Consider the following 189,916-nt stretch of genomic DNA (forward strand, 5'->3'; position numbering starts at 1 on the left):
TGGGCATCAGGTTATAGAACTGAAACACAAACCCGACGTGGTCGCGCCGGTACCGGGTCAACTCAGCATCGCTCATCGCCGCCAGATCGTGCTGCATGAACCTCACGTCGCCATCCGTGCCCCGATCCAACCCGCCAAGAATGTTCAGCAGGGTTGACTTGCCGCTGCCAGATGGCCCCAGCAGGACCACAAACTCGCCCTTGGGAATGTCCAGATCAACACCACGCAGCGCGTGCACGGCGGCCTCGCCTTCACCGTAGATCTTGCGCAGCTTTTGAACGGAATAGGCGGTCTCGGTCATGGCCATCCCCTGAATCATCTGCATTCCAACGCAACTGCGCCCCCGCCGCAAGGGGCGAGGGCGCAGTTTGGCCGTGACAGATGTGCAGGTGGGCAGGCTTAGTTGCCTGCGCTTTCCATCTTACGATTGGCGATGACCTCTTCCAGCCAGCCCAGCTTCATCTCGGGAACCGAGCTCAGCAGAAGGTCGGTATAGTCGTCAAACGGCGGTGTCAGAACATCGGTTTTCGAGCCATACCGAACCACGCGCCCCTGATACATCACCGCAATCGAATCCGCGATGGCCCGAACAGTTGCCAGATCATGGGTGATGAACAGGTATGCCACATCCTCGATCTTTTGCAGATTGAGCAGAAGTTTCAGAATGCCGTCCGCCACCAGCGGATCCAGTGCCGAGGTGACCTCGTCACAGATGATCAGCTTGGGTTTGGCCGCCAGCGCCCGGGCAATACAGACGCGCTGTTTCTGCCCGCCTGACAGTTCTGCCGGATAGCGATCCTGAAATCCGTCACCAAGTTCGATCTCGTCCAGCAATTCCTGGATGCGTTTTTGTTTCTCGCTCCCTCTCAGGCCGAAATAGAACTCCAGCGGCCTGCCAATGATCGTCCCGACCGTCTGGCGCGGGTTCATCGCGACATCGGCCATCTGATAGATCATCTGCAATTCGCGAAGGTCTTCGCGGCTGCGTCCGGCCAGATCCGGTGACAGGGTACGTCCGGCAAAATCGATGCGACCCGAACTTGGCGGCAACAGACCGGTGATCACCCGCGCCAGCGTCGACTTGCCTGACCCGGATTCACCAACCACCGCCAGCGTCTGCCCGGGAAACAGATCGACCGACACGTCATGCAGCACGTCAAAGTTGGTGCCTTTATACCGCGCTGTGATGTTCTGGACTTTCAGAACCGGTTCGATGCCGGGCAGCTTTTCTTCGTGATCGATCGAGCGCACCGACACCAACGCCTGAGTGTACTCTTCCTTGGGCGTGTTGATGATCTGATCGGTGGTGCCGTATTCCACGGTCTCACCCATCTTCAGCACCATGATGTCGTCGCTGACCTGCGCCACAACTGCAAGATCGTGGGTGATGTACAGGGCGGCGACACCGGTGTCCCGGATCGCCTCCTTGATGGCCATCAGCACGTCGATCTGCGTGGTTACATCCAGTGCCGTGGTGGGTTCGTCGAACACCACCAGATCGGGCTCGGGACACAGCGCCAGCGCAGTCATACAACGCTGCAACTGCCCACCCGAGACCTGATGCGGGAACCGGCTGCCGATGTTGTCGGGATCGGGCAGACCCAGCTTGGCAAACAATACACGCGCGCGCTCTTCCGCGTCCTTGCGTGAAAATTTGCCATGCTCAACGGCGGCTTCGACAACCTGATCCATGATCTTCTTGGCCGGGTTGAACGATGCGGCCGCAGACTGCGACACATAGGTGACTTCGCCCCCACGCAGGGACCGCACGTCTTTCAGGCCGGACTTCAGGATGTCACGTCCATTGACCCAGACTTCGCCGCCCGTGATCTCGACCCCGCCACGGCCATAGGCCATCGTCGCCAGACCGATAGTGGATTTACCGGCCCCGGATTCCCCGATCAGGCCCAGCACCTGGCCTTTTGCCAGATCGAAATCGACACCATGGACGATTTCGATATCGTGCGGTTTTTCACCCGGCGGATAAACCGTCGCCCCGATTTTTAGGCCACGGACTTTCAAAAGCTGATCGCTCATCCCCGACCTCCTTTCAGGCTGGTGGTTCGGTTCAGGACCCAATCCGCAACCAGATTGACCGAGATGGCCAAGGTCGCGATGGCGACAGCGGGCCACAAGGCCGCTCCGATGCCATAGACGATTCCGTCCTTGTTCTCTTTTACGATCCCGCCCCAGTCGGCCAGCGGTGGTTGTACACCCAGACCCAGGAACGACAGCGTCGATACGAACAGAACCATAAAGATGAACCGCAAACCCAGTTCCGCGACCAGCGGAGACAGGGCGTTTGGCAGGATCTCACGGAAGATGATCCAGCCCCGGCCTTCGCCGCGCAGTTTCGCGGCTTCGACATAGTCCATCACGTTGATGTCCACGGCGACCGCACGGGCCAGCCGGAACACACGGGTGGAATCCAGCAACCCCATGACCAGGATCAGAACGCCCGTGGTTACCGGCATCACCGACAACACGACCAGCGCAAAGATCAGCGATGGGATCGACATCAGCAGGTCGACAAACCGGCTCAGCGCCTGATCGGCCCAACCGCCCAGAACGGCGGCCAGAAACCCAAGGGTCGATCCGGTGACAAAGCTCAGGATGGTGGCGACAGTGGCAATAAAGATTGTCGTGCGCCCGCCATAGATCATCCGGCTTAACAGATCGCGACCGATATTGTCGGTGCCCAACAGGTGCTCAGCCGATGACGGCTCCCAGACATCGCCAACGATCTCGGCCATGCCATACGGCGCAATCAAGGGGGCGAAAATAGCGGCCAGAAAGTAGACCGCAGTGAAAGACAGCCCGACTGCTGCAGCGAAAGGTATTCTCATTTCGGATGCCTCAGTCTTGGGTTGGACAAGATCGATACGATATCAGCCACCATGTTCAGCAAAATATACACGCCAGCGAAAATCAGACCGCAGGCCTGCACCACGGGCACGTCGCGTTTTGACACGTGATCGACCAGATACTGGCCCATACCCGGATAGACGAACACCACTTCAACCACGACGACGCCGACCACCAGATAGGCCAGGTTCAGCATCACGACGTTGACGATAGGGGCGACAGCATTGGGAAAGGCATGGCGATAGATCACCTGAAACCCGCTCAGACCCTTCAGTTCAGCGGTCTCGATATAGGCCGATTGCATCACGTTCAGGATCGCGGCGCGGGTCATGCGCATCATATGCGCCAGAACCACCAGCGTCAGCACCATGACCGGCATCGCGATCGCGGACAGCTTTTCGCCCAGGCTCATGGAATCGTTGATCATCGCGACAGACGGGAACCAGCGCAGCTTGACGCCGATCACGTACATGACGACATAGCCGATCAGGAATTCGGGGATCGAAATCGACGCCAGAGTAACGCCCGAGATCAGCTTGTCCGGCCAGCGGTCCTTGTAGCGAACGGCAACCAGCCCCAGCAGAATGGCCAGCGGGACCGAGATGATCGCGGCCCAGAAGGCCAGAAACAGCGTGTTGGAAAAACGCGATCCGATTGCGGTCGCGATATCCTGACCGCTGGTCAGTGCGGTGCCCAGATCACCTTGCAGGATGCCACCCAACCAGGCGAAATAGCGGGCGACGGGCGGGTCGTTCAGGCCAAGATCGCGGCGCAGGTTCGCAAGCGCTTCAGGCGTGGCCGACTGGCCCAGAATGGACTGTGCAACGTCTCCCGGCAGGATGATCGTCCCGACGAAAATCAGGATTGAGACAAGGAACAGCAGCAAAAGGCCCAGCGCAATGCGCTGGGCCAACAGTTTTACAATAGGGGGCACAGCTTATGCCACCCACATACGATGCGGGGCGTAGCTGTTCATCAGGGCGTAGCCTGCGGTGCCCTCGACCCAGCCTGCGATACGGTCGCTGCTGGCGTCGACAAAGTCGTTGAACATCGGGCAGATCAGGCCGCCCTCGTCACGCAGGATCGATCCCATGTCAGCATAGGTTTGCTTGCGCTTGCCCAGATCCAGTTCCGCACGGGCCGACAGCAACATCTGGTCGAACTGTTCGTTCTTGAACCGCGTGTCGTTCCAGTCTGCCGTCGACAGATAGGCGGTGGTGAACATCTGATCCTGAACCGGACGACCACCCCAATAGCTGGTGCAGAACGGCTTGTTGTTCCAGACTTCCGACCAATAGCCATCATTCGGCTCGCGCTTGATGTCCAGCTTGATACCGGCACCGGCCAGCGACTGCTGGAACAGAGCGGCAGCATCCGGTGCGCCCGGGAACGAGTTGTCCGAGGTGCGCAGCAGAACCGGTCCATCATAGCCCGACTTCTTCATATGGTGCGCGGCCTTGTCCGGGTCATACTCGCGCTGTTCGAATTCAGTGAACAGCGGGTAGGCGGCGTTGATCGGTGTGTCGTTCCCGACTGATCCATAGCCGAACAGGATCTTGTCGACCATTTCCTGACGGTTGATGCCGTACTTCAGCGCCAGCATCACGTCCTGGTTCGCGAACGGATCGGTGTCGACATGCGCGATGAACACATAGTGGCCAGGGCCACTTGTGGTGTGCACGTTGATGCCCGGAGCACGGGCAACCAGACCGGCGGTGCGTGGCGGCACACGGTCGATCAAGTCAACCTGACCGGACTGCAGGGCTGCAACACGGGCCGTGTTATCGTTGATGACGATCAGTTCGATCGTTTCGGCGTTGCCCAGGTCACCCCAATAGTTCGGGTTTTTCTCGGCCACAAACCGCACGCCCATGTCGACATCTTTCAGAACGTAAGGACCGGTGCCGATGCCCGCATCGGGGGCGTCCTTGCCACCGCCGGGCTGAATGATCAGGTGATAGTCGGCCATCAGATAGGGCAAGTCGGCGTTCGGTGTTTCCATCTCGATGATGACACTGTCACCGTCGGCGGTCATGTTCTTGATGCCACGCATGATGCCCAGGGCACCCGACTTGGTGTCTTCGCCCGAATGGCGGTCCAGCGATTCAACAACGTCCGCAGCCGTGACCGACTTGCCGTTGGAAAAAGTGATGCCATTGCGGATCTTGAAGATCCAGACGCGCGCATCTGCCGAGCTTTCAAAGCTTTCGGCGACTTTGCCTTCGATGCTGCCGTCAGCGGCCTGATCGACCAGCGGTTCACCCCAAAGGCGGTTGACCATCAACGCCACCTGGTTGGCGGCAAGTGCCGGATCAAGGCTGTCGGTGGTTGACCCACCCTGCAGACCCATACGGATCGTGCCGCCTTTTTTCGGGCCGGCGGCCATGACGGCGCTGGACATAAAGGTGCTGGCAGCGGCAGCTGTCAGGCCCAGAGCCGCAGCGCGGCCCATGAATTCACGGCGTGACATGCGCCCTGCGTTTACGAGGCCGCTTAGATAATGCAGTTGGTCTTTCATAGAAGTCTCCCGGTTGTGTCGCGCAGTTTATTGGCGCGTTTTTATTGATTGATGAGTCAAGGTTTGCGCATTTCCGGTGGTGTCGCAAGTGTTAATGGCCGCATTGGTGGCCCGCTTTCCTACATCCCGTCCCGTTCTATCTTATCGGAAATGTCGCGTTCGAACACCAGTTTGTCGTCTTCATAGGCTTCCATGCGGGCCTTCAGATGGAAATGCGTTGCATCTGACCACATTTCGCAGGTCGCTTCGGTCCGCAGCATCCAGTCGCCCCGGCCCATTTCCGAGGTCCAGTGACATCGCCCGTTGGCGGACAAAGGGTCATCCGGATGGATCGTCCAGCTTTCCCGCGCGATGCCGCCATTGATCAGCCCGTGATCATCATCGCGGGCCTGTCCAAAATCATCCACGATGTCCAGCCGGACGGTGCCATTTGTCAGATCGGTGACAATCTCGCGCCGGTTCGATCGGTCCCGCAATGACGTCGCCTCCCACGCCGGATCGGCGACCGGCGGCGGAAAGGTCCATTCGTCGTCACCTGCGGTGTGTCGCACAGGCACATCGATGGCCCCGGCCGTCAGAGTCAATTCGGCACTGTCCGGAGACGGCCAGATCAGCGGCCAATACGCCGACGAAATCGCAACTCGCATCCGATGCCCTTTGGGCAGGCGATAGGCAATATGGTCAAGATCAACGTCTATATCATAGGGTTCACCGGGCTTTAGCGGCGTTTGATCCGCGTGCCCGTCACGATGCGTCAGGTTCAGCACGCCATAGGTGATCCGCGTCGACGCGCCATCCGGGTGCACATGGGTCAACCGAACCGCAATTTGCGCCTGTGGCTTGTCCGCAGACACCGTCAGACGCAGCTTGGGCGCACCCACGATGTCCATATCTGCGGCCACCGGCGCGCTGTCAAAACAGACCGACAACGCATCGTCCCGGCGTTGATCCCCCGGCATCTCGGGGCCCAGCCAGATCGCGCAATACTCGCCCGCGGCCATCCCGCAATCCTGCGGCGACCGGACACGCGCCGATAAAGCCGCCGGGGCCGGTTTCAGCCCGTCCTCCGTCAGATGCAACGTCTCCATCGGCAGATGCGATGTTGCCCCGCCACGTTCCGCCAGCCAACGGCCCGGACGCTCCAGGTACCAGGTCTGTGGGCGGACGCCGTCCATCAGATAGGCGCGATACTCCGGATCATCCTCGGCCCCGTTGGCAATGTCTTTCAGCCAACGATCCCACCAGCGCAGCGCCTCTTGCAGAAAACCGATTCGCGGTTCAGGCACCGCGAAATGCGGGTACTTGTGAACCCAGGGCCCAACGATTCCCTTGGCGCCCGGCACGTTTTCAACCAGTTGCGGTACGGCGTTCTTATACGCATCCCCCCAACCGCCGACGGCCAGAACCTTGGCATTCAGCCGCGAAAAATCCTCGCACACCGATCCGTGCTGCCAATAAGCATCCCGACGCTGATGGCGCAGCCAGACCGAAGGCAAAAACGGCTCGTTTTCCAGCCGGTCCAGCCAGATCTCGCGCCAGTTTTCGCGCAGCATCGGGTCGGGCGCATTCGAACTGTAAGACCACATGGTCGCGCCCCAGCCGAGGTTTTCGTTCAGCAGACACCCGCCTTTGTAATGGATGTCGTCGGCATAGCGATCCACGGTGGAACACAGCGTTATGATCGCCTTCAGCGGGTCGGGCTGCAAATGCGCCACCTGCAGCGCGTTGAACCCGCCCCAGCTGATCCCCATCATGCCCACATTGCCGTTGCACCAGTCTTGTGCGGCGACCCAAGTGATCACCTCAACCGCATCGTCCAGCTCCTGCTGCGTGTATTCATCCGCCATCAACCCTTCGCTGTCGCCATTGCCGCGCATGTCGACGCGCAGACAGGCATAGCCGCGCTTGGCAAACCAGGGATGCGTGAGGCTATCGCGCACTATGGTTCCGTCGCGCTTGCGATAGGGCAGGTATTCAAGGATCACCGGCACCGGATCGTCGGACGCATCGACAGGTCGCCAGACCCGCGCCGACAGACGACATCCGTCTGACAGCGTAATGCCAAGATCCGGCAGATCTTCAATCTCGCGCAGGGCGTTGGAGGGGGAACTCATATGTCGGTCATGCCTTTGATTTGTGATCTAACAGATTAAAAACGACCCGTCATCGGCGAATTGCGACCAGCAGATCCATGACGTTGGTTCCGGTGGGCCCAGTGATCAACAAGGCCTCGCGCGCGTCAAGAAAAGTGCCGCTATCCGCCGCCGCCAGCGCAGCTTCGCCGCCCGGTCCCCAGGTCGATCCATCAACAATTGCGCCTGCGGCTTCTGTCGGCCCATCGGTCCCGTCCGTGCCGCCAACCACGACCGCCAAACCTTCAATACCCGCAATCTCGCGGGCCAAAGCAAGCGCCAGTGCCTGATTGCGACCACCCCGACCCGGGGTGTCCGGCAGAACAACGGTCGGTTCGCCCCCAAGGATCATAACGCCAGTCGGCATGTCACGCAGGCGTTGTCCGATGTCACTGGCAAGCGCCTCAAGATCGTCATGCAGGGCTTCCTCATTGCACAAAACGCGCAGACCATCGGCTTGCGCAGCGGCCACCGCCGCCGCCCGTGCAATTGCGTTGCTCGCCACGATTCGCGCTTCAAAGTTGAACCCGCACGCATTAGGCGCATTGCCGATCCCCGATCCAATCACGCCAAGATCATCCCCCGGCACGTCCGAAATCGCCAGAACCGTCACCTTTGCCCCACCGAAATGCGACAACAATCCACCACCCTTGATCTGCGATAGCTTACGGCGTTCGACATTCATCGCACCGATATCCAGACCCGCCGCCAACAAACGCTGGTTCAGCGCGGTCAGATCGCCCAGCGTTTTGCCCGCCACCGGATCTTCGGCCAAAGACGATGCCCCGCCCGACACTAGCAACAACAGGTGGCTGCCCTCGGGCATTTCCGCCACCGCCGCGCGCAACGCCGCGCCGCCTTTCAGGCTGCGGGCATCTGGAACCGGGTGTGACGCCTCGATCAGTTCTGCATGATCGGGCAATCCCGCGCCATGTCCGTCTTTCGTGACCACCAAGGTCGGCACGTCCCCGAACAGTTCCAACGCCGCCTGCGCCATGGCCCCAGCCGCCTTGCCCACTGCCACGATCCGGTCTGGTCGGGCAACATCCATCAACGCCGCCTGCGTCGCGGCATGCCCTCCCACAGCATCAACTCCGGCCTGCCAGATCGCGATAGCCTGCGTGCGTTGGTTCATTTGGCCTAAACCTCCATCCAGATCGTCACCGGACCATCATTGACCAGAGCGACCTTCATGTCCGCGCCAAACCGTCCGGTCTCAACCGGCACGCCTTGCGCAGCAAGTTGCGCCGCAAAGTATTCGTACAGCCGCTCACCCTCATCAGGGGGCGCTGCATCGGAAAACCCGGGCCGGTTGCCGCGTTTCGTGTCCGCCGCCAATGTGAACTGACTGACCACCAAAGCAGACCCGCCGATATCACGCACAGATAGGTTCATCTTGCCCGCGTCATCCTGAAAGATCCGCAATTTGGCGATCTTGGCCGCCAGTTGATCGGCATTAGCCACCTGATCGCCCTGCATGGCGCACACCAGGATCAGGACTCCGGCGCCGCATTGCCCAATCACGTCACCGTCAACCATCACGCGGGCTTCATTTACCCGCTGGATCAAAGCCCGCATCGGTCAGCTGCGCCAGTCGATGATGTCGTCCACCTCGGCCCGCGTCGTGCGGAACGAATTGGCCGGGTGATCCGGGTCTGCATACCCAAACGAGATCCCGCACAGGATCATGCGATCCTCCGGGATATCGAAATACTCATGCAGGAAGGGCGCAAACGTCGCCAAGGCCGCCTGCGGAACCGTCGCCACGCCGGCCGCCGTGGCCGCCAGTGTAAAGGCCGCAACGAACCCGCCGCAATCCATCGCGCCATACGCCCCCAACTCGGTCGGGCTGGTCACGATGGCAACATGCGGAGCACCGAACAGTTCGAAATTCTTCATCATTTCCCGGGCCGACGCCCCCCGGTCGCCTTTGCCAACACCCACCGCGCGATACAACGCCCAGCCGCACGACCGGCGCCGGGACTGGTAGACGCCTGAATAGCTGGTCGGAAACGGCAAGTCAGATCCTGCCCCCAACCCGGCCGAGCTTTCGGTGGCCATCTTCATCAACTCGGCCCGGAACTTATCGGTCTCTGCCCCGCTGGTCACCGTGATCTGCCAGGGTTGTGCGTTGCACCATGATGGCACCCGGCGCGCGGTATTGACGATCTGTTCAATTGTTTCCTGCGGAACCTGATCCGTCTTGAAGCCTCGGCAGGAGTGACGCTGGACAAATAAGTCGTCCAGTTCGGACAGGGACACAGTCATCGCGCGGATCTCCTTGGCTGATCTTTCCTGCGCGAAGATGGCCGGGTCCGCTCCGATCTGCAAGGGCGATGCATTTTCTTGAGTTGGATCAAGGCAGGCCATGCTGGGACGCGTCAGGATGACATCACATATCGAAAGGAGAATGTGTCATGGTTGAAAAAACCGAACAGGCCAGCCTCTGGCCGTCGCTCTACGATCCGCTGCGCAGTTTTGGAACGCGGGTCGCAGACTGGTTGAATCCGGCAACGGAAGCATCCGGAAATGACGATGCCTATGATATCAGAATGGAACTTCCCGGCGTGTCCGAAGACGATATCGAACTCACCGTCGAAGACGGCGTCGTCAATATCCGGGGCGAAAAGAAAACCCAGCAGGAAGAGAAAGGCGACACCTGGTACTTCAGCGAACGCCAATATGGCGCGTTCCGGCGTTCATTCCGACTGCCGGAAAACGCGGACGGTGGCAAAGCCAGCGCCAGCATGAAAGATGGCGTGTTGCACGTTACCGTACCCAAAAAGGTCCCCGAACCGAAAAATGAGGTCAACAAGGTGACGATCTCGAAAGGGTGATCCCGGCGGTGGCCGGGGGAGGGGGAACCGCTATTGCTGTGTTGCGATCACATAGCCGACCCCGGCCGCCACCAACAAACCCAGGGTCACCGCGATGGTGATCTTGATCGCCGACCACGGTCGTTCACCCTGAACCCGACCCGTGCGCCCATTCACCACAAACCGATAGGTCTTGCCACGAAACTTGTAGGCGGCCAGCCAGACCGGCAGCAGGATATGCTTGAACGTGACGTCTGAAATGTCGGTATCGATGTTGTGGATCCGCTGCTGATCGCCGCCGATATCAAACCGCACGTCGCGCTCGATCGTGCGTGCCATGATCTGGCCCGCCTCGGCATAGCCGTCCTGTAACTCCACCGTATAGGCCTCCGCCCGGAACCCAGCGAGGTATTCGGGCCGATACGGCTCCAATGCGGGCAGATCCCAGGGTTCCAACGCATCGGTATATTGTTTCGGCAAACTGCGAGAGGCCAGCACAAGGACGTCATCAAAGAAACGCGCCACCCGACCCGAGGCCGGAGACCAGCGCACCTTGGCCACCCGCTGCTGCACCTGTTTGCCATCCCGCATCACGGTGCGGGTTTCATAATACACAACCCCGCGCTGGCCCGAATACGACGATTTCGTATCCGCGTCGAAGGTCCAGTAAGGCACGTATATGCCCTGCATTTTTCGACCCTTGCGGGCATACTCCTTCAGCGCGTTTGGCGCGAACCACAACCGACCCAGCCAATCGCTCATCGCCTTGTGTGCCGACCGTTCGTCCAGACCAAACGGCAGCACTCCCTTCGGCTTGATATGCCGGCTGACCCCGGTATCGGTCACCACGGGTGTCGCGCAAAACGGGCACTCGGCAGCATGCGTGGCCGGATCGAACTCCACCTGGGCCGCACAATTGGGGCAGGTCAGAATCCGGGTCTCTTCAATCTCGGCCTCTGCCAGCGTCCCGGTGGCGGCGGCATCAAAATCCAGCTCTCGGATGGCCGGACCTTTCCACGGCCCGGCCCCGATGGGTTGCGAATGGCCGCAATGGTCACATGTGAGCGTGCCATTCGCTGGATCAAACCGGTAATCGGCCCCGCAATTGTCACAGGGAAAACGGTGTTCTTCCACCAGTTCGGACGTCGCAGATAAAGTCATGTCCGTCGCGCCTTATCCTTGTCGTTTCACAGGCGTTTCAGCCGGGTCTGCCATTCTGCAGACGCTCAGGCCCCGGGGGGAGGCGGCGGCATTATCGTAAACAATTGCGCCAGCTCCCGCACATCTTCCGCGCGTAACCAACCATCCTGTCCCGCGGTCCAGACATGGGTTTCACGGGTCAGCCCACCACTGCCGACCATGCGCCCCAGATCGGCCTTGGAAAACGGCCCCGTGGTTTGACCGTTCTCGGCCAAATGCCAGACATGCTCGACCGGCGGCGGGGGCGGCGGTGCCGCTTGCGGTGCGGCCTGCGCAGCAGCGGGGGCAGGGCGGCCCCACGGGCCTGACGGCTGGCCCGCTGCCATGTTGCCCATCTGCTGGGCCATGGCCATGCCCATTCCGGCCCCCAGACCAGCCGCCATGCCACCGCCCGCCGGGTTGCTGGCCGCTGCTGTCATCGCTTCAGCCGCAGAATACTGAGTGAACTTGCCCAGATCACCCGCCAGCCCCATCGACGTCCGCTTGTCCAAAGCCGCCTCAACCGCCGGCGGGAGCGAGATGTTTTCGATGTAAAACTCAGGGATCTCCAGACCATAGCTGTCCACCACCGGGCTGATCTCGGCCGTGATCAGCTTGCCCAGATCGGCGGTATTGGCCGCCATGTCCAGAACCGGGATACCCGATCCCGCGATGATCCGCGAAAACTCCTGCACAATGATGTTGCGCACCTGATAGCTGATCTCGTCCATGGTGAACTCACCATCGGTACCAACGATTTCAACCATGAACCGCGCCGGATCCTTGACCCGGATCGTATAGGTGCCAAAGGCGCGGATGCGGGTCGGTCCGAACTCGGGGTCGCGCAGCATGATCGGGTTCTTGGTGCCCCATTTCAGATCCGTGAACCGCGTCGTGTTCACGAAATAGATCTCGGATTTGAACGGAGACTTAAACCCATGATCCCAATGCTGCAGCGTCGTCAGCACCGGCATGTTGTTGGTCTCAAGCATATACAGACCCGGCGTGAACACGTCGGCCAATTGCCCCTCGTGAATGAACACCGCCGCCTGACCCTCGCGCACCGTCAGCTTGGCACCGTATTTGATCTCGTGGCCTTCGCGCTCGAACCGCCAGACCATGGTGTCGCGGGTATCGTCGACCCAGGCAATAACGTCGATGAATTCCCCGGTCAGAAAGTCAAAAATTCCCATAAAAGCGATCCTCTTCTACTGTCGGTTCGGGGTCGAGCCTAAAGCTCCTGACCCATCAAGTCGCGTGCAATGATCCGCGTGACGGGCCGGGCTTGCGCCGCCGTCATGCCCGGAGTCAGGCGGGGATCATACAGCATTTTCAAAAGCAGTTCGTCGTGGTTGGTCAACAACGCGAACTCGTCGTCGTCGTTGAAGATCGACGGCCGGGCCTCGGGGCTGTCATTGGGCAGGCCCAACCCTTGGGCGATTTCTTCGTGGATGCAGGACAACCGGACCAGATCCGGATGCTCGGCCCGGATCAATGCCACGGCGCGGGTATAGTCGCGCGAATTGCGCGATCCCGACACGGCCACCACAAGGCAATAAAACGACCGGGGCAGATTGCGAAACAAGGCCAGTTCGGCGTCGCTGATGCGCGGGATCAGCTGTTTCAGGCGCCGTTGAATAAACTCACCGTCATCTTCGCCCGCCACAAAGACATGAAAGTTCGCGTTCGATGCCACCGGGGTAATCGAATGACCCGTCAGGCGCGCAAGACGGGCAGCATAGTTGGCGACGTTTTTGGCGTCTTTTTCGCGCTGATCCAGAGGCACGCTGGCCCCGAACTCGGTCCCGATCCGAACCGGACCAGACCAACGGCTCAACTCACCGGCAACGTCCCGACTCTGACCCTGGCCCCCTGCGCCCCGGCTGTATTCGTCAAAAAACGCGATGGTCTCAAAGTTCCGCGCCAAAATATCGGGGCTGAACTGCGTATCCGGTCCGCCCCCATCGGTGCGCAGCAATCCCCGCGCCAGCAGATCGTTCTGTACCGCCAGATAATACCGCTCCAGATCGCGGCTTTGCACCGACCGTGGCGTCACCTCGGGCGTTTCCGGCGCAAGCGCAGCAGGGCGCGCCTTTGGCACAGGTGAACTTTGCAGGCCAATGTCTTCACAGCCGGTCACGGCCAATAAGGCCGCGACCATCAACGCTGCTTTGGATGTGCCTGATCGAACAACCTGCACCCGGCAATTACCCCGGAACCGACGTCGCCGCAGTATCGCCCAACCCGTCCTTGCGTGCCTTGGCCGAAGCCAGTGTATCGCGCAATTCGGCTTCCATATGGATCAGTTCCTGCTCGGCAGCCGCACGTCGCGCCTTGCCTTCATCCGCGATCTGCAGGCTGTCCTGAATGGTGCCGATCAGGTCGGCATTGGCCTGTTTCACCGCTTCGATGTCAAACACGCCACGTTCCATTTCTTCGCGGATTACCTTGTTGCTTTCGCGCAGGTTGGCCGCGTTCGACGTCAGCAGTTCGTTGGTCAGATCGTTTGCATCCCGCACTGCCGCAGCCGCTTCCGAGCTACGCTGAATCGTGACCGCCTGCGCCAGCTGGGTTTCCCACAGCGGCACGGTGTTCACCAGGGTCGAGTTGATCTTGGTGACCAGCGATTTGTCGTTTTCCTGAACCAGCCGGATCGACGGCAGCGACTGCATGGTCACCTGACGGGTCAGTTTCAGATCGTGCACCCGACGTTCCAGATCATCGCGGGCGGCCCGCAGATCGCGCAGTTCCTGCGCTTTCATCACCTGATCGCCTTCGGGCGCGGCCTGCACGGCAGCTTCGCGTTCCGGGATCTCGTGACTGTCCAGTTCGGTCAGCTTTTCTTCGCCCGCCGCGATGTACAGGGCCAGTTCGTCATAGAAATCCAGCGTCTTTTCATACAACAAGTCGAGCGATTTGATGTCCTTCAGCAACGTGTGTTCGTGCTTCAGAAGGTCATCGGTGACGTGATCGATCTGGCCCTGAACCTTTTCAAAGTTCGCGGTGAACTTGGCAAACGGCGCGGCGCGGCCCAACAGTTTTTCCCACCAGCTGCGATCGCGGCGCACGTCCAGTTCGCTGACCGAAAACCCCCGGATCGTCGTCACGATTGACCGCAGGCTGTCGCCCGCCGGACCAACATCCTTATTGCGCACATCCGCCAGCATCGCCTGACTGATTTCCTGCAACTCAGCCTGCGCGCCCGACCCAAAGGACACGATCGAATTCGTGTCGCTCATGTCGATCTGCGCCATCCGCGTCATGATTTCGGCTTTCACCGGCGCATCGGCTTGTTCGATGGCAACGATTTCAGTCGATGGTTCAGGCAGTTCAACCGCCGTGACTTCGTCAACGATGGATTGGGTTTCTGCGGCCTTCTGGCGAACGGTTTCAGACATAAGAGCTCCTGGTTACTTAGTGGCGTCGGTCAGTCCAGCCGGACGCCTTCACGCTGCAGCCTGTCGCGCAGCACTTCGATTTCAACAGTCAGATCGCTGCGGTCGTCCTGCAGCATTTTACGGGTCCGCGCGGCAAAGTTCTGCTCAAGATCGTCGAGCAATGACAGGTAATCGGCGCGGGCCTGGGTATCGGGGGTGCGGGCATAAATGTCCGCGAACTTGATCGTCGCGTCGCGGGCACCCATCAGATAAACGGTCATATACTTGCGCGCCCCGGTCAGGTCGCGCGGATCTTCCTCGACCGTGCGCAGCAGTTCGCGCGCCGTGGTCTGAAACTGCACAACCCGTGCTTCGACCCGACGGTCTTCGGCGCGTTTCACCGCATCGGCCATATCGGCCAGGTACCCTTCGGCTTCGTCCACGACGCGGGCAACGCGGTCTTGCTGGAAGGTGTCGATGCCCTCCATGCCTTTGTCTTTCAACGGATCGATGCCAAACGCCATCCCGTGCAGAACCGTCGTCACGCCGCCGAACAACAGTGGCGCAATCACGCCCGGTTCAAACTTGTAAGCCGCAATCGCAATTCCGATCCCGGTCAGAACGCTGGAGACCATCTTGCGCGGAAACGCCGGGCGGCGCGCGACCTTACGCGCGTTAAAGGCGGTTTCGGCCCGCAGCCCTTCGCGCATCAACCACGCGGCCAGTGTCAGAATGCCTGCCGCAACCAGACCCAGGGTCATGCCAATCGCGCCATCGTTCAGCGACATGAACACCAGCGGGATCGCCGGAACGAACAGCACATTCGCCCGCGCACCTGCCGGATCGACCTTGGCCCCATGATAGGCCCCGCGCGGTTCCGGCGCGTCGTCGCCCTCGGGTTTGCCATCGGGGCTGAATTTTCCACCAAAACGTTGCGCCACGGCCTAAAGCCCTCCAAGCACGCCGGTGCAGACACCGAACATGACAACAAGCAGGGCGGCATAGGCGATCTTTTGAATTCCGGTCTGGGACATAGTCCCCTCTCATAAGCCTGTCTGGGTAAAATCTAGGCGATGGCGGGCGGTCATTCTAGGGGGAAGTCCCCGGCAAAGGTTTCAGCTTCGGCGCTTTTTTGCGTCTGCCCGTCCATGTGTACCAGATTTGGCGCCAACTTTGGGTCCAGATTTGGGACCAGATTTAGGACCGGCATTTGGGCCGGCATTGCGGCGCGCCCGAACCGGCTTTTGCTTGGTTGCGGTGCCCTCCGGTGTCACGCCAGCGTCCAGTCCCAATTGGTCCCGCAAAGCCTTGCGGCGCAATTCTTCGACGTGTCCCGGTTTCAGCGTGCCCAACTGAAACGGGCCATAGGCTACGCGGATCAGACGGTTCACGGTGAACCCGACATGCTCCATCGCCCGGCGAATTTCGCGGTTCTTGCCTTCGCGCAACCCGATTGTAATCCATGCGTTTGCGCCTTGCTGCCGATCCAGCGTGACCTGCATCGGCTGAAACCGCTCTCCGTCAACCACGATGCCTTTGCGCAGCGGTTCCAGACTTGCCTCAGACGGCCTGCCGTTGATCCGCACCCGGTATTTGCGCAGCCAGCCAGTCGACGGAAGCTCAAGCTTGCGCTTGATCCCGCCGTCATTGGTCAAAAGCAGCAACCCTTCCGAGTTCAGGTCAAGCCGCCCGACACTCATCACGCGGGGCATCTCTTCGGGCAGCGCATCAAAAATGGTCTTGCGCCCCTGTTCGTCCTTGGCCGTCGTCACCAGCCCTTGCGGTTTGTGATACAGCCACACGCGTTCGGGCTCGGCTTCGGCAATCGGTTTGCCATCTACGGTGATCCGGTCACTGGTCGTGACGTTCAGCGCCGGGCTGGTTATTTTCTTGCCGTTCACGGTCACACGACCGGCTTCGATCATGCGTTCTGCTTCCCGACGCGACGCAACGCCAACGCGGGACAGGACTTTGGCGATCCGATCGCCGGGAGGAGGGGTGGTATTCATCCGCCGGTCCTAGACGATTTCGCGGCCTTGCGAAAGCTGTAGATGCAAGTCAGGTTGGGGGATGGTCTTCAAATCATATATGAATCAGGCCCTTGATCAGGCCCGCGCCGCAGCTGCGCGTGGAGAAGTGCCGGTTGGGGCCGTATTGGTCGACCCCAAAGGCCAGATCGTGGCCACAGCCGGCAACCGGACCCGCGAATTGAACGACCCCACAGCCCATGCCGAGATCCTTGCGATTCGCGCCGCCTGCGCCGCAACAGCGTCCGAGCGCCTGCCGGGATATGACCTCTACGTCACGCTGGAACCCTGCGCCATGTGCGCCGCCGCCATCGCCGCCGCCCGCATCGACCGGGTCTATTACGGCGCCTCCGACCCCAAATCCGGCGGCGTTGACCACGGCGCCCGCGTCTTCTCGCACCCGCAAGCGCATCACAAACCCGAGGTCTATGACGGCATCAGTGCCGAAGACTGCGAAGCCCTGCTGAAATCCTTCTTCGCCGCGCGCCGTACCTTAGCCGATTGAAAAGGCTCACGACCGCCGCGACGCGGCAGAGGGCGATCAACGGCACCCGGAAAAATCGGCCTCAAAACCATGCATCATGCAGAGACGGCAGGCCGCACGCCAACCAATGGCGACTGAGCAATCCAGTCTGGTGCCGTGTTGACCAGATGCTTGGGGCCATCACAGAAAACCGATTGGGCCCTGATCGCGTCCCGGATGCCAATGTCGCCCAGCCACAGCGCAATCAAATTCGCCAGCGTGGCTGTCAGATAGACATCAACCTCATGCCCCGGATCGTCGGGGCAAAGATCGACAGCGTCGCCATTCGCAATCACCCACCATGTATCAAGATCACTCCGGTCGGATATCTGGACAAGGATCACAGTTTGCCCGTCCGGCAAGCCCTCGGTGTTCAGTGTTCGGTGAAAATCCCACATGAACCCGCCGACATCGCAATCCTGTGCTGCGATACTGCGTTTGCGCCATCGCATGCCCCAGACGGCCATGTTCTCGATAATGGGCCCAAGCTCGCGACCCGAGCGCGTCAGTTGATATTCGGCAACCTGCCCGGTTGGCGCAGATTTTCGAATAATGATCGCAGCGGCCTCCAGCGTTTTCAGCCGCTTGCTCAGGATCGATGGCGACATGCGCGGGATCGCCTTTTGAAACCGGCTGAACCGTGTTGTTCCCAAAAACATCTCGCGCAACAACAGAAGGGTCCACTTGTCGCCCAATATGTCGGCAGATGCCATTGCCGGGCACAAGCTGCCAGATATGTTCTTCGTTTTGCTGTCCATCGGACAAGCCTAGGTGCCCGTGCCCTCTGTGGCTACTACGGATTTCGTAGTGGTTTGGTACAGGATCGAAAGTATCCCCGCACCGCCAACATTCGCACCATAGGTCCTGACCCGGTGTTTCGGGTGATTTCCGATTGAAAGGAGTTCGGCATGGGCCGCTCAATTACATTTATCTACGGCGTGGGTGTCTACGCTGTTTTTCTGGGGACTTTTCTGTATTCCATTGGCTTTGTCGGCAATGTTCTGGTTCCGAAATCCATCGACTCGGGCGTGCAGGGCCCCGTCACAGCATCGGTCCTGATCAATCTGGTGCTGCTCTCCCTCTTTGCGCTTCAGCACAGCATCATGGCCCGCCCGGCGTTCAAGCGGGTCTGGACAACGCTCATTCCCAAACCAGCCGAGCGCAGCACCTATATTCTGATGACCTGCGCTGCCCTGATCATGATCTTTCTGTTCTGGCAGCCCTTGCCCGCAAAGGTATGGGACGTCAGCCAGACAATGGCAGGCACCGCTTTGCTTGCGCTCTTCTGGGGTGGCTGGCTTGTCGTTCTGGCCTCGACCTTCATGATCGATCACTTTGATCTGTTCGGGCTCAAGCAAATCTACGCGCACCTCAGGGATCGCAAGGCCACCCAATCGGGGTTTGTCAAAACCGGGCTGTATCGGTTGGTGCGCCATCCCATCATGACCGGTTTTCTGATTGCCTTCTGGGCCACGCCGATCATGTCCGTCGGGCATCTGTTGTTCGCCTTGGTCACCACCGGCTACATTGTCATTGCGGTTTTGCACCTTGAGGAAAAAGACCTGATTGCCGAGATCGGTGATGACTATCTGACGTATCGGCGCGAAGTCCCGGCATTTGTTCCCGGCATCGGGCGGGGGCAGTGATATGACACTGCATAAAAACCATTCAGACCACATCCAGACATTCATCGGGGCAGACCCGCTCAGTGTTCTCGACAGACAAAAACCCCTGCGACAGCATTTCGCACAAACGCCTGAAGCGGCCTGGGTGCGTGATCATGCCCGCACGGTCGATACGGAAATTCCGGCGAACCACCCAATCCACGGGCATGTCGTCTGTGGCGAAGGGATCCCGGTTGAGATACCTGTCTCTGTCCACAAGGCGGTCGGCGGCGAAAGCGACTTCCCTTGCCCGGGTGAGATTTTGGCCGCAGCCCTGGCAAGTTGCCTTGATACGGCCACCCGCATGATTGCCAACCTCATGGGGATCGAACTGGCCCATCTTGAGGTGCAGGTCAGCCTGGGTGCGGATGTACGAGGAACCTTGATGACGGGCGAAAACGTGCCCGTCGGTTTTCATACCGCCAATGTGAAGATCTATCTGAAAACGGAAAACGGATTGCCGGACGCGCAGTTGAATGCCCTGATCGACGCCGCAGAAAGAAGCTGTGTCATTCTGCAAACACTGCGCGCGCCACCAAACATTCAGGTTGAACGGTCTTTTGGTGACGGCCCCGGCGCCAACCGCCAATAAGACCCGTTCGCGCAGTCTTAAAGCGGGGTCAGGACCTGAATGCCCATCCGGCAACCTGATCCCGCAGGGCTGACAGCGACCCGGAACAAATCCACCGATCCCGCCCCTAGTCCAGCGTCACAGTCTGCTTCAATGCGCCCGTGGTTTTGTCATAAATCAGGATCCGCTGATCCTCGGTCACAATTGCATACCACCCGTTCCCAATCGTCACCGCCTGCACCTTTGCCCCATCCGGCAGAACAATCTCGTCTGGCAGGGTCGGGGTATCGTTCGACAGGCGCGTGACAAGCAGACCAACCACCACTACAACGCCGCCAATCATGACGACCGTCAGGACAGTCACGAGAACGCGCAAAAAGCGCAGGCTGCCCGGTTCGACGTCCGGCTCTTGGGAAGGATCACTCATGGCTATCCGCCTGATCGAATTCATAATCGCGGACGCACCGCCGCCGCGTCTTGATAAGGCGCTTTCGCGGGATGTACCAGCCGAGGCTGTCCTGTCGCGCACGCGGCTTGCCCGCCTGATCGCGGACGGCGCGGTTCAGATCGACGGGGCCATCCAAACCGACGCCAAGGCCAAGGTGCAGACTGGGGCTGCTGTCACCATCCGGATCGAGCAAAGCGAAGACAGCCATATCGGCCCCGAAGACATCCCGCTTGAGATCATTTTCGAAGACGAAGACCTGATCGTGGTCAACAAACCCGCCGGCATGGTGGTGCATCCGGCCCCCGGCACGCCCTCGGGCACGCTGGTCAACGCGCTGCTGCATCATTGCGGCGATGATCTCTCCGGTGTGGGCGGCGTCAAACGCCCCGGCATTGTGCACCGGATCGACAAGGACACCAGCGGCCTTCTGGTCGTCGCCAAAACCGACCGCGCGCATCAGGGCCTTGCCGCCCAGTTCGCGGCCCACACGGTCGAACGCTATTACCGCACGCTGTGCTATGGCGTCCCTGATGCCAACGACCCGCGTCTGCGCGGCGTCAAGGGCACCAGCTTTGAACCCGGCAATATCCTGCGCCTGACCACCCAACTGGCCCGCCACAAGACCGACCGCCAAAGACAGGCGGTGCTGTTTCAGGGCGGGCGGCACGCCATAACCCGCGCCCGCATTGTCGAACCCTTTGGTCAGCCGCCCGTCGCCGCGCTGATCGAATGCTGGCTTGAAACCGGCCGCACCCACCAGATCCGCGTGCACATGGCCCATGCCGGGCACGGGCTGATCGGCGATCCGGTCTATGGCGGCAAACGCAAGCTGCCGCAAAAAGCCCTGAACCCTGCCGCGCTCGAGGCCGTGCGTGATTTCCCCCGCCAGGCCCTGCACGCTGCCGTTCTGGGGTTTAAACATCCGGTCACCATGGAAGATCTGCGGTTCGAAGCCGCGTTGCCCGCGGATATGGAGACCTTGATCGCAACTCTGCGCCAGCCGGCCTGACATGGGTTAGACCTAAGAGGCGCACTTGGGTAAACGGGCAGGGTGTTGCGAAATTCCGGCCAACGCCCGCTATGCGGGACTTTACAGACGTCCACAAGCCCAACCCTGACAGGCCGCTTCCCGCGTATTGCGGCCGTTGACTCCAGTTCGAACAAGGTTACTTTTCCGGTAACTTGGTCGCCTCACCACTGTCGCGGGAACCGAAAGTGCGAGTAATAACGAAATTCATTGGCCCAAAAGGAAATTAGCATGCGAATTCTGAAAAGCGCTTTCTGTATAGTTGCATTCGTTGCCTCCACCAGTGTATTCGCTCAGGAAGACGGTTCCGAAAACGCTCCCAGTGCCGTCTTGATCCGCGGCGCGAGCATATTCACTGGGTGTTCCCCCGAGCTTGTTGAGGGGCAAGATGTATTCGTTGCGGGAAACATGATCTCGCGCATTGGAACGGACCTCGAACCGCCGGAATTCGCGACGATCATCGAGGCCGACGGACATGTCCTCATGCCTGGCCTGATCGATGCGCATTGGCACGGTGTGTTCGCAACGGCAACAATCGGCCAGCTTATGGCGACAAATGAGGGTTACTGGAACCTTCTGACTTCGGTCGCGCAGCGTGACGCGCTCTATCGCGGGTTCACCACCGTGCGCGATACCGCCGGTCCGATGTTCGACATAGCCCGCGCAACCGATGAGGGCCTTATCGAGGGGCCGCGAGTCTTTCCGTCCGGCCCGGCGATCTCGCAAACGGCGGGTCACATGGATTTCCGGACGACAAAGGACGTTCCTGCAACACCGGACAAACTCAATCCCTTCGAAACCTCCGACATGTTCTACATTGCCGACGGAGTGCCCGATGTGCTCAGGCGCGTTCGCGAAAACCTGATGCAGGGGGCGACACAGATTAAACTGATGGCTGGTGGCGGCGTCACGTCGAGCTACGACCCGATCCACACGATGCAATACACCAAGGCTGAACTAGAAGCGGCAGTCGAGCAAGCGGCGAACTGGGGTACCTATGTCCTGACCCATGCAATCAACGACGAGGCCGTCAATCATTCCATCGATGCCGGCGTCAAGAGCGTCGAGCATGGCCACATGTCGACACGCGAAACCCTGGAGCGTTTTGTTGAGAACGATGTTTGGCTCAGCATGCAGCCCTTCCTTGATGACGAGGACGCACCGGCCCTCAGCGAATTTCAGAAGGCGAAGTACAAGTTTGTCACCGACGGCACAGATTTCGTGTACCGTACAGCCAAGGATCTGGGTGTGAAAATCGCCTTCGGAACAGATACGCTCTTCAGTGCGGATTTGGCCAAACGCCAGGGTGCGCAGCTTGCGAAGCTTCAACGCTGGTTCACACCCTATGAGGCGCTTAAGATGGCGACCTGTGACAATGCTGATCTTCTGAAGCTTTCGGGCAAGCTTTCGCCCTATCCGTTGGGCCCGCTCGGTATCATCGAGGAAGGCGCCTATGCCGACCTCATCCTCGTCGATGGCAATCCGCTGGAGAATCTCGACTTGGTTGGAGATCCCGAACAGAACTTCGACGTCATTATGAAGGACGGTGTGATCTACAAGAATAGTCTGAACTGATATGGTTTAGTGGGCGAATCTCTTTGTATCCGCCGTTTCTTGGCGGCCATCTTCGGCGCGAAGCATTGATGTGACTGATTGTGTCGGATGTCTCCAAGGTCTCCAGAGCAGCCGTTCACAGAGGTTCGCAAGAACGGCTAGTTTGGGCTCAAAGCAGAATTCTCGACAGCGGCCTCACATCATCTTCGGTTGACTTGTTATGCCGAAAGAGCGTGCCGTGTAACGCACTGCTCAAAGGATCACACCGCTGCCCAGCACTGTCAGCAAAAGGCACCTCTGTCTGAAACGAACTGCACATCCGCGTGAACCTGCGAGCGTTAACCTTTCACTTTCACATCGGGATGCCAATATCGCTGTGACCCCCTTGAAAGGGGATCCATGTGCCACCATATCGAATGTTAAGACGATAAACATCAAGGAGGGACAGACAGTTATGGCTAGTTATGCAAACCTGCCGGCTCCGTCACCAGAAGGCGGGCTAAACCGTTATCTGCAAGAGATTCGTAAATTCCCGCTGCTTGAGCCGGAAGAAGAATACATGCTGGCGAAACGCTGGGTCGAAGAACAAGATACCGAGGCCGCGCACAAGATGGTCACGTCGCACCTGCGACTGGCCGCCAAGATTGCAATGGGCTATCGCGGCTATGGATTGCCGCAGGCCGAGGTCATTTCCGAAGCCAACGTCGGCCTGATGCAGGCGGTCAAGAAATTCGACCCCGAAAAGGGCTTCCGCCTGGCGACCTATGCCATGTGGTGGATCCGCGCCTCGATCCAGGAATATGTCCTGCGGTCGTGGTCGATGGTCAAACTGGGCACAACCAGCGGGCAGAAGAAACTGTTCTTCAACCTGCGCAAGGCCAAGGCCCGCATCGGCGCGTTGGAAGAGGGCGATCTGCGTCCTGAAAACGTCGAACGTATTGCGACCGATCTTGGCGTGACCGAGGCCGAAGTGATCAGCATGAACCGGCGTATGTCGGGTGGCGATGCCTCGCTGAATGCCACGGTCGGCTCGGACGGCGAAGGCACCATGCAATGGCAGGATTGGCTGGAAGACGAAGATGCCGATCAGGCTGGCGATTATGAGGCCAGGAATGAACTTGAATCGCGTCGTGAACTGCTGGCCGAAGCGCTGGACGTTCTGAACGACCGCGAAAAAGACATCCTGACTCAGCGCCGCCTTGCCGAAAAGGCAGTCACGCTTGAGGAACTCAGCGGCCAGTACAACGTCAGCCGTGAACGGATCCGCCAGATCGAAGTGCGCGCTTTTGAAAAGCTGCAAAAGAAAATGCGCGAACTGGCCCGCGAAAAGGGGATGTTGGCAACCGCCTGACCCCTTTGTGACGGTAAACGGTATATCCCGGCCCATCGTGGCCGGGATTTTTGTGTCAGGTGTCGCCGGATCGGGCAGCGTCCAGACCCTGCTCCAGAAACGCTATAACCCGGCGGATCTGCTCGGCGCGTTCTTTCAGGTCATCGACTTTGGCGCGCAACACGCTTTCGGCCACGGACCGGTCACAGCGTCCGGCCATCGCGTCGATGATATCCTTCAGATCTGCAATCGACATGCCTGCGTCGCGCGCCTTGGTAAAGAAATCCAGCCGCACCAGATTGTCTTCGGGATAATCGCGATAGTTGTTTGTCGCGTTGTTCCCGGGGGTCGAGGTGATCAATCCGTTCTTTTCATAAAAGCGGATCGTGTCGCGGCTTGTGCCCGATCGTTCAGCAAGTTCTCCGATACGCATCGCTTTCCTCAAACTGTGGACTAAGGTCAATTGTTTTCCGTTTCCATAACCTCTACATGTCTGCTCAACAGTCAAAACGCAACAGACAGGAAGCGTATCGTGTCAAATCGTATTGTTATCGTTGGCGGCGGCTATGCCGGGGCCGAGCTTGCCAGATCGCTGGACACCAAGGCCGAGGTCACGCTGGTCGAACAGCGCAGCCATTTTGTGCACTCCGCCGCGATGATCCGGGCTCTGGTCACGCCCGAGTTGATGGACCGGGCGATGATCCCCTACGACAAACTTCTGAAACGCGGCACCGTCGTTCAAGCCACGGTCGCATCCGTCGATGAAACGGGCGTCACGCTGGCGGACAATAGCCGGATCGACGCCGACTATATCGTGCTCGCCACCGGATCGGACAACGCGACGCCTTTCAAACCAAAAGGCGCGGATGTCGCTGGCCTGCGAGAGGACGTTTTGCGGATTAACGCCCAGCTCAAGGCGGCTAAGACCATCGCCATTGTCGGGGCAGGGGCCGTGGGGACCGAACTTGCGGGCGAAATCGCCCATTTCATGCCCGAAAAGAAGGTCACGCTGATCTCTGGCCCTGCGCATCTGTTCCCCGACCAGCCCGCCAAACTGGGCCAAAGCCTGGCGGCCAAGCTGCAAGCCGCAGGTGTAAACCTGCTGCTCGGCACGCGGGCCGAAAACCTCGACAACCTGACCGAACCCTACAGCGGCACCCTGACCCTGTCCGACGGTCAGACACTATCAGCAGATCTGATCTTTCCGGTTATTGGCTCGCGGGCGAACTCGGATTTGTTCGACACGCTGCCGACTGTCAGCAGAACTACTGCGAACCGGGTGGTTACCGACGGCTATATTCGCCCGTCATCGCTTCCCAACGTGTTTGCAACGGGTGACGTGGCCGACAACGGCGACGCGATGACCATCGTTGCAACGATGCGGCAGGTGCCGTGGCTGACCAAGACCCTGACGGCACTGATCAGCGGCAAAACGGTCGATGATCTCAAGCCCTATACGAAATGGAACAAACCGCCGATTCTGGTGCCGTTGGGGCCCAACAAGGGCAACTCCTACCTGTCGTTGTTCACGGTTGGCGATCTGTTGACACGTCAGTTGAAAGGCAAGGACCTGTTCATCAAGAAAAACCAGAAAGCCTTTGGCCGAACCTGACATCTGCATCAGCCGTATCAATCTTGACTTGCCTCGGGCCCGGAACTTCGGCGAAGCTTCCGGGCAGAGGAGTCCCAAGCCATGTCCGACCTGTTCCTGCCCTCAATCCCAGACCTCGCGGCCCGCGTGTCCTCCGGCGCATCCCTGATGCTGACCAAGGGCGAAGGCCCTGACACGCCGATGGAGTTGGTCAAGCAGATCATCCGCAACAATGTCCGCGATCTGCACCTGATCACCCTGCCAACCTGCGCCAATCCCGTGTCGGGCATGATGGCCGATATGCTGATCGGCGCGGGCTGCGTAGCATCCGTCGAAACTGCCGGGATTTCTCTGGGCGAAGCCGGGGCCGCCCCCCGCTTCAACACAGCGGTGAAAGACGGCACGATAACAGTGAAAGATGGCACATGCCCGGCGATCTATGCGGCGGTACAGGCCGGTGGCAAGGCCCAGCCGTTCGCCCCGCTCCGGGGCCTGATCGGCAGCGATATCGAAGCCATGCGGGACGATTACAAGGTTATCGACAACCCGTTCAATCCCGGCGAACCGGTGGCCGTGCTCAAGGCCATCAACCCGGATATCGCGGCTTTCCACGCGCCCTGTGCAGACCGCAATGGCAATGTCTGGATCGGGCGGCAGCGCGACTCGCTCTATGCGGCCCACGCGTCAGACACGGTGCTGGTGACGGTCGAACAGGTCATGGATTGCGACTTCTACGATGATCCAGCCATGGTCGCCGGGGTCATCCCGTCCTTTTACATCACCGCCATCGCCGAGGCCCCCGCAGGCGCCATGCCGATGAATGCGGATGGAAAGCCCGATATGGATCAGGTGCGCGCCTATGCCAGCGCTGCACGCAGCGCTGAAGGGTTCGCCGCGTGGATGGACGCCAACGTCCATGGCACCTTGAAGGCCGCAGAATGACTGACCCAATCCGCCCGGAAGAGATTTACGCCACCGCCATCGCGGGCTTCCTGCACGGCGCGCGCCACATTGCCGTTGGCATGGCCTCCCCGATCCCGGCCACCGGCGCGCTGCTGGCCCGCGAACGCTCAAACGGCACCTTGCGCGTGTCGATCCTTGGTAATCCCAAATCCACCCCATGGACCAATGGCGGGGCCGAACTGTTCGATCTGGCCGGACGCGGCGGCATCGACGGGTTTTTCCTCAGCGGCGGGCAGATCGACGGGCAGGGCAACATCAATCTTGTCGGTGTCGGCGATTATCCCGAAGCCAAGGTCCGCTGGTCCGGCTCATTCGGCTCGGCTTACCTCTATTACGTCGTCCCGCGCGTGATCCTGTTCCGGTGGGAACACACCCGCCGTACATTAGTCGAACAGGTCGATTTCATCAGCGCCCCCGGATCGTCCGATCCAAACGTCTATCGCCCCGGCGGACCCGTCGCACTGATCACCAACCTGTGCCTGTTCGACTTCGACAAAGATCGGAAACGCTTCCGCCTCAATTCCATCCACCCCGGCCACTCGCTGGAAGAGGTGCAGGACAATACCGGGTTCGACTTCGAAATCCCTGATCAGTTTGCGACAACAGCAGTGCCAGATGCCGAAACGCTGGGCACCCTGCGCGGTCCTGTTGCGACACGCGTGGCCGGGATCTATCCGGGTTTTGCCCAACAGGTGTTCGGCGCAGCGGCCTGATCAGGCGCGCCGCAGCAACGCAATCGCCAGCGCATCGGCCACAGACGGGCTCAGTGCAATCGGGATGTCATGCATCACCGCAAGCCGGGTCAGCGCCTGAAGGTCAGCGTCATTGGCATGATGCGCTGTCGGGGTGGCGAAGAAGATCACTGCATCCAGCTCACCCGTCGCAATCATCGCCCCAAGCTGCTGATCGCCACCCCGATCCCCGCGCTGCAAACGCCGGATGCGCAACGATGGGTCCAACTCAGCCAGCATGGTGCCGGTGCCGCCCGTGCAGATCAGCCGGTGCCCCGCCAGATCTTTCACATGCCGACGTACCCAGGCCTGCAATTGCGCCTTGCGGCCATCATGCGCCACCAGGGCGATCCGGCGCGGGGCGGTCGACCGGTGTTGCGCCCGCGCCGTGATGTTCAGGATGGATCGAACCTGCGCCCCGAACCCGTCATCTTCTGCCGGGAACTCTCCACTCAACGCCGCTGTGCCAACCGTAAACCCTGCCGCCCCCGCGATGGCCGTCGCTTCAACCCGCGCGGCACTGTCTATACTGCCGGCCATGATCACCGGTTTGGAGACCGCCGCACAAACCTGCGCCATCAGCCCGGGCACATCGCCCTGATACCGATAGGCCAGCAGGTCCAGCCCATGCACATGCTCCAGATCGGCCAATCGCCGGGCCGATTCGACAATGGCAGAATCGGGTCCTTCCAGCACGCTGGGATGGCCGGTGATTACCCCGGGAAACGGATAGTAGCGCACCGGATGGTCACGCGTGATGGCGCTGACCGCTTCGGCGCGGGTACCGCCCAGCAAACAGTCGACCTCCAACGCGATGGCCGCACGGGCCGAGGCGAGTTCGCTGTCTTCATCCAGACTGACAACCTCCAGATACGACCGTCCCCCTGCTGTGCGAATCCGCTGGGCCAGCCCGCGCAATTCGTCAAACGGCAGACCCACATCCTTGAACCCGATATGGCGCACGCCCCCGGCCAGCGCATCGTCCAGTCGCGCAGCCGCATCCGGGATGGTCCGGTCGTTCGAGGTGAGCATCAGGATGAAGTCAAAAGCCATGCGTCGTCCTTTTGACTTGCAGGATACACGGTGGTGAGTGATCGGCTAAGAAGAATGGCCAAACCGCGATGTACATAACGGAACATCCCCCGGAAATGGCATGTACAAAACGGGGCAAACCCCCAAAACGACGAAAGGCCACCCGAAGGTGGCCCATATCGTCAATCGGGAGACATTGGAGCGGGCGAGGCGATTCGAACGCCCGACCCTAACCTTGGCAAGGTTATGCTCTACCCCTGAGCTACGCCCGCAACCTATGACAGTCCCGACAAATTTTGGAGCGGGCGAGGCGATTCGAACGCCCGACCCTAACCTTGGCAAGGTTATGCTCTACCCCTGAGCTACGCCCGCTTCCTTGGGTGAGGCGTGAGATATAAACATCGCCCGAATGCTGCAAGGGGAAAATGTCTGCTGCGTCGAAAAAAACTTTGCCCGGACCGCGACGGAAGTTGCTGGCCCATACGTTTTGCTTACCAAACGACAAACAGCAGGAGGAAGACACTTGAAACAGGGTACGACAATCCGAACCTTCGCACTGGCCGGTTGCATTGCGCTGGGGTTTTGGGCTCAGCAACGGCAGGACAATGTCCAGGGGCAATCAGAGGCTCAAAGCAGTTGGAACTTGCCAGAGACTGTGACGCAAAGCCCTTTAAAACATAGCGTGCAGCAACAACCCCAAGGCGGCGACACCCAGCATGGTCAGGGTCAGGGCCATGCCCAGAACGCGCAGCCGCAGGTTTTGTGGCGAGGCTGAGAACCCGTAAGCGTGCAGCAGCCTGCCCGCCAGCAAGCCCAACCCCAAAAGGTGAAGCGCCAGCACCGGTGCGCCTTGCAGTTCGGCAAGCAACAGCAACACAACGCCCAGAGGCGCATATTCGGCGCAGTTCGCCTGCGCGCGCATACGCTTCAGCAGTTTCCGGTCGCCCTCATCCCCCAGCGACAGCCTGTTGGCACGTCGATACAGAATGACCCGGGCGCTCAGCCCAAGGAACAGAAACGTCAGGATGGCCGCATAGATCGGGGTCACGATCAGGGTCATGAGGTTCCTTTAAGTCTCTGTTTTTGAGAGACGAACGGCCCAGAGCGACCGGGCCGTTCATCCGAAATTCTGATTGTGATCCGCCGCTTGAAAGGCGGGTCAGGTTATTCCAGTTCGACCAACAGATCCTTGGCGTCGATCTGACCGCCCGACTGAACATGCACCGCCTTGATCACGGCATCATGATCGGCGTGGATACCGGTTTCCATCTTCATCGCTTCGATTGTCAGCAGCATATCACCTTGCTTGACCTGTTGGCCTGCATGCACCGCGACCATGGCAACGACACCCGGCATAGGGGCGCCGACATGTTTCGGGTTGCCGGCCTCGGCCTTGGGACGCGCGGTGCTGGATGCGCTGACCATCCGGTTTGGCACCCGGATCACGCGGGGTTGACCGTTGAGTTCGAAGAACACCTTCACTTCGCCGTTTTCATCAGTCTCACCAATGGCTTGCAGGCGAATTTCCAGTGTCTTTCCGGGGTCGATCTCGGCGCTGATCTCATCACCCGGTTCCATACCGTAGAAGAACGTATGGGTGGGCAGGGTGCGCACCGGGCCATAGGTTTCATGGCGGCGCAGATAATCCGAGAACACCTTGGGATACATCAGGTAGCCGTTCAGATCCTCGTTATCGATTTCGATCCCGTCCAGCTCGGCAACGGCTTGCGCCCGCACGGCTTTCAGATCGACAGGCTCTAGATGTTTGCCGGGGCGTTCGGTGTTGGGGGCTTCGTCCTTCAGCACCTTTTCAACGATCACAGCAGGGAACCCGCCCGGAGGCTGACCCAGATTGCCGCGCATCATGTCGATGACGCTGTCAGGAAAGGCGACGTCCGTGGACGGATCTTCAACCTGCGACCGCGTGAGGCCCTGGCTGACCATCATCAGGGCCATGTCGCCGACGACTTTGGACGAAGGTGTGACCTTGACGATATCGCCAAACATCCGGTTCACATCGGCATACATCTGCGCCACTTCGTGCCAGCGGTCTTCCAACCCAAGCGAGCGCGCCTGCGCTTTAAGGTTGGTGAACTGGCCCCCTGGCATTTCGTGCAAATAGACCTCGGATGCAGGGGCCTGAAGCCCGGATTCAAAGGCTGCATAATGCGCGCGGACCGCTTCGAAATAGTCCGAGATTTCGCGGATCGCCTTGATGTCGAGCCCTGGATCACGATCCGTATTGCGCATCGATTCGACCAGTGAGCCCAGCGTCGCCTGCGATGTGTTTCCGCTGAACGAATCCATCGCGCAGTCAACCGCATCAACCCCAGCTTCCGAGGCGGCAAGGATCGTCGCAATAGCCACGCCTGCTGTGTCGTGCGTGTGGAAGTGGATCGGCAAGCCGACCTCTTGCTTCAGCGCGCTGACCAGTTGCTTGGCGGCCGTGGGTTTCAACAGACCGGCCATGTCTTTCAGGCCCAATACATGCGCACCGGCGGCCTCAAGGTCTTTGGCCATGCCGACATAATACTTCAGGTTGTACTTGGCGCGGTCAGGGTCGTTGATATCGCCGGTATAGCAGATCGTGCCTTCGCAGATCTTGCCCGACTCGACCACCGCATCCATTGCGACGCGCATGTTTTCGACCCAATTTAGCGAATCAAACACACGGAACACGTCGATTCCGGTTTCCGCCGCTTGCCGGACGAACTCCTGCACGACGTTGTCGGGATAATTGGTGTATCCGACTCCGTTCGAGCCGCGCAGCAGCATCTGTGTCATCACATTGGGCAGGCGTTCGCGCAGGTCGCGCAGGCGCTGCCACGGGCATTCCTGCAAGAAACGATAGGCCACGTCAAAGGTCGCGCCACCCCAGCATTCGATCGAAAACAGCTGCGGCAGGTTCGCGGCATAGGCCGGGGCCACCTTGATCATGTCGATGGACCGCATCCGGGTCGCCAGCAGCGACTGGTGTCCATCCCGCATGGTTGTGTCGGTGATCAACAGTTGTTTCTGGGCTTTCATCCAGTCGGCAACTGCCTGTGGGCCTTTTTGTTCCAGCAGGTTACGCGTGCCCATCATCGGTTCGGCCTTGGGTGTCGGTCCGCGTGGGTCCTTCAGGTCAGGCGGGGGCAGGGGGCGATCCTTGGTTTCGGGATGCCCGTTCACCGTAATGTCGGCGATATAGGTCAGAACCTTGGTGCCCCTGTCACGGCGCTGCTCGAACTGGAACAGTTCCGGCGTCTCGTCGATGAACTTGGTGGTGTATTCGTTGCTCAGGAACGTCGGGTGTTTCAGCAGGTTCTCAACGAACGAGATGTTGGTGCTGACGCCACGGATCCGGAATTCGCGCAGTGCACGGTCCATCCGGGCAATTGCCTTTTCAGGGGTCTGGGCGTGCGCCGTCACCTTGGTGAGCAGCGAATCGTAGTACCGGGTGATGACCCCGCCAGCATAGGCGGTTCCGCCATCCAGCCGGATGCCCATCCCCGTGGCCGAGCGATAGGCCGTGATGCGGCCATAGTCAGGGATAAAGTTGTTCTGCGGGTCTTCGGTGGTCACCCGCGTCTGCAACGCATGGCCGTTCAGTTGGATGTCGCTTTGGGCGGCTTTGCCAGTTGCTTCGGCAATTGTCTTGCCCTCGGCGATCATGATCTGCGCCTGCACGATGTCGATCCCGGTGACCTCTTCGGTCACGGTATGTTCGACCTGCACGCGGGGGTTTACTTCGATGAAGAAGAACTTACCCGACTCCATGTCCATAAGAAATTCTACGGTGCCCGCACATTCGTAATTCACGTGTGCACAGATCTTGCGCCCCAGTTCGCAGATCTCTTCCCGTTGTTTTTCAGACAGATAGGGGGCAGGCGCGCGTTCCACGACCTTCTGGTTGCGGCGCTGGACCGAGCAATCGCGTTCGAACAGATGATAGATCTGCCCGTGCTTGTCGCCCAGAATCTGGACTTCGACGTGGCGGGCGCGGGTGATCATCTTTTCCAGATAGCCTTCGCCATTGCCAAAGGCGGCCTCGGCCTCACGGCGGCCTTCCAGCACTTTTTCTTCCAGTTCGTCCTCAGACTGGATCGGGCGCATCCCGCGCCCGCCACCGCCCCATGACGCTTTCAGCATCAGAGGATACCCGACCTCGGCTGCCTGGCCGCGGATCTTGTCCATGTCATCGCCCAGAACCTCGGTCGCCGGGATCACCGGAACGCCGGCGGCAATAGCAACCTGACGGGCGCTGGCCTTGTCGCCAAGCGCGCGCATGGTCTCAGCCTTGGGGCCGATAAAGGTGATGCCGTTCGCAGCACAGGCATCCACGAAATCCGGGTTCTCGCTGAGCAGACCATAGCCGGGATGGATCGCATCAGCCCCGCTTTCGCGGGCGACGCGGATAATCTCGTCAATGCTCAGATAGGCGGCCACCGGCCCCAGCCCTTCACCGATCCGGTATGCCTCATCCGCTTTGAACCGGTGCAGGCCAAGTTTGTCTTCCTCGGCATAGATGGCGACGGTGCGTTTTCCCATTTCGTTGGCTGCGCGCATGATGCGGATGGCAATCTCACCGCGGTTCGCGATCAGGATCTTCTTGAAATCTGGCAAGGGCAGGCCCCCCTTTTTCGTGCTCTGTCCGAAATTTGCCCAAGGCGTAAGTCACCGGTCAGGCCAAGCGCAATACCAAGGAGTGCGTATTTTGTTACATTTCGGCAAGGTTTCGCTTTTATATGCGATAAAGGCCCGTCGTATCACCCGAAAGTCCGGATGTGTCAGGTTGCATGCCGAAATCGAACGTGGCAATGAAGGAAACACGTACTGTAAATGGAATGTGAAAATGACTGACCGACGCGCCTTTTTGATGGCTCTTGGGGCCGCATTTGCCCTTCCCTCGATCACGCAGGCCAGTGCGGGAATCGTGACGCCGCATCAGGCGCATGACGCGGTCACTGACGGCTCGATGATCCTTGTCGATATCCGCACACCGGCAGAATGGGAGGCGACCGGCGTGGCCAAAGGGGCCTGGTTGCTTGACATGACGCATGATCAGTTCGGTCCGCGTCTTCTGGCTGTGCTCGACCGCAACCCCGACCACAAGGTGGCCATCATCTGCCGGACGGGAAATCGTAGCGGGTATCTGATGGGGGTTTTGGCCAAGAACGGGATTACAGGCGTCTATGATGTGTCTGCCGGGATGGCAGGTGGCCCCAACGGCATGGGGTGGATTCCGGCCGGATTGCCGGTCGTGGACGCAGTCCAGGCGTATGACGCTATGCCCGGTGATTTGCGCGCGGGTTGATCGGGCGAAGTCTTAGGTCAAAAGAGCCCCTTTCAGATCGGCAATGCTGCGCGCACCGATCTGGCCCATATTGGCGGCCATATCCTTTGCCAGAATATCCGCCAGATGATCTGGCCCCTGTGCGCCAATTGCCCCAAGCGCATAGTGGAACGCCCGCCCCAGCATCACGAAATCCGCGCCCAAAGCGAGGGCGCGCAGAATATCCAGCCCGCCTTCGACCCCGCTGTCAAAAATCAGCGGAAGAGACGTCGCAGCCCGGATCGCCGGCAACGCTTCGATACTGGACAGCGATGCATCAAACTGGCGACCCGCATGGTTCGAGATCCAGATCGCATCGACCCCGGCCTGTTCCAGCTTAGGCGCATCCTCGGCGCGCAAGACACCTTTCACCAAAAGCGGCCCGTCCCAGTTGTCGCGCAACCACTGCAGGTATTCCCAATCGGGCGAGGTCCGCAGCAGGTACCCGGCATGGGCGGTCGAACTCAGCCCGGTCAAGTTCTCGGCGTATTCGTCGATCAACCGCATGCGTGGCATCCCATGGCGCAATGTGCCAAGCGCCCAGGCCGGGCAGGTGGCAACCTGGGCCAACAGGCGGGGCGTCAGGCTGGGCGGTGTCGTTAGCCCGGATCGCACCTGACGTTCGCGACGCGACGCCACCGGAACATCGACGGTCAGGACAAGTGTACGAAATCCAGCGGCTTTCGCACGATTCAGCATGTCCATGCGGATCTCGGGGTCACGCGGGGGATACATCTGAAACCAGCCGTGCTCTCCCAGGCAGGGCGCAACAGTTTCTGGCGTCTGGGTTGCCACGGTTGAAAGGGAATAGGGAAGGCCCAGCCGTTTGCCCGCTGCCGCCAGCAAACGTTCGGCGTCGGGCCAGATCAGACCGGACATCCCCAAGGGTGAAATACCGACGGGCAGGGGAAAGGCGTGCCCCAGAAAGCTGGTCGACAGGTCGGGTTCGAATTCGCCATGCAGGATCGAGGGCGCAAACAGGATCTCGTCCAGTTTGGCGCGATTGCGGTCCTTGGTGTGTTCCTGACCGGTGGCACTGTCGAGGTATTCCCAAACGAAATGCGGGATGCGGCGTTGCGCCCTGAGCTTGAGGTCAAGGACCCCGGGATATTGGCTGTGCAGATTCATGGCGCGACTGTGCGACAGCTTGATCGCCATTGTCCAGATGGGCATTTATGGTGCAGAAATCGCGGGAACATATATAGAACGTGACTTTCGCTTGATGCCGAAACACGCTAGGCTGACCGTATGAGCAGTTTCGACGATATGGACGCCTTTGAGGCGGCTTCGCTTTCTTCCCGTGCCATGGCAGCGCGGCCAATGCCGTATCTTGACGGCCTGAACCCGGCCCAGCGGGAGGCTGTTGAAAACCTGGACGGCCCGGTGCTGATGCTGGCCGGGGCAGGGACGGGCAAGACCAAGGCGTTGACGGCGCGGATCGTACATCTGCTGAACACAGGCACCGCCCGCCCAAACGAAATTCTGGCCGTGACCTTCACCAACAAGGCCGCGCGCGAAATGAAGAACCGTGTCGGCGGCATGCTGGGTCAGGCGATCGAAGGCGTGCCGTGGCTGGGCACTTTTCATTCGATTTGTGTCAAGCTGTTGCGCCGCCATGCAGAACTGGTCGACCTGAAATCGAACTTCACCATTCTGGATACCGACGATCAACTGCGATTGCTCAAGCAATTGGTCTCGGCCGCCGGGATCGACGACAAGCGCTGGCCTGCGCGTCAGTTGCTGGGCGTCATCGATGACTGGAAAAACCGGGCTTTGACGCCTGACAAGGTACCCGCCGCCGATGCCGGGGCGTATAATCACAAGGGCGTCAAGCTGTACGCTCAGTACCAAACCCGGCTGCGCGACCTGAACGCCGTCGATTTCGGTGATCTGCTGCTGCATGTGGTTACGATCTTTCAGACGCACCCGGACGTCCTGCAGCAATACCAGCGCTGGTTCCGCTATATCATGGTTGACGAATACCAAGATACCAACGTCGCCCAGTATCTGTGGCTGCGGCTTCTGGCGGGCGGTCACAAGAACATCTGTTGTGTCGGAGATGACGATCAGTCGATCTATGGCTGGCGCGGCGCCGAGGTGGGCAACATCCTGCGGTTTGAAAAGGATTTTCCGGGTGCAAAGGTCATCCGGCTTGAGCAGAATTACCGCTCGACCCCGCATATCCTGTCCGCCGCCGCCGGCGTTATCCGGGGCAATCAGGGCCGTCTGGGAAAAGAGCTTTGGACCGAAACAGAAGACGGCGAAAAGGTTCGCCTGATCGGCCATTGGGATGGCGAGGAAGAGGCGCGCTGGATCGGTGAAGAAGTCGAAAGCATGCAACGCGGCACGCGTGGGATGCGCAGCTATGGGCTGGATGAAATGGCCATCCTTGTGCGCGCCTCGCATCAGATGCGGGCCTTTGAAGACCGGTTTCTGACCATCGGTTTGCCCTATCGCGTGATCGGCGGACCGCGGTTTTACGAGCGGTTAGAGATTCGTGATGCCATGGCCTATTTCCGTGTCGTGGTGTCGCCTGACGACGATCTGGCGTTCGAGCGTATCGTCAACACCCCCAAACGCGGACTTGGTGACAAGGCGCGTCAGACCATCCAGACGGTGGCCCGCGCCAATGGCGTCAGCCTTGTCGAAGGCTCCAGACTGGCGGTCGATGGGGCCATGATCAAAGGCAAGGGCGGGGCGCACCTGCGCGAACTGGTCGAAAACCTGCGCCGCTGGGGCCGGATGGCGGGCGATGCTGATCTGACCCATATGGAACTGGCCGAAATCATCCTTGATGAATCGGGCTATACCGGGATGTGGCAGAACGACAAGACGCCCGAAGCGCCGGGCCGTTTGGAGAACCTGAAGGAACTGGTCAACCAGCTGGAGAACTTTGAAAACCTGCAAGGCTTTCTGGAGCATGTCAGTCTGGTCATGGATAATGAAAGCTCGGATTCCGAACAAAAGATTTCAATCATGACGTTGCACGCGGCCAAGGGGCTCGAATTTCCTGCGGTGTTTCTGCCGGGCTGGGAAGACGGTCTGTTCCCGTCCCAACGCAGCATGGACGAAACCGGCCTGAAAGGTCTCGAAGAAGAACGCAGGCTGGCTTATGTCGGCATCACCCGCGCGGAAGAGGTCTGTACGATCTCGTTCGTTGCCAACCGCCGGGTTTTCGGCCAGTGGCAATCCGCGCTGCCGTCGCGGTTCATCGATGAATTACCCGAAGATCATGTCGAGGTGCTGACCCCGCCCGGGCTGTATGGTGGTGGCTATGGGGCCGCCGCGCCCAGCGGGGCGCAAGGTGCGGTAAAAAGTAATATCGAAGCCCGCGTGGCTGCGGCCGATGGCTATAATTCACCGGGCTGGAAACGGCTTCAGGCCCGCGCGGGTGAACGGGGCATGTCGCAACCCAAGGAAACCCGGAATTCGGTGATTGATCTGGATGCCGTGTCCAGTTTCACGGTGGGCGACCGGGTGTTCCATCAGAAATTCGGCTATGGGGCCGTGATCGGGATCGAAGGCGACAAGCTTGAGATCGATTTCGAAAAGGCCGGGCAAAAAAAGGTGGTTGCCCGATTTATCTCGGCCAGCGACGACGTTCCATTCTGATCCTCCCCTTCTTTTCCTCTTGCTGAAAATATCCCGGGGAGCGCGAGGGGCTGGCCCCTCGCTTGTCTGCTCGTGATCGGTCCGCCTTGGCTGGCGCGCGTCGGCAAGAATGTGTCGCTGCCGATATTGACGTCACGCGCTGGGCGGGCAAGCCTGCATTACCCAAAGTATCCGGCAGGAGGCCCAGATGAGCACCGACCCGCTGCTTCAACCCTTTCAATTGAAACACCTGACGCTGAAAAACCGGATCATGACCACCAGCCATGAACCGGCCTATCCCGAAGACGGGATGCCCCGGGACCGCTATCGCGCTTATCATGTCGAACGCGCCAGGGGCGGCATCGCGATGACGATGACAGCCGGGTCGGCCTTGGTTTCCAAAGACAGCCCGCCGGCCTTCAATAATGTGTTGGCCTACAAAGACGAAGTTGTACCGTGGATGCGGCAACTCGTTAATGCCTGCCATGACCATGACTGTGCGGTAATGATCCAACTGACCCATCTGGGATGGCGCAGCCGGTGGGATTGGGGCGATTGGCTGCCGACTTTGGCACCGGGGCCACGGCGCGAACCGGCGCACCGTGCCTTTCCGAAAGTGATGGAAGACTGGGACATCGCCCGGGTGATCTCGGACTATGCCGATGCCGCGGAACGCATGAAAGACGCAGGGTTGGACGGTATCGAACTTGAGGCTTATGGACATCTGATCGATGCGTTCTGGTCGGGGCATCTGAACACGCTGGACGCGCCTTGGGGCGGCGAAGACATTGATCAGCGCCTGGCGTTTTCTCAACATGTTCTGCAGGCCATCCGGGACCGTGTCGGGCCAGAGTTTATTGTGGGTGTTCGCTATACTGCTGATGATCTGCAACCGGGTGGGATTACGCAAGCAGATGGGCTGGCCATTGGGCATGCGCTGAAAGACAGCGGGTTGGTGGATTTCCTGAATGTCATCAAAGGCCGGGTCGATACCGACGCCACGTTGACCGACGTGATCCCGGTACAGGGCATGCGCGGCGCGCCGCATCTGGATTTTGCCGGACAGATCCGGTCTGAGGTCGGGCTGCCAACATTCCACGCCGCCCGCATCCCGGATGTTGCCACGGCGCGGCATGCGGTGGCGTCGGGCTTACTTGATATGGTGGGCATGACGCGGGCGCATATCGCGGACCCTCACATCGTGGCCAAGATCCGGGCTGGTCGCGAGGATGATATCCGGCCCTGCGTCGGCGCCACGTATTGTCTGGATCGGATTTATGGCGGGGGCGAGGCGCTGTGTATCCATAACCCCTCTACGGGGCGCGAACTGTCGCTGCCCCACCATATTGCGCCTGCTGACACGCGCAAGAAAGTGGTAATCGTCGGTGCAGGGCCCGGCGGGCTTGAGGCGGCGCGGGTGGCTGCCGAGCGCGGCCATGAGGTGACCGTGTTCGAAGCCGCTGCCAACCCCGGTGGCCAGTTGCGGCTGACAGCGCAGTCACCACGCCGCCGCGAAATGATCGGGATCATCGAATGGCGCATGGCCCAATGCGCGGCCCGCGATGTTGTGTTTCATTTCAATAGTTGGGCCGAAGCCGACGACGTGACAGGGCTGAACCCGGATGTCGTGGTGGTTGCCACCGGCGGTTTGCCAGAAGTAAGTGTGCTGGAGCAGGGCAATGATCTGGCGGTCACGGCCTGGGACATCCTGTCGGGCGATGTGAAGCCGGGGCAGGACGTTCTGATTTATGACGACATGGGAGATCACGCTGCCCTGCAAGCTGCAGAGGTGATTGCTGCAGCGGGAAATCGTGTTGAATTGATGACCCGCGACCGAAATCTGTCGCCCGAAGTGATGGGCATGAACCTTGTGCCGTATCTGCGCACTCTGCAGGAGAAAGATGTGGTTTTGAGTGTCGCGCGCCGGCTTTTGTCCCTGACCCGCGAAGGAAACCGGCTGAAGGCGCGGATCGGAACGGATTATTCCGCACATGAGACCAGCGCTATCTTTGATCAGGTGATCGTCAATCAGGGGGTTGTGCCACTTGACGGGGTTTACTTTGATCTTAAGCCGCAGTCACGCAACCTTGGTGAAGTGGACCATAGCGCCCTGACCGGGGCCGATCTGGCGCCGTTTCCTGATCACAACCCGACCGGTGCCTTCGATCTGTATCGGATCGGCGACGCCATAGCGTCGCGCAACACCCATGCCGCGATCTATGACGCCATGCGGATCGGCGTGCTTTGGTAACGTGATGGGGATGTTGATCCGGTGCCTTCATGGGGGGATGGTGTCGGATTAACTCTGGTCACAAAGGGCAGATCGGGTTTGCGCCCAAATCGCTGTAGTTTCAGATGCTTGGGCGTGTACTTCTTGAAAATCTCTGGATTTTGCAGCCGTCTGGTACGCCAATAACGCTTGGCGAAAGGCATCGGCGCCGAACACAGCCGCACTGCCGGCGGCTTTGTGGCAGTCGCTGGAAAGTGAGTCATATTCATCAGCCTGAACTGACCCCAACCGACCCACAAGCGCATCACCTTCGTTCAGAAACCGCTTCAGAAGGTCAAAATACCCGTCTTCACCCAGACTGGCGCGCATGTCGGCAAGTTGATCCAGCTCCAGGATCCTGACGTTTGGCTTGGGCGCAGAGGGGGGCGTCTTTCCGGTCTTTAGCGACGCAAGCGTGCTGCGCAGGCCTTTCAGGGTCAATGGTTTGCTCAGAAAGGCGTCCATTCCGGCCTCAGAGTATCGGGCCTGATCCTGCGGCAGGACATTTGCCGACAATGCGATGATCGGAGATTTGGATGATGGACCATCACCGCGGCGAATTTGCCGCGTGGCTTCCAAGCCGTCCATCACAGGCATCGAAATATCCATCAAGATCAGATCGAAGTGCGATCGGGCCGCCGCCTGTACTCCGGATTTCCCGTCCATGGTACAGGTCACTTGGTGGCCGTCGCGTTCCAACATGTTTTGTGCCACTTGCCGGTTGATCTCATTGTCTTCGACAATCAAAACGTTCAAGGCCTTTGGCCCAGATCCGGTGTTGATCAGCGTTTGTCGCGTCTGTGGAGCGTCGGCCAAGTCCATCGGCAAGCGCACCCAGAACGTACTGCCCGTGCCAAGAATACTCTCAACCCCGATTTCCCCGCCCATGGCCTGAACCAACCGGCGCGAGATGCCCAGACCCAACCCGGTGCCGCTGGTGACGCGCCCGAAAGACACATCGCTGGTCTGGAAATCTTCGAACACATGCTCAAGGGTGTCTTCTGCAATGCCAATACCTGTGTCACTTACCCTGAATTCGAAAAGGTCTGGCGACGCGATGTCAGAAGTTGATGGGGCAAGCGCTTCGATTTCGATCAGGATGCGCCCGTTTTCAGTAAACTTGATGGCGTTTCCGATCAGGTTCAGCAGGATCTGGGTCAAACGTGTGGTATCCGTCATCACCCAATCCACCGGCGTGCCAACCCACCGCCATTCGATTACCGAGCCGTGAGTTTCGGCGATGCTGCGTTGCCCGTCGATCAGATCTTGCAAGAGGTCGCCAAGGTTCGCAGGCTCTTGCGTCATCGCCAGCTTTCCGGCTTCGAGCCGTGAAAGGTCCAAAACGGCATCGACGTGACTGATGAGGATGCTGCCGGAAATGTCCATATTGCGCACGAATTCGGCTTGCTGCGCGGTCAATTCGGTGTCCTGAAGCAGCGACAGGTTGCCCAAAAGACCGTTCAGAGGCGTGCGGATTTCGTGGCTCATCACGGTCAGGAAATCGGCCTTGGCCTTTTCTCCGGCCAGGGCATGGTCGCGGGCTTCGACAAGGTCACTCTGCGACTGGAGCCGTTCAGAAATGTCGCGTACAAATCCGATGAAAATCTCATGTCGCCCGTCAAAGGCTGACTGCAGCGCCAGTTCGATGGGAAAGCTGGACTGGTCTGCGCGCAAGGCGTCCATCTGGACACGACCCTTACCGGTCACGCGGCGCTCACCGCCTGTACGTATGCGCAGCATGCCAGCCTCATGGGCGTCGCGCAGGTGATCGGGGACGAACAATGTCCCGACCGACTGGCCGCGGACCTGGTCTTGTGAATACCCGAATATATCCTCGGCCGCAGCGTTGAATTCCTGCACATTGCCTTGCGTGTCGGTCACGATCACCCCGTCCAGGGATGTCGACAGGATCGTGTTCATGCGCTCGTTCGCCTGCGCCAGTTCAAGGCTTTTGGTTTCGGTATTCCGATACATCATGAACAGGAACACGCTGAGTGTCGCCAGTGCCAGGAACAGAAAACCCGCGACCTGCGCCAGCCCGCCCAATGTATCGGCGACTTCAGTGCGGCGCAGATCGGTCTGGGCTGCAAAGAAAGACAGCCCCGAAATCGACAGAGTCCGAACCGCTTGCCGAAGGGGGCGTGCCTGATCGCGAATTCGCGGCAGGCTGGCGGACAATTCAGTATCCGGGCCATCGATCAGGGGCAGGGCGAAGGTTAGAAACGAGCGGATTTCGGTCAGGGACGGCGTGAAGTCTCGGTGCGTTGAAAGCTGCTCAAAAACCCGAGAGTGGGTTAGCGTTTCGATCCGGCTGTAGAAGATGTCATACCGCAGGCGGATTTCGTCAAGATCAGGTTCGCCGCTGGTGTCCTGCAGGGCCAACGCGTTCAGGAACACGAGGTATTCGACCTCGATCTGGGGTAGGGTCCATTGCACGTTGTCCGATGTCGCGGTCTCTAACTCGCGCATGTCGTTTATCGTTTGGCGGGCAAATGAGACGGCGATGAAGATAATGAAGGTGACGCACAAGGTCACCAGCAGGCCCAGAAGGATGTCACTGCGTCCGCGCGGCGCCTGCCAGTTCCATGGTCCTTTCAAGGGGCACACCTCGGCGCATGGCAAATTGTCGTGTCTTGGGGCGATCTTATTTGACGGCTTCGATCCTGTCGAGTTGCCAGATGCTGCGTGAATAGGTCACTTCTGTTTGGTACTTTTCGTCCCGGTCATAAGGGTAGACGATCCAAAGTGGTCCCTTATCCCGGCGGGCCATCTGTTCGCCATTCATATGGTGGGCGATGATAGGTGCGTCGGGTTCCACATCAGCCACCGGAATTTCGATGATATAGTCGTTCACGGCGGTCGCCTTGAGCGTTCCAGAGGTCACGCCCAATGTGTCCAGCAGGGCAGACAGCGGAACACCCGTGAACGTGACGGGGCCGTCGGTCCAGATCGTGTTGGTTTCGAATTCTATCCGACCCAACGCGTCCAGCATCGCCAGATCGAACTGAGCAGTATCGCCGACATTAGTTTTCTGGATTTGACCGGATACGGTTAACAAAATTTTACCCTGGGGGGTTGGCAGCAAATCCCCACCTGCTGCCGGTCCCCCCAGGGCCAGGATGATCCCGAAGAATGCGATCTTAGCATGTCGCCGGGTCCTCTGGATCATAGTTGTGTCCGTGAGTAATTGTTGTTTTATTGATCTCATTATTTGCATGTTTGGCATTCGTTTGCATTCGTTCATATGGATATGAACCTATCCGATCGGATAGGTTTGTTACATGTGTTGCGCTTTGAGTCTGCCCGGAAAAACTGCTGGGCGAGACGATGTGCCCGCTAGACGGGCGTGGGTACGGTCGCCAAAAGGAGTTGTCGTCCGGCATGGCGGGCCTATGTGGTGATTCGAGAATGGGGGTCAGTCTTGATCAGATGGGCCCTGAAAGGGAAATCCGGGTGAAAATACTGATCGCAGATGATCATGATCTGGTTCGGGACGCTCTGGTGGCTTTTGTCGAAGCCTCGGGCGAGATCACGGCCAGCGTCGCGTCCGATCTGGAAACGGCATTTGAGGTCATGGGCCGTGAAGGCCCATTTGATCTGGTCCTGCTTGATTTCAATATGCCGGGGATGAACGGGTTGAGGGGGCTGGAACGCGCGCTGGCGGTTCCCGAGGCACCACCTGTGGCGCTGATTTCGGGTGAAGCGACGCGCGAGATTGCCGAAAAGGCCCTAGATGTCGGAGCCGCCGGGTTCGTGCCGAAAACCCTGCCAGCGAAATCGCTGGTGAATGCGATCCGGTTCATGGCTATGGGAGAGCAATATGCGCCCGCCGACTTTATGTCAGCCGAACCGTCGGCACCTACGCACCCGCTGGCCAGAAAACTGACGCGGCGCGAAATGCAGGTTCTGCGTGGATTGACCGAAGGCAAGTCGAACAAAGAGATCGCACGCGAACTGGATTTGGCGGAACCGACCGTCAAGCTGCACGTGAAGACGTTGTATCGGAAGTTCGAGGTCGGCAACCGCACGCAAGCGGCGATGGTTGCACGCGAAGCCGGATTGTTCTGTTAAAAGGTCGGGTGATCGCCGGGGTTCGGCAGGCGTCCCACCCACCCGCCCCCGCCCGCCGAACCCCGGCTTTAGCCGAGGGCTGGGCGCACAATGTGCTGAGGGCAGAGACATGCGCCACGCGCCCGTTCCGGGCGTGCGACAGAGGGCGCGAAGTGATCTTAGGCCTGCCGGTCTGGCCGCATCACTCCTCCATTGCTTCCAGTTCGTCGATAAAGCCCGAGATCATGCTAAGGCCTTTGTCCCAGAACGTCGGGTCAGAGGCATCAAGGCCAAAGGGCGCCAGGAGGTCTTTGTGATGCTTTGATCCGCCGGCTTTCAGCATGTCGAAATACTTGTCCTCAAACCCCTCGGCACCGGACGCATAGACCGAGTACAGGGCGTTCACCAAGCCGTCGCCGAACGCATAGGCATAAACGTAGAATGGCGAGTGGACGAAATGCGGGATGTAGGCCCAGAAGGTTTCATACCCGTCCATGAAATCGAATGCCGGTCCAAGGCTTTCGGCCTGAACGCTCATCCACAGGGCGTTAATGTCGTCTGGGGTCAGTTCACCGCCTCGACGCGCGGCATGGAGCTTGCATTCAAAGTCATAGAACGCGATCTGGCGGACCACCGTGTTGATCATGTCTTCGACTTTGCCGGCCAGCAGCACTTTTCGCTGGGTCTGGTCTTTGGCGTTATCAAGCATGGTGCGGAAGGTCAGCATCTCGCCAAACACCGAGGCCGTTTCGGCAAGGGTCAGCGGGGTCGAGGATAGCATTTCGCCCTGACCGGCGGCCAGAACCTGATGCACACCGTGCCCCAGTTCATGCGCCAGTGTCATCACATCGCGCGGTTTGCCCAAGTAGTTCAGCATCACGTAAGGATGCACATCCGTGACGGTGGGATGGGCAAAAGCGCCGGGGGCTTTGCCGGGTTTGACGCCTGCATCGATCCAGCCTTTGCGGAAAAACGGCTCGGCAATCTCGGCCATGCGCGGATCAAAGGCCGCATAAGCATCCATCACGGTTTTTTCGGCAGTGTCCCAATCAACGATGCGGGTGTCTTCAATCGGCAGGGGGGCGTTGCGGTCCCAGACCTGCATCCGGTCCAGCCCCAACCACTTACGTTTGAGTTCGTAGTACCGATGGCTGAGTTTGGGGTAAGCGGCCACAACCGATGTACGCAGGGCTTCGACGACCTCGGGTTCGACATCGTTTGACAGGTGGCGGCCGGTCTGGGCGGTCGGCATGCCACGCCAGCGGTCGACAATTTCCTTTTCCTTGGCTTGGGTATTGTGGACCCGGGCGAAGGTTTTGACATTGTCGGAAAACACGCGGGCCAGCTCGTGGGCGGCCGCTTCGCGCGTTGCGCGGTCCTGTTCGGTCAACAGGTTCAGCGTGCCTTCGATGTTCAGCTCTTCGTCGTCAACGGTAAAGGTCAGCCCGGCAATGGTTTCGTCAAACAGCTTTTCCCAAGCATCGCCGACAACTCCCAGATCGTGCAGGAATTTTTCCAGTTCGTCGCTTAACTGATAGGGTTTCATCGCGCGGATGCGATCGAATACGGGTTTATACCGCGCCAATTCGATGTTTTCGGACAGCAAAGCGGTCAGGCGGTCATCATCGATTCTGTTCAGTTCCAGCGTGAAGAAGACCAGCGGTGTGGTGAAGTTGGTGACCTTTTCCTGGCAATCGGACAGAAACTTGGCCCGCTCGGCGTCTGTGGTCGTCTGGTAATAGCGCAGACCCGCGAAGGACATGATGCGGCCCGCAATCTGACTGATCTTTTCGTCGCGCAGGACGCAGGTCAGCAAGCCATCGGCGTCCAGATCGGCCAGCTGACCTTCGTAGTCACGAGCGAATTCGGCGCAGGATTGTTCGAGCCAGTCCAGATCTCGTTTGAGTTCGACCGCATCTTCGCTGGTGTAGAGATCGCTGAGATCCCACTCCGGCAGATTGCCCAACGGAGCGGCGCCCGTGTCAGATACATCTTTGCGCAAAGCAAAGGGCAGGTCAGTTGGGAATGCGGCCATGGGTGCGCAACCTTTTGTCTATTTTTGGTTGAGTAGCAGATAGGAACATCGCAGGCAGCAGCGCAACCCTTGGGCTGCAACTTTTGCGCAATCAGCAGCCTTGCTGGCGTTCCAGGGCTTTCAGGCGGTTGACCTCGTTTCGTTCGGACGAGGTCAGCGGCACATCGCCTGCAGCCAGGCCGGGGATGCAGGGCAGGTGGTCGAATGCAGCTTTGCCACGGGCAGATTTAAAGCAATAGCCATGGGCGGCGAAGATGCTGTTGCGGGCATACCAGAGGTCCTCACAGGTCATGCGGGGCGGCGGCGGAGGTGTTTCGACGGCCTGTCGTGTGCTTGGATTGGTGCCGACCCGGCAGCAATATATCCAGCGGGAATGGGCCCAGCCTGACTGTCCGTTGGGCGTGGTCACGTTCATCCATGACCCGGACTGGCTCAGCACCTGCAGCGGCGTGTTTTCGGTCATTTTTGCCAGCAACGTCGAATTTGAAGACGCACCATTGCGCAGGGCAAGGAAGCCATCGCCATATGGATCAAGGCCACCGACATAGTAGGGAAAGTTCTGCAGCGGGTCAGATTTACGAATTGCCGGGGTTTGGATTTGCGGTGTTTCCTGGCGCTGGTCGGATGGGCCAAGGAACACTTGCCGCAGCAGGGCAGAGTTTTCCCAAGGCACCTGGGTGTCATTGGTCGACCCCATCACATCGCCTCGAACCGCGCGCATAAGCGCGTGGATGTCCGCGCCCGGTGTCGAGATATGGCGCAGAAGCGCTTGGGTGAACGGGCTGTTGCGACCAGTGCCATCGGCGGCGACATTGCCCGGTTCGGTTGCAAACGCGATGAAAGATCCGACCCCGGCCTCCATCTTCATCAAGCCGCGGCTGGGTGCCGTTGACCGGCTGGCGCTGTCGCGCACAAACGGGTTGTTGCGGCAGGCGTCCAGAATGATGATGCGGGTATCGGCGGCATTTTCCAGCGTCCGCAGGATCGACTGCAAGCGGATCGAGCTGTCGGTCAGCGATGCCTCGCTGCCCGGTCGCGCATCGACGGGCAGAATGTAATTGTCACTGCCCAGCTGCATCCCGTGACCGGCGAAATAGAACAGCGCCGTGTCTTCATAGCTGACCGCACGGCTGAATTGCTGAACCAAGCCCAGCGATTGTTCGCGGGTCAGATCGATGCCTTCGTACACCTGAAACCCCATGTCGCGCAGTTTGTTGGCCATATCGCGGGCATCGGTGGCGGCGTTTTTGAGCGGCGTTTCGTATTGATAGGCACCGTTGCCCAGAACCAGCGCAAACCGCTCGGCCCATGCGGGCGCGGCCATAACGAAGATCACAAAGGCAAGTAAGAAGCGCATGGCAGTGCACTTTTCATTGGGGAAAACCGAAGGTTAGCTTAGCGAATTCAAGCTATGCCGCAAGGTTGGTGACCGGGCCTGCGTCAATCGAACCCCAGCCCTGACAGGGCCGTATCGTCGTAATGCGTGCCTGCATAGGTGCTCAGGATCTCCATCTGGATCCAGTACTGACCGGTGAATCCGGGCAGGGCAAAGGCCTGCCACCCAGCCTGATCGCCTAGCGTCAGAGTGCTTTGAGCGCCTGTAGACCCTGTTATTCTTAGGTCACGGATGCGGGCATTGCGGGTAAACGTGCGGTCAGATTTGGCATATCCGTTCATCAGGTACAGTGTGCCCACATCGCGGTTGCCGGCAAAGTCAAAGCTGAGCCGTTGGCCTTCGCCTTTGCCGGACACCCCTTCGACCCAGGCCGTTTCCGGATTGTCATCAAAAAGGTTGGCCGGGCCATATTTGTTTCCCGATTGCGGATCCAGCACGCTATCGACGCAGAATCGGACCTCGCCCCCGTTATACTCGCCTTCCAGACAGGTCTCGCCGGATGCGGTCGGACGCGGCATGTGGCGCTTGGCGGGGGCAGCCGTTGCGGGTTGGTTCAACGGCACTCCGGCCAGAAACACCTCATCAATCAAAGACGAGTTTTCCCACGGGATTTGTGTGCCGTTCGACACATCGCGTACGTCTGACCGAACCGCGCGCATTACGGCGTGAATGTTGGCCCCCGGCTGATCGATGTGCCGCAGCAGCGCCTCGGTAAACGGACTGTTGCGCCCACTGCCATCGGCGGCGACGTTGCCGGGTTCGGTCGAGAACGCAATGAACGATCCCACCCCGGCCTCCATCCGCATCAAGCCACGGCTTTGCGTCGTGGCGCGGTTGGAGCTGTCGCGCAGGAACGGATTATTGCGGCAGGCATCCAGAATGACAATCCGCGTATCGGCCCCGTTTTCCATGGTTTTCAGGATGGATTGCAGGCGGATCGCAGACTGCGTCAGGTCCGCCTCTTTGCCCGGAACAGCATCTACTGGCAGAATGTAATTGTCGCTGCCCAGTTGCATCCCGTGCCCGGCAAAATAGAACAGCGCCGTGTCGTCCGTGTCGATGGCGCGGCTGAATTCCTGAACCAGACGCAAACTGTCCTGCCGGGTTTGATCAATGCCTTCAAACACGGAAAAGCCCATGTCCCGCAGCTTGGCTGCAAAATCGCGGGCGTCATTTGATGCGTTGCGTAGCGGGTTTTCGTACTGATACGCGCTGTTTCCGATCACCAGCGCAACACGGTCAGCCCATGCCGGCAGGGCAAGGAACAGGCAGATTAGAACGGGCCACAGACGCATTGACAGACACTCCCGGGCTGAGATGCCCGTGAACTGTAGCAAAGCCAGAGCGTTCAGAAAAGCCGCTAAGCGTCTAGGGATGCTGCCGAAAAATGCCGGTCCAGTCGGTCGAACACATGTGTGCGGATTTCTGGCGTTTCCATCAGAACCTCGTGTTCGCCGCCCGGCACGATGTCCAGTTCACCCTTGGGCCAGATCGCCATCCGATCATGGATACGCTGGGTGTCGACGATCTTTTCCTCGGTGCCAAGGAACGTCAGGCACGGTAGATCCGGCGAGGGCAAAGTTGCAAGATGTGCTGTTTCTTCTAACGACTCGCGCATCCAGCGGGCACTGGGCCCGCCAAGCGCCAGTTCAGGGTGCGCCACCAACTGATCCTGCATCATCTTGTACATCGCGGGGTCGGTGGTCAGCAGGTTGTCTTTGAAATCCTGCGTCGTCACATAGCTTTCGGCCTTGGTGCTGGGCATCAACCGCCCGCCCATGCCCAAAGCCGTGCCCCAATATGCGGCCAGTCGGCCCAGCGGGCGCACGGCGCGCGACATGAAGATTCCCCACATCGGGCCGGTAAAGGCACAGGTGGCGACCGGGAGGCCGTCCATCACGGCGCGAAGGCCGATGCATCCGCCCATGGAATGGCCGACCAAGTGCCAGGGCCTTGGCAAATCAAGCGCTTCGGCTGCTTCGAGGGCGGCCTTCACGTCCAATTGATAGTCGGGGAAGTCTTGCACATGGCCGATGCGTACATCGTCCAGCAACCGATCTGCCAGCCCCTGTCCACGCCAGTCGAGCGCGAACATGGCATAGCCAAGGGCCGCAAAGCTTTGCGCCGTATCGTGGTATTTCTCGAGGTATTCGGTACGACCGGGAAACATCAGCACGGTGCCCCGCACGTCGCTTGCGGGCAACCAATGCCCGACGCGGATGCGCACACCGTCAGTACTGTTGGCCCAATGGGCCGCTCCGGCGGGCGTACCGCCGGCCACATCATCGAAGAACGGGGCCGGCGACAACGTCATCAGGCCAGAACCGATGCCAGTTTCATGGCAACGCCCATGTCACCATCGATCTTGAGCTTGCCGGTCATGAACGCGCCTGTCGGGTTCAGGTCGCCGCTAAAGATCGCTTCAAAGGTTTCCATATCCGCTGACATGGTCACGTCGGCCTCTTCATCGGCGACGCGTGCGCCGCTGCCGTCCAGCATGATCGCGCCTTCGCCGATCACGTCAAACTTGGCCGTTGAGTCAAAGCCATCAACCTTGCCGGACAGTTCTGCCGCAGCTTTTTCAAGAAATTCGCTCATCTGGATCCTCTCCAATCAGATTGGCGTGACTGGTCTGGTATTCGCGCCACGCCACGCTACACTGGATGTTGTTATGGTGATTAAACACGTGAATCTCAAAGGTATCGTGACGGCAATTGCGGTCTTTGTCACTCTTGGTACGCCAGTTTTGGCGCAAGATGCTGATTCCAGCGACGAAGCGGCGCTTCTGAGTGCTTTGGCCCAGGCTGATCTTGCCGAATCCAAACGACTCGACCGCCAGCTTCAGGCGCTTTGGTCCATAAGTGGGTCGGCATCGATGGATCTGCTGCTGAAACGCGGTCGCGACGCGCTGGAAGTAAAAGATACCCGCGCGGCCATCGAACATCTGACGGCCCTGACGGACCATGCGCCGGATTTCGCCGAGGGCTGGCACATCCGCGCCTCGGCGTTTTACGAGGCCGAGTTTTTTGGCATGGCGCTGGATGATCTTTCGCAGGCCCTGTCCCTGAACCCAAACAACTATAATGCCATCTTCGGCCTCGGCGCGATTCTTGAGACTCTTGGCGATCCCGAACGCGCCTATGAGGCGTACGAGCGGGCGCAGGCTATACATCCCCATCATGAGGAAGTAACCAAGGCGCTGGATCGGTTGAAGACCGAGGTCGAGGGCAAGGCACTTTAACGCCCCGACAGGGCAGGGGGCTTATAGGTGAACGGGTCATCCCGCGTCGTGGCCGTACTTGGCCCGACCAACACAGGTAAAACGCATTACGCCATTGAACGCATGTTGGGGCACAGAACCGGGGTGATCGGTCTGCCGCTGCGGCTTTTGGCGCGCGAGGTCTATGATCGCATCGTGGCGATTCGCGGGCCGTCGGTTGTGGCGCTGGTTACCGGCGAAGAACGGATCGTGCCGCCACGCACGCAGTATTGGGTCTGCACGGTCGAGGCGATGCCCGAGGGCATGGGGTGCGATTTCCTGGCCATCGACGAAATTCAGCTTTGTGCGGACCCTGAGCGGGGGCATGTCTTTACCGACAGGCTTTTAAGGTCCCGGGGCCTGCACGAAACGCTGTTTCTGGGCGCCGACACGATGCGCGGCCCGATTTCCGCGCTGGTCCCCGAAGCGCAGTTTGTCCGGCGCGAGCGGATGTCGCAACTTGTCTACACAGGTTCGAAAAAGATAAGTCGCATGCCTGCACGTAGTGCCATCGTGGGATTTTCAGTCGAAAATGTCTATGCGATCGCTGAACTGCTGAGACGTCAAAAAGGTGGCGCGGCAGTCGTAATGGGCGCGCTCAGCCCCCGGACCCGCAATGCGCAGGTGGCGTTGTACCAGAACGGAGAGGTCGATTATCTGGTCGCCACCGATGCCATCGGAATGGGCCTGAACCTGGATATCGACCATGTCGCGTTCTCGTCCCTCGCCAAGTTTGACGGCCGCCGGATGCGCATGCTGGCGCCCAATGAGCTGGCCCAGATTGCTGGACGCGCCGGGCGCGGCATGTCGGACGGCACTTTTGGTGTTACGGGCGAGGCACCGCCGCTGGACGAGGGCATGGCGCAGGCCATCATGGATAACCGGTTCACGCCGCTGAAAAAGCTGAACTGGCGCAGTGCTGCGCTTCAGTTCGGCTCAATCGACCGCCTGATCCAGTCGCTGGAGGTGAAGCCTGAAGGCGAACATCTGACCCGCTCGCGCGAGGCGGATGATCTGACGGCTCTCAAGACCCTCGGGCAAGTCCCTGAAATCATGGCGCGTGCCAGCGACGGACCATCGGTGCGCCTGTTGTGGGATGTCTGCCGGATTCCCGATTTTCGGGGTATCAGCCATGCCGAACATGCCGGTCTGCTTGAGGTGATCTTTGGCCATCTGCACCAATCGGGGGCGATCCCGAATGACTTCATGGCCCGTCAGATCCGTCGCATTGACCGGACCGAGGGCGATATCGATGCTCTAAGTAAGCGACTGGCGTTTATCCGCACATGGACATATGTCGCACAACGTAAAGGCTGGGTTCGTGATGAAAGCCATTGGCGGGATGAAACCCGCGCTGTAGAAGACAGGGTGTCGGATGCGCTGCACGAGCGCCTGACCCAGAGATTTGTGGATCGGCGCACTTCCGTTTTGTTGCGCCGGCTCAAGCAGAAGGAGGCCCTCTTGGCCGATGTGAACGACAAGGGTGAAGTGACCGTCGAGGGCGAATTCGTCGGGCGGCTTGAAGGGTTCCGGTTCATTCCGGACAAGGGGCAGGGCGGGGCCGAGGACAAGGCGATCAAGTCCGCGTCTCTTCAGGCGCTGGCGCCGCATTTCCATTTGCGCGCCGACCGGTTCTATAACGCACCCGATACCGAGATCGATTTCACCGAACAAGGTGGTCTGATGTGGGGCGAACATGCGGTTGGCAAGCTGGTCGCAGGTGCCGAACCGTTGAAGCCTCAGGTCGAAGTGTTCGTGGACGAGGCCGCCGGCCCGGACGTGATCCAGAAGGTGCAACGCCGCCTGCAGCACTTCATCGACCGTAAGGTCGCGGCCTTGTTCGAGCCGCTGCTGAACCTGCAGCGGGATGAAGAATTGTCTGGTCTGGCCCGGGGCTTTGCGTTCCGCATGGTCGAAGGACTTGGCATTCTGCCACGTGGCCAGGTCGCGCAAGAGGTCAAGGACCTCGATCAGGACGCGCGCGGAGCACTGCGCAAACACGGCATCCGGTTCGGCCAGTTCACGATCTTCATGCCTTTGCTGCTGAAACCCGCGCCAACCCGCCTGCGTCTTGTCCTCTGGGCATTGGCCGGTGGATTGCAGGAATTCCCCGAAGCACCGCCTCCGGGGCTGGTGACCGTGCCTGTGGCAAAGGATGCCCCACGCGGCTACGATTCGATGTGCGGTTATCGCGAGGCTGGCGAACGTTCGATCCGCATCGACATGCTGGAGCGTCTCGCAGACATGCTGCGCGCCGAAGACAGCCGGTCGGGGTTTGAGGCCAAGGCCGACATGTTGTCCATCACAGGCATGACATTGGAACAGTTTGCGGACCTGATGCAAGGCCTTGGCTATAGCGCTGAAAAGGGTGAGCGCGAAAAAGTCAAAGCTGTGCCTGTCGAACCGACTGCGCCTGTCGCCCAAGCCGAAGCTGAAGCGGTTGAGCAACCTGCCTTCGATGCGGCTGCTCCGACCGAACAAACCACATCGGACACCACAGACGCCCCCGCCGAGGCGGTAGCCGCGGCCGCGACCAGCACCGAGGCGGCAGCCGAGGCCCCCGCAACCGAGGCGTCTGAAACAGAGACAGCTGAGTCTGAAGCGGCCGAAACTGAAGCGCCCGAAGTTGAGGTGTTCTATACCTTCAAATGGGGCCGCACGCGCGAACGCCGCGCCGGTGAACGGACCGAACGCACGGATCGCCCGCGTGGCAAAGGCAAGCCCAAGGGTGGCAAACCTGCCGCCAAGGGCAAAGCCCGGGGGGATCGCAATCAGAACAAACAGCAGGGCTCCAAAACCTACAGCGCCCGTCCGCCCAAACCTGAAAAGAAGATCGACCCGGACAATCCTTTCGCCGCTGCCCTCATGGGGCTGCGCGACGGCAAGTAACGACGTTCATGGATCAGGCGCGGCCAAAGCTGAGGCTGGACAAGTGGCTTTGGCACGCGCGGTTCTTCAAAACCCGCAGCCTGGCCGCCAAGCAGGTCAGCGGCGGCCATGTGCGTGTCAACGGGACGCGCGCTCAGAAACCTTCGCATAGTGTCGGTCCGGGCGATGTCCTGACCTTTTCGCAAGCGCGGATTGTGCGTGTGGTTCAGATCGCCGCTTTGGGTGACAGGCGCGGACCGGCCCCCGAAGCGCAAACGTTGTACATCGATATGACCGAAAAGCAGGACGCGCAGCCCGCAAATCCGCGCTTCGAAGGAAGGGGTCGTCCGGCAAAAAAGGATCGCAGGGCGCTTGATCTTTCCCGCCGTCCGGGGGCGGATTGATACCTTGAAGTGAAGGCTATGCTGGTCTAGCTAGTCTTCCAAACGTCAGACATGGAAGACTGCACATGACTTATGTAGTGATCGACAATTGCATCTCATGCAAATACACCGACTGCGTCGAAGTCTGCCCGGTGGATTGCTTCTATGAGGGTGAGAACATGCTGGTCATCCATCCCGACGAATGCATCGACTGCGGCGTCTGCGAACCTGAATGCCCAGCCGATGCGATCCGCCCGGATACCGAGCCTGACATGGACAAGTGGGTCGAATTCAACCGCAAGTATTCGGAAAAATGGCCGGTCATCATTTCGAAGAAAGATCCGCTGCCCGGCTATGAAGAGCGGGACGGTGAAACCGACAAAGTGACAAAGTACTTCTCGGAAGCGCCCGGCGAGGGCGGCTGAGCGAATCGCTTTTGGCGAATCCCGCCACGAAAGAAACGCTTCGATAAGGTGTTGATAACAGAAGGCTTTTGATAAGCTTCCCCTGCGTCACCTTTTCGGCGGCCGTTTTTTGTGCTATATGTTAACGGCAAAGTTAAAAAAGGACAGGATCTCCCCAAGCGGTGCACTCGCCCGGGGCGTGCTAATCTGACAAAAACAACACAGCTGAACGGGACATGACCCATGGCCCGATGCTGTGCTTTTTTGCCTCGCACAGGATCCGATAACAAGGAAAGATCTATATGACCAAGTCGAAGAAGCTCGATTTCCGCCCGAACGAATACGTCGTCTATCCGGCGCATGGCGTGGGGCAGATCATTTCGATCGAAGAGCAGGAAGTCGCCGGCATCGAGCTGGAACTGTTCGTGATTTCCTTCGAAAAAGACAAGATGACCCTGCGGGTGCCGACGCACAAGGCAACCGAAGTCGGCATGCGGTCGCTGAGCACTCCTGATGTGATCGATCAGGCGATGAAGACCCTCAAGGGCAAAGCCAAGGTCAAGCGCGCCATGTGGTCCCGCCGGGCGCAGGAATACGAACAGAAGATCAATTCAGGCGACCTGATTTCGATTGCCGAGGTCGTCCGTGACCTGCACCGCACCGACGACCAGCGTGAGCAAAGCTATTCCGAGCGTCAGCTATACGAAGCCGCGCTTGAGCGTCTGACTCGTGAAGTGGCTGCCGTTGCCGGCGGGGACGAAGTTCTGGCCGCAAAACAGGTCGGTGATGTGCTGATGTCGCGCGCCGCCTGATTATTTCGAACCTTATTTGAAACCGCGTCCTTTTGGGCGCGGTTTTTCCTTTGTACGAGGGGTGTTGTGCCAGGGTCGCCAGCTGGAATACGCTGGTGTTTCAGACAACTGAATGTGACCTGTCAAACGTGGCATCGAAGCTGAAACAGACGTTAAACGAACTTTACACGGGCGCCCAACCGCGTTCGGTCCGGTTCCGCTATTTGCTGATCCTGTTCGATGCGGTCACGATCCTGTTCTTCATCATAACGGCACCATTTGTTGAAACGGTCCAGATTCACGCACTGAACACTGTGATCGGAGTGCTTATCCTCGCCGATTTTTCGGCTCGTCTCTGGATCGCGCCAGACCGCCGCGAGATGCTGACGCGGATCTATACCATCGCAGATATGATCGTAATCATCGTATTGGTGCTGGATCCGTTCTTGTCGCATAGCCTTGCGTTTTTGCGCATATTGCGTGGTTTGCGCCTGATCCATTCCTATCAATTGCTCGGAGACTTGCGGCGCGACAGCCGTTTCTTTCGCACGCATGAAGACGCAGTGATCGCCGGGATTAATCTGGTGGTGTTTGTCTTTTTGACCGCGTCGGTTGTCTACACGATGTTCTTTGTCGGTGACGCGGGCGCTGGGTCTTACATCGATGCTCTCTATTTTACCGTCGCCACGCTCACCACAACGGGGTTCGGCGATATCACGCTAACGACTCCGGGCGGCAAGCTGTTTTCAGTGTTCGTGATGGTGATCGGGGTGGCGTTGTTCGTGCAACTTGCCAGGGCCGTGTTTCAGCCGACTAAGGTACATTATACGTGTCCCGGGTGTGGTTTGACGCGCCATGATACCGATGCGGTTCATTGCAAACATTGCGGTGATCGTTTGCAGATCCGGACCACCGGCATCGAATAACGCTTAGATCACGCTCAACCAGACCAGCAAAACTGCTGTTTCCGTCACGACCTGTGTGGCGCCAAGAATATCGCCGGTTTGTCCGCCGATTTTGGTGCGGGCGATTGCGGCGATGGTCACTGTGCAAAGCGCGGCAAGTGCGACGGCGAAAATCGTCACGGGGCCGGACAGAGCTGTCGCTACCAGAATGGCCAGGGCGATGGCAATGGCAGCCACTGTGGATCCCGGCTCGCCGACAGTGCGCGCCAGCCCGTTGGGCCGGGCCGGGGGCAGGGCGGTCATCATGGCCGGAAGCGTGGCCCGCGACAGCATCGCCGCACCAATCACCGCGCCATAGGCACCGACCCCCAGAAGCGCGCTTAGCGCCACCCAGCGCAGACCGGTGAACAGGATCAGCGCCAAAACACCGTATGTACCGATATGGCTGTCTTTCATGATCTCAAGCCGCCGTTCGGGCGTGAACCCGCCCCATACCCCGTCGGCAGTATCGGCCAGCCCGTCATCATGCATGGCCCCGGTCATCACGATCTGAGTTGTCAAAAGCACTCCTGCGCTGGCAGCGGCGGGGATGCCAAGCGCCATAGCGGCGCCTGCCATCGCACAGGCCAGACCAGACACCACAAGCCCGGCCAGCGGAAACGCCCAGGCCGCCCGGGCCTGTTGATCAAAAGCATCGGCGGGCACGCGGGGCAAAGGCAGGCGGGTTAACAGCACAAGCGATACGGCAATGTCCCGAAGGATGTCGGTTTTACGCATCAAGCGGGCCTTTCCGGACTTGAGGTGAACGCTGCATCGGTTAAACACCGGGCGCTGACCTGTTGCAACGAGGCTTTCAATGCTGCCAGATTTCCATGATCTTGACCTGTTCCGCATCCAGCTGTCCAGCGCGCCGGGCCCTGATGCGGGCGCTGTGTCTCTTGCAACCGAGCGGAACGGTCAACTGACCAAACCACCGGCGGCTCTGGGGCGGCTGGAGGACCTTGCGATCTGGTACGCAGGTTGGCGTGGCGATGCAAAGCCCCGTATCGCGTCACCTCAGGTCATCGTCTTTGCAGGCAATCACGGTGTTACAGCACAGGGCGTGTCGGCCTTTCCGGCGGAAGTGACCGAACAAATGGTGCTGAACTTCCAGCATGGCGGGGCGGCGATCAACCAGTTGGCAGAGCAGGCCGGGGCACGGATGGATGTGATTTCACTACATCTTGACCGGCCCACCGCAGATTTCACCAAAGCCCCTGCGATGTCCGCCCCCGAGTTTCTGGAGGCGCTGCAGACGGGATGGAACGCGGTCGATCCCGAGGCTGATCTTCTGGTCGTCGGCGAAATGGGCATCGGCAACACCACATCAGCCGCTGCAATCTGCACAGCGCTATACGGTGGAGATGCGTCAGACTGGGTTGGTCGCGGGACCGGGGTCGATGACGCAGGTCTGGCCAACAAGGCGCGCGTCGTACGCGAAGGCGTCGCACTGCATGCAAGCAGCGCAGCGGATGGCCTTGATATCCTGGCGCGCCTTGGCGGGCGGGAGCTGGCGGCCATGGCCGGCGCCATCGCAGCTGCGCGGGTGCTGTCTATCCCGGTGCTTCTGGATGGCTTCATCTGTTGTGCGGCGGCGGCTTGCCTGCAGAAAACCAGCCCCGGTGCATTGGATCACGCACTGGCAGGGCACCAAAGCGCCGAACAGGCCCATAAAGCCCTGCTGGACCAGATGGGCAAAGAGCCGTTGCTGTCGCTGGGTTTGCGGCTTGGCGAAGGGTCGGGTGCTGCGCTTGCCATCAATATATTGAAGTCAGCGTTGGCCTGCCATAGCGGCATGGCGACCTTTGCCGAGGCGGGCGTGACCGACGGCTGATCACGCGGTCTTTTTCTTGTTCTCTTCCTCAAGCCCCAGCAAGGCGGCTTCGAGTTCCTTTTCAAGCTCTTTGGCGCGCTCCATATAGGGTCCGTTTTCTGTGGTTTCGATCTCGGGGTTCCACAGCTGAGCCAGTTCCTGAAGGGTGTACCGGTCGTGGGCGTAAAACGTCTGTTCGGCGCGGGCCGCTTCAAATTCGCTCAGGCCAATATTCTCAAGAACATACCGACCGGCCCGCAACGAACTGTCAAACATCTCGCGCACGATGTCGTTGGCCCCGGCCTGAAACAGCTCATAGACGTGATGCCTGTCATGGGCCCGGGCAACGATGTGCAGGTCGGGGCGTTCGCGACGGGCATAGGTGACCAGTTTGACGGCGCTTTTCTGATCATCCAGTGCCACCACTAGCACCCGTGCCTTGCCCAAACCGGCGGCTTTCAGCAACTCGGGCCGGGTTGGATCGCCTAGAAACCCTTTGACCCCGAACCGTCGCATCAACTGGATCATTTCCATGTCGTGATCCAGCACGATGGTTTTGAACCCGCTGGCCCGCACCAGCCGGTTGACGATCTGACCGAACCGGCCGATTCCGGCGATGATGACGGGCCCCTGTTCGTCGATTTCATCCGCCTTGTGAATCGGCGTAGTTTCGGTGAACCAGCGCGACGCAAAGTCATAGAGAATGAACAACAACGGGGTGATCAGCATGCTCAGTGCGATGACCATTGTCAGTTTTTCCGACAAGGCGACCGGGATGACGTTCAGCTGACGTGAAAACGCCAGAAGCACAAAGCCGAACTCTCCGGCCTGCGCAAGACCGAGTGTAAACAACCAGGATTCCTGCCCGCGCATCCGGAAGATGCGCGCCACCAGAAACAGCACGGCCCCCTTCGCCACGATGATCAACAGCGCCAGCCCGATCAGATCCCCGGCATCGGCAAAGAACGCCGGAAGGTTGAACCCCGCGCCGACAGTGATGAAGAACAGGCCCAGCAACAGGCCTTTGAACGGCTGAAGATCGCTTTCCAGTTCGTGCCGAAATTCGCTGTTGGCCAGAACCACACCGGCCAGAAATGCGCCCAAGGCGGGGGAAAGACCGACCAGGGTCATCAGGAAGGAAATCCCGACCACAATGCCAAGTGCCAGTGCGGTGTACATCTCGCGCAGGTTGGCGGCGTGGATGAAGCGGAAAACCGGGCGGGTCAGATAAATCCCGGCAAGAATGATAAAGGCGACAGCGCCAATCGTAACAAGGGTTACACCCCACCCGGGCAGACCTTCAACAAGCGAAAGCTCGGCCCCGTGGCCCGCTCCGTGAGCATCTGAAATGGCGCGATCGATTGACCCGTCTTCCGAAAAATGCGCGATCTCAGTTGCGGCCAGCAGGGGAAGAAACGCAAGGATGGGAATGACCGCGATATCCTGTGTCAGCAAAACTGCAAAGACCGATCTGCCGCCACGGGTTTCCATCAGCCCCTTTTCCGACAGGGTTTGCAGCACGATAGCGGTTGATGACAGGGACAGGGTCAGGCCGATCGCCAGCGCGATGTTCCACGATTGACCAAATACCAGGGCGGCCGCCATCAGTGCCAGCGTACTGAACCCGATTTGCAATCCGCCCATGCCGATCAATTTGTCCCGCATGTTCCACAAGGCCCGGGGTTCCAACTCTAACCCGATCAGGAACAGCATCATGACCACGCCAAATTCGGCAAAATGCTGAAGCTCTTCGGCCTCGTGCCCGACCAAACCCAGCACAGGGCCAATGACGATGCCCGCCATCAGGTACCCAAGCACCGACCCCAGCCCCAAACGTGCGGCCAGCGGCACCGCGATGACCGCAGCAGCCAGATAGATCGAAGCCTGATAGAGGAAGCTTTCCATTCAGTGGGGTCCTTTTCAGGGGTCAGGTTGGCAAAGGGGCGTCGCGTTTCAACTGGTCCATGACGATCTGGCTTTGCACGCGGGCCACCGCCGGGTGGGGCAAGAGGATCTGGTGGATCAGGTCGTTCAGCGCTGGCAGGTCAACACAATAGACGCGTAACAGATAGTCTGCTTCGCCCGTCATGGTCCAGGCGCTGGTAATCTCGGGTCGTGTGGCAATCAGCCGGGCAAAGCTGGTCGCCTGTTCGGGACCGTGGGTGTTCAGGTGGACCTGAACGAACCCTTGCACCTGCAGTCCAAGACGCACCGGGTCCAGCCGGGCGGAATAGCCCTGAATATACCCCTCGGCCTCAAGCCGCTGACGTCGTCGACCCGCCTGACTGGGCGACAGGTTCAGAACATCCCCCAGTTCCTGTGCGGTCAGGTGAGCATCCTTCTGAAGGGCGGACAGAAGGCGGGTGTCGGTCGAATCCAGCATGTGCACACAATCGTTTCTTTTTACTTATATAGTGCGGAGTTCGCGCATGGAAATGGGCCGAGATGCTAAAATACGCGCAAACACCGTGTCCGGGACACTTTATGTTTGCCTCAGCGAACATTTTCATCAGATCCAGAGGAGACGCCAGTATGGGACCGTTCCCACATAACGCACCACAGTCACAGATCACCGACGACAACCCGGCCGGAACCGATGGGTTTGAGTTTGTCGAATTCGCCAGTCCCGACCCCCAAGCCTTGCGCGACTTGTTCGCCAAGATGGGGTTTGAACTTGTCGGTCGGCACAAAACAAAGGCTGTCGAGCTTTGGCAGCAGGGCGACATCACCTATGTTCTGAACAATCAGCCGGACAGCTTTGCGGCCAAGTTTGTCGACGAACATGGCCCCTGTGCCCCGTCGATGGGCTGGCGTGTGGTTGACGCGCAAAAGGCTTATCAGCATGCGATCTCCAAAGGCGCCGAGCCCTATGACGGAGACGACAAAACCGTGGACTGGCCCGCCATCAAGGGCATCGGCGGGTCGCTGATTTACTTCACGGATCAGTATTATGATACGTCACCCTATAACGAAGAATTCGACTGGCTGACCCAATCCAAACCACGGGGAGACGGGTTCTTCTACCTCGATCACCTGACCCACAATGTGTTCAAAGGGAACATGGATAAATGGTTCGGATTCTACGGTGACCTGTTCAACTTCAAGGAAATCCGGTTTTTTGATATCCAGGGCAAGTTTACCGGACTTTTGTCACGTGCGCTGACATCACCTTGTGGACGCATCCGGATTCCGATCAACGAAGACCGGGGCGAGACAGGGCAGATCGTGGCCTATCTGAAGAAATACAAAGGCGAAGGCATTCAGCACATCGCCGTGGGGTCTGATGACATCTATGAGTCCACGGACGCGATCGCGGACAAGGGCCTGATGTTCATGCCGGGGCCGAACGATGCCTATTACGAGATGTCGAAAGAGCGTGTCTCGGGTCATGAAGAACCTTTGGACCGCATGAAGAAGCACGGCATCCTGATCGATGGCGAAGGGGTAGTGGGCGGCGGCGAAACCCGGATTTTGCTGCAGATCTTCTCAAAAACCGTGATTGGCCCGATCTTCTTCGAGTTCATTCAACGAAAGGGCGACGATGGGTTCGGCGAGGGCAATTTCAAGGCTCTGTTTGAGTCAATAGAACGCGAACAGATCGAGAATGGCGAACTGGGCGACGTGGCAGCTGAATAAGCAGGCGCTCCCGCCAACCTCCGACGCCCTGATGGGCGACGTATGCTGTTGGGCCGGGCAGCGCGCGCTGCCCCCCTGCTCGCCGCAGGCGTGGCGCAGATTTTCTGCGCTTTGACGCTGGAAGTGTGAAATCTGGTGGTTCTGAGTGAGCTTGCGCGCTCAGGCGGCGTCGAGCGCGTCAATGATTGGCGAAAAATCCTTGGCCGCCAGGCTGGCTCCACCGACCAGTGCGCCATCGACATTGGTCACCGAAAAGATCTCTTGCGCGTTGGCGGGTTTTACCGACCCACCATACAGCAACCGCACTGATCGCCCAACGCCTGCACCAAACCGACGTTCCAGTAAGCTGCGAATAAAATCATGCACTTCCCCGACCTGCGCCACGTCAGGGGTCAGGCCGGTGCCAATGGCCCAAATCGGCTCATATGCGATCACAAGGTTCTCGCCGGTCGCCAAATCCGGAACGGATCCGGCCAGTTGTCCAGCAATGATGTCGAGCGTGTTGGCTGCTTCGCGCTGGGCAAGGCTTTCGCCGACACAGATAATTGTCACAAGGTCGGTGGCCATGGCCGTCCGGGCTTTGTCGCGGACATCTTCGTTGCGTTCCCCGTGGGCTTCGCGGCGCTCTGAGTGGCCAAGGATGACATGGTTTGCACCGGCGTCCCGCAGCATCTCGGCGCTGGTATCGCCTGTGAAAGCGCCCGATTGGGCCGCGTGGCAATCTTGGCCACCGATTTGGATCGGTGAGTGGGCGAGGGTGTCGACGGCGCGGCTGATGAGTGTGGCGGGGGGGCAGATCAGAATCTCGGAAGTTGGGTTCGGGTGGGCCTTTGCGAGGGCTTCCAGTTCGGCGAGTGCCGCGCTGGTTCCGTTCATCTTCCAGTTTCCCGCCGCCAGTTTCTGCCGCATGTCACGCCCTCACGTTATTGATTGCTGCCTTGGTATCAGCCCGCGCCACGTGAGACAATTCCGACAGGCGCGACGGAGCGGCGCGGGGGTAAAAATTGCAGGGTTTGGGAGTGGGTATTTACTTTTTAATCAGATGCTTACTTGCCTGTCGTCATCTCGGACAGGGTTTCGTCGAACTTGATCGACTCGCCGCAGCCGCAGGCTTCGGAGACATTGGGGTTGTTGAACTTGAACCCGGCTTCCAGAAGGCTGACTTCATAGTCGATTTCGGTGCCAAACAGGAACATCTGGGCCATCGGAGCGATCATCACGCGGGCGCCGTCTTGTTCGACGGTTTCGTCGTTGGGATCGGCTAAGTCCACGTATTCCATGGTATATTCCATGCCAGCGCAGCCGCCTTTTTTCACGCCGATGCGCAAACCGACGTGATTGTCGCGGTGCATCAGCTTTTTGATCTGGGCTGCGGCGCGCGGGGTAATTGTGACGGCTTGTTTTCCGGGAATGCCAAACATGTGGGTCTCCTTCACCTTTAGCAATCTAGGATGGCGTGGTGACACGCTCAAGGGGTGTCTGAAATATTATTATATTTCAGTTACTTACATGAAGCCGAGTTCGAGGCGGGCCTCGTCCGACATCATTTCCATGCCCCAGGGCGGTTCCCAGGTGAGTTCGACGTCGACCTGTTTGACGCCGGGCAGCGTTTCGACAGCGTCGGCAACCCAGCCGGGCATTTCACCGGCGACAGGGCAGCCCGGCGCGGTCAGGGACATGATCACGCGAACGGCATTTTCGTCTGTGATTTCAATGGTATAGATCAGACCAAGTTCATAGATATTGACCGGAATTTCGGGGTCATAGACGCTGCGGCAGGCCTCGACAACGGGCTCATAAAGCGGGTGGTCAACGGTTGACGGCGCAATCAGCGGCGCGCCTTCCAATGGTTCGGGAGCATGGGTCATCTGGGCCTCGGGTACGTTTCCTGAGTGATTATATAGGGTAAGGGACGGGGGGCGTCCAGAGCGCGGACAAGGAGAGTTTGACCGTTTTGTACACCCCTGTGGCAGGGGGTGTGCCGTTTTGTACGTTCATTTTTCTGTTGTTAAGCCGCGACTTTACCGTGTCTGTCGCTTCATTTCTCTACTGGTTGTCAGTAAGGATTTTCTGGACGGCAATTGTTCGGAATTTGTTTTCCAAAGGCAGTGTTCAGGAGGATAAACCGGTTGGACGTCATGCCATTCTTTGGGCGCGATATCAGACCAGTATGAAGGCTGCCAATCAGGAAGCCGGGATAACCAACCTCGCCACTGAGAAAAAAACAGTTGCTCAGTCTGTAAGAGTTTCGAGTAGTGGTTGCGGGCCCACTCCCATTGACATGGAAAATTCATTGACCTTTCCAATTCGAGAGGAACTTCGACAGACCCATCCAAAAACACGTTCCTCCAATCGGTGTTATCGTCAAAAATGGCGCCATAAAGATCAACATGTCGCAGCGCTCCGCCCTCGTTTGTACTTGACGACAGGTCTACGCCTCCCAAATCCAAGGGATTGTTTTCTGACCCAGCCATGTATGACAAGTCCAGTTTGGAGCCGGTAAGTTCAGTATTGGCGAAAACGGTGTTGACCATACTTGCGCCAAGTAGGTTGACTGCGACCAGCTTTGCGCCTCGTAGATCTGCCCTGTCGAGATGAGCGTTGGATAGATCCGATCCACGAAACCGGGACCACCGAAGAATTGCGCCGCTCAGCTGCGCGCCATGCAAGTTTGTGTTCTTGTTGTGAGAAGAGAATGATAAATCGGCGTGTTCAAAAACGGCAAAAGGGGCGTGAGTGCTCGCAAAGCGCGCCGCTACCAAGTTAGCATCGGCAAGGAACGCGCCTCGCAGATCGGCTTTTCGGAAATCGAGCGCGGAACTCGAAATCTGTTTAAGCGAATCCTCCAAACGTTGTACCGTCTCCGCTTCGTGAACATCGATGCTCCAAAGCGGGCCCTTGTTAACCACAGTTTCGATATGGGCCTGAACGTCCTCAGTTCGATTGTTTCCTCTGCGCGCGGGTTTGCGGATATCTGCAATCAGGGACCGCCGTTTCTCATACCAATCGAGATCGAAATCGCGCTGTTCAGCTGCACTGACTCCGAAACAACCTGGTCGGTCGTCACGCGTGCACCAGTCCCGATAGTCCAGTGCTTTGGCGACATGAGGTGGCAACCAGCCACTTGGACGATTCGTTACGCTGGCCTCTCTGAGATCAATGGTTGCGAGATCGACGATCCATACTGGTTCGGTTGTCCGCGCCCAAGACACACCGATGCAACCGATGAACATGAACACCCAGGTCGTCAGGAAAATTGGATGCCGCGTAACAGCGTGTGTGCGCGCGATCTTGGGATGTTTCATGTTCCTAAACAATAGGACGAGAGACACAGCACCAACGATCACAGAGACGGAAAACAATATGCCGGAAGAAAGTGTCATAGCAAAGTCGCGGGCTGCCATCGACTTACACCAAGTCCATCCGAGTATGAATGGGCCCGAACTCCAGGCGAGTAAGAAGTTAAGAGTCATAGAAGCGCCTTCCATGTCCCGCAAAGTGCAGCAGTTGTCCCTCCGCAGTATTCTTCGAAGGTGCAATGCTGCGTCCGTTACCAGCCACGGCATAATCGAGTCTGCCAATTTGGTCCCTTGAATTCGGGTCGGAGCTTGGCCCAAGGCTTCCCACAGCCGGATAAGGTATAGGTGAAAATAGCAGTAGATCGCGGCGACCAATATGGGCTGGGCATAGAAAAAGAGCCATGTTGGCACCCCGATATTGATTACCGGCAAATGCGTTTGGCGATCAACGCCGTAGAAGTCTATGTGCTCGACACGAACAAGCGTGACGCCCGAAAAGATCAGGATTGAGAACAGCACGAACCATGTGCTGCGGGCGTTCTGGGTGAGGGCGTTTATGCGGGTAACCTGAGGATTGTCGGACATGCGGGGCCGCCGGAATGACTTGGTTCAATGGGCGGACGGTAGCAGGTTTGGGAGGCGACGCCAATGGGCGTCAGGTGAGCGCGGGTCGGGATGACCTTGCGGCAGGGGGTGTGGTTTTGTCTCGAACGGGACGGCAAGTGCTCTACCATAGCGCGATCCAGGGAGGATTACATGACGAACACACCACATTTCGAGAGCCTTGTTTTTTTCGGCGATAGCTGGTCGGACGCGGGGATTGCGCAGAGCTTTTTCTATCAGAGCTTTGGCGTGCCGATGTACAGCCCCGAGTTGACGCCCTATGGGCGGTTCACCACGGGGCTCAACTATGCTGATTTTCTGGGTCAGCATCTGGGGGTCGCGCCGGAAGACGCGATGAATTTTGCGATCGGCGGCGCGCGGCTTTTGACCGATCGGACGTGGAACGAGATGGTCGGAGGGTTCCTGCCGCCGGAAGATCCGAATGCCGAGGTCCGGGTGGATGTCGGGGCGCAGATCGAGCGGTTCCTGGCGACGCTGACCCCTGAGAGCGATCTGACGGAGACGGCCGTGTCGCTGCTGATCGGTGGCAATGACATTCTGCAGATCGATTTCGCGACAGGGACCGAGGCCGAGATCATCGCGGCGAGTGTGGCCTATGGCGTCGAGATGGCGGATGCGATGATGGCGCAGATCCAGACGCTGGCGGATGCCGGGGTGGTGACGCTGATGCTGTATACGTCGCCAGGGCCGGCGACGTTGCCGTTCAGCCTGGTTCAGACGCCGGAGCGGTTGCTGGCCGGTCAGGTGACGGGCGAAACGCTGAACGCCGAGCTGGCGGCCCGCGTGGGTGAGATCGAGGCTATGGGGATCGACGTCACCGTGATCGAAGTGGGCGCGTTGATGAACGAGGTCGCGGGCGACTTCGCGAGCTTTGGGTTCCAGACGTATCTGAACCCGCTGACGCTGGATAATTATACGGTTAATCCGGCGCTGGTGGGTATTCCGTTTGATCAGGTGGCGATGCTGGACGGTGTGCACCGGACCGAAGCCTATGACCGGATCGCCAGCCAGTTCCAGTTTGAATCGCTGACCTCGGACGTGGCGATCGGGATGGATGAACGTGATGTGATCACCGGTGGGATCGACGCAGACATGGTTCTGGCCAGCGGTGGGTCGGATACCGTAATGCTGGAAGGTGGCGATGATGTTGCGCTGGGTGGTCTTGGCAATGACCGGATCGAAGGCGCGCTGGGTAATGATCTGATTGCCGGTGGCTCTGGTGACGATAGCATCTATGGCGGTGCCGGTCGTGATGTGCTGGTCGACAATGGCGGCAATGACCGCATGTTCGGCGATGCGGGCCGCGATGTTCTGATCGATGGCGCGGGCAATGACACGGCGTTTGGTGGCGGCGGGGCGGATGCCTTTGTCTATACCGATCAGGCGCTTCTGGGCGGCAACAGCGCGGCTGATACCAATCGCTTCGTTGGCGGCGAGGGGACAGATACACTGTTCTTGCGGCTGACCGAGGACGGCGCGGCCGCGTTTGAGAATGGCGATTTGACCCTTGCCGATCTTGGGATCACGACGCAGGGGATCGAGAATGTTGTTGCGGTGAGCGGTTTGGACATTCCGGGACTGTTGTCTGGGAATGATCTGGTTGTTGAGGCCGACAACTGGGGCTTTATCTGACGCCCCTGAAATGAGGTGGATCAGCCCGCATGCCGGGCTGATCCGCAGTTATCGGTCAGTCGTTGATGTCTGAATCGAAGGTTTTGACCTGACCTTTTGGCAAGGCGAAGAAGCGGCGCATGGCCAGCCACGCCACCAGCGACAGAGCTGCGAAGATCAGCAGAAGCACCGACAGGCTCAGGCCGAACCCGGTGTTCAGCAGCAACAGCCCGACGGCGAGGGCGCCAAAGGCGAAGCCGAGAAAGACAAAGCCGGGCGCGAGCACTTCGAGGATGCCAAGCACGAGGGCCGCGGCGATCCAGACCCACCACAGGTTCCAGAGCGGCTCTGTCATCAGCTGCGTCCTTTCAGCATGTTGAAGGCGTCTCCAAAGGCTTCGAGCGCCTGTGAGGGCACGAGGATGGTCTGTTTTCCGTCACCGTTACCAAGCGCATTCAGGGCTTCGACCTGTTTCAGGGCGATCTGGTATTGCGCGGCTTCGATGCCATGTTGCTGGATCGCCTTGGCGACAACTTCGGTGGCATAGGCTTCGGCTTCGGCTTCGATCCGGCGGGCCTTGGCGGTTTGCTCGGCGGCGTAGAGTTCGGCGTCCGCAGCCAGTTCGACCGAACGACGGGTGCCTTCGGCCTCGGTCACCTGAGCACGACGGGCGCGTTCGGCGTTCAACTGTTGCAGCATCGCGTCGCGGGTGGCCTGATCAAGGTTCACGTCAAGGATTTCGGCGCGGGTGACCTGAATGCCCCAATCGTCAACGGCGTCTTCGACGGCGGCCTTTATGGCGGTGATCAGTTGATCGCGGTTTGATTGCACCTCGTCCAGATCCATCTTGCCGATTTCGGCGCGCACGATCCCGGCCACGGTGGTGGCAATCGCGCCATCGACATCGCGGATCCGATAGACTGTCTTTTCCGGCTCAAGAATGCGGTAGAAGACCGACGTGTCGACCTGAACCAGCACGTTGTCGGACGTGATCGCGTCCTGGCTGGCGGTCGGCAACTGGCGTTCAAGGATCGACACGCGGTGGGCGACATAGTCAAGGAAGGGCACGATAAAGTTGATACCCGGTCCAAGCACCGCATGCAGCCGTCCGAACCGTTCCACCACATATTTTTCGGACTGCGGAACGATCTTGATGCCCCGCAGGATGATGATCACGATAAAGACCGCACCCAGAAGATAGATGACGTTCTGCGAAATAAGTCCGATGATTGCGTCTTCGGTCATGAATGCCCCTCATTTTGGTGTACAATGGTATACATTTGTGGGTTGAGTCGCTGTTTTTCAAGTCGGTATGACGTGAAACGGTGGCTTTGTCTTGCGGATCCTGATGGTTCGACAGGATTTCTGCGGATGTTTGACCGGGGTGTTACGGCCCTTGAAACGTCCCGGTCCGCTTGCGTTGGATCGCAAACAGTCGGTGCAGGATGGCCCCGACAAGGTAGAGACCGGCAATGGCGGCAAAGGCGGCTTCGATCCCGGTGAAGGTCAGCAGGGCCAGCAACAGGGGCGTGCCAAGCAGGTTGCCGATATTGCCCATCTGCGCCATCGCGCCGTTGGCCAGCGCCCGGGTTTCGACCGATCCGTTCAGTTGCGGCACGGCGGCAAAGCTGGCCCCCTGCACCAACCCCAACACTCCGAACAGGGCGATGGCGACGATGGCGACCGGCACGCCGAGGATGAGCAGGGCAAGGGTCAGAACCGAAAGTACAAATCCAAGCATGACAACCGATACCGCCGGAACCCGGCTGAGCAGAAGAGGGACAATCAGCAGGGACACCGCGATGCTGGCCAGCGGCATCAGGCCGGTCACGGTGCTGCGCGTGTCAGGGGGAAAAAGCCCCGGCAGGATGGTCAGCAGTGACACGAAGGTCAGCGTGTAGAACAGCCAGCCGATGGCGGGGGCCGCGATATAGGGGGATCGGAACGCGACGCGATGCTGGGTCAGGATCAACCCGAGCGACAGCGCTGTGGCAGGCGCTGTGCGTGCGGGGGTGGTGCGCCGGAGGATGAAGAAAAGAATGGCCACAAGGGCGGCCATGAACAGCCCATGTGCCGTGAACAGGGCGGACAGACCGTGGGTTGACGCGAGGGGATAGCCAAGCCACGCCGTGACGGCAAAGGCGACCCCAAAGAATGAGCTCCACAATGACATGGCGGCGCCGCGCATCCGGTCGGTGCTGATTTCGGCGATCAGGGTCGGGGTGGCAACGACGATGCCAAGATGCGACAGGCCTTCGATCAGGCGCGAGGCCATCATGACCGGCAGATCGGGGAGGGTGGATTGCCACAGCGAGCTTGCCGCGCCGACGAGTAACGACAGCAACAGGATGCGCTCGCACCCCAGGCGTCCGACTAGGGTGCCTGCCACCATGCCAAGCAGCGCACCTGTGGCGCTGATCAGGGTCAGCAACCAGCCAATTCTGGTACCCGCCTGCGGGAACGCGGCCTGAACCAGATCGAAGGGCACTGCGATTTTGGAAAACTGCGCAGCCGCAGCCAGCCCGGCGCACCAGAGCAGCAGCACCGTGACAAGGCGGAATCGGGGGGACAGGTCCATGGGCAATCGATACAAGTCCTGGCCGGGGCGCGCCACGGCTTAAACCAGCCGGGGGGATTGGCAAGGGCGGGCAATTGGCGCAAAAGGCGGCAATCAGGTATGAGGGTTGTGATGTCAGGCGTATTTTCGTTTCAGGTAAACCAGACCGACGGCAAGGCACGCACCGGGGTGATTTCAACGCCGCGCGGTGAGATCCGGACACCGGCCTTCATGCCGGTGGGCACGGCGGCAACGGTCAAGGCGATGATGCCCGAAAGCGTGCGCGCGACCGGTGCGGATATCCTGCTGGGCAATACCTATCATCTGATGCTGCGCCCGACGGCGGAACGGATCGACCGGTTGGGCGGTTTGCACAAGTTCATGAACTGGGACCGGCCCATTCTGACGGATAGCGGTGGGTTTCAGGTGATGTCACTGGCAGATCTGCGCAAGCTGACCGAAAAGGGCGTGACGTTCAAATCGCATATTGACGGCTCCAAGCATGAGCTGACCCCGGAACGGTCGATGGAGATCCAGCGGCTGTTGGGATCGGACATCGTGATGTGTTTCGATGAATGCCCGGCCTTGCCTGCGGATCGGGATAGGATTGCCGAGTCCATGCGCCTGTCGATGCGCTGGGCGCAGCGGTCGCGGGATGCGTTTGGCGATCGGCCCGGACATGCGCTGTTCGGGATCATGCAGGGCGGACTGGAGCAGGACCTGCGCGAAGAAAGCGGTGCGGCGCTGAAGGCTGTCGGATTTGACGGATATGCCATCGGTGGTCTGGCCGTGGGCGAGGGGCAGGAGGCGATGTTTGACTGTCTTGACTACGCGCCCGACATGCTGCCGACCGACAAACCGCGCTATCTGATGGGGGTGGGCAAGCCCGATGACATCGTGGGGGCCGTGAAACGCGGGGTCGACATGATGGACTGCGTGCTGCCGTCCCGGTCGGGGCGGACGGGGCAGGTGTTTACGCGGCGCGGCGTGCTGAACATCAAGAACGCGCGGCACCAGGATGATCCGCGCCCGTTGGACGAGGCGTGTTCGTGCCCAGCCTGTTCGAAGTATTCCCGCGCCTATCTGCATCATGTGTTCCGCTCGCAGGAGATCATTTCGTCGATGCTGCTGACCTGGCACAACCTGCATTATTTCCAGGAAATCATGCAGGGCATGCGCGACGCGATTTCCGAAGGCCGGTTCGACGCCTGGGAGGCCGCGTTTCATGCGCAGCGGGCACTGGGGGATATCGAGCCGGTGTGACGGGAGGGCGGTTCGCCGCTCCCGCTGCGCGGATCGCCCCGCCCGCCGTCCCGTCAGGGACTAGCGATATTCCTTGAGGTAGATGATGTTGCCGCTTCCGTCGGATGTTGTGATTTCCACGAGGGTGCGGCCGTCGGGCATGAGTTCGACTTCGAATGCGGCACTGGACCCTTTGTATTTGCTGACCAGACCACCGGAACAGGTTGTGGTGTATTTTTGAACAAGCACGCCTTTTTCTTTTTGGGTTTGCCTTTGTGCACCATGGTTCCGACCTGGCCGTCGCAGTCCTGTGAGACGTATTTCAAGACCTGTTGGGGGTATAGCCATTGATAAGGTAGGCGCCTGAGACCTCGGTCTTGCCATTCTTGATGTAGTAGCTTGCGAGTTTTCGGTCGGCGGCGGCGGCAACTTGTGTGAACGACAGCAGGATGGCACCTGCGAGCAGAATGGGTTTCATAACGGGGCCTTTCAAACCTTACAACTTTGACGTGAGTTGGAGAATCATAGATTTCCGTGGGTTGCAAGGCGATTTGGGCGACGCCCCTGCACCGCTCGCGAGGGGGGGCGGGGTTACACAGCGGACTTACGGTGCGGGGCGCCCCGCCCATCTTGTCTCCGGGGGCTAGCGGTTCTTTTGGTCTTTCATAATGCCGCGCACCAGCTTGCCAAACGCCTTGTCGGACGCGCGGCGTTCGACCAGTGATTTGGCGTTATAGGCGTCTTCGGCCAGCAGCTTTTTCCAGCGGTTCAGCCGGGCGGGATCGACGGTTCCGGCTTTGATGGCTTTGGTGACAGCGCAGCCGGGTTCGGTGTCGTGCTGGCAGTCGCGGAACCGGCATTGGGTTGCAAGGTCGGTCAGGTCGGCGAACACTTCGTCGATGCCGGCGCGCACGTCGGCCATCTGCAATTCACGCATGCCCGGCGTGTCGATCAGCCAGCCGCCATCGCGGAGCGGCAGCATCTGGCGGTGCGACGTGGTGTGGCGGCCCTTGGCGTCGTCTTCGCGGATTGCGCCGGTCTCCATCTGGCCGTCACCGGTCAACGTATTGGCGATGGTGGATTTTCCGACACCAGAGGAGCCGACAAGCGCCACGGTTTCCCCTTTGGCGCACCAGGGGCGCAGACAGTCGAGCGCATCGGAGCGGGTGGCGTCGAGCGTTTCGACCAGCAGGCCGGGCTGGATCGCGGCGGCCTGTTGGCGGAAGCTGTCAGGGTCGTCGGTGAGGTCGGATTTGGTCAGGACGATCACCGGGGTTACGCCGGCTTCGTGTGCCAGGGCGAGGTAGCGTTCAAGCCGGGCAACGTTGAAATCCTGATTGCAGGAACTGACGATGAACAGGGTGTCGACATTGGTGGCGATCAGTTGGGTCCGGCGGTCGGTGCCGGGGGCGCGGCGTTTGAACAGGCTGGTGCGCTCCAGCAGGGCTGTGGGCTGGCCGGTGTCCGGGTCCAGCACCAGCCAGTCGCCGACAGTTGCGTCCTCAAACGGCGGGCAGGTGGTGGGGCCGTCGGCCGTGGTCAGGACAAGGTGATGGCGGTGTACGGCCGTGACACGGGCGGGGCGGGCGTTGGCGGGCATATTGACCATTTGGGCGGCGAAGAACGGCTTCCATCCCAGTGCAGACAGGTCAGGGCCGGCGTCAGTTTGGGGCGGGCTATTGAGAAAATCAGGAATAGTCCTGCGGGTCATATCGGGGAACTTTCGGAAAGTGCCTGCTTCAATGCAGACAGGTGTAGTCAACTTTACGGCCAAACGCGACCCTTCCGCCAAAAGGCGGCTGTATCGGGTCGGGGTGTCTGGTGTGGGCCGCGACCGGGGCGGCCCGCAGGACTCAGGTCATAAAAGCTCCGAAATATCTGATCCTTGTGTACGGCGGCTGATGCGCCCGATCAATGCCCACACAGCGGAAAGTTGGATCCGTTGCCGCTATGCATTGAATTGATGCCTTGCCCCCGCTAGGGAGCAGGTTAACACTGTTATGACACTTCGGTTGAAAAAGGCGGCGCCGCGCCCCATCTCTTCTAACCGAGAACGGAGTCGGCCGATGGTTGCCTGAAAACAGGGACCAGTGCCGATTTGCCAAGAATAAGGAAAGAGCATGCAAGAACCACTCAATTCCTCATACCCGGTGCTGCCGCTGCGCGATATCGTCGTGTTCCCGCACATGATCGTTCCATTGTTCGTGGGGCGCGAAAAGTCGGTGCGCGCGCTGGAAGAGGTCATGGCGGATGACAAGCAGATCCTGCTGTCGAGCCAGATTGATCCGGCGGATGACGACCCGAATGTTGACGGGATCTATCGCGCCGGCGTGCTGGCCAATGTCCTGCAGTTGCTGAAGCTGCCCGACGGAACCGTGAAGGTTCTGGTCGAAGGGCAGGCGCGGGTGAGCATCACCGAATTCCTTGAGAACGAGGATTTCTTTGAAGCGCGCGCTGAGTATCTGATGGAAATGCCGGGCGACGTGACCGCGACCGAGGCGCTGCTGCGCACGGTGGCCAGCGAATTCGAACGCTATGCCAAGGTCAGCAAGAATATCCCCGAAGAAGCCATGACGGCGGTGGGTGAAACCACCGATCCAGCGCAGCTGGCCGATCTGGTGTCGGGCCATCTGGGCATCGAAGTGGAACAGAAGCAGGAGCTTCTGGAAACCCTGTCGGTGAGCGAACGTCTTGAGAAGGTCTATGGCCTGATGCAGGCCGAAATGTCGGTCTTGCAGGTCGAGAAGAAGATCAAGACCCGCGTCAAGACACAGATGGAGAAAACCCAGCGCGAATATTATCTGAATGAGCAGATGAAGGCCATTCAGAAGGAGCTGGGCGATGGCGAGGACGGCAGCAACGAGGTTGCCGAACTGGAAGCCAAGATTGCCGAGACCAAGCTGAGCAAAGAGGCCCGTGAAAAGGCTGATGCGGAACTCAAAAAGCTCAAGAACATGAGCCCGATGAGCGCCGAGGCAACTGTCGTGCGCAACTATCTGGACTGGATGCTGTCGATCCCGTGGGGCACCAAATCCCGCGTGAAGAAGGACCTGGGCCGGGCTCAGAAGATCCTCGACGACGATCATTATGGTCTGGAAAAGGTCAAAGAGCGGATTGTCGAATATCTGGCGGTTCAGCAGCGGTCGAAAAAGCTGAAGGGCCCGATCATGTGCCTTGTCGGCCCTCCGGGCGTTGGCAAGACCAGTCTGGGCAAGTCGGTCGCACGGGCGACGGGGCGCGAATTCATCCGGATTTCTCTGGGTGGGGTGCGTGATGAATCCGAGATCCGTGGTCACCGTCGGACCTATATCGGGTCGATGCCCGGTAAGATCATTCAGGCGCTGAAGAAGGCGAAAACCACGAACCCGCTGATCTTGTTGGATGAAATCGACAAGATGGGGCAGGATTTCCGGGGCGACCCTGCGTCGGCAATGCTGGAGGTTCTGGATCCGGAACAGAACAGCACGTTCATGGACCACTATCTTGAGGTCGAATATGACCTGTCCAACGTGATGTTCCTGACCACGTCGAACAGCTATAACATGCCGGGTCCGCTGATGGACCGGATGGAGATCATCCCGCTGGCTGGTTATACCGATGACGAAAAGCGTGAGATCGCCAAGCAGCACCTGATTTCAAAGCAGGTGAAGAACCACGGCCTGAAGGCCAAAGAGTTCGAACTGACGGACGAGGCGCTGACCGATATCATCCGGTATTACACCCGCGAAGCCGGGGTGCGGAACCTTGAACGCGAGATCGCCAAGGTGGCGCGGAAATCGCTGACCCAGATCATCAAGAAGCAGGCCGACAGTGTGACTGTCACGCCTGACAATCTGGATGACTTCCTGGGCGTGAAGAAGTTCCGCTATGGTCTGGCCGAGAAAGAGGATCAGATCGGTGTGGTCACCGGGCTGGCCTATACGTCGGTCGGAGGTGAACTGCTGTCGATCGAAGCGTTGCGCCTGCCGGGCAAGGGCCGGATGAAGACCACCGGCAAGCTGGGCGATGTGATGAAGGAATCCATCGAGGCGGCGTCAAGTTATGTGCGGTCGGTCTCGCCCCAGTTGGGCATCAAGCCGCCGCGCTTTGACAAGTGGGACATCCACGTGCACGTGCCTGAAGGCGCGACGCCGAAAGATGGGCCGTCTGCCGGTCTGGCGATGGTGACATCGATTGTGTCGGTGCTGACCCAGATCCCGGTGCGCAAGGACATCGCCATGACAGGCGAGGTCACATTGCGGGGCAACGCGCTGGCGATTGGCGGGTTGAAGGAGAAACTTTTGGCGGCCCTGCGCGGCGGTATCAAGACGGTGCTGATCCCGCAGGAAAACGAAAAGGATCTTCCCGAGATCCCCGACAATGTCAAAGAGGGGCTTGAGATCATCCCCGTCAGCCATGTGTCCGAGGTGCTGGAACTGGCGCTGGTGCGTCAGCCCGAGCCGATCGAGTGGGATGAGGCGGCTGAAGAAGAAGCCGCTGCGGCCCGCGCCGCGATCCGGCCCGAAGACGGAGCATCCGCCACGGCGCACTGAATTGCGTGACATCTGAATGAGAGGGGCAGGCTGAAGGGCCTGCCCTTTTTCGTTGGAACGGTCGGTTTGGAGTCGCAAGTACGGGGAAAAATGCGACTTTTTACCGAAAATTGACGAATTCGGTGAACAATTCTGGAAACATTGAGCGTATTCGGCTAGGATTTTGTCCAAAGCGGAAAAAAAGCGAGGCAGTTATGGTGAGCACACCCCGAAAAACCCCGACGACCACCCGAAAACGCAGCACGACCACAAGCCGTGCCAAGGCGAGCGCCCCGGTCGAGGCGCCTGAGCCCACCGTGGTCGCGGTCAGCGACCCGGTTGTGGCCGAAGCCGACCTGAAGAAAAAAGAACTGATCGACCTTGTCGTCGAACGCTCGGGCGTCAAGAAGAAATGGGCCAAGCCCACGGTCGAGGCGATGCTGGCGGTTCTGGGCGAGACGATCAACAGTGGGCGCGAACTGAACCTGCAGCCGCTTGGCAAGCTGCGGATCAACCGGACCGAAGAAAAGGCGAACGGACGCGTCATCATCTGCAAACTGCGCCAGTCGCTGAGCGGCTCCGACGACGATATGCCGGATAATGACGACGACATGAACGTTCAGGCCGCGGAATAAACCGCTCACGGATCGGAAGCGGGGCAGGGCACGGATCTGCCCCCTTTCCCACATCAAGAATTCGCAGTGCAGGGGCTTGCACGGACCCGCAAGCTTGGATAAATGCACGCGGCATGGGTGATTAGCTCAGTGGTAGAGCGCTTCGTTCACATCGAAGATGTCAGGGGTTCAAATCCCTTATCACCCACCATCTGCCTCCCCTTTTTCTGATCATTTGGACGCGCGGCGACGACCTGTTTGCGGACGGGCGCGAAACTGCTTGGACCGAACCGGGATCTGTTACTAAGCTGCAGCCGTGACCGCCGTGGTCCGCCTTGCCGTTTAGGAGAACCGCATGAAAGTTCTGATCGCTGGACTTGCCACTGAAACGAATTCGTTTTCGCCGATCCCGACGGGGCGGCTTGCCTTTGAAGAGGCGTGTGTAAGCCGGACGGCGACGCAGGAGCCCCCCAATCTGTTTTCTGCGCCGCTGCATGAATGGCGGCGTATGGCCGAGGCGCGCGGGTGGGACGTTTCGGAAAGCCTGTCAGCGTTTGCGCAGCCTGCGGGGCCGACCAATCGCAAAGATTATGAAACTTATCGCGATGAGATTCTGGACGATGTGCGCAAGGTGCGTCCGGATATCCTGCTGGTGTCGATGCATGGCGCGATGATTGCGGACGGGTATGACGATTGCGAAGGCGATCTGTTGGCCCGGGCGCGCGAAATCCTGGGGGATGAGGCCGTGATCGGGCTGGAGATCGATCCGCATAATCATCTGACGGATGAGATGATGGCGGCGGCGGACCTGATCGTTTGTTATAAAGAATACCCGCATACCGACAGCCCGGACCGCGCGCGCGAATTGTTTACGCTGGCGGCGGATACGGCCGAGGGCAAAATCACGCCGGTGATGCGCGATTATGATTGCCGGATGATCACGATGTATCACACGACGCGCGCGCCGATGCGCGGGTTCGTGGATGCGATGCAGGCGCGTGAGGGTAAGGACGGAGTGCTGTCATTGTCTTTGGCGCATGGGTTTCCCTGGGGCGATTGCGCCCGGGTTGGCACCCGGATGCTGGCGATCACTGATGGGGATGCAGATCTGGCCGAGGCTGTCGCGGCGGAGTTTGGCGCGCGTTTGTGGGATCTGCGTGAACAATTGCGCCCTGACTGGCCGTCTATTCCCGAGGCGCTGGACAAGGTCGAGGCCGCCGACGCGTTTCCGATTGTTCTGGCGGATTTTGCGGACAATGCCGGGGGCGGGGCGCCAGCGGATTCGACGTTTGTGCTGCGCGAGGTTCTGGACCGGGGCATGCGCGACGTTGCGATTGGCATCTTCTGGGATCCGGTTCTGGTTCAGATGTGCCGCGACACCGGGGCCGGGGGGCGCATGCAGGTGCGGCTGGGTGGCAAGGTCGGGCCGATGTCGGGCGATCCAATTGATCTGACGGTGACAATCCGCGCCATTCGCGAGAACATACACATGATGATGGGCGAAACCGAGATGGGCATGGGCACCGGTGTCTGGCTGGAAACCGATGGCGTACATCTGGTGCTGAGCGACAAGCGCACGCAGGCGTTTCACCCGATGGGGTTCACCGATCTGGGGCTGGATCTGAGCGCGATGAAAGCGGTTGTCGTGAAATCCTCGCAGCATTTCTATGCCGGGTTCGCGCCGATTGCGTCAGAGGTGATCTACATAGCGGGGCCCGGCGCGATCACGCCGGACTATGCCAATATCCCGTTCACCAAGCGCGATGGCAACTATTGGCCCAAGGTTGAGGACCCGTTTGCCTGACGCGCAGGATCAGCCGCGTTCAAACAGCTTGTTGGCCATGACCCCGGCGCGTGCTTCGATGGCTTCGCAGGCGTCCAGGATCATGTCTTCGCGGAACCGGCGCCCGACGACCTGCACGCCGATGGGAAGCCCATCGTTGTAGTTTGCCGGGACGTTGCCTGCGGGCAGACCTAGATAGTTCATGGCAAAGCTGTAGAACCCTTTCAGCATGATGTCTTCGGCGCCCTCGCGGCCCTCCATATCGCGGTTCCAGCCATAGATCGGTTGCAGCAGGAACGGGGTCAGAACCAGAGGATATTCGGCCAAAAACAGTTGCCAGTCGCGGACGTATCCGCTGCGCCGGGCAAAGGCTTTGAGCAGGTCATCGCCTTCGTAAGGGGGCGCGATCTCCATGCAGGTGTCCATGTAGGTGCTGAATTCCGGGCTGCCTGCCTGACGCATGACACCCAGCAAAAGTGCCTTGGTTTCGCCCATCAGGGCCTTCAGGCCTTCCAGACCGATATCACGTGCGTTGGGCGGTTCGGCTTCGACGACATCATAGCCCGCATCAACCAACGCATCACGAGCAGTGGTCAGGGCCTGATCGACAGCGGGGTGCATGTCAAAGCCGTGGCTGTTGCGGGTGAAGGCGACCTTGATGGGGCCATCTGTGGCCGGGCCGTCAAACGGCATCGGCACCATCCACGGGTCGAGCGGATCATAGGCGATGGCGGTTTTCAGGCCAAGCCGGACATCGGCGACTTCGCGGGCGATGACGCCCTGCACGGACATCAGTTGGGCCAGCAATCCGCGTTCTTCCTGTTGCGACGGATTATAGGCGGGGGTGCGGCCCAGACCGGGTTTGACGGTTGCGGCCCCTGTCGCGGTGGCCGGGAAGCGGAGTGATCCGCCGATGTCGTTGCCATGCGCCAGTGCCCCCATGCCGGACATGACAGCCGAGGACGCGCCGCCCGAAGATCCGCCGGACGAGGCCCAGTCGTTCCACGGGTTATAGGTGCGGCCATGCAGCGGGTTGGTGGTGGTGCCGCGAAACGAGAATTCGGGCGTGTTGGTGCGCCCGATCACGATGGCGCCGGCCTTGCGCATGTTGGTCACGAACGGCGAATCTGCCGGGGCGATCAAGTTGTTGAAGGCGGGCACGCCGTTGGGCGAGGGGTGGCCTTGCTGATCGATGTTTTCCTTGATGGTGATCGGAATGCCGTGCAGCGGGCCGACCGGGCCGGATGCGGCAAAGGTATGATCAAGGCTGCGCGCGTCGTCCATGGCCTGCTGGCTGAGGTCGTTGACCACGGCGTTGATGGCCGGGTTTCGGTCGTTCATCCGGGCGATAGCAGAGGAAACGGCGTCGGTGGCCGATACTTGTCCAGTCTGCAGACGGGTGGATAATTCGGTCGCGCTGAGTTGCCAAAGGGGAGTGTCGGGCATCGGTGCCTCCTTGTTCAGCCGTTGGATAAATAAACGACCTGAGAATGTAATTATAAGGAATCAGTATGTAGATCAGGTTTGACTCGTAAGAATATTGCTCCAATACTGATCCAATAAAAAAGCAAAAATAGTAGTCGCTGTCTCATAGGGAGAGAAATATGTTCAACGTCAAACGCCGTCGCGTTCTGGCCGGGGTCGCCACGTCATTGGCCCTGGTCCTTGGCACGCAAGGGCTCGGAACTGCTGCGCAGGCCGAAACCAATCTGAAAGTGGTGCCGCATTCGGGGTTGAAGATCCTCGATCCGATCTGGACCACTGCGTATATCACGCGCAACCATGGATACATGATCTATGACACGCTGTTTGCCATGGATATGGATGGCAACGTGCATCCGCAAATGGTCGATAGTGTCGAACGTTCGGCCGATGGGCTGACCGTCACCATCACACTGCGGGATGGAATGACATGGCACGATGGTGCGCCGGTCACGGCCACGGATACCGTTGCGTCGATCAAGCGCTGGGGCGGCAAGGACGCCATGGGGCAGAAGATGATGTCGTTCGTTGACGATCTGTCGGCGGCGGATGACAAGACCATGGTGTTCAAGCTGAATGCGCCGACCGGATTGGTGGAACTGGCGCTGGCCAAGCCATCGTCGAACGTGCCGTTCATGATGCCGGCACGGATTGCTGCGACACCGGGTGACGAGCAGATCGCCGAGTATATCGGATCTGGCCCGTTCATGTTCAACAACGAAGAATGGGAGCCGGGCGTTAAGGTTGTCTATGACAAGTTCGACGCCTATGTGCCGCGCGACGAGCCGACCAACGGCTTTGCCGGGGCCAAGGTGGCCAAGGTTGACCGTGTGACCTGGACTCCGAACCGCGACATTCAACAGGCGATTAACGCGCTGAACGCCGGTGAGATCGATATCATCGAGTCCACTCCGCCGGATCTGCTGCCACTGGTGGAAGAGGGCGGTGAGGCCTATACCCAGTCGCCCAACCTGTCGGGCCTGCAGTATACGTTCCGCTTTAACGTGCTGCACCCGCCGTTCGACAACCCGAAGATCCGTCAGGCGCTGCTGTATGCGTTCAACCAGGAAGATTTCCTGGAGGCGACCATTGGTGATCCGAACTATTTTCAGGTCTGCAAAGCCATGTTCATCTGTGGCCTGCCGTTCGAAACTGACGCCCACATGGATGGCCTGCTGGAATCGAACTTTGCCAAGGCCAAGGAACTGCTGGCCGAAGCCGGGTATGACGGCACGCCGGTTGTGCTGATGCATTCGACCAACGTTCCGGTTCTGACGAACCTGGCGCCAGTGGCCAAGGACCTGATGGAAGCGATCGGTCTGAATGTTGACATGCAGTCGATGGACTGGTCGACGCTGGTGGCACGTCGCTCGAAGAAGGACGCCCCTGCCGATGGTGGCTGGAATGCCTTCCTGACGGCTTGGGATGCAGGCGATCTGTTCAACCCGCTGGCGATGGCCTTCCTGAATGCGTCTTGTGACAAGGCGCTGTTTGGCTGGCCCTGTGACGAGCAGATCGAAAAGCTGCGCGATGACTTTGCGCGCGCAACCAGCTTTGACGAGCAAAAGGCCATTGTTGAGGCACTGCAGGCCCGTTGGGTTGAATATCCGACCCATATTCACCTCGGCCAGTGGAACACGCCATCGACCTTGCGTAACAATGTGACAGGTTATCTGTCGGCAGGTGTTCCGGTGTTCTGGAACGTCGAAAAGAACTGATCGGGCAACCGGTTATGACCGCGGCGGGTGCGCCTGCCGCGGTATACTGAGCAACGAACGACAAGGCGGGACGCGTGGCCTATTATCTTCTCAAAAGGCTTATTGCGACGATCCCGGTGATGCTGGTCGTCGCGGTTTTCATCTTCCTTCTGTTGCGGCTGACGCCGGGGGATCCGGCAGCGATGATCGCGGGCGATTTCGCCAGCGAGGCGCAAGTGGCCGAGATCCGCGAAAAGCTGGGCCTGAACGACCCGCTTCTGGTTCAGTTCGGCATCTGGATCGGCAATATTTTCCAGGGCGACCTGGGCGAAAGTTTCTTCTTTAAAAAGCAGGTGACCGACCTGATCATGGCGCGGATCGAACCGACGCTGTCGCTGTCGGTGGTCACCATCATCCTGACCGTATCGATTGCTGTCCCGATGGGCGTGGTTGCGGCGTACCGGCAGGGCACATGGTTGGACCGGACCGTGATGGCGTTTTCGGTGCTGGGCTTTTCGATCCCGGTCTTTGTGATCGGATTTGCGTTTATCTATATCTTCTCGCTGGAGCTTAAATGGCTACCGGTGCAGGGCTATCAGCGACTGAGCGAAGGGGTCGGGGGCTGGCTGAAGCACCTGATCCTGCCATCGCTGGCGCTGTCGGTGATCTTTGTTGCGTTCATCGCGCGGATGACCCGGACCTCGGTTCTTGAGGTTCTGGGGGAGGATTACATCCGCACGGCACGCGCCAAAGGGCAGACCGAAACCAAGGTGCTGGTACGCCATGCGCTGCGTAATGCGGCGGTGCCGATTGTGACCGTGATCGGGTTTGCCTTTGCAATCCTGATTGGCGGCGTCGTGGTGACGGAAAGCGTGTTCAATATTCCCGGGCTTGGGTTGCTGACGGTTGATGCCGTGCTGAACCGCGATTTCCCGACAATTCAGGCCGTCGTGCTGTTGTTTTCGATGATCTACGTGCTGATCAACCTGATAATCGATTTGAGTTACACCGTGCTTGACCCAAGGATCCGCTACTGATGACTGAAGCTGTCGCGCTGTCTCCGACCCAATTGACGCTGCGCCGAGTCTTTGGCCACCCGTCGGTTTTGATTGGCGGGTCGCTGGTGCTGGTGATCTGTCTTATGGCGATTTTTGCGCCGTTTCTGGGCACGATTGATCCCAACCTGAACTCGACCTCGACCCGGCTGAAACCACCGGGATACGAAGGGGTCATGAAGATTTACACCGACGAGGGACGGGTCAAAGTGCCGGTCACCTATCGTCTGGGGTCGGACACGCTGGGGCGCGATGTGTATTCGCGCGTGATCTATGGCGCGCGGATATCGCTGGTGGTTGGCGTATCGGTGGCGGCGATTTCGATCTTTCTGGGCATGATCATCGGGTTGGTTGCGGGGTATTTCCGACGGCTTGACGGCTTTATCATGCGGATCATGGACGGGTTGATGGCGATCCCTGCGATCCTTTTGGCGATTGCGGTTGTGTCGGTGTTCAACGCCGGGCTGACCAGCGTGATCATTGCCATTGTCGTGCCCGAAGTGCCGCGCGTCGTGCGGCTGGTGCGATCCATGGTGCTGTCGATCCGCGAAGAACCTTATGTCGAGGCGGCGATCACAGCGGGCACGCGGGTGCATCTTTTGCTGATCCGCCACATATTGCCCAACACACTGGCGCCGCTGATCGTGCAGGGGACGTTTATTGTGGCCTCGGCGATCATCGTCGAAGCGATCCTGTCGTTCCTAGGTCTTGGCATTCCGGCGGATGAGGTGCCGACATGGGGCAACATCATGGGTGCTGCGCGCGAGAACTTTCAATTGCATCCACACCAGATCCTGTATCCGGGTGTGATCCTTGCGGTCACGGTGCTGGCGGTGAACATGCTGGGCGATGGTCTGCGTGATACGCTGGATCCCCGCTTTGCCAAACGTGTGTGAGGCCGTGGTGAACGCTGACCCTTCTGAATATGTTCTTGAGGTCAAGAACCAATATGTTCTTGAGGTCAAGAACCTGACCGTGAGCCTGCCGAAAAGCGGCGACCGTGCCAATGCCATCGAAAACATCAGTTTCGGCGTGAAACCCGGTGAAATCGTATGTGTCGTGGGCGAAAGCGGATCTGGCAAGTCTGTGACGGCCTCGGCCGTCATGGGGTTGCTGCCGGCGGCGTTGAAGCCGGTGAATGGCGAGACTCTGCTGGACGGAGAGAACACGCTGGCCGCCAGCAAATCGCGCTTGCGAGATCTGCGCGGCACCCGGATGGCGATGATCTTTCAGGAGCCGATGACGGCGCTGAACCCGGTGGCCAGGGTCGGTGAACAGATCGCCGAGGTGCTGGAAATTCACACGACTCTGTCGGCGTCCGAGCGGCGGCGCAAGGCGATCGAGATCATGGAATCGGTGCATCTGCCGGACCCGGAAAAGATGGTCGATGCTTATCCGCATCAGCTGTCGGGGGGGCAGCGGCAACGCATCATGATCGCGACGGCTTTGGTGCTGGACCCGGCGTTGCTGATTGCGGACGAGCCGACCACGGCGCTGGATGTGACCACGCAGGCGCAGATTTTAACGCTGGTCAAGGAAATGCAGGAACGCCGCGGGACCGGCGTTTTGTTCATCACCCATGACTTTGGGGTTGTTGCCGAGATCGCTGACCGCGTTGTGGTGATGCAGAACGGGCGGGTTGTCGAACAGGGCACACGGGATGAGGTTCTGATGAACCCGCAGCAGCCTTATACACAGATGCTGGTTGCCTCGGTTCCCAGCATGACCCCGCCCGAGCGGGACAGTGTCGGTGGCGATATGGCGATTGAGGTCGTCAAGCTGGACAAAGAATACGGCACCAAAGGCCTGTTCGGGAATGGCCGTGTGGTTCTGGCGGCCTCGAACGTTGATCTGCATGTGCGCAAGGGTGAAACGCTGGGAATTGTGGGCGAGTCCGGGTCAGGCAAATCCACCGTTGCGCGTTGCATTGCGCGGCTGATTGCGCCGACATCGGGCTCGATCAGCCTGCATGGCACGGAAATTGCCACCTTGCCGGAATCCAAACTGCGCCCGCATCGTCGCAAGGTGCAGATCGTGTTTCAGGACCCGTACCGATCACTGAACCCGCGTCGCAATATCGGTCTGTCGCTGATCGAGGCCCCGATGAATTTCGGCATGGCCAAACCCGAGGCAATGGCCAAGGCGCGTGAGCTGATGGAACTGGTCGGCTTGCAGGGGGATGCGTTAGATCGGTTTCCGCACCAGTTTTCCGGTGGGCAGCGACAACGGATTTGTATCGCCCGCGCGCTGATGGTCGAACCCGAGGTTCTGATCGCGGACGAGGCCGTGTCGGCGCTGGACGTGTCGGTCCAGGCGCAGGTGCTGGATCTGTTGGATGATATTCGCGAGCGATACAATCTGGCGATGCTGTTCATCACCCATGACCTGCGGGTTGCTGCGCAGATTTGCGACCGGCTGATCGTGATGAACAAGGGCGTTGTGGTGGAGCAGGGGCTGACGGCACAGGTGTTTTCCAGCCCGAGCCATGAATACACCCGGTTGCTGCTGGACGCCGCGCCCGGAACGGACGCGCAGTTCGGGGCCGGTTGAACCGGTTCCGGCATATTCCGGGTCGGACGCGCAGAAACGCGCTTGACGGGCCTGCGTGCATCGCCTAATCAGCCCCTCACGCGCGGTTGTAGCTCAGCTGGTTAGAGTACCGGCCTGTCACGCCGGGGGTCGCGGGTTCGAGCCCCGTCAACCGCGCCACTTCTGTCTCTCATTTGCACGCCATCCAGCCTTCCATTGCCGGGTTGGTTGATGTTTGCCATTTTTGCTCCATATTTGCTTGGTAACCAGTTCATAACTGCGCGCCCCGAACAACCAGCCGCAGATCGTTAAGAGGCAGTCAATGGCGGATCCTTACGTATCCGAAGTCAAATATCTGGGCGGTGCGTCCCTGGATTTTATCGAAATTGCGGTCGATGCCGGGACGGATGTGTCCAGTATCGTTGTGACCGTTTACAATGCTAACGGCTCTGTCCGGACGACCAACACGCTGGAATTCCTTGCCTCCACCGAGTTTGGCAAAGATATCTATGTCATCAACACGGTTGAGTCCTCGACGTTCAACGGTCTGAACAAAAGAGGCGCGGTGTCGCTGAGCGATGACACGACCGTCTATCAGTTTATCTCGTTCGATGACGGAGCGCCGGTCACGGCCAACAGCGGTCCGGCAGACACCATGACATCGGATCAGATCGGCCAGGCCGGCGGCGGGGAATCGCTGTTGAGCACCGATGGCGGGGCGAGCTATGTCGTGCAATCGCCACCCACGCCGGGCACCATCCCATGTTTTGTTGCCGGGACGCGGATTGCCACGCCGGATGGCGCGGTGTCTGTGGAGCTTCTGAAACCGGGCGCGCTTGTCTGCGACGCTCAGGGCGGCGTGTTGCGCGTGCTGCAGGTGTTGCACCGCCGGGTCAGTGCTGCTGATGTCATCACCCATCCGACGATGCGCCCGGTGCGGATCAGCGCAGGCGCGTTGGGGCACGGAACGCCCGAACGCGATCTCTTGGTGTCACGGCAACATCGGGTGGCCGTCAGGTCGCCAGTGGTGGAACGTATGTTCGGCTGCTCAGAAAGCCTGGTGGCCGCAGCGCGATTGCTGGAACTGGACGGGGTCGATCTGATTCGGGAGCCAAAGCGGCTGACCTATTGCCACCTGCTTTTGGAACGCCACGGATTGGTTCTGGCCGAAGGCGCGCCTTGCGAAAGCTTCCTGATTGCGCCCGTGTCCGTTGATGCGGTGTCTGATCAGGCGCGGGACAGGATCGTGTCGTTCTTCCCGCAAGCGATGATGCCGGGCTTCCGGGCGCAAACCTGTGCGCATATCCCCGGGAACCGGCAGCAGAAACGGCTGATCTGGCGCCATCTGAAAAACGACAAACCGCTGATTTCAAACGTGTCGGCTAAAGTCACAGGCTGATGCAAGGCAGTGCGGTGCGATATGCGCCAACCGCAGCGCGCGGGGACCCCGCGCGCTGCCCGGCCCAACGCCCGGGGCGGGCAGCGCCAGATGCCTGTCCTCGGGGGGCGGGAGATCTTCGTTACCTGGTCAAAGCGTCAAGGATGCGCGCCCAGCTGCGCATGCCTTTGTGAAAGCTCTTCACGTCGTACTTTTCGTTTGGTGAATGGATCGCGTCGTCGTCATTGGCATAGCCGACCAGCATCGAATCCAGTCCCAGGATCGACTTGAAGAACCCGGCAATCGGGATTGACCCGCCCATGCCGCAGAATACGGCCTCGCGGTTCCATTCATCCGACAGCGCGCCGCGTGCAGCTTCGAATTCCGGGCGGGCAATGTTCATGACCGAGGCGGGCGAGCCGTCCAGATCCTGATTCCAGACCACTTTGGCGTCGACCGACAGGCGGTCTTCGACATGTTTGCGGATTTTGACACGCAACGCGTCCGGATCCATGTCGCCGACCAGACGGCAGGTGATTTTGCAATGCGCTTCTGAGGGGATCACCGTTTTGGTGCCGGCCCCCATATAGCCGCCCCACATGCCGTTCACCTCCAGCGTCGGGCGGGCCCATTGCTGCTCCAGTGTCGAATAGCCGGTTTCGCCGTGTGGAACGCTATAGCCGACCGAATTCAGATACTCGGCCTCGTCAAAGCCGCAGGTCTGCCATTGGCGCAGCTGATCTGCGGGCACCTCGTGGACGCCCTCGTAAAACCCGTCCACGGCGACCTTACCGGTCTCGTCATCATGGAACGTTGCGACGATCTTTGCGATTTCGCGCAGCGGGTTCAGGCCGGGGCCGCCGTAATGGCCCGAATGCAGATCGATGCGGGGGCCGATAATGGTGAATTCGTCCTTCAGCATCCCGCGCAACTGCGAGGCAATCGACGGCACGCCGCGTGATACCATTGAGGTGTCGCAGATCAACGCCAGATCGGCTTTCAGTTCGTCCGCATGCTGTTCCATGAAGGGCACCAGTGACGGCGATCCGGATTCTTCTTCGCCCTCAAAGAAAAACGTGATGCGGCAGGGCAGGGAACCGTGCACGTCTTGCCATGCCCGGCAGGCTTCGACAAAGGTCATCAGCTGGCCTTTGTCGTCCGACGAACCACGCCCGCGAATGACTTGCCCGTGTTCGGTGTCCTGCAACTCAGGCTCGAACGGCGGCGAGGTCCACAACTCAAGCGGATCGACGGGCTGGACGTCGTAATGCCCGTAGAACAGCAAATGCGGCACGCCGTCATTTGCTTCGCCGACATGTCCGACCACCATCGGATGGCCCGGGGTCGGGCGTTTGGCTGCGTCGATGCCGATGCTTTTAAGATCTGCGACCAGCCAGTCAGCGGCGGCGTCACAGTAAGCCTTGAAGGCCGGATCGGTCGAGATCGACGGGATGCGCAGCAGGGTCATCAACCGGTCGGTGGCCTTGGGCAGGTCCGAATCGATTTTGTTCAGAACGTCATCAAGTGACATGGGGGAGGGCTCCTGATTGGCGGGGTGTTTTGGTCGCGCGGAGCCTAGCAGCGCCAGCGGCACAGTCCAGAGGCGGCTGCGCGACGCCTATCGGAAACAGGAAATGCGTCACGTTGCGGTACTTTTTGACAAATTGACGACCTGCGGCGTTTCGATTTATTGAGCCGGGTGGACGAACGCTTTACTTGATACAAGTCAAAGCTGCGACATCTGCTCCTGGGTTAGGCAGTTGCTAAGGACGAAAAGAGTCTGTATCCATTCATGAATGCGAATGCGTTCGCAATGGGAGGCCGACGCTTTGTGCCGAAAAGGCCAGGGGACGGAATACGAATTGGAGGACAGGGTGGATTACACTGCTCAGCTCGATACCGCGATAGCCAAGCTGCACGAAGAAGGGCGTTACCGCACCTTCATCGACATCGAACGGACCCGGGGCCAGTTCCCGCATGCTGTCTGGACCCGTCCGGATGGGGAACAGCAACCGATCACCGTCTGGTGTGGCAACGACTATCTTGGGATGGGGCAAAACCCTGTTGTTCTGGAGGCCATGCACGAAGCCGTTGACGCCACGGGCGCCGGTTCGGGTGGCACCCGCAACATTTCGGGCACCACGGTCTATCACAAGCGGCTTGAGGCCGAACTGGCCGACCTGCATGGCAAGGAAACCGCGCTGCTGTTCACCAGTGCGTATATTGCCAATGATGCGACGCTGAGCACGCTGCCCAAGTTGTTTCCCGGTCTGATCATCTATTCGGACGAGCTGAACCATGCCTCGATGATCGAAGGCGTGCGGCGCAATGGCGGGTCCAAGCGGATCTTCCGTCACAATGACGTGGCCCATCTGCGTGAGCTTCTGGAAGCCGACGATCCCAATGTACCCAAGCTGATTGCATTTGAATCCGTCTATTCGATGGATGGCGATTTCGGTCCGATTGAAGAACTATGTGATCTGGCCGACGAATTCGGCGCGCTGACCTATATCGACGAAGTCCACGCCGTGGGCATGTATGGCGCACGCGGCGGCGGTGTGACCGAGCGGGATCATCTGGCCCACCGGATCGACATCATCAACGGCACGCTGGCCAAAGCCTATGGCGTGATGGGCGGCTATATCGCGGCGTCTTACAAGATGTGTGACGCGATCCGTTCATATGCGCCGGGCTTTATCTTCACCACCTCGCTGCCGCCTGCCGTGGCTGCCGGGGCGGCCGCGTCGGTTGCGTATCTCAAGCGCACACCTGAATTGCGTGAACAGCATCAGACCCAGTCCAAGATATTGAAAACCCGCCTGAAAGGGTTGGGGTTGCCGCTGATCGATCATGGCAGCCATATCGTGCCCGTGATTGTGGGCGATCCGGTGCACACCAAGAACATAAGTGACATGCTGCTGGCAGATTATGGCATCTATGTTCAGCCGATCAATTTCCCGACTGTGCCACGCGGAACCGAGCGCCTGCGCTTTACTCCGTCGCCGGTTCATGGACCTGACGAGATGAACAAACTGGTGCATGCCATGGACGCGCTCTGGTCTCATTGTGCGCTGAATCGCGCCGAACTGGCTGGCTGATCCTCAATTTCCGTGCATTTTGCTTGCACTGTGTTAGTCTTCTCGCAACAACAAGCGCGGGACGAATCTTGGGGAAGAACCTGCGCGGGGCAAACAGACTCGCTGCAGGCAACATGGGACAGCAGGTATGATCGGGCGCAGATTCTCGCGCAAGCCTAAAGAGGAAGAGGTCGTAGAGCCACTCAGCTTTGACGACTTCGAGCTTCGACTTGGCGATATGATGCGTGGCGAAAGGGCGACTTTGGGCAAGTCGCTGCTGGATGTTCAACGCGATCTGCGGATCAAAGCCAGCTATATTGCAGCCATCGAAAATGCTGACCCGTCTGCGTTTGACACGCCCGGCTTTGTCGCCGGATACGTGCGGTCTTATGCCCGTTATCTGAACATGGAACCGGATGAAGCCTTTGCGGCGTTTTGCGTCGAAAGCGGCTTTACCGTTGCGCATGGCATGTCTGCCGAAGCATCGGGGGCGAAGAAGAACGCCCGCGAAGAGCGTGCGATTATTGGCCACGGTCTGTCGAATGATCCGTTTTCCGGCAGCGGCACGCCGTTTCTGCCGGAACGCGAAGGATTGCTGTCGCAGATTGAACCCCGCGCCATTGGATCAACGTTGGTGTTGCTGGCTGTGATCGGCGGTATCGGGTATGGCGGCTGGTCGGTTCTGAAAGAAGTGCAGCAGGTGCAGGTGACGCCGGTCGAACAGGCGCCTGTCGTGCTGTCGGATCTGGACCCAGTCACAGGTGCGCTGGCCAACCCGACTGCCGAAGAGGGCACGACGGTTTCGAGCACCGAGGCGCTGAACCGGTTGTACCGCCCGCAAGCGCTGGATGTACCGGTCATGGTGTCACGCGATGCGCCGATTTCGACGCTGGATCCGCGCGCAGGCGGAAGCTTTTCAGCGCCGGACCTGCCCGATGTTCAGATCGCAGAAGCACCACTGCCAGCCGGGGAAGTGGTGCCGCAGGTGCTTGAAGACGTCGCTCCGACATTGGTCATGGTTGCAGTACGCCCGTCCTGGGTGCGCGTGCGGGCTGCTGATGGCACGACGATCTACGAGACTATCATGGAAGGTGGTCAGACCTTTGAAATCCCGGCAACGGAAGAACCCCCGACATTGCGCGCAGGTGAATCCGGCGCGATCTATTTCGTTGCCAATGGCGAAAACTATGGTCCGGTTGGCGGACGCGGCACGGTGACCAAGAACTTGCCATTGTCGATTGCCGAAGTGACCGACCGGTTCGAGGTTGCGAACCTTGAACAGGACAATGATCTGGCCCGTGTGGTTGCCGAACTTCAGACTCCGGTCGTTGCCGAAGATCCAACTGAGTGATCCGCCATTGCCGCGCCCCCTTGGGCGGCTTATGTAGCCCCTAAAGGTTCTGATCGCGGACAGGTTCCATGTCGCACAATCCCATTCGTCCCTGGCGCAATATCGAGCGTCGCAAATCCCGCCAGATCATGGTTGGCAATGTGCCGGTCGGGGGCGATGCCCCGATTGCTGTGCAGACCATGACCAATACGCTGACCACTGATGTGGCCGGCACGATTGCGCAGGTACAGGCCGCGGCCGAAGCCGGGGCGGATCTGGTGCGCATTTCGGTGCCGGATGAAGCGTCTTCCAAGGCGCTGAAAGAGATCGTTGCCGAAAGCCCGGTGCCAATTATCGCGGACATCCATTTCCATTACCGGCGCGGCATCGAGGCGGCAGAGGCCGGGGCTGCCTGTTTGCGGATCAACCCGGGTAATATCGGCGATGAGCGTCGGGTCAAAGAAGTCATTCAGGCTGCGCGGGATCACAACTGTTCGATCCGTATTGGCGTGAACGCCGGATCGCTGGAAAAGCACCTGCTTGAGAAATACGGCGAACCGTGCCCCGATGCGATGGTCGAAAGCGGGATGGAGCATATCCGGATCCTCGAAGACAATGATTTCCGCAACTACAAGATCAGTGTGAAGGCGTCCGACGTGTTCATGTCTGCGGCGGCCTATCAGGGGATTGCCGAGGCCACGGATGCGCCGATCCATCTGGGCATCACCGAAGCGGGCGGGCTGGTCAGCGGCACGATCAAATCGGCCATTGGCCTGGGCAACCTGCTGTGGATGGGCATTGGTGATACGCTGCGGGTGTCGTTGTCTGCCGATCCGGTGGAAGAGGTCAAAGTCGGGTTCGAGATTCTCAAATCGCTGGGTCTGCGGCATCGCGGCGTCAACATCATTTCTTGTCCGTCCTGCGCGCGGCAGGGGTTTGACGTTATCAAGACGGTCGAGGCGCTGGAAAAACGGCTGGAGCACATCAAGACTCCGATGAGCCTGTCGATCATCGGTTGCGTGGTGAACGGGCCGGGCGAGGCGTTGATGACAGACGTCGGCTTTACCGGCGGGGGTGCCGGGGCTGGGATGGTTTATCTGGCGGGCAAGCAAAGTCACAAGATGTCGAACGACCAGATGGTCGATCACATCGTTGAGCAGGTTGAAGCCAAGGCTGCCGAACTGGACGCAATTCAGGATGCTGCCGAATAGGGCAGCAAAGGTTTGCACCGCGCTCTATAAGATGTTTGTGATATTGACCTTTTGGGGGAAGTGATGTGGAACCGGTGGAAGAGCGCGAAATCAGGAAAGACCGGCATGAGCTTGCATGACATCGTCACCGAAGAACTGAAGAAGTTTGTCGATCCGGCCAGCGGTAAGGATATCGTGGCCTCCGGGATCGTTAAGGCTTTGACCATCGAAGACGGCACCGTCAAGTTCGTGCTCGAGATTGACCCGGCCCGCGCCAAGGAAATGGAAAGCCTGCGGGCCAGTGCCGAGCGGCGTTTGATGGCGTTGGATGGGGTCGAAAAAGTGTCTGCGATGTTGACGGCCCATGCCGACAAAGCGCCGCCGCCGGATCTGAAACCCAAGGCCAAGGCCAAGCCGCAGGGCCCGCAAGCGGTGCCGGGCGTCAAGCACATCATTGCCGTGGCATCCGGCAAGGGCGGGGTGGGTAAATCCACCGTGTCCGCCAATCTGGCTGTCGCTCTGGCGGCGCAGGGGTGCAAAGTGGGTCTGCTGGATGCGGATATCTATGGCCCGTCGCAGCCGCGTATGATGGGGCTGAGCGGTCGTCCGGGCAGCCCCGACGGCAAAACCATCCTGCCGCTGCGGGCGCATGGCGTGACCGCCATGTCGATCGGGCTGATGATGCAGGAAGGTCAGGCCGTTGTCTGGCGTGGCCCGATGCTGATGGGCGCGTTGCAGCAGATGATGATGCAGGTGCAATGGGGCGAGCTGGACATCCTGCTGATCGACTTGCCGCCGGGCACGGGCGACGTGCAACTGACGCTGAGCCAGAAGTTCATCATCGATGGCGCGATCATCGTGTCGACGCCGCAGGATGTGGCTCTGCTGGATGCCCGCAAGGGGATGGACATGTTCCGCCAGCTGAAAACACCGATTCTTGGCATGATCGAAAACATGTCGACGCATATCTGTTCGAATTGCGGGCATGAGGAACATCTGTTCGGACATGGCGGTGTGGCCGTTGAGGCTGAGAAGCTGGGCGTGCCGCTGCTAGCCGAAATCCCGCTGCATCTGGATATTCGTCTGGCGGCTGATGCCGGCACCCCGATCGTTGCGGCACAGCCTGAGAGCGCGCAAGCGGTCGCATTCACTCAATTGGCCAAGTCGCTGATTGCCCGGGATCTGGCCTAGGCCCCGGCGAAGGCTCCCGCCAGGTTCGTCGGGCTGACTCCCGCCTGCCACCTGTTGGGCCAAGCGTGCGGCCCGAGGCCGCCCGCGGTTGGACTTTGACGGCCAGCGTTCGAGATCAGGCGCAACCGCAGGGCGTGGGGAACCCGCGCCCTGCTTGGCCCAACCCCGGACAAGAGGCGCGTCAGCGGCCCGCTGTTTCGGGGGCGGGAGTGTTTTCTTTGTCGGAAACGGCGCTTAGTCGAGGCCGAGAAACCCGCCATATTGGCCACGTTTGAACATCAGGCCCTTGCCTGGACGATGCATGGCCAGATCGACGCGCCCGATAATGATCGAGTGATCGCCGCCATCATGCACGGCTACCTGAGTGCAATCGAACCGCGCCAGACAACCGGACAGCTGGGGCACCCCTGCCGCACTTGGTGTCCAGTCGATAGTACCGAAATCTTCGCCTGTGCGGGCGAAATGCGCGGCCATGTCCAACTGATTTTCGGCCATCACATGGATGGCATAGGTCTGTGCAGCGACAAACCGATCATGTCGGGGCGAGGCTTTGCCGGGACACCACAGCACCAACGCCGGGTCAAGCGACACCGAGGCAAAGGAATTCACCGTCATCGCCAGCGGCCCGCTGGCGGTTTGCGTGGTGACAACGGTCACGCCCGTGCCATAGCATCCCAGCGCATCGCGATAATCGCGGGCCGTGTCAGGTCCGGGGACAAAGCTGAAATCAGGCATAATGGGTGCATGTTTGGTCATCGGACATGGGGTGCCATGTCTTTCGCGATTTGTCCATGCTCCAGATCCCGGCTTAGTTCAGGTCTTCCAGCAGGCGTCCGTGCTTGCGGGTGGCGTCGATCACGTCGCCAAAGGTGCGCATGCCGCGCGCGTCCAGCATCGGAAGCATCTTGCACAGAACCTCGGCTGTGGCCTGCGCGTCGCCCAATGCCGTATGGCGCAAGTGGGCGGGGATGGTCACGCCCAGACGATCGCACAGCGCATCCAGCGTGTGGGTTTCGCTGGCCCCGAACACGACGGCAGACAACAGGACGGTGTCAAGGATCGGGTGGTCCCATGTGACGTCCATCCGGTGCGCATGACGACGCAGAAAGGCCATGTCAAATGGTGCGTTGTGGGCGACAATCACGGCGTCGGACGCGAATTTGTGAAAGTCGCGACCGGCCTTGTCGATGGTCGGCGCGCCCTGCACCATGGCATTGCTGACGCCATGCACTTTGGTTGATGCAGCCGGGATCGGCATTTCGGGGTCGACGAATGTGTCCAGCACTTCGCCTTCTATGATGCGGCCCTTGACCACGCGAACGGCGCCGATCTGAACGACCTCGTCCTTGTGTGGCAGCAGACCGGTGGTTTCGGAGTCGAACACGACAAAGACCAATTCGCTCAGCGCCCGGTTTTCAAACGCGGCGTCTCCGGGGCTGTCCAGAAGGTCAAAATCATAGACCAGCGGGCGGGCGTCTTCCGGGGCGATATGGGCATCGGCGTCGTCAAAGATCAGCATATATCCGGGCGCTTCACCCAAAGGTTTCATCCGGGTGCTGTACGACTGTGCGCCATCTGCACCTTCGGCGGTAAAGCTGACATCCATGCCACTGCGCACCAGCTTGGCATAGGCGGTCTCGACCGCTTCGCGTTTGAGGTAATCGAACAGCGAGGCGTGCAGGCGAGGGTGCGCGACCTGCGCCAGAACAGCGGCGGCCTGGCCGTCATACAGAACGATCTGGTGAGATGGGTTGACCAGAACCATCGCCATCGGGATCTCAGTCAAAAGCTGGGTCAGGCGATCTTTTTCCGCTGCAAGCCGGGCCGTGGCCTCGGCCACGGCCTCAGCCGTTCCCAGGGTTGAACTGGACAACTGACCAGCAACGGCAGCCGCGGCAGGAGCCAGATCACCCAGATAGCGGGCCGTGTGCATGTCCATCTCGCCCGATACACCGGCATGGGCACGGGCGCGCATTTCTGACGCCAGTCGTTCGATCGGTTTGGCGACGTTTTCGTCGAACAACAACCACACCCCGGCCACCAACGCCAGCAGGGCAAAGGCCGTCAGGATCGCGCTGAACACGAAGGCGTCCAAAAGCTCGGGCGCGTCGGCGCGGACGTACCCGACATACATCGCGCCCCCGGCAATCAGCACCCCGCCAAGCGCCAGCAGACAAAAGAACAGGAAGATGCGTAGCCGCAGGCTCAGGTTGGTCAGCATCACGACACCTCGCACACGGCATCGACCACCGGATCATCGTCGGGTGCGACCACCCAGTCGGCATTCTGCACACCGCCTTCTGCGTCGAAATTCACCCCATCCATCAACGCGGCGCGCCGGTTTCCTGCGCAATCCACCAGCACTGACAGCTTTTCCACGGCAGACCAGCGGGCAAAGAAATAAAGATCGGCGAGCCGCTGATCCGGCAGGCTTGCATTGGTCTGAACGCTGGCGGAATCCAGCGCCACAAACCGTTCTGTATAGGGTTTGATGTATGTCCAGGGCCGGTAGAAGCTGCGGTTCTCGACGGTCTGTATCACAGCCATCCCTTCGGGCAGGGTGGTCGAGTTGCGGCTATACCAGCTGTACTCGCTGCTGATCGTGGTGGCGATCATCGCAAGGCCCGCGCCAACGGGCGTGGCCCATTTGGGCAACCTGCCGCCGCTTACCTTGTTCACGATCAAGACCACACCGGCCATCGCGATTCCGGCAAAAATCGTGCCTATCAGCTCCAGAAACATTCCCGCTCCTCCCGGGGCGTGAGAACCGCCCCCCTCGTTCTTCTCTTTCCAAATACTCCCGCCGGAGGCATCCTCCTGCCGCCGCCGGGACTGGCGTTAGCCGAGCATTCCCTTGCCGTGCCCCAGCGCCGATTGCAGTGTCTTTACCACGACAAACGCGTCCCTGAGATGACTTCGCTCAAAGTCCGACAGATCGGTCGGCGCGAGGAAGTTGTCAGGCTTTTCGCCTGCCTTGACCCGTGCCACCTGATGGTCAAGCCGGGATTCGGCGATCAGGTCATAGGCGTCCAGCAAATCGCGCGCACCAGACGGGCTGAGCACCCCGGCGCCTTCGGCGGCTTTCAGACGTGCGCGGGTGTTTGCCTCGGTCAACTGGCCTTGCAATGCATAGATGCGAGCCAGATCAACAACCGGGACGACACCATTGTGCTTCATGTCCAGTGTGTTGCGGTTTTCGCCGGACCGGATCGTTGCAAAACCACGCAACAGGCCCAGAGGGGGCGTGTGCTTGAGCGAGTTCGAAATCATATGCGCCACGAAGATCGAATTCTTGCTGGCGGCTTTCAGCGTTCCGGATTGCAGCCCGGTGAACAGGCTTTCGTCGCCACCGATGGGGCGCAAATCGAACATCACACTGGCCAGCATCTGGGCTTCGGGGTCGGGCTTGGCGATCCAGCGCGCGAAGTAATCGCGCCAGACGCGCACAGGCTGACACCAGCGTGGGTTCGTCGCCATCATGTCGCCCGGGCAGTAGAAATAGCCGCAGACATCCAGCCCGTCGCTGACGATTTTGGCCAGGTCGGCGAAATATGGCATCTGTTCGGGTGTGACGTCGTCATGCAGGACCAGGCAATTGTCCTGATCGCTGACGCCGGTTTGTTCCTGTCGGCCCTGACTGCCGCAGGCGAGCCAGAGATAGGGCACCGGTGCCGGGCCAAGCGTGGCCTCGGCCATGGCCAGCAGGCGGCGTGTGACGGTGTCGGCAATGTCGGTGATCAGGCGGGTCACAACCTCGTGTCGGTTGCCACCGGCGACCAGCTGCACCAGCAATTGTGGAATGCGCGCCGTGACCTTGGCCATGTCGGCGACGGTTGCGGCATGGGCGATCTCGCCGACCAGTTCGGCCGAAGAGACGGCCTGAAACCGGGTCAGGTCTGTCTGGGTGACGACGCCGACCAGCTTGTTGCCCTGGACAATCGGGATGTGTCCGATGCGGTGTTCCATCATCGCGTGCAGCACGTCCGACCCGATGGCGGTCGGGGGCAGGGTTAGCAGATCACGGGCCATGATGTCCGAAACGGGGGTGTCGACGGGACGGCCTTCGGCCAGAACCTTGCCGGACAGGTCGCGGATTGTCAGGAATCCGGTAAGCGCGTTATCCTGCATGACGCAGAGTGAGGATATCCCGCGATCCCGCATGAGACGTGCCGCGTCTTGCACCGTGGCATCGGGGGCGCAGGTGACCGGGTCATGTGCCATCAGGGTGTCGACCAGCGTGGTGGTCAGCGAGCGTTCCTGAGGGCGGTCTGACCGGGTGCGGTCAAAAAACTTTCTTGCCACGTCGTAGGTGTCGACAAGCTTGCGGAAGGGGCCGGACGGCAACACCAGAAGAACGGAACTGGTTTCGGCGCGCGCGCTGGTCACGGCGATGCCGTCGCGCATCAAGCCGCGTTCTCCGAATGAGTTGCGCACCCCAAGGTGTGAGACCACGACATCGTTGTCGTCGCGTACTTCGATCTTGCCTTCGTAGACAATGAATACGCCGTGCAGGCGGTCGCCAAGGTCATAGACCGGGAAATCCTGTTCGACGGCCCAGGGTTCGAACTGGGGAACAAGGGCGGCCAGCGCATCTTCGGGCAGGGCATCATAGGGATGCACCGATTTCAGGAACCGTGTGATCTGATCAGCGGTCAGAGGCATGGGAATCAGCCTTGTTTTATAAAAGAAAAGTCCTGCCCGGTTGTGCGCCGGACAGGACCGATTTGAAAGATGGCGGGCCGTCGCAGGGACGATGGCCCACCTCTTTGGATCTTAGTGATCCTGGGCGGCACCCGCGCCACGCGGTACGCGGACGCTTTCGACCAGCTCTTCGATCTCGGTCGGGATTGGATCCGACGACTTCGAGACGAAGTAGGCAACCGTGAAGTTCACCATTGCACCAACAGCGCCGAACGAGGTGGACTTAATTGTGCCCAGCAGCGGATCGGCATCGGTGAAGGAGTTGGTGCCCGGAATGAACAGCCAGCCCTTGTGCAGGAAGATGTAGATCAGGGTCACGATCAGGCCGGACAGCATGCCTGCCACGGCGCCTTTGTTGTTCACCTTGGTAAAGATGCCCATCATCAGAGCCGGGAAGATCGAAGCCGCAGCCAGACCGAAGGCAAGTGCCACAGTTTGCGCGGCGAAGCCCGGAGGATTCAGACCCAGATAGGTCGCAACCGCGATAGCCACAGCCATAGCAATACGCGCCGACAACAGTTCACCCTTTTCCGAGATCTGCGGGTTGATAGACCCCTTGATCAGGTCGTGGGACACAGCGGACGAGATCGCCAGCAACAGACCAGCAGCCGTTGACAGAGCAGCCGCCAGACCACCCGCAGCCACCAGACCGATAACCCAGCTGGGCAGGTTGGCGATTTCGGGGTTGGCCAGAACCAGGATGTCGCGGTTGAACTTTGTCAGCTCGTTGCCTTCCCAGCCTTTTTCAGCCGCTTTGGCCTGCATTCCAGCGTCTTTGTCGTTGTAGTACTGGATTTTGCCGTCGCCGTTCTTGTCTTCCCAGTTCAGCAGACCGGTTTTCTGCCACGTGGCCATCCAGTCATAGCGCTTCTCGTTTTCGATCGCTTCGACCGAAACCGCTTCGCCATCGGTGCCGTTGGGCCACATCATGTCGGTGATGTTCAGACGGGCCATTGCACCAACCGCAGGGGCGGTGAGGTACAGCAGGGCAATGAACACCAGCGTCCAGCCCGCCGACCAGCGAGCATCAGCAACGCGCGGAACGGTGAAGAAGCGCATGATGACGTGGGGCAGACCAGCGGTACCGATCATCAGCGACAGGGTGAACAGAACCATGTTCAGCGTGTCAGAGTGATGCAGAGTGTACTCTTTAAAGCCCAACTCGGTCACGATGGCGTCCAGCTTTTGCAGCAGAGGCTCGCCAGTGGCGACATAGTCCCCAAACAGGCCCAGCGCCGGGATCGGATTACCGGTCAGTTGCAGCGAAATGAACACGGCCGGGATTGTATAGGCCAGGATCAGAACGCAGTACTGAGCCACCTGAGTGTAGGTCACACCCTTCATGCCGCCGAAAACGGCATAGGCGAACACCACACAGGCACCGATCAGCAGACCGGTTGTGTTGCTGACTTCGAGGAAGCGGCCAAAGGCCACGCCCACACCGGTCATCTGACCGATCACGTAGGTGGTCGATGCAACGATCAGGCAGATCACGGCCACGACGCGTGCGGTCGGGCTGTAGAAACGGTCGCCGATGAATTCCGACACGGTGTATTTGCCGAACTTGCGCAGGTAAGGTGCAAGAAGCAGCGCCAGCAGCACGTAGCCACCTGTCCAGCCCATCAGGAAGGTGGAGTTGTCATAGCCGGTAAAGGCGATAAGGCCCGCCATCGAGATGAACGAGGCAGCCGACATCCAGTCAGCCGCTGTCGCCATACCGTTGGTGACCGGGTGAACGCCGCGACCGGCGGCGTAGAATTCAGATGTGGAACCCGCACGGGCCCAGATCGCGATGCCGATGTAGAGCGCAAACGACGCGCCAACAAACAGCAGGTTGATGGTAAACTGATCCATTGTCCCTTTGCCCTCTTATTCTTCTTCAACGCCAAATTCGGCGTCGAGTTTGTTCATGCGGAACGCGTAGAAAAAGATCAGAGCCAGAAACACCAGGATCGAACCTTGCTGGGCGAACCAGAAGCCAAGATCGGTGCCGCCGACGGCGATCCCCGACAGCATGGGGCGCAGCAGGATGCCGAACCCGAACGAAACCAGCGCCCAGATGACGAGGCTGATCAGAATGATACGCACGTTTGCCTGCCAGTAGCCTTTGTCGGCTTCTGACGTATCCGCAACATGAGATTTTTGGTCCGCCATGGCGGGTCCTCCTTCTTCCTCCAGAAATAACGGGCCCCAATGGGGAGTGACGGGGCCCGCAGCTTGCCTTTAAGTCGTTGCTGTTTCGACGATTGCGCCAAGAGCCTTGGCGATTGCGTCGATGTCACCCATCGCGTCGACGGACTTCAGCACACCCTTGTCGCTGTAATAGGCAATCAGCGGGGCGGTCTGTTCGTGATAGGCCGCAAGGCGCTGGCCTACCGTCTCGGCGTTGTCGTCTGCGCGGCGTTTGAAGTCGGTGCTGCCGCATTTGTCGCAAACACCGGCTTTTGTCGGTGTCTTGAACGTGTCGTGATAGCCTTCGCCGCAGTTGCCGCAGGTATAGCGGCCGGAAATGCGGGTCACCATCGCGGCGTCGTCAACGTCAAGGCTGACGGCCGCGTTGATTTTCTGCCCGGTTTCGGACAGCAGCTTGTCCAGGGCTTCGGCCTGCACCGTGGTGCGGGGGAAGCCGTCAAGGATCACGCCCTTGGCGCAATCGGCTTCACCCAGACGGTCGCGCAGGATGGCGATGACGATCTCGTCGCTGACCAATCCTCCGGCTTCCATCACGGCTTTGGCGGCCTTGCCAGCGTCGGTTCCGGCAGCAACGGCTGCGCGCAGCAGGTCGCCGGTGGACAGCTGAACCAGACCAAATGCGTCTTCCAGCATCCGGGCCTGTGTGCCCTTCCCAGCGCCCGGAGGGCCGAGAAGGATCAGAACAGCGGGGGTTGTGATGACGTCAGTGTTCATTGTCATCCCCGCCTATTTGGCCGACCGGTTGGCGATAAGGTCGTCAACCACGGAAGGATCGGCCAGCGTCGAGGTGTCACCAAGCGAGCCAAAGTCGTTTTCGGCAATCTTGCGCAGGATACGGCGCATGATCTTGCCCGAGCGTGTCTTGGGCAGGCCGGGGGCCCACTGGATGACATCGGGCGATGCGATCGGGCCGATTTCAGTGCGAACCCAGGCGCGCAGTTCCTTGTAGAGTTCGTCTGACGGTTCCACATCGTTCATCAGGGTGACATAGCAATAGATGCCCTGACCCTTGATCTCGTGCGGATAGCCAACCACGGCAGCTTCGGCGACGGCGGCATGTGCCACCAGTGCGCTTTCGACTTCGGCGGTGCCCATGCGGTGACCAGAGACGTTGATCACGTCATCAACGCGGCCTGTGATCCAGAAATCGCCGTCTTCATCGCGCTTACAACCGTCACCAGCAAAGTAGTAACCTTTGTAGTCGCCGAAATAGGTCTTTTCGAACCGCTCGTGATCGCCCCAGACGGTGCGCATCTGTGCCGGCCAGCTGTCGGCGATGCAGAGAACGCCTTCGGTTGGGTATGTGTGGATCTCATCGCCCGAATGTGGGTCCAGAACCACAGCTTTGACGCCAAAGAAAGGTTTCATGGCCGATCCAGGCTTGGTCGCATGTGCGCCGGGCAGCGGAGTCATCATGTGGCCGCCGGTTTCCGTCTGCCACCATGTGTCGACGATGGGGCAGCGACCGCCGCCGATCACGTCGTTGTACCAGTTCCAGGCTTCAGGGTTGATCGGCTCACCAACTGTGCCCAGCGTCCGCAGCGAGGACAGGTCACATTTTTCGACCCATTCGTTGCCCTGACCCATCAGCGCGCGCAGTGCGGTGGGGGCGGTGTAGAACTGGTTGACCTTGTGCTTTTCACAGACCTGCCAGAACCGGCTGGCGTCGGGATAGGTTGGCACGCCTTCAAACATCAGCGTGGTCGCGCCATTGGCCAGCGGGCCATAGACGATATAGCTGTGGCCGGTGACCCAGCCCACGTCAGCAGTACACCAATAGATGTCGCCTTCGTGGTAATCGAAGGTGATTTCCTGTGTCATCGCGGCATAGACAAGGTAACCGCCGGTGCAGTGTACAACGCCTTTGGGCTGGCCGGTCGAGCCTGAGGTGTAGAGGATAAACAGCGGATCTTCGGCGTTCATCTCGGCGGGGGACTGGAAATCGTCGGCTTCCAGCGCCAGTTCGTTATAGTCATAGTCGCGGCCATCGACCCAAGTGGTCTGACCGCCGGTGCGCTTGACCACCAGACACTTTACGGTGTCCTTGCAGTGCAGCAGGGCGGCGTCGGCGTTTGACTTGAGCGGGGTCTTGCGGCCACCGCGCGGGGCGTAGTCGGCAGTGATCACCACCTTGGCGTCGGACCCGTTGATCCGGGCTGACAGCGCGTCTGGCGAAAAGCCTGCGAAGACGATGGAATGGATGGCGCCGATACGGGCACAGGCCAGCATGGCATAGGCAGCTTCGGGGATCATCGGGAGGTAGATGACAACCCGGTCGCCTTTGCGGACACCCAGATCTTCGAGGATGTTGGCCATTTTGCAGACCGAAACATGCAGCTCTTTGTAGGTGATGTGCTTGGCGGCTTCTTCGGGATCATCGGGTTCGAAGATGATCGCGGTCTGGTCGCCACGGGTTTCCAGGTGACGGTCGATACAGTTGGCCGAGACGTTCAGGGTGCCGTCTTCGAACCATTTGATATCGACGTTGCCGGGGGCGAAGCTGGTGTTCTTGACCTTGGTGTAGGGCTTGATCCAGTCGATGCGCTTACCGTGTTCTCCCCAGAACGCTTCTGGGTCGTTGATCGACGCGGCGTACATCTCTTCGTACTTGGCCGCATCGATATGAGCGCGTGCGACGGTTTCCTTGGACGGTGCGTAAACCGTGTTCTCGGATTGAGCTGTTTCGGACATATGAGGCTCCTCCCTCTAGACGTTGACGTTTGGCCTTGAGCAAGCCCGGATCATGGGGCCGATCGAATGTCTTGACCCTGAGGCAGATAATACCCGGGGCTGAAAATAAGTGAATAACCCGCCGAAAAGTAACGATTTGCTTGTAAAGCTTTTTCGAATTCGCATTCGTTTTGGTAAAGTTTCGGGGTCATACCAGTAAATTCCTATTTGTGAGCAAGTAATTGCCTGTTAACTGCGATAGCCCTTTGGGAGGCGCGGACAGTATGGCGGCGTACCCGATTGGCGCCGTGAGCCATGAGGCGGCGGTGTGACATATTGTTTCGGTATGCGTTGGTATACCGAAAGATAGCGGTAACGGGGCTGTGAACAGGGCGCGAATGTCGATGGCCCGCGACTCACCTGATACGTGCAAGCAGGGGGGGTTGGCAGTCTCACGGCTTAACGCTAGCTTCCTTGCCAAGCGGTTCGTTTACAGACCCGCAGTAAAAGGGAGTAAGATATGAACAAGTTGTTGTCCGGCGCCTTGGCGTCAGTCGTCGCCGTCGGCTTTGTGGCCGAAGCGTCTGCAACCGAATGGAATGCATCAGTCTGGGGCAAGCGTCGCGCGTTTACCGAGCATGTCGAAAAGCTGGCCGAGCTGGTGTCGGAAAAGACTGGTGGTGAATTCACCATCAACGTCAGCTATGGCGGTCTGTCCAAGCCTAAGGAGAACCTGGACGGGATTTCCATCGGCGCGTTCGAGATGGCGCAGTTTTGCGCCGGGTATCACCGCGACAAGAACCGCGCGATCACTGTGCTGGAACTGCCGTTCCTGGGTGTGAACAACCTGGACGAAGAAGTGGCCGTCAGCCACGCCGTCTATGCGCATCCTGCCGTGCAGAAGGAAATGGAACAGTGGAACGCGCGTCTGCTGATGACCTCGCCGATGCCGCAGTACAATCTGGTTGGAACTGGCGATCCGCGTGACACGCTGGCCGAGATGGACGGGATGCGCGTGCGCGCCACCGGTGGTCTGGGCAAGGCGTTCGAAGCTGTGGGTGGTGTGCCGACCTCGGTTCCGGCGACCGAAGCTTATAACGCGATGGAATCCGGTGTTGTCGACACAGTTGCCTTTGCCCAGCACGCGCACCTGTCGTTTGGCACAATCAACCGCGCCGACTGGTGGACCGCAAACCTGAACCCCGGCACCGTGAACTGCCCGGTGGTGGTCAACACAGACGCGTATGACGCGCTGAGCGACAAAGAGCGTATGGCGCTGGACGAGTCTGTTGAAGAAGCCATCGCGCACTATCTGGCCAACTATGGCGCCCTGCTTGAAAAGTGGGACGGTGTTCTGGCCGAAAAGGGTGTCGAGAAGGTCATGATCTCGGACGAGGTACTGGCCGAGTTCCGCGCCAAGGCCGCCGATCCGATCCGGGCCGCTTGGATTGCAGACATGAGCGCACAGGGTATCCCGGCGCAGGAACTGTATGACCTTGTGATGAGCACGCTCGACAAACAACGGATGAGTAACTGATTTAAGTTCTCTGACAGGCCGGGCGCTTTGTGTGCCCGGCCGCGTTGTATTTTACCCCCCAAATACGAGGATCTGACCTATGGCCGGACACTCATCTGTGCTGGAAGACGACAGCCTTCTCAGCCGTCTGGATCGGCGACTGTTGAAGTTTGAGCAATTTCTGGCGTTGCTTAGCGGAATCGCGGTTTTCATGCTGATGGTGCTGGCCGTGATCTCGGTCGGAGGGCGCAACCTGTTTAACGCGCCGCTGCCCGGCTATGTCGACTGGATCGAACAGGCGATGCCGTTGCTGGCCTTCATGGGGATCGCCTATGTGCAGCGTGACGGCACCCACATCCGGATGGATATCCTGATTGGGCAGCTTAGGGGCCGCGCTTTGTGGCTGGCCGAACTGGTTTCGGTTGTGTTGATCCTTTTCCTGATGATCGCGCTGGTCTGGGGCAGCTGGTCGCATTTCCAGCGCAGCTTTGATTTCGGCTCACCTCTGTGGAGCCGGGACAGTTCGATCGATATCGGTCTGCCGATCTGGCCGGCGAAACTGTTGGCGCCGGTGGCGTTCTCGGTGCTGTGCCTGCGGTTGCTGATCCAGATCTGGGGCTATGGCCGCGCCTTTGTGCTGGGGTTGAAGAACCCGGTTGCCGTGCCTTTGATCCAGGACACTGCCACGCAGGCTGCAGCTGAAGCCGAACAACTAGACGGGCGGAATTAACGCATGGATTCGATTACAATTGGCCTTTGGGTCACCGCCGGTATGCTGGTCTTGGTCGTTATCGGCATGCGAGTTGCTTTTGCTGCCGGTATCGCCGGGCTTGTCGGTCTGATCCTGATTTTCTGGTCCAAGAAAGGCTTCGACCCCGAAGATTTCGGCTGGGCACTGACCGTTGCGATCAAGACGGCGGGGCAGGTGCCTCACTCCAAGGTTTCTTCGCAGGCCTTGTCGCTGATCCCGACCTTTATCCTGATCGGGTATCTTGCCTATTACGCGGGGCTGACTAAAGCGCTGTTTGAAGCCGCAAAACGCTGGATCGCCTGGGTGCCGGGCGGGTTGGCGGTGTCGACGGTATTCGCCACGGCAGGCTTTGCCGCCGTGTCGGGCGCATCCGTGGCAACGGCGGCGGTCTTCGCCCGCATCGCTATCCCCGAGATGCTGGCAGTCGGGTACAACAAGCAATTCGCAGCCGGAGTCGTTGCCGCAGGGGGCACGCTGGCCTCGCTGATCCCGCCTTCGGCGATCCTCGTGATCTATGCGATCATCGTTGAACAGGACGTCGGCAAGCTGCTGTTGGCCGGGTTCATTCCGGGGGCGTTTTCGGCGGTGATTTATGCCCTGCTGATCGTTGGCATCGCGGTGATTTTCAAGAACGTTGGCCCGCCTGTAACCGGGTTTACCTGGAAAGAACGGCTGGTGTCGCTTCCGCCCGCGTTGCCGATTGTCTTTGTTGTCGTGATCATCATCTTCTTCGTCTACAACCCCTTTGGCGATGCCTGGGGCACGCCGACGGAGGGCGGCGCGCTGGGTGCGTTTGTGGTGTTCCTGATGGCTTTGTTCCGGGGTATGCGCCTGTCGGAACTCAAATCAGCCCTGCTGGAAACCGCCAAGCTGACGGTGATGATCTTTACGATCATCTGGGGCGTTCTGATCTATGTCCGGTTCCTGGGATTTGCGGATTTGCCGGGTGTTTTTGCTGACTGGATTTCTGCCCTGCCATACCCGCCGATGCTGATTTTAGTCTGCATTCTGTTGGCCTATGCGGTGCTGGGCATGTTCATGGATGCGATCGGGATGCTGCTTTTGACGCTACCGGTGGTTTACCCTGCCGTGATGGCGCTGAATGGCGGAGAGGCCGTAACAGCGGCGGAAAGCACCTTCGGGATGAGCGGCACCATGTGCGCGATCTGGTTTGGCATTCTGGTGGTCAAAATGGCCGAGTTCTGTCTGATCACCCCACCCATCGGTCTGAATTGCTTTGTGGTGGCCGGGGTTCGGCCGGACCTGAGCGTGCAGGACGTGTTTCGCGGTGTGATGCCGTTCTTCGTGGCTGACGCGGTGACGATTGCGCTGTTGGTCGCGTTCCCGGGGATCGTTTTGTATCTTCCGTCACTTGTCGGATAGCGGTGCTTCGCGGGTATAGGTGGCGACCACCTTGCCCGCTATCATCGGCGCGGCTTTGGCGTCGAAGGACCGGAAGTGGGCGCTGTTCAGGTGCGCATCAAAGGCTGCCCGGTCGGTGTAAAGCTCATATAGGAACACGGTATCGGGTCGGTCCGGATCTCGGCAGACGTCGAACTGGTGGCAGTCGGGTTCTAGCGTCAACGAATTGTGCGCGTTCTCCAGCATCAGGGGCATGAAATCGGCAATGTCATCGGGATTAATGTCGAAGGTGACGCAGACAACGTACATCGGAAATCCTCAGGTTTGGGTCGGGAACCGTTTGCGCAGATCGGTGACCTGATCGTCGGTCAATGGACGGGTGCGCATGCCTTGCAAAGCCAGAAAAAGCTTGGCGGTTTCTTCCAGTTCTTCGGTGGCATAGACGGCGTCGCTCAGCGATTTTCCAGCAACCACAGGGCCGTGATTGGCCAGCAATACTGCGTGGTGGCGGTTGGCCATTTCGCTGACCGCCCTGGCCAGATCCATGTCGCCGGGGGCGAAGTAAGGGATCAGGGGCAGGGTGCCGATGCGCATGACGTAATAGGCCGTCAGCGGGGGCAGAACGTTGTTGTGATCGATGTCATGCAGACAGGAAACGGCAACGGAGTGCGTGGAGTGCAGGTGGACGATGGCCCCGGCGTTGGGGCGCTGGTCGTACATGGCGGTGTGCAGGAAAGATTCCTTGGTCGGCTTGTCGCCGCTGATATGGGTGCCCCGAAGGTCAAGTTTCGAGATCCGGGCCGGGTCAATCGCGCCCATGCTTGAGCCTGTCGGCGTCATCAGCCAGCCATCGTCCAGCCGGACCGAGATGTTGCCGGAACTGCCAAAGGTCAGGCCTCGCTCGAACAGAGATTTGGCAAGGCGGGCGATCTCGTCGCGCTGTTTGGCCTCACTCATGTCAGCATTCCAAAAGCGTCTTCGAAGAAGGTTTCGCCACCGAAGTTGCCGGACTTCAAGGCCAGCGCCACTGGTGGGCCGCCAAGGGTTTCTGTCCACGGCACGCCCGGTGCAATTTCGGGGCCGATGCGCAACGCGCGTACACTTAGGGCTGAAACCACGGCGCCCGAGGTTTCGCCCCCCGCAACGACAAGGGTATCAAAGCCGTTCGCGACCAGCTGGGTTGCGATCCGGCCCAGCGTCTGTTCGACCTTTTCGCCAATCGCTTCGCGACCGTATTTGGCCTGCAGGTCGGTGACCTCGGCCGGATCCGAAGAGCTGTAGATCAGAACCGGGGTATCGGCGGGGGTGTTCAGTGCCCAGTCGGCGAGTTCGGCGGCAATGTCAGTGCCCGTCGCAAGCGCGTCGATATCCAGTTTGCGGGTCGGCCATGTGTCCTGAACCCTCGCGATTTGCTGGCGGGTCGCTTGTGAGCAGCTTCCGGCGAGAACCAGTTTGCGCCCTGTGGGTGTTGGCAGGCGCGGGTTGTGGGCTTTGCCCAACTGGCCTGTGGCGCGGAAATTGTCAGGCAAACCGGTGGCGATGCCTGACCCACCTGTGACCAGCGGATGGCTGGCAATCGCTGCCCCGATCGCGCGCAGATCTTCCGGGTCGATGGCATCGGTCACTGCGTAAGAGAAGCCTTGGGTCTGCAGGCTTGCAATAGCATCGCGGATTGCTGCGGGTCCTTGGCGGATAACCTGAAGCGGGACCACGCCTGCTTTGCCTTTGGACTGCGCCTCTGTCAGGCGGACAAGACTGGCGTCGCGCATTGGCGTTAAGGGATGGTCTTTCATCGAACTGTCCGACAGAAGATCTGCGCCGACGAACAAGTGCCCCTGATAAATAGTGCGAAGGTTTTCCGGGAAAGCAGGACAGATCACGGCGATCTGCGCGCCCGAGCGTTCCATCAGGGCGTCGGTGATCGGGCCGATGTTGCCGTCTGCAGTGGAGTCGAAGGTCGAGCAGTATTTTTCGACAACCTGCGCCGCGCCATGTGCCGTCAGCCAGTCATGCGCTGCCACTGATTGAGACACGGCCAAATCGACCGGAGCGGTGCGCGATTTCAAAGCGACGACCACGGCGTCGGCGTCGCCGATATCGGTGGTGTCATCCGGCACACCGATGACCTGTACGGTGCGCATGCCTTCTTTGACCAGTGTGTTGCACAGGTCTGTGGCTCCGGTGAAATCATCGGCAATTGCGCCCACGAGAAGTGTCATGTCATTGCTCCGCCGTTTCGAGAAACGATACTGTCCAACACGGCTTGGGTCACGGCCCGCGTGCCCATGTCGCCGCCAAATTCTATCGGGCGCAGAGCGTTTGCGGCAAAGCCTGCGTCAACGGCAGAGTCGATCACATGGGCGGCTTCATCGAAACGTGTGTTTCCGGTTCTTTCGCCAAGGTAATCCAGCATCAATGCGGCGGACAGGATTGCGGCCAGCGGGTTCGCCTTGTCCTGTCCCATGATATCGGGCGCGCTGCCATGAGCAGGCTGGAACAGGCCGTTTGCGTCGCCAATTTCGGCGCAGGCGGCCATGCCCATGCCGCCGACCAGCCCCCCGGCCAGATCGCTGAGGATATCTCCGAACATGTTTTCCATGACCATTACATCATAGTCCCAAGGATTGCGGATCAGGTTCAGGGCCTGCGCGTCGACATAGCTATAGCCGGTTTCGATGTCGGGATAGGCGGGGGCGATTTCGTCATAGATTTTGCGGAAAAACGCCATCGAGGCAAAGACGTTTGCCTTGTCAACACACGTCAGCCGCCCGGGTTTGCCGCGCGCCTTGCGTTTCTGGGCCAGACGAAACCCGAAATGGTGCAGCTTTTCTGTGGTCGCGCGGGTGATGCGCAGCGTATCGCGGACTTCGCTGTCGCCGATGATGTCGCTGCGGTTGTGGACAGCCGCAGAATAAAACAGGCCTTCGGTGGATTCGCGCAAGATCACCATATCGATATTGGCGGCGCGGGGATCGGCCAGCCTTTGCGGCGCATTGAGATAAGCTTTGACCGGGCGCACCCCGGCATAAAGCCCGAAGCGGTCGCGCAGTCGCAAATGCGGGCTGATTTCGGTCCCGTCGCTATACCGCACCGAGGGCAGCCCGATGGCGCCAAGGAAAATCGCGTCGGCTTTCCCCGCCGCGTCTTCGCCGCCGGGTTCGATATCCTGACCGGTTTCCTGAAAATACCCGGCACCGGCCTTGATTTCGGCGATGTCAAAGGCGCAGCCACCAACGTGGTCGCAGGCGGCTTGAGCGACGGTCATCGCGGCGTCTGACACATCGATTCCGATCCCGTCGCCTTTGATCAGGGCTATCCGTATTGGGGTTTGCATGTCTTGTCCTTACAGCAGGGGCAGCTTGTAGTTTTCGAGGATGTTCAGCAATTCAAAGGCAGCGCGCTCGCGATGACGGCGGAACAGCGCACGTGTGCGCTCGGCATCGCCGTTCTTGAGCGCCTCAAGAATGTCGCGATGATCTTGTGTCGATTGCAGCGGAACCTCGCGCAGACGCAGCGTGATCATCCGGGCGCGGTGGGCCTGATCGTAGAGCGTTTCAAGGATGCCGCTGAGGCGCCGGTTGCCGTGCAGGTTCAGCAGGTGGCGGTGGAACTGGTCATCCGCTTCGGCCCAGGCGTCAAGATCATCTGTATCAAGGGCGCGTTCCATGGCGGCGGTCGCGTCGGTCAACGGCTGTAACTGCGCTTGGGTCGGATTTGTGCGCGCCAGGGCGGCAGCGGCGTCGGGTTCAAGCGAGGTGAAGATTTCATAGATTTCCTGCATGTCTTCGGCACGGATCGGCAGAACCCGTGCCCCACGGCGCGGAATCAGTTCGACCAGACCTTCGGCTTGCAAACGGATCAACGCTTCGCGCACGGGCGTGCGACTCATCCCCAGACGGGCGGCGATTTCAGGCTCGGGGGCCTGAAAACCGGGGGGCATCCGGTTCGATCGGATTTCGTCCTTGAGCATCTCATAGGCATCCGCGACCCGCGTTGGTTTTGGGATGGGGGTCTTCATCACAACTCCTTACCGGTGGAAAAAACACAACGAGGCCGTTCGATGGGTATTGCTTTAATGCATACATTGATGTGTGCATTAAAGCAAATCAACTTTTAGACAGTCTTGAACATCTGAGAAGGTCCGGTTTCGGAGTTAATGGAGCCGGCACAGCAGGTGCAAGTCATAACCGGCGCGTCCCATGCGCGAGGTCAGTTGAACGTCGTGCCGCCGTTCACGTCCAGCACGGCGCCAGTGATGTAACTGCAGCCCGGCGACAGAAGGAAGGCGACCGGGGCGGCGACCTCTTCTGGTTGGCACATGCGGCCCAGCGGCAGAGCGCTGGTGTCCAGCGTCTGGCCCTGAAGGAACGCGGTGTCGACTGCGCCCGGGGCGACGGCGTTTGCCAGAATGTTGTGCGGCGCCCCCTTGCGCGCCAGCCAGCGGCAAAAGGAATGAACGCCGCCTTTGGAGAATACGTAATGCGGGCCGCTGAAATTGCCGCCATTGCGGCCCGACTGGCTGCCCATCAGGACGATTTTACCGCCCTTGGGCTTCATCCCGTCAAAAAAGGCTTCGGCCGTTGCGGCCATGCCGAAGGTGTTGATCGACATCACCCGGTCCCAGTTGTCGGCCCAGGCGTCGTCACCCCATTGATCATAAGGTTGGATTCCGGCGCCCAATACCAATCCGTCGACTGCTCCGACCTTGGCAGCGATCTGCTGGACGGCTGCGCGGTCGGCGATATCGCAGATGTATCCGGTGCCCCCGATTTCGTCCGCGACCGCAGACGGATCGGCGCAATCCAGGATGATCACATCGGCTCCTCGCGCGGCGCAAAGCCGGGCTGTCGCCGCCCCGATCCCGCCAGCTCCGCCGGTGATGAGAATGCGCAGGCCATCAAGTGAGAAGGGATCGGTCATCAGAAAAGCTCCGTAGTCGAGAGGGATATGACGTGCCTGCAGTTGACGCCATTGCGATGCAGGGCAGACTCTTGTTCGGTCATTTCTGCGCGTTTTTCAATGAATACGTCATTTGACGCGTCAAAAGTCAGAATTTTCGGATAGTCTTCGGCAAATAAAATTTTGATGCTTCCGTGACGGCAGCGAACGACAGGTTTTCAACGGCGGAATGCATGAGACGCAACATGCAAGCGGTAGGGGGAGTAATGGATGAGCAACGCCTGGAAAGTACACGCGGTCAAATATGCACATCGGTCTGAACGGGTGCGGGGTGATAGTTACATTTTTGATGACCACCCGGCCGAGCCGGAAGGGATGGACTATTTTGTCTGGGTCCTGGACAATGGCCAGCGCAGGATTCTGGTTGATACCGGGTATGACGAAGGCGAGGCCCGGCGCCGGGATCGCCCGATCCTGCTGGATCCAGCCGTAGCGATCGGGGCGCTGGGCGTTGATGCGGACACTGTCGATACGGTGATCATCACGCATCTGCATTATGACCACGCGGGCGGGTTGGACAGGTATCCAAACGCGGTGTTTCATGTGCAGGCCGCCGAAATGGCCTATGCCACCGGGCCCTGTATGTGCCACGACGTGCTGCAAATGCCGTTCACGGTGGGTCACGTCTGTGAGATGGTGCGCCACGTTTATTCCGGTCGGGTGATGTTTCACGACGGATCGGCGGAAGTCGCGCCCGGCGTGCGGGTGCATTGTGTGGGCGGTCATTCGCGCGGGTTGCAAGTGGTCGAGGTGGAGACCCAGTTTGGCCCGCTGTGTCTGGCGTCGGACGCGACGCATTATTACGAGAATTTTCTGCTGGGCAAACCGTTCCCGATCGTTGCGGATCTGGAGCCCATGCTGGACGGGTTCAACACGATCCGCCGGATCGCGGGGGGGAACGAACGGGTCATTCCGGGGCACGATCCGATGGTGACACAGCTGTTTCCGCAACATGATACTGTGCCGTTTGCCTGGCGGCTGGATGTCGGGCCGAAGATGCCGGTTTCGGTTGAGACGTTGATCCGTCCGGGAGCGTGAGCCTGCTGGAGTCAAATTGTGCGCCTTTGGCGCAGTCGATTTATGGGAATGAGGGACGCTGTCCCTCAAACTCCCTGGGGTATTGTTCACAAGAAAGAAGCAGCCCGGTCAGGGCTGGCGGGTGAAGAGGCGTTTGACTTCGTCCGGGACCGGGCAGGAGGTGATGCTGGTTCCGTCATCGGTTTTGCGGACAAGCACGCGTTTTTCAAAGCCTTCGACGGCAAGTTTTCCGTCACGCGTCAGGCGATGTTCGACATCGAAACTGGAGGATCCGAACCGTGAGATCGTGGTTTCGATGGCAACCTCGTCACCGTGGCGCGATGGGATATGGAATTTCGCGCGGGTGTCGACCATCGGGAAGCCGACGACGCCATAGCGCCGGATCAACTCTGGCTTGGGCAATCCGGCGGATTTGAAATGATGCGCTGTCGAGGCGTCGAACCATTTGAAATAGTTGGGGTAGAAGACGATATCGGCCGGGTCGCAATCGCCCCATTCGATGAAAAGGGTGCGGTGGCTGGTCAGCATGTCAGGCATGGGCGGCTTTCTTGAGATTTGGAATGGCAGGGTCTGGTGCGATGCCCATCAGGACGGCGTTCAGTTTTTCGTGGCTGTCATCGGCGAGGGCGGCGCCGATGGACTCGCGCAGAAGGCGGGCATTGGCGGCGTCTGCACCGGTTGTGACGGACGGTTCCACCACCTGCGACATGATCTGGGTATAAGCCGTCTTGCCGCGCATCAGCGTATCGGAATAGCCTTTGAGCACACGCGGCAGTTCGGCCAGTGCCATGGCGAAATCGGGGGATTGGCGGAGCGCGGTTTGCATCAGGGTCAGCCAAATTTCGATCTGAGCTTGTTCGATCTGGAACCGGTAGGACCGACGACGGATGCGTTTGAGGGCTGCGACCATGCGGAGCAGGCGGTAGCCGATGATGCCGTTCGAACGCAGATGGAGGCCACGGCCCAACAGCGGAAAACGTCTGCCGCTTTCTACGCGGGCCATGATGCGCGTGCCCAGGTTTACGGGCAGGATATCGGCGATCTCTTCGGGGCGCGGTTTCATATACTCTGTTATGGTGAGGGTCTGGCCCGGCTCGAGTTGGATTTCATCGTGGATTTTGGCGAACCGTTCCGGGCGGGTTTTGAGATCAGCCACGCGGGCGATGTCCTCAAAGGCCATCCAGAGCGCGAGGCGTCGGCAGGCTTCTGTCAGCGCGTGGACTGCGCGATGATCGGTCAGGTCGGTTTGCGCAATCAGGGACTGGGCGCGGTCAGAATACATCTGCGCATACTCGGCGTCCTGATAGTCGGTCATTCGCGAGGTGCCATGGGCGAGGACGGTTTGCAGGCCTGAAGCCTCTGGCGGCGCGACCGGGACGGGATTTGGCGCGACTGGGGGGCGTTCGGTTTTGAGGGCGGTGACGGCTGTGACGGCGGCATCAAACCCGGCTTGTGACTTTGGATCTGTGAGTTGCAACCGGGAATGATCAGCGCTCCATGGCAGAACCCCGCTTCCGGCCAGTGCGCCGAACATGGTGGCGCTGACGAAGGTCCCGTTGTCGATGGCAAGCTGGCCGAGATCCAGGAGGAAGCTGTGTTTGGCCATGGTTTCGGCGGCTTTGGCTATGGTATCTTCCGAAAACCGGCCATCGCCCATCGAGATCTTTTCAGCCGTCGAATAGAACCGGGCGGTTGAGGAAATCAGGGTTGTGAGTTTGGGGGAGACAAAGCCAGCCGACATGACGCGGGCGGTTTCGACGAGTTCACTGGAGACGACGACATCGACGCGCCCGGGCATCGGCACGAGGCTGAGAACGGCGTGCGGGTCGTTTGGCGCGGCAATCTCGATATAGTAACTGGTCGAACCGGTGCGCTGGGCAACGCCGGGAACAGATGTCGCCTGAACGCCATGTCCGGCAGATCGAGCGGCGGCGACGATCCAGTTCATCAACACACCACCGCCTTCTCCGCCCAAGGCGGCGAGCAATATCCGAAGAGGTGGGCGGGTCATGCGGGTATTCCTGTCAAAGCGCGGCGCAGGGCGGCGCGGGTTCGGTCCCACCATCGCGGATTTGACACGATATCGGCGCGCCAGAAGGACGGGCAGAGGGTGGCGGCATGCGCGACTTCGCCACAAAGCCCGCAGCCGACGCAGCCATTGGTGACATGGGCGACGGGGTCGGTTTTCAGCGGGTCGGTCGAGGTTTTGACGGTGAGGGTCGGGCAACCTGACAGACGGATGCAGGAATGATCGCCCGTGCAGGTGTCGTCATCGATGCCAAAGCGGGTGCGTACGACACGGTCTCCGGCCTGCAATGCTTTGGCGCGGATTGGTTTGACACGGCGTTGGCGTTCAAGCTGGCATTCGCCTTCGGCCACAATCACTTTGAGGCCCTTGAATTTGGTCGTGAACGCTTCGCGCAGTGTGTCGCGCATTTTGGACAGGCGATAGGTGTGGACGGTGCGCAGCCACTTCACTCCGACACCTTTCAACGCGTCTTCGATGGTGGTTTCGCCGTGAGTTGCGCTTTGTTCGGCGGCACGCAGTTTCATGTCGGTGTCGGGGGACGAGATCACCTCTTGCGTACCGGTGGCCGAGGTGTAGCCGTTTTTCATGATCACCAGCACGCCATCGCCGCCATTCAGCAGGCGGGAGGTCACGCCGGACAGCAGCCCGTTGTGCCAGAACCCGCCATCACCCATCACGGCAAGCGGCGGCTTTTCCTGAAAGCTGGCGACCGAGGCGTTTGAGGCAAGGCTCATCCCATAGCCGAGGATTGAGTTTCCGAAATTGAACGGCGCGAAGGTTGCGAAGGCGTGGCATCCGATATCGGCGGAATAGTGGACCGGGCCGATCTCTTGCTGGGTCAGCTTCAGGGCTGCAAAGAAAGGGCGTTCGGGGCAGCCGGTGCAAAAGCCGGGCGGGCGCGGCGGGACCGGGGCGTTCAGCAATGCGGCGGCCTGATCCTGAAGCGCGGCGACCTCTTCGGCATAGCCTTCGTCGCCCAGCTGGTTGCCGATACGCGGCAGATGCTGGCGCAGGAAGGTGCCGATGCCAGCGGTCATTACCGGTGCGGAGTATTCGCCAGCCATGGGCAGGAGGTCTTTGCCTGCCAGTGTGGTGGTCGAGCCTGCGCGGCGCAGGATCGTGCCAATTTCGTTTTCGATGTATTCCGGTTGGCCTTCTTCCAGCACCAGAACAGCACGTTTGCCATTTGCGAAGGCAAGGATTTCGTCGGGCGCCAGCGGATAGACGACATTCAGCGCCAGAATGGGCAGATCGCAACGCCCCGTCGTATCGGCGAGGCCGAGTTCGGTCAGGGCCCGGATCAGCGCGTTGTAAAGCCCGCCTTGCACGATTAGGCCAACCTCGCCCTCGGGGCCGTCAAACAGCTCGTTCAGCTTGTGATCGGCAATGAATTGTCGTGCGGCCTGCATTCGTTCACCGGATTTCTTCCGCTCGTGCCCGAACGTGACAGGCGGGTGTGCCAGCTGTTCGTATTGGTGCGGCGCGGGGTCGGTCAGCATCTGTTGCATCGAAATCGCCGGTTTGACGTTGTCCTTGGCAATGAATTCGCCCTGAACATGGCAGGCGCGGATGCGCAGTTCCATCATGACGGGCGTGTTCGAGGCCTCGGACAGTTCGAAAGACCGCTCAACACAGGTCACGATGCTGGTCAGGTTGGGTCGCGGATCCATCAGCCAGATCGTCGATTTCATGGCATAGGCGTGGCTGCGTTCCTGAATGACCGAGGATCCTTCGCCGTAATCTTCGCCAATGACGATCAGCGTGCCGCCCAAAACGCCGGGCGAGGCGAGGTTGGACAAGGCATCTGCCGCGACATTGGTGCCTACGATGGATTTCCACGTCACGGCGCCGCGCACCGGATACATGATTGATGCGCCCAGCATCGCAGCAGCTGACGCTTCGTTCGTGCAGGGTTCGACATGCACGCCCAGTTCGGACATTTGCGGGGCGGCCTGCACCATGACGTCGATCAGATGCGATACCGGTGCGCCCTGATATCCGCCTATATAGGACACGCCTGACTGCAAAAGGGCCTTGGTGACGGCCAGAATGCCTTCGCCGTGGAACATGTCGCCATCGCCAAGCCGCAGCTTTTCGATCTCTTTGGCAAAGGAAACTTCCATCGGCGCTCTCCCCCAAGGCTTGGATGCAATTGGTGGGGGTAGGGTGGCGCGACCTGTCCTTAATGTCCAAGGATAATTCACATGGCAACAGAATCTCGTCAGGGATCCTCTTTGGCATCCGACTTGCTGCATACCGCCGACCTTTGACGGCAGGCGTTGATCAACAACTGCAAGGACGATGCGGACAAGATGCAGCTTGAGAAGGAGGGGGTGGGTTTCAGGCCGTTGCAGGCCTATCCAGTCGCCTGTTCAGGGGTGGGTGTCGGACACGATCCGCCCATCCTCGAGAGTGATGATGCGGTCGGCCATTTCAAGGATCCGGGGGTCATGTGTGACCATGACGGTTGTTGTCCCACGTTTGTCCCCCAGTGTCTTGAGCATCTTGACCACGTTATGCCCGGACTCTTTGTCGAGCGCGGCGGTTGGTTCGTCGGCCAGAATGATCTCGGGGTTTGAGACCAGCGCGCGGGCGACAGCGACCCTTTGTTTCTGACCACCTGACAGGTTGCCCGGCAGATAATCGCGGCGGTCGGCAAGCCCCAGAAGGTCAAGAATGTGATGGGCTGCGGTGCGCTGCCTGACGGGGTCGCCACCCCCGTGAACCTGCAGACCCATCAACACATTCTGCGTCGCGGTCAGGCTTTCGTGCAGGTTGTGGGCTTGAAAGATAAAGCCCAGTCGCCGCCGCAGGCTGACCAGCATGGCCTCGCTCGCGCCGCGCACCTCTTGGCCCAATACCTGCACACTGCCGTCCTGAACGTCGCGCAGGCACCCGATCAGAGTCAGAAGTGTCGTTTTGCCCGAGCCGGACGGGCCCATCAGGATCGTCAGGCTGCCGCGGGTGATGTCCATGTTGATGTCAAACATGGCCTGTTTGCGCGCGTCTCCGGATCCGAAAAAGTGGTTCAGGCCAAGGGTTTTGATTGGCGCATCTGGCATCAGAACAGATCCGCGGGATCGGCATTGGCAAGCCGTCGCGTGGCGATGGCACCGGACAGGCTGCAGGCGATCAGTGTGCCAAGAAAGACAAGAAACGCGCGGCTGACCTGCATCGCGACCGGCAGCCCGGTGGCGGCAACCAGACCGGCATACAGCCCCATCGAGACCAGCAAGCCTGGAACGAAGCCGAAGATCGCGAGAATGATGGCCTCTTCAAAGACGATGCCCAGAAAAAACCGATGGCCATAGCCCATGGCCTTGAACGTCGCGTATTCGCGCAGATGATCGGCTACATCGGTGGATAGCACCTGATAGACGATGACCAGCCCGACAAGAATGCCCATGAATACCCCGAAGCCAAAGATAATGCCGGTTGGGCGTTCGGTCGCCATAAAGGTCAGATCATTGTCGGCAGAGCCTTCGACGCTTTGGATCCTGAGATTGCCGCCAGGCAGGGCGGCCTGCAGGCGGGTAATGACAGTGTCGGTCGAAACCCCGTCTTCGGTTTGGATCAGAATGTGATTGGGCGCGCCGCTGCTGCGCTTTGGGAACACACGTAAGAAGGTCTGATCAGACATCACAAGCATCCCGTCGGCCAGAAATCCGCCGCCGATATCCATCGTGCCGATTGTGGTCAGAGTATTGCCGCCGGTTTCAAAGCTATAGCGGGTTCCGGCCTCGAGCCCCTTGATCACAAAGTCGGGCATACCGCGTGTGCCTTTGTCGAGCAGCGCTGTGTTTTCGATGCTCAACTGGTCGAGATCAGCCGCGATATCCGCGGATGTGAAGCCGGGTTTTGCGATGTCGACGCCAAAGCTGAGAAGAGACACCGACGATCCATCTTCAAGCGTGAAGGGCAGGTTGCCGATGTAAAGAGGCATCGCGGTGGCAACACCGGGCACGCCAAGCGCCTGAAACATTCGCGCGCGGGGAATGTGGCCGGCATCGGTCAGCGTGTTGCCGTCTTCTGACGACAGGATGATATCTGTTCTGATCAGGGAATAGGGCGCGACGGTAGAGGTGTTCATCGCCCCCATGATGCCCAGTTGCATGAACACCAGAAGGTTGGCAAAGGCCACGCCCGACACGGCGGCAATGAACCGTCCGCGGCTGTGGGTCAGCTGCAGCCAGCCGATTGGCAGACGCCGGAACAGAAGGGTCAGCAGCCAGCTCATTCCGCCTGACCGGTGCCGATCCGCACGATTGCTTCGAGGTTGGTAAATGTCGATGCCATCTTTGATGATGCGGCATCAAGGGTCACGATCACGTCGACGACCCGCGCGTCGGTGTTGGCCGCCGGATCGTCCGAGGTGATCGACTGGCGTCCGATTTCAAGCCCGATGGCCGTTACCACGCCGTTCAGATCCTGACGCAAAGCATCGGCGCTGATGGTGACAGGGTCTCCGATGGTGACGCGTCCGATCATGGTTTGATACACTTCAGCTTCGACCGTCATTTGCGACGTATCGCCCAGATCAATAATCCCGGCTGACCCCGGGCGTTCGCCGGATCGCACGTTGATGTCCAGAACCATGCCGCTTTCCGGCGCGCGGACATAGGCACGTTCAAGATCGCGTTCGGCGCGGACAAGGTCGGCACGGGCGGCAGCAAGGTTGGCCACGGCCACCGCGATATCGGCCTGAACGGTTTCGGACCCGGTGGCATAGCGGGACAGCGTGGCCAAAGCCCGTTCGACATCGCGGCCAGCCTCGTTCGCATGGGCGACGATCTGATCGAATTCGGCGCGGGTGGTGACGCCGCGCTCTAGCAAGGCGGTGTAGCGGTCCAGATCGGACTGAGCGGCGGCGGCAGTTGCTTCGGCCCGGTCGTAGGATGCTTGGGCCTCGGCAAGGCTGGCAGCGATAGAGGCGCGGGTTTGGGCCAGACTGGCCTCGCTGACGCGTAGAAACGCTTCGGCCGAGGCGACGGCGCTTTCCAGGGGCAACAGGTTGTCCAGGACCGCCAGAACGTCGCCTGCTTCGACCAGATCACCTTCCTTGACGCGCAGTTGGGCAATTCTGGCATCACCGGCGCCCGACGGTGTGGCGACGCTGATCACATCGCCACGCGGAATGATCCGACCCAACGCGACCACATCGCCAGCGCTGATGACCGCGACTTGTTCTTGGGTTGTGACCTGTTGAATGGCAACGGCGATGGGTGTGTTGGTGCCGGCACCGGGCTGCAGCCCGGTGATATTGAAGAACACCCGCAAGCCCGGTGGCTGGAAGTACATTCCGATGACGGCACCGGTGAACAGTGTGGCCATAAACATTGGAATCAGGATCAGGCGCGACCGTCCAGCTGTCTTTGCGGCAGGCAAAGGGGTGGCTTTGGCAAGGCCGCTGTCTTCAAGCGGCAAACCAGCAGAGGTGTCGGACGTCTCGGACGTCATCGTTTGCCTTTCAAAAAAGAATCTTGGCTTTCATTATCCACGTTTGTTTCAGGACTTGCACCAACTGCCTTGGCTTGTGCGCGTTAATCGACTGTTTGTTTTTTGACGGGATTGACTGCACGCACATTGCGCTTGATCAAGTCAAGCCGACAAACTTTTTGCTATGGGTCATTTGAGCGCATAGAATTGAAATGGACCGAGCTTTCGTAGAAAGTATCCGGGGTTTCACTGGGGGCCCAACGGCATGGAATACAAAGACTATTACAAAGTTCTGGGCGTCGAGCGCAGCGCGTCTCAGGACGAAATCAAGCGTGCGTATCGAAAGCTGGTGCGAAAGTATCACCCGGATGTAAATACCGGCCCCGATGCGGCCGAGGCAGAGCAAAAGTTCAAGGAAGTCGGCGAGGCGTTTGAAGTCTTGCAAGACCCTGAAAAACGCGCGGCCTATGATCAGTTGGGTGCGAATTGGCAGGAAGGGCAATCCTTTCGCCCACCGCCCGACTGGGATGACGGGTTTGAGTTTTCCGGCGGCGGGTTTACCGAGGCCGACCCCGAGCAGTTCAGTTCGTTTTTTGACGAACTGTTTTCACGCAGGGGTGGGTTTGATCCCAGAATGCAGTCCGGGCGACAGATGCATGCGCCGGGGCAAGACCACCATGCCAAGATCGTCATCGATCTTGACGAGGCCTATAATGGCGGGACGCGGGATTTCACTCTGCGCAAACCCGAACTTGATGCGCACGGAAACGTTGTGCTGCGCGAACGGTCCATTCGGGTCGCAATTCCCAAGGGCGTCACCGAAGGGCAGCATATCCGGCTGGCCGGTCAGGGCGCGCCGGGGGTTGGTCAAGGCAAATCGGGCGATCTTTTCCTTGAGGTGGCTTTGCGTGACCAACCCGGTTTCCGGGTTGAGGGGCGGGACGTGTTCATGGACTTGCCGGTGACCCCGTGGGAGGCCGCGCTGGGTGGGCGGATTGAGGTCAAGACACCCGGTGGCAAGGTCGAACTGACGCTGCCGAAACATTCGCAGGCGGGTAAGAAACTGCGCTTCAAGGGGCGGGGAATTCCGGGCAAACCTGCAGGCGCGTTGTACGCCGTGATCAAGATCGTCATTCCGCCAACCGAGACAGACAAAGCGCGAGAGCTTTATGAAGAAATGGCGCGGGAAATAGATTACGATCCGCGTCAAGGATTGGGAGTGTAAATCATGGCATCGAACAAAGCTTTGATCCCGATGGCTGAATTGGTGGCCTCTTTGTCCCTGACCGATTTAAGCCGCATGAGCGGGTCTTCGGCAGACTGGATCATTGATCTGGTCGAAGAGGGCATTCTGGAACCCGTGGGATCTGATCGCAGGGCGTGGCGGTTTGAAAGTTCAAGCGTCACCGTCATTCGGCGGGTGCAGCGATTGCAAGGGGATCTGCGTATCAACCTGGCAGGCATCGCGGTTGTGCTGACGCTTTCTGATGAAAACGCGCAGCTTAAGAAGCGCTTAAGACAGCTCGAAGGCGATCCTGCACCGTCTGTCTGGATGCCGGGGCCAGAGTGACAGCCGAACACCTAAGGGCATGATCGGCGTTTGGCTGGCACAAGCCGGTCGGGGAACAGTTTTTCCTGACCGGTAAACAGCACGTTTGTTCAAAGACAAGGAAGACTGTGCTTAGTCCGGGATGCGGCTGGATTGATGGTGCACGAACAATTGCGCCATTGCAGCCGAGGCCAGACGGGACAGCACGCCGTCGGCCCGGCTGGTCAGCACGATGGGGATGCGCGCGCCCAGAACGAGCCCGGCGGCATCGGCTCCGGCCAGATAGATCAGTTGTTTGGCGATCATATTTCCGGCCTCAAGATCGGGCACGATCAGGATATCTGCGTCGCCAGCCACGGCCGAATGTATGCCTTTGGTCTCGGCCGCCGATTTTGAGACGGCGTTGTCAAAGGCCAGCGGCCCATCCAGCATTCCTCCGGTGATTTGTCCGCGATCAGCCATTTTGCATAGCGCCGATGCATCGACGGTAGAGGGAATGCTGGGGGTGACGGTTTCAACCGCTGACAGCAACGCGACTTTCGGAATGTCGATCCCAAGCGCCAAAGCCAGATCAATGGCATTCTGGACGATATCGCGTTTGGTTTGCAGATCGGGAAAGATGTTGATGGCGGCATCGCTGATCAGAAGCGGCTTGGGATAGTTCGGCACATCCAGCGCGAAGACATGGCTGATCCGGCGTTCGGTCCGCAGGCCAGTGTCCTTGGCAACCACAGGCCGGAGCAATTCATCGGTATGGATCTTGCCCTTCATCAACATGTCGACTTTGCCTTCGCGTGCCAGCGCAACAGCCCGTTCGGCGGCGGCGTGACTGTGCGGGACATCGACGATTTCGACTTGGCCCAGATCACGCTGGGCCTCGGCAGCGGCGGCTTCGATCTTTGCCCTTGGACCAATGAGGATCGGAACAATCATGCCCTTTGCGCCAGCCTCTAACGCGCCCTCCAGAGACAGGGTATCACAGGGGTGGACGACAGCGGTGCGCACCGGCGCAAGGGGGGCAGTCGCCTTCATCAGGGCTTCGAACCGGGCCCCGCGTTCATGCAGGTGCACCTCGGGCAACACGACACGGGGGCGGCGGACTTTGACAGAAGGGGCGATTACCAATGCTTGCCCTTCGATAACGGTTTCGCCGCTTTGATTGATGCAGCTGCAGTCAAGGACAACGTGCTGATGCTCTGGTTTCTTTTCGGCAACGGTCACACGCACCGTAACGGTATCGCCCAACCCGACGGCATGGCGAAAGCTGAAGTTCTGGTTCAGATATATCGTTCCGGGTCCGGGCAATTCAGTGCCAAGCACGGCTGAAATCAGGGCGCCCCCCCACATGCCATGCGCGATGACCTTGTGAAACATGTCCGACTGGGCAAATTCAGGGTCCACATGTGCCGGGTTCACATCGCCGGACATGACGGCGAACAGTTCGATGTCTTCGGTTTTCAAGGTCCGCGTCAGTTCGGCGCTGTCACCGACCTTGAGTTCGTCAAACGTGCGGTTTTCGATGAATTGCATTGAGGGATGCCTTTTTCGGACGTCAGCTGAGGTGGAGGTATGACCGAGCCTGTCGGTTGATTTGACGACACCCGCAGGGTGCTACGCCCGGACGTGATAGCCGCCATCGACATAGGCGATGTTGCCGGTCACCTTTCGGGACATGTCGCTGACCAGGCCCGCTGCCATATGGCCGACATCCTCAATCGTCACGAGGCCCTGTTCGGGCGCGCGTTTGCGGGCCGCGTCGATCAGTTCGTCAAAATGGGCGATGCCCGAACCCGCCCGAGTTTCTAGCGGACCAGGCGAAATCGCATTGACCCGGATCTGTTTGGGTCCAAGTTCGGCGGCCAGATAGCGTACTGTGCCTTCCAGTGCGGATTTGACCGGGCCCATGATGTTGTAATGGTCGACGACCTTTTCGGCGCCATAATAGCTCATGGTCAGAATGCTGCCGCCGTTTTTCATCAAAGGAACCGCCAGACGTGTCATTCGGATCAGGGAATGCACCGAAATGTCCATTGCCTGAGCAAAGCCTTCTTTCGAACACTGGCTGACAGGCCCATGCAGATCGTCTTTTGGACAGAAGGCGATCGAGTGCAAAACAAAGTCAAGTTCGCCCCATTCGCGGTCTATCGCATCGAAAACGGCCTCAAGCTGATCGTCTGTCTGGACGTTCAGTGGCATAAAGATCGGCGCGTCGAGTTTCGCGACAACAGGCGCCACGAAGGGTCTGGATACTTCGTCAGCATAGGTCACGGCAAGATCGGCGCCGGCGGCATGAAAGGCCATGCCGCATCCGGCAGCGATTGAATGTTCGTTCGCGATCCCGACAACAAGCCCGCGTTTGCCTTTGAGAAGGGTATCCAGCATCAGAGATTACTCCTGAAACACATAGGTTCCGGGCGCATCGCAAAGCGGTGCATACCCTTTCGCTTCATCTCCCAACGCGGGTGGGGCGATCTGCTCGCCCGATTTTGCGGCCAACCACGCCGACAGTTCCGGCCACCACGATCCATCAACCGGTGGCGTTTCGTTCATCCAGTGATCCGGATCAACGTAAGAGTGATCCTTGGTTTTGTCGCGGACCCGATAATGCCGGTGGGGGTGCCCGGGTTCGGACACGATACCGGCGTTGTGGCCGCCGCTGGTCAGAACGAATTTCACATCCGTGTCCGAGATCAGGTTGAACTTATAGACTGACTGCCACGGCGCGACGTGGTCCCGTTCAGTTCCGACAAGAAAGACGGGCGCACGGATGTCAGAGATGGCGATGGGATGATCCCCGACGTGATAGCGGCCTTCGGCAAGATCATTGTCGAGGAACAAACGCCGCAGATATTCGGAATGCATCCGATAGGGCATGCGGGTGCCATCGGAATTCCACGCCATGAGATCGTTCATCGGGGTGCGTTCACCCATCAGGTAGTCATGTATTATGCGCGACCAGATCAGATCGTTCGAGCGCAGCAGTTGAAAGGCTCCGGCCATCTGCGTGGTGTCCAGATAGCCCTGATCCCACATCAGATCTTCAAGAAAGGTAAGCTGGCTGTCATTGATGAACAGCATCAGTTCGCCCGCTTCGGTAAAGTCTGTCTGTGTCGCCAGGAACGTCAGGCTTTTCAACCGATCATCGCCGTCCCGCGCCATCGCGGCGGCAGCGATCGACAACAAGGTGCCGCCCAGACAATATCCGATGGCATGGGTTTTCTGTCCATCGGTGATGGTTTCGACCGCGTCCAGTGCGTCCATGACACCCATCGAGGTATAATCGTCCATCCCCATGTCACGGTCATCAGAATCGGGATTCTTCCACGAGATCATGAAGACCGTGAAGCCTTGAGATGTCAGGTACCGCACCAACGAGTTATCTTCGGACAGGTCAAGAATATAGTATTTCATGATCCAGGCGGGCACGATCAGAATGGGTTCCGGACGAACCTTGTCGGTCGTCGGCTCGTACTGGATCAATTCGATCAGGCGGTTACGGCACACCACCTTTCCCGGTGTGGTGGCCATGTTGCGCCCGACTTCGAAGTCTTCGGTGCCAACGGGGCGTTGCCCGCTTTGGGCGCGTGACACGTCCTCGATATAGTTCTGCCAGCCGCGATACAGGTTCCTGCCACCCTGCCGCGCTGTTTGGATCAGAACCTCGGGGTTGGTCAGGGCATAGTTCGAGGGCGAGAACACATCCAGCATCTGGCGCGCAGCGAATTCGACAACGTTTTCATGCTGTTGGGTTACGCCTTCGACGCCCGTGGTGGCGTTGTGCCACCATTGCTGATTCAGCAGGAAGCTCTGATACATGACGTTATAGGGCCACTTTTGCCAGCTGTCGTCGTTGAACCGTCTGTCCTGCGGCAACGGGGTAATGCAGGTGTCCGACGTGTCAGGATTGGTCGCGCAATGGGTTGCATAATTTGCCAGCCGCCCTGTTTTCTTTCCGGCTTTTTCAAGCAGTTCCAGTTGCTTGCCGGGGGCCGATGCCAGATGTAAAGCCCAGTCGGAATAGGCCGCCGCAAGCGCAATAGGGGAAAGACCCGCTGTGAACTTTGCCACTGTGGCCTTCAGCCCTTTGTCCAGCGCTTGCTCCATCGTCGTATGGGAATGCGAGAGTGGTTTTGAATGACGGGTCGCGCTGATGGTTTTGGGCTTCGAGCGGTCGGGCACAACGCTGCTTTTTGGTTGCAGCGTGCTTTCATCATGAAGTGATGTGACTTTTGCCATTGCTTGCGCCTTTCTCAAGCTGATGGATTTGGTAGGGATCTAGTCGAAACGTTGCGGTCTGAAATTGATGCGTATCAAATGCCCAACCAACAACGCCAAACTTGCCCAATAAGAAACGATTGTTCTGGTTCCTATGGCCGTCTACCGTTGATTGATCTGGTTGTGATTGCAAATCGTGCACAGCAGAGTCGATTGACGGAAAAAATGTCCGTGTCTGTCTGATCATTGACGCAGGTCAATCCTGTGCTGATTTATGTCGGTGTATCAGGATCAGCAATGGGTCTGCCCTGATATGGTGATACCAAGGGCTGGACCGCCAAGGATAATTGGGACAAAACATGAGCACCCAAACCACCGACACTCTGGATACTTTGGCTGACGGTCGGATTGCTGCGATCCGTGGCGGTGTTGTCGATGTGAAGTTCGACGGGGCGTTGCCGCATATTCATGACTTGCTTTTTGCCGGGGATGTCGCGCTGGAAGTGTCGTCTCTGATCGGGGATGGAATGGTGCGCGCGATGGCGATGGCCCCGGTGCGCGGTTTGGGGCTGGGCATGGTGGTCCGCGCAACCGGCGGACCGATCCGGGTGCCGGTGGGCGACGCAGTGCTTGGCCGGATGCTTGACGTGTTTGGCGCCCCGATTGACGGACGCCCTGCGCCAGAAACGTCCGAGCGTCGCGCGATTCACCAAAGTCCGCCGAAGCTGAGCGACCGGGTACTGCATTCTGAAATTCTGGAGACGGGTATCAAGGCGATTGACTTGCTGTCCCCCATCGAACGGGGAGGGAAAACCGGGCTGTTCGGCGGGGCAGGAGTCGGCAAGACGGTTCTGATCACAGAACTTATTAACAACACCGTCCAGTATCATCAGGGCGTCAGTCTGTTCTGCGGCATCGGCGAGCGATCACGCGAGGCCGAAGAACTGTACCGCGAAATGGGCGAGGCCGGGGTGCGCGACAAAACGGTGATGCTGTTTGGCCAGATGAACGAGGCACCGGGTGTGCGGTTTCTGGTGGGGCAGACCGCGTTGACCATGGCCGAGTATTTCCGCGACGACAAAGGGCAGGACGTGCTGCTGTTGATCGACAACATCTTTCGTTTTGTGCAGGCCGGGTCCGAAGTGTCGGGCCTGATGGGCCGGATGCCGTCGCGCGTCGGGTATCAGCCGACGCTGGCGACAGAACTGGCCGGGTTGGAGGAACGTATCACATCGACCAACCGGGGGGCGATCACTTCGATCCAGGCCGTATATGTGCCAGCGGATGACTTTACCGACCCGGCGGCGGCGCACATCTTTTCGCATCTGTCCGCTTCGGTGGTGTTGTCACGCAAACGCGCCAGCGAAGGCCTTTACCCGGCCGTCGATCCGCTGGCGTCAGCCTCGGTCATGCTGACGCCGTCGGTGGTTGGTCAGCGGCATTACGACATTGCCCGTGCTGTACGTCGGACATTGGCGGAATACGAAGAGTTGCGGGACATTATCGCGATGCTGGGGCTTGAAGAACTGTCTTCTGCTGATCGGGCGACGGTTGCACGGGCCCGGCGGCTGGAGCGGTTCTTGACGCAACCGTTTTTCACAACCGAGGCCTTTAGCGGTGGGAAAGGCAAACTGGTACCGATCGCGCAAACCCTGAACGGGTGCGAAACGATCCTGAACCAGACCCAGTTCGATCTGCCCGAAAGCGCGTACTACATGATCGGCGGTCTTGAAGATCTTGAGGCCGCGACATGAACACGGCAACCGACATGAGCGTCACGCTGCGCCTGCCCACCCGAATGCTGTATGAAGGACGGTGCACTGGCATCACAGCCGTGGCCCCCAACGGGGCTTTCGGGATCTTGCCAAACCACGTTGATTTTGTGACTGCGATTGTGCCGTCAGTTCTGACGCTGCACCTGGCGGATGGGTCCGAGGAAATCTTTGGCCTTGATGAGGGGCTGTTGGTCAAGAAAGGTCACAAGGTTTCCGTTGTTGCCCTGCGGGGGGTGCATGGCGACACTCTGGACACCTTACGCAATACAGTCGAGGCCAGCTTCATCCAGATGGATGAAGAAGAACGGCAGGCACGATCTGCCTTGTCGCGGCTTGAGGCGGATATGGTGCGCCGGTTTGCTGAACTGCAAAGGCCACTGTAATGAATGGTAACTCTGACAAACCCGACAAACCGGCCGAGGACATCGCGCGGCACGCGACGCGCATGAAATCCAAGCGGGAGCATCCCGGCCCCAGCCCGCTGCGGGGCATTGGAACCTTCGGGATGATTGGCTGGTCGATTGCCGTACCAACCGTGGGTGGCGCATTTTTGGGCCTTTGGCTGGACCGGACTGCGCCACAAGGGTTTTCGTGGACAATTGCCCTGATCCTTGGGGGCGTGGCGCTGGGCGGCTTTATTGCTGCGGCGTGGATCAATAAAGAAGGAGGCGACCAATGATGCCGTTTGATTGGAGCATTTTGTTGCTGGGTCTGGCAGTCGGAGCCGTGATGAGCGTAGTGTTCTTTGCGGGCCTTGGTCTTGGGATGCGCTGGGCCTTGCGATCCGCCAAACCCGTGAGCTTGCTTTTCCTGAGCGCGGCCTTGCGGATATCGGCCCTTTTGGGTGTTGGTTGGCTGGTTGTGAAGCAGGGTGGCCCATGGTCGCTTGTGGGTTACGCGGGTGCGTTTCTGATTGTCCGGTTTGTCGTGACAACCGTTGCGCGCGTCGCCCCCCCCGCGGAGGGGGCACCATGAACCTCTCGCCGGATCAGGTGATCATGTTTCAGATATGGGACATTCCGATCAATGCGACCATTTTTTATACATGGATTGTCATGGCGGTGCTTAGCGTGGGCGCCATCCTGATCACGCGAAACCTGCGCCCGGATGTACCGCCAAATCGGTGGCGGACCACGTTGGAGGTGATCGTTCAGGGTATTCAGGGTCAGATCGAAGAAGTCGCCGGTCGGCCCAACCGCCAACTTTTGTATTATGCCGGCACGCTGTTTCTGTTTGTCGCGATGTCGAACCTGATGTTGGTCATCCCCGGTTTCGAACCGCCGACGGCCTCGTTGTCGACCACAACGGCGCTTGCGTTGTCGGTTCTGATTGCCGTGCCACTGTTTGGCATCACCAGTCGGGGGCTGGGGGGATACCTCAAGACCTATATTCAGCCCTCGTTCATCATGCTGCCGTTCAACATCATCTCAGAGTTTTCGCGTGGGATATCGTTGGCGATCCGTCTGTATGGGAACATCATGAGCGGAGCGGTGATCGCGGCGATCCTGCTGAGCGTTGCGCCGTTCTTCTTCCCGGTGGTCATGGATGTGCTTGGACTTCTGACCGGCATGATCCAAGCCTACATTTTTGCAATTTTGGCGACGGTTTACATCTCTAGCGCCACCGCGCCGCCACCCCAATCTCAGCCTGAAAGGGACATAACATGACAGACCTTGGCATCATCGCGGCCATCTCAATCTTTACGGCGGGCCTTACGGTTTCGTTTGGTGCCATCGGGCCAGCCTTGGGCGAAGGACGCACGGCATCGACAGCACTTAGCGCCATCGCCCAGCAACCAGATGCATCTTCGACAATATCGCGCACCTTGTTCGTCAGCCTTGCCATGATCGAGTCGACGGCGATCTATTGCTTTGTTGTTGCAATGATCCTGATTTTCGCAAACCCGTTCTGGAACGCGGCTCTGGCAGCGGCGCAGACAGCAGGTAACTGACACAGATGTCGATCGACTGGATCACCGTCGCGGCCCAGATCGCCAACTTTCTGGTTTTGGTCTGGCTTTTGAAGCGGTTTCTCTACCGCCCTATTCTGGATGGTATCGATGCGCGCGAAGCTGAAATCAAGGAGCGGATGCAAGAGGCCGTCGATGCCAAGGAACAGGCGCAGGCGGTCGAACAGTCGTACCATGAAAAGGCGCAGGCACTGAATGTCGCTCAGGCGGATCTGACGGAAACGATCCGCAAGACGGCCGAGGAACAGCGCAATGTGCTGCTGGCCGAGGCGCAACAGAAAATGGAGCGGGACCACGCAATCTGGCAGGCGCATTTGGATGACGAGGCGCGCAAATATACGGCCAAGATGCACCGCGCGGGGGCTGAGGCCCTTTTGGCCCTGACCCGCAAAGCGTTGCTCGATCTGGCGGACGAAACGTTGGAAGGTCGCATGGGCCACCATCTTGCCGGGAAAATCACGGCGATGGAACCCGAGTTGCGCCGTGCAGCCGGGCAGGCCGCTGAGGCCGTTGTGACGTCGCACGAGGATTTGCCAGCGACCGTGCAAAAGGATCTGACCCGGGATCTGCGCGCTGTGTTTCCCCAGATCGCCGTGCGGTTCGAAAGTGATGATACGCAGGCACCGGGTCTGGTTGTGCGTATGGGCGGTGCTCAAGTGGCCTGGACGGTGGAGTCATACATCGATGAGCTTGATGCCCTGATCGAAGGGCAACTGGCGTTGGGATCTGACACACAGGGGCACCAGAATGTGCGCTGACGTCACGCAACCCGATCATACCCCTGAAACCGTTCTGAACATGCTTCTGAACGCGCCGTCTCCGGCACCGTCCATAAGTGAGATCGGAACCGTTGCCGAAGTGGGCGACGGGATCGCCATTGTCATTGGGTTAGAGCAGGCTCTGTCGGACGAGTTGCTGCAATTCATCAGCGGTGTTCAGGGCATTGTGCTTGACCTTGAGCCGGGGCGTCTTGGTGTTGTGCTTCTGGGGCCACCCGACCGGGTTACCATTGGCGAAAGCGTGACGCGCACCCACAAGGTTGTCAGCACTAACGTTGGCACGCGACTGCTGGGCCGGGTCGTAGATGCGCTTGGACAGCCTCAGGACGGCAAGGGGGCGATCAGAGATCAGGACACCCATCCCGTCGAAGCAGAAGCCCCGAAAATTCTGGACCGGCAGGCCATTTCGCGCCCGCTGGCAACGGGGATCAAGGTGATTGATGCGGCCGTCCCGGTTGGTTTGGGGCAACGCCAGTTGATCATTGGTGACCGGCAGACCGGCAAGACGTCATTGGCGGTCGATACAATCCTGAACCAGAAAAACACCGATGTGATCTGCATCTATTGCGCCATTGGGCAACGCGGTGATGCAGTGGCCAAAGTGATCGGCGCGATCCGTGAAGGGGGCATGATGGAACGCACCATCGTCATGTCTGCCGGAGACGAAGAAGCGGCCGGGCTGGCGTATATCGCGCCCTATGCCGCTCTGACGATGGCTGAATTCTTCTCAGCGCAGTCGAAAGACGTTCTGGTGATTTTGGATGACCTGACACACCACGCGCGATCTTATCGGGAACTGTCTTTGTTGTTGCGCCGCCCACCGGGACGCGAGGCGTTTCCTGGGGATATCTTCTATATTCACGCGCGCCTGCTGGAACGTGCCGGGCAGTTCACCAAGGCGGCTGGTGGCGGCTCGATCACGGTGTTGCCCGTGGTCGAAACCCAGGCCGAAAACCTGTCTGCCTATATCCCGACTAACCTGATTTCGATCACCGACGGACAGATCTATCTGTCGCCCCGTTTGGTGCGCAAGAACCAGTTTCCGGCGGTCGATCTGGGCGTGTCGGTCAGCCGTGTTGGCGGCAAGGCGCAAAGCCGCGCCTTCCGGTCGGTGGCCGGAAACCTGCGCGTAACCCTGTCTCAGTTCGAAGAGTTGGAGGATTTCGCCCGCTTCGGCACCCGTCTGGATGACGCAACCCGGTCGCGGCTGACACGCGGGGCTGCGGTGCGCGCCGCCCTTCGGCAAGCCGAGCGTGATCCGATGCCCGCAGTTGAACAACTGGCCGTTCTGGTTGCTGCGATGGAGGGGCAGTTTGATGGGCTGGAAGAGGCCGACTTGATGTCGGTGATGACCACGCTCAGGGTGTCAGTCAGGCATACGTTGGGGGATGTGGCCAAACGTATCGATGACAACGCTGCCCTATGCGATGAAGACCGTGCCCGGATTGTCGAACTGGGACATGCGGCGCGCGCCGGGTTGGGAGGGGACAATGGCACAAACCCTTGAGGTCCTGTCACGCCGCACAGACAGCATGAAGGGCATCCGCAGCATTGTGCATACAATGAAGACCCTGTCGGTGATCAACGCAGCCCCCTATGAGCACGCCGCCCGCGCTATCGACGCCTATCACGAAACCGTCCTCGAAGGGTTGCACGCGTTTCTGCACCAGATCGGACCGCTTGCAGTCGCGCCGCAACGGATTGGAACGCGGGTTTTGATCGTGTTCGGGTCAGATCACGGATTGTGCGGAAACTATAACGAAGCGCTGGCGGCACATGTCATTGGCCAACTTGCCGGTGCTCACGGAGAGCCGATCGTTTTGTGTATTGGCGCGCAGATGGCCGACGCGTTGCGCGATCAGGGGGTGGATCCTGCGGCGACGTTTTTTCCCCCCGCATCGGTGGACGGAGTCGGGCGGCTGGCCAACCTGCTGACCCAGCATCTGGACCAGATCCGACATGATAATGGCCCGGACGACATGGCGGTCTCGCTGGCCTATTTCGCGCGCGACGGCAAAAACGGACAACGCCCCGAGGTGGCCGCGTTGTTGCCGCTGGATGAGGACCTGGTGCACAAGTTGCAGAATAAACCCTGGGTTTCACGCAGCTTGCCAACCTTTTCGATGCCGCCACCCGATCTTTTTCAGAGTCTGATCCGTGGGTACCTGTTCGCCAGCCTGTTCCGTGCGGCTGCTGAGGCGCTTGTGACCGAAAACGCGGCCCGTCTGGCCTTGATGCAGCAGGCCGAGCAATCGGTTGACGAAAGGTTGGAAGAATTGACGTCTGAAACGCGCCAGGTTCGACAGAGCGAAATCACCACCGAACTTCTTGACGTGATCATCGGGTTCGAAGCGTTGAAGAAACGGCGCTAGGCGGGCCTTATAAGCTTGGCCGGTGGTTTCCATCGTCATGCCAAAATGGTCGGTTCATCGCGCGCCCTGCAAGGTTTGGTGCGTCGACCCCATGCTGATTTGGGTCCAGAGGCATTTCAGCAGTCTAACTTAATGGTTTGGCGTGTCGCGGTGCGTCGAAACGAGCTTGGCTGAGGATCTTGCTTTCCTTATCGATCGTCAGGCGAAAGGCGCGACCCTTGTGAATAAAGGTCAGACGCCAGCGCCCTTCATCCTCGTCCACGCCTTTTTCGCACCGCGATGTGATCTCGTCAGTTTGCATGAGACCTTGAACCGTCGAAGCAGCAATACTGAAGGCCTCTGCGATAATCTCTGCGGCCACGACAAATCCGTCATCGCCGACTTCAACCGATGTCATGGTGTCTCCTTCCAGAAACGGGTGGTTGGGGCCATGGGGGCAGACTGTGTGGCGACGACCTGATTGTAACTGACAGGGTCAACACTTCAGCTTCCTTTGCATGGCCTTCTCTAGGAGCGACTGTACTCATGGCGTACAATCAGGTCGACATGAGATGTGCCTTACGATTTCGGTATGTCAAACATGGCGGTCAAGCGTCAGCGGGCAGGGCCGGAAGGGCAATATCGGCCAGCGTCGAGTGATCCAGATCGGTAAGGAACGCTGTTTCCGCAGTGCGCAAGCGGGCTTTTAACCGACACCGACCGTCAAGTGAGCAGGTGTTGGTCTCGGCCTGAAAACATTCCACCAGCGGCTGATCTTCCTCAAGCAGTCGTACCACATCCCCCAACCGGATATCTTGGGCGGGGCGTGCCAGCGTTGCACCGCCACCGCCGCCTCGGCGCGTTGCAACGATCCCGCCTTTGGACAGGCGCTGCATTATTTTGCTGAGATGGTTGCGCGACAGGCCAAATTCGTCCGCCAGTTCGGCTGTTGAAAAGGCCCGATCCGGTGCACAGGCCATGCGCATCAGCATACGAAGGCCGTAATCCGTGAAAGACGTGAGACGCAAAAGGGACCTCCAGCGCATGAATGAGTATTTACAATACCAATTAACAGGTCTACCCAGTGATGCAACAGCAAGTTCCCGAGGGCGTTATGATGGTCGATATGCAGACAGATCAGCCGCAGATACTGTCCACACGGCCCGACACGACGCGGGTAATCATGGATCAAACCGGTCTCGACCCCGCAATGCTGCGTGATCTTGTGCATCGCTTTTATGGCAAAATCCGCGCGGATTCTGTTCTGGGGCCAATCTTTGCAAGCCGCATCACCGACTGGACACCGCATCTGGATCGGATGGTAGCTTTTTGGTCGTCGGTGGCTCTGATGACGGGCGAATACCATGGCGCGCCGGTTCCCGCGCATGCGCATCTGCCGGTGACGTGGGCGCATTTCGACCGGTGGCTGGATCTGTTCCGCGAGACTGCAAATGAAATCTGCCTGCCAGCGGGGGCTGCACATGTGATCGACCGTGCGGAGCGAATTGCGCTCTCATTGCATATTGCCGTTAAGGATGCGGGCCGCACAGGTTTGAACGCGGTGCCCAATTTACGCTAATGCAAAGGTGCCGCGATGTCTGACAGAGGCCCGCCACAAGATCCGACCGCAGTGACGTACAGCACGGGCATGGCGCCGGAGGTGTTCCTGACCGACGCGGGTGTTCATTACACGAGGACATCAATATGAGCCGCACGGCAGAACAGGTGCGCGTGTGGCGCGGTCCGGCAATTCTGGCCTTCGGTTTTCGCCCGTTTTTCTTTGGGGCCGCAGTCTGGGCAGCACTGGCGATGGCGTTTTGGGTGCCGATGTTGTCGGGCGCATTGACGTTACCCACGGCTTTTGACCCTGTGTCATGGCACGCGCACGAGTTTCTGTTTGGCTTCCTGTCTGCTGTTATCGCGGGCTTCTTGCTGACCGCTGTGCCGAACTGGACGGGGCGACCGCCCATTGTTGGGTGGGCGCTGGGAGGGCTTTTTGCACTTTGGGTCGTGGGGCGCATCGCCGTGGGTTTTTCTCTGATGCTGCCGCCACTTTTGGTGGCGGTTGCGGATCTTGCGATGCCTGTTGCTTTGGGCCTGTTGATTGCCCGCGAAATCGTTGCAGGCAAGAATTGGCGCAACCTTGTTGTTCTGGGCATGCTGGTTGCGTTCACGACCGCGAATGCGCTGTTCCATTGGCAGGCGGCAAGCGGTGACTATGCCCCGCAGGGGTACGGGCTGCGCCTGGGTCTTGGGACGGGTGTCATGATGATCGCGGTGATTGGGGGGCGGGTTGTGCCGTCTTTCACACGCAACTGGCTGGTCAAGCGCGGAGACGGGCGGTTGCCAACACCTCCGATGCAGCGGTTCGACAAGGCAGCGCTTTTGGCGTTGTTGACGGCGCTGTTGCTGTGGGTCGTCTTGCCAGCCCATCCAGTGTCAGGGGGCGCTCTGATAGGTGCCGGGTTGGCACACATCGGCCGCTTGGCGCGCTGGGCAGGCGATCGGACGTGGCCAGAGCCATTGGTTTTCGTCCTGCATGTTGCATACGCGTTTGTGCCGCTTGGATCACTTGCGGTGGGTATCGAAATCCTGTGGCCGGGCACATTCGGGACAGCAGCTGCTCAGCATCTTTGGATGGCTGGGGCGATCGGGGGGATGTCACTGGCCGTGATGACCCGCGCCACACTTGGCCACACCGGCCAGCCCCTGACGGCGGGGGCCGCGACCGTGGGCATCTATATCGCCATGATGTTTGCTGTTCTGGCGCGGGTGGGTGCGGGGGTCTGGCCGTATGAGGCGGCTTGGTTGAACATGGTCGCGGGTCTTGGGTGGATCGCGGCTTTTGGCGGCTTCGTGCTGATCTATGGGCCTTTGCTGCTGCGGTTGCCACCGGGCAAACGGTCAGAAGGGTAGGGGAAATGGGGTGGCTGGAATTTGTGCTGGCTTGGGTTGCCTTCTTTGTGAGCCATTCACTGCCTCTGCGCCCTGGTCTGCGTCCTTGGCTTGAGGCTGGTCTGGGGCAGCGCGGGTTCACAATTGCCTATTCGGTTCTGTCGCTGGCTGCGCTGGTCTGGCTGATTGGTGCGGCGGGGCGCGCGCCCTTGGTGCTCATATGGGACTGGGCGCCATGGCAGGCTTATGTTCCGTTGGCTGTCATGCTGCCCGTCTGTATGCTTGCAGCCCTTGCGATCGGACGGCCAAACCCGTTTTCGTTTGGAGGCGCGCGGAATGAGCACTTCGATCCCGCGCGCGCTGGCATTGTTCGGGTCACACGGCATCCGCTGCTTCTGGCGTTGTCGTTGTGGGCGCTTTCGCATCTGGTTCCCAACGGCGATCTGGCGCATGTTCTTCTGTTCGGGATCTTTGCGGGTTTTGCCTTGTTTGGGGGCCGTCTGGTTGATCGGCGACGGCAGCGCGAAATGGGGGCTGAGTGGCAACGCCTGTATGCTGAGGTGACTGACGGCGTCGGCACTGCGAAACCCATGTCATGGACTTCGACATTCGTGCGCCTTGCGGCAGGTGTAGCGCTGTATGCTGGGCTTATCTGGGTGCACCCGTGGTTTTTCGGTGTGAACCCTCTGGGGTGATGACGACCCAGCCCGGCGATTGGTCTTCTGCCCTTGGCGAGTTTACAAGTGGCAAAGCGGGTACGAATACTGGGTCGCGGGGGCGCGCATATCGGACTGATAACCAAAAGGGCCAACTTAGCGCGTCGAACGTCCCTGCATACTTGGGTCGAACCTTTGTCGGCAGTGTGCACTTAGGCTGAGTAGTCGTCGATCAGTGGGTTCGGTTTGGCATAGCTGAGCAGGTCTTCGAGGTCGGTGATCATGATGCGATTGCCTTCGACTTTGACTCCATAGGGTTCCAGACCTCTGAAAGCTCGGCTGAGGTTCTCGGGCGTCATTCCGAGAAATGACGCTAGGCGTCTTTTTTCCATCGTCAGATTGAACTCTGTGCTTCCTGTGCGCGCCTGTTGGCGCAGCAGATAGTTCGCGAGCCGTTCAAGAGATGTGCGCAGCTTTAGATCCTTGGTGTTTTTCACAACGGATCGGTAGCACTGCGCAAGCTCGGCAACGATCGCCTGAGCAAAGGCGCAGTCCACGGTAAAAACAGTTCTCACATCCTGGGAGGGAATGAGAGCAATGCGGCTTTTCTCAAGCGTTCTTGCGGACATCAGATAAGGCAAATTTCTGACACTCGCGGCCAGAATGAAAGTTGATACGGGCCTGACAGTCGCCATGCTCGTCTCGCGGCCATTCCACTCTGCGAACAGATCAACGGACCCTGACAGAACGACATGCAGAAAGTCGGGTGGTTCATTCTCATGAATCAGATCAATCCGGGGCGGAAAGTTCTGAACATATGCGCCGCGCATGAGGGCGCGGAAATTGATTTCGTCCATGTCGGCGAACAATGCGAGGTCTCGAATCTCTTGTTTGTAAGAGTCAGACATGTCCGCGTTGGTTCCCGCCATTTTTCGACTTGCGGTATCTTTCCGGGCCACTTGATAAATGTCAAGTGTCTGTTTGTGTTGCGCCGAAACCCACTTGATATACCCGGAAGCGCAAGTTGATAAATATACGTAAGTTACTTATTTTGTTGATAAAATTATGAGTTTTGATCCAGATCAATATCATTTTGGCGCTTAGGGCGCACGTCTCTCCTAACTCAGAACAGCAGTTCAAAGGCTGCAAAAGAAGGAGGGGCCAGAATGGAACTTCAGAATAAGGCCACAGCACTGTGGTCCAATTTCTTCAATGTAAGGATGGTGCAGATCAGAACGTTCCACATGACGTGGTTCGCGTTCTTTTCGTGCTTTTTCGCATGGTTCGGCATCGCGCCTCTGATGAGCGTTGTGCGTGACGAACTGATGCTGACCAAAGAGCAAATCGGCTGGGCGATCATCGGCTCGGTTTCGATGACAATTTTCGCGCGTCTGTTCATTGGATGGCTGTGTGACCGTATCGGGCCGCGCAAGTCCTACACCTGGCTTTTGTTGGTTGGGTCCCTGCCCGTGATGGGGATCGGCCTTGCGCACGACTTTCAGACCTTCCTGCTTTTCCGTGTTCTCATTGGTGGGATCGGCGCGGCTTTTGTGATTACGCAATACCACACGTCCGTTATGTTTGCGCCCAACGTGGTGGGGCAGGCCAACGCGACATCTGCAGGCTGGGGCAACCTTGGCGGCGGTGTCACGCAGTTTGTTATGCCCTTGCTGTTTTCGGTCATGGTTGTGGGGTTTGGCTTTTCAGAAGCAGTTGGCTGGCGCCTGTCGATGGTTGTGGTCGGTATCATCATCTTCCTGACCGGCATTGCCTATTACTATCTGACCCAGGATGCGCCGGACGGCAATTTTGACGATTTGCGCGCCCAGGGCAAAATGGAGGAAAAGCAGAAGGTAACCGGCAACTATATGCAGGCCCTTAAAGACCCCCGTGTCTGGGTATTGTTCGTGATCTATGGTGCCTGTTTCGGCATCGAGCTGACAGTGAACAATGTCGCCGCTCTCTACTTCATGGACTATTTCGACCTGACGCTTGTGACCGCAGGTTTTGTGGCCGCATCCTTTGGACTTATGAACATGTTCGCCCGCACGCTGGGTGGTCTGTTCGGGGACAACTTCGGAGCGCTCTGGGGTTTGAAAGGGCGTAGTTTCTGGCTTTTTGTCTGTCTCTTTTTTGAAGGCTGTGCCTTGATGATCTTTAGCCAGATGCAGGTTCTGTTTCTGGCTCTGCCTGCGCTGATCGTCTTCTCTTTGTTCACACAGATGGCCGAAGGGGCGACCTATTCGGTGGTGCCGTTCATCAACAAGAAATCGCTCGGGGCAGTGGCCGGTGTGGTGGGTGCAGGCGGGAATGCAGGCGCGGTGCTTGCAGGTTTCCTGTTCAAGAACGTGATCGACTGGTCCGAGGCGTTCTTCATCCTTGGCATCATTGTTACCTGCGCGTCTTTCCTGGCCTTTTTTGTCCGGTTCTCGACCCGGCAGGAGGATGAGGAGCGGGCCAATTTCGCTGCTGCCAATATTGAGACCCTGAGGTTGCGTGCGCTCAAAGCAAACGCAGCGCTGGAAGAGGGCCTTATCGCCGTCGCTCACAAGAATGGCGCAGAGCCAGCTCAGTAAATTTCAATCCCGGCGGGCCGATGAGCGGCCCGCCACAGGCAAGCAAAACGCCACTCCGGGAGGACCCCATCATGGCGATCACAGCAACCCAATCCGCCAATAGCGGCTATCTGTTAACCGACTGGCGACCCGAGGACCCTCAGTTCTGGGAAACCGAAGGCAAACGCATCGCGGCCCGTAACTTGTGGATTTCAATTCCGAACCTGCTTTTGGCCTTTTCAGTCTGGATGGTCTGGTCGGTCGTCGTGGCCAAGATGCCGGCAATCGGATTTGACTTTTCCGTTGGCCAGCGGTTTTGGCTTGCCGCGCTGCCGGGTCTGTCCGGCGCCACGCTGCGCATCTTCTACAGCTTCATGGTGCCGATCTTTGGGGGCCGAAAATGGACTGCGATTTCGACCGCGTCCTTGCTTCTGCCCGCCCTCGGCATCGGGTTTGCAGTTCAAAACCCTGAAACAAGCTATGTCACCTTCCTGATCCTTGCACTGATGTGCGGTTTTGGCGGCGGCAACTTTGCGTCTTCCATGGCCAATATCGCGTTCTTTTACCCAAAAATGACAAAGGGACAGGCGCTTGCGATGAACGCGGGGCTGGGCAACCTTGGTGTGTCTGTCATGCAGTTCGTTGTGCCGATTGTCATCACAATCGGTGTCTTTGGGGCCATCGGTGGTGAGCCACAGCAATTGTCCGACGGTGGCCAGCTTTTCATTCAGAATGCAGGTTTCATCTGGGTGCCGTTCCTGATCGTCAGCGCGGTCGCGGCCTGGTTCGGGATGAACGACATCGCAGATGCGAAGTCTTCGTTTGCAGAACAGTCGATCATTTTCAGCCGCAAGCACAACTGGATCATGTGTATCCTTTATACCGGCACGTTTGGCAGCTTCATCGGGTATGCCGCTGGCTTTCCACTTTTGATGCGGACGCAGTTCCCCGAAGTTGATGTGCTGCGCTATGCCTTTCTCGGACCGCTTGTCGGCGCGCTGAGCCGTGCTGCAACGGGTTGGATTTCAGACAAGTTCGGCGGTGGGCGCGTCACCTTCTGGTGCTTCCTTGGCATGATCGTTGCGGTCTTCGGTGTTCTGCAGTTCCTGCCTTCCGAGGCCTCGCCTGCCGGTAACTTCTGGGGCTTTTTCGCCTGCTTCATGGCGTTGTTCTTCCTGACGGGTGTGGGCAATGCGTCGACGTTCCAGATGATCCCATCGATCATGCGCCAAGAAGTGCCTCGGTTGATGCCCAACCTGGATGAGGCGGCAACCCTGAAGCAATCCGAGCGTGAGAGTGCCGCGATCATCGCCTTTACCTCTGCCATTGCGGCATATGGGGCGTTCTTCATTCCCAAGCTCTACGGCACCTCGATCGCCATGACAGGCGCCCCGAATGGTGCGTTGTGGGCTTTCCTTTGCTTCTACGCCGTCTGCGCCGTGATTTGCTGGTTCTTCTACAGCCGCAAATCCGCGCCGGTTCCCTGCTGATCCGACACAACAACACCGCGCCGTTCCGGCGGCGCGGTTCCCGATTTCAGGAGAAAATGACATGAGCCATCTGCTCGACAGATTGAACTTCCTCCAGTCAAATGAACTGGAACAGTTTTCGAACGGCCACGGTCAGGTCACACGTGAAAACCGCGACTGGGAAGACACCTATCGCAACCGTTGGCGGCACGACAAAGTTGTCCGGTCTACCCATGGGGTGAATTGCACCGGGTCGTGCAGCTGGAAGATCTACGTCAAGTCGGGGATCGTGACTTGGGAAACCCAGCAGACGGATTATCCGCGTACCCGTGCCGATTTGCCAAACCACGAACCGCGCGGATGCGCGCGTGGAGCGAGCTATAGCTGGTATCTTTATTCGGCAAACCGGGTGAAGAACCCTCTGGTCAGGGGCCGGTTGATGAAGGTCTGGCGCAAGATGCGCGAGACGCTGAAACCAATCGAGGCCTGGACCAAGCTGCAAGCAGATCCGATCCTGCGGGCGTCGTACGTTGAGACACGCGGTAAGGGCGGCTTTGTGCGCGCCACCTGGGACGAAGCAACCGAGATTACGGCCGCTGCCAATGCCTATACCGCCAAAACCTATGGTCCTGACCGGGTATTCGGGTTCTCGCCCATCCCAGCCATGTCGATGGTCAGCTATGCCGCCGGATCACGATATCTGAGCCTGATGGGTGGCGTGTGCATGTCGTTCTACGATTGGTATTGTGACTTGCCTCCTGCGTCTCCGATGACATGGGGCGAACAGACCGACGTGCCGGAAAGCGCGGATTGGTACAACTCGGGCTATCTGCTTCTTTGGGGGTCGAACGTGCCGCAAACGCGGACACCCGATGCGCATTTTTACACCGAAGCGCGTTATAAGGGCACCAAGTCTGCCGTCATTTGCCCTGACTATTCCGAAGCCGCCAAATTCGGGGATGTCTGGCTGAACGCCAAGCAGGGCACCGACGCGGCGCTTGCAATGGCGTTTGGCCACGTGATCCTGCGCGAGTTCCATCTGAATCGTCAGACTGAATATTTTGAAGAATACACCCGGAAATATTCGGACTTCCCGATGTTGGTGAAGCTGGAAAACAATGACGGCAAGCTTGTTCCCGGCCGGTTCCTGCGGGCCGACGATCTGGACGGCAAACTGGGCGAAGACAACAATCCCAAGTGGAAGACCGTCGCATTTGACGAGTTGTCGGGCGCGTATGTGTCGCCCAACGGGTCTGTTGGCTATCGCTGGGGGGAAGATGGCGAATGGAACCTCGAAGAGAAAGCGAAGACTGCTGAGACGCGGCTTAAGATGAGCCTCGTTCTGGAAGAAGACCATGACGATGTGGTCGGTGTTGATTTCCCCTATTTCGGCGGTGAAGCGTTTGGCCAGTTCAAGACCGACGCGGTTCATCCCGATGTTCTGACCCGCAACATTCCGGTCAAAAAGATCAAAACCGCCGACGGCGAAATTGCTGTGGCCACCGTGTTCGACCTGTTTTGTGCCAACTATGGGCTTGATCGGGGTTTGGGCGGCGGTTGGGTCACATCCGATTACGCCAGCGACATGCCCGGAACCCCGGCGTGGGCCGAGAAGATCACCGGTGTTCCCGCCGATAAGATTGCCCATGTCGCACGTGAATTTGCCGACAATGCCGAAAAGACCAACGGCAAGTCCATGATCATCATCGGCGCCGCGATGAACCACTGGTTCCATATGGATATGAACTATCGTGGTGTCATCAATATGCTGGTCATGTGTGGCTGCGTCGGTCAATCCGGCGGTGGGTGGGCGCATTATGTGGGTCAGGAGAAACTCCGCCCGCAAACCGGCTGGCAACCGCTGGCCTTTGCCCTGGATTGGAACCGCCCGCCGCGTCACATGAATTCGACGTCCGCTTGGTACGCTCATACTGACCAATGGCGCTATGAAACGCTGAAAGCGGATGAGATCCTGTCGCCTACAGCGCCCGAAGGTGACTGGGACGTCAGCCTGATCGACTATAACATTCGTGCCGAACGGATGGGCTGGCTGCCATCGGCGCCGCAGCTGAAAACCAACCCCTTAGAGGTTGCCAAAGCTGCAAAAGCAGCCGGAAAAGACATCCCGGCCTATGTGGCCGAGACCCTGAAATCGGGCGATCTGGAAATGTCCTGCGAGGACCCGGACAATCCGGCCAACTGGCCGCGCAACCTGTTTGTATGGCGGTCGAACCTGCTGGGCTCTTCCGGCAAAGGGCATGAATACTTCCTCAAGCACCTGCTGGGCACGGACAACGGTGTCATGGGCAAGGATCTTGGCGAAGAAGGAGGCCAACTGCCCAAGGAGGCCGTCTGGCACCAGGATGCGCCGCGCGGAAAACTGGATTTGCTGGTGACCATCGACTTCCGGATGTCGACCACCTGCGTGTACTCGGACATCGTTTTGCCAACCGCAAGTTGGTACGAAAAAGACGACATGAACACGTCGGACATGCACCCGTTCATTCATCCGCTGCAAGCCGCCGTGGATCCGGCGTACGAAAGCAAATCCGATTGGGAAATCTTTAAGGCGATTGCGAAGAAATTCCAGGAAATCACGCCAGGGTATCTGGGCGTTGAGACGGATATCGTCGCGTTGCCGATCTTGCACGACACCCCTGCAGAGATCGCGCAGGATCAGGTGAAAGACTGGAAGAAAGGTGAATGTGATCTGATCCCGGGCAAGACCGCACCGGCCTTTGTGGCGGTTGAGCGCGATTACACAGCGATCTACGACCGGTTCACGGCGCTTGGTCCGATGCTTGATAAACTGGGCAATGGCGGCAAGGGGATCACCTGGAACACCCAGGACGAGATCGACAATCTGTCAGACCTCAACGGTGTCCAACTGGATGGCCCGGCTGCCGGACGACCCAAGATCGAAACCGCGATCGATGCCTGCGAAGTGATCCTGATGCTCGCGCCCGAGACGAACGGCAATGTCGCCGTCAAGGCTTGGGAGGCACTGGAGAAGGCCACAGGGCGCGAACACGCGCATTTGGCGGAAGGTGAGCATGGCCAGAAAATCCGGTTCCGGGACATTGCGGCGCAGCCCCGCAAGATCATCTCGTCGCCCACGTGGTCGGGCATCGAAAGCGAGAAGGTCAGCTATAACGCGGGCTACACCAATGTGCATGAGCTAATCCCGTGGCGAACCCTGACAGGGCGACAGCAGCTGTATCAGGACCACTTGTGGATGCGGGCTTTTGGCGAAGGATTCATGTCTTACCGGCCTCCGGTCGACCTGAAAACCATCACCAAGGACGTTCAGGACGAAGGTGACACACTTGTGTTGAACTTCATCACCCCGCACCAGAAATGGGGCATCCATTCGACCTATACCGACAATCTTTTGATGCTGACGCTGAACCGGGGCGGGCCGGTGGTCTGGATTTCCGAGGTGGACGCCAAATCGGCTGGGATCGTCGATAACGACTGGATCGAGGTCTACAACAGCAATGGCGCCTTGACGGCGCGGGCGGTTGTTTCTCAGCGGATCAAGGAAGGATCGACCTTCATGTATCACGCGCAGGAAAAGATCGTGAACACGCCGGGGTCTGAAAAGACAGGCCATCGCGGGGGGATCCACAACTCGGTGACCCGCACGGTTCTGAAACCCACCCATATGATCGGTGGCTATGCCCAGCAATCCTATGGCTTCAACTACTACGGCACCGTGGGCGCGAACCGGGACGAGTTCGTCGTCATTCGCAAAATGAAGAACGTTGACTGGCTCGACAAGGAAGAGAGCTGGAAGGCGCCTGCACAGGAGGCAGCAGAATGAGAATCCGCGCGCAAATCGGTATGGTGCTGAACCTCGACAAATGCATCGGGTGCCACACTTGTTCGGTGACCTGCAAGAACGTGTGGACCAGCAGGGACGGCGTTGAATACGCCTGGTTCAACAACGTGGAAACCAAGCCCGGAACCGGCTATCCGACCGACTGGGAAAACCAGGCGCGATGGAAGGGCGGCTGGGAACGGACCAAAGCGGGCAAACTTCAGCCCAAGCAGGGCAGCAAGTGGCGGATATTGGCAAATATCTTTGCCAACCCGTCGATGCCCGAAATCGACGATTATTACGAACCGTTCGATTTCGATTACGACCACCTGAAATCCGCGCCCGAGATGGAGGCGTTTCCAACGGCACGGCCACGGTCCAAGATCACCGGCGAGCGGATCGAAAAAATCGAAAAGGGTCCGAACTGGGAGGAAATCCTGGGCGGTGAGTTTTCGAAGCGGTCCGAAGACTACAATTTCGAAGGCATCCAGAAGGAGATCTATGGGGAATACGAGAATACATTCATGATGTATCTCCCCCGACTGTGCGAGCATTGCCTCAACCCTGCCTGCGCGTCGTCTTGCCCAAGTGGCGCGATCTATAAGCGCGAAGAAGACGGGATTGTCCTGATCGATCAGGAAAAATGTCGCGGATGGCGGATGTGCGTCAGTGGCTGCCCCTATAAGAAAATCTACTACAACTGGTCGTCCGGGAAATCCGAGAAATGCACCCTGTGCTATCCGCGGATTGAAAGTGGCAATCCGACCGTGTGTTCGGAGACCTGCGTTGGGCGCATCCGGTATCTGGGTGTCATGTTGTATGACGCCGACAAGATCGAAGATGCGGCCAACATGGAGAATGAACAAGATCTCTATGATGCGCAGCTTGGTGTCTTTCTTGATCCCAACGATCCGGTGGTCATTGAAACCGCACGGGCCGACGGCATTCCCGAAGACTGGATCAAGGCCGCCCAGGAAAGCCCGATCTGGAAAATGGCGATGGAATGGAAAGTCGCCTTCCCGTTGCATCCTGAATACCGGACGCTGCCAATGGTTTGGTATATCCCGCCGCTGTCCCCAATCCAAAACGCTGCCGAGGCAGGTGCCATCGGGACTGACGCCGGCATGCCGGACGTCAAGAACCTGCGTATTCCGGTCAAATACCTGGCCAATATGCTGACGGCGGGCGATGAGGCACCGGTGGTTACCGCGCTTGAGCGGATGTTGGCGATGCGCTCTTACATGCGCTCCAAAACCATCGAAGGTGTGATCGATGAAGCCATCGCAGCGCGCGTCGGATTAAGTGGTCGCGTTATCGAGGACATGTATAAAGTCATGGCCCTGGCGGATTATGAGGATCGTTTTGTGATCCCCACCACCCACCGCGAACAGGTTGAAGAAGCTTATGATCTGCGCGGCGGCTGCGGCTTTACCGATACCAATGGATGTTCAACAGGAACCTCCAAGGGATCGCTGTTTGGGGGGGCCAAACAACCCCTGAAAATGCCAACGGAGGCAATGTAACATGGACCGTACACTCAAAGCCTTTTCGTTGATCCTGAGTTACCCGACGCGAGAGTTGCAGCACGCCATGTCCGAGATCGGAGGCGTTCTGGCCTCGGACACGCGTTTGACGGCAGCCGCACGCCGGGCGTTGCGCCCGCTGGTGGAGGAGCTGGCCGGGCGCGACATCTATGACCTTGAAGAGCAGTTTGTTCTGCTCTTTGACAGATCGCGCACCCTGTCGCTGAACCTCTTTGAACATGTCCATGGCGAAAGCCGGGATCGGGGCGGTGCGATGGTGTCTCTGGTAGAAACCTATCGAGATGGTGGGTTCGACCCGGTTACATCGGAACTGCCCGATCATTTGCCTGTTTTGTTGGAATTCCTGTCGACGCGTCCCTTTGCTGAAGCGCAGGACACTCTGGCGGACGCGGCCCATATCTTTGAGGCCTTGAACGCCCGGCTTGTCCGGCGGGAAAGCCCCTATGGGGCCGTGTTCGCCTGCCTTTTGCAGTTGGCAGGGGCGACCGCTGACAGAGAATCCGTGGCCGAGATGCTGGCGCAGCCCGACGACGATCCCGCCGATCTGGAGGCGCTGGATGAGGTCTGGGAGGAAAGCGAAGTGCTATTCGGACCAGATCCCAACGCCGGGTGCCCGCAAATGCGTGACATGCTGGCGCGTATGGATGTTCCCGTAAACGCCCCGCCAAACCTGGCTGCGAAATAGGAGGCCACGATGAATACTTTTCTCTTCGGGATTTACCCCTACATCGCCATCACCGTGATGGTGCTTGGTTCGATCGCGCGCTATGACCGCGACCCGTTCACGTGGAAAAGCTCGTCCAGCCAGCTGCTGCGCCGAAAGCAGTTGGTAATCGGATCCGTGTTGTTTCACGTTGGTGTCCTGATCATCTTTGTCGGGCATCTTGTCGGATTGCTGACGCCGATTGTTATCTTTGATGCTCTAGGAATCAGCCATTCTGCCAAGCAGATCCTGGCAATTGTCGCGGGTGGCATCGCCGGTATCATGGCGTTGACCGGTGGCGTGATGTTGTTTCAGCGCCGCTGGGTGGACCCACGTATCCGGCAGACGTCGTCCGTGGCTGACATCGCCATTCTGGCCATCCTTCTGCTGCAGCTTGTTCTGGGGCTCGGAACGATCCCCGTTTCAATTGTCCATGCAGATGGGCATGAAATGGTCAAATTCATGACCTGGGCGCAGATGATCCTGACCTTTCAGCCTGGTGCTGCCGAATACGTGGCCGGGGCCGCGGTGGTTTTCAAACTCCACATCTTCCTGGGTCTTACGATCTTCCTGCTGTTTCCATTCACCAGACTTGTGCACATCGTGTCCGGCATCGCGGCACCGTTCCGATACCTGTTGCGACCCGGATATCAGATTGTCCGGTCGCGCCGTCAAACGGCGTTGCCCGAGAGCGACAAGTCCAAGACAACTCCAGCGGAGTAATGACCATGAACGCAGCTCTTTTTCCGGACCTTGTTGTGAATGGCGAACGTGTGCCTCACGCTTTGGTTGCCGCTGAAACGCAAAACCAGGAAGCCCCGAAAGGCAAGCCGGGTATCGCTTGGCGCAAGGCCGTCAACGCCGTGGCAATCCGCACCTTGTTGTTGCAAGAGGCCCGGACACGCGGGGTTGAAGTAGATCGGCAGGAAGTTGGCCCCGGGCTCTTTGAAACAGACGAGGAGGCCCTGATCAGGGGCCTTCTTGATCAGGTGATTGATGCAGCGCAGCCCTGCGAAACAGACATCAGGGCTGAATGGGAGAAGGACCCGACACGCTTTCGGACACCGCCGCTTTGGGAAGTGTCCCACATCCTGTGCGGCTGTGACCCCAGAGACGAAGACGCCAGAGCCAAGGCGCTTGCACGGGCCACAGGCATCCTTGCGCTGGCGCAGGGCGATCCGAAAGGATTTCCTGCACTGGCCCAACGGGAAAGCGATTGTGGCTCCAAGTCGTCAGGCGGGGCCCTTGGGCAGCTTGGTCCGAACGACACCGTACCGGAATTCGAGGCCGCATTGCGTGATATTTCAGAAGGCGAAATGTCTGCAGAACCGGTTCTGACGCGCCATGGGTATCATATCATTCGAATGGATGCTGTGGCCCTTGGGCAGGTTTTACCGTTTGAAGCCGTTCGCGCGAAAATCGCAATTGCCATGGAGAAAGCGGCCTGGGCGGCGGAGTCCCGACAATTCATCATGGAACTGGTCAAAGCCTCGGACATTGAAGGGGCAGATTTGAGCATGGTCTGATCGGAAGGAGAGGGCGATGGGAAAGCGTACTAAACGGCAACTGAATACCGCAAGAGGCGAGACCGCCAGTGTTCGGTGTCTGAAAGACCCATTGGAGAACCCTTTGGATTACATCGCGGAAGATCATATGCGCGAACGAGAAGTCTGTGCCTTGATCGACAAGATGGTGGCTACGGTGCAGGTCGAAGACGGCAAGCGCGAAATGATGCTCACATTTCTGACTGAACAACTGCCGCAACATCTTGCCGACGAAGAAATCGATCTCTTTCCATTGATGCTGAAACGCTGCGAGCCTGAAGCGGAAATCGACAAGGTTATCAGAAAGTTGGAGTCTGATCATGGGCATGCTCTTGCGGATGCGCCCGTGATAGCCGCTCTGATCGCAGCTGACGAAAACAGTGCCTTGATCTTTTCGGATACGGCGTGCGCACAGATGACAGAATTCGCCTCTCATGCGAGGCGTCACCTTATTCTTGAGAACGCGATTATCATGCCGATCGCGAGGGCGCGCCTGACCAAGCGCGACCTGGAAATCATGAGATTACACATGCTGGACCGGCGCGGGCTTGAACGTTTGGAGGAGACCGAAACATGCTAGACGATCTTCTTCGCCGCAACGCGCAATGGTCAGGCCAGAAAAATGCTGAGGAACCTGGGTATTTTACCCGATTGGCAACCCGTCAATCGCCGGAGTTTTTCTGGATTGGATGTTCGGACAGTCGAGTTCCGGCCAATGTCGTTGCAGGGCTTGATCCCGGAGAGGTGTTCGTTCACCGAAACGTCGCCAATGTGATCCATTCCTCGGACATGAATTTGCTATCGGCGTTGGAGTTCGCGGTAGACGCGCTGTGCATCCGGGAAATCATCGTCTGCGGTCACTATGGGTGTGGCGGCGTGAAGGCCGCAACCGAGGATCTGCCGCATGGGTTGGCCGATCACTGGTTGGAGCCGATCCGGCGTCTGGCCCGCGCTTATGCGGTCGATCTAAGCCAGGAAAACAATGAAGAATCCCGTCGCGACAAACTCGCAGAACTCAACGTGATCGAAGGGGTTCGGCGCGTGGCTGAAACCCCCATCATACAACGAGCATGGCGTGGTAGCGCCAGTATACGTGTTCACGGTCTTATCTATGGGCTTAAGGACGGACGGTTGCGTGATCTCGACTGCACAGTTGGACCGAGGCGCGTCCAGAAGGAGGCCACCCAATGACGGTACAAACACGGATTGATCGGGCAGGGTGCGGTTGTGATGCTTTAGATAATCGCAAAACCCTTGTCTCAATCGACGAAGCGCTTGCCCGGATTGCACGAACCGCCCGTCCGGTGCGCGAGACCGAAGAGATCCCGCTTGCCGAGGCTTGTGACCGGATACTTGCTGATGCGATCTGCGCACAGTCTGCCGCGCCCCCGTTCGACAATTCGGCGATGGATGGCTATGCGATAAATACTGCCAGTCTGACGGGGGAGGGACCGTGGTATCTTCCCGTGGTCACACGGATCGCGGCAGGTCAGGAGACCCAAGGGCCACTTGCCCAAGGGCCACTTGCCCAAGGGACAGCCGCGCAGATCTTCACGGGCGCACCGATCCCTTCCAACGCAGATGCCGTTGTGATGCAGGAAAACGTTCAACGCATCGACAGGGCGATCATAATCTCGCACAAGGTCAAGAGCGGCGTGCATATCAGGTTAGCCGGCGAAGATATGGCAAAAGGACAAACCGTTGTCCCTGCCGGCCGTCAATTGAGCGCGCGGGATATCGCCGCCTGCGCCGCCGCTGGTGCAGCATCTGTTCGTGTCTGGCGCCGCGTGCGTGTGGCCCTTCTAGTCACCGGTAATGAGGTGAATATGACCGGTCAACCGAGGAACCGTGCGGGCATCTGGGATGTGAATACACCAATGCTGAGTGCTGCAATCGCGACGCCCGGGGTCAGGCTTGTCGATGTTCAGACGGCAAAAGACAATCGCGACGCCTTGCGACAGCAAATCGCGGACCTAGCCGAACGCGTCGATCTGATTGTCACCACTGGCGGGATATCCGTGGGGGAGGAAGACCATGTCAAACCCGCGTTAGGCGATCTTGGCGTGGCGATGGCGTTCAGTGGTGTCGCGATAAAGCCCGGAAAACCGGTGTCATTCGGGCGTCTGGGAGGCGCGCATTGGCTGGGGTTGCCGGGCAATCCACTTGCAGCTTACGTCACATGGCATCTTTTCGGGACAGCGCTTTGCCAGACTCTGGCGGGATGCACCGCTGCGCCGAGCACACGCAGGCATGTCGTGTTATCCCGCCCGCTGCGCCATACATACGGACGCTGCGAACTGCGATTGGCCGAACGCGTCGGGTTTGACGGTTCTGGCCGAGAGGTTGTCCGCTTCGACGATGCGACCCATTCAGGTCGCGTCGCGCGGCTTCCGGCAGCGGACGGCGTTATCCTGATCCCGGCTGAAACCGAAATTCTTCCGGAAGGCGCGTTGATCGACTTCATGCCCTTCTACGTTTCATAAAGGAAGCACCACCATGAAAATCGCTTACACAATGGCACCCGGACAAGGAGACACGGATCTGTTCCTGTTTTCTGTGGCACAAGACCTTGGGGCGCGTGGCTACCAAACCTGCGGCACGGTCCAGATCAACACCAAGCGCAGCGATCACCCCTGCGATATGGATGTTCAGGTCCTGCCGGATGGGCCGATCTTGCGGATCTCACAGAGTCTGGGGCGAAATTCTAAAGGATGCAGGCTGGATCCGTCCGCGCTTGAACACGCTGTTGGATTGGTCGCCGATCGGCTGACATCCGGTACAGAGGTTCTGATCGTCAACAAGTTTGGCAAACACGAAGCTGATGGTCGAGGATTTCGGACGGTGATTGCAGAGGCGATCGAGCGCGACATACCCGTTCTGGTGGGTGTCAACGCACTGAACCTCGCTGCTTTCAAAGAGTTTGTCGGCCCGGACGCACTTTGGCTTGAGCCTTCGGCCAAGGCCGTCATCAGTTGGTTTGAAGCGACGTCGCAATCCGAGCGAAATGTCGCCTGAAGTGCCCCGGTCTTTAAGCGTGTATTGGGTTTAGGGTGTCAAACATTACCCGTAAGAAACCGGTGGCAAACCAGCGGACTGGTGGGCAGGCGGTGACAGGGCAACGTTGATCTTGGACATTTATCAACTGGCAACGACAGCGTCGAAACCTTGGAGGACATTCACGGCGTTCACGCCGATTTCATCCACATCATACCCACCTTCCATGATGAATTGTGTGGGCAGGTTCGCAGCTGCGATGTCAGCGCCCAGAGTCGTAAAATCATCACTTTTCAGTTTGAAGAAACTGATCGGGTCCGTTTCAAACGTGTCAACGCCCAATGAGATGATCAGGAAATCAGGGTTGTAGTCGGCGATGCAGTCCAACGCTTTGGCAAGGGCAGCACGCCAGACATCGAACGATGTGCCGGGCGGCATTGGGAAGTTGAGGTTGAACCCTGCGCCCGCACCTTCACCGGTCTCACTGGCGTGACCCAGATGGTAGGGGAACGCCTCTAACGGATCTCCATGCAGCGATATGAACAGCACATCATCACGGTCGTAGAAGATGTCTTGTGTCCCGTTGCCATGGTGGAAATCCACATCAAGGATGGCAACGCGCCTGGCCCCATTGTCCACAAAGTGCTGCGCACAGATCGCAGCGTTGTTCAGAAAACAATAGCCGCCGTACATATCGGCCGTCGCGTGGTGACCGGGCGGACGGCACAGCGAAAACACGCCACGTGCGCCTGCGCGAATTCTTTCAGCCCCGGTCAGGGCGACTTGGGCGCTGGCATAGGCGGCTTCCCATGTGCCATCCGTCAGGCTGGTCTCGCCAGCAAGCGCGTAATAGCCAAGTTGACCTTCGATAAAGTTCGGGCGGATGCCGGACATGCGCCGCGCGACCCATGTCGTTGGGATGGCTTCGCCCTCAAACCCGGCCTCTTTCCAGCGGGCAGGGGCTGTTTTCAGAAACTCGACAAAGTGATCTTCGTGGATGGCAAAGATCGGATCCATGCCGAATTCGTCAGGGTCCGAAACAGGGCCAAGGTCTGTCTTACGCACGCGATCGATGACAAATTCCGCGCGGCTGGGACGCTCGTGCGGTTGCACTAACTTGCCACCAAACAGTTCAGTTTTGGCATCACGCAGCTTGTGCTTTTCGCTATAGATCGTTTCCATCAGCTCTTGTCCCGTGTCGCAAAAGGCAATCGGGCCGCACTTAAAGCGCAGCCCGACAAAGTCATCCTCGTTACTTCTTGAGGTTCGTCCAGATCCGGTCATAGACCGCTTGCGTGGCCTCGTCACACACCTCGATAAACACGCCCGGGCCAGCGGAAGCAGGTGGATTTGATTCTGGCAAGCTTGCCAGTTCGGGGTCAAGGAAAGGACCAACGCCCGCAAGGCCCGACCCGTAGCGCGCATAGTTGGACACAGCCGCAATGTTCTCAGGCTCTAGCAGGAAGTCCATGAAGGCAATTGCGCTGTCGCGGTTGGGGGCGTCCTCCAGCAACACAACATTGTCCATCCACGCGACATACCCCTGCGTCGGGAAAGCGTATTTGAGGCTTGCCCTGTCAGCCCGTGCTTTGGCGCCAAACCCGTCATAGATCTGGCCAACGGCCACATCACCCGAGACAAGCACTTCTTTGGCCGTGTCCGAGTTAAAAGACGCCCAGTGGCCCTTCGCCTCTTGCAGCATGGCATCCAGAGCTTTCAACTGCTCACGATCCTGGCTGCATTGGGGAATCCCAAGGTGCAGCGCGGCCATCGCCAGAACTTCGCCCTGGCTGTCGAGCATGTTGATTCTTCCGCTCAGCTCGGCTGGTGGGTTGAAAAGGATATCGGTGGTGTCGATGTTCCCGTCAAACGCAGCCGTATCAACCATAAAGCTCGTTGAGCCCCACTGGTAGGGGATCGAATGGCTCCACCCGGGGTCAAAACTTGGGTCTGCCCATTCAGGTGCAATGTTGCCCTTGTTCTTCAGTTCGCCGTCCGCGACGGTGTCCAGCAAGCCTTCGCCGATCATGATCGAAACCATGTAATCACCGGGGACGGCCACGTCATAGGTGCCCATGCCGCCTGCCTTGAGCGACGCAAGCATCGCCTCGTTGCTGTCATAGGTGTCCATGGTGACGATGATGCCGGTTTCAGCCGTAAACTTGTCGAGCAAGGTTTGCGGCATGTATTCGAACCAGTGATAGATCGAAAGATTGCCCTCGGCCTGAGCAGTACCGGCACCAAGGGCCAGCGTGGCTGCAATTGCGGTGGATGTCAGAAGTGATTTCATGGTTTTCCCCTGTTTATTGATTACTTGTTCTCGCCGGACTTGCTGACGAAATAGGAAATCGTGACCATCACGATGGAAAATGCGAGAAGCATGGTCGAGATGGCCATGATGTTGGGCTTGATGCCCTGTTTGACAGCGCCAAAGATGGCTGTCGGCAACGTCTCGACACCTGCACCTTTCACAAAGTTCGTGATGATGAAGTCGTCGAGCGAAATGATGAACGCAAGCAGGAAACCGGATATGATGCCCGGCATCATCAGCGGCAAAAGGATTTTGGTGAACGCCTGTCGTTTGGTGGCATAAAGGTCCATCGCCGCCTGTTCATAGGTGTCTTCAATCCCTTGCATGCGGGCCGAAATCGGCAGGTAGGCGAAGGGTATGCAGAACGCGATATGCGCCAGCAAGATCGTTAGAATACCCCGTTCGAACCCGATGGAGCTAAAGAAAATCAAAGTGGCAACCGCCGTCACGATTTCAGGGACCATCAAGGGCAGAGAAATCAGGCCGAAAGACAACGCCCGCAGCCGGAATTTGCCGCCACGGATCATGGCGGTGGCGGCAAACGTCGCGATTGTTGTCGCAACTGTTGCGGCGATGACTGCGATGAAAAAGCTATTGCGCGCGGCGACTTTGAACTTGGCGCTTTCGGAACCGACAAAGACATCCGCGTACCAACGGGTTGAAAACCCTTCCCAAACCACGATCGATTCAGATGAATTGAAGCTGTACACTGATACGACCATCAGAGGCACATAAAGGATCAGCAGGCATAGGGCTGTGATGTAGGCAAAGCCGGGATAGGCTCGGACGTCGAACTTGCGCGCTGCCATGGCTATGCCCCTGCTTTGTTAGCGCGCGCTTGCTGGCGGGCATAGAGTGTCAGGATGATCAAAACCAGCGAGAGCAAGATCATGGATGCCGCCGCACCGAAGGGCCAGTTACCAGCGTTGCCTTTGAATTGTTCTTCGATCAACGATCCAATCATGAAGTTCTTGGCCCCTCCCAACAGGTCAGGGGCAAGGAATGCGCCCATCGACGGGACAAACACCAGGATACAACCTGCAACAACGCCGGGACGCACGCTGGGCAGGACGATGCGCCGCAAAGTGGTCCATTTGGACGCGTAGAGATCAGATGCCGCTTCGCTAAGGGAAAAGTTGTATCGCTCCACTGCCGCATAGATCGGAAGCACCATGAAAGGCAGGTAGGAATAAAACAGCCCGATCTGCACGGCAAAATTCGTATTGATCATCTGAATTGGGCTATCGGCCAGCCCGCTCCAGACCAGCGCATTGTTAATGGGTCCTTCTTCGCGCAGCATGAACCGCATCGAGACCGTTCTGATCAGCAGGTTGACCCAGTAAGGGATCGTGATCAGGAACACCCAAAGCGGACGCACCTTTTCAGATCGCGTCGCAATGTAATAGGCAGTGGGAAATCCGATCAGCAGGCTCAGGATCGTTGCCAACCCCGCTTGCCAGATCGACCGCCAGAAGATCGTGATATAGGTCCACTCAAGTTTGGGCGGTTCATCGCCGAACAATCCGCGGTCAAAAAAGAACTGATCATAAGCGCCCAGTGAAAATTCCCAGATAACGCCGCCACGGAATTCCTTTGTCAGAAAGGAATAGACCAACATCAGCAAAACAGGGAGCAGCACAAGGATGCTAAGTGTGACCCATGCGGGCAACAACAGCCAGTTTCGGGCTTCCTTGTAAGTATCGCCCTGCGTGCTGCCGCCGCTTGCGGCTCCGCCCGCCATCAGCTTGCCAACAGGCGTGCAGACCCAAACTCGACATCGACAAAAACGTCGGTGCCGGGGTCAAAGATCATCGCCTTGCCAGTATCGGAGTTCTGGGTGCGCACGGCCAGTTTCATGTCGTTCTGCAGGTGCACGATTGTCTGAACATCCGTCCCTGCATAGACGTTTTCAACGACCTTGCCTTTGAAATTTTCCGCCTCGACTTGCGTTTGGTGCAGTTTCATGCGTTCCGGACGGATCGACATATGTCCGGTTTTCCCGACGTCCATCTCGTCGACTGCGTCACAGGTCAGGGTCAAACCATTGGGGAACTCACAAAGAACGCGATCTCCATCCTTCGACTTAACGATCACGTCGATTAGGTTGGTTTCGCCAATAAAGTCTGCGACAAAGCGGTTCGCAGGCTTTTCATAAATATCGCGCGCATCACCCAGCTGTTGCAGTTCTCCGGCAGACATGACCGCAATACGGTCCGACATGGTTAGTGCTTCGTCTTGATCATGTGTGACGAAGATAAAGGTGATGCCTGTTTCGCGCTGCAGGTGCTTTAGTTCCAGCTGCATCGCCTTGCGCAGTTTGAGATCAAGGGCTGACAGCGGTTCATCCAGCAGTAGCACTTTGGGCTGTGGTGCCAAGGCGCGCGCCAGTGCGACGCGTTGTTGCTGACCGCCCGAAAGTTGCAACGGCTTGCGTGCCCCAAACTGCGACAACTGAACCAGTTCGAGGATCTCGCCCGCACGGGTCCGTGCTTCGGATTTGGATTTCCCAAGCATTTCCAAGCCAAAGCTGACATTCTCCAACACGTTCATATGCGGAAAAAGGGCGTAGTTCTGGAACACCGTGTTCACAGGGCGCTTATCTGGGGGCAGATTTTCGATCTCTTCCCCGTACAGGAAAATCTCGCCCTCGGTCACATCCTCGAACCCCGCGATCATGCGCAGCAGGGTGGTTTTTCCGCAGCCTGACGGCCCCAACAACGTGAAAAACTCGTTGTCGTGAATAGACAGAGAGATGGTCTTGAGAGCTGTGAAATCGCCATAGCGTTTCACAGCTTGTCGCACGTCGATTGCGTTGGTGATGTCCTGTGGCACGACACGTCCCCTGCACAGTAAAGATCTTGAGACCATATGAAGCAGGGCTGTTGCAGGTAAGAATTGTCTTCCTCAGCCTCTGTTAGGCAAAACCTAACAACTAACCAGGTGGTATAAGGGATGATCTATCAGGCCGTTTCAAAAGGGGGAAACAGCTGAACAACACGTGGGCGCCGTGATGTCACATTCGGGCTGGCCGCAACAAAATGTTGCACTCGGGTTAAAAACGGGGGCAAAGACGTCCCAAATCGAGAAAACGGAAAAAATGGCCGAGTACAATAGCCCAAGAAGACAAGGTAAAACAGACGTCAAACGAGCTGCCCGCCTGTCCGTGGCCCCGATGATGGACTGGACGGATCGTCATTGCCGGTATCTGCACCGGCTTCTGAGCCGCAAGACGTTGCTGTACACCGAGATGGTGACAGCCCCCGCATTGGTGCGGGGGCGCGCGTTGCATTTGCTGGACTACAACCCGGAAGAGCACCCGGTTGCTCTGCAGCTTGGCGGCTCGAACCCTGAAGAGCTGGCAAAAGCCGCGCGGCTTGGGGCCGAAGCGGGGTATGATGAGATCAACCTGAATTGTGGCTGCCCGTCGGACAGGGTTCAGTCGGGCACGTTCGGGGCCGTGTTGATGAAGGATCCGGGGCTGGTCGCGGAATGTGTTACGGCGATGCGGAGTACTATCGATACTGAGATCACAGTGAAATGCCGCATCGGCGTGGATGATCAGGAGCCCGAAGACGTCCTGCCCGAGTTTCTCGCACGGATCAGTGCAGCGGGTTGTGAACGGGTGACGATCCATGCGCGCAAAGCGTGGTTGAAGGGGCTGAGCCCGAAGGAAAACCGTGATATCCCGCCTTTGGATTATGATCTGGTGATGCGGATGAAGGGGCTGTTTCCAGGGCTGCATATTTCGATCAACGGTGGGATCGGGTCGCTGGAGGAAGCAAGAGGTTTCCTCGAAGCCGGGCTGGATGGGGTTATGATCGGGCGCGCGGCCTATCATACGCCGACCGATATTCTGGCGGCGGCGGACGCTGTCATTTATGGAACTGACGAAGTATCGGACCCTGTAGATGTGGTGCGAACCATGTTGCCTTATATCGAAGCGCATCTTGCTAGCGGCGGACGCTTGCATCAGATTACCCGCCACATGTTAGGCCTGTTTGCGGGGCGACCGGGTGCGCGGCAATGGCGGCGCACCCTGTCAGAAGGGGCAAGTCGTGACGGGGCTGGGCCAGATCTGGTCGAGCAGGCTTTGGCACCATTGCAGGACGGGCAGGCGGCGTGAAACAGCGTCCAACCTGACCCTCGGCCCTTGCGGACTGGTCCCGATTTCCCTTAGCTCTATCTCTCAGCAGCCCGGAGCCTCGCATTCCGGCCAACCATGACCGTGGAGTGATTGCCCAAATGTCCCAGGATCCCATACTTCTTGCGCAGATGTTTGCCCTTGTCGTGGTCATCGGCGGGTTTGCCGGCGTTCTGGCAGGGATGCTTGGGGTTGGCGGTGGGATCGTCTTGGTGCCGTGCTTTTTCTATGCGTTCAAAACCCTTGGCTTTGATGGTCCACAGTTGATGCAGATGTGTCTGGCAACCTCGTTGTCGACGATCATCGTGACATCGCTTCGATCGGTTGCCAGCCATAACAAGAAGGGGGCCGTTGATTGGGACATCCTGCGTGGATGGGCCCCGGGAATTGCCGTTGGTGCCATTGTCGGGGTTCTGGTGGCATCGTCCATGCGCTCAACAACTTTGCAGGGGCTGTTTGGCGTGCTGGGGGTGGTTATCGGATTGTATCTGGGCCTGGGCAAATCTGAATGGCGGCTGGGGGATGCGATGCCCAAAGGGCTGCGTCGCGCGGTGATTTCACCGATGGTCGGGTTCTTGTCGGTTCTGATGGGGATAGGGGGCGGAAGCTTTGGTGTGCCGTTGATGAGCCTTTACAACACACCGATTCACAGGGCTGTCGCGACAGCGGCGGGTTTTGGTGTCATCATCGCAGTACCGTCTGTGCTGGGCTTTTTGTTTCTGCCGATTGATCCGGCTTTTCGCCCGCCCTTGACAGTTGGTGCGGTGAATCTGCCAACTTTTGGCATTGTGATCGCAATGACCCTAATCACGACGCCTTGGGGGGTCAAGCTGGCCCATGCCATGGATCCTAAACCGCTGCGACGGGTGTTTGCAGTGTTCCTGACCCTCGTGGCCCTGAACATGCTGCGCAAGGCACTGGGGTGGTAGACGATTTCCATCGGCTGGGCTGGGTCCGGTTTCCATTTGATCAAGCTGTAACTGACTGGGCTGCACATGCCGTGATCGATGGTCGCAGAGCTGTGGATGATCCGGACATGGCGCACTGGCACGTCTGTGAGGGCACGTGGTTTGTTGGCGTTGATGCGCTGCTGAACGACACCGCAGGTCGGGTCGGCGGGTCCGAGGTTTTGTCGGGCAGAGCGGTGGACTTTCTGCGTGATGATCTTGGGGGTTGGCCCGCGTTGCATCGCGCTCAGGTGTCGGTGATCTATCCAGGGTATCCGCGCCCTCGCGATGGGGAAAGCGCGGGGGCATTTCGGTATCGCCAGATGCGCGATGCGGCGCATGTCGATGGTTTGAAACCGGTCGGGCCGAACCGCCGTCGGCATCCGCAAGAATTTCACGCCTTCATTCTGGGTCTGCCCCTGACCGATGTCGGTCCTGACGCCGCACCGATGGTCGTTTGGGAAGGCAGTCACGAGGTCATCCGCGCAGGTTTACGTGAGGTTCTGGACAATCACGACCCGAAAGACTGGCACACGGTCGATGTGACCGACGCTTATCAAGAAGCCCGCCGCACCGTCTTTGAAACCTGTACCCGCGTACCGCTGCCAGCGCGCCCGGGCGAGGCTTATGCCGTCCACCGATTGGCGCTGCACGGCGTTGCGCCGTGGAAGCCCGGATCCAAGGGACGGCCGGACGGGCGCATGATCGCTTATTTCAGACCTGAAATGGCGGATCGACAGGATTGGTTGATCAGTCCCTAAGGCCGGTTCAACGCGCCAAACGCGCGTCGCGGCCACCGCGACGACGTTTCAGACGGGGCGCACGTTCGGGCAGATCGGCCATAACCTCGGCCCGTTCATCGGACGACATGGCAGACCAGCGCGTGATTTCCTCCATCGTGCGATAGCAGCCTGCGCAGATGTTTTCCTTGGGGTGCATGACGCAAATCTGCACACAAGGGCTTTCAACTTCTTCACGTTTCCAGATAGGGGCCGTCACGTGGGCTGCTCCGTTTTTATGTGGCGCATCCGGTCCAGCGCCCCTTGCAGGATATAGGACGCGGCGACATGATCTATGACCTCAGAGCGACGTTTTCGTGTCGTATCCGCCTCAAGAAGCGCTTTTTCGGCGGCGACAGTGCTTAGCCGTTCGTCCCAGAAGCCGATTGGCAGATCGGTCAGGCGGCTGAGATTGCGGGCAAAAGAACGGGTCGACTGGCAACGTGGCCCTTCAGACCCGTCCATGTTGCGGGGCAAACCCAGCAGAATTCCTCCAGCGCTACGGTCGGTGGCAATCTGAAGAAGGCGCTCGGCATCAAGCGAGAATTTCTTGCGTTTGATGGTTTCGACCGGAGTGGCCACCGTCCCAATCCGATCCGACACGGCGACCCCGATGGTTTTGGTGCCCAGATCAAGTCCAACCAATGCCGTCATCGGCGCGACGGTGGCAGCAAACTCTTCGAACACATCACAGATCATTCGCCCAGGCCCGCTTGGCGGCCAGCGTTGCGGATAGCATCCAGCGCCTGCGGGCTGGCGGCAAACACCTGAAGCGCCTCGTCATAAATCGCAGCGGCGCGGTCGGTGTCGCCCAGAACGCCCAGTGCCCCGATCAGGCGGGCCCATTCTTCGGGGCTGCCGCCTTCGGATGCCAGACGCTCAGACAGCCGATCAACCATGCCGCGGATCATCTCTTGGCGTTCGTCGTCAGTCATATCCTGCACGGCTTGCATGTCTTCGGCGCTGGGGCCGGCGAGTGGGGCGCTTTGCAGAGGAGGCAGTTCGTATTCAACCCCGGCCCGCCAAGCGGCGTCTTCGATCTGACCCCGGATCGGCGCGATCCAGGGCGCGTCCGGCGGACCCGCGCGCAAGGTTTGATCCCACACGCGGAATGCAAGGTCGGGGCGACCTGTCTGCATTAACATCAGGCCCCAATAATACCGCGCGGCACCATGCCATGGTTCGCGCGCCAGCACCTGACGCAATTCCTGCTCGGCCTCGGGCGAGACATACCCCCCCGCCGCCGCGATCAGCATCTCGGCATGTTCCGCATAGTCCTGGGCTTCGGCATTGTCGCCCTTTAGTTCGATGACCCGACCCTTGGCCGTATAAGCGGCGGTGTAGTTCCCCAAGTTGGATTCGTGCCGCGCGAGCAGTTCAAGCCCCTGAATGTCATCCGGCCGGGTCGCGACGGTTTCGCGAAGCTGCGTAATCAGTTGCTTATAGGACTCGTCAATCTGGGGTTCGGGGCGGACCGGCATCCGTGTTTCGGCCGCGGCCTGATCGGGGCGGGTCTCGCGGCGCTCTTCGGCCATTTCAATCCGGTGATCCAGCGCCAGATCGCCATAGCCCGGCGCGCCAAGGGATCGGTACAGGGCCAGGGACCCTCCGATTATCATGACGCCCAACACGGCGGCCATCGCCAGCGATATGGGACGCGGTTGGGCAGTCCCTGACTTTTCATCATGCGACTGCGCATCGGCTGCAAGGATGCGTCGGGACACTTCGGTACGAATACGTTCCGCGTCAGCCTCGGCCAAAGTGCCGCGCGCCAGATCGCGATCCACGTCCTTCAATTGGTCACGATAGACCTGCAAATCATAGGCCGCAGCCGGTTCAGCGCCATTTCGCGCCCGTAGCAAGGTCACTACCATCAGGGCAGCCACCGCAAGGGCCATCAGTGAAGTCACAATCCAGAAGGTCATGGTTTCTCCCATTTCGGAACCATGTATATCTGCGGGAGCCTCGAAAAAAGGGCAAATCGCCGCGCTTGAGCGCATCGGGCGACCATGTCGCAACTGTGCACTATTGCGGCGGTTCGGGTCGCGGGTCATCTTTGGGATCGCGGCATATCTTTGCCTGAACGCTTTGAACGGATTCGCCCATGAAACGCTATTCCGCTTTTGCCATCGCCCGCGAAGCACTGAACTATCACACTGGCTGGAGTCGTGCCTGGGCCTCGCCCGAGCCGAAGAAACGGTATGACGTCGTGATCATCGGTGCCGGTGGCCATGGGCTGGCGACCGCCTATTACCTTGGCAAGAACTTTGGCATCACCAATGTGGCCGTGATTGAAAAGGGCTGGTTGGGCGGCGGCAACACCGGTCGGAACACCACGATCATCCGGTCAAACTATCTGCAGGATCCCTCGGCGGCGATCTATGAAAAGGCCCGCTCGCTGTACGAAGACCTCAGCCAGGACATTAACTATAACGTGATGTTCAGCCCCCGCGGCGTGATGATGCTGGCCCAGACCCAGCACGAGATCCGCGGCTATCAGCGCACAGCCCATGCCAACGCCCTGCAAGGCGTGCAAACCGAATTCATTGGCCCCGAACGTGTCAAGGAACTGGTGCCGATCATCGACATCAACGGCCCGCGCTATCCCGTTCTGGGGGCGTTGTGGCAGCCGCGCGGCGGCACGGCGCGCCACGACGCCGTGGCCTGGGGCTATGCCCGCGCCTGTTCGGCGATGGGCATGGATATCATCCAGCAATGCGAAGTCACTGGCGTGCGTACTGAAAACGGCAAGGTGGCCGGGGTCGACACCACGAAGGGCGCGATTGACTGCGACAAGCTGGGCGTGGTCGTGGCAGGCCATTCCGGCGTACTGGCCGAAAAAGCCGGCTTCCGTCTGCCGCTTGAATCGGTGGCGTTGCAGGCACTGGTGTCCGAACCGATCAAGCCCTGCATGGATGTGGTCGTGATGGCCAACACCGTGCACGGATACATGAGCCAATCCGACAAGGGCGAAATGGTGATCGGCGGCGGCACGGACGGTTACAACAATTACACCCAGCGCGGATCGTTCCACCATATCGAAGAAACCGTGCGGGCCCTGATCGAAACCTTCCCGATGATCTCACGTCTGAAAATGCTGCGCCAATGGGGCGGTATTGTTGACGTGACCGGTGACCGCTCGCCGATCCTGTCGAAAACGCCGGTCGAGGGCTGTTTCATCAATTGCGGCTGGGGCACCGGCGGGTTCAAGGCGATCCCGGGCTCAGGCTGGGGTATGGCCGAACTGATGGCCACGGGTCACTCGCCGCTGACCGAGGCGTTCTCGCTGGATCGGTTCAAAGAGGGCCGGTTCATCGACGAAAGCGTGGCGGCAGGGGTGGCACACTAATGGTCAAGCTGCGCAGAGATCTGGAAGCCTTTTCGTTCAGGGAGGGTTTTGGCGTTGCCGTTCTCTGAGCAAATGGCCGACACCATGCGCGCTGATCTGGGTGTCGAGCCGGGGCTGTCGGAAAGGAAGATGTTCGGCGGCCTGTGCTTCCTGCTCTACGGCAACATGGTCTGTGGTGTCATGAAAGAGGGCGCAATGTATCGTCCGGGAAAAGCGCGCGAAGCCGAAGCGCTTGCCGCAGGGGCCGCGCCGCTGTCGTTCACCGGGCGCCCGATGGGCGGTATGGTCGAACTCGACACCGGCACCTTTGAAAACGATACCCTACGCGCAAAACTAACCGAGCTCTCGCTGGCCAACGCCGCCAGCCTGCCACCAAAGGAGGGCCGCTAGTGCATGTAAGACTAGTTGTAACCGCTGCGCCCGTCAGTCCGATGCAAAGCCCGCTCGCGCTCGGCCATCATCTGCGGGCTGATCCGGTCCCGGTTCAAGTCATGTTTCAGAAAAGTTCGCCCGCGCCGACGTTCGAAAAATGCGAATGTTCCACCGACCGCCAGCAATCCAAGAATGAGAATAACAAATGTCTGCATGACTTTGACATGGGCCCGCAGACCGCCCAATTCAAGAACGGTGTTGCCAGATGCTGATCCTTCATTGCCCCTATTGCGGCGTTGATGCCGACGAAACCGAACTGTCCCCCGGCGGCGAAGCGCACTTGAAACGCTTCGGTCCGGGGTCTTCGGACGAAGACTTTCAGGACTATCTCTTTGCGCGTGAAAACCCGCGCGGCGTACATTTCGAACGCTGGCGCCATGCGGCAGGCTGCGGCAAGTGGTTTCATGCCGCCCGTTCCACCGACACGCTTGAAGTGTTCGGCACATATTCGGCCCAGACCACCGAACCGCCAAAAGAGATCTGCGACCGGATTTCGGGCAAGCGCCCGGGCTGGACCTGGAGGCTGTTCGGCTGATGCTTCTTTCTTGTTTCAAATACCCAAATGCCACCTCTGCCACCTGTGAAAGGGCCAGTGAATGAGCACCCGTCTCGCCAATCAGGGCCGTCTGATCGACCGCTCAAAACCGGTCAAGTTCACCTTCAACGGCAAATCCTTTACGGGCTTTGCCGGCGACACGCTCGCCTCGGCGCTTCTGGCCAATGACCAGATGCTTGTTGGCCGGTCGTTCAAATACCACCGTCCGCGCGGCATTGTTGCCTCGGGAGCAGAAGAACCCAACGCCCTGCTGGGCCTGGGCTCTGGCGACCGGTTCGAACCGAACCAGCGCGCCACCACAACCGAATTGTTCGACGGGCTGGAATCCGCCTCGCAAAACCACTGGCCCAGTCTGGAATACGACATTGGCGCGGTGAACAAGGCCTTCGCCCGGTTTCTGCCGGCTGGGTTCTATTACAAGATGTTCATCCACCCGCGTCCGTTCTGGAAGCACATTTATGAACCTTTCATCCGCCAATCCGCAGGTCTGGGCCGGGCCCCGAAAGACCGGGATGCGGATAGGTACGAACATTTCTATGCCTTCACCGATATTCTGGTGATCGGCGGCGGTGTGGCCGGGTTGCTGGCCGCAAAAACAGCTGCGCAGTCCGGCGCCAAGGTTATGGTGCTGGAACAGACTGCCCATTGGGGTGGCCGTGCGCCGGTTGATGGCGGCACGGTGAATGGCACAGCCGTTGCGGATTATATCGCGATCCTCGTGACCGAGCTTGAAGCGATGGACAACGTCACCATGCGCCTGCGCTGCATGGGCGCGGGTGTCTATGATCACGGGTATGCGTTGGGCTATGAACGGGTCACGGACCACGCGCCGTCGTTGGAAGGACCGCGTCATCGCCTGTGGCGGATCCGGGCCAAGCAGATCATCACGGCGACCGGGGCCATCGAGCGGCCGTTGTCTTTTGCTGGCAATGACGTGCCGGGTGTGATGCTGGCTGCGGCCATGCGGGACTATGCTGTTAACTATGGCGTGACGCCGGGCGACAAGGTGATCGTCGCCACCAATAATGACGACGCCTATCGCACCGCAATCTGCCTCAAGGAAATGGGCGTCGATGTGCTGCGTATCCTGGATGCCCGCGATACGGGTGGCGGGGAATTGATGGAACAGGCTCGCGAATTGGGCATCCGTATCGACTGCGGCCGGGCCATCGGCAAAGTCAGCGGCGGCAAGCGGGTCAAGAAAGTGGCCATCTGTGCACAGGCCGGAACCGGGGCCGCTTTGGAAGAGATCTCGTGCGATGCGGTCGCCATGTCAGGTGGCTGGTCGCCGGTTGTGCATCTGTGGTCGCATTGCGGCGGCAAGCTGACTTGGGATGACAGTCTGTCTCAGTTCCGTCCCGATCCAAATCGCCCACCCACCGGAGCAGATGGTCAGGGCTTTGTTGTTCCGGCAGGGACCGCGAACGGCGAAATGCACCTGGGCGAGATCGTGTCTGACGCCGTTGCGGCAGGTAAGAAAGCCACGCAGGACGCTGGTTTCAAAGCGAAACGCACTGCCGCACCGCGCGGCGTAGATACTGCTTATGCGCCGATGGAGCCGGTCTGGCTGATGCCGCGCAATGCGGAAATGGAGTTGCGTACCAAAACCTGGCTGGACTATCAGAACGACGTGAAAGTGTCGGACGTCCAACTGGCTGCGCGTGAAGGCTACGAAAGTGTTGAGCATACAAAGCGGTACACAACACTGGGCATGGCCACCGATCAGGGAAAACTAAGCAATATCAACGGCCTCGCAACGCTTGCGAATGCGCTGGATGCAAAGATTCCGCAGGTCGGCACGACGACGTTTCGCCCGCCGTATACGCCAATTTCAATGGGGTCGATTGGCGGCGAAGCGCGGGGCGAAGTCTTTCAGCCGATCCGCCGTACGCCAATGCATGACTGGAACGAAGCACACGGCGCGGACTGGGAACCGGTTGGCCAGTGGCGGCGTCCATATGCCTATGTCCGTGATGGTGAAACCGTGCATGACGCGGTGATGCGCGAAACCAGGAACGTGCGAGAAGCTGTTGGAATTCTTGACGCTTCGACGCTTGGGAAGATCGTTGTCAAAGGTCCGGATGCTGGTCGGTTCTTGGACATGATGTACACCAACATGATGTCCAACCTGAAGCCGGGAAAATGCCGCTATGGTCTGATGTGCAGTGAAAACGGGTTCCTGATCGACGATGGCGTGGTTGCCCGGATCGATGACGACACATGGTTCTGCCACACCACCACAGGCGGGGCCGAGCGGATCCATGCGCATATGGAAGAATGGCTGCAGACCGAATGGTGGGACTGGAAGGTCTACGTTGCCAACGTGACCGAACAGTTCGCGCAGATTGCCGTGGTCGGCCCCAAGGCCCGCGCCGTGCTGGAAAAACTGGGTGGCATGGATGTCGGTAAAGACGATCTGCCGTTCATGGAATGGCGCGATGGCATCTTGGGCGGTTTTGATGTGCGGATCTATCGGATCTCGTTCTCAGGCGAGCTCAGCTATGAAATCGCCGTTTCAGCAAGCCAGGGGCAGGCGCTTTGGAATGCGCTCAGGTCGGCGGGCGATGGGTTTGGCATGATGCCTTACGGTACCGAGACACTGCACATTCTGCGCGCCGAAAAGGGCTTTATCATGATCGGGGATGAAAGTGACGGCACCGTGATTCCACAGGATCTGGGGCTGAACTGGGCAATCTCGAAAAAGAAAGAAGATTTCCTTGGCAAGCGGGCTCAGCAGCGCAGCCATATGACTGATCCGACCCGCTGGAAGCTTGTCGGGTTAGAGACCACTGACGGTTCGGTGCTGCCAGACGGCGCCTATGCTGTTGGCGAGGGCGTGAACGCGAATGGCCAGCGTAATATGGTCGGACGCGTCACATCGACGTATTACTCGCCGAACCTGAACAAGGGGATTGCGATGGGTCTGGTTCTGAATGGCCCTGATCGCATGGGCGAGGTGCTGGAATTCCCCGGCACCGATGGCAAGATCTATACCGCAACGATCGTAGACCCGGTGTTCTACGACAAGGACGGGGAAAAGCAGAATGTCTGAACCTGTAAGCGCACTTAGCGGCTCGGCCTTTTGCGGTCTGGTCCGGGTCGAAGACTGCGGGCTGAAGGGCATGATCACCCTACGTGGTGACCTGTCCGCCGCAGCCGTCAAAAAGGCCGCGACCGGGGTGACAGGTGGCAAGATGCCATCGCCGCTGACCATCGCCAGCGGAAAAACCGGATCCATCGCCTGGATGTCGCCGGATGAGGCGCTGGTGATGTGTGACTATGCGGACGCGGGGGCAGCGGTCGGCACGATGACGACGGCGCTGGGAACGACCCACAGCCTCGTTGTGGACGTTTCCGATGCGCGCGCGCAGTTTCGCGTAACGGGTCCGGCAGCCCGCGAGGTCATGGCCAAACTGTGCCCGGTGGATTTTGCACCAGGCAGCTTTGAACCCGGCCAGTTCCGGCGCACGCGCATGGCACAGATTGCGGCGGCCGTTTGGATGGAAGACGAAAACACCTTTTGCGTAATCTGCTTCCGCTCGGTCGCCGAGTACGCATTCACCCTTCTCAAAACGGCGGCTGCGTCGGGATCAGCTGTCGACGTTTTCTGATTGATTCAGGTTTGACGCTGACCTGCGTTAATTCGCATTTTGCATTTGTCGCCATCCAGTTGATAACTGGGTGGCGAATTGCATTGGGGCGGCAAGTAAAGCCCTTTTTCAATGGTGTGCATTTTGTTGGGCGCGGCAGGGACTGCATCTGTAATCGCTTATGATTGTGAGTTCACAGACGGGTCGAACGGAGGCGCGGTGCCACTCCGAATTATTCTGGCTGTTGATGATGTAATAAACGCGGCTTTTACCTTTGGCGTTGTTGCTAAAAAAGTGCATCTCGCACCAGTTCCGGTGGCGGACATTAAGGAAAGTGAAACAGGTCATCGGTTTGATTGGGCGCTGAAGGGATCAAAAGGACGCAACAGTACCTATGTCATTAGCTATTCGGCGCAGGTGCCTGACTTCAGTGTCGGCGATCTGTTGAGGCAACCTGCCAGGGTTTCACAACGATAACAAAGGGTCGGTTAATTCAATTTCGTCGACTATTCTGTTAAACGTTGTTTTGGTTGACCGGCCCTATGAAGATCGGCAATTCAATTTGTCGAAGTGGTCAGCAGACTATGAAAAAAGTGAGGAAAACGATGCGGTGTTCAAAACTTCTTTTGACCTTGGTATTCGCAGGGGCTGCGTGCTTGTCCTCGACCGCTTCGCAGGCGTCTGCAGCGGGACAGATATATGAGTGCGACGCAGATTTTACCGGGGCCAGTGGATACAAAACCAGAGGAATTAAACCCTCATCTTTGTTTTTTCAGATCATTGAAGGTGCATCGAAAGTTCCGGCGTTAGATCCCCTAACTTTTCGACAAGACAAGATGGCGAGCGCGAAACAGAAGGTCGGTAGTGACGGTGTGATATCGTTGTCTTGGAGTTTTCAAATTCCGACAACAGCTGGGTACAGTATGGGGGATCGTTTCGTATCAAATTTGATCCGAAATCCATGACCGGAACTGTTCGCAGTACATCTCCACCGCGTTTGGTCAACGGTGGTAGCCTAGACGGACTGCTATCGTGCAAGCCTGTCACATCCTTCCCCAAGAAGGCGTAACCAGTTTGAATGCAATGCCATGCCGGAATTATGACGTGGCCAATTGAGAGACTACTGTCCCGAAAATAGGAAAGTCGGGAAACGGTCAAGATATCGCGCATCTGTTACGGAGACCGCTGACACGGGCTTGCCCGTCTCGTCCTGGCATTGGTCGTAGAACGACAACTGTTCGAACAGGTCCGCCATTTGTTTGGCGCGCGAACCGTCGTCCAGAAAAGGTGCATGGGTGGACAGGAACAGGGCAGGGCGGTTTTCCTTCAACCACGGGATCAGCGTTGGCAGCACCGAGAATTCGGCACCTTCGATGTCCATTTTGACCAGCGACACGCCCGACAAGTCGACGGCACCCGCAAACTGCTCCCATCCAAGGGTCAGCACATCATTGCCGCCTCGACCATTCGCATTCAGCAGGCTTGTCATGCTGTCGCCAGCCTCGCCCCCGAAGCTGGCCATGCGGGCCACACCGAAGTCTTCAGACAAAGCAGCGGAAAAGGCCGAGACATTGGTCATCCCGTTCAATTCGATGTTCCAGGCCAGGTGCCGAAAGGCGACCGGATCGGGTTCGAAACACCAGACGTGTCGGGCTTTGCGCGCGCCATAAAGTACGGTTGGGCCGATCCAGGCCCCGATGTCGAGATAGTCGTGGTTTTTGTCCAGATGATCGCGCAGGATGGCAAAGGTTTCAGGCTCCCACGTGCCCGAAGCGGCCTTGTGCCAGAACTTGGAATGATAGGGATCAAGCCGGAATTCTTCGTCTGCCAGCCTGCCTGAAACGTGGCCCCGCATCCGGTATATCGCTTTTCTCACCCGCGTCAGCATGTCGATTGCCTCATATTCCGGACCTAGATTGATCCTTTTATGGCCATAACCCTTGACCTGCCAGCAGCATCGCCGCATGTAAATCGGGGAAACGCAACCAATTCAGCAGGGGGCCAAGATGGCTTTTGAACTACCCGATCTTCCTTATGCACATGACGCACTAGCAGCCAAGGGCATGTCGGCAGAAACGCTGGAATTTCACCACGATCTGCACCACAAGGCTTATGTCGACAACGGCAACAAGCTGATCGCAGGCACCGAGTGGGCCGACAAGTCGTTGGAAGAGATCATTACCGGCACCTATGACGCCGGCGCCGTGGCGCAGAATGGTATCTTCAACAACATCAGCCAACTTTGGAACCACAACCAGTTCTGGGAAATGATGGGCCCGGACGGCAATGCCATGCCGGGTGAGCTTGAAAAGGCGCTGATCGAAAGCTTTGGCTCGGTCGACGAATTCAAGTCGCAGTTTTCGGCTGCCGGCGCGGGTCAGTTCGGATCGGGCTGGGCCTGGCTGGTCAAAAAGGCCGATGGGGCGCTGGCAGTGACGAAGACAGAGAACGGCGTGAACCCGCTGTGCTTTGGCCAGACCGCACTGCTGGGCTGTGACGTGTGGGAGCATTCGTATTACATCGATTTCCGCAACAAGCGCCCTGTCTACCTGTCGAACTTCCTCGACAATCTGGTGAACTGGGAAAACGTCGCTTCGCGGATGTAATCACAGCGTCCGTTCGAATATTGAAACGCCCGGGGGGTCCCCGGGCGTTATTCGTTCTATGCGTTCGTTAGCCCAAGGTTCCGGGCGACCCTGAGTTATGAAGCGATCAGGCCGAATACACCGTATCGTCGAAGCGCAGTTTTTCAATGTTGGTCAGGATATCAGTCTCGCCGGTCTCGGAATGGGTGACCGTCCAGTCCGACATGCCGGATTGCACAATGTCAAACGTGGTGGAGCTAAAGCCGCGCGCCACCCAGACATCGATACCGTCGCCACCATCCATATAGTCGTCGCCATCTCCAAGGGTAAACCGAAATATATCGTTACCCTCATCGCCGAACAGGTCGTCTGACCCCAGGCCGCCAGTCAGAATATCGCGCCCGTCTCCGCCCGACACCGTATCATTTCCGGCACCGGCGTTCAGGCGGTCATTGCCAAGACCGCCGGACATGTCATCCGATCCACCTGCACCAACCAATGTATCCCGACCGTCCAGTCCAAAGATAATGTCATCGCCGTTCCGACCGTTTAGGCGATTGTCGGCTGCGTTCCCGGTGATTTCATCATCGCCCGAAGATCCGGTCGCGTTTTCGATAACAACTCCGTTGGCGATGGTCCGCCCACCGATCACACCATCGACATAGGACAGGAACCCGCCTCCGCCGTCTTCGTACTGCAAGGTCGCAGCGCGCAGATCGATCACTGCATCGCTGGTGCCATTGTACCGGATTTCGTCAGTCCCGTCGGTGTCCCAGATTGCATAGTATCCCGCGCCTGAGCCGGTGACGTTGCTATCATCCAGAACATAAATGTCGTCACCCGACGCATGGCTGGTGTTTGCGCCATAAAAGTTCTGCAGGGCCGCGATGTCCAGAGCGCCATACGACGCCGCGTGGCCGGTCGAGGCTGTGGTGCTGGCGACGCCCGCGATTGTCGACCCTTCGGTATAGGTCATGATCGTATAGGGGGCAGAGTTCAGCTCGTAATCCCCCCGGTCGCCCGAGTCGGACACGCCCAGCATGACTGATGTGCCGTTGCCGTTGTCGTGCGGATGGCCCAGTCCCAGACCATGGCCCAATTCATGTACGATAACGCTGAACATGAAGCCGCCCGTGTCCAGGGTGCCGCCGGGTGTGTCGTTCCACAGCGGGAAGCTGTCAGCATTGTTGTTCAGAACGCCAAACCCGCCGTCGCCGTTCGAATCTGGAAAGTTGAAAAAGCCGAGCAAAGTGCCCGACGGCGAGGACGCCAATTTGGTGGTTGCAAATTCAAGGTCGGCGGCGGCGCGGTTGGTCGTGATCTCGAAATCGATATCGGCAAAGGTTTCGACCTGCTCGAAGACCGACCAGATTTGACCCTGTTCGTAGGCGTTGACACCGCTGGCTTCATAGATGTCGCCGAAGTCGTTGTAGATATCTCCTTCTTGCGCGAAGTAGACAAGCAATGTGTCGCTGTCGTCCAACCAGTTGCTGCCTTGCACGGCATCGACCGGGCTGGGCGCGGTCGCGGCGGTGACGCCAAGGCGATAGTTGCCGGTGGACTGGCTGCGCCACGAGTCAACTTCGATGTAATACGTGCCCGAGACTTCGACCGAGACGGACAGCAGAGAGTTCAGGCCAACACCGCCGTCATCATCGGTTGCCACGATGTTGCCGTTGCTGTCGCGCAGGCGGACCAGTGGATCTTCTACGCCGGGAAGGCCATCGCCGGCTGTGTGGTCAACGCCGCGCAGGCTGATCGAAATCCACTCACCCGCTGAAAGATCAATCTGGAACCAGTCCTTGTCGCCAAGGGTTTCCAGTGATTCATCGACCGAGTCGCCAACGGCAATCGTCGCTGTGGTGGTGATGTCGCCCGGGATCAACCGGTCTGCCGGGCGTCCGGCATCCTCCAAAGTGACCTTCAGCGATCCCAAGCCGTCCACTCCGCAATCTTCCAGGAGTTCGGCCTGCTCACAAAATCCGCACATATCTTAACCTCATACATAATAACTAAACTCAGAAACCCACCGTCGCCGGGTCATTTGAAGATGGCTGTATGGTGAATTCTGGTCTCTTCCCTGATGCAATTTCTACACGTCGGGTATGCCCCGACAACAAGGGAAGTCGCGTCAACAGAAATGCAAACCGCGCTCATGAAACGCGGCATTGCCTAAGAAGCCTTGTTTATCAACCCATTGCGGGGTTTGGTCCGCATCGCGCCGGATTCGCGACAGGCCGAAAATGGGCTATAATCCGCCGGTCAGGCCAGCGCGACGCGTAGGTTACGCATGGCGTCGTCAGGAGTATCGGCCCAGGACAAGAAGTCTGCCAGAGACGCGTCGGCAAAGCCTTGTGCGATGACGTGGTCAATCAACGCCTTCAATGTGTCCCAGTATCCGCCCGAGTTCAGGATCACGATCGGTTTTGAATGCAGGCCAAGTTGGCGCCATGTCAAAGCCTCGAACAACTCATCCAGCGATCCGGCGCCGCCGGGCAAAACAACAACCGCATCGGCATTCATGAACATGACCTTTTTGCGCTCGTGCATGGTTTCGGTGACGATATAGCGTGTCAGGTCGGTTTTGCCGACTTCCCAGTCAACCAGATGTTGGGGGATGACGCCGAATGTGTCCCCCCCGGCAGCCTGAGCGGCGCGGGCAACTTCGCCCATCAGGCCGACATCACCGGCGCCGTAAACCAGCCTCCAGCCCTCGTCAGCAAGGTTTTTGCCAAGTTCTTGGGCATCTTGCGCATAGGCAGGCATTGCCCCTGCACGTGATCCACAATACACACACACGGATTTGACGGGCATGGCTCGGCCTTTCGTACTGTTGTCAAGGGGAAGAACGGCGTAATTTCTTCCCTGATAGCGGGAATGATGGGCAGGCTCAACGGGGCGTCACGCAGGTCTTGGGGGAAAGGGAAGAAAATGGCGGCATCAGCCGGAGGCGGTGGTTTGGGGACCATTGGTTGGGTTGCAGTTGCAGGTGCCGTTTCGGCAGTTGTTGCAGGCGGCGCATATTTCGCAGGCGTCTTTGATGGCCGGGTGAGCGACCCCGTCGAATTGGTGGTCATGCCTCAGGACCCGGTTCAAGCCCCGCAGGACACAGTAGATAAGCCAATTCCTGAACCCGTACTCAAAGCCGAGCCGGACCCAGAACCTGTTGTTGAAGCCGAACCGGAGCCTGTAACTGAACCCGAGCCTGCTGAAGATCCTGTTGCCCAAGCTGAGCCAGAACCAGAGCCAGCATCTGAGCCTGTTTTGCCGGAACTCGCAGCCCCCAGTTTTGATGTGGTGCGGGTTGAGGCTGACGGCACCACTGTTATCGCCGGTACAGGCACGGCTGGCAGCAAGGTGTCGCTGTTGCTGGACGAGGCCGTTCAGGACCAGTTCGAGGTCGATGCAAGCGGCAGTTTCGTATCGTTCTTGTCGCTCCCGCCCAGTGATGCGCCACGAATCCTGTCGATGATTGCAGAACTGGCCGGTCAAAAAGTGCTGTCCGAAGACCAGATCATCCTCGCACCGACTCCTCGCGCTGAACCTGAGCCGGAACCGCAAGTGGCCGAAGTTGAGTCCGCCGAAGTTACCGAACCGGGACCCGAGAAGGTGGTTGAGGTTGCACCTGAACCCGAGGTTGAACCGGATGCCGAGGATGTTGCCGCCGCAGAACCGGTGGATGAACAGGTTGCAGCAGTTGAGCCGGTAGCGCCGGGCCCTGTTGAAACGCCGAAAGCTGAGGCGACGACAGAACAGGATGTCGAGCCAACGGCCGTACCCACAGACCCCGCGCCCGAGGCAGAAGAAACCGCAATCGCGGTTGCCAAGCCGCAGCCCGAACCCGCTCCAGAGCCGACCCAGGCCGAAACAACCGTCGCCGAAGCCGAAGAAAGCGCGGTCGTTCTCGAACAGCCAGTGGTTCAGGATGATCCGGTCGTTGCAGATACGCAAACGGCTGACGCCCCGGCAGACCCGGCTAAGACAGACGGTGCAGAGCAGGTCGTGACCAGTGCAGACCCCAAACAAGAGGTCGAGCCGGTCAAAGAAGCCGTTGCTGACCCAACGATCGCGCCAAAACCGCGACCTGAACCGCCAATCAAAACAACCGACGCGGCGGCACCTGTTCAACCTTCCGTTCCGGATACACCGGCCAAGGCCGAACCCGAAGCCGTGGTCGAAGACGCGCCCGCCCCGGTTCCCGAAACCAGATCAATCGCCGTGTTGCGAGCCGATGCGGATGGCGTTGAACTGATCCAGTCTGGCACTGCTCCACGTCCCGAGGTGCTCAGCGAAATCACTCTGGAAACCATCAGTTACTCTGAAGAAGGCGAAGTGCAGCTGACCGGCCGCGCTGGTGAAAGCGCGATTGTGCGGGTGTATCTGGACAACCAAGCCGTCACCGATATGGGTGCAGGTGAGGATGGCAAATGGAAGGGCGAGTTGGACGGGATCGAACCCGGCATCTATACGCTTCGACTGGACGCGCTGAACGCACAAGGCGATGTTGTCAGCCGTTTGGAAACCCCATTCAAGCGTGAAGCGCCCGAGGTTTTGCTGCCTGCCGTGTCCCAGGAACCGGGCGCAGCCCCGCCGATCCGGGCCGTAACCGTTCAGAAGGGGGATACGCTTTGGGCGATATCGCGTGACCGGTATGGCGATGGCGTTTTGTACGTAAAAGTGTTCGACGCTAACCGCGACAGCATCCGCAATCCGGATTTGATTTACCCCGGACAAGTGTTCTCTGTCCCGGACTAGGTTGCTTTTGGCCGCACTGGTCAATGGTCTGACGCTGGCCTATGTGTCGGCTGAGGCAAGGAAACATCATGACCCCAACTCCCGATGACGTGACAGTTGACGAACGGCAGTCAGGCTGGCGCACGATCCGTAAGGTCGCGCCCTATATGTGGCCCGATGATCAACCTTGGGTGAAACGCCGTGTTGTTCTGGCACTGGTCGTTTTGGTCGTGGCCAAGTTGATCGCAGTCTATACGCCCGTTTTGTACAAAGGCGCAGTTGACGCGCTGGCCAAAGATGGCGGTATTCCTCCGCTCGCTTTGGGCGCAATCGGATTGACTGTGGCCTATGGCGTTGCACGCATGATGACTGTCGGATTCCAGCAGCTTCGCGATGCGATTTTTGCGCCTGTGGCTCAGCGTGCTTTGCGGCGGCTGGCGTTGGAAACCTTCCGGCATATTCACCGTTTATCGATGCGCTATCACATTAGCCGCAAGACCGGTGGGCTGAGCCGTATCATCGAGCGCGGCGTCAAGGGCGTCGAATTTCTTCTACGTTTTCTGCTGTTTAGCGTCGGGCCTTTGATCCTGGAGCTGGTGTTGGTTGCGATTATCCTGACGGTTTTGTTTGACGTCTGGTATCTGGTCATCGTGGCCACCACGATTGCACTTTATGTCTGGTTCACGTTCGCCGTGACTGAGTGGCGTGTGAAACTGCGGCGCGAGATGAATGATCAGGACACGGATGCCAATCAAAAGGCCATCGACAGCCTGCTGAACTATGAAACCGTCAAGTATTTCAGCGCCGAAGAGCGGGAAGCTAAACGCTATGACGTGTCGATGCGGGCCTATGCGCAAGCAGCGCTTAAGACTGCCTATTCGTTGGCGTTTTTGAATTTTGGTCAATCGTTTTTGATCACACTTGGGCTGATTGGCGTTATGGTTCTGGCGGCCATCGGGGTTCAGAACGGATCACTGACGGTGGGCGATTTCGTGATGGTGAACGCCTATATGGTGCAGATCACCATCCCGCTGAACTTCCTTGGCACAGTGTATCGTGAGATCCGTCAAAGCCTTGTCGATATGGGCCAGATGTTTGACCTTTTGGAACAACCTGCCGAGGTCAGCGACAAACCCGGTGCGCGTGCTCTAAATGTACAAGGTGGGGAAGTTACCCTTGAAAACGTACGATTTGGCTATGAAGACACGCGGGAGATTCTGAAGGGCGTCAGCCTGACGGTTCCGGCTGGAAAATCCGTCGCGATTGTCGGCGCGACAGGGTCGGGCAAGTCCACAATCGGTCGGCTGTTGTTCCGGTTCTATGATGTCACGGGCGGGTCGCTGAAGATCGACGGGCAGGATGTGCGCGATGTCACGCAGTCGAGTCTGCACAAGGCCATCGGGGTCGTGCCGCAGGACACCGTGCTGTTCAACGACACCATTGGATACAACATCGCTTATGGTCTCGACGGTGCGACGCAGGAGCAGGTCGAAGACGCCGCGCGCGCGGCTCAGATCCACGATTTCATCGTGACCCTGCCGGAAGGCTATGAGACCAAAGTTGGCGAGCGCGGTCTGAAGCTGTCGGGTGGTGAAAAGCAGCGTGTCGGCATTGCGCGTACGTTGCTCAAGAACCCGCCGATCCTGCTGCTGGACGAAGCGACCAGCGCGTTGGACACCGATACCGAGCAGGAAATCAAAGATGCCCTGTCGCTGGCGGGCGAGGGGCGCACGGTGATCACGATTGCGCACCGGCTGAGTACGATTGCCGAGGCCGATCAGATCGTGGTTCTGGAAAAAGGTGAAATCATCGAGCGGGGCCGGCACGAGGATCTGCTGACGCAGAAGGGTCGGTACGCCCAGCTTTGGACACGGCAACAGTCGGACGAAGCGGCGTAGGTCCGTGATGCCCGAAAAACTGCCTGAACCGTTCCAATCTTTGCCATGATGATGCGCTATTGCTAGAGTCCGACAACCCCACGCGCGTCTAGGTGAGGCATTGCTTTGAAGACCCGGTTATTCTGGCTGACCGTCCTTTTTTCGGCGGAAGTCTTGGCAATTGTATTGGTGTTTCAGGTGTTCTCGTCTGTAGAGTGCCGGCTGACTGATATCGAAACAGCCTGCCGCGCCCTGCGCAGTGCGATGGTGCGCGGTATGTGCGCCTTTGCGGCTGCGGGGCTGTTTCTTTGGTTTCGTCCGGCCTTGCGGCGACAATTGATCGAAGCAACTCAGATCGACTATGGCTCGCGCGTGTGGGCCATTGTGCATCTGGCCGGGCTTGGGCTGATCTTTCTGCCGTGGATCACGGCAGATGCAGCGGAGCTGAACCAAAACTTCAGAACCTATTTCTTCACGTTGACAGGGGGGGCGACGCTGGCGGGTATCGGCGGTCTGCTTTGGCTTTTGCCGCATCACCACCTTTTACGATGGCTGCGAAATGGCGGCGCGGCGTTGTTTCCGGTTATTCTTGCGGCGGCCTTCATCCCCGACCTGGCCGCTGCGCTTGATCCGCTCTGGTGGTCGATGAAGGGGCTACTGGTCGCGACGTTCTACGGAGTCGCGGTGGTGCTTGCATTGTTGGGGAACCATGTTCTGCTGAACCCCGAAGCGTCCAGCATTGGGGTCGATGATTTCATCGTCGAAGTCGCCGGATCCTGTTCGGGGATCGAAGGCTTTGCACTGACAACCGGGTTTCTGGCGATCTATGCCGTGTTGATGCGCGACACGCTGCGCCAGCGTCCGTTCTGGTTGATTGTGTTTCCTTTGGCGCTTCTGGTCAGCTGGGTGTTCAACGTCATCCGGATATCGGCCCTGATCCTGATCGGGGCGCATGTTTCTCCGGATCTGGCGGTGAACGGGTTTCACAGTTTTGCGGGTTGGTTGTTTTTCACCCTGTTGGCGCTGGGGGTGTTGTGGGTTGTCCAGGTGGTGTCATCGCTGCACCGTGACCCGGTGGACGTCTCAGGCGATGGCGGCCCGGCTGGTGTCGTGCCGTTGCGCGAAGATCTGGCAGCAGCGCAAATCGCACCGTTTCTGGTGTTCATGTTGTCAGGGCTTCTGGTCAATACATTCTGGCAAAACCCCGCCTTGGGCTATCCGCTTCAGGCGGTTTTGATGGCGGGCGTGTTGTGGGTTTTCCGCAAGCCGTTTCTGCGGCTTGAGTGGCGGTTGGACCCGGTCGCGATTGGTGCCGGATTGGTGGTTGGGGCCGGGTGGCTGTTGACGGCCAAGCACGGGGCAGGGGTGCCGGGGCTTGAAACCCTTGGGGCCGGGGCTTTTGCTGTGTGGGTTGTCGCGCGGATCATTGGAACGACTGTCCTGGTGCCGGTAATTGAAGAGGCGTTCTTTCGCGGTTACCTGCTTGGGTTCCTCAGCAACGGGAAAACAACGCACAAAGTTATTGCTGTCGCCGTTTCAAGCCTGGCCTTTGCAGTCCTGCATGGACGGATCGTCGAAGCGGGGATCGCCGGGGTCATTTTTGCCTTGGTGGCAATGCGGCGGGGCAGGCTGGCGGATGCGATCATCGCGCATGCCGTGGCCAATGCCACAATAGCAATCGCCGCCCTGATTGGCGGCGACTGGTCTCTTATCTGATTTGCTTAGGTTGACGCCCGGCCCAATCAGCTTTTCTTGCGGCGTCGCTTTACTTCCCGCGCCAGCAGCAGTGCCGCGCCGACGGCGGCCAACGCCAGAAGGCCGGTTGAGGCGTCGATTTCCGGAACCGATGACCGTGTTCTGCCGCCATCGTGATAATCACCGCGACTCCAGCCGCCCCAGAAACTGGACCACCAGCTGGTGGACTGGGCAGCAGCCGGAACTGCAGTCACGGCAAGCGTTGTTGCGGCAGCGACCGCGCTCAGGAAAATGGTTTTCATGTCTCAATCCTCGCTGATGTCCCAAACAATATGGCCGAATTTGACGAACTTGCCAAACTCTTGCCGCATTTGCTTGTTCGGGCGACAACAATTTGCTGTTGCCGGGCGGTTTACATCCATTTCGTGAACAGTAAAGCCCGCTTAACCCGTTGTTTAGGATCTCTGGCGAAACAATGACGATCTGGCCGGTTTCGACAAGAGCGCGGGCGCAGCGAAAAAACTGGGTACCGAATCACTCGGCGGCCCGCAAAGGTTTGGTCGAAACCCGGTGCGGTTCTGCATCTTGCGGGCTTTTGACCAGTTTCGGTTCTGACATGTCATCCCAGATAATCTCGGTCGTTTTTGTTTTGCGCGCAGCTCGGTTCAGGCGCATGTCGCGCGCGATCCGGCTGGAGCGTCCTGCAGTTATGCGGGCAATGCCACGACCGAACAGGCGGATATAGGTTGTCACCCAGACCCGGATCGCAAGGAACGACGGGGTCACGATCAGCGTCAGCACCGTTGCGATCCCCAGACCGAAAACCACCGCCGTTGCCAGCTGTTTCCACCACAGCGCTGTCGGACTGTCGATGGAATAGCCGCCGCCGATGAAATCAAAGCTGAGTCCGAACATCATCGGGGTCAGGCCCGCCATCGTGGTGATCGTGGTCAGCAGAACCGGGCGAATCCGGGCCTCGGCAGTGCGCACGATGGCCTCGATCCGGGGCATATACTGGCTGAACTCCTGATAGGTGTCGATCAGGACAATGTTGTTGTTCACCACGATTCCCGCCAAGGCCACGATGCCGGTTCCGGTCATGATGATCGAAAACGGCTGTTGCATGACCATCATCCCGATCAGAACACCGGTGGTCGACAGGATGACCGCGAGCAACACCAGAATCGAGTTATAGAAACTGTTGAACTGGGTCAGCAGGATGATGAACATCAGGCCCAGGGCGCCAAGAAACGCGTTCTGCAGGAAGGCGCCGGATTCGGCCTGTTCTTCCTGATCGCCGGTCCACTCCCAGTTGACGGTATTGGCGAATGGGGAGGTGTTCAGCCATTCGGTCAGAACCGCGATCCGTTCGGTTGGATTGACCGGAACCGCACGCACATTGCCGGTGTCCAGCGCATCGCGCAGCGCGCCGATCGTTTCGGCCCCGTCCAGCGTGACGTGATCATAACGTGTGTCGTCGGGGCCTTCGACCAGTTCGCCCATGGGAGCCATGCCCTGGCCGAGTGTGTGGGCTGTGGCCAAGGTGATGTCGTCGCCCGTGTCCGCATCAGCGGCGACCAGCTTGACCATGCCGGCAACGACGTCGGCTTTGACATCGAAATACCGTTCCTGATCGACCCGGCTGATCGAGGCCAGTTTCTTAACCGGTTTGCGGGTGATGAAGTTTGACAGCGGCACCAGGCCGTCCTGAGTGCGAACCTTGAGCGTGTCGAGCGTTGACAGCACCCGGTATTTCTCGGGCAGGCGCACACGGATCTCGATCTCGTCATCGCTGCTTTCCACGCGCATCGTGTCCAGCAGGATACCACGGGTCACAAGCTGGACCATGGCACCAACGGTGGCGACATCTGCGCCGAACCGACCTGCTTTTTCGACATCAACGTCGATCTGCCAGTCGATGCCGGGCAGGGGCAGGGTGTCTTCGATCTTGATCAGGCCCGGGACGGTTTCAAAATGTTCGCGCGCGGTGTTGGCGGCGGCCGTCAGGTCATCCCAGTTGTCGCCCTTGATCCGCAGATGCACCGGTTTGCCCTGACCGGGGCCTTGTTCCAGAGGCTCGATCTCGGCGATGAAGCCGGGGAGTTTGGCCAGCTCGGCATTCAGTTCGGCGATGACATTGGTGCCGTCGAAATCGGCAGCGGTGACCTGCCGGGTGAAGCGCCCGTTGAACCAGGTCTCGGTCTGGGTCGGGCGATCTTCCCACGGGATCATTTCGAACTGGACCTGACCGACGGTGTCGGCAGGCGACTGGCCGCCACCGGGGCCGCCGGTGTCCAGCCCACCTTCGCCTGCGAAGGCAAAGACGTTGATAACCGCGGGGTGTGCGGCGATGATGTTTTCCGTGGCCATGACCATGGCGTCGGTTTCGATCAGCGACAGGTTGCCCCGGGCGCGGACATAGGCAGTGGCCTGTTCGGGTTCCGATTCAACGAAAAATTCGACGCCTTTGGAATTTGCAGGGAACAGAACGGTGGCAATATAGATCACCCCGGCAAACACTGCCGCGATGGTCACCACGGGCATTACCGGGTTACCGGCTATGGTCCAGATCACCCAACCGAATGGTGTGTGGCCTTTGGATGTTTTGACCTTGCGCGGGGCGCGCTCAAGTCGCGCTGCAGTCAGGGTGACCGACCCGGCAAATGCGCCGAGCAGGAAAATGACGGCTCCGGCGATCGATCCGACGGCGGCCGGAACGGCTGCGGCCGCTGGAATCAGGTAGAACGGGTTCAAAATCTGCATCGCACCAAGGAACATCAGGTACAGCGACGGCGGAACCAGAACGGCGCGTACAACCCAAGGCAGGCGCGCGCGCAACACGTCAGAGATTGATCCGAACACGCGGCTGATCCGACCCGTGACGCCGCCCATGACCGGAAGATAAATCAGAGCCACGACCAGTGAGGCGGACAGCACGAAGATCAGCGTGACCGGCAGCATGCCCATGAATTCACCCGGGACACCCGGCCAGAACAGCATCGGCAGGAAGGCGCATAAAGTTGTCGCGGTGGACGACACGATGGGCCAGAACATCCGCTGGGCTGCTTCGACATAGGCGTGCATCGGGCCGATGCCTTCGGCGATGCGTTTGTCGGCATATTCGACGACCACAATGGCGCCGTCGACCAGCATCCCCACTGCAAGGATCAAACCGAACATGACGATGTTGGAAATGCTGACCCCCATCAGGGCGAGGAAGGCAAAGCACAACAGGAATGACGTTGGAATCGCAAAGCCCACAAGCAATGCGGCGCGGCTGCCCAAGGCGGCCAGAACCACGATCATGACCAGCGCTACAGCCGTCAGAACCGATCCTTCCAGCTGGCTGACCATCGACCCCACGACGCGGCTCTGGTCGTTTGACGTACCGACCTGAATGGCCGACTGCAGTTCGGGCGGCCATTTCATCTGCGCATCCGCGACAACGGTTTTGACCTCGGCGACAGTGTCGATCAGGTTGTAGCCCTTGCGCTTGACCACCTGCAACGCGACCGTGTTGATCCCGTCAAAGCGTGCCGTGCCAGCGCGGTCTTCAAAGGTGTAATTGATCTCGGCCAGCTCACCCAGTGTCACCACGCGGTCGCCGTTTGTCTTGACTGGCAGGCGATAGACATCGCTTACATCGTTGAACGATCCCGGGATTTTGACCGAGAACGTGCCTTGCGCCGTCTCGACCTCGCCTGCTGCGATCAGCTGGTTGTTGTTTTGTACCACGTTGATCAGTTCGGCAGCGGTGACGTTATAGGATTCCAGCCGCAGCGGATCGATGGTGACTTCGACCATCTCGTCGCGGTTGCCGGCGATTCCAGCCTCAAGCACGGCGTCCAGAGATTCGATATCGTCCTGCAGGTCTTTCGCGATGCGGGCCATTGTGCGTTCAGGCACGTCGCCGGTCAGGTTAACGATGACAATCGGGAATTCGGAAAAGTTGATTTCCGAGATCGTGTACTGGTCGGCGCCATCGGGGAATTCGGCCTGGGCCGAGTTCATCGCGTCGCGGACATCGGCGATGGTTGCGCTTTTGTCCCAGCCAAATTCGAACTCCATCAGCACGCTGGCGTGGTTTTCGGCAGCGGTGGCTGTCATCGAATCGAGCCCGTCGACATCAACGAGCTCTTTTTCCATCGGTTTGACCAGCAGGCTTTCGGAGTCTTCTGCCGAGATGCCGGGGAACTGGACCGAGATATAGAGCATTGGGATGTCGATATCCGGTTCGCCCTCTTTCGGCAGGTTGGCATAGGCAAACCCGCCGATGATCAGCGACAGCGCGATGAACGCCATGACCATCCGCGCGTGTTGTGCGGCCCATGCGACCATGCCGGTCATTGCGCGGCCTCCCGATAGGTCGGCGTGACATGAACGCCATCAATCACGAAATCCTGACCCACGACGATGACATCCGCCGTTTCGGGCAGGCCGCCGATCCAGACGCCATCGATATCATCGCGCAGCAGGCGGACCGGGTGGAACTTGACCAGATTACCCGATGCCACGGCGCGAATGCCCAACTGACCATCATTGTTCAGGGTCAGTGCGGATTGCGGAACTTTGTGGGCTTTGATGCCCTCGGCCCCAATCGCGATGGTCGCGGTCTGGCCATCGCGGATCGCCAGGTCTGTGTTTTCCACCGTGACTTCGACCAGAAAGGTGCGCGTGGTCGGGTCGGCGGATCGGCTGAGGAAGGTCACCCGCCCCTGAACCCGAAGGCCGGTGGCCAGTTCAGCCCCGGCTATCGCGCCGACTTGCACGCGGTTCACTTCGGTTTCGGGCACGTATCCAACGACCTTGATCGGGTCGAGCTGCAGGATCTCGGCGCACAGGCCACCGGCTTGCAGAAGGCTGCCGATTTCGGCGGTGTCGGATTCGAGCAGACCTTCGAATGGGGCCATAATGGTCAGGCGTTCGATTTCGCGCTGGGCAGCGGCGAACTTGGCCTGTGCTGATTCGATTCCGGCCTGGGCAGATTCAAGGCCGGCCTTTGCCGATTCAACACCGGCTTCGGCGGCGCGCACTGCAGCGGCGGCCCCGGCTTTGCTTGTTTCGGATGTGTATCCACCGGCGGCAAGCTTTTCAGCGGCGTTCCAGTTGATCTGCGCCTCTTCCAGACGGGCCCGCGCCGTTTCGAGGTTGGCATCGGATTCGGGGACATGACTGCGCGCTTCGGCCAGCATGGCGTGGGCTTCGGCCAACGATGCCTCGCGGGTGCCCGGGTCAAGCTGGCACAGAACCTCGCCCTTTTCGATGTACCGCCCCTTGCGTAGGGGCTCGGAGTTCACAATGGCGCTGGTTTCAGACCGGACCTGAACCCGGCGGGACGCCTGTGTATCACCGCGCAGGATCACAGCGCTGTCGATCGGGGTTGCCACCGACCGGATCGCCACAACGCCAACCGCGTTGCTGGCGGCTTCGACCACGTCCGGAGCGTCGTCCTGTTCTACGGCGTCCTCTTGCGGGGCGGTTTCGGCGGCACCGGCACCCCGTGCATAGGCGAGAACGGTATCCCGTTCAAAAACGGCCAGATACAGACCGGCGGTCACCAGAAGGGCAGTGATGAACGGAACCAAACGCATTGGGCGCCTTTCCAAATTAGTTGTGCGCTAAACTTGTCGACTACTGGTGAGATGGGTTTTTGACCCTGCGGTGTCCAGACTAAACTGACCAGTTTAGATTATTTTTTTGGCAAAAGCGGTCAGCGGAACGCTTTTTGTGCGGCCTGCGCTACTTGGCTTGTCGCCGGATGCGGGGTAATAGAAGGAAATTCGTCCGGATTGGGCGGGAAAGGACCCGCCTGAAAGCGGGGCGCATCGGGGGCAGGCATGAGCGATACCGACAGTTTCATCGAAGAGGTGACCGAAGAGGTCCGCCGCGACCGGATGTTCGTCATCCTCAAACGCTATGGCTGGATCGCCGTTGTGGTCATTATCGCCATCGTCGGGGCCGCCGCATACAACGAATATCGCAAGGCCAGTCAGACGGCGGCGGCGGAAAAGCTGGGCGATGATATCATCGCGTCTTTGGCTGCCAACGATCCCGCCGGACGGGCGGTGGCCTTGAGTGACGTCGAACCCGGAACCCCCGGGGGCGCGGCCATTCTGGATTTTCTGACGGCGTCGGCGCTGGCCAACTCTGATCAGACCGATCAGGCGGTCACCAAGCTTGAAGCCATCGCGACAAACGGCGACCTGCCGCGGATCTATCGTGATATCGCGACGTTCAAGGCGCTGACGCTGCAGTCTGACAGCCTTCCGGCGGCGGATCGCCGCCTACAGTTCGAAGCTCTGGCACAGCCCGGTGCACCGTTGCGCCTGCTGTCGGAAGAGCAGTTGGCGTTGATCGACGTTGCCGAAGGTGCGACCGAGGCGGCGCTGGACCGCCTGCAATCAATCATTTTGGATGCGGAAACCGATACGACTTTGCGCCAGCGCGCAAGCCAGTTGATCGTCGCGCTGGGCGGAACGCCCGAGACCCTTCCAAGTTTTGAGCAGGGCTGACCGTCATAACAGGTCGAATTCGGGAAACCGGGGTAACAAGGACAGGCACTTACAGATGAATGCAGCGTTTTCCTTTTCCCGTATCGGGTCGGCGTGCCTTGGCGGCGTTCTGTTGCTTTTGATGGCATGCGACGAGCCTGAAAACATCTTGCCCGGCGTGCGCGAAGACATCCGCCCTGCCGAACAGAGCAAGGATAGCGCTGTTGTCGAAAACACCAGCCGGTCTATCAGCCTGGGCGGTCAGACCGCGAACAAAGACTGGCCGCAATCGTTTGGCACTCAGACCTATCGGGTGTCGCACGCGGCGCTTGGCAGCTCTGTTCAGCGCATCTGGTCGACGCAGATCGGGCAGGGCGACTCGCGTCGTCAGCGCATTACGGCCTCTCCGGTTGTTGGCGGCGGGCTGATCTATACGCTGGATTCGGCAGCGCAAGTGTCGGGCGTAACCCCGGCAGGCGCCGTGTCATGGAGTGTCGATCTGACCCCGACTTCGGACAAGCAGGAAGACGCGACCGGTGGCGGATTGGCGTATCACAACGGGGTTCTTTACGTGTCGTCCGGGTTTGGCCTGCTGACAGCGTTGGATGCCGCCAATGGTCAGATCCGCTGGCAACAGGAACTGGACGCAACCGGATCGGGCCAACCTGTGGTGCGTGATGGTTTGCTGTATCTTGTCGCCGGAGATGACACCGGGTGGACAATCCATACAGACGATGGCCGGATTGCCTGGCAGATCACCGGCACGCCGAGCGTCGGAAACGTTTTGGGCGCGCCTGCACCTGCTTTGACATCTGATCTTGCGATCTTTGCCTTCGGGTCGGGCGATTTGACCGCGACGTTCCGCAAGGGTGGCTTGCGCCGTTGGACGGCATCGGTCGCCGGCCAGAGAACAGGTCGCGCGGCGGCCTTGATCGGGGATGTCACGGGCAGCCCGGTCATCAGCGGCAATCGCTTGTTTGCGGGCAATCATTCGGGCCGCACCGTCGCGTTCGATACCATCAGTGGCGAGCGGATCTGGACTTTGAAAGAAGGGGCCCTGGGCCCGGTCTGGCCTGCGGGTGACAGTATCTTTCTGGTCAGCGACCGCAATCAGTTGATCCGCGCATCATCCAGTGATGGCACCCCGATATGGGCCGTCGACCTGCCGGGCTTGCTGGATGACAGATCCAAGAAACGCGGTCCGATCTATGTGCATTATGGGCCGATTCTGGCAGGTGGACGTATCGTTGTGGCATCAAATGACGGCTATCTGAGGTTCTTCAAACCTGAGGATGGCACGCTGATCAGCACCACCGAGATCCCCAATGGCGCGTCGTCCCCGCCGGTTGTGGCTGGCCAGACGCTGTATGTCGTCGGATCCAAGGGACAACTGCACGCTTTCCGTTGACAGCACGATAGGGTATAGGGCGCTTTCCCTGACGTCTGAAAGCCTGAGTTCATGTCCTTCACCCTTGCTATCGTGGGTCGCCCGAATGTGGGCAAGTCCACATTGTTCAATCGCCTTGTTGGCAAACGACTGGCTTTGGTCGATGACCAGCCGGGCGTGACGCGCGACTTGCGCGAAGGCGATGCGCGTCTGGGCGATCTGCGGTTCACCGTGATCGATACCGCAGGTCTGGAAGACGTGACGGATGACAGCCTGCAGGGTCGGATGCGTCGTTTGACAGAACGCGCGGTCGATATGGCAGATATCTGCCTGTTCATGATCGATGCCCGTACCGGGGTGACGCCGACAGACGAGATGTTTGCCGACATTCTGCGCAAACGCTCGGCCCATGTTCTGTTGGCGGCAAACAAGGCCGAAGGCTCGGCTGCTGATGCCGGGGTGATCGAGGCGTTTTCGCTGGGCTTGGGCGAACCGATCCGCCTGAGTGCTGAGCATGGCGAAGGTCTGAACGACCTGTATTCGCAGCTGATGCCGATTGCCGATGAAATGGCCGAACAGGCGGATCAGGACACGCCTGAAACGGATGTTGATATTGACGAGGACGACGAAGACGGCGAATTGCCCGACACGCCAGTGCCAACCCGGGAAAAACCACTGCAAGTGGCAGTCGTTGGCCGCCCCAATGCGGGCAAGTCGACCCTGATCAACAAGATCCTTGGCGAAGACCGCCTGTTGACCGGTCCCGAAGCAGGAATCACGCGCGATGCCATCAGCCTGCAAATAGACTGGGAAGGCACCCCGATGCGGATCTTCGACACCGCCGGGATGCGCAAGAAGGCGAAAGTTCAAGAAAAGCTTGAAAAGCTGTCGGTCAGCGACGGGCTGCGGGCTGTAAAGTTCGCCGAGGTTGTTGTGGTTTTGCTGGATGCCGAAATCCCGTTTGAGCAGCAGGATCTGCGGATTGCCGATCTGGCCGAGCGTGAGGGTCGTGCGGTCGTGGTGGCGGTCAACAAGTGGGATGTCGAGCCCGAGAAGCAGCAGAAATTGCGAGACCTGAAGGAATCGTTCGAACGGCTGTTGCCGCAGTTGCGGGGCGCGCCATTGGTGACTGTGTCGGCCAAGACGGGTCGGGGCCTTGATCGCTTGCACGATGCAATCCTGCGCGCCTATGACGTCTGGAACCGCCGGGTGACCACGGCTCAGCTGAACCGCTGGCTGATGGGCATGCTGGAACAGCATCCGCCCCCCGCGCCACAGGGCAAGCGGATCAAGCTGCGGTACATGACACAAGTGAAGACACGGCCACCGGGCTTTGTGGTGATGTGTTCGCACCCGGACAAGATGCCTGAAAGCTATAGCCGGTATCTGGTGAACGGGCTGCGCGAAGATTTCGACATGCCCGGATCGCCGATCCGTCTGACGTTGCGCGGGCAGGGCGACAAGAACCCCTATAAGTCGAAGAAAAAGGCCTCGCCATCTCGATTGCGCAAACACCTGAAGGGCAAGGCCGGTCCGCACGGCTGACAATTGCTCATTTTGCGCAATTGTAACAGCGGCCTGCATTTTCTGCGTGCGGGGTTGAACGATTTCTGGCTAAGTTCTATCTGGAAGAAAGACGTCCGAGACTGACCTGACGGGGAAGTGGCAATGGATCTCAGAGCTTATACGCGGCAATACGCCAAGCAAGACAACCGGCTAGCTTCTTTAAGCTTTTTCGGAACGTTTGCTGTGTACTTCACGACATTGTATCTTGCGATCGCATATGTCGATCAGTGGTATATCATGATCCCGGCAGGGTTCATCTTTGCGGTCAGCGCTGTGCGCCTGTACGTCTTGCAACATGATTGCGGGCATCATTCCCTGTTTGAAACCCGCCGGCAGAATGAACTGGCCGGCCATGTGCTGTCGCCATTCACCTATGCGCCGTTCGAAGTGATGAAGCAGAATCACAACATGCATCATTCCGGCATCGGCAACCTTGAGCACCGCGAAACCGGCGAGATTCACACCATGACCCTGCGGGAATGGAATGAGGCCGGGTTTGGCCAGCGCCTGTTCTATCGCCTGTATCGCAACCCGTTCGTGCTGATTCCGCTGGGGGCCCTGTTCACCTATTTCATCCGCTATCGCTGGCCCAAGAACACAACGCGGTTCGGGGCAAGGGGCGTGATTTTGCACAACCTGACGATCGTGCTGTTCATGGGCGTGCTGTATATGCTGGCCGGCTGGACCGGACTGGCCGTGTTCTTTGGGTTCAGTTTACTGGGGGGGATGCTGGGTGTGTTCCTTGTTTATCTTCAGCATAACTTTGAAGACACCTATTGGGATCGTCGCCCGGACCTGGATCCGCAGATTGCGGCGCTTCAGGGGTCATCCTGTCTGGACTTCGGGCATTGGTTCGATCTGGCTGTGGCCTGCATCACTCTGCACGACATCCACCACTTTAACGCCCGCATCCCCAGCTATCGGCTGCGCGCCTGTCATTACAATATGCCCGAGGAATATGCGCTGCGCCGCATAAAGTTTCCTGAGGCGGTGGCCGCGCTTAAGCTCAAGCTTTGGGATGAAGAGCAAAAGCGCCTTGTTCCGTTTCCGAAATCGCGCCCTTCGGGCCGGGATCACGGGGCAGAGATGACCGCCTGACGCCTGACGGTTTGGGCGGGGTTGGAATTTCGTGTTTTTTTTGTATATACGTTTACCCAGCGAGGCCTGAAATGGCCAAAGGATTATGGAAAACGAGGATACAATGACCGAACTGACCGACATTCACGGGATCGGGCCTGCCATGGCAAAGGCGCTTGAGGCCAATGGGTTTACCAGCGCCGAAAGCATTGCCGCCGCAAGCCCCGCCGAATTGTTGGCCGTTTCGGGCGTTGGGGCGGCAACCGCGCCCCGGTTGATTGCAGCAGCCAAGAAAATGGCTGCGCCTGCGGCACCTAAACCCAAAGCACAGCCCAAACCCAAAGCGCAGGCCAGACCAAAGCCCAAAGCACAGCCCAAAGCGCAGGCCAGACCAAAGCCCAAAGCTGCAGCGAAACCCAAGCCCAAAGCGCCCGCCAAACCGAAACCGGTTGCCGAAGAGGTGAACGATGTTTTGACACGGGCAGCTGAACAGGCCGCCGAAGCGGAAGAAGCGTTGAAGGCGGCTGCGGCAAAGGCGATCAAAAAGGCCAAGGTCAAGGAAAAGGCCGCCAAGGCCAAGAAGAAGGCCAAAGAGTTGAGCGAAAAGTTCACCTCGGCGAAGAAGACTGCGAAGAAGAAGGCCGAGAAAGTCCTGGAAAAGGAAAAGGCCAAACTGTCCAAGAAAAAGGACAAGAAGGCTGGCAAGAAGGCTGACAAAAAGTCCGGCTCGGGCAAAAAGTCCAAGAAGAAGTGACTGGACGCCCGCCTGTCGCGTACCTTGAGCGCAGCAGGTCGGCCCCGTTATAGGTCGTCAGCCGTCTCGTTTGGCCGTGACCCGAAGCAGGTCCAAAAGAAAAGCGCCCCGACCTGCGGGGCGCTTTTGTGTTCAGATCAATGTGCCGTCTGCGCCAAGCGTTGTCTTCCCGCCCAGGTAAGGCGCCAGAACCTCGGGCAGGGTCACCGACCCGTCGGCGTTTTGCCCGTTCTCAAGGACCGCGATCAAACACCGACCAACGGCAAGGCCCGATCCATTCAGGGTGTGCACGAATTCCGGCTTGCCGCCGCCTTCGGGACGGAAGCGGGCATTCATGCGACGCGCCTGAAAGTCGCCGGTCGTCGATACGCTGGAAATTTCGCGATAGGCGTTCTGCCCCGGCAGCCAGGCTTCGATGTCAAAGGTCCGGCGTGCGCCGAAGCCCATATCACCGGTGCACAGGACAACCGTGCGATAGGGAATGCCAAGACGTTCAAGCAGATCTTCGGCGCAGCGCAGCATCCGCTTTTGTTCATTGTCGCTGTCGTCGGGGTGCGTGACCGATACCATTTCGACCTTTTCGAACTGGTGCTGGCGCAACATGCCGGACGTGTCTTTGCCAGCGCTGCCTGCTTCGGACCGGAAACACAGCGTGTGTGCGGTCATCCGGATCGGCAGGGCAGTGGGTTCAAGAACGTCTCCGGCAACCGAATACGTCAGCGGAACTTCTGACGTGGGGACCAGCCACCAGCCATTTGTGGTCTGATAGCTGTCTTCGCCGAACTTGGGCAGTTTGTCGGTGCCATACATCGCTTCATCGCGCACCAGAACCGGGGTCTGTGTTTCGGTCAGCCCGTTTTCGTCGACATGGGTGTCGATCATGAACTGGGCCAGAGCGCGGTGAATACGGGCCACCGCCCCGCGTAGGATGACAAAGCGCGATCCCGAGATCTTGGCAGCCGTCTGGAAATCCATGCCGGGGATAACGCCGGGGATGTCGAAATGCTCTTTGGCATCGAAGTCGAGCGTCGCGGGTGTCCCCCAGCGGGTCACTTCGACATTGTCCTCTTCATCCGCGCCGTCCGGAACATCGTCCGCCGGAAGGTTGGGGATGCGCGCCAGCATGTCGGTCAGCTTTGCATCAAGGTCCTTGGCTTCGGTCTGCATCAGCGCAACCTGTGCCTTTTTGTCGGCCACTTCAGCACGCAAACGGTCGAATGCGTCAGTGTCGCCTTGTGCCTTGGCTGCGCCAATCGCCTTGGCCGCCTTATTCTGGTCTGCCTGTGCGGTTTCGGCTTCCAGGATCTTGGCCCGGCGCGCCTCATCTACCGATAACAGGTCAGACGACATCGGAGCATCGCCTCGGCGGGCAAGGGCTGCGTCGAACGCATCGGGGTTGTCACGGATCCAGCGGATATCATGCATGGGGCCTGTCCTTGGTGATTCAAACTGGCCGCGTTATGCCCGATGCGCGTGCCAAGGGCTAGCGTCACCCGTTATCAGTGTCGGGCAGGGCAGGGGGGCTACCCCATATCAAAGGGCGGCAGGTGCGAGCACCAGTAGGTGTATATAGTAAGATGGCCCTCGATTGGCGGAGATCGTGATGGCCCCCGACTCGATCCAGCCAAAAACGGGGGGGCAAACGACGATTCTGATCCGGATTCGGGTCGGGGATGGTGCGATTACAGGGGTGATTCCGGTGATTCCGAGGGGTGAGTCAGGCGTTTCAACGTCGACAGACCGCCAAAATCGGGTCGAAGGCAAATGAATCAGCAGTCGAAACGCCTTAAAAATATACCCTTTCAGAGGTTCGTGAAGTTTTCTTGTCGTTTCTTGTAAAAAGCGCTTGCGGGTATTTGGGTTAAACCTTAGAACCCACTTCACCGGCGGCGCTGAGGCGC

The 189,916-nt window shown here is 59.1% G+C and carries 169 protein-coding genes and 4 tRNA genes (1 of these 173 running past the window's edge); 85 read left to right on the forward strand and 88 right to left on the reverse strand.

Annotated features, from left to right (window positions below):
* The 9 genes from FOY56_RS15735 to FOY56_RS15775 form a co-directional block, all read right to left on the reverse strand.
* Positions 1-301 carry the 5' portion of an ABC transporter ATP-binding protein gene (locus FOY56_RS15735; protein WP_146346825.1) on the reverse strand. The gene continues 407 nt to the left of window position 1, outside the view, so 301 of the gene's 708 nt are visible here — the first part of the coding sequence; the start codon lies at positions 299-301; its stop codon lies beyond the left edge, outside the window.
* Between the two features lie 98 nt (positions 302-399).
* Positions 400-2,037 carry an ABC transporter ATP-binding protein gene (locus tag FOY56_RS15740; protein WP_146346826.1) on the reverse strand — a complete coding sequence of 546 codons (1,638 nt, stop codon included), beginning with the start codon at positions 2,035-2,037 and terminating at the stop codon, positions 400-402.
* Positions 2,034-2,846 carry an ABC transporter permease gene (locus FOY56_RS15745; protein WP_146346827.1) on the reverse strand — a complete coding sequence of 271 codons (813 nt, stop codon included), beginning with the start codon at positions 2,844-2,846 and terminating at the stop codon, positions 2,034-2,036. Before FOY56_RS15745 ends, FOY56_RS15740 begins: the two co-directional genes overlap by 4 nt.
* Positions 2,843-3,799 (reverse strand): ABC transporter permease, encoded by a 957-nt coding sequence (locus tag FOY56_RS15750; protein ID WP_146346828.1) that lies wholly within the window; start codon positions 3,797-3,799, stop codon positions 2,843-2,845. The genes FOY56_RS15745 and FOY56_RS15750 overlap by 4 nt, the downstream gene beginning before the upstream one ends.
* A gap of 3 nt (positions 3,800-3,802) precedes the next feature.
* A complete protein-coding gene (locus tag FOY56_RS15755) occupies positions 3,803-5,383 on the reverse strand; it encodes an ABC transporter substrate-binding protein (protein ID WP_146346829.1) in 1,581 nt (526 codons plus the stop codon).
* Positions 5,384-5,502: 119 nt separating this feature from the next.
* Entirely contained in the window at positions 5,503-7,497 is a 1,995-nt protein-coding gene (locus FOY56_RS15760; protein WP_146346830.1) for a CocE/NonD family hydrolase, read from the reverse strand.
* 49 nt (positions 7,498-7,546) lie between these two features.
* The gene (locus tag FOY56_RS15765) at positions 7,547-8,650 is read right to left on the reverse strand and encodes a DUF4147 domain-containing protein (protein WP_146346831.1); all 1,104 of its coding nucleotides are present in this window, start codon (positions 8,648-8,650) and stop codon (positions 7,547-7,549) included.
* A 5-nt stretch (positions 8,651-8,655) separates the two neighbouring features.
* The gene (dtd, locus tag FOY56_RS15770; protein WP_146346832.1) at positions 8,656-9,093 is read right to left on the reverse strand and encodes a D-aminoacyl-tRNA deacylase; all 438 of its coding nucleotides are present in this window, start codon (positions 9,091-9,093) and stop codon (positions 8,656-8,658) included.
* 3 nt (positions 9,094-9,096) lie between these two features.
* Positions 9,097-9,783, reverse strand: a complete 687-nt coding sequence (locus FOY56_RS15775) for a nitroreductase (protein ID WP_146346833.1) — start codon at positions 9,781-9,783, stop codon at positions 9,097-9,099.
* A 149-nt stretch (positions 9,784-9,932) separates the two neighbouring features.
* Here FOY56_RS15775 and FOY56_RS15780 point away from each other — a divergent pair, with 149 nt between their 5' ends.
* The gene (locus FOY56_RS15780; RefSeq protein WP_146346834.1) at positions 9,933-10,352 is read left to right on the forward strand and encodes an Hsp20/alpha crystallin family protein; all 420 of its coding nucleotides are present in this window, start codon (positions 9,933-9,935) and stop codon (positions 10,350-10,352) included.
* A gap of 30 nt (positions 10,353-10,382) precedes the next feature.
* On the opposite strand, the gene FOY56_RS15785 is transcribed toward FOY56_RS15780, so the two are convergent.
* From FOY56_RS15785 to FOY56_RS15810, 6 genes are all read right to left on the reverse strand, one after another.
* A complete protein-coding gene (locus tag FOY56_RS15785; RefSeq protein WP_146346835.1) occupies positions 10,383-11,492 on the reverse strand; it encodes a TFIIB-type zinc finger domain-containing protein in 1,110 nt (369 codons plus the stop codon).
* Positions 11,493-11,557: 65 nt separating this feature from the next.
* Entirely contained in the window at positions 11,558-12,703 is a 1,146-nt protein-coding gene (locus tag FOY56_RS15790; RefSeq protein WP_146346836.1) for an SPFH domain-containing protein, read from the reverse strand.
* A gap of 38 nt (positions 12,704-12,741) precedes the next feature.
* Entirely contained in the window at positions 12,742-13,671 is a 930-nt protein-coding gene (locus FOY56_RS15795) for a DUF2927 domain-containing protein (RefSeq protein ID WP_146346837.1), read from the reverse strand.
* A gap of 46 nt (positions 13,672-13,717) precedes the next feature.
* On the reverse strand, positions 13,718-14,908 hold the full coding sequence (locus FOY56_RS15800) for a toxic anion resistance protein (protein WP_146346838.1): 1,191 nt from the start codon (positions 14,906-14,908) through the stop codon (positions 13,718-13,720).
* A 29-nt stretch (positions 14,909-14,937) separates the two neighbouring features.
* On the reverse strand, positions 14,938-15,828 hold the full coding sequence (locus FOY56_RS15805) for a 5-bromo-4-chloroindolyl phosphate hydrolysis family protein (protein WP_146346839.1): 891 nt from the start codon (positions 15,826-15,828) through the stop codon (positions 14,938-14,940).
* A 174-nt stretch (positions 15,829-16,002) separates the two neighbouring features.
* The gene (locus FOY56_RS15810) at positions 16,003-16,896 is read right to left on the reverse strand and encodes a pseudouridine synthase (protein WP_146346840.1); all 894 of its coding nucleotides are present in this window, start codon (positions 16,894-16,896) and stop codon (positions 16,003-16,005) included.
* A gap of 61 nt (positions 16,897-16,957) precedes the next feature.
* Here FOY56_RS15810 and FOY56_RS15815 point away from each other — a divergent pair, with 61 nt between their 5' ends.
* Positions 16,958-17,419 carry a nucleoside deaminase gene (locus tag FOY56_RS15815; protein ID WP_146346841.1) on the forward strand — a complete coding sequence of 154 codons (462 nt, stop codon included), beginning with the start codon at positions 16,958-16,960 and terminating at the stop codon, positions 17,417-17,419.
* 74 nt (positions 17,420-17,493) lie between these two features.
* Here the strand turns inward: FOY56_RS15815 and FOY56_RS15820 are convergent, their stop codons facing one another.
* Positions 17,494-18,195, reverse strand: a complete 702-nt coding sequence (locus FOY56_RS15820) for a winged helix-turn-helix transcriptional regulator (protein WP_146346842.1) — start codon at positions 18,193-18,195, stop codon at positions 17,494-17,496.
* Between the two features lie 150 nt (positions 18,196-18,345).
* Here FOY56_RS15820 and mddA point away from each other — a divergent pair, with 150 nt between their 5' ends.
* On the forward strand, positions 18,346-19,083 hold the full coding sequence (gene mddA / locus FOY56_RS15825; protein WP_146346843.1) for a methanethiol S-methyltransferase: 738 nt from the start codon (positions 18,346-18,348) through the stop codon (positions 19,081-19,083).
* Between the two features lies 1 nt (position 19,084).
* A complete protein-coding gene (locus FOY56_RS15830) occupies positions 19,085-19,693 on the forward strand; it encodes an OsmC family protein (protein ID WP_146346844.1) in 609 nt (202 codons plus the stop codon).
* Between the two features lie 106 nt (positions 19,694-19,799).
* Here the strand turns inward: FOY56_RS15830 and FOY56_RS15835 are convergent, their stop codons facing one another.
* Positions 19,800-20,099: a DUF6476 family protein gene (locus tag FOY56_RS15835; RefSeq protein ID WP_146346845.1), complete on the reverse strand. Its 300-nt coding sequence runs from the start codon at positions 20,097-20,099 to the stop codon at positions 19,800-19,802.
* On the opposite strand from FOY56_RS15835, the gene FOY56_RS15840 reads away from it, so the two are divergent.
* The 3 genes from FOY56_RS15840 to rpoH all read left to right on the forward strand — a co-directional run bounded on the left by FOY56_RS15840 (position 20,098) and on the right by rpoH (position 24,052).
* Positions 20,098-21,129 carry an RluA family pseudouridine synthase gene (locus tag FOY56_RS15840; protein ID WP_146346846.1) on the forward strand — a complete coding sequence of 344 codons (1,032 nt, stop codon included), beginning with the start codon at positions 20,098-20,100 and terminating at the stop codon, positions 21,127-21,129. The genes FOY56_RS15835 and FOY56_RS15840 overlap by 2 nt on opposite strands.
* 249 nt (positions 21,130-21,378) lie before the next feature.
* Positions 21,379-22,722, forward strand: a complete 1,344-nt coding sequence (locus FOY56_RS15845; RefSeq protein ID WP_146346847.1) for a metal-dependent hydrolase family protein — start codon at positions 21,379-21,381, stop codon at positions 22,720-22,722.
* A 433-nt stretch (positions 22,723-23,155) separates the two neighbouring features.
* Positions 23,156-24,052 (forward strand): RNA polymerase sigma factor RpoH, encoded by an 897-nt coding sequence (rpoH, locus tag FOY56_RS15850; protein WP_146346848.1) that lies wholly within the window; start codon positions 23,156-23,158, stop codon positions 24,050-24,052.
* A 55-nt stretch (positions 24,053-24,107) separates the two neighbouring features.
* Here the strand turns inward: rpoH and FOY56_RS15855 are convergent, their stop codons facing one another.
* Complete coding sequence (locus FOY56_RS15855; protein ID WP_146346849.1) at positions 24,108-24,464, reverse strand: MerR family transcriptional regulator; 357 nt, start codon at positions 24,462-24,464, stop codon at positions 24,108-24,110.
* A gap of 30 nt (positions 24,465-24,494) precedes the next feature.
* On the opposite strand from FOY56_RS15855, the gene FOY56_RS15860 reads away from it, so the two are divergent.
* From FOY56_RS15860 to FOY56_RS15870, 3 genes are all read left to right on the forward strand, one after another.
* A complete protein-coding gene (locus FOY56_RS15860; RefSeq protein ID WP_342779809.1) occupies positions 24,495-25,643 on the forward strand; it encodes an NAD(P)/FAD-dependent oxidoreductase in 1,149 nt (382 codons plus the stop codon).
* 81 nt (positions 25,644-25,724) lie between these two features.
* Positions 25,725-26,564 carry a CoA transferase subunit A gene (locus tag FOY56_RS15865; protein ID WP_146346851.1) on the forward strand — a complete coding sequence of 280 codons (840 nt, stop codon included), beginning with the start codon at positions 25,725-25,727 and terminating at the stop codon, positions 26,562-26,564.
* Entirely contained in the window at positions 26,561-27,298 is a 738-nt protein-coding gene (locus tag FOY56_RS15870; RefSeq protein ID WP_146346852.1) for a CoA-transferase, read from the forward strand. Before FOY56_RS15865 ends, FOY56_RS15870 begins: the two co-directional genes overlap by 4 nt.
* On the opposite strand, the gene FOY56_RS15875 is transcribed toward FOY56_RS15870, so the two are convergent.
* From FOY56_RS15875 to FOY56_RS15895, 5 genes are all read right to left on the reverse strand, one after another.
* On the reverse strand, positions 27,299-28,369 hold the full coding sequence (locus FOY56_RS15875; RefSeq protein WP_146346853.1) for a methylglyoxal synthase: 1,071 nt from the start codon (positions 28,367-28,369) through the stop codon (positions 27,299-27,301). It abuts the gene before it with no gap.
* Between the two features lie 176 nt (positions 28,370-28,545).
* Positions 28,546-28,620, reverse strand: a tRNA-Gly gene (locus FOY56_RS15880).
* Positions 28,621-28,645: 25 nt separating this feature from the next.
* Positions 28,646-28,720: transfer RNA gene (locus FOY56_RS15885), tRNA-Gly, on the reverse strand.
* Positions 28,721-29,018: 298 nt separating this feature from the next.
* Complete coding sequence (locus FOY56_RS15890) at positions 29,019-29,408, reverse strand: MAPEG family protein (protein WP_146346854.1); 390 nt, start codon at positions 29,406-29,408, stop codon at positions 29,019-29,021.
* A 104-nt stretch (positions 29,409-29,512) separates the two neighbouring features.
* Positions 29,513-32,953 (reverse strand): pyruvate carboxylase, encoded by a 3,441-nt coding sequence (locus FOY56_RS15895; RefSeq protein ID WP_146346855.1) that lies wholly within the window; start codon positions 32,951-32,953, stop codon positions 29,513-29,515.
* Between the two features lie 229 nt (positions 32,954-33,182).
* On the opposite strand from FOY56_RS15895, the gene FOY56_RS23625 reads away from it, so the two are divergent.
* A complete protein-coding gene (locus tag FOY56_RS23625) occupies positions 33,183-33,644 on the forward strand; it encodes a rhodanese-like domain-containing protein (RefSeq protein ID WP_186766354.1) in 462 nt (153 codons plus the stop codon).
* Between the two features lie 12 nt (positions 33,645-33,656).
* Here the strand turns inward: FOY56_RS23625 and FOY56_RS15905 are convergent, their stop codons facing one another.
* Positions 33,657-34,835, reverse strand: a complete 1,179-nt coding sequence (locus FOY56_RS15905) for an alpha-hydroxy acid oxidase (RefSeq protein WP_425468371.1) — start codon at positions 34,833-34,835, stop codon at positions 33,657-33,659.
* A 75-nt stretch (positions 34,836-34,910) separates the two neighbouring features.
* Between FOY56_RS15905 and FOY56_RS15910 the strand changes: the two genes are divergently transcribed.
* Both FOY56_RS15910 and FOY56_RS15915 read left to right on the forward strand, forming a co-directional pair.
* Complete coding sequence (locus FOY56_RS15910; RefSeq protein WP_146346857.1) at positions 34,911-37,274, forward strand: ATP-dependent helicase; 2,364 nt, start codon at positions 34,911-34,913, stop codon at positions 37,272-37,274.
* Positions 37,275-37,461: 187 nt separating this feature from the next.
* Positions 37,462-39,504 (forward strand): NADH:flavin oxidoreductase, encoded by a 2,043-nt coding sequence (locus FOY56_RS15915; RefSeq protein ID WP_146346858.1) that lies wholly within the window; start codon positions 37,462-37,464, stop codon positions 39,502-39,504.
* Between the two features lie 48 nt (positions 39,505-39,552).
* Here the strand turns inward: FOY56_RS15915 and FOY56_RS15920 are convergent, their stop codons facing one another.
* A complete protein-coding gene (locus FOY56_RS15920) occupies positions 39,553-42,120 on the reverse strand; it encodes a hybrid sensor histidine kinase/response regulator (RefSeq protein ID WP_146346859.1) in 2,568 nt (855 codons plus the stop codon).
* Positions 42,121-42,166: 46 nt separating this feature from the next.
* On the reverse strand, positions 42,167-42,580 hold the full coding sequence (locus tag FOY56_RS15925; protein ID WP_246139506.1) for a putative pterin-binding protein: 414 nt from the start codon (positions 42,578-42,580) through the stop codon (positions 42,167-42,169).
* Between the two features lie 395 nt (positions 42,581-42,975).
* On the opposite strand from FOY56_RS15925, the gene FOY56_RS15930 reads away from it, so the two are divergent.
* Positions 42,976-43,593 (forward strand): response regulator transcription factor, encoded by a 618-nt coding sequence (locus FOY56_RS15930; RefSeq protein ID WP_146346860.1) that lies wholly within the window; start codon positions 42,976-42,978, stop codon positions 43,591-43,593.
* 181 nt (positions 43,594-43,774) lie between these two features.
* Here the strand turns inward: FOY56_RS15930 and FOY56_RS15935 are convergent, their stop codons facing one another.
* The 5 genes from FOY56_RS15935 to FOY56_RS15955 all read right to left on the reverse strand — a co-directional run bounded on the left by FOY56_RS15935 (position 43,775) and on the right by FOY56_RS15955 (position 49,601).
* Positions 43,775-45,607: a M3 family oligoendopeptidase gene (locus tag FOY56_RS15935; protein WP_146346861.1), complete on the reverse strand. Its 1,833-nt coding sequence runs from the start codon at positions 45,605-45,607 to the stop codon at positions 43,775-43,777.
* Between the two features lie 91 nt (positions 45,608-45,698).
* Positions 45,699-46,964 carry a caspase family protein gene (locus FOY56_RS15940; RefSeq protein ID WP_146346862.1) on the reverse strand — a complete coding sequence of 422 codons (1,266 nt, stop codon included), beginning with the start codon at positions 46,962-46,964 and terminating at the stop codon, positions 45,699-45,701.
* Positions 46,965-47,047: 83 nt separating this feature from the next.
* The gene (locus tag FOY56_RS15945; protein ID WP_146346863.1) at positions 47,048-48,298 is read right to left on the reverse strand and encodes a caspase family protein; all 1,251 of its coding nucleotides are present in this window, start codon (positions 48,296-48,298) and stop codon (positions 47,048-47,050) included.
* Positions 48,299-48,363: 65 nt separating this feature from the next.
* The gene (locus FOY56_RS15950; protein ID WP_186766355.1) at positions 48,364-49,317 is read right to left on the reverse strand and encodes an alpha/beta hydrolase; all 954 of its coding nucleotides are present in this window, start codon (positions 49,315-49,317) and stop codon (positions 48,364-48,366) included.
* On the reverse strand, positions 49,317-49,601 hold the full coding sequence (locus FOY56_RS15955) for an SCP2 sterol-binding domain-containing protein (RefSeq protein WP_146346865.1): 285 nt from the start codon (positions 49,599-49,601) through the stop codon (positions 49,317-49,319). Before FOY56_RS15955 ends, FOY56_RS15950 begins: the two co-directional genes overlap by 1 nt.
* Before the next feature lie 73 nt (positions 49,602-49,674).
* On the opposite strand from FOY56_RS15955, the gene FOY56_RS15960 reads away from it, so the two are divergent.
* The 6 genes from FOY56_RS15960 (at position 49,675) to FOY56_RS15985 (ending at position 55,634) form a co-directional block, all read left to right on the forward strand.
* The gene (locus tag FOY56_RS15960; protein ID WP_146346866.1) at positions 49,675-50,244 is read left to right on the forward strand and encodes a tetratricopeptide repeat protein; all 570 of its coding nucleotides are present in this window, start codon (positions 49,675-49,677) and stop codon (positions 50,242-50,244) included.
* 27 nt (positions 50,245-50,271) lie between these two features.
* Entirely contained in the window at positions 50,272-53,151 is a 2,880-nt protein-coding gene (locus FOY56_RS15965; RefSeq protein WP_146346867.1) for a helicase-related protein, read from the forward strand.
* 8 nt (positions 53,152-53,159) lie between these two features.
* The gene (locus tag FOY56_RS15970; protein ID WP_146346868.1) at positions 53,160-53,534 is read left to right on the forward strand and encodes an RNA-binding S4 domain-containing protein; all 375 of its coding nucleotides are present in this window, start codon (positions 53,160-53,162) and stop codon (positions 53,532-53,534) included.
* Between the two features lie 65 nt (positions 53,535-53,599).
* Positions 53,600-53,938 carry a ferredoxin FdxA gene (fdxA, locus tag FOY56_RS15975; protein WP_146346869.1) on the forward strand — a complete coding sequence of 113 codons (339 nt, stop codon included), beginning with the start codon at positions 53,600-53,602 and terminating at the stop codon, positions 53,936-53,938.
* 281 nt (positions 53,939-54,219) lie between these two features.
* Positions 54,220-54,729: a CarD family transcriptional regulator gene (locus FOY56_RS15980; protein WP_146346870.1), complete on the forward strand. Its 510-nt coding sequence runs from the start codon at positions 54,220-54,222 to the stop codon at positions 54,727-54,729.
* 95 nt (positions 54,730-54,824) lie between these two features.
* Positions 54,825-55,634: an ion channel gene (locus FOY56_RS15985; protein ID WP_246139507.1), complete on the forward strand. Its 810-nt coding sequence runs from the start codon at positions 54,825-54,827 to the stop codon at positions 55,632-55,634.
* Between the two features lie 3 nt (positions 55,635-55,637).
* Here the strand turns inward: FOY56_RS15985 and cobS are convergent, their stop codons facing one another.
* A complete protein-coding gene (gene cobS, locus FOY56_RS15990) occupies positions 55,638-56,390 on the reverse strand; it encodes an adenosylcobinamide-GDP ribazoletransferase (RefSeq protein WP_146346871.1) in 753 nt (250 codons plus the stop codon).
* Between the two features lie 79 nt (positions 56,391-56,469).
* Here cobS and cobT point away from each other — a divergent pair, with 79 nt between their 5' ends.
* A complete protein-coding gene (gene cobT, locus FOY56_RS15995; RefSeq protein WP_146346872.1) occupies positions 56,470-57,486 on the forward strand; it encodes a nicotinate-nucleotide--dimethylbenzimidazole phosphoribosyltransferase in 1,017 nt (338 codons plus the stop codon).
* On the opposite strand, the gene FOY56_RS16000 is transcribed toward cobT, so the two are convergent.
* A complete protein-coding gene (locus tag FOY56_RS16000) occupies positions 57,487-59,370 on the reverse strand; it encodes a monovalent cation:proton antiporter-2 (CPA2) family protein (protein WP_146346873.1) in 1,884 nt (627 codons plus the stop codon).
* Between the two features lie 22 nt (positions 59,371-59,392).
* A complete protein-coding gene (locus FOY56_RS16005; protein ID WP_146346874.1) occupies positions 59,393-59,848 on the reverse strand; it encodes an Lrp/AsnC family transcriptional regulator in 456 nt (151 codons plus the stop codon).
* 149 nt (positions 59,849-59,997) lie between these two features.
* Here FOY56_RS16005 and hppD point away from each other — a divergent pair, with 149 nt between their 5' ends.
* A complete protein-coding gene (gene hppD / locus FOY56_RS16010) occupies positions 59,998-61,101 on the forward strand; it encodes a 4-hydroxyphenylpyruvate dioxygenase (protein ID WP_146346875.1) in 1,104 nt (367 codons plus the stop codon).
* Positions 61,102-61,260: 159 nt separating this feature from the next.
* On the opposite strand, the gene tpiA is transcribed toward hppD, so the two are convergent.
* The 4 genes from tpiA to FOY56_RS16030 all read right to left on the reverse strand — a co-directional run bounded on the left by tpiA (position 61,261) and on the right by FOY56_RS16030 (position 64,985).
* Positions 61,261-62,010, reverse strand: a complete 750-nt coding sequence (tpiA, locus tag FOY56_RS16015) for a triose-phosphate isomerase (protein ID WP_146346876.1) — start codon at positions 62,008-62,010, stop codon at positions 61,261-61,263.
* Between the two features lie 137 nt (positions 62,011-62,147).
* Positions 62,148-62,522 carry a HesB/IscA family protein gene (locus FOY56_RS16020; protein WP_146346877.1) on the reverse strand — a complete coding sequence of 125 codons (375 nt, stop codon included), beginning with the start codon at positions 62,520-62,522 and terminating at the stop codon, positions 62,148-62,150.
* Between the two features lie 84 nt (positions 62,523-62,606).
* Complete coding sequence (locus FOY56_RS16025) at positions 62,607-62,969, reverse strand: SUF system Fe-S cluster assembly protein (RefSeq protein WP_146346878.1); 363 nt, start codon at positions 62,967-62,969, stop codon at positions 62,607-62,609.
* 153 nt (positions 62,970-63,122) lie between these two features.
* On the reverse strand, positions 63,123-64,985 hold the full coding sequence (locus FOY56_RS16030; RefSeq protein WP_146346879.1) for a pentapeptide repeat-containing protein: 1,863 nt from the start codon (positions 64,983-64,985) through the stop codon (positions 63,123-63,125).
* Between the two features lie 171 nt (positions 64,986-65,156).
* Here FOY56_RS16030 and FOY56_RS16035 point away from each other — a divergent pair, with 171 nt between their 5' ends.
* Positions 65,157-66,656, forward strand: a complete 1,500-nt coding sequence (locus tag FOY56_RS16035; RefSeq protein WP_186766356.1) for an SGNH/GDSL hydrolase family protein — start codon at positions 65,157-65,159, stop codon at positions 66,654-66,656.
* Positions 66,657-66,711: 55 nt separating this feature from the next.
* Here the strand turns inward: FOY56_RS16035 and FOY56_RS16040 are convergent, their stop codons facing one another.
* From FOY56_RS16040 to FOY56_RS16050, 3 genes are all read right to left on the reverse strand, one after another.
* Positions 66,712-66,990 (reverse strand): NfeD family protein, encoded by a 279-nt coding sequence (locus FOY56_RS16040; protein ID WP_146346881.1) that lies wholly within the window; start codon positions 66,988-66,990, stop codon positions 66,712-66,714.
* On the reverse strand, positions 66,990-67,880 hold the full coding sequence (locus FOY56_RS16045; protein WP_146346882.1) for an SPFH domain-containing protein: 891 nt from the start codon (positions 67,878-67,880) through the stop codon (positions 66,990-66,992). Before FOY56_RS16045 ends, FOY56_RS16040 begins: the two co-directional genes overlap by 1 nt.
* Before the next feature lie 142 nt (positions 67,881-68,022).
* Positions 68,023-69,213: an MFS transporter gene (locus FOY56_RS16050; RefSeq protein ID WP_246139512.1), complete on the reverse strand. Its 1,191-nt coding sequence runs from the start codon at positions 69,211-69,213 to the stop codon at positions 68,023-68,025.
* Between the two features lie 111 nt (positions 69,214-69,324).
* On the opposite strand from FOY56_RS16050, the gene tgt reads away from it, so the two are divergent.
* On the forward strand, positions 69,325-70,455 hold the full coding sequence (gene tgt / locus FOY56_RS16055; RefSeq protein WP_146346884.1) for a tRNA guanosine(34) transglycosylase Tgt: 1,131 nt from the start codon (positions 69,325-69,327) through the stop codon (positions 70,453-70,455).
* Positions 70,456-70,515: 60 nt separating this feature from the next.
* Here the strand turns inward: tgt and FOY56_RS23630 are convergent, their stop codons facing one another.
* From FOY56_RS23630 to rsgA, 3 genes are all read right to left on the reverse strand, one after another.
* A complete protein-coding gene (locus FOY56_RS23630; RefSeq protein WP_186766357.1) occupies positions 70,516-70,683 on the reverse strand; it encodes a hypothetical protein in 168 nt (55 codons plus the stop codon).
* A 73-nt stretch (positions 70,684-70,756) separates the two neighbouring features.
* Positions 70,757-70,912 carry a hypothetical protein gene (locus tag FOY56_RS23635; RefSeq protein WP_186766358.1) on the reverse strand — a complete coding sequence of 52 codons (156 nt, stop codon included), beginning with the start codon at positions 70,910-70,912 and terminating at the stop codon, positions 70,757-70,759.
* 165 nt (positions 70,913-71,077) lie between these two features.
* Complete coding sequence (gene rsgA, locus FOY56_RS16060; RefSeq protein WP_146346885.1) at positions 71,078-72,145, reverse strand: ribosome small subunit-dependent GTPase A; 1,068 nt, start codon at positions 72,143-72,145, stop codon at positions 71,078-71,080.
* A 409-nt stretch (positions 72,146-72,554) separates the two neighbouring features.
* Here rsgA and lon point away from each other — a divergent pair, with 409 nt between their 5' ends.
* From lon to FOY56_RS16080, 4 genes are all read left to right on the forward strand, one after another.
* The gene (gene lon, locus FOY56_RS16065) at positions 72,555-74,966 is read left to right on the forward strand and encodes an endopeptidase La (RefSeq protein ID WP_146346886.1); all 2,412 of its coding nucleotides are present in this window, start codon (positions 72,555-72,557) and stop codon (positions 74,964-74,966) included.
* A gap of 194 nt (positions 74,967-75,160) precedes the next feature.
* Positions 75,161-75,580: an HU family DNA-binding protein gene (locus FOY56_RS16070; RefSeq protein WP_146346887.1), complete on the forward strand. Its 420-nt coding sequence runs from the start codon at positions 75,161-75,163 to the stop codon at positions 75,578-75,580.
* 115 nt (positions 75,581-75,695) lie between these two features.
* A tRNA-Val gene (locus tag FOY56_RS16075) sits at positions 75,696-75,770 on the forward strand.
* A 144-nt stretch (positions 75,771-75,914) separates the two neighbouring features.
* The gene (locus tag FOY56_RS16080; RefSeq protein ID WP_146346888.1) at positions 75,915-77,363 is read left to right on the forward strand and encodes a M81 family metallopeptidase; all 1,449 of its coding nucleotides are present in this window, start codon (positions 75,915-75,917) and stop codon (positions 77,361-77,363) included.
* Positions 77,364-77,372: 9 nt separating this feature from the next.
* Here the strand turns inward: FOY56_RS16080 and FOY56_RS16085 are convergent, their stop codons facing one another.
* Positions 77,373-78,788, reverse strand: a complete 1,416-nt coding sequence (locus FOY56_RS16085) for an amidase family protein (protein ID WP_146346889.1) — start codon at positions 78,786-78,788, stop codon at positions 77,373-77,375.
* 158 nt (positions 78,789-78,946) lie between these two features.
* On the opposite strand from FOY56_RS16085, the gene FOY56_RS16090 reads away from it, so the two are divergent.
* The 6 genes from FOY56_RS16090 to FOY56_RS16115 all read left to right on the forward strand — a co-directional run bounded on the left by FOY56_RS16090 (position 78,947) and on the right by FOY56_RS16115 (position 85,504).
* Positions 78,947-80,542, forward strand: a complete 1,596-nt coding sequence (locus FOY56_RS16090) for an ABC transporter substrate-binding protein (RefSeq protein WP_146346890.1) — start codon at positions 78,947-78,949, stop codon at positions 80,540-80,542.
* 74 nt (positions 80,543-80,616) lie between these two features.
* Positions 80,617-81,558: an ABC transporter permease gene (locus tag FOY56_RS16095; RefSeq protein ID WP_146346891.1), complete on the forward strand. Its 942-nt coding sequence runs from the start codon at positions 80,617-80,619 to the stop codon at positions 81,556-81,558.
* A complete protein-coding gene (locus FOY56_RS16100; protein ID WP_146346892.1) occupies positions 81,558-82,472 on the forward strand; it encodes an ABC transporter permease in 915 nt (304 codons plus the stop codon). Before FOY56_RS16095 ends, FOY56_RS16100 begins: the two co-directional genes overlap by 1 nt.
* 7 nt (positions 82,473-82,479) lie before the next feature.
* Positions 82,480-84,126: an ABC transporter ATP-binding protein gene (locus tag FOY56_RS16105; protein WP_425468372.1), complete on the forward strand. Its 1,647-nt coding sequence runs from the start codon at positions 82,480-82,482 to the stop codon at positions 84,124-84,126.
* 82 nt (positions 84,127-84,208) lie between these two features.
* Positions 84,209-84,285, forward strand: a tRNA-Asp gene (locus FOY56_RS16110).
* A 142-nt stretch (positions 84,286-84,427) separates the two neighbouring features.
* Positions 84,428-85,504 (forward strand): Hint domain-containing protein, encoded by a 1,077-nt coding sequence (locus FOY56_RS16115; protein ID WP_146346894.1) that lies wholly within the window; start codon positions 84,428-84,430, stop codon positions 85,502-85,504.
* A gap of 121 nt (positions 85,505-85,625) precedes the next feature.
* Here FOY56_RS16115 and FOY56_RS16120 read toward each other — a convergent pair whose 3' ends face one another.
* On the reverse strand, positions 85,626-87,014 hold the full coding sequence (locus tag FOY56_RS16120; protein ID WP_146346895.1) for a M20/M25/M40 family metallo-hydrolase: 1,389 nt from the start codon (positions 87,012-87,014) through the stop codon (positions 85,626-85,628).
* Between the two features lie 343 nt (positions 87,015-87,357).
* Here FOY56_RS16120 and hemA point away from each other — a divergent pair, with 343 nt between their 5' ends.
* The 4 genes from hemA (at position 87,358) to apbC (ending at position 92,271) form a co-directional block, all read left to right on the forward strand.
* The gene (hemA, locus tag FOY56_RS16125; RefSeq protein ID WP_146346896.1) at positions 87,358-88,581 is read left to right on the forward strand and encodes a 5-aminolevulinate synthase; all 1,224 of its coding nucleotides are present in this window, start codon (positions 87,358-87,360) and stop codon (positions 88,579-88,581) included.
* A gap of 127 nt (positions 88,582-88,708) precedes the next feature.
* Positions 88,709-89,911 carry a helix-turn-helix domain-containing protein gene (locus tag FOY56_RS16130; protein WP_146346897.1) on the forward strand — a complete coding sequence of 401 codons (1,203 nt, stop codon included), beginning with the start codon at positions 88,709-88,711 and terminating at the stop codon, positions 89,909-89,911.
* Positions 89,912-89,979: 68 nt separating this feature from the next.
* Positions 89,980-91,101: a flavodoxin-dependent (E)-4-hydroxy-3-methylbut-2-enyl-diphosphate synthase gene (ispG, locus tag FOY56_RS16135; RefSeq protein ID WP_146346898.1), complete on the forward strand. Its 1,122-nt coding sequence runs from the start codon at positions 89,980-89,982 to the stop codon at positions 91,099-91,101.
* A gap of 105 nt (positions 91,102-91,206) precedes the next feature.
* Complete coding sequence (gene apbC / locus FOY56_RS16140; protein WP_146346899.1) at positions 91,207-92,271, forward strand: iron-sulfur cluster carrier protein ApbC; 1,065 nt, start codon at positions 91,207-91,209, stop codon at positions 92,269-92,271.
* A 234-nt stretch (positions 92,272-92,505) separates the two neighbouring features.
* Here apbC and FOY56_RS16145 read toward each other — a convergent pair whose 3' ends face one another.
* The 8 genes from FOY56_RS16145 to acs all read right to left on the reverse strand — a co-directional run bounded on the left by FOY56_RS16145 (position 92,506) and on the right by acs (position 101,856).
* A complete protein-coding gene (locus tag FOY56_RS16145; RefSeq protein ID WP_146346989.1) occupies positions 92,506-93,006 on the reverse strand; it encodes a flavin reductase family protein in 501 nt (166 codons plus the stop codon).
* A 73-nt stretch (positions 93,007-93,079) separates the two neighbouring features.
* Positions 93,080-94,492: a 3'-5' exonuclease gene (locus FOY56_RS16150; protein WP_146346900.1), complete on the reverse strand. Its 1,413-nt coding sequence runs from the start codon at positions 94,490-94,492 to the stop codon at positions 93,080-93,082.
* Complete coding sequence (locus FOY56_RS16155) at positions 94,492-95,013, reverse strand: hypothetical protein (RefSeq protein WP_146346901.1); 522 nt, start codon at positions 95,011-95,013, stop codon at positions 94,492-94,494. Before FOY56_RS16155 ends, FOY56_RS16150 begins: the two co-directional genes overlap by 1 nt.
* A 96-nt stretch (positions 95,014-95,109) precedes the next feature.
* A complete protein-coding gene (locus FOY56_RS16160; protein ID WP_146346902.1) occupies positions 95,110-96,933 on the reverse strand; it encodes a DUF294 nucleotidyltransferase-like domain-containing protein in 1,824 nt (607 codons plus the stop codon).
* Positions 96,934-97,044: 111 nt separating this feature from the next.
* The gene (locus FOY56_RS16165) at positions 97,045-98,826 is read right to left on the reverse strand and encodes a sodium:solute symporter family protein (protein ID WP_146346903.1); all 1,782 of its coding nucleotides are present in this window, start codon (positions 98,824-98,826) and stop codon (positions 97,045-97,047) included.
* A 15-nt stretch (positions 98,827-98,841) separates the two neighbouring features.
* Positions 98,842-99,126, reverse strand: coding sequence for a DUF4212 domain-containing protein (locus tag FOY56_RS16170; RefSeq protein ID WP_146346904.1), 285 nt, complete (start codon positions 99,124-99,126; stop codon positions 98,842-98,844).
* Positions 99,127-99,195: 69 nt separating this feature from the next.
* On the reverse strand, positions 99,196-99,879 hold the full coding sequence (locus FOY56_RS16175) for an adenylate kinase (protein WP_146346905.1): 684 nt from the start codon (positions 99,877-99,879) through the stop codon (positions 99,196-99,198).
* A gap of 12 nt (positions 99,880-99,891) precedes the next feature.
* Positions 99,892-101,856, reverse strand: coding sequence for an acetate--CoA ligase (gene acs / locus FOY56_RS16180; protein WP_146346906.1), 1,965 nt, complete (start codon positions 101,854-101,856; stop codon positions 99,892-99,894).
* A 499-nt stretch (positions 101,857-102,355) separates the two neighbouring features.
* On the opposite strand from acs, the gene FOY56_RS16185 reads away from it, so the two are divergent.
* From FOY56_RS16185 to FOY56_RS16195, 3 genes are all read left to right on the forward strand, one after another.
* The gene (locus FOY56_RS16185; RefSeq protein WP_146346907.1) at positions 102,356-103,372 is read left to right on the forward strand and encodes a C4-dicarboxylate TRAP transporter substrate-binding protein; all 1,017 of its coding nucleotides are present in this window, start codon (positions 102,356-102,358) and stop codon (positions 103,370-103,372) included.
* 79 nt (positions 103,373-103,451) lie between these two features.
* Positions 103,452-104,081: a TRAP transporter small permease subunit gene (locus FOY56_RS16190; protein ID WP_146346908.1), complete on the forward strand. Its 630-nt coding sequence runs from the start codon at positions 103,452-103,454 to the stop codon at positions 104,079-104,081.
* Between the two features lie 3 nt (positions 104,082-104,084).
* A complete protein-coding gene (locus FOY56_RS16195) occupies positions 104,085-105,485 on the forward strand; it encodes a TRAP transporter large permease (protein ID WP_146346909.1) in 1,401 nt (466 codons plus the stop codon).
* Here the strand turns inward: FOY56_RS16195 and FOY56_RS16200 are convergent.
* From FOY56_RS16200 to FOY56_RS16225, 6 genes are all read right to left on the reverse strand, one after another.
* Positions 105,471-105,773 (reverse strand): putative quinol monooxygenase, encoded by a 303-nt coding sequence (locus FOY56_RS16200; protein WP_146346910.1) that lies wholly within the window; start codon positions 105,771-105,773, stop codon positions 105,471-105,473. The genes FOY56_RS16195 and FOY56_RS16200 overlap by 15 nt on opposite strands.
* Before the next feature lie 9 nt (positions 105,774-105,782).
* Positions 105,783-106,421, reverse strand: coding sequence for a 3-oxo-tetronate 4-phosphate decarboxylase (gene otnC / locus FOY56_RS16205; protein ID WP_146346911.1), 639 nt, complete (start codon positions 106,419-106,421; stop codon positions 105,783-105,785).
* Positions 106,418-107,683, reverse strand: a complete 1,266-nt coding sequence (gene otnK / locus FOY56_RS16210; protein ID WP_146346912.1) for a 3-oxo-tetronate kinase — start codon at positions 107,681-107,683, stop codon at positions 106,418-106,420. The genes otnC and otnK overlap by 4 nt, the downstream gene beginning before the upstream one ends.
* Positions 107,680-108,798, reverse strand: a complete 1,119-nt coding sequence (locus tag FOY56_RS16215; RefSeq protein WP_146346913.1) for an isocitrate/isopropylmalate dehydrogenase family protein — start codon at positions 108,796-108,798, stop codon at positions 107,680-107,682. Before FOY56_RS16215 ends, otnK begins: the two co-directional genes overlap by 4 nt.
* Positions 108,799-108,807: 9 nt before the next feature.
* Positions 108,808-109,482, reverse strand: a complete 675-nt coding sequence (locus FOY56_RS16220; RefSeq protein WP_146346914.1) for a GntR family transcriptional regulator — start codon at positions 109,480-109,482, stop codon at positions 108,808-108,810.
* Positions 109,483-109,673: 191 nt separating this feature from the next.
* Positions 109,674-110,384: an SDR family NAD(P)-dependent oxidoreductase gene (locus FOY56_RS16225; RefSeq protein ID WP_146346915.1), complete on the reverse strand. Its 711-nt coding sequence runs from the start codon at positions 110,382-110,384 to the stop codon at positions 109,674-109,676.
* A gap of 249 nt (positions 110,385-110,633) precedes the next feature.
* Between FOY56_RS16225 and FOY56_RS16230 the strand changes: the two genes are divergently transcribed.
* On the forward strand, positions 110,634-111,461 hold the full coding sequence (locus FOY56_RS16230) for an N-acyl homoserine lactonase family protein (RefSeq protein ID WP_146346916.1): 828 nt from the start codon (positions 110,634-110,636) through the stop codon (positions 111,459-111,461).
* 108 nt (positions 111,462-111,569) lie between these two features.
* Here FOY56_RS16230 and FOY56_RS16235 read toward each other — a convergent pair whose 3' ends face one another.
* The 6 genes from FOY56_RS16235 to FOY56_RS16260 all read right to left on the reverse strand — a co-directional run bounded on the left by FOY56_RS16235 (position 111,570) and on the right by FOY56_RS16260 (position 118,947).
* On the reverse strand, positions 111,570-111,998 hold the full coding sequence (locus FOY56_RS16235) for an acyl-CoA thioesterase (RefSeq protein WP_222435001.1): 429 nt from the start codon (positions 111,996-111,998) through the stop codon (positions 111,570-111,572).
* Positions 111,991-113,472, reverse strand: coding sequence for an indolepyruvate oxidoreductase subunit beta family protein (locus FOY56_RS16240; protein ID WP_186766359.1), 1,482 nt, complete (start codon positions 113,470-113,472; stop codon positions 111,991-111,993). Before FOY56_RS16240 ends, FOY56_RS16235 begins: the two co-directional genes overlap by 8 nt.
* A complete protein-coding gene (locus FOY56_RS16245; RefSeq protein ID WP_146346918.1) occupies positions 113,469-115,613 on the reverse strand; it encodes a thiamine pyrophosphate-dependent enzyme in 2,145 nt (714 codons plus the stop codon). Before FOY56_RS16245 ends, FOY56_RS16240 begins: the two co-directional genes overlap by 4 nt.
* Positions 115,614-115,862: 249 nt before the next feature.
* Positions 115,863-116,552, reverse strand: coding sequence for an ATP-binding cassette domain-containing protein (locus FOY56_RS16250; RefSeq protein WP_146346919.1), 690 nt, complete (start codon positions 116,550-116,552; stop codon positions 115,863-115,865).
* Positions 116,552-117,727, reverse strand: coding sequence for an FtsX-like permease family protein (locus FOY56_RS16255; protein ID WP_146346920.1), 1,176 nt, complete (start codon positions 117,725-117,727; stop codon positions 116,552-116,554). Before FOY56_RS16255 ends, FOY56_RS16250 begins: the two co-directional genes overlap by 1 nt.
* A complete protein-coding gene (locus tag FOY56_RS16260) occupies positions 117,724-118,947 on the reverse strand; it encodes an HlyD family efflux transporter periplasmic adaptor subunit (RefSeq protein ID WP_146346921.1) in 1,224 nt (407 codons plus the stop codon). The genes FOY56_RS16255 and FOY56_RS16260 overlap by 4 nt, the downstream gene beginning before the upstream one ends.
* 244 nt (positions 118,948-119,191) lie before the next feature.
* Here FOY56_RS16260 and FOY56_RS16265 point away from each other — a divergent pair, with 244 nt between their 5' ends.
* The gene (locus FOY56_RS16265; RefSeq protein ID WP_146346922.1) at positions 119,192-120,151 is read left to right on the forward strand and encodes a DnaJ C-terminal domain-containing protein; all 960 of its coding nucleotides are present in this window, start codon (positions 119,192-119,194) and stop codon (positions 120,149-120,151) included.
* Between the two features lie 3 nt (positions 120,152-120,154).
* The gene (locus tag FOY56_RS16270) at positions 120,155-120,496 is read left to right on the forward strand and encodes a chaperone modulator CbpM (protein ID WP_146346923.1); all 342 of its coding nucleotides are present in this window, start codon (positions 120,155-120,157) and stop codon (positions 120,494-120,496) included.
* Between the two features lie 111 nt (positions 120,497-120,607).
* On the opposite strand, the gene FOY56_RS16275 is transcribed toward FOY56_RS16270, so the two are convergent.
* The 3 genes from FOY56_RS16275 to FOY56_RS16285 form a co-directional block, all read right to left on the reverse strand.
* On the reverse strand, positions 120,608-122,005 hold the full coding sequence (locus FOY56_RS16275) for a bifunctional enoyl-CoA hydratase/phosphate acetyltransferase (RefSeq protein ID WP_146346924.1): 1,398 nt from the start codon (positions 122,003-122,005) through the stop codon (positions 120,608-120,610).
* An 81-nt stretch (positions 122,006-122,086) separates the two neighbouring features.
* Positions 122,087-122,857: an enoyl-ACP reductase FabI gene (gene fabI, locus FOY56_RS16280; RefSeq protein ID WP_146346925.1), complete on the reverse strand. Its 771-nt coding sequence runs from the start codon at positions 122,855-122,857 to the stop codon at positions 122,087-122,089.
* Positions 122,858-122,863: 6 nt separating this feature from the next.
* A complete protein-coding gene (locus FOY56_RS16285) occupies positions 122,864-124,711 on the reverse strand; it encodes a PHA/PHB synthase family protein (RefSeq protein WP_146346926.1) in 1,848 nt (615 codons plus the stop codon).
* Between the two features lie 338 nt (positions 124,712-125,049).
* Here FOY56_RS16285 and atpD point away from each other — a divergent pair, with 338 nt between their 5' ends.
* Genes atpD through FOY56_RS16330 form a run of 9 tightly spaced genes read left to right on the forward strand, consistent with a single transcriptional unit; the run spans position 125,050 to position 131,585 of the window.
* Positions 125,050-126,444, forward strand: a complete 1,395-nt coding sequence (gene atpD, locus FOY56_RS16290; protein ID WP_146346927.1) for a F0F1 ATP synthase subunit beta — start codon at positions 125,050-125,052, stop codon at positions 126,442-126,444.
* Entirely contained in the window at positions 126,441-126,848 is a 408-nt protein-coding gene (locus tag FOY56_RS16295) for an ATPase (protein ID WP_146346928.1), read from the forward strand. Before atpD ends, FOY56_RS16295 begins: the two co-directional genes overlap by 4 nt.
* Positions 126,848-127,144, forward strand: a complete 297-nt coding sequence (locus FOY56_RS16300; RefSeq protein ID WP_146346929.1) for an AtpZ/AtpI family protein — start codon at positions 126,848-126,850, stop codon at positions 127,142-127,144. Before FOY56_RS16295 ends, FOY56_RS16300 begins: the two co-directional genes overlap by 1 nt.
* The gene (locus FOY56_RS16305) at positions 127,141-127,440 is read left to right on the forward strand and encodes an ATP synthase subunit I (RefSeq protein ID WP_222435002.1); all 300 of its coding nucleotides are present in this window, start codon (positions 127,141-127,143) and stop codon (positions 127,438-127,440) included. Before FOY56_RS16300 ends, FOY56_RS16305 begins: the two co-directional genes overlap by 4 nt.
* Positions 127,437-128,132, forward strand: coding sequence for a F0F1 ATP synthase subunit A (locus tag FOY56_RS16310; RefSeq protein ID WP_146346930.1), 696 nt, complete (start codon positions 127,437-127,439; stop codon positions 128,130-128,132). The genes FOY56_RS16305 and FOY56_RS16310 overlap by 4 nt, the downstream gene beginning before the upstream one ends.
* Complete coding sequence (locus tag FOY56_RS16315) at positions 128,129-128,416, forward strand: F0F1 ATP synthase subunit C (RefSeq protein ID WP_146346931.1); 288 nt, start codon at positions 128,129-128,131, stop codon at positions 128,414-128,416. Before FOY56_RS16310 ends, FOY56_RS16315 begins: the two co-directional genes overlap by 4 nt.
* Before the next feature lie 5 nt (positions 128,417-128,421).
* Positions 128,422-129,192 (forward strand): F0F1 ATP synthase subunit B family protein, encoded by a 771-nt coding sequence (locus FOY56_RS16320; protein ID WP_146346932.1) that lies wholly within the window; start codon positions 128,422-128,424, stop codon positions 129,190-129,192.
* A complete protein-coding gene (locus tag FOY56_RS16325) occupies positions 129,182-130,720 on the forward strand; it encodes a F0F1 ATP synthase subunit alpha (RefSeq protein ID WP_146346933.1) in 1,539 nt (512 codons plus the stop codon). Before FOY56_RS16320 ends, FOY56_RS16325 begins: the two co-directional genes overlap by 11 nt.
* Positions 130,704-131,585, forward strand: a complete 882-nt coding sequence (locus FOY56_RS16330) for a F0F1 ATP synthase subunit gamma (RefSeq protein ID WP_146346934.1) — start codon at positions 130,704-130,706, stop codon at positions 131,583-131,585. Before FOY56_RS16325 ends, FOY56_RS16330 begins: the two co-directional genes overlap by 17 nt.
* 124 nt (positions 131,586-131,709) lie before the next feature.
* Here FOY56_RS16330 and FOY56_RS16335 read toward each other — a convergent pair whose 3' ends face one another.
* Both FOY56_RS16335 and FOY56_RS16340 read right to left on the reverse strand, forming a co-directional pair.
* On the reverse strand, positions 131,710-131,982 hold the full coding sequence (locus FOY56_RS16335) for a DUF6522 family protein (protein ID WP_146346935.1): 273 nt from the start codon (positions 131,980-131,982) through the stop codon (positions 131,710-131,712).
* 190 nt (positions 131,983-132,172) lie between these two features.
* Entirely contained in the window at positions 132,173-132,592 is a 420-nt protein-coding gene (locus tag FOY56_RS16340; RefSeq protein ID WP_146346936.1) for an Rrf2 family transcriptional regulator, read from the reverse strand.
* Positions 132,593-132,651: 59 nt separating this feature from the next.
* Here FOY56_RS16340 and FOY56_RS16345 point away from each other — a divergent pair, with 59 nt between their 5' ends.
* The 3 genes from FOY56_RS16345 to FOY56_RS16355 all read left to right on the forward strand — a co-directional run bounded on the left by FOY56_RS16345 (position 132,652) and on the right by FOY56_RS16355 (position 135,154).
* On the forward strand, positions 132,652-133,143 hold the full coding sequence (locus tag FOY56_RS16345) for a group III truncated hemoglobin (RefSeq protein WP_246139508.1): 492 nt from the start codon (positions 132,652-132,654) through the stop codon (positions 133,141-133,143).
* Positions 133,144-133,268: 125 nt separating this feature from the next.
* Positions 133,269-134,480, forward strand: coding sequence for an NnrS family protein (locus FOY56_RS16350; RefSeq protein WP_146346937.1), 1,212 nt, complete (start codon positions 133,269-133,271; stop codon positions 134,478-134,480).
* A 5-nt stretch (positions 134,481-134,485) separates the two neighbouring features.
* Positions 134,486-135,154 (forward strand): NnrU family protein, encoded by a 669-nt coding sequence (locus FOY56_RS16355; RefSeq protein WP_146346938.1) that lies wholly within the window; start codon positions 134,486-134,488, stop codon positions 135,152-135,154.
* Between the two features lie 173 nt (positions 135,155-135,327).
* Here FOY56_RS16355 and FOY56_RS16360 read toward each other — a convergent pair whose 3' ends face one another.
* Positions 135,328-136,023, reverse strand: coding sequence for a helix-turn-helix domain-containing protein (locus tag FOY56_RS16360; protein ID WP_146346939.1), 696 nt, complete (start codon positions 136,021-136,023; stop codon positions 135,328-135,330).
* Positions 136,024-136,281: 258 nt separating this feature from the next.
* On the opposite strand from FOY56_RS16360, the gene FOY56_RS16365 reads away from it, so the two are divergent.
* From FOY56_RS16365 to FOY56_RS16415, 11 genes are all read left to right on the forward strand, one after another.
* On the forward strand, positions 136,282-137,691 hold the full coding sequence (locus FOY56_RS16365; protein WP_146346940.1) for an MFS transporter: 1,410 nt from the start codon (positions 136,282-136,284) through the stop codon (positions 137,689-137,691).
* Positions 137,692-137,762: 71 nt separating this feature from the next.
* Positions 137,763-139,160, forward strand: coding sequence for a NarK family nitrate/nitrite MFS transporter (locus tag FOY56_RS16370; RefSeq protein WP_146346941.1), 1,398 nt, complete (start codon positions 137,763-137,765; stop codon positions 139,158-139,160).
* Positions 139,161-139,221: 61 nt separating this feature from the next.
* On the forward strand, positions 139,222-142,962 hold the full coding sequence (locus FOY56_RS16375; protein ID WP_146346942.1) for a nitrate reductase subunit alpha: 3,741 nt from the start codon (positions 139,222-139,224) through the stop codon (positions 142,960-142,962).
* Positions 142,959-144,482, forward strand: coding sequence for a nitrate reductase subunit beta (gene narH / locus FOY56_RS16380; RefSeq protein ID WP_146346943.1), 1,524 nt, complete (start codon positions 142,959-142,961; stop codon positions 144,480-144,482). Before FOY56_RS16375 ends, narH begins: the two co-directional genes overlap by 4 nt.
* Before the next feature lies 1 nt (position 144,483).
* Positions 144,484-145,188, forward strand: coding sequence for a nitrate reductase molybdenum cofactor assembly chaperone (gene narJ, locus FOY56_RS16385; RefSeq protein WP_146346944.1), 705 nt, complete (start codon positions 144,484-144,486; stop codon positions 145,186-145,188).
* 9 nt (positions 145,189-145,197) lie between these two features.
* Positions 145,198-145,929, forward strand: a complete 732-nt coding sequence (narI, locus tag FOY56_RS16390; RefSeq protein WP_146346945.1) for a respiratory nitrate reductase subunit gamma — start codon at positions 145,198-145,200, stop codon at positions 145,927-145,929.
* 5 nt (positions 145,930-145,934) lie between these two features.
* A complete protein-coding gene (locus FOY56_RS16395; protein WP_146346946.1) occupies positions 145,935-146,732 on the forward strand; it encodes a peptidylprolyl isomerase in 798 nt (265 codons plus the stop codon).
* A 103-nt stretch (positions 146,733-146,835) separates the two neighbouring features.
* Positions 146,836-147,330, forward strand: a complete 495-nt coding sequence (locus FOY56_RS16400; RefSeq protein ID WP_186766360.1) for a hemerythrin domain-containing protein — start codon at positions 146,836-146,838, stop codon at positions 147,328-147,330.
* Positions 147,324-147,941 (forward strand): carbonic anhydrase, encoded by a 618-nt coding sequence (locus tag FOY56_RS16405; protein ID WP_146346948.1) that lies wholly within the window; start codon positions 147,324-147,326, stop codon positions 147,939-147,941. The genes FOY56_RS16400 and FOY56_RS16405 overlap by 7 nt, the downstream gene beginning before the upstream one ends.
* Positions 147,938-149,233 carry a molybdopterin molybdotransferase MoeA gene (locus FOY56_RS16410; RefSeq protein WP_146346949.1) on the forward strand — a complete coding sequence of 432 codons (1,296 nt, stop codon included), beginning with the start codon at positions 147,938-147,940 and terminating at the stop codon, positions 149,231-149,233. The genes FOY56_RS16405 and FOY56_RS16410 overlap by 4 nt, the downstream gene beginning before the upstream one ends.
* 13 nt (positions 149,234-149,246) lie before the next feature.
* Positions 149,247-149,765, forward strand: a complete 519-nt coding sequence (locus tag FOY56_RS16415) for a DUF2478 domain-containing protein (protein ID WP_146346950.1) — start codon at positions 149,247-149,249, stop codon at positions 149,763-149,765.
* Between the two features lie 123 nt (positions 149,766-149,888).
* Here FOY56_RS16415 and FOY56_RS16420 read toward each other — a convergent pair whose 3' ends face one another.
* The 5 genes from FOY56_RS16420 to FOY56_RS16440 form a co-directional block, all read right to left on the reverse strand.
* Positions 149,889-150,926, reverse strand: coding sequence for a histone deacetylase family protein (locus tag FOY56_RS16420; protein WP_146346951.1), 1,038 nt, complete (start codon positions 150,924-150,926; stop codon positions 149,889-149,891).
* Positions 150,927-150,996: 70 nt separating this feature from the next.
* Positions 150,997-152,034, reverse strand: a complete 1,038-nt coding sequence (locus FOY56_RS16425; protein WP_146346952.1) for an extracellular solute-binding protein — start codon at positions 152,032-152,034, stop codon at positions 150,997-150,999.
* A 20-nt stretch (positions 152,035-152,054) separates the two neighbouring features.
* The gene (locus tag FOY56_RS16430; RefSeq protein ID WP_146346953.1) at positions 152,055-152,864 is read right to left on the reverse strand and encodes an ABC transporter permease; all 810 of its coding nucleotides are present in this window, start codon (positions 152,862-152,864) and stop codon (positions 152,055-152,057) included.
* Positions 152,865-152,866: 2 nt separating this feature from the next.
* Positions 152,867-153,796, reverse strand: a complete 930-nt coding sequence (locus FOY56_RS16435) for an ABC transporter permease (RefSeq protein ID WP_146346954.1) — start codon at positions 153,794-153,796, stop codon at positions 152,867-152,869.
* Entirely contained in the window at positions 153,796-154,923 is a 1,128-nt protein-coding gene (locus tag FOY56_RS16440) for an ABC transporter ATP-binding protein (RefSeq protein WP_186766361.1), read from the reverse strand. Before FOY56_RS16440 ends, FOY56_RS16435 begins: the two co-directional genes overlap by 1 nt.
* Positions 154,924-155,152: 229 nt before the next feature.
* On the opposite strand from FOY56_RS16440, the gene dusA reads away from it, so the two are divergent.
* The 3 genes from dusA to FOY56_RS16455 all read left to right on the forward strand — a co-directional run bounded on the left by dusA (position 155,153) and on the right by FOY56_RS16455 (position 157,904).
* Positions 155,153-156,178, forward strand: coding sequence for a tRNA dihydrouridine(20/20a) synthase DusA (gene dusA, locus FOY56_RS16445; RefSeq protein ID WP_146346956.1), 1,026 nt, complete (start codon positions 155,153-155,155; stop codon positions 156,176-156,178).
* 119 nt (positions 156,179-156,297) lie between these two features.
* A complete protein-coding gene (locus tag FOY56_RS16450) occupies positions 156,298-157,125 on the forward strand; it encodes a sulfite exporter TauE/SafE family protein (protein ID WP_146346957.1) in 828 nt (275 codons plus the stop codon).
* The gene (locus FOY56_RS16455) at positions 157,119-157,904 is read left to right on the forward strand and encodes a hypothetical protein (protein WP_146346958.1); all 786 of its coding nucleotides are present in this window, start codon (positions 157,119-157,121) and stop codon (positions 157,902-157,904) included. Before FOY56_RS16450 ends, FOY56_RS16455 begins: the two co-directional genes overlap by 7 nt.
* A gap of 7 nt (positions 157,905-157,911) precedes the next feature.
* On the opposite strand, the gene FOY56_RS16460 is transcribed toward FOY56_RS16455, so the two are convergent.
* Genes FOY56_RS16460 through ccmI form a run of 3 tightly spaced genes read right to left on the reverse strand, consistent with a single transcriptional unit; the run spans position 157,912 to position 159,847 of the window.
* Positions 157,912-158,142: a DUF1289 domain-containing protein gene (locus FOY56_RS16460; RefSeq protein WP_146346959.1), complete on the reverse strand. Its 231-nt coding sequence runs from the start codon at positions 158,140-158,142 to the stop codon at positions 157,912-157,914.
* The gene (gene ruvX / locus FOY56_RS16465) at positions 158,139-158,621 is read right to left on the reverse strand and encodes a Holliday junction resolvase RuvX (RefSeq protein WP_146346960.1); all 483 of its coding nucleotides are present in this window, start codon (positions 158,619-158,621) and stop codon (positions 158,139-158,141) included. The genes FOY56_RS16460 and ruvX overlap by 4 nt, the downstream gene beginning before the upstream one ends.
* Entirely contained in the window at positions 158,618-159,847 is a 1,230-nt protein-coding gene (gene ccmI / locus FOY56_RS16470) for a c-type cytochrome biogenesis protein CcmI (protein ID WP_146346961.1), read from the reverse strand. The genes ruvX and ccmI overlap by 4 nt, the downstream gene beginning before the upstream one ends.
* Positions 159,848-160,026: 179 nt before the next feature.
* Here ccmI and FOY56_RS16475 point away from each other — a divergent pair, with 179 nt between their 5' ends.
* Both FOY56_RS16475 and FOY56_RS16480 read left to right on the forward strand, forming a co-directional pair.
* Positions 160,027-161,271, forward strand: coding sequence for a sarcosine oxidase subunit beta family protein (locus FOY56_RS16475; protein ID WP_146346962.1), 1,245 nt, complete (start codon positions 160,027-160,029; stop codon positions 161,269-161,271).
* A 54-nt stretch (positions 161,272-161,325) separates the two neighbouring features.
* On the forward strand, positions 161,326-161,661 hold the full coding sequence (locus FOY56_RS16480; RefSeq protein WP_246139509.1) for a TfoX/Sxy family protein: 336 nt from the start codon (positions 161,326-161,328) through the stop codon (positions 161,659-161,661).
* An 11-nt stretch (positions 161,662-161,672) separates the two neighbouring features.
* On the opposite strand, the gene FOY56_RS16485 is transcribed toward FOY56_RS16480, so the two are convergent.
* Positions 161,673-161,858 (reverse strand): hypothetical protein, encoded by a 186-nt coding sequence (locus FOY56_RS16485; RefSeq protein ID WP_146346963.1) that lies wholly within the window; start codon positions 161,856-161,858, stop codon positions 161,673-161,675.
* Between the two features lie 50 nt (positions 161,859-161,908).
* On the opposite strand from FOY56_RS16485, the gene FOY56_RS16490 reads away from it, so the two are divergent.
* The 4 genes from FOY56_RS16490 (at position 161,909) to FOY56_RS16505 (ending at position 166,326) form a co-directional block, all read left to right on the forward strand.
* Positions 161,909-162,238: a sarcosine oxidase subunit delta gene (locus FOY56_RS16490; protein ID WP_146346964.1), complete on the forward strand. Its 330-nt coding sequence runs from the start codon at positions 161,909-161,911 to the stop codon at positions 162,236-162,238.
* 61 nt (positions 162,239-162,299) lie between these two features.
* The gene (locus tag FOY56_RS16495; RefSeq protein WP_146346965.1) at positions 162,300-165,311 is read left to right on the forward strand and encodes a sarcosine oxidase subunit alpha family protein; all 3,012 of its coding nucleotides are present in this window, start codon (positions 162,300-162,302) and stop codon (positions 165,309-165,311) included.
* Positions 165,304-165,870 (forward strand): sarcosine oxidase subunit gamma, encoded by a 567-nt coding sequence (locus FOY56_RS16500; protein WP_146346966.1) that lies wholly within the window; start codon positions 165,304-165,306, stop codon positions 165,868-165,870. The genes FOY56_RS16495 and FOY56_RS16500 overlap by 8 nt, the downstream gene beginning before the upstream one ends.
* A 198-nt stretch (positions 165,871-166,068) precedes the next feature.
* Complete coding sequence (locus FOY56_RS16505) at positions 166,069-166,326, forward strand: hypothetical protein (RefSeq protein WP_146346967.1); 258 nt, start codon at positions 166,069-166,071, stop codon at positions 166,324-166,326.
* A gap of 643 nt (positions 166,327-166,969) precedes the next feature.
* On the opposite strand, the gene FOY56_RS16510 is transcribed toward FOY56_RS16505, so the two are convergent.
* Positions 166,970-167,737, reverse strand: coding sequence for an FkbM family methyltransferase (locus FOY56_RS16510; protein WP_146346968.1), 768 nt, complete (start codon positions 167,735-167,737; stop codon positions 166,970-166,972).
* 118 nt (positions 167,738-167,855) lie between these two features.
* Here FOY56_RS16510 and FOY56_RS16515 point away from each other — a divergent pair, with 118 nt between their 5' ends.
* On the forward strand, positions 167,856-168,455 hold the full coding sequence (locus FOY56_RS16515) for a superoxide dismutase (protein ID WP_146346969.1): 600 nt from the start codon (positions 167,856-167,858) through the stop codon (positions 168,453-168,455).
* Positions 168,456-168,561: 106 nt separating this feature from the next.
* Here FOY56_RS16515 and FOY56_RS16520 read toward each other — a convergent pair whose 3' ends face one another.
* Both FOY56_RS16520 and FOY56_RS16525 read right to left on the reverse strand, forming a co-directional pair.
* Entirely contained in the window at positions 168,562-170,424 is a 1,863-nt protein-coding gene (locus FOY56_RS16520) for a pre-peptidase C-terminal domain-containing protein (RefSeq protein ID WP_146346970.1), read from the reverse strand.
* A gap of 272 nt (positions 170,425-170,696) precedes the next feature.
* Positions 170,697-171,248, reverse strand: a complete 552-nt coding sequence (locus FOY56_RS16525; protein WP_146346971.1) for an LOG family protein — start codon at positions 171,246-171,248, stop codon at positions 170,697-170,699.
* A 117-nt stretch (positions 171,249-171,365) separates the two neighbouring features.
* Between FOY56_RS16525 and FOY56_RS16530 the strand changes: the two genes are divergently transcribed.
* From FOY56_RS16530 to xrtE, 3 genes are all read left to right on the forward strand, one after another.
* Complete coding sequence (locus FOY56_RS16530; protein WP_246139510.1) at positions 171,366-173,189, forward strand: LysM peptidoglycan-binding domain-containing protein; 1,824 nt, start codon at positions 171,366-171,368, stop codon at positions 173,187-173,189.
* A 68-nt stretch (positions 173,190-173,257) separates the two neighbouring features.
* On the forward strand, positions 173,258-175,066 hold the full coding sequence (locus FOY56_RS16535; protein WP_146346972.1) for an ABCB family ABC transporter ATP-binding protein/permease: 1,809 nt from the start codon (positions 173,258-173,260) through the stop codon (positions 175,064-175,066).
* 105 nt (positions 175,067-175,171) lie between these two features.
* Complete coding sequence (gene xrtE, locus FOY56_RS16540; protein WP_281288832.1) at positions 175,172-176,761, forward strand: exosortase E/protease, VPEID-CTERM system; 1,590 nt, start codon at positions 175,172-175,174, stop codon at positions 176,759-176,761.
* A gap of 26 nt (positions 176,762-176,787) precedes the next feature.
* Here xrtE and FOY56_RS16545 read toward each other — a convergent pair whose 3' ends face one another.
* The 3 genes from FOY56_RS16545 to FOY56_RS16555 form a co-directional block, all read right to left on the reverse strand.
* On the reverse strand, positions 176,788-177,042 hold the full coding sequence (locus FOY56_RS16545) for a VPEID-CTERM sorting domain-containing protein (protein ID WP_146346974.1): 255 nt from the start codon (positions 177,040-177,042) through the stop codon (positions 176,788-176,790).
* 232 nt (positions 177,043-177,274) lie between these two features.
* A complete protein-coding gene (locus FOY56_RS16550) occupies positions 177,275-181,087 on the reverse strand; it encodes an efflux RND transporter permease subunit (protein WP_146346975.1) in 3,813 nt (1,270 codons plus the stop codon).
* The gene (locus FOY56_RS16555) at positions 181,084-182,331 is read right to left on the reverse strand and encodes an efflux RND transporter periplasmic adaptor subunit (RefSeq protein ID WP_146346976.1); all 1,248 of its coding nucleotides are present in this window, start codon (positions 182,329-182,331) and stop codon (positions 181,084-181,086) included. Before FOY56_RS16555 ends, FOY56_RS16550 begins: the two co-directional genes overlap by 4 nt.
* A 246-nt stretch (positions 182,332-182,577) precedes the next feature.
* Here FOY56_RS16555 and FOY56_RS16560 point away from each other — a divergent pair, with 246 nt between their 5' ends.
* The 5 genes from FOY56_RS16560 (at position 182,578) to FOY56_RS16580 (ending at position 188,015) form a co-directional block, all read left to right on the forward strand.
* Complete coding sequence (locus FOY56_RS16560) at positions 182,578-183,252, forward strand: tetratricopeptide repeat protein (protein WP_146346977.1); 675 nt, start codon at positions 182,578-182,580, stop codon at positions 183,250-183,252.
* Between the two features lie 55 nt (positions 183,253-183,307).
* Positions 183,308-184,639: a PQQ-like beta-propeller repeat protein gene (locus tag FOY56_RS16565; protein WP_146346978.1), complete on the forward strand. Its 1,332-nt coding sequence runs from the start codon at positions 183,308-183,310 to the stop codon at positions 184,637-184,639.
* 51 nt (positions 184,640-184,690) lie between these two features.
* Complete coding sequence (gene der, locus FOY56_RS16570; RefSeq protein WP_146346979.1) at positions 184,691-186,163, forward strand: ribosome biogenesis GTPase Der; 1,473 nt, start codon at positions 184,691-184,693, stop codon at positions 186,161-186,163.
* A gap of 123 nt (positions 186,164-186,286) precedes the next feature.
* Entirely contained in the window at positions 186,287-187,282 is a 996-nt protein-coding gene (locus FOY56_RS16575; protein ID WP_146346980.1) for a fatty acid desaturase, read from the forward strand.
* Positions 187,283-187,385: 103 nt separating this feature from the next.
* Positions 187,386-188,015, forward strand: coding sequence for a helix-hairpin-helix domain-containing protein (locus tag FOY56_RS16580; RefSeq protein WP_186766363.1), 630 nt, complete (start codon positions 187,386-187,388; stop codon positions 188,013-188,015).
* Between the two features lie 132 nt (positions 188,016-188,147).
* On the opposite strand, the gene serS is transcribed toward FOY56_RS16580, so the two are convergent.
* Positions 188,148-189,440, reverse strand: a complete 1,293-nt coding sequence (serS, locus tag FOY56_RS16585; protein WP_146346982.1) for a serine--tRNA ligase — start codon at positions 189,438-189,440, stop codon at positions 188,148-188,150.
* Between the last annotated feature and the right edge of the window lie 476 nt (positions 189,441-189,916).

Origin of the sequence: Falsiphaeobacter marinintestinus, from assembly GCF_007923355.1 — a bacterium.
Classification (GTDB): Bacteria; Pseudomonadota; Alphaproteobacteria; order Rhodobacterales; family Rhodobacteraceae; genus Phaeobacter_A; species Phaeobacter_A marinintestinus.

Coding starts and splice junctions, on each gene's coding strand:
- FOY56_RS16070 (WP_146346887.1), top strand. CDS start 75,161: ATGGTGAGCACACCCCGAAAAACCCCGACGACCACCCGAAAACGCAGC.
- FOY56_RS16050 (WP_246139512.1), bottom strand. CDS start 69,213: ATGGACCTGTCCCCCCGATTCCGCCTTGTCACGGTGCTGCTGCTCTGG.
- FOY56_RS16450 (WP_146346957.1), top strand. CDS start 156,298: ATGTCCCAGGATCCCATACTTCTTGCGCAGATGTTTGCCCTTGTCGTG.
- FOY56_RS16525 (WP_146346971.1), bottom strand. CDS start 171,248: ATGCCCGTCAAATCCGTGTGTGTGTATTGTGGATCACGTGCAGGGGCA.
- narI (WP_146346945.1), top strand. CDS start 145,198: ATGAATACTTTTCTCTTCGGGATTTACCCCTACATCGCCATCACCGTG.
- FOY56_RS23635 (WP_186766358.1), bottom strand. CDS start 70,912: ATGAAACCCATTCTGCTCGCAGGTGCCATCCTGCTGTCGTTCACACAA.
- FOY56_RS16085 (WP_146346889.1), bottom strand. CDS start 78,788: ATGCCCGACACTCCCCTTTGGCAACTCAGCGCGACCGAATTATCCACC.
- FOY56_RS16345 (WP_246139508.1), top strand. CDS start 132,652: ATGCAACAGCAAGTTCCCGAGGGCGTTATGATGGTCGATATGCAGACA.
- acs (WP_146346906.1), bottom strand. CDS start 101,856: ATGTCCGAAACAGCTCAATCCGAGAACACGGTTTACGCACCGTCCAAG.
- FOY56_RS15970 (WP_146346868.1), top strand. CDS start 53,160: ATGGATCAGGCGCGGCCAAAGCTGAGGCTGGACAAGTGGCTTTGGCAC.
- FOY56_RS16130 (WP_146346897.1), top strand. CDS start 88,709: ATGATCGGGCGCAGATTCTCGCGCAAGCCTAAAGAGGAAGAGGTCGTA.
- ccmI (WP_146346961.1), bottom strand. CDS start 159,847: ATGACCTTCTGGATTGTGACTTCACTGATGGCCCTTGCGGTGGCTGCC.
- FOY56_RS16370 (WP_146346941.1), top strand. CDS start 137,763: ATGGCGATCACAGCAACCCAATCCGCCAATAGCGGCTATCTGTTAACC.
- FOY56_RS15830 (WP_146346844.1), top strand. CDS start 19,085: ATGACACTGCATAAAAACCATTCAGACCACATCCAGACATTCATCGGG.
- FOY56_RS16150 (WP_146346900.1), bottom strand. CDS start 94,492: ATGCTGACCAACCTGAGCCTGCGGCTACGCATCTTCCTGTTCTTTTGT.
- FOY56_RS16300 (WP_146346929.1), top strand. CDS start 126,848: ATGAATGGTAACTCTGACAAACCCGACAAACCGGCCGAGGACATCGCG.
- FOY56_RS16235 (WP_222435001.1), bottom strand. CDS start 111,998: ATGCCTGACATGCTGACCAGCCACCGCACCCTTTTCATCGAATGGGGC.
- lon (WP_146346886.1), top strand. CDS start 72,555: ATGCAAGAACCACTCAATTCCTCATACCCGGTGCTGCCGCTGCGCGAT.
- FOY56_RS15740 (WP_146346826.1), bottom strand. CDS start 2,037: ATGAGCGATCAGCTTTTGAAAGTCCGTGGCCTAAAAATCGGGGCGACG.
- FOY56_RS15955 (WP_146346865.1), bottom strand. CDS start 49,601: ATGAGCGAATTTCTTGAAAAAGCTGCGGCAGAACTGTCCGGCAAGGTT.
- narH (WP_146346943.1), top strand. CDS start 142,959: ATGAGAATCCGCGCGCAAATCGGTATGGTGCTGAACCTCGACAAATGC.
- serS (WP_146346982.1), bottom strand. CDS start 189,440: ATGCATGATATCCGCTGGATCCGTGACAACCCCGATGCGTTCGACGCA.
- FOY56_RS15760 (WP_146346830.1), bottom strand. CDS start 7,497: ATGAGTTCCCCCTCCAACGCCCTGCGCGAGATTGAAGATCTGCCGGAT.
- FOY56_RS16335 (WP_146346935.1), bottom strand. CDS start 131,982: ATGACATCGGTTGAAGTCGGCGATGACGGATTTGTCGTGGCCGCAGAG.
- FOY56_RS16200 (WP_146346910.1), bottom strand. CDS start 105,773: ATGTACGTTGTCTGCGTCACCTTCGACATTAATCCCGATGACATTGCC.
- FOY56_RS16565 (WP_146346978.1), top strand. CDS start 183,308: ATGAATGCAGCGTTTTCCTTTTCCCGTATCGGGTCGGCGTGCCTTGGC.
- FOY56_RS16190 (WP_146346908.1), top strand. CDS start 103,452: ATGGCCGGACACTCATCTGTGCTGGAAGACGACAGCCTTCTCAGCCGT.
- FOY56_RS16025 (WP_146346878.1), bottom strand. CDS start 62,969: ATGACCCATGCTCCCGAACCATTGGAAGGCGCGCCGCTGATTGCGCCG.
- FOY56_RS15795 (WP_146346837.1), bottom strand. CDS start 13,671: ATGGTCGCGGCCTTATTGGCCGTGACCGGCTGTGAAGACATTGGCCTG.
- FOY56_RS15940 (WP_146346862.1), bottom strand. CDS start 46,964: ATGCGCTTCTTACTTGCCTTTGTGATCTTCGTTATGGCCGCGCCCGCA.
- FOY56_RS16320 (WP_146346932.1), top strand. CDS start 128,422: ATGTCGATCGACTGGATCACCGTCGCGGCCCAGATCGCCAACTTTCTG.
- FOY56_RS16520 (WP_146346970.1), bottom strand. CDS start 170,424: ATGTGCGGATTTTGTGAGCAGGCCGAACTCCTGGAAGATTGCGGAGTG.
- FOY56_RS16145 (WP_146346989.1), bottom strand. CDS start 93,006: ATGCCTGATTTCAGCTTTGTCCCCGGACCTGACACGGCCCGCGATTAT.
- FOY56_RS16350 (WP_146346937.1), top strand. CDS start 133,269: ATGAGCCGCACGGCAGAACAGGTGCGCGTGTGGCGCGGTCCGGCAATT.
- FOY56_RS15875 (WP_146346853.1), bottom strand. CDS start 28,369: ATGGCTTTTGACTTCATCCTGATGCTCACCTCGAACGACCGGACCATC.
- FOY56_RS16435 (WP_146346954.1), bottom strand. CDS start 153,796: ATGGCGGGCGGAGCCGCAAGCGGCGGCAGCACGCAGGGCGATACTTAC.
- tpiA (WP_146346876.1), bottom strand. CDS start 62,010: ATGCGGCAGAAACTGGCGGCGGGAAACTGGAAGATGAACGGAACCAGC.
- FOY56_RS16275 (WP_146346924.1), bottom strand. CDS start 122,005: ATGCAATTCATCGAAAACCGCACGTTTGACGAACTCAAGGTCGGTGAC.
- FOY56_RS16285 (WP_146346926.1), bottom strand. CDS start 124,711: ATGGCAAAAGTCACATCACTTCATGATGAAAGCACGCTGCAACCAAAA.
- fdxA (WP_146346869.1), top strand. CDS start 53,600: ATGACTTATGTAGTGATCGACAATTGCATCTCATGCAAATACACCGAC.
- FOY56_RS15845 (WP_146346847.1), top strand. CDS start 21,379: ATGCGAATTCTGAAAAGCGCTTTCTGTATAGTTGCATTCGTTGCCTCC.
- FOY56_RS16230 (WP_146346916.1), top strand. CDS start 110,634: ATGAGCAACGCCTGGAAAGTACACGCGGTCAAATATGCACATCGGTCT.
- otnK (WP_146346912.1), bottom strand. CDS start 107,683: ATGACACTTCTCGTGGGCGCAATTGCCGATGATTTCACCGGAGCCACA.
- FOY56_RS16495 (WP_146346965.1), top strand. CDS start 162,300: ATGAGCACCCGTCTCGCCAATCAGGGCCGTCTGATCGACCGCTCAAAA.
- FOY56_RS15910 (WP_146346857.1), top strand. CDS start 34,911: ATGAGCAGTTTCGACGATATGGACGCCTTTGAGGCGGCTTCGCTTTCT.
- FOY56_RS16260 (WP_146346921.1), bottom strand. CDS start 118,947: ATGACGTCCGAGACGTCCGACACCTCTGCTGGTTTGCCGCTTGAAGAC.
- FOY56_RS16515 (WP_146346969.1), top strand. CDS start 167,856: ATGGCTTTTGAACTACCCGATCTTCCTTATGCACATGACGCACTAGCA.
- FOY56_RS15980 (WP_146346870.1), top strand. CDS start 54,220: ATGACCAAGTCGAAGAAGCTCGATTTCCGCCCGAACGAATACGTCGTC.
- FOY56_RS15765 (WP_146346831.1), bottom strand. CDS start 8,650: ATGAACCAACGCACGCAGGCTATCGCGATCTGGCAGGCCGGAGTTGAT.
- FOY56_RS15780 (WP_146346834.1), top strand. CDS start 9,933: ATGGTTGAAAAAACCGAACAGGCCAGCCTCTGGCCGTCGCTCTACGAT.
- FOY56_RS16005 (WP_146346874.1), bottom strand. CDS start 59,848: ATGCTGGATTCGACCGACACCCGCCTTCTGTCCGCCCTTCAGAAGGAT.
- otnC (WP_146346911.1), bottom strand. CDS start 106,421: ATGAGTGAGGCCAAACAGCGCGACGAGATCGCCCGCCTTGCCAAATCT.
- FOY56_RS16575 (WP_146346980.1), top strand. CDS start 186,287: ATGGATCTCAGAGCTTATACGCGGCAATACGCCAAGCAAGACAACCGG.
- rpoH (WP_146346848.1), top strand. CDS start 23,156: ATGGCTAGTTATGCAAACCTGCCGGCTCCGTCACCAGAAGGCGGGCTA.
- FOY56_RS16330 (WP_146346934.1), top strand. CDS start 130,704: ATGGCACAAACCCTTGAGGTCCTGTCACGCCGCACAGACAGCATGAAG.
- FOY56_RS16375 (WP_146346942.1), top strand. CDS start 139,222: ATGAGCCATCTGCTCGACAGATTGAACTTCCTCCAGTCAAATGAACTG.
- narJ (WP_146346944.1), top strand. CDS start 144,484: ATGGACCGTACACTCAAAGCCTTTTCGTTGATCCTGAGTTACCCGACG.
- FOY56_RS16090 (WP_146346890.1), top strand. CDS start 78,947: ATGTTCAACGTCAAACGCCGTCGCGTTCTGGCCGGGGTCGCCACGTCA.
- FOY56_RS15870 (WP_146346852.1), top strand. CDS start 26,561: ATGACTGACCCAATCCGCCCGGAAGAGATTTACGCCACCGCCATCGCG.
- FOY56_RS16160 (WP_146346902.1), bottom strand. CDS start 96,933: ATGCCTCTGACCGCTGATCAGATCACACGGTTCCTGAAATCGGTGCAT.
- ispG (WP_146346898.1), top strand. CDS start 89,980: ATGTCGCACAATCCCATTCGTCCCTGGCGCAATATCGAGCGTCGCAAA.
- FOY56_RS16225 (WP_146346915.1), bottom strand. CDS start 110,384: ATGACCGATCCCTTCTCACTTGATGGCCTGCGCATTCTCATCACCGGC.
- mddA (WP_146346843.1), top strand. CDS start 18,346: ATGGGCCGCTCAATTACATTTATCTACGGCGTGGGTGTCTACGCTGTT.
- FOY56_RS16080 (WP_146346888.1), top strand. CDS start 75,915: ATGAAAGTTCTGATCGCTGGACTTGCCACTGAAACGAATTCGTTTTCG.
- FOY56_RS16500 (WP_146346966.1), top strand. CDS start 165,304: ATGTCTGAACCTGTAAGCGCACTTAGCGGCTCGGCCTTTTGCGGTCTG.
- FOY56_RS16100 (WP_146346892.1), top strand. CDS start 81,558: ATGACTGAAGCTGTCGCGCTGTCTCCGACCCAATTGACGCTGCGCCGA.
- FOY56_RS15950 (WP_186766355.1), bottom strand. CDS start 49,317: ATGACGTTGTCGCCGGCCCCGTTCTTCGATGATGTGGCCGGCGGTACG.
- FOY56_RS16115 (WP_146346894.1), top strand. CDS start 84,428: ATGGCGGATCCTTACGTATCCGAAGTCAAATATCTGGGCGGTGCGTCC.
- FOY56_RS16035 (WP_186766356.1), top strand. CDS start 65,157: ATGACGAACACACCACATTTCGAGAGCCTTGTTTTTTTCGGCGATAGC.
- FOY56_RS15840 (WP_146346846.1), top strand. CDS start 20,098: ATGGCTATCCGCCTGATCGAATTCATAATCGCGGACGCACCGCCGCCG.
- FOY56_RS15915 (WP_146346858.1), top strand. CDS start 37,462: ATGAGCACCGACCCGCTGCTTCAACCCTTTCAATTGAAACACCTGACG.
- FOY56_RS16425 (WP_146346952.1), bottom strand. CDS start 152,034: ATGAAATCACTTCTGACATCCACCGCAATTGCAGCCACGCTGGCCCTT.
- FOY56_RS16170 (WP_146346904.1), bottom strand. CDS start 99,126: ATGGCGGACCAAAAATCTCATGTTGCGGATACGTCAGAAGCCGACAAA.
- FOY56_RS16240 (WP_186766359.1), bottom strand. CDS start 113,472: ATGACCCGCCCACCTCTTCGGATATTGCTCGCCGCCTTGGGCGGAGAA.
- FOY56_RS16250 (WP_146346919.1), bottom strand. CDS start 116,552: ATGCCAGATGCGCCAATCAAAACCCTTGGCCTGAACCACTTTTTCGGA.
- FOY56_RS16295 (WP_146346928.1), top strand. CDS start 126,441: ATGAACACGGCAACCGACATGAGCGTCACGCTGCGCCTGCCCACCCGA.
- FOY56_RS16155 (WP_146346901.1), bottom strand. CDS start 95,013: ATGTTTCTGGAGCTGATAGGCACGATTTTTGCCGGAATCGCGATGGCC.
- FOY56_RS16365 (WP_146346940.1), top strand. CDS start 136,282: ATGGAACTTCAGAATAAGGCCACAGCACTGTGGTCCAATTTCTTCAAT.
- FOY56_RS15890 (WP_146346854.1), bottom strand. CDS start 29,408: ATGACCCTGATCGTGACCCCGATCTATGCGGCCATCCTGACGTTTCTG.
- FOY56_RS16420 (WP_146346951.1), bottom strand. CDS start 150,926: ATGGAAACGATCTATAGCGAAAAGCACAAGCTGCGTGATGCCAAAACT.
- FOY56_RS16175 (WP_146346905.1), bottom strand. CDS start 99,879: ATGAACACTGACGTCATCACAACCCCCGCTGTTCTGATCCTTCTCGGC.
- FOY56_RS16440 (WP_186766361.1), bottom strand. CDS start 154,923: ATGGTCTCAAGATCTTTACTGTGCAGGGGACGTGTCGTGCCACAGGAC.
- FOY56_RS16535 (WP_146346972.1), top strand. CDS start 173,258: ATGACCCCAACTCCCGATGACGTGACAGTTGACGAACGGCAGTCAGGC.
- apbC (WP_146346899.1), top strand. CDS start 91,207: ATGAGCTTGCATGACATCGTCACCGAAGAACTGAAGAAGTTTGTCGAT.
- FOY56_RS16120 (WP_146346895.1), bottom strand. CDS start 87,014: ATGTCACTTGATGACGTTCTGAACAAAATCGATTCGGACCTGCCCAAG.
- FOY56_RS15790 (WP_146346836.1), bottom strand. CDS start 12,703: ATGGGAATTTTTGACTTTCTGACCGGGGAATTCATCGACGTTATTGCC.
- FOY56_RS16410 (WP_146346949.1), top strand. CDS start 147,938: ATGACGGTACAAACACGGATTGATCGGGCAGGGTGCGGTTGTGATGCT.
- FOY56_RS15755 (WP_146346829.1), bottom strand. CDS start 5,383: ATGAAAGACCAACTGCATTATCTAAGCGGCCTCGTAAACGCAGGGCGC.
- FOY56_RS16485 (WP_146346963.1), bottom strand. CDS start 161,858: ATGCAGACATTTGTTATTCTCATTCTTGGATTGCTGGCGGTCGGTGGA.
- FOY56_RS16355 (WP_146346938.1), top strand. CDS start 134,486: ATGGGGTGGCTGGAATTTGTGCTGGCTTGGGTTGCCTTCTTTGTGAGC.
- FOY56_RS16045 (WP_146346882.1), bottom strand. CDS start 67,880: ATGACCGAAGACGCAATCATCGGACTTATTTCGCAGAACGTCATCTAT.
- FOY56_RS16510 (WP_146346968.1), bottom strand. CDS start 167,737: ATGCTGACGCGGGTGAGAAAAGCGATATACCGGATGCGGGGCCACGTT.
- FOY56_RS16255 (WP_146346920.1), bottom strand. CDS start 117,727: ATGAGCTGGCTGCTGACCCTTCTGTTCCGGCGTCTGCCAATCGGCTGG.
- FOY56_RS15855 (WP_146346849.1), bottom strand. CDS start 24,464: ATGCGTATCGGAGAACTTGCTGAACGATCGGGCACAAGCCGCGACACG.
- fabI (WP_146346925.1), bottom strand. CDS start 122,857: ATGCTGGATACCCTTCTCAAAGGCAAACGCGGGCTTGTTGTCGGGATC.
- FOY56_RS16305 (WP_222435002.1), top strand. CDS start 127,141: ATGATGCCGTTTGATTGGAGCATTTTGTTGCTGGGTCTGGCAGTCGGA.
- tgt (WP_146346884.1), top strand. CDS start 69,325: ATGTCAGGCGTATTTTCGTTTCAGGTAAACCAGACCGACGGCAAGGCA.
- FOY56_RS16220 (WP_146346914.1), bottom strand. CDS start 109,482: ATGAAGACCCCCATCCCAAAACCAACGCGGGTCGCGGATGCCTATGAG.
- FOY56_RS16560 (WP_146346977.1), top strand. CDS start 182,578: ATGAGCGATACCGACAGTTTCATCGAAGAGGTGACCGAAGAGGTCCGC.
- rsgA (WP_146346885.1), bottom strand. CDS start 72,145: ATGACCCGCAGGACTATTCCTGATTTTCTCAATAGCCCGCCCCAAACT.
- FOY56_RS16325 (WP_146346933.1), top strand. CDS start 129,182: ATGTGCGCTGACGTCACGCAACCCGATCATACCCCTGAAACCGTTCTG.
- FOY56_RS16040 (WP_146346881.1), bottom strand. CDS start 66,990: ATGACAGAGCCGCTCTGGAACCTGTGGTGGGTCTGGATCGCCGCGGCC.
- FOY56_RS16580 (WP_186766363.1), top strand. CDS start 187,386: ATGACCGAACTGACCGACATTCACGGGATCGGGCCTGCCATGGCAAAG.
- der (WP_146346979.1), top strand. CDS start 184,691: ATGTCCTTCACCCTTGCTATCGTGGGTCGCCCGAATGTGGGCAAGTCC.
- FOY56_RS15835 (WP_146346845.1), bottom strand. CDS start 20,099: ATGAGTGATCCTTCCCAAGAGCCGGACGTCGAACCGGGCAGCCTGCGC.
- FOY56_RS16405 (WP_146346948.1), top strand. CDS start 147,324: ATGCTAGACGATCTTCTTCGCCGCAACGCGCAATGGTCAGGCCAGAAA.
- FOY56_RS16000 (WP_146346873.1), bottom strand. CDS start 59,370: ATGGAAAGCTTCCTCTATCAGGCTTCGATCTATCTGGCTGCTGCGGTC.
- FOY56_RS16245 (WP_146346918.1), bottom strand. CDS start 115,613: ATGGAAGTTTCCTTTGCCAAAGAGATCGAAAAGCTGCGGCTTGGCGAT.
- FOY56_RS16030 (WP_146346879.1), bottom strand. CDS start 64,985: ATGTCCGACAATCCTCAGGTTACCCGCATAAACGCCCTCACCCAGAAC.
- FOY56_RS16545 (WP_146346974.1), bottom strand. CDS start 177,042: ATGAAAACCATTTTCCTGAGCGCGGTCGCTGCCGCAACAACGCTTGCC.
- FOY56_RS16265 (WP_146346922.1), top strand. CDS start 119,192: ATGGAATACAAAGACTATTACAAAGTTCTGGGCGTCGAGCGCAGCGCG.
- FOY56_RS15815 (WP_146346841.1), top strand. CDS start 16,958: ATGGTCTTCAAATCATATATGAATCAGGCCCTTGATCAGGCCCGCGCC.
- FOY56_RS15935 (WP_146346861.1), bottom strand. CDS start 45,607: ATGGCCGCATTCCCAACTGACCTGCCCTTTGCTTTGCGCAAAGATGTA.
- cobT (WP_146346872.1), top strand. CDS start 56,470: ATGCTGCCAGATTTCCATGATCTTGACCTGTTCCGCATCCAGCTGTCC.
- atpD (WP_146346927.1), top strand. CDS start 125,050: ATGAGCACCCAAACCACCGACACTCTGGATACTTTGGCTGACGGTCGG.
- hppD (WP_146346875.1), top strand. CDS start 59,998: ATGGGACCGTTCCCACATAACGCACCACAGTCACAGATCACCGACGAC.
- FOY56_RS16360 (WP_146346939.1), bottom strand. CDS start 136,023: ATGTCTGACTCTTACAAACAAGAGATTCGAGACCTCGCATTGTTCGCC.
- FOY56_RS16215 (WP_146346913.1), bottom strand. CDS start 108,798: ATGCAAACCCCAATACGGATAGCCCTGATCAAAGGCGACGGGATCGGA.
- FOY56_RS16475 (WP_146346962.1), top strand. CDS start 160,027: ATGAAACGCTATTCCGCTTTTGCCATCGCCCGCGAAGCACTGAACTAT.
- FOY56_RS15960 (WP_146346866.1), top strand. CDS start 49,675: ATGGTGATTAAACACGTGAATCTCAAAGGTATCGTGACGGCAATTGCG.
- FOY56_RS16550 (WP_146346975.1), bottom strand. CDS start 181,087: ATGACCGGCATGGTCGCATGGGCCGCACAACACGCGCGGATGGTCATG.
- FOY56_RS16270 (WP_146346923.1), top strand. CDS start 120,155: ATGGCATCGAACAAAGCTTTGATCCCGATGGCTGAATTGGTGGCCTCT.
- FOY56_RS16530 (WP_246139510.1), top strand. CDS start 171,366: ATGGCGGCATCAGCCGGAGGCGGTGGTTTGGGGACCATTGGTTGGGTT.
- FOY56_RS15865 (WP_146346851.1), top strand. CDS start 25,725: ATGTCCGACCTGTTCCTGCCCTCAATCCCAGACCTCGCGGCCCGCGTG.
- FOY56_RS16490 (WP_146346964.1), top strand. CDS start 161,909: ATGCTGATCCTTCATTGCCCCTATTGCGGCGTTGATGCCGACGAAACC.
- FOY56_RS16395 (WP_146346946.1), top strand. CDS start 145,935: ATGAACGCAGCTCTTTTTCCGGACCTTGTTGTGAATGGCGAACGTGTG.
- FOY56_RS16310 (WP_146346930.1), top strand. CDS start 127,437: ATGAACCTCTCGCCGGATCAGGTGATCATGTTTCAGATATGGGACATT.
- FOY56_RS16185 (WP_146346907.1), top strand. CDS start 102,356: ATGAACAAGTTGTTGTCCGGCGCCTTGGCGTCAGTCGTCGCCGTCGGC.
- FOY56_RS15745 (WP_146346827.1), bottom strand. CDS start 2,846: ATGAGAATACCTTTCGCTGCAGCAGTCGGGCTGTCTTTCACTGCGGTC.
- FOY56_RS16315 (WP_146346931.1), top strand. CDS start 128,129: ATGACAGACCTTGGCATCATCGCGGCCATCTCAATCTTTACGGCGGGC.
- FOY56_RS15905 (WP_425468371.1), bottom strand. CDS start 34,835: ATGCCCATCTGGACAATGGCGATCAAGCTGTCGCACAGTCGCGCCATG.
- FOY56_RS23625 (WP_186766354.1), top strand. CDS start 33,183: ATGACTGACCGACGCGCCTTTTTGATGGCTCTTGGGGCCGCATTTGCC.
- FOY56_RS16195 (WP_146346909.1), top strand. CDS start 104,085: ATGGATTCGATTACAATTGGCCTTTGGGTCACCGCCGGTATGCTGGTC.
- FOY56_RS16165 (WP_146346903.1), bottom strand. CDS start 98,826: ATGGATCAGTTTACCATCAACCTGCTGTTTGTTGGCGCGTCGTTTGCG.
- dusA (WP_146346956.1), top strand. CDS start 155,153: ATGGCCGAGTACAATAGCCCAAGAAGACAAGGTAAAACAGACGTCAAA.
- FOY56_RS15775 (WP_146346833.1), bottom strand. CDS start 9,783: ATGACTGTGTCCCTGTCCGAACTGGACGACTTATTTGTCCAGCGTCAC.
- cobS (WP_146346871.1), bottom strand. CDS start 56,390: ATGCGTAAAACCGACATCCTTCGGGACATTGCCGTATCGCTTGTGCTG.
- FOY56_RS15785 (WP_146346835.1), bottom strand. CDS start 11,492: ATGACTTTATCTGCGACGTCCGAACTGGTGGAAGAACACCGTTTTCCC.
- FOY56_RS15820 (WP_146346842.1), bottom strand. CDS start 18,195: ATGGACAGCAAAACGAAGAACATATCTGGCAGCTTGTGCCCGGCAATG.
- dtd (WP_146346832.1), bottom strand. CDS start 9,093: ATGCGGGCTTTGATCCAGCGGGTAAATGAAGCCCGCGTGATGGTTGAC.
- ruvX (WP_146346960.1), bottom strand. CDS start 158,621: ATGATCTGTGATGTGTTCGAAGAGTTTGCTGCCACCGTCGCGCCGATG.
- FOY56_RS16415 (WP_146346950.1), top strand. CDS start 149,247: ATGAAAATCGCTTACACAATGGCACCCGGACAAGGAGACACGGATCTG.
- FOY56_RS16555 (WP_146346976.1), bottom strand. CDS start 182,331: ATGCGTTTGGTTCCGTTCATCACTGCCCTTCTGGTGACCGCCGGTCTG.
- FOY56_RS16020 (WP_146346877.1), bottom strand. CDS start 62,522: ATGTTTGGCATTCCCGGAAAACAAGCCGTCACAATTACCCCGCGCGCC.
- FOY56_RS15810 (WP_146346840.1), bottom strand. CDS start 16,896: ATGAATACCACCCCTCCTCCCGGCGATCGGATCGCCAAAGTCCTGTCC.
- FOY56_RS15800 (WP_146346838.1), bottom strand. CDS start 14,908: ATGTCTGAAACCGTTCGCCAGAAGGCCGCAGAAACCCAATCCATCGTT.
- FOY56_RS16430 (WP_146346953.1), bottom strand. CDS start 152,864: ATGGCAGCGCGCAAGTTCGACGTCCGAGCCTATCCCGGCTTTGCCTAC.
- FOY56_RS15945 (WP_146346863.1), bottom strand. CDS start 48,298: ATGCGTCTGTGGCCCGTTCTAATCTGCCTGTTCCTTGCCCTGCCGGCA.